Raw genomic sequence first — 214088 nt, 5'->3', positions numbered from 1 at the left:
ATCAAGTACGTGATGCTCGGCTTCGCGGGCATCGCCGTGCTCGTGGGCATCTTCCTGATCGTCAACACCTTCTCGATGCTCATCGCGCAGCGCACCCGCGAACTGGGGCTGCTGCGCGCGCTCGGCGCCGACCGCAGGCAGGTGCGCCGTTCCGTGCTCGTCGAGGCGCTGCTGCTCGGCCTGCTCGGCTCGACGCTGGGACTCGCCGCCGGCATCGGCCTCGCCCTCGGCCTGATCGAGCTGATGGGCCTGTTCGGGATGAACCTCAAGTCCACGGAGATGGTCGTCGGCTGGGCCACTCCCGTCGCCGCGTACGTCGTCGGGGTCGGCGTCACGTTCGTCGCCGCGTACCTCCCGGCCCGGCGGGCCGCGCACGTCTCGCCGATGGCGGCGCTCGCCGACGCCGAGATCGCGGGCGTGGGGCGGCCGTTGAAGGTGCGGGCCGTCGCGGGCTCCGTCGTCGGGGCGGCCGGCGCCGCCGCGCTCGTGGGCTGCGCGCGGGCGGAGAAGACCTCGTCGGCGGCGTCCCTGCTCGGGCTCGGCATCGTCCTGACCCTGATCGCCATGGTCATCGCGGGTCCCCTCCTGGTCCGTCCGGTGATCCGGGTCCTCGGCGGCGTGTTCCCCGCGGTCTTCGGTTCGGTCGGCCGGATGAGCCAGCGCAACGCGCTGCGCAACCCGCGCCGCACGGGCGCCACGGCGGCCGCGCTGATGGTGGGGCTCGCGCTGGTCGGCGGCCTCTCGGTGGCCAGCTCCTCGATGACGAAGTCGTTCGACCGGCAGATAGACAAGACGCTCGGCGCCGACTTCGTGGTGCAGAACAGCAACTTCATGCCGTTCTCGTCGGAGATCACCGGGAAGGTCGAGGGCACCGACGGCGCGGGCCTCGTCGTGCGCCAGCGCTTCACGCCCATCGAACTGGCGCTGCCCGACGGCAAGAAGGTCGAGACCACCGCCGCGGGCTACGGCCCACGGCTCGACGACGTCGCCAAGGTCACGTACACGCAAGGGAATTCACGTGCCGCGCTCGCGGCGGGCCGGATCGGCATGGACAAGGACTTCGCGAAGAAGCACAAGGTACGTGTCGGTGACGCGCTGCCCGCGAGGTTCCCCGGCGAGCGGAACACGAAGCTGACGGTTGGCGCGCTCACCGACCAGGACTCGCCCGAGGGGTTCGGCGTGGAGGGCGGGCTGTTCCTCGGGTTCGGCACGGTCGAGAAGTACGTGCCGGGCGGCCAGGACTCCGCGCTGTACGTCAACGCGGCCGCGGGCACGGACGCGGACACCCTGCGCGAGCGCCTGGACAAGACCCTCGATCCGTATCCGCAGGTGCAGGTGCGCGACCAGGCCGACTACAAGGAGCTGATACGGCAGCAGATCGCCGTGATGCTCTACCTCGTCTACGCGCTCCTCGGGCTCGCGATCGTCATCGCGGTCCTCGGCGTGGTCAACACCCTCGCCCTGTCGGTCGTCGAGCGGACCCGGGAGATCGGGCTGCTGCGCGCCATCGGTCTCGGCCGGCGCCAGCTGCGCCGGATGATCCGCCTGGAGTCCGTGGTGATCGCGGTGTTCGGGGCGCTGCTCGGGCTCGCTCTCGGGCTGGTCTGGGGCGTCGCCGTCCAGCAGGTCCTCGCGCTGCAGGGGATGAAGGAGCTGGCGTTCCCCTGGACGACCATCGTCGCGGTGGTGATCGGCTCGGTGGTCGTCGGCCTCGCGGCGGCGCTGCTGCCCGCACTGCGCGCCTCACGCATGAACGTACTGGCGGCCATCGCGCACGAGTGAGGGGCCGGCGCACGCCGCGGGTTCCCGCATCCTGGAATTCCCACGCGCCACCGGGGCGTCCGGTGATGGGATGCCCCTATGAACGATCTTCGTATACGGGCCGCCGTGCCCGGGGACCTCGACGCGGTGCTGGCCTTCTGGAAGGACGCCGCGGAGGGCACGAGCATCAGCGACGACCGCTCCGGAGTGGAGCGGCTCGTCGCCCGCGATCCCGAGGCGCTGATCCTCGCCGAGTACGGCGGTGCGCTCGCGGGCACGGTCATCGCCGGTTTCGACGGCTGGCGCTGCCACCTCTACCGCCTCGCCGTGCATCCGGACCACCGCCGACGCGGTGTGGGCTCGGCGCTGCTCGCCGCTGCGGAGGAGCGGTTCGTACGGCTCGGCGGGCGGCGCGGTGACGCGATGGTCCTGGACCGCAACGATCTCGCCCACCACGCCTGGCGCGCGGCGGGCTACGCTCCCGAGCCGCAGTGGAGCCGCTGGGTGAAGCCGCTCAGGGCCTGAGTCGGGCGACAGACCCGAACCGCCTTTGCTCATCCTTTACCATGGTCCCATTACTCGTATCACTCGTATCGACTGAAAGGTGTGAGCGTCCGCCCATGGGCGAGCCTCCCAGTACCCGACATCGCGCATTCCTCACGCCCCTGCCTGATCATGGGACGGAGGTGACCCGATGACCGAAGTGCTCCTGCTCCTCGTGGCGCTGCTGCTCTGCCTGGCGTGCGGCGTGTTCGTCGCCGCGGAGTTCTCCCTCACGACGGTCGAGCGCAGCGAGCTCGAACGGGCCGCCGAGCGTGGCGAGCGCGGCGCCGCCGGCGCCCTCAAAGCCGTCAAGAACCTCACGTTCCAGCTCTCCGGCGCCCAGCTCGGCATCACCGTCACCAACCTGGTGGTCGGCATGCTCTCCGAGCCCTCCATCGCCAAGCTCATCGCGGGGCCGCTGCACGGCCTCGGGATACCCCGGTCGGCGGCCTCCTCGGTCGCCCTCGTGCTCGGCACGGCCCTGTCGACGATCTTCCTGATGGTCATCGGCGAGCTGGTCCCCAAGAACTGGGCGATCTCCTCGCCGCTCGCCGTCGCCAAACGGGTCGCGACGCCCCAGCGGCTCTTCAGTGCCGCGTTCCGGCCGTTCATCGCCCATCTGAACAACACCGCGAACCGTTCCGTGCGCCGCTTCGGCCTGGAGCCCACCGAGGAGCTCGCCTCCGCGCGCGGCCCCAAGGAGCTGATCGCGCTCGCTCGGCACTCCGCGAAGGAGGGCGCCCTGGAGGCGGACACCGCCGAGCTGTTCATGCGCACCCTGAACCTCGCCGACCTCACCGCGGAGAACGTGATGACGCCCCGCGTGCAGGTCGTGGCCCTGGACGTGCACGCGACCTGCGAGGACGTCGCGAACGCCACGCGCGCCACCGGCCTCTCCCGCTTCCCCGTGTACCGCGGCAACCTCGACACGGTCGTCGGCGTCGCCCACATCAAGGACATGCTCGCCGTGCCCGCCGAGCACAGGCACCGCGTATCCGTCGCCGAGCGGATGCGTGAGCCCCTGCTCGTACCGGAGACGCTGACCGTGGACCGGCTCCTGGACCGGCTCTCGGGCAAGCGCACCATGGCCGTGGTCATCGACGAGTACGGCGGCACCGCCGGTGTCGCCACCCTGGAGGACATCGTCGAGGAGGTCGTCGGCGAGGTGCGGGACGAGCACGACCCGCACGAGACGCCCGACATCGCCCCGGCAGGCACCGACGACGACGGCAGGACCGTCTACTCCGCCGACGGCGCGGCACGCACCGACCAGCTCGCACGGGTCGGCCTTCGCGTGCCCGACGGGCCGTACGAGACGCTCGCCGGGCTCGTCGCGACGGAACTCGGCCGCATCCCCGCCGTCGGTGACGGCGTCGAGGTGGGCGGCTGGCGCCTTGACGTCGTCGACGCCTCGGGGCGCCGCGCCGCCCGCGTCATGCTGCACGCCCCGTCGGCCACCGACGACCACGAGGAGGATGTCCGATGATCGCCGTCCAGTTGCTGATCGCCCTGGCGACGCTCGTCGTCAACGCCTTCTTCGTGGGCGCCGAGTTCGCTCTCATCTCCGTACGCCGCAGCCAGATCGAGCCGCACGCGGAAGAGGGGGACCGGCGCGCCAAGAGCGTGATGTGGGGCCTGCAGCACGTCTCGGCGCTGCTCGCGGCCGCGCAGCTGGGCATCACGCTGTGCACCCTCGTCCTCGGCATCGTCGCGGAACCCGCCATCGCGCACCTGCTTGAGCCGGTGTTCGACGCGGTCGGGATGCCGCACGGTCTGATCCACCCGGTCTCGTTCGTCATCGCGCTGATCGTGGCGACCTATCTGCACATGCTGCTCGGCGAGATGATCCCCAAGAACATCGCGCTCGCCGAGCCGGTGCGCTCGGCGCTGCTCCTCGGCCCGCCCCTTGTGGCGCTCGCGCGGGCGCTGCGCCCGGTGATCTTCGCGATCAACGCGTTCGCCAACGGCCTGCTGAAACTGTTGCGCGTGGAGGCGAAGGACGAGGTGTCGGCGAGCTTCTCCGACGAGGATCTCGCCCGCATGGTCAAGGACTCCGGCGACGCGGGCCTGATCGACGACCGTGCGCAGGAGCGCCTGCACGACGCGCTGGAACTGGGCCGCCGCCCCGTCAGGGACGTCGTCCTGCCGCTGGAGGACGTGGTCTACGCGCGCGTGGGCGTCACTCCGGAGAAGCTGGAGCAGCTCTCGGCCGAGTCCGGGTTCTCCCGCTTCCCCGTGGTCGACGACGGCCGTCGCATCGTCGGCTATCTGCACGTCAAGGACGCCCTGGACCGGGCGCCGCGCGACCTGCCGTTCCGGGTGCCGGAGATGCGCAAGATCGCCCAGGTGCGCGAGACCACGCCGCTGGACGACGTGCTGACCGCCATGCGCGGCAGCCGTACCCATGTGGCCGCGGTGCTCGGCGCGGACGGCCGGCTCGCCGGCATGGTCACGATGGAGGACGTGCTGCGGGAGCTCTTCGGCCTGCCCGTGTGACCCCGTCCGGCGGGCGCGGCGCGACCGGCGAGAGCTTCGCCGGCCGCGTCACACGGCGGGTTCGCCCGCGCCCGCCTTCGTGGTCGGCGGCGTCGGCTGCTCGGTGAGGCCGGGGCCCGCCGCCCCGGCCTCCGAGGCCCCGATGGCTGTCAGAACCGCGAGGGCCGCGGCCAGTCCCGCCGTGGCGAAGGCCGCTCCCCATGCCACGTCAAGGAGGCTGGTCGCCCCCGCCACCAGCACGGCGGCCAGCGCCTGCGCGAAGGTGCGGATGGCGCGTTCCGTGGTGGCCTTCCAGAAGGCTGTGGTCCACATGGCGGGCTCGCTCTCTCGTGACGACGGCGTGCCTATGGCATACCGCCGTCGCCGCACGGTGCCCAGCTCCGCCGCATTACGGAAATCGCCCCGTCCTACCACTTCTCCGCATGCGTGATACGTCAATGACCGCTTCGCTAGGGTGGATCCGTGAATCAGGAACCCCACCGGCTGAGCGACACCGAGCAGCGCGCGTGGACGGCGTACCGCCGCATGTCCCTTCTGCTCGACTCCCGGCTCGCGCGCGACCTCAGCAGGCAGAGCGGACTCTCCGAACCCGACTACTGCGTACTGTCCAACCTGCGCGCGGGACCCGGCCACCGCTGCCGCGTCAGCGAGCTCGCCCACCGCATGCTCTGGTCGCGCAGCCGCCTCTCCCACCACCTGGCCCGCATGCAGCAGCGCGGCCTCGTGGTGCGCGAGGAGTGCGAGACGGACGGCCGGGGCGCGGTGGTCGTGCTCACCCAGGAGGGGCTGCGCACGATCGACGCGGCCGCCCCGCTGCACGTGGAAGCCGTCCGCGCGCACTTCATGGACCTGCTGACGCCCGACCAGATCGAGGCGTTCGCCGACGTCGGCGAGACGGTGGTGGCCCGTCTCACGGAATCCTGGGCCCGGTGACGCCGGGCGCGGCCGGCTCCGGCGGGATACCATCACTCCCGCCATGCAGATGAATGCCAATTACACCAGTCTCGTCGCGGTGGGCGACTCCTTCACCGAGGGAATGTCGGACCTGCTGCCCGACGGCAGCTACCGCGGATGGGCCGACCTCCTGGCCGCCCGGATGGCGGCGCACACCCCCGGCTTCCGTTACGCGAACCTCGCGGTGCGGGGCAAGCTCATCGGCCAGATCGTCGACGAGCAGGTGGACGTCGCGGCCGCGATGCAGGCCGACGTGGTCACCCTGGTGGGCGGACTCAACGACACACTGCGCCCCAAGTGCGACATGGGGCGCGTGCGCGGTCTCCTCGAAGAGGCCGTCGAACGGCTCGCCCCGTCCTGCAAACAGCTCGTCCTGATGCGCAGCCCGGGACGGAACGGCCCGGTGATGCACCGGTTCCGTCCGCGCATGGAGGAGCTCTACTCCTACGTCGAGGACCTGGCGGAGCGGCACGGCGCGCTCGTCGTGGACCTCTACGGCGCGACCGTACTCGGCGACCAGCGCCTGTGGGACGTGGACCGGCTGCACCCCACCGCCGAGGGCCACCGCAGGATCGCCGAGGCCGTGTGGCAGGCGCTCGGCTACGACCCGGAGGACGACTGGCAGAGCCCGCTGCCCACCGTCGTGCCGCCGGGCTGGGCCATGCGCCGCGTCGCCGACGCCCGCTTCGCCAGGCAGCACCTCGGCCCGTGGATAGGCCGCCGCCTCACCGGCCGCTCCTCCGGCGACGGCCGCTCCCCCAAGCGCCCCGAGCTGCTGCCCTACGAGGACCCGTCCGCATAGCGGCGCGCAGCGCCCGCTCTCGTAGCTTCGAACGAACGGGGGCGTGGCGCTGGCCTGCATGAACGCCCAGTAGAATCCGTACACGTGACTGCCGCGCCTGCAAAGCCCCGTATCCCGAACGTCCTCGCCGGACGTTATGCCTCCGCCGAGCTCGCCACCCTCTGGTCGCCCGAGCAGAAGGTGAAGCTGGAGCGTCAGCTCTGGCTCGCCGTGCTGCGCGCGCAGAAGGACCTCGGGATCGAGGTTCCGGACGCCGCCATCGCCGACTACGAGCGCGTGCTCGACCAGGTCGACCTGGCCTCCATCGCCGAGCGCGAGAAGGTCACGCGCCACGACGTGAAGGCCCGCATCGAGGAGTTCAACGCCCTCGCCGGACACGAGCACGTCCACAAGGGCATGACCTCCCGCGACCTCACCGAGAACGTGGAGCAGCTGCAGATCCGGCTCTCCCTGGAGCTGATCCGCTCCCGGACCGTCGCGGTCCTCGCCCGGCTCGGCAAGCTCGCCGGTGAGTACGCCGAGCTGGTCATGGCGGGCCGCTCCCACAACGTCGCCGCGCAGGCGACGACGCTGGGCAAGCGCTTCGCGACCGGCGCCGACGAGCTGCTCGTCGCCTACCGGCGGGTGGACGACCTCCTCGGCCGCTACCCGCTGCGCGGCATCAAGGGCCCGGTCGGCACCGCCCAGGACATGCTCGACCTGCTCGGCGGCGACGCCGACAAGCTGACCGACCTGGAGCAGCGCATCGCCGGGCACCTCGGCTTCGACCGCGCGTTCACCTCGGTCGGCCAGGTCTACCCGCGCTCGCTCGACTACGAGGTCGTGACCGCCCTGGTCCAGGTGGCCTCCGCGCCGTCCTCGCTGGCCAAGACGATCCGCCTGATGGCCGGCCACGAACTGGTCACCGAGGGCTTCAAGCCGGGCCAGGTCGGCTCGTCCGCGATGCCGCACAAGATGAACACCCGCTCCTGCGAGCGCGTCAACGGCCTCACCGTCATCCTGCGCGGCTACGCGTCGATGACCGGCGAGCTGGCGGGCGACCAGTGGAACGAGGGCGACGTCTCCTGCTCGGTCGTGCGCCGTGTCGCCCTGCCGGACGCGTTCTTCGCGCTCGACGGGCTCCTTGAGACCTTCCTGACCGTGCTCGACGAGTTCGGCGCCTTCCCGGCCGTCGTCGCGCGTGAGCTCGACCGCTACCTCCCCTTCCTCGCCACCACCAAGGTCCTGATGGCCTCGGTGCGCGCGGGCGTCGGCCGCGAGGAGGCCCACGAGGCCATCAAGGAGAACGCCGTCGCCGCCGCGCTCGCCATGCGCGAGCAGGGCGCCGAGCGCAACGAACTCCTCGACAAGCTCGCCGCCGACGCGCGGATCCCGCTGGACCGCGCCGACCTTGACGGGCTGATGGCCGACAAGCTCTCCTTCACCGGCGCCGCGAGCGACCAGGTGGGCACGGTCGTCGCGCAGATCGAGGCGCTCCTCAAGGAGCACCCCGAGGCCGCGGCCTACGCGCCGGGCGCGATTCTCTGACGCTCCCCCCGTACGACGCGACGGCCCCGGGCAGGACGCCCGGGGCCGTCGCGCGTCCCGCTACAGACCCACGTCCCTGCTGCGGAAGTCCTCCAGCGATTCGCGGCGGACCAGCAGCCTGGCGTGACCCTCGGAGACGGCGACCACGGGCGGGCGGCCGACGAGGTTGTAGCCGGACGCCATCGACAGGTGGTAGGCCCCGGCGACCGGGACGGCGAGCAGGTCCCCGGGCCGCACGTCGCCGGGCAGCGGGACGTCCGAGGCGAGGATGTCGCCCGCCTCGCAGTGCCGGCCGACGACGGTGACCGGCGCGGGCCCGGCCGTGGAACGCCGCCCGACCAGGCGGGGGACGTACCGCACTCCGTAGAGCGCCGGGCGCGGGTTGTCGCTCATCCCGCCGTCCACGGCGACGAAGGTCCGCCCGCTGGTCCGCTTGACCGCGAGGACCCGGTAGAGCGCCACCCCGGCGGGGCCCGCGACGGCCCGCCCCGGCTCCACGATCAGTCGCGGCACGGGCAGCCCGGCCGCCGCACAGGCCTCGGTCAGCTCGGCCCGCACCTTGCGCCCGAGCGTGGCGATGTCGAGCGCCTCCTCGCCGGGGCGGTAGGCGATGCCGTGGCCGCCCCCGAGGTCCAGTTCGGGGAGCGTGACGCCGTGCTGGTCCTCGATCCGGGCCATCAGGCCGACCATGCGCCGCACCGCCGCGAGGAACGGCTTCTCCGTGGTGATCTGCGAGCCCAGGTGGCAGTGCAGGCCCACCAGTTCGAGCGTCGGCTGGCCGAGGATGCGGGCGACGGCGTGCTGGGCGGAGCCGTCCGTGATGGACAGGCCGAACTTCTGGTCGTCGGTGCCCGTCCGGATCTTGGCGTGCCCACCGGCCGCGATGCCCGGCACCACCCTGACAAGGACCTTCTGCCGACTGCCCGGTGGCACGGCCGCGGCCAGGCGGGCGATCTCCGACGCGCTGTCGATGACGATCCGCCCCACCCCGAGCCGCAGGGCCGCCTGCAGGTCCTGGGGGCTCTTCGCGTTGCCGTGCAGCACGATGCGGTCCGCGGGGAAGCCCGTCGTGACGGCCAGCTCCAGCTCACCGGCCGAGCACACGTCGAGGCCGAGGCCCTCCTCGTGCATCCAGTGCGCCATGGCGCGGCAGAGGAACGCCTTGGCGGCATAGAGCACCTCGCCGTCCGGGAAGGCGCGCAGGTACGCGCGGCAGCGGGCGCGCACGTCCCCTTCGTCGACGAGGTAGGCGGGGGTGCCGAAGCGCTCGGCGATCCCGGTGAGCGGCACGCCGCCCACGGCGAGGTCGTCGCGGGCGAGCCGGGTGGTGGAGGCGGGCCAGACGGACAGGTCGTCCTCGTGCCCGGTGGCGGCTTCGGCCGGGGCCGGGGCGGCCACGGGGACCGCGGGGGCCGGCACGGCCGGGAGCGGGGGTACGCGCAGTGTGGTCATGTTCGCTTCTCTCTTCGCCTCGGCCTGAGCCGATTCAGCCGACCTGAGCCGATTCAGTCGGTCTCAGCCGATCCACAGGGCCAGGGCGCCCGCCAGGGCCGCCGCGCCGGTCACCCGCAGGGCGCCCGCCGTCCTCGGGTCGCGGAACCGCCGGACGGCGGCGTACCGCTCGCCGGGCCGTACCGGCCGCGGGCCGACGGGGTGTGCGGCGAGCCGCGGGTCGACGGTGACCTCGGCGACGCCGAGCGGCTCGGTGAGCGAGCGCAGCGCCGGTTCGGAGAGCCTGATCCACGGCTGCCGGGAGCCGAGCGCGGCGCTCAGCAGCTCCGCGGTGGTGAAGGCGACGGCGGTGCGCCCGCCGACGGGGGTGCGGAACAAGCGGGCCACCCAGCCCGCGGGTCCCGGCCGGACGGGGACGAACAGCGGTCCGGCCGGGCCGGGTTCACAGGGCTCGGGGTCCTCGCCGCACGGGAGCTCTGCCATGGGATTCCTCCAGAGGAGACAGCAGGGAAGCCGGAAGCCGGTCACCCCGGACGCAGGGATGCCGGGCACGGCACCGCGGGTCCGGTGGAGCCCCGCGGCATACGGTGACGTTATGCCCGGCACACGGTGCCAACCGACCCTCCATGACGCGACGTTGACGCATCGATGCCGTCCTCTGACGCGATGACGACGCGCGGGGCCTCCACTCGTTCGGGTCGGGTCAAAGTCGATGAGACGCTCTTGCAGTCCGCGGGCGCGGGACAGTTGGATGTCCGGCGGAGCGGGAACCCGGCGCCGAGGCAGCCGACCGCCGGTCACGGCCCTGCCGACCGGTGCCCGTTTTCACCCGAAGGCCTCACTCCGCAGGAGCCGCTGATGATCGAGCTTCCCCCGCACCACCTGCCCGCCGTGCCCCGCTGGTTCGCTCCCGGTACACCGGGGCCGGGCTCCCTGCCCGAGCACGTCGCGGCCGTCGGCACCGGGCGCTGGTGGGCCGACCGTGCGCTCGACCCCCGGGCCGTGGCGGTCTCGTGCGCGGGCCACGTGCTGCTGCGCGGCGACGCCAGGAGTGTCGCCCCGGACCTCCTTGCCCCTTTCGCGCACAGCCATGTCGAGGCGCCCGACCGTTTCCTGCCGGTGCTCGGCGCCGCCTTCGACCGGCTCGTACCGGCCGAGCGGATGGTGTACGTACATCGCGAACAGACCGACCCGCCCCGGCCGCCCCGGGGCGTGACCGTCCGCCGCCTGACGCCCGACGACGCCCCCGCGCTGGCCGCCCTCTCCGCCGACTCGTCCTGGATCCACGACAGCTGGGGCGGCCCTGAGGGCCTCGCCGCCTCCGGGCACGGCTGGGGTGCGGTCGACCGTAGCGGTCAGATCGCCGCCGTGGCCTGCAGCTACTTCACGGGCGAGGTGTACGAGGACGTCGCGGTGCTCACCGTCCCCGAGCGTCGCCGCGAGCGCCTCGCCCTGGCCTGTGTGACGGCCCTGTGCGCGGACGTCACCGCGCGCGGCCGCACCGCGAGCTGGTCCTGCGCCCGGGACAACCGGCCCAGTCGGCTGCTGGCCTGGACGGCAGGTTTCCGGCTGCACCGGGAGTACGTCCAGTACGTCACGGGCAAGCCCGTCGCCCGCCCCCGGCAGACCACGCCGACGGGTGGCTCGACGCCCTCGGCAATCACTAGCCCTCTGCTCGATCGAGATCAAGAGCGATCAGAAGAGGGCAAGGTCACAGCCCGCGATGGCACCGCGTGCCATGGATTGCGCCCTAGCATCGGGGCATGACGGTCCTGCCTGACGACGGGCTTTCGCTGGCCGCCGAGTTCCCTGACGCAACCCATGAGCAGTGGCACCGCCTTGTCGAAGGCGTGCTGCGCAAGTCGGGTAAAGACGTATCGGGCCCGGCCGCCGAAGAAGCGCTGTCCACCGCTCTCGAGGACGGGCTCATCACCCGCCCCCTGTACACCGCCCGCGACGCCGCGTCCGATGTCGGACATCCCGGCTTTGCCCCCTTCGTACGGGGTGGCACGGCCGGGGGCAGCGCGGCCACGGGCTGGGACGTGCGGCAACGCCACGCGAGCACCGACCCCGCCCGGACGAACGAGGCCGTACTCGCGGACCTGGAGCACGGCGTCACCTCGGTGTGGCTGGGCGTCGGCGCGAACGGTGTCCCGGTGTCGGCTCTGGCGTCGGCCCTGCGGGGCGTCTATCTCGACCTCGCCCCCATCGCGCTCGACGCGGGCGCGGAATTCGTCCCCGCCGCCCGCGCGTTGCTCGGCCTGTACGAGACGGCGGGCGTCCCCGACGCGTCGGCACGCGGCACGCTCGGCGCGGACGTCCTGGCCCACGAGGCCCGTACGGGCGAGGCGTTGGATCCGGCCGGGGCCGTGGAGCTCGCACAGCTGTGTGCGCGGCGGTACCCCGGACTGCGGGCGCTCGCGGTGGACGCGCTGCCCTACCACGAGGCGGGCGGCTCGGCGGCACAAGAGCTGGGCGCCTCGCTCGCCACCGGCGTCGCCTACCTGCGAGACCTGACTGCGGCCGGGCTCCCCGTCGACGAGGCCTGCGCCCAGCTGGAGTTCCGCTACGCGGCGACCGCGGACCAGTTCCTGACCATCGCCAAGCTCCGCGCGGCGCGGCGCCTCTGGGCCCGCGTGGCCGAGGTGTGCGGGGCCCCCGCGGCGGGCTCACAGCGCCAGCACGCGGTGACGTCATCGGTGATGATGACCCGTCGTGACCCGTGGGTGAACATGCTGCGCACGACAGTGGCCTGCATGGCGGCGGGCGTCGGGGGCGCCGACGCCGTCACCGTACTGCCGTTCGACCACTCGCTTGGCCTGCCCGACGCGTTCGCGCGCCGGATCGCCCGCAACACGTCGACGATCCTCATCGAGGAGTCGCACCTCGCGCGCGTCATCGACCCGGCGGGCGGCTCCTGGTACGTGGAGCGCCTCACCGACGAACTCGCTCAGGCGGGCTGGGAGTTCTTCCAGGAGATCGAGCGCGCGGGCGGCCAGGCGGCGGCCCTGCGCTCCGGAATGATCGGCGAACGCCTCGCGGCCACCTGGGCCGAGCGCAGCAAGAAGCTCGCCAAGCGCCGCGAGCCCATCACCGGCGTCAGCGAGTTCCCCCAGCTCACCGAGCGTCCCGTGGAGCGCGATCCGGCGCCGTCCGGGCCCTCCGGCGGTCTGCCCCGGGTGCGCCGCGACGAGGCGTACGAAGCGCTGCGCGCCCGCTCGGACGCGCACCTGGCGCGGACCGGCGCGCGGCCCCGGGTGTTCCTCGCCGCGCTCGGCCCGGCCGCCGCGCACACCGCGCGGGCCACCTTCGCCGCGAACCTCTTCCAGGCGGGCGGCATCGAGGCCGTGCACCAGCCGGCGTCGGTGGATCCCGAATCGGCCGCCGAGGCCTTCGGAGCCAGTGGCGCGAGCGTCGCGTGTCTGTGCTCGAGCGACGCGCTCTACGCCGAACAGGCCGACGCGGTCGCGCAGGCCCTCAAGTCGGCGGGCGCGGAGCGGGTCTTCCTGGCCGGGCGCGGGGAGTACGCCGGTGTCGACGCGTACGTCTTCGCGGGCTGTGACGCCGTCGCCGTGCTCTCCTCCACCCTCGACCGCATGGGAGTGGCGTAATGCGGATCCCCGACTTCTCCTCCATCGACCTGGGTCCCGGCGCGGGCGCCGAGGGTTCCCACGAGCAGTGGCGCACGGCGGTGAAGGAATCCACCGGCCGGTCCGAGAGCGACCTGCTGTGGGAGACGCCCGAGGGCATCGCGGTCAAGCCGCTGTACACCGGGGCCGACGTGGAAGGCCTCGACTTCCTCGGGACGTACCCGGGTGTCGCGCCGTACCTACGCGGCCCCTACCCGACGATGTACGTGAACCAGCCCTGGACGATCCGGCAGTACGCGGGATTCTCCACCGCCGAGGAGTCCAACGCCTTCTACCGCCGCAATCTCGCGGCCGGGCAGAAGGGCCTCTCGGTCGCCTTCGACCTGCCCACGCACCGCGGTTACGACAGTGACCACCCGCGGGTGACGGGCGACGTCGGCATGGCGGGCGTCGCCATCGACTCGATCTATGACATGCGTCAGCTCTTCGACGGCATTCCGCTGGACAAGATGACCGTGTCGATGACGATGAACGGCGCGGTGCTTCCCGTACTCGCGCTCTACATCGTGGCCGCCGAGGAACAGGGCGTACCGCCCGAGAAGCTGGCCGGGACCATCCAGAACGACATTCTCAAAGAGTTCATGGTCCGCAACACCTACATCTATCCGCCGAAGCCCTCGATGCGGATCATCTCCGACATCTTCGCGTACACCTCGCAGAAGATGCCGCGCTACAACTCCATCTCGATCTCCGGCTATCACATCCAGGAAGCGGGTGCGACGGCCGACCTGGAGCTCGCGTACACGCTCGCCGACGGCGTGGAGTACCTGCGCGCGGGGCAGGAGGCGGGCCTGGACGTCGACGCGTTCGCGCCGCGGCTCTCCTTCTTCTGGGCGATCGGCATGAACTTCTTCATGGAGGTCGCCAAGCTCCGCGCGGCGCGCCTGCTGTGGGCCAAGCTGGTCAAGCAGTTCGACCCGAAGAACGCCAAGTCCCTCTCGCTGCGCACCCATTCGCAGACGTCCGGCTGGTCGCTGACCGCGCAGGACGTGTTCAACAACGTCACGCGCACCTGCGTCGAGGCGATGGCGGCGACCCAGGGCCACACCCAGTCCCTGCACACGAACGCCCTGGACGAGGCGCTCGCCCTGCCGACCGACTTCTCCGCGCGCATCGCCCGCAACACCCAGCTCCTGATCCAGCAGGAGTCGGGCACGACGCGGACCATCGACCCGTGGGGCGGCAGCGCGTACGTCGAGAAGCTCACGTACGACCTGGCACGCCGTGCCTGGCAGCACATCGAGGAGGTCGAGGCGGCGGGCGGCATGGCGCAGGCCATCGACGCGGGCATCCCGAAGCTGCGCGTCGAGGAGGCCGCGGCGCGCACGCAGGCCCGCATCGACTCGGGGCGCCAGCCGGTCATCGGCGTCAACAAGTACCGGGTGGACAGCGACGAGCAGATCGAGGTCCTCAAGGTCGACAACTCCTCGGTGCGCAGCCAGCAGATCGCCAAGCTGCGGCGGCTGCGCGCGGAGCGCGACGAGACGGTCTGCCAGGACGCGCTGCGCGCGCTGACCGCGGCTGCCCGGCGCGGGCCCGGCCAGGGCCTCGAGGGCAACCTGCTCGCGCTCGCGGTGGACGCGGCCCGCGCGAAGGCCACGGTCGGTGAGATCTCCGACGCACTGGAGAGTGAGTACGGGCGGCACGCGGGCCAGATCCGTACGATCTCCGGTGTGTACCGCACCGAAGCAGGCCAGTCCCCGTCCGTCGAGCGGACCCGTACGCTCGTGGACGCGTTCGACGAGGCGGAGGGGCGCAGGCCGCGCATCCTGGTCGCCAAGATGGGCCAGGACGGCCACGACCGCGGCCAGAAGGTGATCGCCAGCGCCTTCGCCGACCTGGGCTTCGACGTCGACGTCGGCCCGCTGTTCCAGACCCCCGCGGAGGTCGCGCGCCAGGCCGTCGAGGCGGACGTGCACATCGTCGGCGTCTCCTCGCTCGCGGCGGGCCACCTCACCCTGGTGCCCGCGCTGCGCGAGGAGCTCGCCGCCGAGGGCCGCGCCGACATCATGATCGTGGTGGGCGGGGTGATCCCGCCGCAGGACATCGACGCCCTGCACGAGGCGGGCGCCACCGCCGTCTTCCCGCCCGGCACGGTCATCCCGGACGCGGCGTACGACCTGGTGAACCGACTGGCGGCCGATCTCGGCCACGAACTGTGAGCCGGTGAGCGCCGACCCATGCCTGTGACGATCGACATCGACACGTATGCGAAGGGCGTCCTCGACGGGAAGCGCGCGTTCATCGCGCGCGCCATCACCCTCGTCGAGTCGACCAGGCCGCAGCACCGGGCGCTGGCGCAGGAGTTGCTGACCGAGCTGCTTCCGCACAGCGGGCGGGCGCGGCGGGTCGGCATCAGCGGGGTGCCGGGCGTCGGCAAGTCCACGTTCATCGACGCGCTCGGCACGATGCTCACCTCGCTCGGGCACCGGGTCGCGGTGCTCGCCGTCGACCCGTCGTCCACGCGGACGGGCGGCTCCATCCTGGGCGACAAGACCAGGATGGAGCGGCTCTCGCTGGATCCGGCGGCCTTCGTCCGGCCTTCGCCCTCCGCGGGCACGCTGGGCGGGGTCGCCAAGGCGACCCGGGAGTCGATCGTGGTGATGGAGGCCGCGGGGTACGACGTGGTGCTCGTGGAGACCGTGGGCGTCGGGCAGTCGGAGACCGCGGTCGCGAACATGGTCGACACGTTCCTGCTGCTGACCCTCGCCCGCACCGGCGACCAGCTGCAGGGCATCAAGAAGGGCGTCCTTGAGCTCGCGGACGTGATCGCCGTGAACAAGGCGGACGGCCCGCACGAACGGGACGCACGCTCGGCGGCGCGGGAACTGGCGGGCGCGCTGCGGCTCATGCACCCGGCCGACGCCGCGTGGACGCCTCCGGTGCTGACCTGCAGTGCCCGCGAGTCCAGCGGCCTCGACACCCTCTGGGAGCGGATCGAGCAGCACCGTACGCTGCTCGACTCGACCGACCGGCTCGCCGCCAAGCGCCGCGACCAGCAGATCGACTGGACGTGGGCGATGGTGCGGGACGAGTTGCTGGGCAGGCTCCGGGACAGCCCCGCCGTGCGCGGCGCCACCCCCGATCTGGAGCGGCGCGTGCGGGAGGGTACGTTGACGGCCACCTCGGCCGCCGAGCAGATCCTCGACGCGTTCCAGGGCGACCGCCCCGCGACGCGCCCCACGTGAACGGAGCCACCCGCACCATGAACGCCACGCCCGACGACGCCCCCGTCCTGCTGCGCCGCGAAGGCCGTGCCGGGCACCTCGTCCTGAACCGGCCCCGCGCCATCAACGCCCTGAACCACGCGATGGTCCGGATCATCCAGGACGCCCTCGACGCGTGGGAGCGCGACGAGTCGGTGGCGACGGTGGTGCTCACCGGCGCCGGGGAGCGGGGGCTCTGCGCGGGCGGTGACATCCGTTCGGTCCACGACGACGTCCGGGCGGGGCGCGCGGCGGTGGCGGCCACGTTCTGGCACGACGAGTACTGCCTCAACGCCCGGATCGCCCGCTGTCCGAAGCCGTACGTCGCCGTCATGGACGGCATCGTGATGGGCGGCGGCGTGGGGGTGTCGGCGCACGGGAGCGTGCGGGTGGTCACCGAGCGCTCCCGGGTGGCGATGCCGGAGACCGGCATCGGCTTCGTGCCCGACGTGGGCGGCACCTATCTGCTCACCCGCGCCCCCGGCGAGCTCGGCACCCATCTCGCGCTGACGGGGGCGGCGGTGGGGGCGGGCGACGCGCTGCTGTGCGGCCTCGCCGACCACCACGTAGCGTCGGAGCGGCTCGGGGAGTTCACCGCGGCGCTCGCCGACGCCGACGCGGCCGACGTCGTACGGGAGTTCGCGGCCGAGGCGCCCGAGGGTGAGCTCGCCGGGCACCGGGAGTGGATCGACCACTGCTACGCCGCGGACTCCGTCGAGGAGATCGTCGACCGGCTGTACGCGGCCGGGGACCGGCACGCGAAGGAGGCCGCCGAGACGCTCCTGGCGAAGTCCCCGACCTCCCTGAAGGTCACGCTCGCCGCGCTGCGCCGGGCCCGGGAACTGCCGTCCCTCGAGGCCGTCCTGGAACAGGAGTACCGCGTCTCCTGCGCCGCGCTCGCCTCCCCCGACCTGGTCGAGGGCGTCCGCGCCCAGGTGGTCGACAAGGACCGCAGGCCGCGCTGGTCGCCCGCGGACCTCGCACAGGTGACCGACGCCGATGTGGCCCGCTTCTTCGAGCCGACGGGCCGGGGCGGACTCGCCTTCTCCGGTTAGCCGATGGCACGGTCAGCCGACGGCATCGGCCGGGTGCCGTTCCGGGGGCTGGGCGCAGCCGCCGCGGGGCACAGGGCGAAGAGCCGGGTGAGCGGGTGGAAGCGGTAGCGTCCGGGCGCCCGTGACTCCAGGAGCTGCACGTCGACCAGCTGCTCCAGAATCGCCTCGGTCGCCGACGGCGCCGCGCCGGTCGCCTGTGCCGCCTGTGCCACCGTCAGGTCGCCCTGCCGCGCCGCCAGTTGCGGGAGCACGAGGGCCGCGGCCCGGCCGGTGGCGCCGCGGGCGAGCAGCTCCCGGTGGTTGGCGGCCATGGCCTCGTGCATGTCCAGATCCGCGAAGGAGAGTTCCGCCAGACGGCGCGCGGGGTCCGCGAGCCGGTCGGCGAGTTCCCGCACCGGCCACCGCGGGCGTGCCGCGAGGCGCGCGCCCGCGATGCGCAGGGCCAGCGGCAGGTGACCGCAGTGGCGCGCGATCGTCTCCGCGGCCCCGCGTTCGGCGGCCAGCCGCCCCGGCCCCGCCCAGAGGTCGAGCACCGCGACGGAGGCGGGGGGCGGCAGCGGCGTGAGGTGGAGATGGCTGGCGCCGTTCAGGGTGGCGAGGACTCCCCGGCTGGTGACGAGGACCGTACAGCCGCGGGCCGCCGGCAGGAGGGGACGCACCTGGGCCGCGTCCAGGGCGTTGTCGAGGACGATCAGCACCCGTCGCTCGGTGAGCAGGGTGCGGTAGGCCGCCGCCGCGTCGGTCGCACCGGCCGGATGGGGCCGCGGCGCACCCAGCGCACAGAGGAACCGCCGCAGGACGACCGCGGGCGGTACGGGGCGTTCGTCGCGGCGTGAGCCCCGCAGATCGGCGTAGAGCTGGCCGTCGGGGAACCGTTCGCCGAGCCGGTGGGCCGCGTGCACGGCGAGTGCCGACTTCCCGACACCGCCGGGACCGTCGAGCGCGACGACGACGGGCCCGCCGCCCCGCGGCGCCGGGCGGAGCTGGTCGAGCGCGGCCAGCTCCTCGCCGCGGCCCGGGAGTCCGGGGATGTCCGCGGGCAGTTGGCGGGGGGCGGCCGGCCGGAGCCGGGGCCCGTCCGGTCCTGGCTCCGCCGCACGGCCGCCCGCGGCCGCGCGGGCCCGGCGCGCCTCCTCCACCCGGTCCCGGGCCGTCGCCAGCTCCCGCAGCTCGCGCCCGGTGGCGCCGAGCAGTTGGACCAGTACGTCGAAGCGGTCGGTGGGCGGCAGCGTCTTGCCCGCGAAGTAGTCGCCGATCACCCCGTGCGCCCAGCCCGTCCGCTTCGACAGCTCGCGGTAGGTGAGCTGCGCGCCGCCGTCCCTGCGCGCGGCGCGTCGGCGCAGTGACCGCAGCACCACGGCCAGTCCTTCGGCCGTGTCCACGGATTCGACCGGGCAGACACCAGCGGTCGCCTCCCCCAGTACCCCGTTCGGCGGGTGCCCCGCCGCTCGCGTCACTCCTGGCACCGTACGCATCCCCCGTAGCGGCCCGGGCCGGGCCGTCCCCTGGGGACGTGGCCTGACCGAAGCCATCCGGACCTGTCCGGTGGTGCCCGGTTTCGAGGCCGCCCCCGGGGGGTGCGTTGCGAGCATCCATCTACCGCTCGGATCCCGCGTTGCGACGACCGGGCACCGCACCGGCTGTCACCACGGCATTCGTGGAATGCCGCCCGCCGGTTTGGTGCGGCTTCCTGTCGGACGCCGATCACGGGCGTCGAACACCGTACGACCAACAACGGACAATAAAGGAGACAGGACTCATATGAGTAGTGTCTGCAACAAAAAGGCACCCAATCTGCCCGATAGCAGCGTGTCCGACCAGTCGCTCTACGAGCGCGTGGACGGCCCCGTCGCCACCGGTTCTGCCCACTTCATGCGGGCGGGCGGTGAGCTTCACCTGATGCACGCCGACCTGGAGCTGAACGACGTGCGCCAGGCCGGTCTGCGGGTCCGCTGTGCGGCCGCCGCGGTACAGGCAGGTCTTGTGGAGTACCGCGCCTCGCACCTGATCGCCCAGGAGCTCGGCTTCTACCCGGTCCACGACGAGCGGCTGCGGGTCGCGGGAGGCGGGACCGCCGCGGTGCGCGAGACGCTCGGCGCCGCCCGGGAGGCAGGTCTCGTCCAGCTGGACGAGACCGCCGTCGAAACCGTCGCGCGCCGCTACGAGACGGGCGGGGACGAGGTGGCGTTCAGCCACTTCATCGCCGAGCTGACCGAGTTCTCGGCGGACCTCGACGACTTCGCGGCACGGACCGCTGACACGCGCCCCGCCGACTGGCAGCGCCTTGCCTGGCAGCTCCTCAGCACGTTCGACCGCATCCGCATCTACGGACAGGCATTGGCCGTCATCAACATCCTCGGCATGACTCCCCACGCCGTCGCCGGCGCCGGAGACGAAAGGAGCAACAGGATATGAGCGCAGTCTGCAACAAGGCCCTCAGCCTCAGCGAGGAGGGCCTGCGCGACAAGAAGGCACTCGCGCAGACCGCGGGCGGCGAACTGACCGCGGCCACCGGCGAACTGTGCCGGGCGATCGAGCTCGCCGAGCACGGCGACAGCCTCGACGGTGCCGCCGTGTACGCCGGGGCGGCCCGTGACCGGCTCGACGGAGCCGCCGGGATGCTGGCGGAGGTGGCCGACATTCTGGCGTCGGGCACCCTCACTCAGGAGACCGCCGCGTGGTACCGCGGCCTCGACTACGACCGGCTCTACCGTGCGGGCATCAGCCTCGGCGAGGTGCCGCACGCGGTCGAGCTGTGGCAGGAGTTCGCCCACCAGGCCGCGACGGGTGGCCCGGTCGGCATCTGCCACGACATGCGCGAGCGCACTCTTGCCGTGGCCGCGCTCATCAGTGAGTGGCTGGAGCGGGCCGACGACCGGGCCGCCAACGCGCTGCTGCGGATGCAGTCCGCGATGGCCGACCTGGCCGCGTACTCGCAGCTGATGGCCTTCGCCAACAAGGTGGAGCCCAGGGACCCGGCGTGGCTGGTGCCGCAGGGCGCTGCCGCGTAGTAGTCCGTACGCAGAACGAAGGAGCGCCGGCCGAGGCCGGCGCTCCTTCCCTGTGCCGTCAGGTGCGCTCAGCGATAGGCGCGCGCCTGAAGGCCGTACATCTGCGCGTAGAGACCGCGCCGTGCCAGCAACTCCTCGTGCCGGCCCGTCTCCACGACCCGCCCGCGGTCGAGTACGACGATGAGGTCGGCGCCGCGTACGGTCGAGAAGCGGTGCGAGACCAGCAGCGTGACCGTGCCCGGCCGGGTGCCGTCGGGGCCGGTGCCGCGCGCCGCGTCCATGTGCCGTTCGAAGATGGCGTGCTCGGTCTCCGCGTCGAGGGAGGCGGTCGGCTCGTCCAGGATGCGCAGCAGCGGGGCCCGGCGCATGAGGGCCCGCGCGAGCGCCAGCTTCTGCCACTGGCCCGTCGACAGGTCGACCCCGTGGTCCCAGCGGCTGCCGAGCTGGGTTTCCGGGCCGTCCGGCAGGGATCCGGGCAGGTCGGCGGCGCCGGCCCGGCCGAGGGCGTCGAGGACGGCCCGCGGGTCCGCGAGGTTCGGCAGGTCCCCGGCACCGACCGCCTCGCGGAGCGTCAACTCGAAGCGTACGAAGTCCTCGAAGGCGGCGCCGAGCCGCTCGCGCCAGGCCTCCGGGGCGAGGGCGTCGAGCGGGGTGCCGTCGACCGTGATCCGGCCCAGCGTCGGCTCGTACATCCGGCACAGCAGTTTCACGAGGGTGGATTTTCCGGAGCCGTTCTCACCGACCAGGGCCACCACTCCCTCGGCCGGCAGGCACAGTCCGACGTCGTGCAGCACGGTCCTGGATGTGCCCGGATACCTGAAGGAGAGCCCTTCGAGAGCTATGCCCTGGCGCAGCGTCGACGGCAGCAGCGGCCGGGCGGAAGGGACGGAGCTGTCGGAGGACGCGGGCCGCCTCGGCGTGAGGCTCGCCCGGTCCGCGTACGCGCGCAGCCAGCGCAATCGCTCGGCGCTCTGCAGGAGTTCGGCGACCGCCCCCGTGGCCTGCACGAGTCCGCCGACGTGGCCGGTGAACCGGCCGGTCAGCACGACCGCGAGCAGGACGGCGCCGAGCCCGGTGTGCCCGGTCACCGCGAGGTGCACCACGAAGGCGACCGCGCCCACCAGACCGAGCGAGTTGAGCGCTCCGGACGCGCAGCCGATCGCGGCGACCCGCCAGTGCGCCCGGCTCATCACGCGGTCCGCCCGGTGCCGCAACGCGCCCGCCCTGGCGCAGAGGTCGTCCCCTGCGTCGAAGACGCGCAACTCCTTGCCCGCCGCGGGTGAGGTGGCGAGACGGGTCAGTCGCACGGCGAGCCGGTAGTCGGCCGCCGTGTCGTCCTGGGCCCGAGCGATGCCCCCCCGGGCGGAGATCTGCAGGCGCAGGGCAACGGCCCCGACCAGCGGCAGTACCAGGAGCAGGGGGTGGACGGTGGCCAGGAGCGCGGCGGTGACCAGGAAGCCGCCGAGCTGTTCGAGCAGGTTGAGCACCCAGTTGAGCAGAGCGCCCATGGCCAGGGTCCGGTTGCGCAACAGATGCAGACGGTCCTGGAACGCGGGCGACTCCTGGTGGCGCAGCCCGGGGATGCCCGCGGCGAGCCGGGCCAGCAACCGGTCGAAGGCGAAGCCCACGCGTTCGCTGAGCCCGATCCTGGCCCCGACGGCCGCAAGCTCGACCGCCTCCCATACGCCGAGGCTCACCACGAGCAGGAGCGCGGCGGTCAGCGTGGGCTGCAGCAGTCCTTCGTTCGCACCTTCGGCCATGGCCCGCAGCCACCAGGCCTGCAGCGCCGCGAGACCGGCCGCGGCGGGCACGAGCAGCAGCCCGAGGACGGCCATCCTCCAGGACTCCCGGAAGGATCCGAGGACGAGGGTGCGCAGGGCGTCGAGCACGCCGCGGCGGCGGCCCCCGGGTGCCGCCGCACTGTCGAAGGGGCCGGGATCGTCCGGTGGCCCGGTCGGCGCCGCCACCGGTGTCTCTACTGGTGCACGTGGTGCACGTGGTGCACGGGCGGTCACGGCATCGTCCCGGGCACCGTCGAGGTCGGTCTCGCTGTCGTCGAACCGGCCTGCCTGCAACCGGTACATCCGGGCGTACCTGCCGTTCCGCGCCATCAGTGCGTCGTGCGTTCCGCTCTCCACGATCCGCCCGCCGTCCAGCACCTGGATGAGCTGGGCCTTGCGCACGCCCGAGAAGCGGTGGGAGACGAGGATCGTGGTGGCGCCCCGACTCACCGTCAGGAAGCGGTCGAAGAAGGCGGCCTCCGACCTGGCGTCGAGGTGCGCGGTGGGCTCGTCAAGCACGAGTACGGCTCCCGACCGCGCGGCCAGCAGCGCGCGGGCGAGCGCGACGCGCTGCCACTGGCCCGCGGACAGGTCGACGCCGCCCGCGAACTGCCTGGACAGGACCGTGTCCCAGCCCGCTTCGAGCGTGCGGAGCAGCTCCGTGCCGCCCGCCAGCTCCAGGGCTTGCTCCAGTTCGTACGCGTCGCCGCTGATTTCCGTGGCGCCGATCGCCACGTTGTCGCGCAGGGACAGCGGGTACTTCACGAAGTCCTGGAAGACGACGGAGATGCCGCGGCGCCACTGCCGCGCGTCGCACTCCCGCGCGTCCGCGCCGTCCGCCGTGATGCGCCCGGCGTCCGGCTCGTACAGCCGCGCGAGGAGTTTGACGAGGGTCGTCTTGCCTGCTCCGTTCGCCCCGACGAGTGCGACGGACGTGCCCGCCGGTATCTCCAGGTCGAGCCCGCGGAGCACGGGCTCGTCGGCGCCGGGATAGGTGAAGTCCACGGACTCGAAGGCGATACGGCGGTTCGTCGCCGGGGGACGGACGCTCCCCGGCCCCGCGGGGCGGGCCTCCTCGGCCCCCTCGGCACGCTCGACCCCCTCGGCCGTCCCCCGCCGCTCCAGTGCGGCGAGCGACCGCAGCCCAAGCAGCGCGTCCCGCACCATGAGGTCCTCGTCGCCGATCCAGCCGAGCGCGGGCACGGCGAGGGCCGCCTGGGCGCTGATCACGAGCTGGGTGAGCCCCAGGTCGCCGTGCGCGGCGCCGAAAGCCGCGTATCCGAGGACCACGCCCTCCGCGAGGACCACGAACCCCACCGTCCCGCAGGCGCGCCGCGCGGCCGTCCTGCGCGTGGCCCAGACCTTGGCCATGCCCGACTGCCAGACCGCCGTCATCCGGTCGGCGAGCCAGTCGCCGAGCCCGAAGACGCGGACCTCCTTGGCGGGTTCGGGGTCCACGGCGAGCGACCGCAGATAGGCCGCCCGCCGGATCACCGCGCTCGCTTCCTCCATGCTGCCGTGCACCTGGCGTGCCAGTCGCAGATAGGCGCGGTAGGTCAGCACCGCCGCGAGCCCGAGCAGCGGCGGCGCCCACCAGGCCAGCGGCGCGAGGAGGAGGAGCAGACCGATGCCTTCGATCCTGGGGCGCACGATCTCGGGCAGCAGAGCGGCGAGTTGGTCGGGCCGGGTGCCCGGCTCGGTGGCAAGGCGCAGGGTGTCGGCGTAGCCCGGCTCCTCCAGGTGTCCGATGCCGCCCGGGGCGGTGGCGGCGGCAAGGACGCGGTCCTCCACGACGCCGGCCGCCCGCACCCGCAGCACCGCCGCGAGCCCGCTCTCCACCGCGCGCAGTCCCGTGCGGGCGAGGGTGAGCGCACCGAAGACGGTGAGTACGGTCAGGACGTGTCGCGCCTCCGCCGAGCCTGCGCCCTCCCGCACGGCTCCGGGCAGCGCGCCCACGAGCCGTCCGGTCGCGACCGTGATGAGCGGCCCTGTGAGCGCCCCGCAGATCACGGTCACGGCGAGCGCGGCCGTGTGCCGGGGGCCCGCTCGCCACAACAGCCTTACCGCCGCGGTCCATTCCTGCCACGTACGCATACCGGCCTCCTGAGCCGCGCGCCGACGTCGGAGGCACGATGCTCACAGAGGAGCGGCGGCACCCAAGGACGGTCCCGGTCGCGACCGGACGCTGCCGGTCGGCAGCCGGTCGGCAGCCGGTCGGCAGCCGAAAGCGGCCTACGGCGGGTCCGTCTCCGTGACCACGGCGAGCAGCTGGAAGGGCAGTTCCTTGTCCCACTGGGCGACACCGAGGGCTATCCAGCGGCCGTCCGCCCGCCACAGATGGAGGTCGGGCACGGCCGAGCTCAACTGCGCCCACGGCTCAGGTATCTCCTCGCTCTCGTGGACCTCCTCCCCAGCCTCCCTCTGCACCGCATGCACCGCATGCACCGCGCCCGTGGCGCGTTCGAAGAGGCTGGCCAGGCTGAATCTCTGCGGCGGCCCCCAGCGATCGGCGAGGAGCACGGTCAGTGCCTCGCGCTCCGCCTCGTACTGTTCCTCGGTGGCCTCTCGGAGCGTGCCGTCGTCCTCCCAGAACGAGCCGCTCGTCAGTAACTCGGCCAGGTGGAAGCCGGGGCCCTCACTGCCGCACTCCGACCTGCCGTGCTCCGCGGGGAACTCCCGGGAGCGCAGCAGGTCGATCGCGGCGAGATGCTGTGCGGTGCTCATGGTCTCCAGTAAAGCGGCCGCCACTGACAACGCGTCACGCGTCGCGGCGCCGCACCGCCCACCAGCCTGCGAGGAGCGCGGCGACGGCCCACGCGGCGCACACCGCAAGTCCGGCCCACGGGCCGAGTGTCCCGCTCGGAGCCTCGTGCAGAACCTGCTGACCCGCCTGGTCCGGCAGGAATTCCGCGACACCGCTCGCCACGTCGCCGACCACGAAGGACACGATCAGGGTGAAGGGGATGAGGATGCTCAGTACGGCGACTCCGCTGCGCAGCACCGCGGTCAGGCCCGCGGCGAGGAGAGCCATGAGGGCCAGATGGACACCGCCTCCGACGCAGGCCCGCACGGCCCCGGAGTGCCCGAGTCCGATGGCGTACTCCCCGAGAAAGGCCTGGCCGGTCAGGAATGTGCCGAAGCTGGTGACGAGCCCGACGAGCAGGGCCAGGCCGCCGACGACCGCCATCTTGGCGGCGTAGAAGAGTCCGCGGCGGGGCACCGCGGCGAGGGAGATCCGCAGGGCGCCGCTCGTGTACTCGGACGAGACCGCGGTCGTGCCGAAGCTGATCGCGGCGATCTGGCCGAAGTTGAGGGCGTAGAAGGCGTCGAACAGCGGCTCGGCGCCGGCGTTGTCGGCCTCCGCCCGGCCGACCGTCGCGAAGACCAGCAAGGTGATGGCGACGGTCGCCGCGAAGACGACGGTCAGTGAGACCAGGCTCGACCGGAGCGACTTGATTTTGATCCACTCGGCGTGGACGACGGGCAGTGCGACGGCGTTCGGCACGGTCAGGCCTCCTGGTGGGACGTGGGCGCGGCAGCCGTGAACTGGGTCGCGTCGGCCGTCAGGGCGAGGTAGGCCTGCTCCAGGGAGGCCTGCTCGTCGGCGAGTTCGAGGAGCGGAATTCCGGCGCCCGCGGCGATGGCCCCGATCTCCTCTGCCGTGGCCCCGTCCACGGTCCACCGGCCTTCCCCCGCCTCACCGAGGACATGGCCCTTGCCCGACAGAACGCCGCGGAGCCGGTCCGGGTCCGTCGTGCGCACCCGGACCCGGGCCCGGCTGTGTCCCTCGATGAACTCCGGCATGGGGGTGTCCGCGAGGAGCCTGCCGCGGCCGAGGACCACGAGGTGGTCGGCGAAGGTGGCCGTCTCGTTCATGAGGTGGCTGGAGACGAGAACCGTGCGGCCCTCCCGTGCCAGGCGTCGCATCAACTCGCGTATCCAGATGATGCCTTCGGGGTCGAGGCCGTTGGAGGGCTCGTCCAGCAGCACGATCCCGGGGTCGCCGAGGAGCGCGGCCGCGATGCCGAGGCGCTGCCGCATGCCGAGCGAGAACGTCTTGATCCGCTTGCTCCCGACCGAGGTGAGCCCGGCCTCGTCGAGCACCTCGTCGACCCGGCCCACCGGAAGGCGGTTGCCGACCGCGAGGGCGAGGAGGTGGTTGCGGGCGGTGCGCGAACCGTGGGCCGCCTGGGCGTCGAGGAGCGCCCCGACATGGCGCAGGGGATCCTGGAGAGCGGCGTAGGGGCGGCCGCCCACCGTGGCCGTGCCGGAGGTGGGGCGGTCAAGGCCGAGTACGAGCCGCATGGTGGTGGACTTGCCCGCGCCGTTGGGGCCGAGGAAGCCGGTGACCCGGCCGGGACGGACGCTGAACGTGAGGGTGTCCACGGCGCGGGTCGTGCCGTACTCCTTGGTGAGGTCCTTGATGTCGATGCTGGTCATGGGCATCAGCCTTCCGCCCGGCGCCCACCGGGGTCTTCCCCCGCGCGGGGAGGCCGTCTCCCCCGCACGGGGGAGCCGTACGGCGCGGGGTGCCTGGCACGATGGCGCCATGCCCCGCTTGCTCAGACCTCTGACGCGCGCCGTCACCTATACGCGGTGGCTGCACGTCCTCATGGGCTCGGTGATCGCCTGGATCTCCGGCGCGGTCTTCCCCGGCCTCTCCGACCTGACGCTCGCGGACGAGTTGCTGATCCTCCTCGTGCCGGTCCCCTTGGTCGTGGCGGCCGCCATGGTGCCCTCGATGCGGCGCGCGGAAGGGCTGCAAGCCAGGATGATGCTGATGCCCGGTCCGCACGCGCGCGTGGCGGGTGGTGGTGAGGTCGACCCGGGTATCTCCGCGGCTCCGTCCGCCTCGTGGCGGGTCGACCCGGGTATCTCCGCGGCTCCGTCCGCCTCGTGGCGGGACCGGGGCAGGACCGCGGTGTGGCTTGTGCTGCGCCTGGAGTTCGGCTGCGCGGTCGCCGTGGCGACAGCGCAGCTTCTGGGGCTCTCCCTGGCCATGCTCGGCGCGACGGACGAGGTCCCGGACGACGACGGTCTGCTCCTGCCCGTCGTCGTGCGCGGCTGGGTCAACATCCCGCTGAGTCTGCTGCCGGTCCTTGCGGTCCTGGTACTGATCGTGGTGTCGGGACATGTGATGGCGCGGGCGGCCCGCCGCCTCCTCGGTCCGTCCCCCGCCGAGCGTCTTGCCGACCTGGAGGAGCGCACCGAGCAGCTCCTGGAACGCAACCGCATCGCACGGGAGTTGCACGACTCCATCGGCCATGCGCTGACGGTCGCCGTCGTCCAGGCGGGTGCCGCGCGGGCCGCGGCCGACCCCGAGTTCACCGACCGCGCCCTGGAGGCCGTGGAGGAGACGGGACGGGCCGCCCTGGAGGATCTGGAGCGCGTCCTGCGGGTGCTGCGCGAGGACGGCAGGCCCGCGAGCGGCCGTCCCACTCTCGCGGACGCCGAGCGCCTCCTCGACTCGGCCCGGGCCTCGGGCGCACAGGTCGACGTGGAGATCTCGGGCCCCCTGGACCGGCTGCCGGGCCCCGTCTCCCGCGAGGGCTACCGCATGCTGCAGGAGTCGCTGACGAACGTCCTGCGGCACTCCGGCCCGGTTCCGGTGCGGCTGCGGATCGCCGTCGACGAGGCCCGCCTGATCATGCACATACGCAACTCCCTGCCCCGCGCGAACGGTTCCACCGGACGCGGCGGCAGCGGCCTCCGCGGCATCAGGGAGCGGGCCACGCTGCTCGGCGGACGGGCCACCACGGGCCCGCTCGACGGCGAGTGGCAGGTGCACGTCGAGCTGCCGCTCGGGTGATCTACGCTGGCCGGATGCCGGTCACAGTGCTTCTCGTCGACGACGAGCCCCTCGTACGCGCGGGGCTGCGCGCCGTCCTCGAGGCGCAGCCCGACATCCGGGTCGTCGGCGAGGCGGCGGACGGCGCCGCCGTGATCCCCCTGGTCCGGGAGCTGCGCCCGGACGTCGTCGCGATGGACGTCCGCATGCCGCTGCTCGACGGCATCGAGGCCACCCGGGCGGTGCTGCGCACGGTGCAGGATCCGCCGAAGATCCTGGTGGTGACGACCTTCGAGAACGACGAGTACGTGTACGAGGCGCTGCGCGCCGGCGCCGACGGCTTCCTGTTGAAGCGGGCGAGGCCCGCGGAGATCGTGCACGCCGTGCGCCTGGTCGCCGAGGGTGAGTCGCTCCTCTTTCCCGCTGCGGTGCGCCGGCTCGCGGGCGAGCACGGCAGGGATCGGGGGAACGCGGAGGCGCGGGCCGCGCTGGCCCGTGCGGCGCTGACCGAGCGCGAGGCGGAGGTGCTGCGGCTCATGGCGCGGGGTCTGTCGAACGCGGAGATCGCGGCCCGGCTCGTGGTCGGCACGGAGACCGTCAAGTCGCACGTGAGCGCCGTGCTGGCCAAGCTCGGGTCGCGCGACCGGACGCAGGCGGTCATCGTCGCGTACGAGTCCGGCTTCGTTTCGCCCGGATGAGGGCCGTACGCAGGGCAGATACGGGCCCGGCACTCGCCGCCGTACCGTGCGGCGAGTACGATCCGGCCATCATGCGCACGAGCTGGGAGGACGGACGTTGGGGCGGCTGACCGGTGGGGACCCGTCTCTGTTGCGACGTATCAACTCCGCGGTGGTGCTGCACGCGCTCCGTGCCGCGGACTTGGCGACGCTCACAGAGATCACCCGCCTGACCGGGCTCTCCCGGCCCACCGTCGAGGGGGTCGTCGAGGGGCTCATCGAGGCCGGGCTCGTGGTGGAGTCCGCGGCCGAGGACGGCGGCGCCCGCCGTCAGGGGCGGCCTGCACGGAAGTTCCGCTTCCGGGCGGAGGCGGGGCATCTGCTCGGACTGGAGATCGGTCCGCACCGAGTGGCCGCCATGCTTTCGGACCTGGACGGCAAGGTGCTCGGCACGGCTTCGAGGGGCGTCTCCGAAGAGGCGTCCGCGGACGACCGGCTCGAACGCCTGCGCACCGTGGTCGCCGATCTGCTGCGCCGCGCCGGGATCGCCCGCAGCTCCCTGCGTGCCGTCGGAGTGGGCAGCCCCGGCATCCTGGAGGCGGACGGCACGGTGCGACTGAGTACGGCGCTGCCCGAGTGGACGGGGCTGCAGCTGGGCGAGCGGTTGCGCCGGTCGTTCAAGTGCCCGGTGCTTGTGGAGAACGACGCCAACGCGGCAGCCGTGGCCGAGCACTGGAAGGGTGCGGCGGCTGACACCGACGACCTGGTGTTCGTCCTCGCGGGGCTGAGCCCGGGGGCCGGCTCGCTGATCGGCGGGCGGCTCCACCGGGGGTACGGCGGGGCGGCCGGAGAGATCGGGGCGCTGCATCTGCTGGGCCGGGAGGTCACTCCGGAGACGTTGCTCTCCACCACGGACCAGCCGCTGCACCCGCTGGACGAGCAGGCGGTCGCCGAGGTCTTCGCCCACGCGCGGGAGGGCGACGCGCGGGCGCAGGCAGCCGTCGAGCGGTTCATCCAGCGGCTCGTGCACGACGTGGCCGCCCTCGTCCTCGCGCTCGACCCCGAACTGGTCGTCGTGGGCGGCTGGGCGGCGGGCCTGGACGGCGTGCTCGAACCGCTGCACCGGGAGCTGGCCCGCTACTGCCTGCGGCCGCCGCGGGTCGCGCTGTCGGTGCTCGGTGAGGCGGCGGTGTCGACCGGGGCACTGCGGCTTGCGCTCGACCATGTCGAGGAGCAGTTGTTCGCCGTCGAGGGAACCGTCACCGCACGGCAGTGAGGGACAGCGGAGGCCCGGAAGCGGCGTCCACAGGGCACCGGAACGCGGCGCGCCCGGCACGACGTGTGCCGGGCGGCGCGTACCGGTCCGCTGTCAGGAGGCGCGGCGCTCCGACTCGTGGTGTATCTCCACGCCACCGGAGTCGCCGAAGGTGAGCTTGCAGGTGTCGGCGCGGTAGGTGGCCACGGACACCGCGGCCGTGCGGCCCTCGGCGAAGAAGCGGGTCGTCACGACCAGCACGGGTGCGCCCGGCAGCCGGTCGAGGGCCCTGGCGTCGTCGGCGCGTGCGGAGCCGAGCTCCACCGCGCGGTCCTGGCCTTCGAGGCCGAGGCTGCCGAGATCGTGCAGGACCACGCGCGCGCGTGCCGCGCCGGAGGGCGCGTCCATGCCGGTCAGCTCGGCGACGGATGAGGTGGGGACGTACAGCAGCTCGGCGGCGACGGGCTGTCCCTGTGAGACGCGGGTGCGGCGCACCACGTGCACCTGCTCGTCCGCGAGGGTCTCCAGCATGCGGGCCACGTCGGCCGGCGGGACCGCGGGAGCGCAGTCCGCGGGCTGCCAGGCGTCGCCGACCTCGCCGGGCCAGGTGCCCTGCGCGGAGCCGACGGCCACGCCCATCCGCGGCGGGGCGACCGTCGTGCCCACTCCGCGGCGGCGCTGCAGCCTGCCTTCGAGTTCGAGTTGCTCCAGTGCCTGGCGGAGCGTGGCGCGGGCGACACCGAACCGGGCGGCGAGATCCCGCTCGTTCGGCAGGATCTCCCCTACGGCGAATTCGGAGTCGAGCGCCTCACTGAGCACGGTCTTCAGATGCCAGTACTTCGGCTCCGGCACCGTTTCGAGCTGTGTGGTCCCCACCCTGTCCTCCGCAATCGCCGTGACCGGCGGCGTTTAAGTGCCCTTGTTTATTAAAGGTTCCTGCACTATCTCTGCGACCATAAGCCTGCACTCAACCTTGGTCAAGACCAATCCTCGTTCCGTTACAGCCTGCACAGGGACGATGCCACAGAGCATTCATGCGGAGTTCGCACGGGGCCAAGCGGGCGTAATCGGCCACGCGCGCGTGAACGGCCGACAAAGATCGCACCACGGAGCCCCCGCCCTGCCGGACGGGGGCTCCGTGGTGCGCGAACGCGCCGTGGCGCGTGAGATGAGGCCGGAACTCTACCGGGCTAGTGCCGCGATTTTGTCGGGGTTCCGGACGATGTAGATGTTCTGGACGCGTCCGTCGACGGCGTCCAGCTGGAAGACGCTGTCGGGCTTGCCGTCGATCAGGATGTACGCGGACTCGGCGCCGTTGAGTTCGACGAACCGGATCTCGACCTGGGCCGCGGTCCTGACCGCGGTGGCGGCGGTGCTGTACAGGAAGCGGCCCACCTTGTCGGCGGTCTCCAGGACGCGCAGCGGAGCCTTCGTCTTGCCGCCGGCGTCGCCGATCAGCCGGACGTCGGGCGCGAGGAGCGACATCAGCCCGTCCAGGTCGCCCTCGGTCGCCGCGGCCAGGAACCGCTCGGTCAGGTCGCGGCGCTCGGCCGGGTCCACCCGGTAGCGGGGCCGGCCCGCGTCGACGTGCTTGCGGGCCCGCCCGGCGAGCTGGCGCACGGCGGCCTCGCCCCGGTCGAGCGTGAGCGCGATCTCGGAGTAGGGGAAGCCGAAGGCCTCGCGGAGCACGAACACGGCGCGCTCCAGGGGTGAGAGGGACTCCAGGACCACGAGGACCGCGAGGGAGACCGACTCGGCGAGGACGGCGCGCTCCGCGGTGTCGGGGACGGTCGGCCCGAACTCGGTGACGCAGGGCTCGGGGAGCCATGGCCCCACGTACGCCTCGCGGCGGGACTGCAGGTGGCGCAGGCGGTCGATGGCGAGCCGGGTGGTGATGCGCACCAAGTAGGCGCGCGGTTCGCGCACCTGGCCGTGGTCGGACCCCGACCAGCGCAGCCAGGCCTCCTGGACGACGTCCTCGGCGTCGACCACGCGGCCGAGCATGCGGTAGGCGACGCCCATCAGGACTGAACGGTGCTCTTCGAAGAGGTCGGTCACGCTGTCGGTAGCCACGCTCCCATCCCAGCCCACCGCGCAGCGGGTGTCCAGGCCGCTCCGCCCTCTTGAACTGAAGCCTACTGAGCGGTAATTGTTGCTGACGACGTGTCTAACATTCTCGGCAGGACAGGAGCAGTCATGGCCACAGAGGTGTCCTTCAGTGTGCCGTCGCCCGGCGGCACCGGCACCGTGACGATCTCCTACGAACGGGTGGGGTCCGGCGAGCCGTTGCTGCTCCTGCACGGCATCGGCCACCACCGCCAGGCCTGGGACCCGGTGCTCGGGATCCTGGCCGCGGAGCACGATGTGATCGCCGTCGACCTGCCGGGCTTCGGGCACTCGCCCGCCCTGCCGGACGGCCTGCCGCACGACCTCTCCACGGTCGTCCCGGCCCTGAGCGCTCTCTGCGAGGCGCTGGGGGTGGAGCGCCCGCATGTGGCGGGCAACTCCCTGGGCGGGCTGCTCGCGCTCGAACTGGGCCGCGAGAAGCTGGTCCGCTCGGTCACCGCGCTGTCCCCCGGCGGCTTCTGGTCGCCCGCGGAGCAGCGGTACGCGTTCGCCACCCTCCTCGCGATGCGGCAGGGCGCTCGCCTGCTGCCCGTGCCCGCGATAGAGCGGTTGTCCGCCAGTGCGGCCGGGCGCTTCGCGCTCACGAGCACCATCTACGCCCGCCCGTGGCGCCGTTCACCGGAGGCCGTCGTCGCCGAGACGCTCGCGCTGCGGAACGCCACGGCCTTCGACGCGACACTGGCGGCCGGGCGCGGCCTCCTCTTCCAGGACGATGTGCCGGACCTGCCGGTCACCGTCGCCTGGGGCACGCGGGACCGGTTGCTCCTGCGCCGCCAGGGGATCCGCGCCAAGCACACCATCCCCGGCGCACGGCTGATCCGGCTCCCCGGCTGCGGCCACGTCCCGATGAACGACGACCCGGCGCTCGTCGCCCGCGTCATCCTCGACACCTGCCGCTGACCGGCGCCGGGCGAGGACTCCGGAGCCCAGGGCCACCCCGGCGCCGACGAGCGCGCTGCCGACGGCCTGGGGCGCCCCGTACGTGCCCGTACCGGCCAGCGGTCCGTCGGCGGCCTGCTCGTCGAGGACGACTACGACGGGGACTTCCGTTACGACCGCGCCCCGGTGGGCGCCCTGCAGGGGCTCGACCCCGAACACGTCGCGTACACCGGATCGGTCAGCAAATCGCTCGCTCCAGGGCTACGTCCGGGCTGGCTGCTCGTCCCGGAGGCCCTCGCCGGAGAGGTCGTCGAACGCAAGCGCGTGATGGACCTGGGCAATCCGGCCCTGGACCAGGAGCTCCTGGCCCGGTTCGTCGAACGGGGCGACTAAGACCAGCAGTTGCGCCGCTGTCAGCGTGCCTACCGGGAGCGCAGGGACGCTCTGGTGGCAGCCCTGGAGGAGCACTTCCCTGGCGTGCGGATCACCGGGATCGCGGCCGGTCTGCATGTCATCGCCCGGCTGCCCGGCCGCTGGGGCCCGCAGGACGCCTTCCTGGCGCGGGCCTGTGCGGCGGGCGTCGCGGTCCGGCCGCTGAGCGAGTACGAGGCGGCACGGCACCCCGGGCCGACGGCGGACCACCGTGGCGCGGCGGGAGACGTGGTGCGTCTGGTCCTCGGCTACGCCCAGCTGTCGCCGGCCCGGATCGCCGACCGGGTGCGCCTGCTGGCCCGCTCAGCTGCCGGCACATGACGGGGAAGGTGACGGCCCCCGCGCGGCGGTTCCCCCGCGCCCGCCACGAGTTGTTCACTTGTGCTTCGCGTGGGCGCTGTGGCGCGGTACCGGCCGGGCGCCCGCACACTGGTCGCACCCGTCAACTGGAGGCGCATTCATGTCGCAACGTCAGCCGAGCCCGTCCCCCCGTCGCCGCAGCGTGCTGCGCGGGTCGCTCGCCGTACCGGCGGCGCTCGCCGTGCCCTCGCTGGCCGGCGCGGCCCCTTCGCTGGCCCTTTCGGGCCGCCCGAAGGCCGGGTGGGGCGTGCAGGCCGGGGATGTGACCGCGCACGCGGGGCTCGTCTGGGTCCGGTCGGACCGGCCGGCCCGGATGGTCGTGGAGACGTCGGCCACCGAGTCGTTCCGTAACCCCCGGCGCTGGCACGGCCCGCTGCTGGGACCGGCCACGGACTTCACGGGGACGACCCGGCTGCGCGGCCTGCCCGCCGGTGAGCAGATCCACTACCGGGTGCTGCTCGCCGACCCCGACGACCCGCGGCGGACGGGCGAGCCGGTCGGCGGGACCTTCCGGACGACGCCGAAGGGCCGCAAGGAGGGCGTGCGCTTCCTGTGGTCGGGCGACATCGCAGGTCAGGGCTGGGGCATCAACCCCGACCGCGGGGGCTACCGCGTCTTCGAGGAGATGCGCAGGCGCGACCCGGACTTCTTCCTGTGCAGCGGCGACAACATCTACGCCGACGGCCCCATCCTGCCCAGCGTCACCCTGCCCGACGGCACCCAGTGGCGGAACGTGACGACCGAGGAGAAGTCCAAGGTCGCCGAGACCCTGGCGGAGTTCCGGGGCGCCTTCCGCTACAACCTGCTCGACGACAACCTGCGGCGGTTCAACGCGCAGGTGCCGTCGATCGTCCAGTGGGACGACCACGAGGTGCACAACAACTGGTACCCGGGGCAGATCCTGGACGACGCGCGGTATACGGAGAAGAGCACGGACGTCCTCGCGGGCCGCTCGCTGCGCGCGTTCAGCGAGTACTTCCCCGTCTCCACGCTGCCGCCGGGCGACGACGACGGACGGGTATACCGGGTGCTGCGGCACGGCCCGCTCCTGGACGTGTTCGTCCTCGACATGCGCTCGTACCGCAACGCCAACTCGCCCGGCAGACAGACCGACGACGTCACCGGCATCCTCGGCGCCCGCCAGCTCGCCTGGCTCAAGCGGGAGCTGTCCCGGTCCCGGGCCGTGTGGAAGGTCATCGCCTCCGACATGCCGCTGGGCATCGTGGTGCCGGACGGCAGGGTGAACTTCGAGGCCGTCGCGCAGGGCGACCCCGGCGCCCCGCTCGGCCGCGAACTGCAGATCGCCGAGCTCCTGCGGCACATCAAGCACCGCAGAATCACGGGCACGCTGTGGCTTACCGCCGACGTGCACTACACCTCGGCGCAGCACTACGACCCCTCGCGTACGGCGTTCAAGGACTTCGCGCCGTTCTGGGAGTTCGTGTCGGGACCACTGGCCGCGGGCGGCTTCCCGGCGACGAAGCTCGACGGGACGTTCGGTCCGGAGCAGAAGTTCATCAAGGCTCCGAGCCGGGCGAACACCTCACCGGCCGAGACCCCGCAGTACTTCGGCGAGATCGACATCGACGGCGGCAGCGGCGAGCTGACGGTGCGGCTGCGGCAGGAGGGCGGCAGCGTGCTGTTCACTCAGGCGCTACAGCCGGGCCGGGTGGGTCAGTAGCGCGGGCAAATCGCCGCCAAAGGTTCAGACGGCCTCTTTACCCATCAGTCACAGGGCGTTCTCGATCACGCAACACCGGTCCAGCAGAGTGGCCGTATGAGAGCTGACATGTCTGATGTGACCCGGACCAAGCACGGCCGCCCCGTACATCAGTGGCGGCGCGACGTGGTGGAGCTGGCGGCCCTGTTCACCGCCGTGGCGGTGGCCGACGCGGTGGCGAACATGGTGGGGCACGGGCCGGACGGTCCGGGCCTCCTGGTGGTGTCGGCCGTGGTGCTCGTCGCCACGGTCGGTTTCCACACCTGGTGGGCGCGGCGCCACAGCCACGCCCCACCGGCAGCGCACGATACCGGCGCCCGGCCGCCCGCGGACGCGGAGCAGGCCGGGCCCACGGCGGCCGGCGCCCCCGACCGCACCCCGGAGGAGGGCGGGACCACGCTCTGGCGGATGCGGACGACGGTGCGGGACGAGCCGGGGTCGCTCGCCGCGCTGTGCGTGACGCTCGCCGAGCACAGGGTGGACATCCTCAGCCTGCAGGCGCACCCGCTGGCCGAGGGCACCGTCGACGAGTTCCTGCTGCGCGCGCCCACCGCGCTGGCGGGCGCCGACATCAGCCGGTCGGTCGCCCGGTCCGGCGGCGTCGGGACCTGGATCGAGCGCGCCGACGCCCACGATCTGGTCGACGCCCCCACCCGTATCCTCGGCCTGGCCACCCGCACCGCGCTCGACGCTGCCGAACTCCCGCTGGCGCTGCGGCAGTTGCTGGGTCGCTGCACCATCCGTTCGCTGCCCGCGGCGTCGCGGCCCGGACCCCGCGGCGACGGGGCCGCGGAGGGCGCGCCGGTCGAGGGCGTACTCGAGGGGACGGTACTGCGCCTGAAGGGGCCCGAGGGCGAGGTCATCACCGTGGAACGGCCCTATCTGCCGTTCACGCCCACGGAGTTCGCCCGCGCACGGGCCCTGGTGGAGCTGGACACGCGGCTCGGCCCGCGCATCCCGCGCAGCCAGGACGTCCTGACGCTCCCGGAGGGCAACTCCATCACGGTCCGGCGCGCCGGTACGGCCGACGTCGAGGCCGCCAAGGTCATGCACGAGCGGTGCTCCACGCGCACCCTCGACATGCGCTACCACGGCCCGGTGCACGACGCCGACCGCTACCTCAACCACCTGCTCAGCCCCCGGTTCGGCCGCACGCTCGCGGTACGGACCGCGTCCGGGCGGATCGTCGGCCTCGGCCACCTCCTCTGGGACGGCGACGAGACCGAGATCGCGCTGCTCGTCGAGGACGAGTGGCAGCGCCGCGGCATCGGCGGCCAACTGCTCGGCCGCCTGGTGTCGATGGCGGTCGAGGCGGGCTGCGAGAGCGTGTACGCGGTGACGCAGGCGTCCAACACCGGCATGGTGGCCGCGATGCGCGGGCTCGGTCTGCCGCTCGACTACCAGATCGAGGAGGGCACGCTGGTGATCACGGCCCGCCTTGAGGCGACACCGGTCAGCTCGCGGCTGCCGTACGACCACACGCAGCGTCCCGACGGCCGTGTCGAGCACCACCAGCGGGCGCGGCACTGAGCGGCTGTGCGACGGGCCCGGCGGCGGGAATGGTGTCCCGGACCGGACCCAGCGCCCTGTCCAGGTCGCGCCAGAGGTCCTCGACGTCCTCAAGGCCGCAGGACATCCGCAGCAGGCGGTCGCTGACGCCGGACGAGCGCCGGTCCTCGGCGTCCACCACGCGGTGGCTGATGGACGCCGGGTGCTGGATGAGCGAGTCGACGCTGCCGAGGCTCACCGCCGGGGTGATGAGCCGTACGCGGGCGATCACCTCGTGCGGGTCGCCGTGCGCCTCGAAGGCGACCATGGCGCCGCCGAGGCGCGGGTAGTGCACGCGGTCGATCCGCGGGTCGTCGGTGAGGCGGCGCGCCAGTTCCGCCGCGGTGGCCGAGGCCGCCCGCACCCGGACCGGCAGCGTCGCGAGGCCCCGCAGCAGCAGATAGCCGGCGAGCGGATGCAGCACGCCGCCGGTGGCGAACCGCACCTGGCGCAGGCCCCGCGCGAACTCCTCGTCGCACGCGACGACTCCGCCGAGGACGTCGCCGTGTCCGCCCAGGTACTTCGTGGCGCTGTGCAGCACCAGGCGGGCGCCGCTCTCCGCGGGCCGCTGAAGGACGGGGGTCGCGAAGGTGTTGTCGGCGAGCAGCGGCACCGTGCCGCAGGCGCGGGCGACCTCGGCAAGGTCGAGTTCGGCGAGCGTGGGGTTGGCCGGCGTCTCGACCATCACGAGGCCGGTCTCGGGGCGGATGGCACCGGCGATGCCCTCCGGGTCCACCCAGGTCACGTTGGTGCCGACCAGGCCCGCGGTGAGCAGGTGGTCGCTGCAGCCGTACAGCGGCCGGACGGCGACGACGTGGCGAAGGCGGGCCGCGCCCCGCATGAGCAGCACCGCGGTCAGCGCCGCCATGCCGCTCGCGAACGCGACCGCGCTCTCGGTCCCTTCGAGCTTGGCGAGGGCGGTCTCGAAGCGGGCGACGGTCGGGTTGCCGAGCCGCCCGTAGACCGGCGGCCCGTCGTCGACGACCCCGTCGGCGGCGAAGGCGTCGATGCGGGCGGCCTCGGCCCGGCTGTCGCGGGACGGGTAGGTCGTGGAGAGGTCGATCGGCGGGGCGTGCAGGCCCATTTCGGCCAGATCGTCCCGCCCCGCGTGCACGGCCTCGGTGGCCAGGGCGCGCGGCGGTGACACGGTGCTGTCGGCGGACTCGTGACGGGCTGTGGACTCGTGACGGGCTGTCCCGGTGTTCGCTTCCATGCGCCACAGGCTGAACAACCGCCGGGGACCCGGGCCCGAGCACCGTGCTACGTTCGGCCGATGGCCGATTCTGTCGCTCTGGACCCGGTGGACCTCCACATTTTGCGTCTGCTGCAGAACGACGCACGGACCACGTACCGCGACCTCGCGGCGCAGGTCGGTGTCGCGCCGTCCACGTGCCTCGACCGGGTGACGCGGCTGCGGCGTGCGGGAGTGATTCTCGGACATCAGCTGCGGCTCGACCCTGCGAAGCTCGGCCGGGGGCTCGAAGCACTGCTCTCCGTACAGGTCCGGCCGCACCGGCGGGATCTCGTGGGTCCTTTCGTCGAACGCGTCAGGGCGCTTCCTGAGTCCCTGTCGCTGTTCCACCTCACGGGGCCCGAGGACTTCCTGGTGCACGTGGCGGTCGCGGGACCGGCGGATCTTCAGCGGCTGGTGCTCGACGAGTTCACCGCGCGACGTGAAGTGGCGCGCGTGGAGACCCGGTTGATCTTCCAGCAGTGGGCGTGCGGTCCGCTGCTGCCACCCGACGCCGGGACCGAAGGGCCGCTGGACGCGGCCCAGGAATCATGGTGACGCCGACCCCTCCCCCGTACGAGGATGTCCGCATGTCAGACACCCATATACGGGATTGCGCTCAAGAACCTCTCAGGCCACAGCGCTGAATGGCCTGGTGAGCGCGGGGCAGTACCTCTCCGCCCTGCCGCCATCCGTCTGCTGAATACCTACTCGCTACCTACTGAGATACACCTGCGTACCGAACCCCATCTCCCAAATACCTCCTAAACGATCAACGGGAGAGCCCCAGGTCAGCGCACCAAACGGCCCCTCCTGCCACGTGACAGGAGGGGCCGTTCCAAGTGCCGGGCCGCCACCGAGGGGGGCCACCCGTTCGCTGGCGCCCGGCACGTCTTTGTGGGTAGACCCGCCATCCCGCTTAACGGATGCACTGGTTCTACCGGTCGATTCCCGACAGCACCCATACCCAGGGGCGCTCGTGACGGAGCGCCGTAGGGCTGCAGGTAGCGCGAGGTGGGCGCGGGGCCGGGTGCCCGGCGAGTGCAAGGTCTAGGCACTCACTTCATGATCAAATAATGCCGCAAATCTGCTGCTGACTTATGATCATGGTCGGTAAACGGTTGAGCCCGTGCCGTCCGCCGACCAGCCGCAATGGATCACCGACGCCCTCAGGGCCACCGGTGACCGCATGCGCGTCCGGCGCCTGCACGAGAACATGACGCAGGAGACCCGCTCCTTCAACACAGGCTTGAATCGCAGCACGATCCAGCGCATGGAAGCCGGGCGGGAGATCAAGTTGAGCCATCTCCTTGCCGTTGCTCACGAGCTGCGCGTCCACGTCACCGACCTCCTCCACTAGGCCCGCTGGGACATCCGGGGGCACTGCGCCCGCGCGCTGCTGGTGGTGATGTTCAGCATTGAAATGCATATATCTGCCGTGCGGAAGCCTGCTGCACTCACATACCGCTGCGTTCGTTTCGCACCCCGTGTGAACTGATCACCCGTCGTGTAACCGCTGGCCAGAGGTAGGGGCCCTGGGTGCGCGGAACATTACCTTCGGGGCTGTGCACCCGGGCAGCGGAGATGTACGTGCACCGTCGTCCCGGCCGCTGACGCGCTGTGGATGTCGTGGCTGCTGTACGGCTGGCTACGCCGGATCGGCTGATCGCAGCGGGCGCAGATCATGACTCCTCCCGCGCGTAGTGGTCGAGCTCGCGCAGTCGGCGGCCGAGCTCGGCGACACCCAGAGCTGCGGCGAGCGGGGCGTCCTGCGTGGGTTCGGCGAGGGCGCCCCCGGCGTCGAGGAGTATCCGGTTCCCGGCGTACCAGTCGGCGGAGTACGTCTCCTGCTCCTCGAACCTCCGCTGGGCGGCGGGCATCAGCTCGGCGATGCTGGCGCGCAGCTGCTCGTCGAGCTCGGCGAGCTCTTCCGGCGAGGGCCGGTCCCGGCAGGCGGAGAGGGCTTCGTCGATGAGGGTCTGCGGGTCGCTCATGTCGGCCGCCTCGTTTGGTGCTGGTCTCCGACGGCGAGGATGCGGGCGATGCGTTCGGCGCAGGCCTGCTCGTCGCCCTGCTCGCCGATCTCGTAGTCGAAGCTGGTGAGGTACCGGCCGCCAGCGAGGCGGACTTCTTCGGTGAGGTGGGAGCTGAGGGGGTTGGTTACGGTGAGGAGGAGTCCGGGGCCACGGGCCGCTACGCGAAGGTCCCGCGTCTCGAGGTAGGCGCCTAGTCGGTGCAGGTCGTCGATGTCCACGCATTGACGATCTCAATCCCGCTGGTGGGGGCGGGATATGACAACCTATGACACGGAGTTGATCATGCGACTTGTCGCTATCACCGGTACACGCAGCACCGGGCATCGCAGCCTCGACGAGTACGCGCGGATCTTCACCGAGTACCTCGGACCCTTCGCCGACAGCCACTTCTACATCGGCGGCGCGAAGGGCATCGACAGCCACAGCCTGGTGTGGCTGGCCGGGCACACAGCCGCCAGGATCACCATCGTCGTGCCGGGCACCATCGATCAGCAGCCCGCCGAGGCCCGGCAGGCCATCGCCCGCACCCGGGACCGCATCAATGAGATTGTCGAGCTGAAGGCGCCGGAGCTCCGCTCGCCTGCCTACCATGCGCGGAATCGTTGGATGGTCGACCGGTCGGGCATGACGATCGGATTCCCGAGGCACGGCGAGCCGCAGTCGGGAACCTGGCAGACCCTCAACTACACAGCAGATCGAGGGAAAGCACGGCTGATCGTGCCCGTGTAGGCGGCATCTGCGCCACCATGGCCGGATGGACGACAGAGCGGCGGGCGCGAGCGCGCTGAAGCGGCTGAGACGCCGCCGTGGCCTGTCCCTGTCCGACACCGCACGAGCCCTCATCCAGCACGCCCGGGAGCTGCATCAGCCGCACCTGCCCGCGGTCGCGTCCGTGCAACGCTCGGTGGCCCGCTGGGAGGCGGCCCGCCCCACAATGCCGGACGAGCGCTACCAGCTGCTCCTCGCCCACCTCTACGCCCGGACCCCGGCAGGCCAGCCCGCGCTCGGCGCCGGATCGGACCTCGCCGAGCTGCTCGATGCCCTGCGGCTGCTCGGGGAGAGCGAACCACGACTCACCGAGCTGCGGTCGACGATGGTGCGCGCAGTGACGGACGCGGGCGGCGGCATGCTGGCGTTCCTCGCGCCCGGCGCCCAGGCAGGGCTCGCCGCGGCACTGGCCGACCCATCACGCGCCGACGAGGACGTCGTGCGCGGGCTCGCCTCCGTCGTGTCGGACGTCAATGCGCAGGTGGGCTCGCTCCCGTTTGTGCGGCTTCAGTTGATGCTCGCGCCCGCCGTCGAAGCCTGCCGCCGCCTGCTGGCCGGCCCATCCCCCGAGCCGCTGCTCCCCCTGCTCCGCGACGCCGCGGTCGCCGCCTGCGCGCTCGCCGGGCGCCTCGCGTTCGAGACCCGTGACGATGCAGCCTCCCGGGCTCTGTACGCGGAGGCTACCCGGGAGGCGGGCCTCCTGCAGCAGCCGTGGCGGCGGGCCGGCGTCCACATGAGCCACGCCCTGGTCACCCTGTACTCGACGCCGGGCGTCGAGCCCGCCCGGCTGCTCGTCGACGAGGCAGTGCGTGCGGCCAGGTCCGGGCACTCGACGCTGGTCCGGGCGCGCGCTCACGCGCTGCAGGCGGAGATCGCGGCGCGGGCGGGTCAGGGGCGGCAGTCGCAGGCGGCGCTGGGTCTGGCCTGGTACGACCTGGATGCGGATCATGCCGGGGATCCAGCCCCCACGTCGTTCTCGCCCGGTCATCTGCGTGGGTTCGAGGGGGTCTGCGAGCTGTACGTGGGCGACCCATCGGCGGCTCACGACCGGTTCGCCCGGTCCGCGGCCGCGTTGTCGGCGCCGCGGGAGCAGGTGCAGCGGGCGATCGTCACCACGGATCAAGCGCTGGCGCGGATCAAGATGCAGGATCCTCATTCGGCTGCCGAGTTGCTGCACGAGTGCGTGACCGCTGCGTCGGCGACGGGCGGGAGAGTCCCTGCGATCCGGCTGCGGCGGGCCCGTCAGGAGTTGCGGCCGTGGCGGCGTGAGGACTTCGTCGCCGACCTCGACGATCACCTGATGGACGTGCTCGGCACGTGATCGTCATATGCCGGTCACGTCCGGGTCCTGGGTGATGTCGTACCCGGCGCCTAGGATGATCGGCATGACCCCCACTCCCCCGGACCGCGGCCCCGCACGGCCTGCCGCAGTCGTGAACGAGGAGATCCGCCGCCTGTGGCCCCACCCCGCGGTGCGCCTGTCGTCCGAGCAGCGGGCCCGGTACGAGCTGCTGGTCGTGGAGTGGGCGGCGGCGGTACGCGGCGAGGTCGTGAAGGCGGCGTAACATCTCGCCGTGGCTATCGAACTCCCTGACGACCTGATCGCGCTGGAACGTTCCGCCTGGGAGGAGATCCAGGCCGGGACGCTGACCGTGGAGACCGCCGCGGAGGTGCAGGCCGCGATCGTCGCGTTCGCGGCCGAGTCCGGGGAGTCGCGGCTGGCCGTCGAGGCCGAGCTGAAGAAGCTCGTGCGACACCCGGAGCCGGACGACGGAAAGGCTTGATCACATTGTGGGCGCCCACAAAGTGATGGCCTGACCTCCGGCTACGGCCGCCACTCGTCGCGGTAGCCGGGTCGGTCCGCGTAGGCCGCAGCCATGGCGCGGGCTGTCGACATGGCCACCTCATAGCGGGCTGCGAGGTCCGGCATCGGAAACGGCTCGACGGTGGCCGCCACACTGCGCTCGTGCCAGTACGAGCACTCGGTGAGTGCGGCTCGGAGGGCAGCCGTCGCGTGGGGTGGGACGCCTGGTTCATCGGTGTCGATCTGCTCGCCGAGCCACAGCAGCATTCCCCCAACGGAAGCAACTTGATCGCGAGCCCAGTCGGTTGGATCACTCACGGCGCCCACGGCCCCTCCAGAATCCGAGCACCCCACCTCCTGCATCAGGGAGGTGGGGTGGCAGCGCTGCAGCCACAGCGCGGATGTGATGGTCGAAGTGTAGGCGGGGCCACCGACAACGCGGTGACGCCATGGGGAGCCTCTCGTCGTAGACTCGAACACATGTCCGATACCCCGCAGCCGTCGCGCCTGGAGAAGCTCCGTATCGTCGAGGGCTTCCTCCGCCACCAGCTCGGCCAGGTCGAGCGGTGGATCGCCGAGGAGCAGCAGCGGCAGGCCGAGCAGACTCGCGGCGAGCAGGCTCGGCCGCCCGTCCCGGACTGGCTCATCGAGGTCGGCATCGGCGTCGACAAACTCCCCGTCGCCGTGCACGTCGGCGGCTGCCACATGATGGGCAAACGCATCCGCGGCATCCCCCGCGACCAAGCACTGAGGATGCTCACCGACGGAGTACCCGCCTGCACCCACTGCCGCCCCGACACCAAGCTCGGGGTGCTGGAATAGGCACGCTCACGAAGCGGCCGGATGGACGAGCTCCCCGCGCGCGCGCAATCACCCACGGGCACTCTGGCGACATGGCCTCTGATCACCCGGTCGTCGTGTACCCACCCGATGAAGACGGCGGCCGGCGCGTGCGCGTGGACGGGCAGATCTCCGGCAGGGCGTTCTCGGTGCAGGACATCGTCGCGTTCATGCAGACCGCGGGCCTGCAGAGCTACGACGAGATGGACGTGGTCCGATCCGCGCTCATCGAGTGGCGGGGCGGCGGACCCGACGTGTGGGCGCACTGAGCGTGGAGTATCCCGTCACGGTCGCGCTCGCCAGAGCTGCAGGCACACTGCCCGCGGGGCCCGGCTGGTGGTACGAGCCGAAGCTCGACGGTGACCGGGCCGTCGTGTGGCGGCGTGACACAGTGCGCGTACAGACGCGGTCCGGCCGGGACGCCACCGCCGCGTGGATCGACGTCGCCACCGCGGCCATGGACCTCCCGGCCGATACCGTCCTCGACGGCGAGGCAGTGATCTGGCGGAACGGCAAGACCGACTTCGGTGCCGTCCGCTCCCGCGCCTCTGCCCGCGGCCGGCGCCTCGCCGACCTCATCCACCGCTATCCCGCCTCCTACGTGGCCTTCGACTGCCTCATGCTTCGCGGCCGGGACCTACGCGGGCGGCCGTACACGGAGCGGCGCGCTGCTCTACTCGACGTGCTGGAGCCGCTCGGCCCGCCACTACAGACGGTGCCTGCCACCGACAACATCGAGGTGGCCCGCGTCTGGTTCGAGGTGCTGCCGGAGCAGGGCATCGAGGGGATCGTCGCCAAGCAGGCCAGCGGGACCTACCGACCGGACAGATCGTGGCGCAAGGTGCGGACGGCGGAGACCGTGGACGCCGCAGTCGTCGGCTACACCGGGCCGGCCACCCGCCCAAAGCAGATCGCCGTGCAGCTGCCAGACGGGCGACGTGTCCTGTCCCAGACGCTGACCGCGCCTCTATCCGCCGAGGTCAGCCGGTACGTGGCCGTGGCCGGGCCCGGCAAGCGCGCGGACACCGCCGGCGGGGAACCGTACACCGCCATCGACGCCGCGGGGATCGTGGTGGAGGTCGCTGCGGGCACCACCCGGCACGCGGTGGTCACCGTGACGCGGATCCGGTGAAGACCTGCACCTCCCCTGAAACCCGGAAGGTATGGCACCCCCAATCCGAGGGAGGTAAGCGCAGCTCGCCCCCGTGCGTCTCAGCCTGCGCTAGCGTCGCAGGATCGTCTTCTGCGGCGAAGGGGCAGAGATGGGGCGTTCCACAGGCCATTACGCGCAGCTCCAGCGAGTCGCTCACGCGCAGGGCGACAACGATAGATGGGCCACCACCGCCCCCGGCATCGACGAGCGCAGCGTGACACCCCTGACCGACCTGGGACTCGCCGAGCTCGCGACGCCCGACGTCCACGCCGAGCTCACGGCGCAGGCCGGGCGGCCGATCCCGTGGGCGGTGCGGCTGACGGACGACGGCTGGGACGCCCTGCTGTACGCACAGACCCAACCAGCCCCAGGGCCACGCGCTGAAGCCCCGAAGTCCGGCCTTCAGGAGGTCGCCCTTCGGCGCTCGGAGATGGACGCCGTGCGCCGCTACACCGACCTCGACGGGCAGCTGCGAACACCCCCGGCACCCGGGCTGAACACGGCAATCAGAGCCGCTCGCTTCGACACAGAGGCCAACCGATGGCTCGTCCATCTCGACGACGAGCAAGCCCAGTCTCTGGCCCGCGCGCTCTTCCTGCAACGGATCAGTGGGTCCGCGGCCGCCGCCAACCGGGTCGCCCGCGAGTTCGGAGTGATCTACCCGGCGCGTCCGCTCCGGTTCACGCCTGCGTCGAAACGCGCTGAAGCGGACGCCACCTAGGGCCAACGTCACCGCCACACGGGCGATTGTCAGTGCCCTCGGCCTTGCTTCAGCAGCCTTCCCGGCTGTACAGGCCCCGCGCCTGTAGCGAAGATAGCCCAGGATCAGGGGACTGTCTTAGACGCTTCCCTCCGACTGGGAGCGTGCGGGCCCGACCTGGCGCTCGAAAGTATCCCCCGCCGAGGCGTCATAGCGGCGCAGTACGAGGTGGCGGGTCGGGTTGGCAGCCTGTACTCGTTGGTGGTGCGCGGCTACGTCGAGCCATCCGCTCGGCGCCGGACGGGCCGTGCCGAAGGCGAGCAGGCCAGCGCTGTCTGCATCGTGGATGCGGTAGTGGATTGGTTCGTGGTCGTCTACCTGCGCCGCGTGGGCCAGAGGCTCGCCGTTCCACACGTCAGTCATAGATCTCCCTCGGGTTACCGACGGCCGTCAGGGAGGCCCGTCCGGTTCGCAGTTCGGGCACGTACTTGTACAAGGTGGTCCGCGAGACTCCGAGCAGTTTGGCGATCGAGGAAACTGAGGCCTCCGGGTTGGCGAGCATCGAGCGCGCGTGAACGATCTGCTCCCCGGTCATGGCCGGAGGGCGGCCGAGGCGTTCTCCACGGGCTCGCGCGGCCGCGAGTCCCTCGTGGGTTCCCTGCACGATGAGTTCCCGGATGAACTCCGCGAGAGCGGCGAAGACATGGAAGACGAGTCGGCCGCCAGGTGTTGTTGTGTCAAGGGACTCATGAAGGGATCGGAATCCGATGCCCTCTTGGCGGAGGCCGCCGGCGATGCTGATGAGGTCTTGGATGGAGCGGCCGAGGCGATCGAGGGACGGGACAACGAGGGTGTCGCTCGGCCGCAGGTAGTCGAGGGCCTTCTTTAGCTGCTCGCGTTCGGCGTTCTTGCCGGACTTCTTGTCGCAGAAGATTCGCTGGCAACCGGCTGTCTTGAGTGCGGCGATCTGGCGGTCGAGGAGTTGCCCCTTGGTGCTGACGCGTCCGTAGCCGATGAGGGCGCCTTCGCCGCCAACTGGGTCGAGGAGGTCCAGGGAATCGGGGTCCATACCGTCGAGTGTCTAGAAAAGGGGGGTGTGACGTAAGTGGACATCCAGACTTTTTATACACCCTTTCTGGACAGTTCACGCCACTGCAATGTCCGCTCCGAGGCCCGACTGTCCAACCGTCCAACAATCGATCGATTGTTGCACAGTGACGCTCGGCGACCTTCAACTCGCAGCGCCTCAGGGAACGTTATGCGCCACCTCACCGTTCTCGGTCCGGTTCGCTAGTGCCCCACCAAACAGCTTCGTCTCTGTACGCTGGATAGATCGTGATGGTCGCGGCGGCATCGAGTCGGAGCGCGCCGAAGCGAAGAGCCCCCAGGCGCGCCATGGAGCGTCGGGGGCTCGCTCGTTGCGCACGGCGACGGGGCGTCCTCCAGCGTCGCCAAGCACAAGCGGATCTACCACAGCCCGACATCCGCATCGTCGAAGAGAAGTGAGGGCGGCAGCCATGGCATTGGTGGACAGCATCGAGTTTTACGGGCGCGCCGTCGAGGACGGACGCATGACGCGCGCCGCTGCCGCCAAGGCCCTAGCCGAAGACAGCGCTGTAGACCTCACCGAAATTGGCGCCGCAACCTCCATCGACCGCTGGAAGACGATCCGTACCACCTACGAACAACGCTTCAAGCAAGCAGGGCGCGGCTGGGCGCACGCCCACGGGATCGAACTGGTCGGCCTGGAACAGTGACTGCTGCAGAGCCTGGCCCGAGTGATAATCGGGCGGGGCTCCAGCATGCGTGAGCCTACCCTCCCCCGCGCTACCGTCGTCTCATCATGACTGCCTGGCTAGAAGCATTGATCCCCCGAGCAAGGAGGGCTGACCATGTCGTTCGCACTGTCACGAATGGGTGTCACGATCTACGTCATCGCCAGGAGCGTCGAAGCGGCTGAACAGTCCGCACTCGACTATTGGGAGGATGCCAGCGAGGACCGGGACGGCGACCACGACAGCGTCTACCTCCAGCGTGACGCTGCCGAGAAGGCGCTGCACGGGAGGTCCGGTTCCTACGATCCCGACCGGGACCGCGTGTACGACGTCAGTGTCGATTTCCACGTCACCAAGAAGTACAGCTTGAGCCCCTCTGATGAGTTGGAGGCGGCGAAACTCGCTGCGCTGCTCCGCGAAAACTGATCTTCAGCCCCTCTCCTCCGCTGGCCGTTTGTGCCCTACGGTGTCCCGATCGGCACACCCCTGGGGGACACATGCGGATGCGTACCACCGCGGCCATGGCTGTCCTACTCCTCGCCGCCCTCACTGCGTGCAGCAGCGACGACGGCGACCCCGACGAGAAGTCGACACCCAAGCCGCCTGCGGTGAAGTCAACGGAGCCGGGCGGCGAAGACGGTGGCTCGAAGACGCTGAGGCTCGGTCAGCCCGCGCAGACCATCGGCGACGGCGGGACCGGCGTCCCCCAGATCACTCCGGACACCGTCGTGTACGTGAAGGAAGGCGGCGGCGAGAAGTCCGCGAACGGGGTGTTCGCCGTCGTCACGATGAAGGTCAAGGCGATGACCGGTGCGCCGGCGGCGCAGACCGCGCCGATCACGGGTGACGGCTGGAAGTGGATCGCCCCGGACGGCGAAGAGATCGGCTTCGACAGCGGCAACTCAACCGCCATCACCATGGACAAGTACAGCGGTGGCGGCGAAGTGCAGCCCGGCACGTGGAAATGGGACTCGGAAGCCTTTGACCTGACGACGGCGCAGGCGAAGGGCGGCACGCTCCTCTACACCGACGGCGAAGGGACCGCCTACCGGTGGAAGATGCCCACCACCGACTCCGGGCCCGGCGTGGCCGACGTGAAGAAGCAACTGGAGTACTGAGACACAGATGGGCCCCGCCCTCCGAAGAGGACGGGGCCCAGGCGTGCATCGGGTCAGGCGAGTTCACCCGATGGAAGATCAGTAGACGCTCCGGGGCGGCGCCCCTCCGAAGTCTTCCAGTGCGTCTCGTTCACCAGGCGAATGATCGTTGTGTGATGGACGCCGAACTCCGCAGCTATCACGCGGTACGACAGGCCCGTCCCGCGCAGTCGGCGCGCTTCGGAGACCTGGATGTCGCTGAGTCGTCGCACGCTCTCGACCAGTTGACCGACAGCCTCCGGTGAAGCCATAGCGTGTCGCCGCTTGGCCACCATGTCGGCCGTGTTGTCCGCGGACGTACCCAGGAAGAGGTGCCTGGGGTTGCAGCACGGTGGATTGTCACAACCGTGGCAGACAACCTGCCCGTTGAGGATCTCGCCCCGGGTCAGTCGCCACGCTACGCGGGAAGCGACCTGCGGTGATTCGGCAACACTGACGCGGAACTGGCCGTAGCCCTTCTCCCGGCGGCTCCGGCGCCAGGGCCAGCAGTCATTGGGGCCAGCCTGGTCGACCTTGCTCCAGAAGCGTTCTTCTATGGTCCTTCGACGAGCGGCCACGCCATGTGGTCCCATCTCGCTGACTGGCGACTCTGCACCAGGCGACGCTTTGAGATCTTGAGCGCACCAAGCGTCGCCTATCCAGAGTATCCGAGAGCGACGACAGCCCCCGCCCCCTGCGCGAGGCAGGCGGCGGGGGCTAGCGGTGGCTACTCGGTCGGGTCTTCAGGCGGAACGTCCGGTTCGACGAACAACCCCTCATAGCTGGGCTGTGGCTGTGGCTCGGCGAGGCCGAGTTCGACGAGGCTGGGCATGTCGCCTGCCGAGTCGTCGACACGGCGGCCCATCGGGCGCGGATCGGGCATGGTCACACTCCAGTGCGGTTGTACTCGTCGACACGAGCCGGCGGGGCTGGCGGATCAATGCCGTGGCCGCGCATCTGCGTCGTCAGCTCGCCCACGTACCAGGCGAAGGCACGGACGAGCGACCGAAGTGACCGGACTTCCTCGCGAGTCGTCGTCAGCTCTTGCCGCAGCTCCGACTTGATGGCGTCGAATGCAGCCCGGTCCTCTGCGCGCTGGTTCGGCTCCGCCTGCGCCTGTGCGGCGGCCCGTGTCGCTTCGGCAGTGGCTGCCGCGGCCCTTGTCGTCGCCCTTGCCGCGAACAGTCCGGCGATCACCATGCCGACTGTGCCGATCACGGCCACGATCCCTGCCCACACCGTCACGGTGCGCCGCCTCTCCTGGCGGCTCTCGGCGCGTGGGGGACCGAATGCTCGGGGACGCCAGCCGCCCACAATATGACTCCCACATGGGAGGTCGAGTACCAGATCGCGACCCAGATGCCGCGGGAGTACTCGCCGTTGATGACGGCCACCGTGTAGGCGATAGCCCACACTGCTGGGGGGATGACCGCGGCGACGAAGCCCGCCAGATCGCGGCCGATGCGGACAAACGCCGATGCGAGCGTGACCAGGCCTGCGCTGATCCACAGCCACGCCCAGTGCTGGATGTCGCACACCGAGGTCAGCAGTTGCAGGCCCTGCGTGGGCGGCGGGTCTACCAGGAACGACGCACCCCAGCAGGTTTTCCCGACGCCAAGGATCAGCAGGAACGCGCCGCGCCTGCCGAGCCGCCTTCGCAGCCAGTCGGCCGCGCGGCACGGCACCTAGACCCCCGAGGCGGCGCTGGCGCTGTTGCGCGGGCCGACGAAGCGGGCGATGAGGCCCTTGATGAGGGAGCCTGCCGCGGCGATCCCCGCGGCTCCGACGGTCTCCCAGAAGCTTGCGGAGAACATGTCTCCGGGGCCTGCGGCGAGGGCGACACCCGCGGCAGCGACGACGAAGGTGGCGATGACGCGCTCGACGAGATCCTTGGCGTAGGTGGTGGCGGTCTTCACGACGGTCTGCACGTCACCGCTGGTGGGCAGGTTGCTGGTCATGACGTTCTCGCTTCCTTCTCGTCGAGCTTCTTGGTGAGGGCGTCGACCTTGGCGGTGAGCGTCGCGAGCCGGTCGATGATTTCGGGGAGGTAGCTGGCGGCCTTCCACGTCGGGTTGGTCCCATGGGTGGCGGCGCTGGTCGGGGACGGGATGGCGTCCCGGCCCCAGACGGCGTCGTGCACGGCCTTGGCGTCCATGTCGAGTCCTTCGTCAGGGGTGGTGGGGCCCGGGTTCCAGGAGGCGGAGTGTTCGAGGCGTTCGTGAACGTCCTTGCGGAACTGGCCCATGCCGAAGCTGGGGTCGATCTTGCGTCGGGTGCCTTCCTTGTGGCCGATCACCGAGTTGGCCGACCACCGGTGGGCTCGGCAGATCGCTGCCGCCCAGCGGACCGCGGCGCCGTACTGCACGGCCGGGTATGGATCGTGGCCGTTGCCGAGGTTCTCGATCTCGATGCCGTAGTAGTGGGCGTTGCCGTCCACTGGCTCCGCATTGTCCGGCCGCGGATGCGTCGCCGACTCGTTGACGACGGCGGTGTGGGCGTTCTGTGCGAAGGTCCCGGCGTGGTTGGCGCGGCCGTAGCCGACCATCGTCGCCAGGCCTGCCTTGCTCAGGTGCGTGTGGCAAAGAGGCCCGGGGAGGTCGGCCATTCCTGTCCAGCACAGGCCCAGGCTGTTCGCTCCGGCGGTGTGGTGGATGACGACGCCGTTCATGCCGCCCCACGGGCCCTTGTGGTTGCGGTTGTGAGTGCGCCACCCGGAGTGTTCAGCGACGCGCACTCCTTCGGCCTTCAGGGCGGCGAGGAGGGCGTCCGCGGTCAGGGGTGGGGCCATGGCCAGCCTTCTTTCAGTAGTCCCAGGTGGTGCCGACGAACTGGGCGTGCTCGAGCGGCCAGGGCTGATCGTGGTCGTGCCACACCTCGACGCCGACCGGCTGATTGGCTTGCCCGGCGAAGAACCATGACGTGGTTTCCCAGCTGCGGCCGGGTGTGGCGGGGTGGTCGGCGGCTCCGGTGTCGTCGCGGTCGCCGTGTGGGTCGCGGATGAAGCGGCTCATGAACTGCCGCGGACGCAAGTCGCCGTCAGGTACCGCGAGGGCGGCCCACCGGAGGTGTCGGGCCCACAGGAAGTCCCCATCGAACGGCGGCATGATCAGCGACAGTTGCCGGGCCATGCTCCGGTCGTTGCTGATGACCCGCTCGTAGGTGACGAGCGTCCACACCTTCGGTGGTATGAGCTGCGGCTTCTCGCCGCGGTAGAGCTTGCACACGGTGGCCACGCCGTCCTCCTCACAGGCTGCAGAACGTCCCGTTGAAGGACACCCATGGCGGCTGGATCTTCGGGTTGGCGGTGGCGGAGGTGGTGCCGACGATCTGGATGCGGCCGTCCGTACCTATGTCGATCTTTACGGAGAGGACGTCGGAGTCCGTTGTCGAGCAGGCACCGGTGAGAGAGCGCAGCGACGACGGGCGGGCTGCGGTGACCAGAGGGCTACCGGTGACGAAACCGCCGTTCGAGATGACCTTCGGGCTCCCGCTGTAGGTGATGTTGACGCCGCCGCGCAGCATCAGCGTGTCCTCACCGAAGAGGTTCACGATCCGGTACTGCAAGGTCCCATTCGAGTTGCCGTTGTGGGCGAACCCGGAGGCCAGAGACACGGTCGTCCACGCCTTGTTGCCGGAGCCGATCACCGACCAGGTGGTGCCGTCGTAAACGGTCAGCAGATCGACGTCCCGGAGCCACGCCACCATGCCCTCGACCGGTGCCGCCGCGCCGACCAGAGTCGCGGACCGCTCCGAGGACGAGGCGAACCGCATGGTCGATCGGGAGGCGATCGGGTTGACGATGTCCTTGGCAAGCTTGCTGGCGTCCGGTGGGTCGGTGAGGGCAGCGATGCCGATGCCCTGCCCGTAGTCGTCCGTGGTGGGCACAGGGCCTCCTGCTAGCTGAGGGGGTAGCGGAGTCCCTTGAGGGAGAACCACTGGGTTTCGACGTCGCCCGCACCTGCGGAGATGAGGGAGACCGTGCCGTCCGTGTCGAAGTCGGCCTTGCAGGAGTGCACGACGGACGTACTCAGCGCGACCCCCGTGATCGAGGTCGCGTTGCGCGGGATGACGAACGATGCGCGGGCGCTAGGCCGGAAAGTCGATGACAGGGCGGCGGAGAGGATGTTCGCGGTCTGCGCCCCGTTGGCGCGGGTGGCGCCGCCGTCCCATTCCATCCACCAGCCGCCAAGCCAGTTGACCTTGCGGTAGCGGATGGGGCCGTTGTTGTTGCCCTGGCTGGTGGTGTTGCCCTGCGTGTAGCCGGTGCCGAGCGTCGCTGTCGTCCAGCCCGGATCACCACTGCTCAGCCGCCCGAGGGCGAGCCAGTTGCCGCTGCTCGACTGCGTGACGGCGATAACGTCACCGACCAACGGCAGGGTGTACGTCTCCAGGCGGCGCACAGTGATGCCGTCGTCGGTGACGACGGTGCCGTTCCCGCTGACGGTCTGGACGGTGGCGAGCCGCCAGTCCGCTCCCCGCACGCTCGGGGTGCTCGCACCGGTGCTGACGGCCTGCTGCTGCAGTGCGTCCGCGAGCTGCCGGACTGTGCCGTGGGAGGACTTCACCCGTCCCCCTTCGCGGAGATCGTCGCGATGGGGAAGTCGCCGCCGGTGTCTAGCGGCACGGAGAAGGACTGGACTTGGTGGAGTTCGCGGGTGCCGTCGGGGTGGATGACGCGGATGATGTCGCCGCACTCCAGCGCAGGGTTCGGCAGCGAGGAGAAGTCACCGCTGGCGTTCGGTGCTTTGCCTGCGGCCAGTTTCAGGTTGGCGGCCTGGGCGCAGGCATCGACCGTGGTGAGGGTGCTGGAGGTGTAGAAGTCGGGGCGCCTGCCGAACGGCCCGCCCCAGTACGTTGGCGAGTTGATGTCGGTTTCGGTGGCCAGGTACTCGACCGGGGCGACGTTCTCCTCGGTGTTCTCCCCGCGGGCCAGGACGCCGTTGAAGACCTTGTCGGCGGACATGGCGCGGCTGCCCTGCACGTACACGCCGCCCTCCCCCGCGGCGACCTCCCACACAGCAGAGGCCGTCTCCGGGTCGGGCAAAGCGCTGATCACGAAGACGCCGTCGGCGTTGGTGTAGCACTCGGCTCCGGCAGCGGCGACGATCTCCTGTACGCCCGCCCACGGATCGGCTTCGACGTCGAAGGTGCGCGCGCCGATGGGCGCGTCGACGATCGTCGAGATGACGTCGGCATCCGGGAGGCTGCGCTGGATAAGCGCGGTGGCGGCGCCGACGACGGTACCCGTGGCCTTGTACGGCTCGGTGAGCTTGTCGTCCACGACGCACGCCTCGAGGCTTTTGCCCTGGAGCGTGACGGGCCCGTCCGTCGGGTCGCCGTCGACGCTGTCGAGCCGGAACACCCCCAACGGCACAAGCTCGCTGCTGCCGTCGCCGTACTCGACGCCTCGGGCGATCCTCAGCCGTGCCCCATAGGTGGCGAGTTCATCGGCAGGCGTGCGCGGGATCAAGGAGGTGTCGGCTGTGGTGACGGTGCAGGTGCGGCGAATCGTCTGCCCGCGGTCCACTGGGACGGAGCCGCCGGTGTGCTCGATCGTCACCACACTGCCGTCCGTCTTGAACAACTGCACTTCCGTGACCGGCGTATGGCCTTCAGCGAGGCGGGGCAGGAAGCGGTCGCTGACGGGGTACATGGATCACCCCGCCCTGCGGTCGAGGAGGACGTCCTCCCACGTTGAATACGCGGTCAGCACCTCGGCCCACGAGCCGAATCCAGTCAGAACGTCCTGCCAAGTGCGGCCCGCACTGTCACCGACGCCCGTGGTGACGGGCAGGTCAGCCTCCGTGAGGGGAAGCGTCCAGGCGCGCCACGCTTCGCTGGCTAGGGCAACGACGCGCGCTTCGGTGACCTGGGCGACGGTGATGTACATGTCGGTGACGCCCATGCCGGGCGCTGCCTGCCACAGCAGGACATTCCCGGAGTCGAGGAGCCAGTGCAGCGCTGCCCGCTCGTCGTCGCTGCGTGTCCAGACCGAGAGATCACCTTCGAGGCCGCCGCGCACACAGCTGAGGACGACGGCGTTGCGGCGCCCCTTGACACGGTAGACGGCCTGATCGATGGGTCGCGCCCAGTCCGGCGCCTTCTCCGCCAGCACCTTCACGTTGCGCTGCGGGTGCCCCGGATCTTTCAGCCAGACGGTGTTCACGTCGCCGACGGGGATGGTCACGGTGGCGGAGGTGCGGGTAGCGGGGGTGGTGCTCCCATCGGGCCACAGCTCGATGCGGTAGGACACCGGGACTCCGAGAGGCGCCTCGTAATCGTCGATGATCATCAGGTCCGAGATGATGAGCGCCTTGTCCAAGAGCCCAGTAAGGCCGCGCACCAGAGCGCGACTCCCGTCGGCGCCCACCCGGTAGACGGTGATGGACTGCCCGACGGCGAGCTCCCTCAGCGTCAGGGTGATGCTGGCGGTCTCGTCGACGGCCTGGACCGCGGTCAGCGGCAGCGCCTGCCACAGGGCGGCCACGTCGACGTACATGATGGAGCTGGTGGCGCCCGCTGTGAGGGTGAGCTCGATCGCCCCCTGCGTTGCGGTGGCGGGAACGCCGGCGTCGGTCGCCATCGCATACCAGCTGGCGCCAGGGAACGTATAGCTGGTGCCGCCGGTGGTCCCGAGGTCAACATTGGCGGCGTCGTACCACCGGACCTTGATGTTCACGGTCCAAGAACCCGCGCCGAGCGTGGCGAGGATCTGCGCCCTGTAACTGGTGCCGACCCCGCCCGGCGCCGCGAAGCGTCCGGACCGGGCCACGCTGGCCGTGGCCGTCGCCGAGGTGACCGACATCGAGTAGGAGCCGTCGTAGGCGATCTGCCCCCACGGCGTGGACCGGGCGATGACGGCCACCCCGGAGGGGCGCGTCCACCCGGCGACACCCTGCTCGAACGATCCGTCGGCATAGGGGAGGATCGTCCCCGCCTGTAGGACGGGGGCGACCGTGACGACCGCGTCCTCCAACCGCAAGACCTGGCCGCCCGAGGCGCCGTTGATGCCGGTGGCGATGCTGCACGTCGCAGCGTTAGCGGGGGCGATAGCCGAGGCGCGCTGCCGGTACCAGCCGGAGCCCGGCGAGGGCTGCACCAGCGACGAGCGGGTAGCGCTGACCTGGTTGCCGTTCGCGTCGTAGTACCGCAGCTCCACCCAGGTGTCCGCCGCCAGAGTGGGCGGGTTGAGGTAGGCGTAGGCCTGGTAGTCGGCCCCCGGCGTGACCGCGGGCCGGTCCGTGGAGACCGCAGCAGCGTTGCCCGCTCCGGTCGCGGTGATGGCGATGGTGTGGCCGCCGACGAGGTAGTTGTCGACAGACCAGGACACGGCGGGCACCTGCCGCGTCACCGTCGCGTTGACCTCCGGAGCCCACCCCGAGGCGTCAATCTCTGCGCTCTCGGTGTTGAAAGCGAAAAGGTTGCCGACAGTTCTGATCGGCAAGCCGAGGTAGACGTTCTCCCAGTACTGACTGACTAGCCCCGCCGCTGGAGTCGACGACAGCAGCACCTGCGCCTGCGATGCCCCGGCCGGGGCCATCCCGGCCACGCCCACCCGGTGCCACGCCGACCAGGCAGACGCCGTAGACAGCGACCAGGTCACTGAGATTTCGGTGCCGGTGGCGTTGAGCCAGCGGATTCCGATCCGTTCCACGACCGTGCCCGCGGCGTCGGCGAAGCACTGGTACGTTGTGCCTGCGGTGACCGGGTAGGAGGAGACGGTGCGGGCCTGCATCTCCCCGGCCGCCACCGACTTGACCACCAGGCACCCGTCACCGACCCGGCCCCCAGTCCCCTTGGACAGCGTGCAGTTGAGCTTGCTCGTCCAACCACTGGTGTTCGGATCGACTTCCGACGTCGTCGCCGACAGGAAATTCCCGGGGATGGCCACAGGTCACCTCCTCCCGGCTCGGACGGTGGTGGTGAGCTCGCCGAGGGTGTGCTGCACTTCGCCGCGGACGTGGCCGAGGAATTCGCCGCTGCTGAGGGTGAGGGTTCCGGTGAACTCCCCTCCCCCGCCTCCGCTCGCCGACAGGGCGATCCGAGAGAGAGCGCTGGCCTGGGTCGACGTGAAGACGGGCTCCGGCCTGCCCGTGCCGTTGTAGGCAAGGTTGAGGCCGGGCTGCAGGTATCCGCCCTGGTCGTACCAGTGCGGGCTGCGGGACAGCCATTTCGAGTAGGCGCGTGCCGGACTGCCGTAGTCGGGGCGGCCCTTGATGTAACCGAGCCCCCACCGGATCTGGGTCTTGTAGTTGGTGAGGTAGTCGGCGCCCGCGGACCGCATTTTCGATGCGGGGAGCGACTGCGGGATGCCGTAGGCGCCAGACGACTGGTTGAGGGCGTCCCATCGCCAGTTCGACTCGCCTTGCCAGAGCTTCTTGAGGGGTCCGAACTGGTTGGGGCCCCAGCCGTAGCGGTGGAGGATCGACTTGGCGTACTGCTGGGCCGCGCCCGCCGCAGCGCCGGGGAACCCCTTGCCTCCGCCGCCGGTGAGGAACGGCATCGGGTCCACGGCACGGCCGTTCCGACGCGCCTCCAAGTGCAAGTGCGGCCCGGTCGTGTTGCCCGTCGCGCCGACCTCGCCGATCGTCGTGCCCCGGTTGACGTGCTTGTGGAGCTTGGTGAGGATCGCCGACATGTGCGCGTAGAAGCTCGAGAGCCCCCCGCCGTGGCTGATTTGGACGTGCTTGCCATAGGGGCCGCCGGAGGCGACCTGGGAGACGGTGCCGTCCGATACGGCGCGGATCGGGGTGCCGGTCGCGGCGGGGAAGTCGAGGCCCGTGTGGCGCCCGGAGGACCACATGCTGCCACGCACACCAAAGCGGGTGCCGTATTTAGCGTTGACGGGCTTGAGCCACTCGGCTCCGCCGCCTCCGGCGAACATCGACGAAACCGCGTCGACGATCTTGTTCTTGAGGCCGGTCACCATCTTGACCGGGATCTTGGCGATCATCTTGCCCATGGGCGCCGTACCTACACCCTTGGTGACCTTGCCGAGGATCGGCTTGACGAGCTTCGCCCACACCTTGGTCGGGTGGGCGATCAGGTCGGCACCGGTCTTCGCCCAGTCGATGCCCTTACCGACGACGTCACCGACGGTGTCCTTCGTCCAGTCCCAGGCGTCACCGATCGGCCCGAGGAAACCGCCCTTCGCCATGAGCTTGGTGCCCGCCGCGGCATGCAGGGCACGGGCCCGGCCTCGGTACTGCGGATCCGTGGGGATCACGAACTCCGGGTAACGGGGGTTGCCCTCGCCGACGATCGCGGTGGGCCGGTTGACCTTCATGGGGGCGGCCGGGCCGAAGCCGTTTCCGACGGTGCCACCACGGGCCAGGAGCTTCGGTCCGTCCGGGAGCTCGGGGAGGTGCACGAAACCGGCGACCTTGTCCCAGACGGCCTTGATGCCCTTCGTGTACACCCACTTGATCACGAAGTTCACGGGGGCAGCCGTGACCTTCTTGATCTGGCTGAACGCCTTGCCGATCGCGTCCTTGGCCTTGCCGAAGGCCTCGCCGACCAGCCGCACGGCAGACTTCATCTTGTCGAAGGCGGGCTTCAGGCCCTTCGTGTACAACCAGCTCGCCCGGTCGGCGATCCACCCGAAGCTGGGCTTGACCGCGCTCCGGTACAACCACAACGCGGTGGCGCCGATGCCGCGCATCGCAGGACGGAGGGCGCTGACGTACAGCCACTTCCCTATCCGGCCCACGAGATGGAAGCTGACGACAATGCCGTTGGCTGCAGGCTTGATGGCGTTCCGGTACAACCACCCGGCCACCGCCCCGATGCCTCGAAACGCAGGCCCGATGGCAACTTTCCACAGCCACGTGCCGGTCTTCCCTGCCGCCTTGAACGCCAGGATCGTCGGTACGACCAGGACCGTCACGATGGCCGAAATGAGGACCTTCGCGGCGAGAGCGATGCCCCTGAACACGGCCTCGGCGACGGCACGGATCCAGCGGAACACCGTCGCGAATGGGCCGCGGATGAACGTGATGATGTCGGGCAGGATGCTGTGCCCGATCAGCACGTTGTACAGCCACTGGAAGCCGCGGACGATGTACGTGACCCCGAGGACGATCTTGTCCCGGAGCCACTGGAACCAGCCGCCCAACGTCTGGATGCTGCGCCAGAGAGCCTGAACGCCCGTGCGAAACCAGTCGAAATGCTTGTAGGCATAGACAACAGCCGCCACCAGCGCAACGATCGCCAGCCCGACCAGCACGATCGGATTGGCGTTCATCACCGTGTTGAACAGGAACATCGCGATCGTCCAGAGCTTGGTCACGATGTAGGCCAAGTACATGCCCTGGATCAGCCACGGCAGCGTCGTCGCGATCGACGCAAGGCCACGAGCCAGCGCACCAAGGATCTGAAGGATGGGCCCCGACAGCGGCTCCAGAGCTCGGGCCACCTGGTAGAACGCCGAGCTGATGTCACCGATCGCCGCAGCCACGATGGGCCCCTGGCTGGCTGAGTACGCCAGGAACCGCTCGAAGGCAGGGCTCCCCTTGAGACCGGCACCCCAGGCGGCGAAGCGCCCGGTGATGGCCTGCATCCGCGCCGAGATGGAGTCCATGTGCGGCAGGAAGGCCTGGACGATGCCGCCCATGCCCTTGAACAAGTTCGCGAAGGCCGCGCCGAGACCGATGATCGCGGGACGGGTGGCGCCCGCCAGGTCCGCCTTGAACTCCTTCCAGCCCTCGGACTTGAAGCCGCGCGAGGCACGGTCCTGCAGCTCACCGATCGCGTCCGCTGCCGCCTTCACGAACGGCGTCAGGCCGGGGAGCGAATGCTTCAGCCCGTTCAGGGCGCGCGTGAAAAGCGGCATGACCTGCGGCTGCAGGCTTTTCGACCAGGCAGAGAACGCCCCCCGCAGATCAACGAACGCGTCGAACGTCTGCCGGGCCGACGGCGTCAACTTCGCCAAAGCGGCCTGGTACTTGGCCTGCGCCACGGCAGCCTGATCCACACCCCCGGCCGCAGACCGCGACGCGGAGGCAACCTGACGCTGAGCCGAGGCAATCGAATCCGCCGCCGACTGCTGCGCCGCAACCAGCGACTCCTGAGCACGCGCCACCGACCGGGCGCCCGCCTCCTGAACCTTGGTGACGTTGCGCTGGCTTTCGGCGACCTTCTCCTGCGCCGCGGCAATCGCCTGCTGGTTCTGGACCTGCTGGCGGGCCGCCTCGTTGCGAGCCTTGCTCAGGGCCTTCTGCTGCTCGGTGATGCCCCGCTCGGCCGCCGTGAGCCGCTCCTGAGCGCTACGGACCGTCTCCGAGCCCTCAACCCCGGCCTTGTCGGCGGCCTTCTTCTCACCGGCGAGCTGCTTGGTCTCCTCGCGCTGCTCCTTCAGCCGCTGCACTGCCTGGTCGTAAGCCAGCCGAGCGCGCTGCTGCTCGAGCAGCGTGGCCTTGGATCCCACGGCCTGCGTCGCCAGCAGCCGGTTACGGGCCTCCTGCACCGACAGGACGGCATCCCGCTCGGAGAGCTGCGCACCCGCCAACCGGTTCGACAGTTGAGCGAGTTCGACGACGGCGTCCTTGCGGGCCTGCGTGAGATCCTGCTGGGCCTGCCGAGCCGTGCGCTGAGCATCCGCGAGGGACTCCTCGGCCTGCGAGACCCGCTCGGCGGCATCCCGCTGCCGGTCCGCGGCCTGCTGCACCGCATCCGCCAGCGACTGGCGGGCCGCCTTGACCTGCTGAGACGCCTGCCGGTTCGCCTCCGCCGACGACCGCACCGCATCCCCGACAGCCCGCTCCGCCTGCGAAACCTGACGCGCCGCATTACGGTGCGCCGCCGCAAGCGACTGCTGCGCACCCGCCATCTGCAGGGCCTTGGCGGCCCCCTGGCCATTCGCCTGACCGCCCTTTATCGACGCGGTCGTGGCAGCATCTTGGGCCGCCTTCTGCGCCTGAAGAGCTCCGGCGATCTTGATGAATGCCGGTGCCGCAACAGCCGCAAGCGCACCCACACCGACCGTGGCCGTCACGGCCGCAGCCGTGACGGCGCCGAGACCCGCGGCGAGAATCGGGAGAGCAGGCAGGACCGCAACACTGCTGAGAGCTATGGTCAGCTGGACCAGGGCTCGCCGCGCCTTGGCTGTCGTGACGTTCGTCCTGATGGTGATGGTCTTGCCGTCGAGCGCAGCGATCTGCGCGCGCACCACGGCGAGTTGCGAGGCCGCGGCGCCCGTGTCAATGCGTACAGCGACGTCCGCATCCGACGCGGCCAGCGCCGCCAGACGTGCCTGGATCGCCTCGATGCGGGCCGTGGCGGTGGCGACGTCCATGTCGACGCCGATCCGCACATCCCGCAGCGCCGTCAACTGGGCGCGCAAGCGGGCGATCTCCACCTCGGCCGGCGTGGTGTCCGCACCGATGTTGATGTTCGGCAGGGACGCCTCAGCAGCCTGCACCTGAGCGCGCAGTCGCTGCCCGAACGTGCCATCGGTCTCGACACGAATGTGTGCGGGATTCGCCGAGACGCGGTCGATCTCCTCGCGGACCAGCCGCAGCTGGGCTATGGCGGCCGCCGTATCCGAGCGGACCGCGACGTTCGGGTGGGCGGACCCGATCCGGCGCAGCCGCTCCTCGATGTCCGCTGCCTCTGCGCGGGCCCGCACGGCGTCGATGTCGATGCCGATCGTCTTGTTCGACAGGGCTTCCATGCGGGCACGCAGACGTGCAAGGTCGGCGTCGACACCCGTGTCCGACAGCTTGACGTCCAGCTTCGGCATGCTGCGAAACGCTTCTTGCAGCTTCGCCCGCAGCCCCCTGGCGAACGCCCCACCGGTCTCTACACCTTGCCGGACAGCAACCGGACGGGCCTGCCGGGCGCCGTTGTTGATGCCGTCCCTGACCGCGGGCGCGATGTGGGCCGACAGCCGCTCGCCAATGACCCGGCCCATCTCGTCGCCCACCTGCGTGGCGGGCGGGACGAGGGCTGCCTGCAGGCGGGCCAGGATGCCTTTCGCATTGGGGACGACGTCGACTTCGACGGAGCCCACAGAGATGGCAGGCATGGGAGTTGCCTCCCGCCTGCGCTACGCCGCGCCTCCGTTGATGAGCTGGAGAAGCACCTCGGCAGCGGCCTCACTGATCTTCGGCTTCGCCCTCGGCGCCTTCGCTCCAGGCCTGGCCACCGGTTCGGGAGGCTTGGGCCACTTGGCCTTGTTTTCGATGTTGGTGCACAGCAGCACGTACTCGACGCGCCGTGTAGCGTCGACCACCGATGCCGTGAGTTGTTCCAGTTGGGACCAGCGGCCCTTCTCTGGCTCGCCCTTGTCTGCCTGCTCGGCCAGCTCCTCATCGGACAGTTGGTTGCGGAGCGCGGTCATGGTGTGCGACTCGGGCGGCAGATGCTGGATAAGAATGCGCAGCCGCCGCCACGACATCCGCCCGCGGTGCAGGTCGAGGATGTCGATGCCCCGCTCGAGGAGGTCGGCTTCTACCGCTTCCGCGTGGTCTTCGAGGACCGTGACGGTCCAGAGGATTTCCCCAGGGTCTCCCCCGACTTGCTGGCCGCATCAGCGACGAACTCGCCGAACATGTCGTTTGTCGGGTCGAGTTCCTCGAACAGCAGGAAGTCGTCGGGGTGCATGACCTTGGCGGCGAACACGTCAAAGTCGCCTGCCTTCAGCGCCCGCTGCCACGACATGCGCCAGGCGCCGGGCGGAATGACCCGCACGTCCTTGCCGCAGAGAGACGCGGTCACATAGTGGCCCTGGTCGGCTTCTAGCTCTTGGGCTTCGGCGGGCAGGACATCAGCTTCGGTGCTCATGGCGCGGACCTCCAACGGGAACGGCGCGGGCGTGGATAGAGGTGGACGGGCCGGGCCCGCGCCGGCTGGCAAAGCGGCCCGCCCACCAGTCAGAGCGGTCAGGAGCCGGTGTACTCGGGCGTCGCCGGGACCTTGTCACTGTGGTAGACGGTGTTGCCGCTCGCGTCCGGATAGGCAGTCACCGTGATCTCGTAGGCGCTCATTTCGTCCTGCTTGAACGTCACATCGGACCGGTCGGAGACTTCGCCCTGCGGGACGTAGAAGCCGCGGGCAGTGTCACCGTCCATCACGAGGAACCACCAGGCGCGGCGGTCCGGCACCGGTGACGCAGTCTCCGCGAACGTCGTGAACCCACCGACGGGCTCGAGCTCGGACGCGGGAAGCCGGTACATGATGCTTTGGACGGCGACGCGGGCGGTTTCCCAGAGCGTGACCTTGAAGGTGCGCACGGACTTGGTGATCTGCGTGCGGAACGGGCTCGTGAGGCCCCAGGGAGTGAACTCCTGGCTGTCCTCGTCGAATCCGTAGGTCAGACCGTCGTCCGAGATCGCGCCGAGCGGCTCCCACGGGGCAAGCGGCTGAACCAGCGGGGACGCAGGCGCCGGCGTGCCAATGTCACACACCCACCCCCCGCCATTTGCGCCGATGACGGTGAGATCCGCAGCGCGGGTGATCGAAACCATGATGTCTCCAGACATGCGTGAAGCCCGCGCTCGGGCGGGAACAGGGGTCCGGCGCGGGCCCGCAAACGGTCAGGAGACCGGGTGGCTGAAGATCTCGTAGGTGCCGCCGACACGGCGGAGAGCGGTGTTCTCGTAGGGGCGCACAGCGGGCAGGGTCAGGCAGCTAGCTCTGGCGATGACCAGCGTGTCCGTCGACGAGCCGCGCAGAGTGCCGGTGATCCAGTCGTGGACTTCGCGCGCGAGCGTGAACGCGCCTGCCCTGGTGGCGGCGTACACGTTCACGTCGACGAGCATGCGGGCCAGCCGCACCCCGTCGTCCTCACCGCCAGGGATCTGCTCGAACTGGATCGTCGGCAACTCTGCCAGCAGGCCGTTGTCGAGCTCATCGCGCACCACTGCGTGCGGCCACCGGGCCTGAGCGCGAGGAATCAGCTCCGCCTCGATATCGACTATCACGGTCACTGATTCCGCCCCCCGATCTGCGCGGCACGCAGCAACACGTGATGGGCTGGGACCTTCTCCGTCCCGTACTCCACCCAGCGCGCGTAGTAGGAGGTGTTGCGGACCGTGGCAGTCGCCCTGTTCTTACGGCGGCCACCGCGCAGTCTGCTGCTCACGCGGAAGCTTTCCTTGTAGTGGCCAGGGTGTGGATCTCCCGCCCCGCCGACCGGGGCAATCGACTCGGCCACCGACTTGATGAGCTCAGCGCGGCGCACCATCTCCGCCCGGACCATCTCCGAGCGCAGGAGCTCCCCCACACCCTTGTGGGACATCTTGAACCGTGCAGCCATGGCCCCTCCTCAGCCCGTCACTCGGTCGGCGGCGAACTGCACGACGCCGCGAGTGCCGGTGAACGGGCTGCGGCCCCAGTCGCCGGGCTCGCCAGTGACCTCGCAGCGGTCACCCCGGATCAGGACGCCGTCCGTCGTGCGCAGCGGCATCCGGGCATGACCAGCCGGTGCATACACCGTCCAGCCGACGATCACCGTGTCGCGGGCCTGCTGCTGCTCACCGCCCACCTGCGGAGCCTCCGCACGCGGCGTCACTGCGCAGCCCTTCAAGTCGAAAGACTCGTCCGGTCCGGGAAGCGGCTGGCCGCGGGGGTCACGGCCGGGCGAGACACCGGTCCGCAGAATCCTCACCGTCTCCCCATACGGGTAACGGCCCGGCATCAGGAGTACCCCCAGCCCGGCTCGAATTCGTCGGGGAATCCGACATCGTCGATCGGCCACGTCGGTGACGGATCGGCCGTACTCGGTGTCGGGTCGACCGTGAACGCTCCGCCGCGGCCAGCCAGTGATTTCAGAGCGGCCTTGTCGGCCTTCGTGAGGTACAGGCCGCCGGACCCGGTCGGGCGCTGCACCGACATGGGGCCGATCGTCTCGTAGGAGATCTGCTGCGGGTTCGTGTAGGCCCGACCACATACCGACAGGACAACCGCAGTCGCCTCATCGGGGAGGGGCTTCACCACCGACAGGCACAGGTTGACGGCCTGCTGGATCAGCAGTGCCGCACGGTCCCCGTCGATCTCGTCGAGGCCCAAATAGAGGCCAAGGTCCTCCGCTGTCGGGATCTCGAATGCCACGGGAGCCTCCTAGGCTGGCAGGGCTTCCACGGCTTGGCACCAGGCAGCAAGGTCGGCCGACGGATCGAGTTCCGCCGAGCGAGCCTTGGCGCGCTTGCTGGCGAGCCGGTACTCGGCGGCCGTCGCGAGCTTCCGCAGGACCGCCTCGTAGCCGTCGATGTCGGCCCGGTCCACGAAGATCCCGGCCTCGCCGAGCGACTCACACAGCCCCGGAGTGGGGTGCGCCAGAACGGGGATGCCCGACGCCAGTGCTTCGACGCCAGCCCTCCCCCACGATTCGTAGGAGGATGGCATGAGCAGGACGCGGGTGCGGGTGTACACCTTCTCCCGCATGTCCTGCCCGTCGACGTGCTCGACGATCTCGACGTTGGGCAGGTCCGGGAGGAGCTGCGCCCCATAGGCGCCGCGCACCGCGAGGAACTGCTGATCCGGCATCCGTTCGGCGAGGGCAGCGAACACCTTGCCGCCCTTCTCCGGATTGCAGTTGACCAGCGTGATCGCCTTGCCGGGCTTCGTCGCATAGTCCTCGGCGAACACCGGCGGGCGCACGATCAGCGACTGCTCGGGGCGGATGGATTTCGGGTACTCGGCGAAGAACAGCTCTGCCTCCCGCTCCATCCACTGGCTGTTGTAGACCGCCAGAGCGGTCCCGCCCGCGGCGGCGTCCCGGAAGGTCGGACGGTGCGTGTTGTGGCAGACCACGACCAGCGGTTTGCCGTAGCCGCGGGCCAGAGACGCCGTCGACGGGACCGTCTCCAGATGCGCCAGCACCGCATCCGCCCGGCGGATCGCCGTCGGGTAGTCGAGCCGCGACTCCAGAGGGATGACCTTGATACCCCGGTATTCGTACTCCTCGTGGGCCCCGCCGTAGCGAGACAGCCACACGGATACGTCGTGCCCGCGATCCACCAGAGGACGCAGCATCGACACGAGCATGTGCTCGGCGCCCGCATTGTGCTCTGGCGGAAATGCGTGCACCCTGGCCACGATCTTCAGCGGCTTGGCCGTCCCGCCCGGCGCGGAAGCCGGGACGGCTGCCATCAGGCGCTACCAGACGGCGTACCGGTGAACTTCACGAACGCATCGGTGTCGCCGAGCACGAGACCGTAGAAGGCCTCCGCGAGCAGCAGCACCAGGTTCTCCTGGAACGCCGAGTGCACGCCGCCGTCCTCGTCGACATAGGTGGCCTCCTTGGAGATCCGCACCGTGATGTCCATGCCGACACCGAACGCCGCCTGCGACCAGTCGCCGCCGATGCCGCGCAGCCCGGAGTCGCTGGACGCGGACTGGCGGCGCTGCTTGCCCGAAACGCTACGCGAGTAGGCGAGCGGCTCGCCGATCAGCGTTCCGGCTGACGCCATGTTCGTGCCCGGCGTGGTCGTGTCGACGAGGATCGGGCGGCCGGTCGTATCGGTCGCCAGCAGCAGCTTCGGCTTCAGCCGGTGGTCCGCGACCGTACCGGTGTAGTCCCAGTCCGAGTCGATGACCTTCTCCATGCCGGTCACCAGGTCCGCCCAGATGCCGCCCGTGCCCTGCGTCGCCGTTCCCAGCGCCACCGCGTTGGTGGTCTCGGCCAGGTAGTCGTCGAACGGGCCGGCCGCGCCCTTCATCGTCTTGCCGTGGATCGCCGCGTGGTCGAAGGCACGCGCGAATGCTGTCGGCAGGTCCGTCTGAAGCTGCGTCCACAGGCCGCCCGCGTTGGTCATGACGACCTCTTCGGCGACCGGGATGAGGACGGCGAGCTTCTTCGCCGTCATCTGCTTCACGCCGACCGACGAGGTCGACAGGGGCTTCTTCGCCGCCTGGCCGACCCAGTCCGCGGTCGGCACATCCATCGGGATCGGCACCGACGTGGTCGCGTCGATCGCCAGCGGCGCCCGGCGCGCCAGCGCCATCACCGCCGACTGCTCCACCGACTTCTCGAAGATCGGGGCCGTCAGCGTGCGAGGCAGCAGTGCCGCATTGACATCGGAGAGCTTGAGCGGGGCCGTAGCCACCATGATTGCCTGCTTTCAGCAGCTACTTGAGCTGCGCCTTTATGAACCCCTCGAACTCGTCCTCGGGGTTGGGGGACCGTTGCTTGTTGGCGCCGGACGCCTGAGTGCGGTCCGGTGCCGGGCGCCGCGGGCCCTCCGGGGGCTGGCTCTTCGCCCAATGCGGCTTGCGCTCCAAAAGCGCCTGGAGGTCGACCTCGATAGCCGCCTCGTCGATGTCGCCATCACCGTCGATGTACGAGCTGAGATCGAGCTGACCGACCGCGTCCTCGGGATCCGTAAACGCCGCCCTCTCAGCCACCTGCGCGCCGGCCAAGGCCTGCACGCGCGCCTCAACGAGACGGGTACGGGTCCTGGTGACCAGCTCGTTCGCTCGGGAGAGCTGGTCGTTGAGGCGCTCAGACTCCGACTTCTCGGAGTCCTTGATGCGTTGCAGCTCGGCGGCCTTCGGCTCCAGTTCCTTCAGGCGCTTGCGGAGGTTCGCGGCCTCCGAGTTCGCCTTGCGGATCTTCGCTTCGGCCTGCTTCCGGTCGAACGGCTTCTCCTCGACCTCGGCGTCCGCCTCCGGGGCGTCCTCCGCGGTCTCGGTGCCGTTCTCCTCGGTCGCCGTCTCCTCGACGGTCTCCTCGGTGCCGGTGTCGGTCTGCTGCTCGGTCGTCTCGGTCTCTTCAGGCATGACGGATCGGCCCTCCAGGGGCTGTGGAAATGAGAAAGGCCGCCACCAGGGCGACCAGAGTTCAGAAAGATCCGGGATCGGCTTGAGCGCGCTGCTCGGCGAGCGCCGCCCGGAAGAGCTGCAACTGCTGACCCGGATTGCCCCGGGCGAACTCGCGGTAGATGCGATCCCACTCACGGGCCTTCGGCGACAGCTCGAAAGACTGGCCACGGAAGACGGGAAGCGGCTGGCAGCGGCAGTAGTTGTGGTACTTGATCACGCTGTCGTCGCCGACGAACCGCTCGTTGGCATCCTCGCCAACCGCTCCGCGATCTTTGTAGATCGCACCGCGGGATGACATCAAGGCACAGAACGAGCAGCAGCCGAGAGCCGCGGCCCGCGCGTAGGCGATGGCTCCGCCGTCCCTCCGGACTGCCTCCGTCACCGTGTTCCGGCCGGCGTTCAGCACCAGCCGGTCAACGGCCCCATCCGCCTTCGACATAGCCGCTTCCAAACGGACGTCCATCGGCTCCAACTGGGCGACGCTGGCCCTGCCCTCCTCGCGCGGCCACAGATCCTTCGTAGCCCAGCGCAGGGACTTCGACGTCTGCTCGTCCGGCGGCCCATCAGCCAGCGGCACCGTGAACGTCCCCGGCACCCCGGCCGCATCCCGCTCGCCGTCGTAGAAGTCGGCGCTGAGGGTCGCCGCCACCTGCGAGTAGCGGGCCACCAGGGCCGCCACCGCTTCGATCCACACAGGGACCGTTGTCTGCAGGCGATCCGGATTGATCAGACGGCGGAGGCCGCGCAGGTCCCGCAGGAGCATCGCCGACAGCCCGACCTGGGCACGCCGCCAGCGGACGACGCTTACCGTGCCGTCAGAGGTCGTCGACGCCAAGATCGGCCTCCGACGGTTCCGCAGACAGCACGCCACCGGCGCCCGAACCAAGCTCCGCCAGGCGATCCAGCAGCGCACTGCTGCCCTCCCGGCCCGCCGTGCGACGCCGGTCCGCGGCAATCCGCTGCCGCTGCGGCTCCGTGAACCCGGCCATCTCCAGCGTCACGTCCGAGTCTGGGGGCAGGATCTTCGCCTGGACGAGCTTGACGGTGGCGTCCACCTGGGCCGCCACGGTCGGAGTCGCCGGGTTGCGCCATACCGTCTCGATACGGCGGGTCTTGTCCGGCGGTTCGCCGTCGCGCACCCACAGGGCGAGCCGCATGGCCTGCTGCCAGGCAGCCTCGAAGCGGCGGATGCGCCGCTCGGCCTTCTTTACCTGACGGTTGTCGGCGAAACGGATCGCATCAGCGGAGGCCGGGTTGTCGCTGCTGTAGCCCAGCACGTGCGGGGCCACCGACATCTGTGACGCCATGATGCGCGCGTACAGGTCGATGATTTTCGTCTGCCCGGACGGGTCGTGGGCGGGGAACGTCCCGACCGTCGGCACGTTGCCGTCCTCGTCCCGCTCCAGTGCGAGCACGCGGCCGATGTACGTCTCCCAGGCGCTCTTGGTGTTGCCCTCGGCGTCCTGGAAGGCGGACTCGGACGCGCCCAGGATGTATCGGGCGGGAGCGCCGAAGAACTCGGAGGCCACCTCCATGCCCATCAGCCGGCGGCACGCAGCATCCGTGATCGACATGACCTCGGGGGTGATCTCCGACTTGCCGACCCGGTCTGCGGTCCGCTGACGGTTAGCCATCCGCACGACCGGAACGACCCCGAGGCCGTGCATGTCGCGGTCGACGACCTCCCAGCCGCCCGACTCCGACGGCAAGCACATCACCGTCTGATCCGGCAGATAGAGGACAAGCATCCGCTCCTCGGGACCCGACTCGATGAAACTGTCGGCCGCGCACTCACGCAGCGCCGCCGTCCCCATCCGCAGACGGGCATCCCACATCAACGTCATGTCCAGCGGCGACTCCGCCGAGATCAGCGGCGGACAGTCGCCGCCGCAATCGCCGGAGCCGACCGCCAGATACTCACGGCCGTACACCAGGGCGTCCAGGTGCGCGAGGCTCGACTCGTCAAACAAGTCGTTGGCCTCAGCGATCTCCGTCAGCTCCGAGGAATCGGCGCCGTCCGCCCACCGGAACGCCTCCAGGTCGAGGCGCTCCTCCAGGCTTTCGACACCGACCCGCGGCCAACCGATCACCGTGTGCAAGTTCTGCAACTGCGGCGGGATCGAGATGCCGAGGTCACGGACCATCTGCTCACCGCCGAAATAGGCATCCCGCAACTGCAGCGTCCACCGATCCCGCAGCATGTCCGCCCGCAGCATGGCGATCAGCGCAAGCTCGTCATCCGACAGATACACCAACGGAAGATCAGGAATCGAGACGGTCACCGCAGCACCACCACCCGTCCCTTGCCGCGCACGGTGGAGCGCTTCTGATTCTTCGGACTGTTCAAGACCAACCGCCGCAGCATCCGGGCCCCGACCATGCAGACCGCAAGGTCGATCTTCCGGGCGGACTCCCGGTGCTCCTTGCCGATCGTGATCCCCCAAGCATTCGTCCGCCGACGGGCGTTGATCACATGGGTGCGCATCACCTTATGGCCGTCATGCACGAGGGTCCGCTGCAGCACATCCTCACGAGTCCGCTTCACCGCATCGGTGAACGTCTCCTGATTGCGGCGATCGCGCATATCCCAGCGGACCGCGTGAGCCCTCGGGCCCGCCGTCACAGCGCGCAGCAGCAGCTTCTTCGCAAAGGTCTGACCCCACCGGTCCAGGAAGACGTCCCAGTACATTTCGCCGTCGTCATCCTTGCCGGAGCCCGGGTCGGCGAAGAACGCCAGCACCTTGAACCGGGCGAACGCGTTCACGACGACACCATCGACGTCCTCGCGCGGCACCTGGAACGGTACGTAACCGGGCGTGTCCGGCGCCGGCCAATTCGGCGGCTTCTGCCACACCCCCAGCGTCGACACCAGCCCATCCGACATACGGCACGCAGCAAGGCCCGTCGCATCGTCCGACTTGGAACCGTCGAAGAAGAGGACAATCTCGTCGCCATCCTCGAGGTGCAGGTCATCACGCTTGCAGGCGTCCCACTCGTAGCGGGCCATCCACGCATCCTCAGCCGCGGCGATCTGGTTGAACCAGAAGCGGCGAGAGCGGCTCGGCGGGTTGCGAACGTCGAGGATCGACTTGATGATGCGCGGGATGTTCAGCCACACCGAGTCGCCCCGGACCGCCAGAAGTACCTTCTCCAGCCAGGGCTTCGTCAGCTTCGCCTCTGGCGGGGCTTCCAGCGAGTCGTAGAGGATCCCCGTGTCTTCGGCGCGCCCGGCTTCCGCCGCCTCGTAGGCGTCGCGGGTCTGCTCGGCGACCGAGTCCTCGCCGGGCTCGAACGCGTTGGTGATCGCAAAGGTGCGGGCCGAGCCGTCAGCCGACTTGGTGGCGTTCCGCTCAATCGTCGCGGCCATCTCGTGGCCCTGGTTCGACTCGATCCAGTGGTGCGTCTCGTTAAGCAGGGTGAACGTCGTGCGCCCGCCTTCGAGGGATCGCGGTGACGAGGTGACTGCCTCGATCCGGCTGAGCCCTTTGTGGGCGTAGACGATCTCCTTGCCCACCTCGATGCCGTATTCGGCCTTGGCTTCCTTCGTGAACAGCGAACCGAAGATGATCATCGTGTTGCGGGTCTGATCCTTCGACACCGCGGCGATCTGCACCCACGCTTCCGGGTGGGCCTCCCCAATGGGCTGCCCGGTCGGAACCCCGCGGATCTCACCGGGCTTGGCGACGCGACCTTTCCATCGGCACGGCCCTACGAACTCCGCCGCCGACAGCGTCGCCCCGAACGGGTCCTTTCCCCAGCCCTTAAGGCGTTGAAGCACCGCGTCCCGGTAGGTGAAGTCACCCGTCTCGGGGTCGATGGCATACCACCAGAACAGGATGCGGATCTGCTCCGACGTGTACCGCCACGGCCGACCAGCACCCTGTTGCAGGTTGCGCTCAGCCCAGCGCCACACGTGGTGGCCCAGGGTGAACTCCGGCTGTATGTAGTCGCCGGCCTCGTTCTTCGTCCAGGAGGGCCCCATGGCGAAAGGGGTGATGACATCCGGAACGACCTCGTCGCCCTCAGCCGCTGAAGGCGGAGCGGTAGTCATCAAGCACCGTCACATCAGCATCCGCCTGAGCCGACGGCTTCTTCCGCTCCAGCTCCATGCGCGCCCGGCGGCGGTCGCCCTCCGTCGTCAGCAGCGACGCCATCACCGAGTTCAGGGCTGCCACCAACTGGCCGTTCGGGCCGCGTTCCGAGCAGTCCAGCACTCGCGACATCAGCTCCGCGGCGTACCGGGCAACCGCCCAGTCCGACGGCTGGTAGAACGCGGCCTGCCCCGACTTGCGCAGCGACAGGTACCAGTCCGCTGCGATCGGATCCCACAGCGGACTCGGATCCGGCAGATCCGGAAGGTCATCCGGAGTCCCCGACGGGGCCTTCGTGATCGTGTCCTTCTCTTCCTTCGAGCGATGGCCCATGCGCTCCTCGGAGCGCTTACCGATAGGTCCACGTGCGCCCATGACGACCTCCAGGGTCAGAGCACGCCACCAGGGCGCACAGAGGGCTGGAAACGACAGCGCCCCAACTCGGGGACGCCGCCGGGGCGTCAGAGCGAGGCGATCAAACCGGCCGCGTCAGGCAGCTCGGCAAGACTGAGAGGCGTACCCGAAACCCGGTCGCCCACGATCATGTAACGGCGATCCGAGTACACCTCGAACGCCAACGCCCCCCGACGGATACGACGGCCATGCTCCACCGCACCGCGGAACCATAGATGCAGGCCCTGGCCGGACCGGCCGCGCTCCATGTACGTCGGCGGCAACTGGTCCACGATCGCCTGAGCCCACGGAAGGACCCGGCCGCGCTCGACCGCGTGGTCCAGGTCGACGACGACGATGCCGTCGCCGGCCGTCAGTACGAAACCGAGGCCATCACCCGTCCGCGAGGCGGCCACTGCGGCAAAGTCGGACCAGGACGACGGGTCCGTCACCGAAGCGAAGCGGCCGTCAGTGCGCATCGGGATCTTGTCCTTGTGCCGCACCCAGCGAGAACAGGCGGTCAACTCGGCCGGGATACGGGCCTGCTGCTCGTCGGCTAGGGCCTCGTCGCGAGCGCGTTTACGGGCCCGAGCTGCGAGGACGCGGTGGGAGTCGGTGCAGTAGCGGCGGTCCGACCGGTGCATCACCGGCAGGTCCCCACCACAGTGCTCGCACCGCTTCCGCGTCCCTGACATGCATCCAGTCTACCGAGCCGAGTTAACGGCTACAGCTCCCTGACCTGGACAGTTATGGAGTCGAGACATCGGGGTGCGCGAGGCGCTTAGATCAAGCCTGACATCACCGCAGGTCAGCGCCCTGGAAACCCGGGGGCGTTGTCAGGTGCTATACGGCCCCGATCCCTGGAATTGCCTATAGGGGGGATATCCCCCCGGTTATCGAAGCGATCACTCGCGCCATTATCGCATGAATGCAGGAGTGAACTGCGCAGCATTATGGCGGCCATTCCAGACTGGAGTCACGCAGCTTTACGAGGCATCCTTCGCATTCGAATTTACCTGATTGAATTCAATGCGAAATTGAATACTAATTGGATTGCGAAAGGTTCTCGCTATTCGTGTCTGCTGTCCTGTCATCCCCGTCGCTGCTCCGCGCCCATGGCGCACGACGCCATGGTGGGGCGACCGGCACGGCCGAGGCAGGCGCACCCGGCCGGCCTCGGGGCGGCACGCCGGTCAGGCCACCCTGTGGGGCGGCGGTGCGCTCCTTCGTGGGGTGGTCTAGCGTCGCCGTCCGCCTCGCATGGCTTTCGCGTGCTGTGAGGTCCACATGCCTGTCGCTGCTTTGTGCCTTAGTGCGCAGTATCCGCGGGCTCGGCCTCCGAGGTACTTGGATACGGTCCTGACGCAGCGGTTGAAGTCGCCGCCTGCGCCCCATCTGATCTTGGCTGCGCCCTGTCCGGTGGTCCAGTAGTTCCGGAGGGTCTGAGCGTTCCCTCGTCGGCTGCGGTTGCCTCGTCCCTTGCTGGCCACGGTGGGTCACTCCTTGTGCAGCGTGGGCGTCTGGTCTTCGGGCTCCTGGTCGACGCGTTGGATGCTGGCGCCTTGCCCTGATGGGGTGGCGAAGCAGACGCCGTGGCTGTCGGTGAGGATGGCCCAGCTGCCCTGGAAGGTGAGGGTGAGGTCGTCGTCTTGGATCAGGGCGTCGTCTTTGCGCTGGTCCCTGGGGTGGATGATCAGGTATGCGGGCATGGTCACCCCTTCACAGGATTCCGGGGTGCTGCTCGGCGGGCCGCTTGCGTCCGGGCTTGGGGTTGGCGGCTTTGGCTGCGTGGCCTTCGGCGCTGCTCTTGTAGCGATGGCAGTGCGGCGGTACGCGGTCGTGGACCCAGTCGAGGTTCTCTGGACTGTGGTCGTCGCCGGGCGTCTTGTGGTCGAGGTAGTCGCCGCCCGGGAGTCCGCATAGGTGGCAGACGTGTTCGGGGTTGCGGGCGTGAGCGGCGGGTCGGATCTCGCTCGCCCAGTTCGAGGGGAGGCGGCTGCGCCTCGTGCTGCCCTGCCAGCCGCCGCTCACGGGTACGTTACGGTGCCGAGTTCCACGCCGTGTACGTCGAGGTAGGTGGCGGTCTCGATATGCACGGGGCGGCCGGTGGCGAACGTCAGGTCTGCGTCCATGGTGTGCGCTTCGGCGGGCGCTCCGGGCATGTCGACGGTGACGATGGTCAGGTATGCGTCGTCGGGGGCGGCAGTCCGGTTGATCTCGGTGGCCCCGAGCGCCTGAAAGGCTGTCTCGAAGAAGGGCAGCAGAGCCTCGGCTACGCGGATGTTTACGACGGTCATCAGTACTCCTCGGGGCTGCGTTCGGTGTCGCTTCGAGGCGCCCGTTTCCTGGGGTGGCTGAGGGTTTCGACGATCCGTGTGAGCGTCTTGTTCGTGCCTGCGGCCCAGTCCTGCACGTCCTTTTTGAACGCGTCGTCAGGTCCGACGGGTACGTCGTTGGCGGGGATGTCGATGGTGTCCGCGAAGACGAGGACGGCGCGGGCGCCGATCTGCTCGGCGAGTGACGGGCTGCCGAGACGCTTGATCGCTGTGGCGTAGGAGACGTCTTCTCCATCCGGCCCGTCCAGAGTGCTGGCAACGTCTTCGCTGGCTTGGTCGATGACGAGGATGAACGGCGTCTCGGTGGCGTCTCCGACGTGGACCATGGGGAGTTCGAGGATCTGGATGCGGGCCATCAGGCGTCACCTCGTCGGAGGTTCTCGCGGAGGATGTCGCCGATCTCCAGGAGTGCTTGGGCTATGGCGACGGTCGCGACGGCCTGGGCGTTGGTGGCGCGGGCCTGGATCTCTGCGCTGGCGACGTTGCCTGTAGGGATGGCGTTGAGGTGTGTCGCTGCCTGGCTGAGGGTGCTGGAGGCGAGTTCTCGGTAGCGGGGCAGGTTGGTAGCCATGGCGCGGGCTCCTGTGGGGTGGTCGGTTACGGCTTCCAGCGGGGGCCGCGTAGTGCGGCGGGCACGTCACTGGTGGTGATGGGCGGGGTGGCGTTGCCGAAGGTCTGATTCAGGAGCTTGCCGAACTCGACACTCAGCGCCTTGTCGTGGGCGATGCGCTGGAGCAGCCAGTCCGGGCTGTAGCCGACGAACGATCCGTGAACGTCGTAGAAGTTGTAGCCGTCGTCGCGTTCGGTTCGCTCGGCGCGATCCGCTCTGGGGACCGTTTTGACGTGGAAGCCGTCTACGCAGACCGTCATTCCGTCGTCGTCTTTGCTGAACGCGGGTTCGTAGTCCGCTGGCATCGTCGCGTCCTACCGGTCTCGCTTGGTCATGTTCACCGGCTGGCGCGTGAAGGCTTCGATCGCCTTCCATACGCCGTAGCCCACGATGACGAGCGGCCAGCCGACGCAGGTGACCAAGCCCATCGCGACGGCCATGATCTTGTCGTCAACGTCGGCGGGCTTGCCGCTCTTCGCCTGCTCGTGGCGTATGACGAGGACGGCTGTGACGAGCCAGCCGATCAGCCCGACGGCGATGTAGCCGACGATGATCTGCCAGGGCACATCGCCGCCGTTACCGTGATGGTTGCTGTGGACGGGGGTGAAGGTGGAGGCAGCCATGGGCGCGGGCCTTCCGTGGGGTCAGGTGGTGGGCGTTTCGGTACGGTGGATCCATGCCGCCGAGCAGTGAGGGGTCTACCGCATGAGCAGCGTGACCAGCTTGTTCGTCGTCGTCGGCGACAGCGACGACGGTCCGGCCGAGGATGTCGCTCCGAAGGTCGCCGATGCCATCGCCGATGTGATCCGCGAGACCACCGGGAAGCCCGACGCGATCGTCAGCGCCCCCGTCGTCTCCCTCGCTCGCGACGACTGGGATTCCCTTCAGGGCGGCACCAAGGCGGCGGGCGGCGCCGTGATCTGGGTCGGCTGGAACTATGCGCGCCCCGCCGAGCTGGAGGAGCGGCTGCAGGAGCTGGGCTTCCAGCACATCACGGTGTGGTCGCAGTACGAGTCCAACAACCTCGCGCCCCGCGTGACCAGCTGGTGATGGCGCATGTTCCGTAGGGTCAGCGTGTTCGTGGATACGCATCATGAGGCGCTCACGGCAGTGGTCGCAGCGTTGGGAGGTCGCCGTGTCGATCGCGGAGGTTGAGAGCATCTTCGCGGAGACGGGGTTCCGCTACACCTGCGCCAAGCCTCACGACGACGGTCGCGCGTGGGCAACAGTCGTCTTCACCGACCGTGACGTGGTGGAGCGGCTTGGCGCGATACACGACGCCAAGCAGCACGCCGAGGACGTCTAGCCGCCGAATGCTCTCGCTATGCCCTCTTCGAGTTCGACCTTGGGCTGGTACACGTCGAGCATCCGCTTCGGATCGCACACCCGGTGGTGGACGCCTTGGGGTGCGGTCGCGAGGTGCTTCAGTTTGGGCTGGTAGCCAGCCTCCGCCGTGACTAGCTGGGCGAGTTCATCGAATGATGTCGCCCGGCCCCAGCCGATGTTGATGGGCCCGGTGGCGTCTTGGTCGACGGCCGCGAGGGTGGCGCCGACGAGGTCGTCGATGTGGATCCAGTCGCGGGTGCTGCTGCCGTCGCCCCAGATCTCGAACGGATCCTGCCGCTCGCGGGCCCGGCGGATGAACGCGGGGAACGGATAACAGTCCGCCTGGTCCTCGCCGTAGCCCGACATCGGCCGCAGGATGTGGACGCGGCAGCCTTCAGCCTCGGCGTACTGGGCGAGTTGCTCCCCTGCCAGCTTGGCGAGGCCATACGTGGCGTCGGGCCGTCCGGGCTGCGCGTAGTCGATGTCCGTCTCGACGAGCCGGTGGATCGGACCCGGCTGCTGGAGCGCGACCGGATAGGCCGCCGACGAGCTGAAGAACACGGCTCGCGGGGTCTTCGTGCGGACGAGCCACCGGAAGTACCAAGCGTCCAACGCGAGGTTGGTGGCGACGCCGAGCGGTGAGCCGTCGATGCTGGCTCGGCCGCCGACGATCGCCGCGCAGTGAATCGCGAGGTCGAATCGGCTGTCGTCCTCGCGGAAGAAGTCAAGGGCGTCGTACAGGAACGGGTAGGCCAACTCGATGCCTGTGACCGTCCAGCCGCGCTCGACCATGGCCGACTCAAGGTGGCGGCCGACGAAGCCACGGTGACCGGTAAGGAGGACGCGCACGCCTACCCCCGTGGTTCGATCGGAGCGATGTCGGGTTCCCAGCCGGGCTCGGGGAATCGATGCAAGGCGTACTCGCCGTGGAACCACGCGCTGGCGGTGCCGTACAGCGTCCCGTTATTGAGCCAGTGGGCGTTCTCGTCGGGGCGGGGCTTCCACGGGGTGATGACGTCGGCGGCAGTCACGAGGTCTCCTGCCTGCTGGCCAGCCAGCGCCGGACGACCTGGTTGTGGCGGGCGTCGGCCAGCGCGTTGTGCTCGCCGGATTCCTGCTTGGGCAGGTCTTTCCAGGAGAGGCCCTGGCGCCGGGCTTCCTGCTGCACGTCGTTGGTGAACATGGGGACGCCCTCGGGGAGGTCGATCATGCGGCCCCACATCTGCGCGAGACAGACGTGGTCGTAGCTGCCGTAGTTCGCCCAGAGTTCAACGTCGGGGAGTTCGTCGGGATCGGTGCCGAGGATGAACGCCTGCACCTCATCGGCGATCTGCTGCATGGGCTTCACGGCCGGGTCGTGGTAGTTGAACAGCCACGACTTCGGCATGTGGAGGTTCCAGTCGCCACTCGGCTTCGGGAGGTGCGGGATGACGTTCTCCATCAGCCACTTGTGCTTCCGGATGCGGCGACGGAGGCGCCAACCTTTCCAGCCATGGGAGGCGAGGCGCGCGTTGACCGCGTAGTACGTTCGCCCGTCGTCGGCGACCATCCCGATGGAGATCGGTTCGATGGTCTTTCCGTCCTCCAGGAACTCCCAGTCGTAGTCCAGGGCGGTCATGCGGCCTCCTCGACGAGCTTCCGCAGCTTCACCAGGTCGGCTTCGAGGCCGCCGTTGTCGCGGTAGTCGTAGTAGGCGGCCGAGTCGGTAGCCACCTGGTCGGGGCTGTTGCATTCCTCGTAGCCCTGATCCACCTGCGCCTTGCCGTTGGCGGGGTGCAGGTGCTCGATCACCATGTCGTCGAGGTACGTGATCCGCCCCATGCCGCGACCCCACTCAACCCAGACCAGGTCGACGCAGAGATGCACCAGGGCCGGAGGTGCCATGTAGGACAGCGTCTCGACGATGTCCGACGTCATCGCCACGGCTGTCGCCATGGCCTCGCTCTGGAGCAGGTCGTTGCCGTAGACGATGCCGGGACCGCCCGACAGGCACTCCCGGATCCGCGCATCCCACGCCATCGCCGCCGGGCGCGGACGGTGGTCGTCGCCCATGAACGCGAGGAACCGGTAGGTCTTCGCCGCCTTGACCGCCTGCGCGTTCAGCGTGCCGACGAGGCGCCGCCGTTTGCCGAACGTGAACCGCACCCGCGAGTCCGCCTTGTACGCGGCGGCGTGCTGCTTGTACGCGGCCAACTCCGGATCATCCGTGTCGACGGCGAACAGCAGATCAGCGGTGGCGCCGGTGTCGTCCCACGCCTGCACGATCTCCGGGACGGCCTGCGGCCTGCCTCGGGTGGGGATGATGACGAGCAGGTCGTCGGGCATGGCGCGGGCTCCTAGTAGACGGTGAGGGTGCCGGTGCGGTGGATGGGGGTTTCGGAGCCGCCCGCGAACTTGATCCACACCTTGTAGTCGGCGGGCTCAAGGGTGGTGCTGCCCCCGTTGGGGCCGATGAGGATACGGGCGTGGGGGGCGAGCCACTCGCCGGTCAGCCAGTCCCCGGTTTCGGGCGTCACACCGTCGGCGAGGAACGCGAAGGCTGGCGGGACGGCGGGGTTGATCGACGCGCCGCCCGCCTTCGCTACGACGGTGACCTTGACGAACTCGGTGCTGAGGGCGGCTAGATCCACGGCTGGCTCACCGTCCATCCACTCTGCGGCCTGCCGACGTGGGTGGTGAGGTCGTCGCGGGCGGCGGCGTCGGTCTGCGCGCTGAGGCGGGTGTCGGCGGACAGGGTGGCGCTGAGGACGGCTGCTTGGGTGACAGCGGCGTCGAGGCTGCTTCCGGCTTCGAGGCTGGCGCCGAGGACCGCGGAGGGGGTGAGCCCGGCGGTGAGGGTGCCGTCGGAGGTGAGGCTGGCGGACAGGAAGTGCACGGCGGCTGAGGATGTTGCGGTGTTGAAGTTGTCGAACTCGGCGAAGTTCGTGGTGCCGTTGTTGCGGTAGCTCTGCAGCTCGACGGCGACCGCGTTGACGCTGCTGGTCACCCAGGCTGGGGTCGAGATGGAGCGCCGGTTCGTCCAGGAGGACCCGTCGGTGGAGGTGTCCCAGAAGAGGGTGCCGCCGGTTTCGCGGATGCGGAGCCAGGCGTGGGTGGTGGAGTTGTAGGTGAGGGAGGTCGCCGAGCCGTCGGTGTAGGCGACGTTGTTTTCGAAGCGGATCGTTCCCGCAACGGTGTTGATGTTGATGGCGAGGTAGGTTCCCGCCGTCGCCTGGATGATGTTGAAGGCGGTCTGGGCTTCGACAGTGGCGCTGTTCGACGCAGCGGCGACGGGGAGCTGGACGTAGGCGCTGCTGCCTGCCAGCGTCCAGGCCTTGGCGGTCTGGTAGCCGGAGTACTGGCCTGCCACGCACGGAAGCCGCGCCCGGCCGCCCGTCTCCAGGGCGCCGCCGTAGCTGTTGCCCCAGTCGGGCCCGATGATGTTGTCGTTGAAGGTGTCAACGAGTGTGCCGATCAGGGCCATTGCCGCCCCCGATCACGCCAGGGAGACGGCGAGGGCGCCTGCGGGGAAACGGCACTCATCGCCGGAGGCGAGGGTGCGGGGGGTGGTGAGGGCCCCGTACCACCAGCGGATGGGGGTGCCTGCGCTGTCCCAGATTTCAACGCCGACGATCGTCCCGGCGGGCATTCCGGTCCAGACGATGTCCGCACTGTTAGAGGTGGCGCCGGATGAGGAGGCGCCGACTGCGAGGTTCTTCCGTGCATAAGAGCCGCCGGTCGACTCGGTGCCCGCCGCCGAGTCGGAGCCGTTGGCGGTGACCAGGGCGACCTTCAGCGGCAGCGTCGGCGCGGTGGTCGATGTCCCCATGAGCCAGTCGAGGGCCCGGTTTTCCGCGGTGTTCGAGAGTGCGTCGGCCATGCCGCCTGCCCTCCTTCCAGATCAGGTGACGCCGAGGTGCCCGGCGTTGCGGGTGATGTTCTCGGCGCCGGGAGGATCGACGGACACCCAGACTCGGTAGTCGCCGCGGGCGAGGACGAGTTCGCTGCCGGGACCGATGAGGACGCGGGCCTCGCCGCCCACCCAGTCGGCTGTCTGCCACTCGTCGCCGGACGGGTTGTCGCGGTGCGCTACGGCAGCGACCTTCACCGGGGCTGCGGTGAGGTCGACGCCGTCATGCGCGTCCACCGGGATGTACAGGTACTCGGTGCTGCTGGCGGGGATCTGCACACGCACCACCCCCGGTCACAGATGCGGCGGGAGCACGGTCCACGCGGGTGTGTGCGGCTCCCCGGCCGACCAGAGGCTGTGGGGTGCTCCGACGGTGATGTCGATGTCGTCGTGGGTGGAGAGCGTCGTGCCGCTGGCCGTGAGCGTGGCGGTTGCGCTGAGCGCGGCGCCGGCGGCGGTTGCTGTCGCTCCTGCGGCGGTGAGCGTCGCTGTGGCGGCCAGGGCGGCCCCTGCGGCTGTCTTGCGGTCTCCGGTTGCGGAGAGGGTGCCTGTCGCCGTGAGGGTGGCGTTGCCGAGGACGGGTGGCGTGCCCGTGACCCCGTCCGCGGTGAGCGTGGCGGTGGCTGTCAGGGTGGCGGTGCTGTGGTGGTCGACCTGCCCCTGTGTGGTGAGGAGGGCCGTGGCGGCCAGGCTTGTGTCGGCCTGTGCTTGGCGTGTTCCGCTCGCGGTGAGGTTGATGGTGGTGTCGAGCGCGGCCTGCCCGGTTCGGCCCACCTGTGCGGTGGCCGCCAGGGCCGCGGTGGCGGCCAGGTCCGTCGTGGTGGTGGCGCCGCGTAGTCCGGTCGCCGTGAGGTCTGCTGTGGCCGTGAGTGCGGTGTCGCCGACGACCGTGATCTGTCCGGTGGCGGCGAGGGTTGCCGTCGCGGTAAGAGCTGCCGCCCCGGTGGTGCCCCGGGTTCCGTTCGCTGTCAGGTTGGCTGCGGGCGCCAGGGCGGCGTCTCCGGTCGTGGCCCGTATTCCGTCTGCGGTCAGGGTTGACGTGGCCGCGAGGGCCGCGTTGCCCGCGGTTGCGCGGATGCCGGATGTCGTCAGGGTGGCGGTGGGGGCGATGGCGGCGGAGCCGGCGGTGGCCCGGAGTCCCGACGCGGTCAGGGTGGCGGCGCCTGAGAGGGCTGCGTCGCCTGTGGTGCCGGTGGTGACGTCCGCGCCGGTGAAGTCGTCGAAGCGGAGTGCGCTGACGGATTCGGCGCGGAGGCCGACGCTCGTGCCGGTGGCGACGTTGGTGTCGGTGACCGAGACGCGCTGGACCCCGCCGACGAAGCCTTTGATCGTCGAGCCGACGGCCTGAACCTTCGCCACATCGCCGTTGACCGCGGCTGCGGCGTAGCTGCCGATGCTGATGAAGGAGCCGCCGACGACGGCGAAGAGGGTCCACGAGGAGCCGTCGTTGCGCCACAGGTAGCCGCTGGTGAGGTTGGTGTTGCCGCGGCACCAGACGCCGTGGCTGACGGCTGCCGTGACGGCGATCGTCACCTGGGCGGAGTTGTCGTTGCTGGCCAGCGCCCCGGCCGCACGCAGGATGATCGTGCCGCCTGCGGATCCCGACGACAGGCGGTTGGAGACGATCGACCAGGTGCCGGAGACCTGCACCCATCCAGCGCCCAAGTTCGTGCTGTCGGCGCGGTTGAAGTCGTCGGTGAAGGTCGTCACGGCGCCCTCCGCGTCAGGGCGTCACGCAGCCTGTGGCGTCAATGCCGCCGTGAGCGTGGCGAGCGTGAATGTATCGGCGGAGGCCCACGCCTTCGAGGCTGTCAGCGCCACGGACCCCAGGAATGTCCCGGACGTCGACGCGGTCCACACCGAGATGTGGGTGAGGGTCTCTGACGTGCCGCCGTTCGTCCACGCCGATGGCGGAGTGCCCAGCGACAGGGCGGACCCTGACGACGAACTGGAGAAGATGAAGGTGTTGCGGGTCGTGGAACCGACGCTCACGTTGGAGGTGCCTGCCGCGCCGGGGTCTCCGGTATGGAGCTGTACGAATGTGCCGGCCACTGCGCTGTACGCGGCGCCGCCGTTACCCGTGGTGCGCAAGGTGTTGAGCCATCCACTGACGAGGCTGGGGGCGAGTCCTGCGGTCACTGGTCGCCCTCCTCGGGCTCCGGGGTGTCGGCATCAGGGTCGGGTGGGGCGGGGGTGACCTCGCCGGAGGCCTCCAGCCGCAGCACGTACTCAGTGGGCATGACGGCCTCTTTCAGCTCCAGGTCCAGGCTTTGACGTAGGCGATATCCATCTGCGCAGCCGAATTCGGCTGCGCCTGGTCCTCGTTGAGCGCGGCTTCGTTCTGGATGATCCAGCTCATGGGCTTGTCGGGGATGCCGCGGGTGGAGTGGCCGATGAGGCGGCCGTCGAGGTAGTAGCGGACTTCGCCGGGCTTCCACTCGATCACCGAGGTCCGCCATGACGTCCAGGACTGCCTGGTGTCGAAGGCGTCCTGCTCGCCGCCGCCCTTGGGGTGGGTGAAGGCGTGGATGGTCTCGGTCCACTCGAGTTCGGGGTAGTCGATTTCGCAGTTGGGGCAGGTCGCGTCGACGACGGGCCACAGCAGGTGCGCGCTCTTGTATCCGACGGCGACCTTGGAGACCCGGAAGCGTTCCTCATACCTGCCGTGCTTCTGGCCCCACAGCTTCTTCGGTACGACGGCGGCGGAGTGGATGGGCCCGGAGGGGCCGCGCCACATGCGGATGTGCATCTGTCCGCCCGAGATCCACACCGTGGACGCCGGGTCGTAGATGCCGCCGACCGGATACCGGCGCTGCGTGGCGGTGTCGGGCCAGCCCTTCGGGTACGCCCACCAGTTCGCCCGCACACTGCCCGACAGCCCGCCGCAGTAAGCCTTCGGCGTGTCGACGTAGTGGCCGCAGTCCGTGAACCGGCCCTTGCCCACCGGGGTGTTGAACGCGTCGGAGAACTTCAGGCGCCAGGTTGGGGCGGCTTCAGCGGCCGGTGCGACAACGCTCGCGCCGAGGAACCCGGCGGCTACGCCGAGCACGGTCAGAGCACGCCTCATCCCGTCACCTCCTCCACGAAAGGGGTCCCGCAGCCTGGGGCGGGGTGGGGCGCTGGGCCAGGCTGCGGGGCGGCGGGGCGTATGAGCGGCCGCCCTGGGTTTGGTGTCCGCCCGGCCCCCACGGCCGGGCGGACAGCGAGGGCCGAGCGCTGGGGGCGCTACAAGGCCCGCCTGCGCGACCACCAGCGCAGGGGATTTCAGGCGGCGAGCAGGGCCGTCTCGATGACGGGCGGAGTGCCGCCGGGCTCGATGAGCGCGAGCGTGTCCTTGTCGCGGATCGCTTCGGGGATCTCGTCCATGTCGTAGAGGACCCCGTTCTTTCGACGCCAGCGGTCTTGGTGTCGAGTGAGCCGGCCTTCGGCGGCCCAGCGGCGGATGGTCGCTTCGGGGCGTCCGGCGACGTGTGCTGCGAGGTCTACGGGGATGAGGAGTCCGGGCATTCGTCCACCCCCGAGCATGCAAGAAGGGCCGCCTTCCCGGCGGCCCCTCAAGTCACAACTAACGCATCTTGAGACCAAGATATGCTCGCCCTGCTCAGAGGGCAAGTAGTTCAACTCTGGAGCTCTTGCGCCACTCCCCCAGAGAGACGCACGTAGATGCGGCCCGCCTGGACGATGACGCTCGCGCTCCTACTCGCCGACATCTCCGCCCTCCGGGTAGTCGACATGGGCCGTCCCGTCCTCGTCGCCCGCGTGGTCGGCGTAGGCGGGTCCGGTTGCTATGCCGGGGAAGTGGTGGCTGCGGATGTAGGCGATGGCCAGGGCCGCGTTGTCCCGTCTCGGCCTGGAGGTGGTGAAGTCGCCGCGCTCGGCGGGGATGAATTGCCTCCGCCCCTCGGGCGGGAAGGCCTGCTGCTCTTCGGTCTGCTCGCTCATGCTGCGGCTCCCGCCTGTCGGTGCTGCTCGGTTACAGCTTCCTGCGCGGCCCGCAGTTGGCGCCACTCCCCCAGCGTCTCCCACCGTGACCCGCACGCCAGGCAGCGGACGCGGTGGGATGCGGCGGATGCGGTGAGCGGCTGCCCACACAGGCTGTCGTCGTAGCGGGCCGGACACAAGCCGATCTGGACACGGCCGGGACGCCGTTCGTCGTCGACGATGGCCTTGCACTTGCTGTGGAGCTTGCGGAGGTCGTCGATGTCCTGGCCGACGGATTCGTAGGCGTCGGCAGCCCACGGCAAGTTGTTGATCAGGAAACGGGCGTGCTCGGGGACGGCTTGCGCCGGGGAGCCGCGCCAGGATGCGACGGTCCATCCGAGAGCCTTCCGCCATGAGTCCTCGATCGCCGACAGCCGGGCCGCGACGCCCCCGGGGCCGACGAGTGCGAGGACTTCCATGCGGGGCGGGATCGGCGGGTTCTTCGAACCGCCGCCCCCGCCGCCTATTCGTCGCGCACCCCGCATCAGGGACGCGGTCGTGTCCAGTCGCCGGAAGAGGTTGGGGAGGTCGGCGAGTCGCTTGCTCGTGGCGTCCTCGCAGGGCCTGCAAGCCCGTCTGCCGGTCTCGCTGACCCAAAGCTGCCGTCTGCAGCCGGGGGTTACGCAGACAGGCCACACATAGTCGTCCAGGTCATTGGGGTAGTCGTGCACGGCAGGCTCCTCGGGTGGCACGGGGAAGCAGGGGGTGCGTTGAGCCAATGATGCACGACGGGTTGACAACGCTGGCCCGATGACGAGCTGGGGCCCCGGTGGCGGACGGTCACTCGTCCTTGCTCGGCGGCGGCCCGAGGCGCAGGAAGAGGTCAGCGAGTCCCGCTTCGACATCGAAGCCGATGTCGCGGACCGATCGCTCATGACCTATGCGCAGCATGATGTCGGTGACCTCGTCCTCGCACGGTTCACAACGCCACGGTGTGCGCGGCATGTTGTAGAGAAACGGCTTCCCCGTGGGGTTTCCGCACCGGTCGCAGTCCGGGCTCTTCGGTGTCGTCAGACGTCGCCACAGCTTCCTCATGCCCAGTCCTCGTCTCGGTCATAGCGGTCACCCCAGTCGCGGGCCAGCAAGGCGACTGGCGGAGGTGCGCCGGTCACTGCGGGGCCTTCGTTCCGCTGACGTAGCAGCGGCACGGCTCGTCCGGCTGGCACGAGTGAAAGACGTCGCGCTTCGCCTGCCAGTCCATCGGCTTATCGCCCTGCTCTTGCTGCTGGCCGCACCGGCAGTAGCTGCGGTCGCCCGACGGGTCGTAGGTGATGAAGGGGTGCCCGCGATCGGTACACCACTGCACCGTTTCTCCCAGGGCCATCACGGCCTCCCGTCCGTCGCGTCGAGGTCGGCCCGGACGGCCTCGTTCCGGCGGTCGGCGTCGGCTTGCGCTGCCCGGCCGGTGGAGGTCATGTCGCAGTCGAGCTGGCTGACGTTGTCGTGGACGACAAAGCTGCGCGGGCCGAGTTCCCTCACTCTGTACCGGTGGCCGCCCGGCGGCTGGGGTCGGTTCTCGTCGAGCAGGCGGTCGACGAGGGTGCGGGCGAGCTCGGCGTTGCCGTCGTAGTAGACGGCCAGGGCGTGCTCGATGACGGGGCGGATGCTGCGCGAAGCGGCCTCGTCACGGGCGGACTCACGATCCTTGTTGTCGATGATGTCGGGCATGGCGTTCTCCTTACGCGTCGAAGGCAGCGGGGTGGGCAACGGTGACGTGGTGTCAGCGGTAGGTTTGGGCGAGGGCCCAGCGGTAGCCGCCGTGTTCGTCGGGCATCTCGGAGCGCCATACGTCGCTCCGCTCCGGCAGCGTCCGGAAGATGTAGACGTGCTCGCCGATTACGCGCTGGGTCGACACCGGGTCGTAGTGCACGCCACAACTGCGCCGCCCCAGGGAGAGTCCGCCGACCGTGTTGATGGGCATGATGAGTTTCAGGTTCATGGATTGCGATCTCCAGTCAGGCGGCGAGCGCGAGTCGGTCGGCTGTCAGCGCTCGGGCCGGTTCGCGATGTCCACGGCGACGAGCACAGCAACGACGGCGGCGAGGGCGACCATCACGACCTTGTAGCCCCACATCCAGCGGACGGCTTCCACGATGAACTCCATGGCTCCTCCTGCAGGTTGATGACCGACTCCGGGTGTCTATTTTCTAGACATACACACCATGGCACGACACTTGCTGACTGTCTACGGCTTAGACGGAACCCGTCTAGGAAACAGACACCGGGCATGAGACCATGCAGCTCATGACCACCGACTGGGAGAAGCAGCTCACCAAACGAGCAGCGGCAGTAGAGCAAGCCAAGAAGGCCCTCAACGAGGACATCGCTGCCGCACGCCTCGACGGGAGAAGCTTCCGAGAGATCGGCCGCTGGGCTCGCCTCAACCACGAGCGCGCCCGCACCATCTGCAAGGACATCAACGGTGACAGCCGCACCCGCGACGAGCGAGGCTCCGATGACTGACCTCGCCCTCTACCTGCCCGGCTCGGGCGCTCTCCCCCGCTGGGCGCAGATCACCGTCGGCATCGTAGTCCTGGGGCTGGTCGCTGCCCGTCTGTGGCTGCACTTCCGGCGCCGGCGGTAGGCAACTTCAACGGTTCCCGCCCTGCTCCCCCGCCTGGCGCGTCACACTGCCGTCATGGCAGTCCGCTTCGGAGTCCACGCTGACACGGAGCGGGAGTGCCGACAGGCCCTGGATCTCCTGTGTGCCCGGCTCGGTCTCGAGCCGTCCCTGCTGCCCCGGCTCCTCAGCGACGACCGGTGGATGGCCCGCGCCGTACCCGCACGACGGGGCGGAGGCCCGTCAGTCCCTGAACTGCCCCAGCCATGACCGGAGTGGGTGCGTCTGCGCGGCATGCCGGCCCGCGGCCTTCTCGCCCGTGGGCCCTGTGGCCGCCCACGCGGCTTTCGCCAGCAGGCAGCCGATCAAGCTCCCCGTGGTGTTGAAGATGACGTCGTCGATGTCGACGACCCGGCCCGCGTTCATCACCAGCTGCACGGCCTCGATGAACACGCTCAGGGCCAGGCAGCCCCCAACGACCCGCAGCACGGAAGGGCGCCGGGCTGCCGCGTAGGCGAACAGGCCGAGGGGCACGAACATGGCGGCGTTGGCGGTCTGCAGCACGAGGATCATGTGCCGTTCGCTGGCGTACAGGTAGTCGGCGCGGCTCCCCCACAACCCCTCACCCGGGACCAGGGCGACGTAGGGGACACCGGAGCCGATCGGCCGGTCCGGGACCACGGTGGCCGCCAGCGCTGCCACCAGACATGCCGCCCACATCACCCGGGTTGCCCGACGCTGCTGGTGCGGCGCCATCCGGCGCCACACGCCCAGCCCGGCGGCGACCGCGGCGACGGCTGCGAGGAACAGGGACACCGTCCACGCGTTCACATAGAAGACGATGCGCCACACGCCGGACTCCCCTGCCCCGCCGGGTCAGCAGTCGAGGTACTTGGAGATGTAGAACTTGCCGCGGTGCTTCATCTTCGCCCGGATGCAGGCGTCGTTACCCATCGGCAGGCGCTTGGAGAAGGCCGCGTAGCCGTTGCGGGTCTTCTTACTGCCGAGCCATTTCGACTCGGCGATGATCCCGGTGCGCTTCATCTTGATTTCGTAGCCCAGCTTGACGGTGATCTCCGGGCCTTGGTGGCGGGCGTAGTGGGCTTTGTACACGCCCGGCTTGTGGCCGCCGGCGGGGCTGGTCATGCACAGCCACCCGCGGTCCGTCTTCCCGCAGCCGTCGGGGTCCTTGACCGCGGGCGGCGCCATGCCGAGGCTCCCTGCCGCCAACAAGATCACCGCACAGATGGTGCCGAGCTGTCGCTTCACAGACGCTTCCCCTCGTCGAACCCCACCGGTACGGGCCAGCATCACGGCCGCGACGAGCAGGAATCCAGCGCCACACCGGGATGTTCACCCGCCCGAGTGCACCGGCCACCAGCAGGAACGATCCGCTTCGCACCGAGTCGCACCGATCCGGTGACGGCCGCGGCACCGAAGGCGGCGACCGCGGTCGCAACGGTCACGGGGCCGGACGCTCCGACGCTGATCGCGCCTGCCGTGGCGGCGCCGATGGCGGCCATGGACGCAGCCGTCGCAGTGGCCAGGCTTCTGGAGTTGGGGAGTTGAGGCATCGGGGTCTCCTTCAGATTCGGGTGGAGCTCCTGCCCCACCAGCTGGTGTGGTTGTAGACGGTGATCGTGTCGCCGCTGCGGCGTCCACCGATGCGGGCGGCCAGCAGAAGGAGGAGCAGGACGAGAGCGGCACTGGAGCCGCCGAAGGTGGCGATGCCCGCAGCGGCTTGGCCGAAGCCCCAGCCCACACCTGCACCGGCCGCGCCGGCTCCGATGCCGCCGCCGACCATTCGCTGAGCCTGTCGGTCGAGGAGTGGCTGCGGAGTCAGGTCGCGGGGCGGGCCTGCGGGCTCGGGCTGCACGTAGTAGCTCTTGGGGATGGCGACCATCTCGCCGGGCCGTTCGGCGGACGGCACCCATACGACCGCCTCGCGTTCGCCGTGCAGCTCGACCGCGGCAGGGTAGACGGGTCGCTGCCCGGCGGGGGCGGCGTAGCGCTGGTACCGCTGAGGCAGCGGACTGGTCATCGAGGCTCCTTCGGAGGGCGGGTCAGTTCCACGGGGCGGCAGCGCGTCGGCCACCGATCCATGCGTTGAGGCGGGATTCGTCGACGAGTGCTATGCCAACGCGTGAGGCGAACTGCTTCGCAGCGGGGGTGAAATGTGAGGTGGTGACGATGGAGGCGTGCGCGCAGCCGTGGGCGTCGCGGTAGGTCCCGTTGACCATCTGCACGTGCTCGTTGCCGACGCCGTTGCCACGCTGGTACCGCTTCGCCTGGATCAGTCCGCGGCGTCCGCGGGGATCGGTGTACAGGACGTCGGCGGCAAGGTCACCCGCGCCGCCGACCACGCGGACGCCCCGGCAGCCGTCGCGGCGACACAGGTCGGCGAGGAAGTGCTCGAACTCGACCGGCTCCAACTGATGCAGGTTGACCGCTCCCCGCCGTGCGGCTCTCGCCTTCCTGCGTATGCGCCTCGCGACGACCGTGGCGGCAACTGCGGCGGCGAGCACGAGGGCTGCGAGGGCAGGGTGATCGAATGCCGAGCGGAGTCCGGTCAGGAAGAGCACGGCAGTGGCGGTTGCTGCCCAGCCGTTGATGCGGTGTTTGCGTGGGGCCATGGTCAGTGCTCCGTTCGGGCGGGGTCGGCTAGTTGGTAGGTGCCGCGGCGTCCGGCAGGTTCGACGAGGCCGTCGTAGTTGTGGAGCTCCCCCATGGCGTTGTTGACGCTGCCGGGTGCGAACTCGGGGAGCCGCTTGCGGACATCCCGCAGGGCCATGGGGCCATCGGCAAGGACGTCGAGGATGCGCCGCTTGATGGCGCTGGCCGACAGGCTGTCGCTCTCGTCTTCGAAGAGCTCGCGGGCGTCGGTGACTTCCGCGGCGGTGTAATCGCTACTGCCGTCGACGTCGTCACTGGCGAGGAGCTGCTCGGCGTAGTCCAGCCACTTGGTGTAGGACTCCTGGAAGACGCGGTCTTCCTCGGGCGTCAGGCGCGGGAGCGGGGCGCTCTCCATGAGGGCGATGAGCCCGGGGTAGGTCTTGTTCTCCTTGCGGGCGAACCAGGTGCGGGAGAGGAACAGCGTGCCGCCCTGGATGATGTTGGCCATTCCGGCGGTGATGGGGCCGTTCTTGACCTCCATGCCGTGGAACGCGGCGTCCATGTCACTGCCGGAGCCCAGCTTGAAGTAGCGCGGGATGGGCTCCGGTGTAACGCCGGGGGGCAGCACTCCGTCGGTGGCCATGTGCTGCGTGGTGGAGGAGTTGGTGCGGCCCAGCCAGACGGTGCCGTTCTTGGAGTTGGCGCGGATGCGGTCCTTGTCGCCCAGGTCGGCGAGGTGGATGGACTGGGCGGCGAACCGGTTTCCCTTGCCGAGCTTGCGGCCTGTGGACTGGCTGTCGCCGACCAGACCAGTGACCCATTTACGGAACAGGCGGGGGACGGGGGAGTCGGCGGACAGGATCCGGTTGAGCTCATCGAGGGTTTCGTTGGCGATGCGCCAGGGCTGTCCGGGTTCGAAGGACCCCCACCCGTTGGCGGCGCTGATCCTCTCCCGGTATTTGCCGAGGTCGTTGGAGGCAGCGAGGGTTGCGGCCACCGCGGCGACACCCTTGCCGAAGTGGTAGACGCGACCTTCGGCTTCGGGGATCGACATGCCGTCTTGAGCGTCGGCGACGATGGAGACGATGCCGTTGATGCGTTCGGCGGCCAGCAGGGTGAGCAGGCTTACGGACTTCCCCGCGCCGGGCGCGCCGACATAGAGGTCAGTGACCGCGCCCATCTGCGGGTCGTAGAGCGAGACGCGGGCCTGGCGTCCGTCGGGCCGCAGGCCGATGGCGATGGTGCCGTCGGCGTCCATGGTGAGGTCCTCGACGGTGGCTTCGCGGACATTGAGCAGAGGGTGGTCCTGGTAGACGGAGACGACGCCGTCGGCCAGCCCATCAGTTTCGACGATGATGAGGCTGGCGTCCTTATAGCCGAGGGATCGGGCGACCTGCATCTGGTTGAGCTGAATCATCTGGTCGTCGGGGGCGGTGACGCGCAGCGCGATCCGGTTGGGCTCGATCCGGTAGTCGACCAGGAGCATGCCGGTGGCGCCCCCGTTGGGCCGGGCGAGCTTCTCTGTGAAGATGCGGTGGACCGGGTCGGTGTCCTGCTGGGCCAGCGCGTCGAGGGTGGGGCGGGCGGTCAGGAGTTTCCGGCCGGGCCCGGAGCCCTGAATGAGCTGCAGCTTCACCGTGCCTGGAGGGAGATCGAAGACTGCGGCGAGCGCGGTGTCGTTCAGGTCGGGTACCGCGTCGCCCGCCTCGGCGATGACGATGCCCCAGAAGTCGGGCACCGGCTGCCCGTCGAGGCCGGTGAACTGGGTGACGTTCGTCAGCTTGGTGGTCGCCGTGCCTTTCGCCGTGTCCCACTGCGCGGCCCGGTAGGTCGCGTAGCTGACCGGCACGGCCTGCACGGGCACCGGAGCCATTTCGGGAGCCTCGATCAGGAGTTGCTCGGGGGTGAGGCGCGCAGCAGCCGTGAGGGGGGTGGTGGCGGACATGACGGCTCCCCAGGCGGGGCCGAGCAGCCACTCCCACCAGGCGGCCCCCGGGGTGCAGAGCGCGGTGAGGTAAGCGCCGGCGCCGAGGACGGCCGGGGTGCAGCGGTGCGCGGAGCGCAGCAGAGTCCAGCCCAGCGGCTCGCGGTCGAAGCGCCGCCACAGCCAGACGATCGTCCCGACCCCGACTCCGGCGGCGCCGAGGTGGGCGGGCCACCAGTCCCCGGGCTGCTGCGGGGCGATGGTCAGGCCGAGCGCCGCAGCCCCGTAGACGAAGCGTTCCAGGCACTTGCGGCGGCGGATGCTGCGGGCGGGCACGATCCGCGGCGGCGTCGTCGGGGCGAGGTCGGGCAGTTTGCCGGTCAGGGCCACGGCCGTGTCCTTTCGAGTCGAGGTGGGCGGGGTCAGGGGACCTTGTTGAAGCCGGGCTTCGGCTGGTTATAGCGGGAGGATTTGGACAGCTCGTAGAAGCCGCCGTACTCGGTTTTGTGGGCGTCGTCGACGGCTTGGGCGCGGGCCTGCATGCTGTCGGCGGCCTCGGTAACGCCGGCGGCGTCGTCCGCGGCCGCGTTGAAGGCCTTGGACGCCTCCAGGGCGAGCCCCTGGTGGTAGGGGTCGACTCCGGCCTGGCTGAAGTACTCGGCGAGGCGCCGGGCGGTGGCCGCGTTGCGGTTCATGCGCCTCTCGAGGCGGTGCATGCCCTCCTTGAGGAGGATCGCGGCGGTGACCAGCGCGGTGATCCGGGCGGTCAGGGTGACGAAGTTGATGATGCCGTGGATCAGCCCCGACCACCGCGACGGTGCAGCGGGCGCGTCGACGGTGGCGGGCGGAGCGCTGGCGGTTGCGGCGGCTTCCGCACCGGTCTGCACCGCGGTCGGCTCGATGGCTTGCGCGTCGCTCACATGGGCCTCCTCAGGTCTGGTTGTGGATGGGGGCGGACGGGGCGGCCAGGCCGCGGTCGGCGGCTTCCTGCGTGTAGGGCCGGTAGGCGTCGTTGAGTTCGTTGTCGGCGGTCTCGCACGCCTCGGCCGCATAGAGCGCGGAGCGGTTCAAGTCCTCGGCGCTGGTGGCGAGGACGTCCATGGACTCGGCGAGGAACGCCATGGCCGCACTGAACTTGGGGCCGGTCAGGTTGTGCTTGGTCGCCAGGTAGGCGGCGAGCTGCTTGAAGGCGCCCCGCAGGGCACGGGCTCGCTGGGCCATGCGGCTGCTCTGCTCGTGGGTCGTGAACCCGTCGTTGGTGAGCTCGCCGAGCTGGTCGAGGGACTCATCGAGGGTGATCTCGGTTTCGTGTTCGGCGGCCATCTGCTGGCCGCCCATGGCGCGCGGGTGCGGGACCGTCATGCGGGGGCGCTCCTTGCCGGAGGTGCGGGAGTCCGGTGCGGCCGCGGGCGGCATCGGGTGGACGGGGCGGGGGCGGCTGGTGCCGGGACGCTGGGTGTGCGGCTCGGGTGCGGCGGGCAGGCCCGGGATGCCCTGGTCGATCGCGGCCGCGGGCGAGCGCTTCGGGTCGGGTTTGTCGGCGCGGCCCTCGCACCAGTGCCCGGTCTGCTGGGAGGCCTGGCCAGCGTTCTGGTACGGGCTGCGCCGCTGCGAATGACTGCCGGATGACGGTCCGGCACTGCCAGCGCCGTCCGGTCCGGGGGCGGGCGGCTGCTCGTCGGCCATGGGTGGGCCGAAGTCGTCGTCCCTCATCCAGCCGCTGCAGCCGCCCGCCTCGCGGCGGGCCCGATCGCGGGTTTTGGTCCACCAGTCCTTCACCCGGCTGCCGTTGTGGGTTCCGCCGCCGCCCGGCGTCTCAGGCTGCCGCTTCTGGCTGTTGCCGTGCGGTCCGGGCTTGGGGTTCTTCGACTTGGGTGTCGTGGACGCCTTGGGCTGCTGCTCCTGCTTCTTCCGCCGCTGCTTCTCCGTCTTCCATAGCGGTGGCGCCCCGCGGCCGCCGCCCCGCTTGGCCCACCGGTCGGTCGCCGCGGTCTGGGTGTCCTTCTTGAGGGCGTCCCACAGCTTCGTGCGGCGGGCTCCGGTGGTGTTCTTGGGCGTGCCGGGGGGCTTGGCGGTGGGGTCGGGTTTCGGTGTCTTGACCGTCGTGGGCCCGTTGCTGCCGGGCCGCTGCTTGGAGGCGTCCTTGGAACCGTTCTTGGTCTTCGGGCCCTTGGCGGGGTCGTGCTTCCACGCGACGGGCTTGTCGGGGTTCTTGCGGCGTTCCCGCAGCCGCTTCTCGGCGGCCCGCTGCGCATGGTCCTTCATCGCCTTCGGCAGCCGGGTGCGGCCGTCGTCCTTGCCGGGCAGGTGCTTCTTCAGGCCCGGCCCGGCGCCCTGGGAGGGCTGCACCGGCGACTTCGGTTTCTGCTTGCCCGGGGCGTCCGGCATCTTGGTGCGCGGCTTCTTGTCCGGCGCCTGAGGCGTCTTGCCGACGGCATCGTTCTTCCGGACGCCGGTGTCCGGCTTCTTGACACCCCCCGGGTCCTTACCCGAGCCGGAGCCGCGACCGCGGTCCTGGGTGGGCTTCGGGCCCCGGACGGTGTCCTTCTGCTTCACGCCGGGGCTCTTCGCCCCGCTAGAACCCGGCCCCTTGCCGCCCGCTCCCTGAGCGCCCCGCCCGCCGGCCGCCTTCTGGCCGAACTCCGCACTGGAAGGCACCCTGCTGTTCTGCTTGGCGCGCTGCGCGGCACTCTTGTCGCGGATCCCGCGAAGCGTCTGCGCATGCTTGGCCGCCGCCTGATCCCCGGCGGCGCCGCTCTTCGCGGCGGCCTCCTGACTGGCGTGCCCGGCCTGCGCCATCGCCAGCCTGTGCTTGGCGCGCGCCTCCCGCAGCGGCTTGGACTCCTCGGCCTTCTCCAGACGGCGTTGACGCCAGTCCTCCAGCACGATGCACGCCCCGCGCAACGCGGCCACGGCAATCGCCAGGACCGCGGCCATCGACAGGGCGCCCATCCGCGGCCCGGCCGGCTCGGGCGCATGGGGGCCGCGGAAGGTGTCGGGGAGACCGCCCTCCGGGCTGCCGGTGGCGACGACCGGGGGGCGGGCCAGGGCGGGGCTGTGCAGCGCGTCCAGAGTCTGCAGGGGACTGCGCCGCACCCGCGCTCCGCCGGTTCCGTTTGACGGTGCGGCAGCTGGCGGAGGCGGAATGACCGGGCCCGCCGGAGCCCCCTGGCCGGTGGAGCCGGCAGGCGGCACATTGAAGCCGATCCGGGGGAAGTTGAAGATCCGCGCATCGCCGTCAGAGCCGTGCTCGTCACTCATGGGAGCCTCCTTTCGGGGTTGACAGACAGTGATGATTCAGAGAGCCTCGCGCGCGCAGGTGCGCGCACGACGTGCGCGCAGGCTGGGCAACTCATCACCGCGTATCCGGGAGGTGATGATGACGAAGTCCAGTCACGCCTTGTGATGCTGGAAGAAGTCGTGCAGGTGGGACGCGAGCCGGTTCCACACCTCGGTGTCGCCGTGCTTCTGCGACTGCCGGGCGACCATGCGGCACGCGTCGTACCAGACCGCGGCGACCGCGTCCGGGCCGAGGAGAGCAGCGGCCTTCTGCCGCTGGTTCCAGTACTCCGCTTGGTTCTTCTGTCGGTCGATCGGGGCAGTCACCGCGCCTCCGGAAAGTCGTTGGCGAAGTAGCTGGTGATGTCCTCGAGCGGTTCACCGAACGCTCCGGTCGGCGGCTGCTGGAATCCGTGCGGGTGCACGTACACCGGCGGCGGGCTCTGCGGCATCGGCGGGGCTGCCTGGTTCTTCTCGGTACGCGGGTCGGCGGCCAGACCGGCGGCGGACTCGGCGAGGGTGCGGCCAGTGAGGGCCTGCGCCTTCCGCCGGGTCAACTCCCGCGCATCGCGGCGCTGCTGCTTCCTGGCCAGAGCCTTGGCGCGACGTTCAGGCAGGTCGAGGACCTCACTGCCGTAGGTGGCGTCGAGGGCTTCGACCTTCGCGGCGGCCCTCTCCAGGAGGCGGGCGACCTCGTCGACACGGCGGCCGACCTTGTGGGCACGGCGCTTGGCTGACCAGGGCTTGTCGCCGTCGATACGGGTCTGGCCGATACGGGCCTTGAAGATGAGGCCGAGCTGCCGGATTTCGGTGGCGTCGTTGACGTAGGTGTCGCGCTGATCGCTGGTGAAGTCGCGCATTCCGTCGCGGGTCAGCATCTCGCCGATGTCCATCGGGTTCACTCCCTGCCTGGGTCGGTCGTCGGTGCACGCGGCCACCGGCCGCGATAGCGGTTGTTCAGCTGGCTTCGGCGAGTGCCGCGGTGCGGACCTTGCGGCCGTAGCGGTCGCTGGTTTTGAGCTTTTTGCCGATGTCGGCGCCAGAGAGCTTCGGGTCGGCGTCGAGCCAGCGGCGGGCGGAACGGACGTGCTTGTTGAACGCCGAGTTCTTCTCGCTCTTGCGGGTCGTCCGGCGGTTCCGCCGTGCCGGTTCCGGGGCGCTCTTCGGTTCCGCCTCCGGGGCTGGTTCCGGCACGGCTTGTAGTTCCGGGCGCGGTTCCGCCCCCGCCGGAACCAGGCGGCGGTCGCGGTCCGGAACCGGAACCAGCACAACTCGGGCCGGAACTGGTTCCGCTGCGGTTCCGCCTTCTGGTTCCGCCTCGAACGGCGACGGCAGCACGATCGTCGACAGCGACTCGGCACTGCGCCGGGCCGCCAGAAGCTGCAGGAGGACGTCCCGCTGCCCGGCGTCAACACCGGCACCCGACCGGGCTACAGCTGCGGCGAGACGGTGCTTGCCCCATGCGCGCAGGCCGGTACGTGAGGCCAGCCGCACCGCACGCACGGTCGCCCGGTCGCGGGTGATCTGCTCCGCGGTACGGTCCCGCGTCGCCAGACCGAGCCGGGACAGCAGCCGCTCGCGCACCTCGCGTTCGATGACCGCCGGCAGGCTCGAGGAGAGGGCGCCCGGCTTGGCATGCCACAGCTCCAGGCCCATCGCCATGTGCCACAGGACCGCGGCCAGGACCGGGCCGACCACGGCGCGCACCGTGCCGCCCAGCACACCCGACTCGGTGTAGGCGGGGATGACCTGCACGAGGGTGACCGCCCAGACGAGAAGTCCCGGAGTTCCGGGGGTACCCCGTTCACGCAGGTTCTGCCGCGCCATGAGCGCGCAGGCGAACAGCGCAAGCTCCGCCGCGGCGAACATCACACCGCGCTCGACGCCCTCGGTCATGTCGAGCCGATGCTCAGCGAACCGCCAACTGGTGTCGGCGCTGTAGGCGGTGCAGCCGATCGCGGCGAAGGAAGCAACGACCACTGCCAGCGGCGGGCGCTTCCGCACCCTGTCCTTCCGGCGGCGGAGGAGCATGAAGAGCAGCGCCAAGCTGATCGCGCCGGGCAGCACCAGCAGCCACCGATCGCGCACCGTCGCCAGCACCAGCTCGGTCTCCATCACGACCGCCCGACCGTGTAGCCGCGGTAGCGGGACCGGGCACACGAGAGCAGGGAGGCGACGAACGCCAGGCCGAGGAGAGTGGTGCCGGCCGGATCAGCGAACAGCCAGCCGAACGCGGCGAGCGCGACCGACAACGCCTGCGGGCAGGCGATCACGAAGGCGATGCCGAGAATCCAGGCCAGGAATGCGGCAGGCCGCATGTCGTGGGTGTGCATGAGTAGTCCTCTCCCGGTGGGACGGTCATCCGTACAGTGCTCGGGCGCCTGCCAGCCGCAGGACGGTGTGGGCTTTCCGGGCGTGCAGCCCGGTCGTCTCGACTTGGTCGTCGTCGGCGGCGTCTCCGAGGGCTACGGCGGTGTCGAAGACGTCCTGCGCGGCGGCCAGCAGCTGCGGGTTGTCGGTGGCGAGGTGGATCGTGTCGAGGGCCGAGGTGAGTTCGGAGCGGGCGTCGTAGCGTTCCCGCCGCTCCTCCGGCCCGTCCACCCGGCCTTCCCGAGCGGCGGCCTTCGCCAGGAACGGGCTGGGGTAGGTACCGACGAACTCGCCGTTCTCGTCGGTGGCCTGCGTCGGCTGGTAGTCCCTGTCGCTCACAGCTGTCTCCTCCAAGATGGGAATGTGGGGGCGGCTAGCGGCCGGTGTAGGGCTGGGCGCGGCACTTCTCGGCGTGCGCCTGCGCCCACTCACGGGCCGCCTGCACCATCGGCAACACAGCCGCTGCAGTGACGTCGGCGTCGTCGTCCAGGAGGAAGTGGGCGTCGTGCTGCTTCTCGAAGTCGGGGCTGACGCAGCCGTGACCGTGGCACTTGGCGACGGCACCGACCCGCACCTGGATCTCCCAGCCGTACACGGGGCCCGGCTTCCGCTCCTCGCTCGACCGGACGACCGCGTGGACAGTGACCTGCGATCCGCCGGCCGTGCCGAAGCTGCCCGCCTCATCGCGGTCCGTGCTGCCGTAAAAGCTGCGCCCCTTGTCCGCCTCCGCCGCGATGGCCTTGCGGCGTGCTCGGACCATCTGGGCTACCTCAAACTTCAGGTCCGGGGCGATCGAGATGTACGTCATGAAGCCCTCCAGGGCTCGAAGAGAAGAGGAAGCCGTAGCGGCGGAGTGGAGGGGAACCGTGAACACCCGCCACCGAGGCGGCATGGGGTGGTCAGACCATGAGCCGGTGCTCGTCGACCATGTCGGCCGTGTTAACGAGGTACTCGACGGCCTGGTCGAGGAGGACCTGTCGCTTGCTGCCCGTTGATGTGACGGCGTCCGACAGGTACGCGGCGGCGGTCTCCAGATCCTCTGCGCCGTTGATCCCGGCGTTGTAGCCGAGACGGTGAGCAGCCGTCTGGAGCTGCCCGACGAGCTCCTGAGGGGTGGTAGCGGGCTTCTCCTCGGCGACAAACGCGATGTCGTTGACGAGGATCGCGGGGGCGATGGTGGCGGACATGGTGGCGGGCTCCTGGGCTAGTTGGGGTAAGCCGGGCCGTCGTATTCGACAGCGACGATCTGGGCCGTGGGGTTTTCGTCACGAGTGCGGAGGACGTCAGCGACAAGGCAGTCGAGGCTGTTGGTGGAGTTGAAGCTGAGGAGCGTCCCGGTTCGGCGGTCGTACAGCCGGTAGTTGATGTTGGTGTGGCTGACGTTCCGGTCGGGGAGGGCCTTTCCGTTCCAGACATCGGGCCGGTTGTTGGCCTCGGCCGCGAGACGGCCCTTCTTCCAGGCAGGGAGAGGCATGGCGGGTCCTTCCGAAGTCGGTGAAGTGGAGCCGTGGCGGCGGAGGCCTGGGGGATGTCGGCAACCCCGCCACCACGGCGGCAATGGGGACTAGCGTGTGGCGGCGGTGGCTACGGCGAGGATCTCCGCGTGGTCGAACGCGAGCATCGGCAGGCCATCCAGCGGCCACCACGCCGCGGCGGCAGCGTCATCACCGGCCGACAGCGGCGCCCCAGCGGGCAGGACCGTCAGGAAGGCCGCGGTCACGTACCGGCCGCGAGGATCACGGCCCAGAGCATCGAACACCCCGACCCGGCGGAGATCACGCACGTCGACCTCGACGCCCGTCTCCTCGGCCAGCTCACGGGCAGCGGCCGCGAGGGCGGACTCACCCGGATCGACGTGACCCCCGGGAAGAGCCCAATACCCCTTGAACGGGGGCTTACTGCGCTCCACCAGCAGGACGTGGCCATCCCGGGACAGGACCACAACATCAGCGGTGAAAACCTCGCGGGCAGTCACGACGACACCGCCCTCACCACGACGAGGAAGTCATCCGACGCGAGGTCCATCACAACCTCGGCCGGAACACCGGCCTCACGCTGGTCGCGGGCAAACTCCTCCGCCGACCAGCTGCCACGCGGACCACCCGCAGGGACACGGTGCAGGATGCGGCGACGGACGTAGGAGCCCGCAGCATGCGCGGCCACATCGGCGGGGCTCAGGGTCGGGGTGCTCATCACTTCGCCCCCGATTCGGCCAGCAGGCCCTCGATCCGCTCGACCAGGACCGCCGCCGTCACCGTCTCACCGGCGCCAGCGAACAGCACGGCATGCGCGCGCTCGGCATCCGCGGACGCCTCAGACCACACCAGGTCCGCGATCTCGTGAGCCTCCCGGATCGCCCGCTCCCGGGCCTCACGGGTACGCCACGAACCATGCCGGTTCACCGACCACGCCTCATACGCAGCCTCGTTCGCGGCGGCGGTGTCGGGCGTCAGACGCGCACTCATCGTCAACGTGAACCGCAACTGCTCCGACGAAAACACCCGGTCAGGAGTGCGTGCGATACGGCTAGCGAAGTCCGACAGAACCTCACGGGTGAACGCAGGAGTGGGTGCGGGGGATGCCGTGGCCATCACGACCTCCCCGCGCTAGTCGTGATGAACGGGGCGGGAAGCTTGGGCAGGTCGATGTCGAAGATCTGCGCGAGCAGATAGCGGGCCATCGTGTCGTGCTCCAGCTCCGAGCGGCCGGTCGGCATAGTCAGGAAGACGTCACCGTCCTTGCGCTGAACGACCGCGCCGAAGAAGCCGGGGTCCGTGGTCGAGCTGTCGATCAGCTCGGCGTTGTTCTCGACGAGCAGCCGCTCGAGGGGAGCCGACAGTAGACGGTCGGCAGTCGAGGCCGACGCGGGGGGTGCGATAGCCCCAGCAGATGCACCCATAGAATGAGCAATAGCCATCAGAGTCTCCTCTACAGACCTGATCGGTTAGGCCCTGCCGCGGTGTGTGGAAGCCCGTGGCGGGGCCGTTTGCATGCCTGGGCCATGCGGGCGGTGGAAGACGCCTGCCATGGTGGCACTCCACCAAGATAAGCCCACGTGTGGACTGGTGGCAATCCACCGTGCGAAGATTTCTCCATGCCGCATGGAGTCCACAAGAAGACAGCTCGCACGTACCGGCCCGAACCGGACCTGCACGCGCGCGCCGCAGCGGCCGTGAAGGCGATGGACTCCGATATGAACGCGTACATCTGCGCGTTTTTGAGCTGGCTTGCACACGACACAGATGACCTTCCGAGGCGACCTCCGAAGCCGTCTCCAGCACCGTAATCTCTGGATCTTGTCGTCACGAACGCTCCTCGTGGCGCGGCGGGGATTCCCGCCTCTCGCCAGTAAGGACACCGCCTACGCGGGGTGTGACGGCAGCCTGAGAGTCGATCACTCACAACTCACTCATAGGCACAGGGGGCGGCCATGCAGGCGGCAGCCGAGGCGTTCATCGCCGAGCTGAAGCACTGGCGTGACATTCGCGGCAAGAGCCAGTCGAAGCTGGCGCGCGAGGTCGGCTACACGCCGTCCTACGTGTCGAAGGTCGAGGGCGGACAGCTGCCCGCCTCCGAGGAGTTCGCCAACCTGGCGGACGATGCCCTGCAGGCTGGCGGGGCGATCCGCCGAGCGTTCCGGGACATCGTGAAGCACGGCCACCCCGTGGCCCCGCACCCTGCCTCGAACGGCGAGGACTCGCACACGACGAACCTGATCGTCGAGCACGAGGACACGACGCTGCACTACGACGGGCACGTCTACCAGGCCACGCAGCGCCGCCGCCTGTACAACGACTCCCCCGACCCGGTGACCCGCTACCTCATCCGGATCTCCGTCGACCGCTACCCCGGCGACCCTGAGCGATCAAACGAACACTACCGGCAGAACCCGCTGACCTGGGAAGAGATCAGCCTCAGCGCCGCGTTCGACGGCGAGCCGCTGACGTGGCGGGTAAAGCATGATCGTGACGCGTTCAAGGAGCTTTGGCTGCTCTTCGACCAATCGCCGCTATATCCTGGCGAATCCGCCTGGCTTGAGTACAGCTACACCGTTGGTGACGACAAGTGGGGATCTTGGTTCCAGCGCGCGGTACGTCTCCCGACGCACCGCATGAGCGTGCGCCTCGACTTCCCGGCTGAGATCGACCCCACTGTGTGGGGCACCGAGACGACCATGACCGCCGAGGGCGGCCCCCTGCGGACGCCTATCCGGCGCGCCGAAGCGGGCGGCCGACGGATCTACTCGTGGTCGACGGAGGACCCTCCGCTACACGCCAGGTACCGGCTCGAATGGAAGTTCCGCCAGCGCCCCGACCTCGAGGAGTCCCAAAAGGTGACAGAGACCGTGCCCGAAGCGACGGCCAGCGAGAGGATGCGCGCCGTCGGCGTCGTCCAAGAGGGCGACCCGATCCTCGCCAAGACTGCGCGTAGGTTCGATCTCCCGGCCGAGGCCGAGGATGCCCGCAGAGTCGTCGCCGAGCTGGTCTCCGCGTGCGAACGGGCCGCTACGGTCCACGTGTTCGGCAAGGGCATGGGTATGGCCGCACCTCAGGTCGGCATCGACCGGGCTGCGGCGATCGTCCGCACCCCCGACGGTGAGTCGATCACGCTGTTCAACCCGACGATCGTCGAAAAGTCGCCGGACAGCGACGAGCAGTACGAGGGCTGCCTCTCGTTCTTCGACGTCCGGGGCAAGGTCCCCCGCCCGCTCGCCGTCTCTGTCGAGCACACCGACATCGACGGCACCGAGCGCATCACCATTTTTGAGCGCGGCCTGGCCCGCCTCGTCGCTCACGAAGTCGACCATCTTCACGGCCAGTTGTACCGGTCGCGAATGCGGGACGGCGTCGAGCCCATCCCCGTCTCCGAGTACCGCGGGACAGGCAAGACATGGAGCTACGGAGGGCGTCCGAGTGACTGAACGGACGGCCCTGTACCGGTACTTCGACGCCGACGGCGTACTGCTGTACGTCGGGATCTCGAACAATCCCGACTTCCGCAGCAGGGCGCATCTCTACGAGCGACGACCGGACTCGTGGCCGAAGCGGGCGGTGCGCCGCGTCGACGAGTGGCTACCGACACGCCCCCTCGCCCTTCGGGCAGAAGAGGAGGCGGTCAAGACCGAGAAGCCGCTCTACAACCGCAAGCACAACTACGACGACGTGGAGTTCGACCCGACGTCGTGGACCCCCGTCACCGCACGCCTCAAGGTCGTACCGGTCGCTGAGCTGATGCGTTGCGAGATCCTGGGCGGTGCCTGGCCTGTGGGCTACCGGATCCCTTCGTTGCGGACTCTCGGCACTGCTGCCGGGGTAAGCATGCGTATCGCGAGCAAAGCAGCCGGACTACTTCAGCGTGAGGGTCTCCTCCGCTTCGAGTCGGGGCACGGGCTATTCGTGGCACCGCACCCCCAATGCCTCCGCCGTGCCGCTTGATCCGACCGTCGTCGCAGCGGTGGTGCAACACGAGGGCGACGTCCTCCTGATCCGCCGCACCGCCCCTGAGGCCGCCCTCGTCTGGCAGTTCCCCGCGGGGAAGATCGACCCGGGCGAGACGCCGTTGAATGCCGCGGCCCGGGAGGCGCTGGAGGAGGCGGGCGTCACGGTCGAGCCGCTCCAGGTGATCGGTGAGCGGGTGCATCCGGTGACGGGGCGGCGGGTGGTGTACGTGGCGTGCCGGTGGGTGTCCGGTGAGGCACGGGCGGCGTCGCCGCGAGAGGTGTCGGCGGTGGAGTGGGTGACGGTGGACGAGATGCAGGCGTGGATCCCTGGCGGCGTGTACGGGCCGGTGTGGGAGTACCTGGCGGGGCCTTCTCGACCTTCCTGACATACCGATGCCCCATATCGGTGCGGGGGCATCGTGTTGCTACGGCTCGTCTCTGTCATCGTCGGCTTGGGCTTGGTCATCGATGGTGATACGGACGGCTGCACCGGGACCATGGATGCGGGGCCTGTCGATGATGGCCTGCACGGCGTCCGTGATCTTTCCCTGGATGTGGTCGGCGATGGCTCGGGTGACCGGGCTGTCCGTGTCGCGGGTGACGTGGGCCAGGCTGATGATGGCGGCGACGAGGCTGGGGCCGGAGAGTCGGACTTCGACGAAGCCGTCCTGATCGTTGACGGCGCCAGGGATGTGGAAGTGCTCGGCGTTACCTGCCGTCTGGACGAGGAACGCCCAAGTATCGCGGTGGGCTTCGAGGGTGGCGTGGGCGACGCCGGCTGCGGCCGTGAGGATTGCGCTGTCGGGCATGTCGGGGTCGTAGTCGACGGGCTCGGTGAGGGCGACGACGCGCTCGCTGTCGGTTTGCTCAGCGGGTTCCGGCCTCGGCGTTGGGGCGGGCTCCTGTGCGGTCTGCGGGGCGGGAGGCGCTTGGTCGCCGAGTGCTCTGAGTTGACCGTCGAGGCCGTTGACGCTGCCGCGGATGGCGACGAGTTCGGTGCTGATTCGTGTGAGTGGGTCGCCGATCGTGTCGCGGGTGCGATCAAGTCCGTCGCGGATCACAGCCCGGTTCTCGGTGAGGCCGGTGTTGATGGCGGCGGTGGTGTCTTGCCGAATCTGATCGATGGCAAGTTGCTGGTCGGCGGCCTGTTGCTTAAGCGCCGTGACGTCTGTTCCGATCTGGCTCAGCTGCGCGATCAATTGCCGTAGCAGCTCTGCGTTGTCGTTGCCGAAGATCGCCATAGGCCCCCCTGTGGTCGTCAGCTGACGTCGCCAGAGTGGAGGCCCATTGAATGGTCGACAAGCGCGTGAACCGGCCAATGGGGGCGCATACCCGGCGCGCGTACCATGTCGCTCTACGTACCGTCGGCCTGCCCGTCATCGTCGGCCAGCGTCGGGGCCGCGCTGCTGTCCCTCGTTGGGCTTGAGTCGTGCCGTGTCGGGGTCCCGCTCGGGTGTGCGGGGGTACGGTCGTTTCATGGATGATGCGCGGCAGGATGCGGCTTCGAGGCCGCGGCCGGACTATCCGCCGAAGACTCCTCCGCCTCCGAAGAAGCCTCCGTCTCCGCCGCCTCCGGAGCCTCCGACGAAGCGGGCTGCGGCGCCTCCCACTCGTCGGCGTCCGTCGGTGTTGATCGCGAATCGGCGTGCGGCCAACTGGCCTCTGGAGAACGCTCCGTGGTCGGAGAAGAAGGCCGGAATGCGGGTGGTCGAGCAACTGCGCGCCTGGGGGTACCTCGGCGCCGCGGCGCAGCAAGAGCGGTATGCGGCGGTGGCCCGGCGTCTGACTCGGGCCGCGCTCGGGGATGGCGGCCGGCGCATCACGGTGCATGTGGCCGATCAGGACGGTGCGGCGCTCATCATGGTGTTGTCCCACCTCGACGGGCCGGGTGCGGCTGATGAGTCGTTCCTGCCGTCGGTCGCGACGCTCGGGGTGCTGTCGTGCGGCGCGGACACCGACGGGGATGAGCCGGGCAACCGGCGCTGGGCGCTGCTGGAGCTGTGACGCTGTTGTGCGCTCCACGTGTGCCCTTCCGCTGGAGCAGTCGTTGTCTGAGGCTGGGTTGAGGTGTCGGGAAGGGGTGCACGATGGCCGATTGCGATCATGAGTGGACGCAGTGGAGTGGCAAGCAGCGGTGTCGTAAGTGCGGGGCGACCGCGTAGCGTACTTTGCGGAAGGGGCTTGCTTCGGCGACCTCTTCCGTCGCGTTGAGGGGTGTTTGTGATGCCGCGTGTGGCCTGGCGTGATCTGCCTGGCGAGGTTCGCAGCGCCGTTGCGGGTGCGGCCGGGCCGGTGCTGGATGTAACCGCGGTGGAGTTCGGCTTCACCTGCTCGCTGGCGGCCCGCCTGGATACGGCGGACGGGCCCGTCTTCGTGAAGGGTGCCCCAGATGCGGAGGGCCGGGCCGGGCAGCGCTGGGAGCAGCTGGTGGCGCCGGTGGCGGGCGCCGTGTCACCGGCGCTGCGGTGGCGGGTGGAGGCGGCGGGCTGGGAGGTGCTGGGCTTCGACTGGGTGGACGGTCGGCATGCGGATCTGTCCCCCGGCTCGGCGGATCTGCCCCTTGTTGCGCGGGCGTTGACGTCGGCGGCCACGGTTCGGGCCCCGCATAAGGTGCCGCAGTTGGCGGTCCGGCTGGCCTCGTTCCTGGATGCGGAGGAGGCTCGTCTGCTGGCCGGCGGGATGCTGCTGCACACGGACACGAATCCGCACAACCTTCTGGTCGGCGGTGGGCGGGCGTGGTTGGTCGACTGGGCGATGCCTGCGGCGGGTCCGGCGTGGGTGGATGCGGCGTGCACGGCGGTGCGCCTCATGGAGGACGGGGCGACGGCAGGTCAGGCGCTGGACTGGCTGGACCAGTTTTCGGTATGGACGGGCGCGCACGCCGGGGCGGTCGCTGCGTTCGTTGCCGGGACGTGCCGGCAGTGGGAGGCGCAGGTGGGGCGGGTCGACTGCCTGCCGAGTAACGGGCGGTTCCGGTCGCTGCTCGCCGGGGCCCGCGTGTGACAGCGTCCGGCGCCGCCCGGGGGCGATTCTCCCCTGGCTTGGTGCCGCCCTACCGTCCGCTGGCTTGCCCGTCGTCTTCGTTGTCGGCCATGGTCCCGACTTCGCCGGTTCCGCCGCACGCGTCGCACTGAACGACGGTCTCGTTCCCGTTGGCGTCCTGCACGGTGATGGTTCCTCCGACGCAGTTGCCGCAGGCGGGCATGCGTTCCTCCAGGAGCCGTCGGGTCGCGTTGATGAGGCGCGTGTACCGCCAGTCCTGCTCGAGGGCGGGGATGTGCTGGCGATCAACCCAGGCCATCAGGTGCTCCTTGTGTCGCTGTCCAGCGTCTCGCCGGGCTGGCCAGGTGGCAACGCCCGGTGTCCGCCTCAGTGGCAGCTGCAGTCGCAGTGCACGCCGGTGAACTTGTGATTTCGTCGGCACCGCTGGTGCATGCGGTGGGCCCACTCCTCGAGGTCCCCTGCCTGGCCGGGGTGCCGGTCCGCGGCGGCGGTGAGGGCTTGGGCGGTTTCACAGGCGGTCGACGTGTACGACGGGACGTCGATGAGCTGGAGGATGTCGTCGGGGAGCTGTTCTCGGGTGTCGCCGGGCGGGGGCGGGGTCCAGTCGGTCACGGCTGCTCCCGTGGGTCAGAGTGCGTCGACGATCTCGACGACGGTGATCGTGACGGTGGTGTCGCTGACGAGGATCACCACGACGAGGCGGCTGAGTCCAGCGGTGCGCATCCGGACGGGCCCGGGGACGTCATGTCCGTAGGGTTCGGTGACCCACTCGTGTTCCGTGGGGAGGCGGTCGAAGAAGGCGATGAGCTCGGCCTGGTCTCCTACGGGCAGTGTCTTGATCTGCCGGCGGATGCTGGGCGGAACAATGAGCTCGTAGGTCACGCCGCGTTAGTCTGCCGCTTCGCCGTGCTCTCTCGCAGCTCGTTCAGGAAGTCGCCGGTGCCGCCGTCGTCGGCGTACTCCGGCGGGAGCTGCCCGTCGTGAGTTCGGGCGTACTCAAGCACGTCGTCCACGTGCGGGGCGGTCTCGGTCTGCCAGCGCTCGACGAAGGTCTGCCAGCGGGCGAGGACGTCAGGGAGGTCCGGGAGCGGGGTGAGGTTGACCTCGCGGAGGAACGTCTGGCGCATTTCCGCGACGGGGATCGCGTGAGTGATCGCGTCGATGGTCCACGGCCCGCCGCTCATCGCTGCCTCCGGGTGAAGATGGCTTTTCCATGTCGAGCGTACCGAGACCGATACCGTTCTGATACCGGTCTCAGTGTTGTCGCAGGTCAGATCGCGTCACTCGCGTGCCCTGGTCGGCGTGCGGAGGGGACGGCGGCCAGCCCGTGTCCGCTCCGGCAGATCGCCGGTTGTGCGGGTCATGGATGACGACGAGCCCCTGCTCCCCCTCCTGTCGCTGGCCGAGGCGCACGACGTGCTCGACGTGCTGGCCGCGATCGCGTCCGGCGACCAGCCGGATGTGGAGGCAGCGGGGGTGCTGCTGTCGAATTTGGCCGCCCGGGTGCCGTCGCGGGGGTGACGGCGCTGGTGGGCGGGGCGGCCTCATAGGTCGATGTCGAGGGTGGAGTCGGCGAAGGCCATGCCGCCGGGGCCGCCGAGGCTGATGGGCAGCATGAGTACGAATCGGTCGCCGCGTTCGAAGTGGTAGCCGCGGCCGGGAATGGTCAGCCAGTACCGGGTGACGAGCCGTCCGGCAGGATCGTGTACGGATACGACGTCGCTGTCTTCGACGGACCCGGCCACCCGGATGACGGCACCGGCTTCGAGGTAGAGGCTCCCGTCCCTGAACTCCATCTTCGCGATGTCGAACCGGCGGTCGATGTCCAGGCGCGGATCGTGAACGATTACGGTGCCCAGTTTCATGGCGTGCTCCTTGCTGGTGGGACGGGTGGGCGGCGGCGCGGCTGACGGCACCTGGTCACTCGTCTCCCTGTTCGACGTCCCAGTTGCGGTCGTTCGCGGCTGGCTCGGCGATCGACGGTCCGGCGAGGTGTTGGGGTTGTCCTCCGGCGCGGTCGGTGGCTTCGTGCAGGACGGCGCTGAGGTCGTCGACTCCGGCTTTGCTCACGGCCGGGTCCGGGTCGTCGAGCTGTGCGAGGCCTCGGCGGTGGCGGGCGGACAGGGCCGGGTCGTCGGCGATGATCGTGTCCCGGGCCCAGGCCAGCAGCCGGGCTCGGGCGGCGGTAATCAGGTCCACGGGGCAGGGCGCGGGCGGGGTGGCGGTCATGCGGCGCTCTCCTTGGCGGGTGGGATGAGTCCGCGCCGTCGGGCCGTCTCGACGGCTGCGGCGCGTCGTTGGCCGCGGGGCAGGTGGGTGACGCCGAGGCGGAGGTACCCCTCAGAGAGCCGCGAGGAGACCTGTTCGCGGGTGATACCGAGCCGCCGGGCGACGACGGCGAGGGGGGCGCCGTCAGCTGCGGCGGTGAGGACTTCGGCCTGCCGGGCCGTGAGGGGCCGTCGGGGCGGCCCTGGGGGTCTGCCGGGGCGACCGCGGAGGATTCCGGCCTGGCAGGCGAGGAAGACCGCGTGCGGGGCGTTGAGCGCTCCGAGGCGCACCATGAGGCGGCTGGCGCTGCCCTTGGCGCCATCGATCCCAACCGAAAGGTGTTCACCGATCTCTGCGTAGGTGAAGCCGTTGGCGATCAGTTGGAGGACCTCGAGCTCACGGGTGGTCAGGTTCGGCGCGGTCCTCACAGCCACTCCCCTGCGGGCACATCCTGCACGTCGGCCCACTGTTCCTCCGTGACGTGCTGCCCGCGTATGTCGGCGGGGCGTTCGTCGGGGTCGGGTTCGGTGAACAGGTCGGCGTCGGAGGGGCCGCAGGGTTCGATGGCCATCCGGGTGGTCATGACGCACCTTCGTTGATCTCGGCGACGGCGATGGCGGCGTTCACCGCTTCGGTCAGGCTGGTGCACACCGGAACGCCGTGCCGACGGGCCACGTAAATCAGGTACCGGTTGCGTTCCGGATTGGGGCAGTCCGGGGGGCAACCGAGGACTGTCTTGCCACTGCCAACGTCCAACCCGAACTCAACGTTCGTGGTGAAGCCGGGGAGCGTCTGGAGGTCGCGGGGAATCCAGAACAGGATCGCGCTGGCGGCCTTCCGGGCGGCGGTCTCCCAGCCGGCCTGGTCGTCGTAGTGGGCTGCGCGCTTACCGCCCCGCGATTCGGGTGTGAGGACTGTGAGTTGCTGTTCTCCGTTCCATTGGGCGGCGAGCTCGGTGATGGCGGCCGGGCGCCAGGATTCGACGTTCCCGCCTGCGCGCGGAGTGGGCCCAGCGAGGAAGACCTTGGGGACGCCGGTGGGGATCTCCTCGCGGGCATAGACGACGTTCACCCCGTCTTCGGCCCCGGCGGCCTTCATCGCTGCTTCCTGCTGCGGGGTCCACGGGAGAAGTAGTTTGTCGTCCGCGCTGCGAGGGAGTACGTGAAGGTGCAGGTGGTAGACGCTTTGAGTTGCCTCGGAGCCCTTCGAGGTGATGATGTTCGCGCTCGGCATCTCGGCCATCAGCTCGGCGGCGCACGCCATGGTGCGGGCCGACACCGTCGGGTCGGTGCCGGCGTCGGCGACGTGGGTGCGCGGGATGACCAGGACGTGCCCGTCGTTGACGCCGCCGCGCGGCTTGATGGCGAGCGCGTCGCTCCACTCTCGCAGGATCGTCGCGGGGGCACGTGCGGCGACTATTTCGCAGAACGGGCAGGGCTCTGGGCTGGTCACGGGGTCCTCCTGGGCTGGGATTTCGGCGGGAGTCGCCCTTCCCGTTTGGCTTTCTCGCGGAGGGCTTCCTCGATGACGCGGGCGGGGATCATGCCGGGGAAGCAGCGGGCGAGGATCTCCCCGGCTGCGGCGTTGACGTACTTGCGGGCCTGCGGACGGCGGGCGCCCGAGCGCGGGGCGGTCATGAGGCGGCTCTCCGTCGCCCGCTGTACCAGGGCAGTGCGAGCCCGTCGTTCTCGGCGCGCGGAAGCAGGTGCTGGTGAAGGTGGAAGACCGACTGCGTGGCGGCACGCCCCTTGCTGGTGATCAGGTTCGCGCTCACCAGGCCGAGATCGCGGGCGAGTTCGGCGGCGCACTGGGCGGTGATCCCGGTGATGTACGGGTCGTCGGCGAAGTCGGCTACATGGTGCTTCGGAATGACGAGCAGGTGGCCGTCGACCACGGGGTCAAGCGGGACGATGGCGAGGGCGCTACCCAATTCGCGGACGATCTCGGCGGGCGCACGTCCGAGGACGATCGCGCAGAACGGGCAGAGTTCGTGGACGTGCACGTGTGCTCCTTCGGGTTGGGGGTGGGCGGCGGCCGTGACCGCCACCCACCGGGGCTAGTTGGGGGGCTCGAGGATGTATCCGGTGCGGCGGGGCTGCCCGTCCTTGGTGAGGGCGCTCTCGTGGAGCTTGGTCGCTTCGATGGCGCGGCGCCGGATCTCTCGGCCGTCGCGGGTGACGGTGACGATGTCGACCTTGCCGAAGCCCCACACACCGGGGATCGTCTGCACCTTGCCGACGACCTTGACGCGCGTCAGACCATCGACCGGGTGATGGCGGCTGGAGAGGCTGCGGTAGATCTGGCCGGGCTCGATGGGCATCACGCCACCTCCCCGTCCGGATCGACCTCGGGGTGCGTGAACCAGACGGGCTTGCCGAGCTCCCGCGCGTAGGCGATCTCCGCACGGGTCGAGTCGCCGACGTAGTCCCCGACGACGATCACCCGGTGAGCGAGACGGATCTTCTGCCGGTGCTGGTCATCGAGGCGGATCTTCAGGGCGTCCGCTTCGACCGGGTCGGCCCACAGGCGGTGCGCGATCTTCATGTTGCAGTCGGGCTTCAGCACCAGCGCGCCGACCACCGACTCCTCGATGGCAACCTCGGCCATCTGGTCGGCGAACCGCATCGAGCCGCACAGGACAACGACGTCTTCGATGCCGAGGGCCTTCATCCCCTCGGCCAGCTTCTCTTCCGGGGTGAGCAGTTGCGAGTAGGACATGGTTCCTCCTGGGGCTAGTTGGTGGGTGCGGGTTTCGTTGCGGGCCAGGACCAGCCCATGCGTGCCCGGTGCTTCCCGTCGTGTCCGGGTACGCGGTTGCATGGCCGGGGCTGGTACGTCGAGGGGACGAGGTTGGCGGGCCCGCCGATGTGGCCGCACTCGGGATCCCCGGGGGTGGCGAAGTCCTTGAACCAGTCCAAGTGCAGGAGCGTGGATGCGTCGTCGCTGTAGCAGATGTGGATCTGGCAGGAGCCGCAGAACTCGCACTCGCGGCATTCGTCGAGGCGCCACGGGTCGACCTGCAGTCCGAAGTGGGCGAGGTATCGCTCGTTGGCGCACGGCGTTCCGTGCTTGCCGGTCCAGGTGACCTGGTCGTCAGCCATCACGCCTCCCTGGCCTGCTGCTCGTCGTCGAAGTGGCGGTTCACGACGGCGCCCACGCTCTCGGCGGCTATGGCGAGGACGCGGCCGCCGCAGAAGTGGCACACGGTGTCGTCGCTGACCTCGGCGGGCGTGAGGGGCTGGGTGTCGGATTCCTGCCGCGCGCAGATGACGCAGAACAGCCGGGCTCCGGACGTGCGGTACGCCACGGTCTTCGCCTCGTCGGCCATGCGGCGGAGGAACGCGACGGCGCCGGACCAACTCGCGATGCTTGGGGCTCGGTAGCGGTCGATGTACGCGGCGAGTCCGTCGGCAGCCTCACCCAGCACGGCGGCCCGGTCGGCGGGCGCGGGGAGGATGGCCAGGACGGCATCGGCGCAGCAGTCGTACTCGTCAGCCGGGGCCTGCTCGCCGAGGTGGACCATGCCGTGGTCGCGCAGGGCGTCGGCGAGGCGTTGCAGTCCGGCCTGCGCGTCGAACGGGTAGCGGGTGAGAAGGGCGGCCAGCACCCGGTCGGCGATGTCGTCGGGATACCGGGCAGGGCAGTCCCGGATCACACCACGGAGGAAGGTGCGAAGGTCGGCGACGGCGGGCTCGGATGGGGTGGCGATCGCTGTGCGCAGCTCGTCGATGTCAGCCCTGACGAGCCGTGCCCACGGATCGCGGTCGGACTCTTCGAGCACATCCTGGAAACCCTTGGCGTGGGCGACGAGACGGTTGACGAGCTTCCGAATGTCGGCCGACATCCCCACGGGGAGGGCTGCCAGGACGGCGTCGGCCGCCTCGTAGCAGGGCATGGTCGGCCAGCCAGGGACGTCGACGCCCGCGATCGCGGCAGCCACCCGCTCGCGGAGGTCGGCGTCGGCAGGCGCAGACGGCGTCTTGTCGAAGGCGCCGCCGTACATGACCTCCAGCTCGTGGCGCATCCGCGCGTTCTCGGGACGCAGCCGCTCCGCCTCTGCCTCGGCCTGCTCGGCTCGCTGGCACTGCGCCATCAGTTCCCGGTGACAGCCACGGTGCTTCAGCGCGTCGGCGGCGGTGGACTGCATGCCGCGCTCCATAGCAGCCGCCCGCTGCTCCGCTTTGATCGCGGCCTGCGCGTACTCGCCGAGCAGCGGAGCACGGCGGGTCAGCTCGCCGGACAGGACACGGGCGCGCGCTCGAGCGTTCTGCCACGCCAGCTGGTACCGGTCGGCGAGCGGGGCGGGCTCGTAGTGCTCTTCGTAGTCGGTCTCACTCATGGTCATCTCCGGTCGGGTCTGAGAGGGTCGGGGGTGCAGCGCCCGGCTACGACCCGGGCGCTGCGCTGGCGTGATCACGGGGTGAGATCGTTGGCCTTGATGTCGATCGGATGGTCCGGGCAGTAGTCCCTGCCCTCCTGGTCCGACCATCCGTCAGCGGCAAGGTCACGGGCGTGCTTAGCGGCCTGCTCCTCGGGCGCGGTCGTCTGGCAGAAGGCGGTGATTGCGTAGGCGTGACAGCGCTTGTAGTCGCTGTCCTCGTAGTCGCACGTGGTCTGGCTGGTGGTCTCACAGTTGCTGCGCATCAGGGGCTCCTTCGGGTCGGGTCAGAGATGACAGGGCGGGTCGCGCCGGGTCGGCGTGGTGGACGTGCGTCTGCTGGTCGGTCCATCCCGGCGTCCACCCGGACGTGATCGCCTCGGTCAGCGTTTGCAGCACGTCGCGGTAGGCCGTCAACTTCCGCCGGTATCCCTCGAGCTGCGCACGGAGCGTGTCAGCGTGACGGGGCTGCTCGACGGCCCAGCGGATGACGCCGGACTCGTTCACGTAGATGAGCCGGACGTAGGTCTCGATGCGTTCCCCGACCACAGCGAGGAGGGCGCCGGGGGTCGCCCACTCGTCGAGGACGAGCGTCGCTCCGTACTCGGCGACGTGCCTTGCGTGGCTGCCCGCCTCGATGAAGTGGACATCAAGGCGCCCGGTGAAGACGTCGGGGCCGATGTCGAGGCGGCGTCGGCCGTGCTGGTCGTGCACCCACACCGATTCGCCGCGCTGGGTGACGGTCCAGCCGTCGGGCAGGACCATTTCGCGCAGCGTCGGCTTGCCGGGCTGGAGGGCGCCGTAAGTGGCGCCAATGTTGTGGAGTTGCGCAGCCCGGTGGTCCGGGGCGATGACGGTCGGCGCTGACGTAGTGGAAGTGGTCACGGTGCTGCTCCTTCGGGTCGGGTCGGGGATCACGGGGCGGTCAGGCGGCTTCCGCGCCACGGCGGGCTTTACTGCGCTCTGCTTCGCAGGTCCGGCAGCGGCGCACCTTGGCGTGCCCGGCACCGCGCCAGCTGCTGGACATGCGGGTGTTCTCCGGCGTCCACTCGTGCCCGCTCGAGCAGTGCGTGGCCGGGGCTTTGCCGTAAGCGGCGCCCCGCCGGTCCGTGCCGCGGACCGGCGGGGCGGTCTCCGGGGCGAACCACAAGGCATGCAGACGCCGGCGGGCGGTACGGATACGGGCGACGAAAGCCGTGTAGCCGATACCGAGAGCATCGGCCGCGTCCTGGTAGTTGCCGTGCACCGCGAGCGCCATCACGGCGTCCCGGTAGAGGCCGGGCAGGGTGGGCAGGATCTGGCGGACGGCGAGACGCTCGATGAAACCGTCCTCGGGGTCGTGGTGGCGGACCGTCCAGTAGGTGACGTAGCGGGGCGCGGTCGCGACGCCGGTGGTGCCGTCGCGGTCCTTGAAGCCGAACGTGTGCCGCATCTCGCGGACTTCCGCGTAGATGGCCTGCCATCCGGTGCGCACCAGGTCGGTACGGGCGGGCGGATCGTCGCCGTCGGCGACAGCGAGGGCGTCGGCGATCGCGGACCAGGCGGTGTCGTAGCGGGTGCGGGCGTCGGAGGCCAGCGACCGGTCGGCGCTGCACGCGGCGACGGCCATGGCGTGGAGGTCGCCGAGCGTGAAGCCGTGGGCGACGTGCAGGTCGTCGGTCATGCGGCCACCTCGCCGTCGGCGGAAGTGACGGGCAGGGGGAAGTCGGTGACGGTCCGCGAACCTTCACCGGGCTGCGGGTGGTCGGCAGCGGAGCCGCTGCAGCCCGGCATGCAGCACCAGTGCCGGCCGAGGTACGTCGCGCCGCCGGGGGCGACCAGGGCCATGGCGGCGAGACCCCGGGCCAGCTGGTTGAACGTGCTAGCACAGTGCTGGCCCCCGAACAGCAGCACGTCACCGCGCGAGCCGACAATGCTGGCTGCCTCACGGGCGATGGCGGCGAGCGCCTTGTCGGGACAGTCCCATAGTTCGGCCATGGCCAGGGGGACGGCGAGGTCGAGGGTGTCGGCAAGGACCGACCGCTGCACCTCGGACGCCACCCGCTCGCTCTCGCGGGACATCAGGCCTCCATTCGGGTCGAGTTCGGGGCCAGCACTCCGGCCGTGGCGTGCTGCTCGATGTACCGCTGGGCGGCCTCCGGACCCTCGAAGCGGGCGAGAGTCCGGCCGATCGCGGCAAGGAACGTGGACGCCCTCTCACGGGCGCCAGCAACCAGCTCCGGCGCGGGCGGGTTCGCGACGATCGACAACTGCAGGGCGCGGTCCGCCTCCAAGTCAGCGATCAAGAGGCGGTGGAAGGTGGTCATCGCTGCGCCTCCTCCGGCGCGGCGTGCACGGAGAACCGGTCGTCGGGGTGCCGGATGATCCAGTCGTCGAAGAACGCCACGACGCGCGTCTCGCCCTCGCCGATCCGCAGACCAACGACCTGCAGCTTCCCGTCGACCTCCTGCCAGTAGCCCTTGGTGAAAACCCACGGGCGCAGACGGTCGATCTGGTCGGCGACGCGGGCGATGCTCCGGGGCGTCAGCTGCCACGTCTTGCAGCCCGCAGCCTCCAACTCGACGAGCGGAGCACAGTTGGGGCACTCGTCGCGGACGTCGGTCAGGTTGCCGTGATCGTCGACATCCCAGTCGGCGACATCGCCCAGCTTCTGGCCGCAGCCGTTGCAGCAGCGCTTCAGGTGGAACGTCGTCGAGCCGTCAGGGTTCAGGCGGTCCGGGGTGGTGGTTCGGATTCGAGTGGTCATCGGTCTTCTCCTTCGTCGGGTGCGGGCGTTTCGAGGCCGAGTTGGACGGCGGCGAGGTGGACGGCTTCGCGTATCGACAGGTCGCCGTCGGAGGCTGCGCGGAGGGCCAGCGCGCGAATGTGGAGGTCGTCGGCGAGGGCGAGTTGGGCGGGGCTGAGGTTGCGGATGCGGCCTTTGGGGCGCCGGGCCGGTTCCCACCGGTCGTCGGGGTGTGTCTCGGTCACGGGTCCTTCTCGGGGCTGTCGGAGGAGGCTCGGGGCCGCTCGGTCGGGTTCGAGGCTCTGTGCGGCTCCCTGACGGCCTAACGGACCCCCCGGGTGCCGCTCGGTTCCGGCTGGGCCGGTTCGGGAGCTCCTGGGCGGCTTCTCGCGGCTCCTCGGGTGCCGTTTGCGGGAGAGGGAACGTCCAGCGACACAACAGGAGCCTGCTTTAAGGTGGTTCGCACCGGTTCACCGGAAGGCCGTGCGAGCCACCGCTCCCACAGCGCGCGGATCCCCGCCTCCCCGACCCGCTCCCCCACCGGCCGGACCGCATCCCGGCGCACGCACACCCCGAGCGGCACAGGCGTCAGGTCATGCAGCACCAGCCGCGCCCACGGCGCCAGTTGCCGCAACCGGGCCACGCCGCGGCCGTCGAGGTTCGTCCGGTCGGCCACCACATCCCGGCCCGCAGCCAGGTGCTCGGCCACCTCCGCCTCGAACTCGATCTGCACCGCCAGCCCCGGCCCCGTGTACGGATCCCACGACGACGGACACTGCGGCCACACCCGGCGCCGGTGAGCATCCAGCTCCACATGCACGGCCCCCGCCGCCGCCAGACCGCGGGCCAGCGTCGACTTGCCCGAGCCAGGCAGGCCGCGCGGCAGATGCAGCGTCACCACGGCGCGCGCGGGCGACCCGACCGCGTACCGGTCCCCGCGCGGCTGCGGCGGCCGGGCTTCAGCGGGCGGCATCAGGCGGCCTCGTTTTCGACGAGGCGGAGTTCGGGCTTACCGGTGCCACGGCTTTCGAGGCGCTCCAACTCGGCTTCCAGAGCGGCGACGTGGGCGGCCTGCTCGACGGCAGTCCACCGGGCCGACTGCACGGTGCGGCGTGGCACCACAGATTCCGCGTGGCCGAACGTCCCGGTCGGCAGGGCCTCGGCCATCAGCCGGTCGTAGGCGCTCACGCGGCAGTCTCCTCGGCTTCCTGATAGCGGCGGGCGTGGACGGTGGCGCGGGCCCAGCCGTCGTCGTGGCAGTCGATGCCGGGCTCGACCTGGCAGGCCGGGCAGCAGGCGGTCGTCTTCGCCCACTCGGAGATCCGTTGCGGGTGCGGCTCGGTCTTGAACCCGTTGCGGGTGCGGAGGCGGCACGGCTTGTGGGCGGCGGCCCCACAGTGCGGGCACGGCACGGAGCGGGCGGGGTGGGCCTTGGCACGCATCCAGTGACGGAGCTGCTCAGGCATCGGAGCACCGGCGTGCAGGGTCATCGCGGACCTCCGTTCAGGGCGCGCGCCATGGCGAGCACGTGGTCGACGAGGACCGAGGACCACGTGCCTTCCTCGGTATGCCGCGCGCCGAGCAGCAGCAGATCAACGAGGGGCTGCTGAAGGGCGTCAGCCGAGAGGCGAATCTCGGCAGGGCTGAAGTCGGCGAGCTCGGCTGCGGCGCGGATCTCTTCGGCGGGTGTCATCGGTTCTCCTCGGTGTCGGCGCTGGGGCAGTTGCCGCAGTCGCAGGGCTGATCAGGTCGGTTGATCTCGTTGCTGAGGTGCCGGGCGGCGGCCCGCCACGCTTCGGGCGGGTAGCTCCACTCCGGCGGCGGACCGGGCGACGAGGTGCCCGGCGGCCACTCGCCAGGCCGGTGACCGGGAGGCGGCGGGGGCGGCTTCTTCGGCGGTTCACGACGGGCACGCCCGATGTCGACCTGCGCCCGCATCAAGGCCCGCAGCTCGCTGCTGCCTTCACCGCGCACGGCACGGATGTCGGCGGGCTGGATGCCGCCGTCGTCAGGGATCCGGGCATCGCTCACGAAGCGGCCTCCTCGTCGACGATCACGGCGTCGGGTATGTCGTCGGCTTCGCGGGCCAGGTGCTGCGCGGACCGGGCTTTGATCGCCCGCTCCTGCTCGAGGCGCTCCGCAGCAGTCAGCTCTGCTTCGCCGCTGGCGGCGCGGACGCGGGCATGGTGTGGGCTCAGGCGCGGCTTGCCCATCGGCTGCTTCTCGGAGCCGCCGGGGCCCTTGCACGGCCTGCCTATCGCCGCCTGGCACTGCTCCACCGGGCATTCGACGCCGAGCGGTCCCGATCGGCGCACGCTGTCGATCAGCTCGGCCTCGACCGGCTCCTCGTCGGAGTCGGGCACGTCGCGGCCGACGTTCCAGCCGCGGGCTTCGAGCTCGGCGGTGAACCCGCGGGCCGGGCCACCCTCGAGCATCGGGGCGCTCGAGGGTCCGGCGACGCGGCCGGAGGCGATGGCCTGTACCTGGCCCTTGTAGCGAACCAGGTACTCCGGCACCGTCTCGTCCGGCAACGGCTCGTACTGGAAGTTCTCCAGCCGCGCCGAGCGGATCTTTGAGCGGAGCGTGCGGACATGGTGCGGCAGGATCCACAGCTTCGCGTCGGGATCCTTCGGCGGAGTCGTGTAGTAGGCGGCGACGGCGGCCCGGGTGTCGTGGTCGAACGGCAGGTCGGGCAGTGCGGCGGCCCACGACTTGGCGGCGGCCACGGACGGCTGACGGTTGTCGAAGCCGGAGCAGTGCGCGAGGAGTTCGGCAGCCTCGTCTGCATTCATGCGGGGTCTCCTTCCTGGCGGAGTTGTTCGGCGATGGCCATCCAGCCGGCAACCTTGGCGTCGGTGCCGACGAGAGGCTGGTGCTGGAGGCGGACGACGTTCCCGCCGGGCGTATCGAGGGCGACGGGGGCGCGCATGGCGTGCCAGCCGTCGTAGAACCAGCGGCTGCTGAAGATCGGCCTGGTGGCGCTCTGTTCGGCCTTGAGTGCCTGCTCGACCATCAGCGGGATGCCGAGGCGCTGGATGTCGTTGAGGGTGCGGATCATGTCGTCGCCGTAGAACTTCCACGGCACGTTGATTCCGGCGCCGCTCATGGCGTCCTGGAGGCGGGTGATCTCGTCAGGGAGCCGGGGCTCTTTGGTGCTCCGGACGGCAGGAAGTCGATCTTCTTTCGTTGCCGGGTAGTTGTGGTGGTTCTCCTGACGGTTCTCTGACGGTTCTATTGATGGTTCCCCCGCAGATATGACGGGGTTTCCGTGCTCAAACGACGGGGTTTCTGTCGCAAACGACGGGGTTTCCGTCGCAAAGTGCGGGGTTTCTGTGGGCGATACCCCGTCAGATGTGCGGGGTTTACCGGCGGTAACCCCGTCAGATGTACTGGGATACTCGCCAGTTACCCCGTCAGATGTGCGGGGTTTGGGGACGATCCGATAGCGGTTCCGGACCCTTCGCCCACCCCCCTCCTCGACCTCCAACTCCCCTATCTCGACGAGCTTCGCGATGCCCTTCTGGACGGCCCTCGGCGACAGCTTGGCCCGCTCGCAAAGGTCATCAATCGACGGCCACGCGAACCCCGTATCGTCCGCCCGATCCGCCAGCGCGAGCATGACCAGCCGGGCCCCGTTGCGGGACTCGGACCGGGCCCACACCCAGTTGGTGACCTTGATGCTCACGGGATCTCTTCTCGGTGCGCAGGAGCGGGGAGAGGGGCGGGGCAGGCCGTGACCGGCCCCGCGGTACGGCTACTTCGGGAAGGGGAAGCGCTCAGGCGTGGCCCCGCCTGGCTTGAACCGGAGAAGGCGCATCTCGTCGCCGTCCCGGTATGCGTCCCACGCCTTGATCACGAAGGCGAGGAGCATGTCTTCCGGTACTCGCCCCTGACTGTCGGCGGCCTCCGCCGCGCGCTTCCGCAGCGTCCAGACGGGGTGGTACTGCTCCAGCCCGACCCCGGAACCGAGGCGATCGAAGAACCAGGTGGTGTCCTCCATGTCGATACGGGAGAACACCCAGTGCGTCAGGCCAAGCACCGAAGCGGGGAGGCGTGTGGGCTTGCGCAGGGAGGCAGCAGCTGAAGCAGATACCCGCACGTCCGGGTGCTCGAGCAGATAGGTCAGGCACTCGGTGTTGGTCGGTGTGTAGGCGCCGCTGTTGCGGTACTGGCCCATCTCCCACATAAGCGCCCGGCGCAGCAAGGAGCCGAGGATGACGGAGTTCGTCTCTCCCCGCAGGTGGAGGGCGTCGGAGAGCGTGCGCTTCCGGCCGTCGTCCATGGTTTCCTGGCTGCGGTTCTCCAGGCCGGTGACGACGAGCATCTTGACCGTCACGCCGGACAGGGCGATGGCCTGCAGTCGGTGCTGGCCGTCGAGGAGTGTGCCGTCCTTGGCGAACTTGATGGACTCGCCGTTCTCGGCCCAGTTCCTGGACTCCATGTCGCGGGCGTAGGCCATCACGGCCTTCTCGCGCAGGTTGCGGTTGTGGGTGTTCTGGGCGAGCCACTTCTCGGCGAGGTCGGGGGTCACCTCCATGACCTTGTACTGGGGTCCGCGTGCGGCGGGTACGGTTGCTTTAGGCATTACTGCTCCTTCTCGATGGAGTTGGCGACGTCGGTCAGGGCGTCGCTGATCTTGTGGAGGCTCGTCGCCCACCAGCGGCGGGCCTCTTCGCTTGCCTCGGCCGCGGGGAGGTTCATGGCGGTGACGAGGCGGGTGGTGTGCTCCAAGGCGCCGAGGAGTTCGGGAACTTGGTGGTGGGTGGTCTCCCGGTTCTTGGCGAACCGGTCGTCTTCGGTGAGCCGGGCGAGGCGCTCGGCGGCTCGGGTGAGGTCGCGGCCTGCGTCGGTGAACGCCTCGGGCAGCGGGCGCCGCTTCTGCTTCGGCGGTTCCGGGCGGGCGGGCTCGTCGACCAGCTCGGCCTCGACGACCTCCTGCTCGAGGGGCGTCGAACGAGAAGCTGGGCGCTCACGACCGTCGAGGGACAGCACCGTGGAACCGACTGAGGAAAATTCCTCAGTTGCAGCCCGGTCGGTAACCACGGTCTTCTGATCAACGCCGACGGCGGCTCCGATGGCGCGGCTGGACATGCCAGCGGCGGACATGCTGGCGACGATCTCGCGGCGCTGGTCTCGCGGCAGTTTGACGCGGTGCTCGCCGAACTCTCCGTCGAGGTACGCGTCCCACGTGTCATAGCCGAGGGCGAGCCAGTCCTGGGCGGCGTAGGCGGTGATGACGTCGGTCTGCCATTCGGCGAGGACGCGCATGCCGGTACGGATGCGGTCGGCTCGGCTGCGGGCTTCTTCTGCGGTGGACGCCTGGACGATCTCGTTCACGCGGTCCTCCTCTCTGGTTGCGGTGCGGATGGGTCTGCGGGTGGTGTCCGGGTCAGGGCCCGGCGCGGCTCCGGCGGCCGGTCACGCGGCGGCCTTTCGGGCGTCGGTGCGGGCGGTGCGGCATGGCGGGCAGAGGGGGACGCGGACTCGGTAGTGGATGCGGTAGCCGTCGGGGGTTCCGCACCAGCCGGTCCAGTCGGGCCATGCGTCGGGGTTGTCGATCTGGTCGTCGTCCCACGCTCCGGGTGGCGCCCACCGGCGGTCGGCGGCGAGGGTGCGGGCTTGTTCGGCCCAGCGGGCGGGTACGCCGTGCTGTTCGGGGTCCAGCCGCCACAGTTCGTCGTAGAGGCCGTTCACGGTGCGGGCTGTCGAGGCGCAGACGAGTCCGCGGGTCATGGTTCCGCCGAAGTTGGCGCGGTCCACGCCGAGTCGGCGGGCGAGTTCCGACTGGCTCCAGCCTTTGGCCACGAGGGCTTGCAGCCGGCGGCGGGTGCCGGTGCCGTCGATGGGGACGCGGGAGCCCAGGTGTTCCAGGGCTGGCTCAACGGCCAGGATCGCTTGGGCGTTCTTCGGCAGGAGCCGTTTCGACGGGGCCATCCCGCGCCTGGGGTCTCCGTACAGCAGCTTGGAGACCGATCCTCGCGGCACTCCTGCGATCTTCGCGAGCCGCATCCAGCCGATGCCGAACTCGGAGAGCGCTTTGACGTGGGTGCGGACAGGTTCGGCGTCGACGTAGGGATGCCACCGTCCGTAGGCGATCGCACGAGATCGGTTGGTGTCGTAGGCGCTGGCCGCGTCGCAGCATGTGCGGCAGCGGCACTTTTCCAGGTGGTACTTCGCGTTGCCGTGCGGGCGGCCCCCCGGCGCGGTCACGCGGCGGCCTTGGTGCTGCCGGTTCGGCGGAGGCGGTTGTCGGCGTCGGTGTTGGCCTGTCGGCAGGCCGCGTCGATGGGCTCCTTCAGCCGGACGTGACGCTGATAGCCGGATCGAGTGCCGCACTGGGCCGGTTGCCGCGCGACCTTGGGCTTCGTCGACTGCGCGGGCGGTGGGGTGCGGTCGCGGCGGGTTCCGGAGCGGAGTTCGAGGACGATGTTGCGGACCGTGGTGTAGGCCACGTCGAGCCGGTCTGCAATCTCGTGCTCGGAGAGGCCGCAGCCGTCGAGGTGTTCGACTTCCTCTCTGCGGGCGGTGGCCAGTTCATTCCGGCTCATCCGTTGCACGTCGGGAGACCAGGGTTCCGTGGCCGGGTCGTCGATGGTGTCGTCATCCCAGGCGCCGACGGGTGACCAGCCGCGGGCCGCCGCGTGGTTGCGGGCCCGGCTGTAGGCCTGATTGCCGACGCCGTGCTCGAGAGGGTCGGCGCGCCATAGCTTGTTGTAGAGGGCTTGCACGGCGAGGGCTCGGCGGACGAGGACGTGTTCGCAGCCGATCATCATCGCGAAGTTTCCGGGGGTCATGTCGAGCCGGATGGCTAGCTGTCCTTGCGGCCATCCCGCGGCCACCAGGGCGTGCAGGCGGCGTCGGGTCCCGGCTGAGTTGATGAGCGTGGACGGCGCGAGGTTCTCCATAGTCGGCTCGACAGCGAGGACGGCGACCGCGAATTCGGGGCGCACCTTCTCCTGCGGTCCGGTTCCGCGCTCGGGCCGGCCGACGAGCAGCGCCTGGAGGCGCTTGCGGTTGACGTTGGCGCGGGCTGCGATGGTGCGCAGGCCCATGTGGCAGGACTGGAGGGTGCGCACGTGGACGCGCACTGGCTCGGCGTCGGCCCAGGGCTGCCAGGTTCCGGCGGTGATCGCCTTGGTGCGGTTCTCGTCATACTGGCTGCGGGCAATGGCGCAGGGGTAGCAGCGGCATCCGTCGAGCCGGTATCGGGCGTAGCCGTGCGGCCGGTCGCTCATGCCGCCGCCTCCTGCGGTGAAATGCGTCCGCGGGCGCGGGTGACGGTGCGGACGTGGCAGCCGAGTTGGAGTGCGATCTCGGCGGTGCTGTGGCCTGCGCGGGTGAGGCGGGCAACTTCGGCAGCGTCGATCTCGGCGGGGCGGCCACGCCTGTCGACGTACTCGTCGACATCGGGTGTGGCCTGCGGGTCATCGACGGCGTCCCAGGCGAGGGGTCCGTGCCAGCCCTCGGCAGCTGCCCGCCGTTGGTTCTTCCAGCTGGTGCCGCGGGTGGTGATGAGCTGCCGGTAGGCGCGGTCGACTGCGGCTGCCCGGCTGCCATCGATGACGGTCCAGCGGCCGTCGGCTAGCAGGCTGATTCCGGCGGTGCTCAGGCCGGTCAGGGTGGCAATGGTGTGCCGTGAGTGGCCGAGGGAGTACAGGGCCCGGACGCGGCGGATGGTGCCAATGGCCGGGCGTTCGGAGATGTTGTCGAAGTGGCTGGGTTGCACGGCGAGGATGCGTGCGGCGACGTCGTGACGGCATGCCTGGCTGCGACCGTTGATGAGGTAGGTGATGGTGCTTTGTGCGACGTTCGCGTAACGGCCGATGAGGATGCGGCTCATGCCGCTGTCGACGAGTGTCTGGATGTGTGGCAGGAGTTCGGCGCGGGGGATCATGTTGCGTTCGCCGCGCAGGAGGCGCCGTTCGCGGGCGATGCCCGCCTGGCGTTGGCCGCGGACGCAGTCGTTGCATCGGCATCCGGGGCGTCCAGTCCTGGTGCCTCGGTAGCGGGCTTCGCTTCCGTGGGGCGGGATGGGCCGGGTGGTCATGACTTCTCCTGCCTGGGCTGCTGGATGTCGGTGATGGTCTGGTTGGCGCGGGTGAAGGAGGCGCCGATCCGGTCGAAGGCGGCCCGTCCGAGGGAGATCACGACCCAGGCGGCGAAGCCGAGGACGATGACGAGGGCGGCACCCATGACCGCGGCCACGCCGTTGGCGATGGCGGTGTAGGTGGCGATCAGGTCGAGCGCGTCTTCCTTCACGTCCGCCTCCTGACGGCCCAGCGGACGGTTTCGATGGCGGCGGCGAGGACGACCGCGGCGGGGTAGATCCAGACGGTCATGCGGCGGCCCTCCTGGCGGCGGCGGTGCCTTTCCAGGTGCGGACTCCGCTGTGGTGGGCGGTGGGCCGGTCGGAGCAGGCCCATCCGGCGGTCCGCACGTAGCCCTCCTCACGGAGGAGCGTCATAAGCCGCCCCCAGTGCGCCTGGGGATTCGGGGGCGCCGGGAGGTCGTGGGCGTCGGCGATCTCGTAGCAGGTGAAGACACGTCCCGTTGCTGCGGCGTCTATGAAGCGCGGCCGGACTTCGGCGAGCCACGTCTCGTAGTCCTCCGCCTGCCGCTGCGTCCGCGTCTTGGTCGGGGCGGGGATGCTGCCGTCGAGGGCAGGCTGCACGGTCGCGGTCATGACGCGTCTCCCGTCGGTGCGTCGTGCTGCTGCAGGTCGAACAGCGCCTCGTGGGTGAGTTCGATCTCGATGCGCTCGACGGCGGTGTCGGCTGCCGCCTTCGCGTCGTCGGGGCACAGCCAGCGGCCGGACATCATCCAGCCCTGCTGTGTGATCTCCCGGCGGAGGCGCGGGCTCATCTCCGGCTTGTCGAGGCGCATTTCGTACTGCTCGTCGGCGTCGTAGTCGTAGAAGTGGACGGTCTGCGTGCAGCCGCGGGCGTCGCATGCGACGACGTACACGGTGAGCGGGCGGTAGGTCACGACGCGTCCTCCTCGATCTGGTCGAGGGCGGCGCGGATGATGGCGGGCGCCGGGTTCCAGAGCTGCTGGCGTCCCTTGGTGAGCACGGGCTCGGGCAGGGCGTGCACCCCGGCGAGTTGCCAGTGGTAGACGTCCGGCTCACCCCACGGCGCGCAGCAGCCGTCGGCGACGTGAATGTCGGCGAGGGTGGCGGTGGCGATGATCGCGCCCCGGTAGTCGGGCCAGGAGTGGAGAGCGGCCAGGTCGGAAACCGTGCGCCCGGCGGTCTGGTCGTAGGCGCCACCTGCGTGGATGAGGATCGGGCCGCGGTAGCGGGTAGTCCAGGTGCGGTTCTCGGTCCGCTTCGTGCTGTGGGCGATCGCGTCCGCCCAGGGCTGCTTGATGGTCAGTGCCTTCATGACGTGGTCTCCTTGGGAGGGAGCCGCCCGCGCTAAGCCCGCGGGCGGCTCGATCGTGTGCGGGCTAGTCGACGAGTTCGCCCTCGATCGGGCCCTCGTCGGCGGGGTCGTAGTCGTCGAGCGCGTTGGCGGTGGGCGGGAGCGGCGGGGCGTCGGCGAGGCTGGGCGTCTCCGCGGTGATTTCGGCCTGGGCGCGGAGCTGCTCGCGCATGTACTCGGCTGAGGTCGGCACCCACTTGGCGAGCTGGCGGACCGCGGACTTGAGCCACATGGATTCCTCGTTGGTGTTCCACGGGCTGTACTCGGAGTTCTTGGAGTCCGACTTCGCCTTGATCTCCATGACGCGGTGCTTGTTGAGGACGACGACCTTGGAGACGGCGCCGTCCTTCATGACGGCGTAGGCGTACACGCCGACGAGGGGGCCGCGGTCGGCACCGAACCAGTCGATCTCGTGGACGGGCTTGGCGTCTCGGCCAGGCACGTAGCGGAAGGTGTCGTTGGCGCGGACCGACTCGACGATCACTGTGGAGGCGGCGCCCGCGCGGTAGATGAGCTCGACGATGCCCTGGTAGCCGACAATTCCTTGGATGACCTTGCGGCCGCTCTTCTTGCGGGGCGTCAGGTAGAACTGTTCGGTGCCGGGTTCCAGGCCGAGGCGCGCGGCGGTCTTCAGTTCGCGCAGGAAGACGCCGACGTCGTTGGCAGCGGCCTGCTCGAGGTCTTTGTTGCCGCGGATGGCGCCGACGGCGAGACGAATCCATTGGTTGGCGTTGACGTGGGAGGGGACGAGAGCGGCGTACTCGCTGCGGTAGGTCTCGATCTGAGCTGCAGGGCCCTGATCGCGGGTGGCGATGGCGTTGCTGATCTGGCTCATGCGGCGGCGTCCTTGCTGGTGTAGGGGCTGAGGCTGTGGGTTTTGCCGTCGCGGACGGTGCGGTAGGCGATGCGGCGTTCACCAACGACGGCCCGTTTGCCGGTGCCGATGTGGTCGAGGAGGACGCCCTTCGCGGCGGTCAGCTCGGTCTTGACGACCGCCATCTGCTGCTGCGCGATCTCGTACCGGGCTGCGTCTTCGAGAGGGACTTCGACGTCGATGTCGTCGAGGCCGTCGGGCTGGACGCGGATGGTCTGGTAGGTGGCGTCGGCGCCGTCGATGGGCGGCCTCACGCTGTTGCGGACGTCGTCGAGGAATCGGTCGGCCGCATCGCGGAGGATCTTCGCTTCGGTGGCGTCGTAGTCGACGGTGTATTCGCGGTAGTCGAATCCGCCCACCAGCAGTGCGACGTGGCAGGTGGTGAGGCCGAGTGTGTCGAGCTGCCACTGGATCTGGCAGCGGTAGTGCACGGGGATTTCGTCGCTGCCGGACGGCCCCCAGCCTTCGCCATACGGGCTGGTCTTGACCTCCAGCAGGGAGTCCACGGTGTCGGGGACGGTGAACTCGTGGGCGGGCGGCCCGAGGACGAGCCGGTCGGGGGTGGCGCGCTGCCACTCACGCTCGCGGTGCTGCCATGTTCCGGCCGCCGTGGCGAGCATGCCGGGGTGCTCTTCCTCCCACTTGAGGGCGACGGCGTCCTCGAGCCGGACGCCCCACTCGACGGCGGGGGTCATCTCGAACGGCGGGGTCTGCAGGCCCGACTTCTTGTGCCAGAGGCTGAAGCGGGACATCCACGGGGACAGGCCGACGACAGCGGCGATCTCGGTGGCGGTGACGGTGAGCCCGGCGCGGGCCTCGTCCCAGGCAGCCGTACCGGGGGTGAGGTAGCCGATGTGCAGCCCGGACGGGGTGTAGCTGGTGCGTTCAGTGGTGCTCATGTGACTCCGTTCTGGGTGTGAAGGGTCGGACCCGCCGCCCCGGGACCGGGGGGAGGTAGGGGCGGCGGGCCCTGGGTGCCGCGGAGCTGGCCGGCTGCTCGACGCGGCGGCTATGGGGTGGTTGGTGCCGGGCTCGCTGGTCGCTGTCCATCCGGCGAGCCCGGCGGTCTAGGCGGCGTTGCCCGACCGGCACGCCCAGGGCGAGCAGCCATCGGGGTCGCCTTGTTCGAGTTCGGCGTCGGCGATCTGCCCGAAGATGTCGGTCTGCTGCTTGCCCCACTCGTGGGCGGTGACGCGGTCTATGGGGGCCTGGTCGAGCGGGAGGCGGGAGCGGTGAAGGTAGGCCTCACCCAGGAGGGGCTTGCCGCGGGCGTTGCCGCGGGCGTTGCCGCGGGCGTTCCCGGCGCGGATGGAGTGGTCGAAGTCGACGGCGTCCGCCCACTCCTGCGGGTGGTGATCTCGTAGTTGGCGCCACTGCGCATTGCCGTGGAAGGGGCATCCGATGCACGCGCTCTTGGGGGTGGACTCCCAGCCGTTGGCCTTCAGGTAACGGAGGCAGTCGTCGCGGGTCCAGCCTTCGCGGCCGTCAGCGGCACCGGCCAGGTCGAGGAGGGGGAAGATGCTCTTCAGGTAAGCGATGCCTGAGTCCTTGGCGCGTCCGAACTCGTCACGGGAGATGCCGATCCACTGCTCGGCGAACAGGCCGCGCGGCACGGGCCTGGGGTGCGGGCAGCCGAGGAGGAGGCGAACCTTCTTCTTGATCGGCTTCAGTTTGTATTCGGCAGTGCACTGCCTGCGGGTCATGCCGTCGCCGCCGTCGGGGTTCTTGATGAACAGCGGCATGCTGGCGAAGCGGTGCGCCGGGTCAAGGGCGTCGCGGCGGATGTTGCCCGCCGACACCCGGTAGATCGGAATGCCTGCAGACTTCGCAACCTCGGCTTCCAGACGGTCGAGGTGCTCGTAGACCGCGGCGGGCTCCCAGCCGGTATCACTGAAGATCGCACCGTCGAGTCTGGGCAGAACGCCATCCGCTGACAGCATCAGGAGCGTCGTGGACTGGACACCAGCGCCCAGAGACAGCAGACGCAGACTGGGCTCCTTCATGACGCCACCCCCTCGGCGGCCTGGCCCCAGCTGGTCTGCCGGACGATGCCGGGGTTGGTGACCGCGGCTTGCGGGGAGGCGTGCAGCGGCAGGACGGGGATGGCCGTGGCGCAGTGGCGGCGGATCTCCTCGCCGTCAAGCTCCTGCGTCTTGGAGATGACGTGTTCGGCTTTCACGCCAACGTCGATCTTGCGGTTGAGGTCGTCGATCTTCCGGTCGCGCAGCAGCACGATTGCCTCGAGGTGGCGGATCTGCTTCCGGGCGGCGCGCAGGTCTTCGCGGGCGCCGGACAACTCGATCCCGGCCGCATCCAACTGGCCTTCGAGGCGCGTGCGTTCCGCGGTGAGTTCGGCGATGAGGGTCTGCTGGGCGAGCCCGATGCAGATCGCTTCGTCGAGCTCGGCCCGCAGCTGCGCGGGGGTTTTGCCGCGGTGGCGTCCGATACTGCGGGCGCGGGTCAGCATGCTCATCGATGGCTCCCCGGGTGGTTGGCGCGGATGTGGTGGATCTGCGCGAGGACCACGGCCGCGTGGACCTGACCGGCGAAGATGGTGACCAGCAGCCACCACGCGTGCGGGTTCATGAGACGGCCTCCGGGTGGAGGTCGTCGGGGATGTCGATGTGTCCGGCGAGGATCGACTCGATCAGCCCCCGGTCGGTGATCCAGGCCGGTACGCGGCGGGGCTTGAGGCCGACACCGGCGAGGAGGTCAGGCAGGACGATCGGCGGTGCGGTGTCGGGCATCGGCGGCAGCTCGTCAAGGACGGTCCGCTCGGGGAGCAGGGCGGTCACGACGCCTGCCTTTCCTGCCAGTGGCGGAAGTTGGCGTAGCGGGCGTGGACCTTCGCGACATGGTCGAGGTACTCCTCCGTCGTCCACGGCTTGGCGCTGTGGGCCCGCCGTCCCCACTCCTGCTCGACGGCGACCAGCGACTCTTCTTCCAGGTCCGCCAGTGGGCGGCCCGCGACCATGGCGGTCATCACGCCACCGCCCTCAGCTGGGCCTTCTTGGCGGCGGCTTCGGCGAGCAGTGCGGCCGCCCGGTACAGCACCTCGGGTGAGGCGTCGTCGATGTTGATCGCGGCGGCGGTTCCGAGGCCGAGGCAGGTGTGCCCGTCGTGGACGTCGAGCACGATGTCCTCCGGGATACCGCCCAGGATGATCACGGCCTGGCTGACACGGGTCCTGCTCATGCGGCACCTCCGGGGCGCGCGTCGGTGGGCTGGCTGTAGTCCCGGCCGAGCAGGTCGGGGTCGATGTCGAAGAACGCGTGCCACTGATCGAGGTGCTGGCCGTCCGGGTTCGGCACGGCGGCGTGCGCGCGGGCGCTGATCGCCGCAACCTCGGCCTCGACATCGGCGAGCGGCACGTCCAGGGCGGCGATGTCGCGGGGGCGGATCGTCGTCATGACATCGCCTCCTGGTCACCGGCGCCGCCGTACAGGAACTGGAACAGGCTCTGCTGCAGGTCCACGAAGTCCAGACCGTTGGCGACCTTCGGGTATCCGTGCTGCTCGAGGACTGCCGCTACATCGACGGTGAGACCGAAGGTGAAGCGGGAGTCGTCCTCCGGGACGGGCTGGATCGGATACTGGCGAGTGGTCATGACGCGGCCTCCTCGCCGGCCGTGGCGGTCAGGACGGTCGCGGAGTCGCCGCCAGCAGCGGTGCGGATATGTGCCACCCACCCCGGTGCGGACCGTCGGGCCTGCTTCTCTGCGTGATCGCACACCGCGTGCACAGCGGCCAGGCGGCGGCCCAGGTGCGCCGTCTCCGCCCGCAGCCGGTCACGGTCGGCGATCACGTCGGCGAGGAGGTCATCGACGTCCTCGATCCGCTTACGCAGCAGGGCGTTGTCCGCCACCAGGAGGGTCAGCCGGTGCTCCAGCTCGGCAGCCGCCTCGGCTCCGCGATTCACCCCACGCAGCCCGGACCGGTTCTCAGCGGTCATGACGCCACCTCGCCGTCGGCGAGCTGGTCCTGGCAGCCGGGGCACAGCCCGCTGATCCGCCACTCCGCCTGATAGCGGGCCGCCTCGACGGCGTCCCAGAACACGCGCGCCGTGCCGTCCTCGTCGACCAGCGGCTCACCGCAGCCAATCGGCGGGCGCAGACACCGCTCCTCCGCCACCGCATCGGCCGTAAGGTCGCCGCCGGACAGGGCGGCCAGGAAGGTGGAGATGTTCATCGCTCGTCACCGCCGTCCAGCGCCTGGGACTGCAGGCGCTCCAGCTCTGCGAGCACACGCGCCAGCTGGGCACGCCCAACCAGCACCTCAGCGCCCGGCTGGCGGTCCACCTCGCCCATCAGCGAGGTCACGTCGAACGCCTCCAGCAGCGACTCGGCCTCCCGGGCGGCGTAACGCTCCTGCTCGTCCCGCTCGAACTCCTGCACCGACCAGTACGCGTAGAACAGGTCGTTCAGAGCCGTCTCCTGCTCCTCGGCGTGCAGCCCCTCCCAGGCGCGGCGGCCGATCAGTGTCGGCTCGAAAACGTGTGGGGACTCGTGCTGCAGACGGCACTGCGCCTGCTCGAACAGAGCCCGGAACGGGGTGTACGACTCCTTGGCCAACTCGGCGGTCAGCTCACGGAAGAAATCCTCGGTCGACGGCTCGGGCTGCTGCCCACCGTCAGGGGTCTGGGATGATGAAGGCACGATCTGCCTCGTCTCTTCAGGGATGATGAGAGGTGGGTCGTAGGCCCCGGCTGCCGGTGTGTGAGAGCCCGGCGGTTGGGGCCGCATGCCGCCCTAGGCGGCGGACTTGGCGGGAGCCTTCTTGAACGGCTCGATCGCGCTCAGTTCGTTCGTGCGCCGGATGTCCTCGGCGGTGAACGTGATCTTCCCGCCGTCCTTGTGGCAGTAGATCTCGTGCTTGTACGCCTTCTGCCGGATGTTGCGAGCGCTCCAGGGCAGCCACTTGTTGGCGGCCACCTCTTCCGGTGTGTACCGGCGGAGCGGGTCGATACGGGTGGGGTCGAGAGCCGTGGTGGGGGGAGGCTCGGGCGTTGTCACGTCTTCTCCTCGGTGGCTGATGGCATCGACCGGGACCTTCAGGCCGTCTGCGATGCGCTGGAGGGTGCCGCTCGCTGAGGTTCGGACTTCTCCGCGCTCGATCCGCGAGAGGTGGCTGCGATCGAGCCCGATGCGGCCGGCGAGCGATCGCAGGCCAAGGTTCTGGCCTTTTCTGATGTCCCGGATTGCGGTGCCGTTCGGTCTCACACCATCAAGATAGGCATGCGTGCCTACCTACACAAGGCTTCATGCCTACTTTTCTAGGCTCGAACAGGCGTAGCAAACTATGCGCCATGCACCAGAGCGCTCATAGTGCGCCCCTGTTGTGCAACCACTGCCTACTTGTAGTCTCGAAAGTAGGCAGGTCAAGCATGTATGGGCAGGCATATGCGGTTGCACGCACGTGCTGCATGATGAGGAGTCATGGATCGCGACTGGAGTCGACTGGGCGCCAAGCTGGCGCACGCCCGCAAGGCCGTGGGGCTCAAGCAGCCCGAGATGGGCGAGCGCATCGGCGTGGGGCGCGCCACCATTCAGAAGATCGAAGCGGGCACGCCCTTCAAGAACATCACGCCTGCCATTCGCGACTACGCGGAAGCCGTGGGCTGGACCTACGACTCGGTCGTTCGCGTCCTCGGCGGCGGCGAACCGGAATCGGTCGCGCCGCCAGCTGCCGATGACGGTTCACCGCGAGGGCTTTCGCCAGCCGTGGAGATGGAGCTCCGCTCCGGCAGGACGCTCGACTCCACGGTCGTGCATATCGGCCCGGAGAACGCCGACGCGCGGATCATCGTCGTCCTGAAGGGTGACGTGGACATCACCGAGGAGGAGGTTGAGCAGTTGATGACGGACTGGCGGCGCAAACGTCGTCATCTGCAGAGCGTGGCAACGGACCCTGACGCCTCACCAGATACTTAGAGATCCTTTTTGCACTTCCGGTGTGCTAGATCCCGCCATGTGCTTTTATGCCCAGACACCACCGAGGGGGGCCACTGCTCGGAGTGGGGTAGGCATGAGCTTGAGCATGCAGGTTGAACGGGTCGGGGGACCGTATTTCGAGCCGAAGATCGTGGACTGGGACACCGGCTGCGCCTGGGTCTTCCACGTCTCGGACATCACCGAGGACGGCGCCGCATACTTCACCAAGGCCATGACGAACCAGGCTCGCAACTGGGGCGTCCGCGGCCCCGGCGTACCGCTGGGCCCGATCGTCCCTGTGCGAATAGAGCGGGAACCGGACCTGCCGGATGTCATGGCCTTGCACGTCGACGACGGGGTCGACGAGATCACGTACACGGTCGACGAAGAGCTCATCACCGAGCGCGCTGCGGAGGTCATCTCCCGCAAGCTCACGGAGCGGTCGCCCTACTGGCTGCGGCGCCCCGACAAGCCGGGCAGCCAGTACGGCGACGCCGGCTGACAGGAACCAAGGGGGTAGCAGTGGCCTACGCCGAGAAGGTCTACAAGGTCCGGGGCGGGAAGACGACCAAGCAGTTCACGTGGCGGTCTCGCTACAAGAGGCCTGATGGCACGTGGGGCAGCGAGCCGGGGTTCCCAACGAGGAAGCTCGCGGAAGAGTGGGGGGAAGTGCAGGAGACGGCCGTCCGGAACGGCCGCTGGGTCGATCCGGATCTCGCCCGCAAGCCGTTCGGCGTGTTTGCCGAAGAGTGGATGAAGGCGCAGCGCCCGCGGGGTCAGACGACGATGAACCGGCGCGAGCGGCTGAACGCCACGATCCTCCCGCGCTGGCAGCACGCCCCGCTCAACACCATCAACTGGTTCGAGGTCGAGGCTTGGGCGCGGACGCTGCCGTGTGCGCACAGCACGACCCGCACGTGCGTGGGGATCATGTCGCGGATACTCACCGGGGCTGTTGACGCTCAGCATCTGAGCGTCAATCTCCTGTACAACCGCAAGCTCACCGGCCTCACCGCAGAGACCGAGGGAAAGCGGAAGACGAAGCCCGAGAACATGTGGGCACCCCCCGAGGTCGTACTCCAGATGGCCCGACGCCTCGGGCCCACGAACGGCCTGCTCGTCATGACAACAGCCTTTCTCGGGCTGCGTCTTGAGGAAGTGCTGGGGCTGCGTCGCTGCAACACCCTCCTGAGCCGGAACCAGAAGCACAGCGGCGGCCTCTTCACTTGCCCTGTCGTCCGGGTCGACAAGGAGACCGGGGCACTGGTCGAGTACTACACCTACGACGATGACGGCAGGCGCAGCCTGTTCCGCGGCCTGGAACCTCCGAAGAACCCGCAGAGCGCACGCGACGTCGACGTCCCGCCGTTCCTTGCCGACCGCCTGCGCAATCATCTGGCGGAGCAGGGGCATGAGCACGTGTTCACGGCGCCTCGGGGCGGGCTGTGGTGGCGCACGGCATGGCAGCTTCGGGTCCGGCAGGCAGCGGACGGCAGGCAGCCGGCGCCTGGGTCCCGCGGTGCGGCGCGTGTGGCAGCGTGGGACCCGATCATGCCGGGCCTGGATATGCGTGCGCTGAGGCATAGTCACGACACCTACCAGGCGGAGATCGGCGTGAAGCCGGTGCTGGCCTACGAACAGGCGGGGCACAAGTACCCTGGCATCAAGGGGACCTACCAGCATCCGACACCGGAGATGCGGCGGGAGCGACTGGACGGGCTCCAGGGTCTGTACGAGCGGGCCATGACCAGCCTCGGCTGGGAGAAGATCTGGGAATTGTGATCTCCCAAATCTCTCCTAAACGATCAGTTCGGTACGTGCCGATATCCAGCCTCGTGGACTAGTTCGCAGGTCAAAGCCTCTAGCGCCCGACGGATGACCCGATACAGGATGTCCGCATGTCAGACACGAAGACCCCGCAGCCGAACGCCGGCCCCCTGCCCCGCGCCGTCGCCGACACCTACGTCGATGAACTCATCGCCCTCGACCCCATCACCGGTACGTATCTCGGCGTCAAGGAGAGCCACAGCAAGCTCCCCGACGGCTCGCCCGAAGGGCAGGAGGCCCTCGCGCGGCTGGCGCGCACGACCTTGGCCCGGCTGGATGAGGCGGAGCGCAGGCCCGGCGCGGACAGTGAGATCGAGCGGCGCTGCGGGCGGCTGCTGCGCGAACGTCTGACCGCGCAACTGGCCGTGCACGAGGCCGACGAAGGGCTGCGTTCCGTCGGCAATCTGCACACGCTCCCGCATCAGGTGCGCGGGATCTTCAACGTGACCCCGATGGAGACGGCGGAGGACTGGGCCGCGATCGTCGAGCGGCTGCGCGCCGTGCCGACCGCGCTCGACGGCTATCGCGCCTCGCTCGAACTCGGCCTGGAGCGCAAGCTGTTCGCGCCGCCGCGGCCGACCGCCACGTTCATCGGGCAGCTCACCGAGTGGGCGGGCGAGACCGGCGGCGCGGCGGGCGGGCGCGGCTGGTTCGAGGACTTCGCGTCCGCCGGGCCGGACACGCTGCGCGCCGACCTGGACGCCGCGGCGCTGGGCGCCACCGCGTCCGTGGTCGCCCTGCGCGACTGGATGCGCGACGTCTACGCACCGGCGGTCGAGGGCGCCCCCGACATCGTGGGCCGCGAGCGCTACGCCTGCCTCGCCCGCGAGTGCAACGGCGCCGACCTGGACCTGGACGAGGCGTACGCGTACGGCTGGTCGGAGTTCCACCGGCTGCTCGACGAGATGAAGACCGAGGCCGAGAAGATCCTGCCCGGCGCGGCCACGCCGTGGGTGGCACTCGCCCACCTGGACGAGCACGGGGCCCACATCGAGGGCGTGGACGAGGTCCGGGTCTGGCTGCAGGAGCTGATGGACGAGGCGGTCGACGCCCTGCACGGCACCCACTTCGAACTCGCCGAGCGGGTACGGAGGGTGGAGTCGCACATCGCCCCGCCCGGCTCCGCCGCCGCCCCCTACTACACGGGCCCCTCGGAGGACTTCTCACGCCCCGGACGCACCTGGCTGCCGACGATGGGCGACACCCGCTTCCCGGTTTACGACCTCGTCTCCACCTGGTACCACGAGGGCGTGCCGGGCCATCACCTGCAGCTCGCCCAGTGGGCGCACGTCGCGGACGACCTCTCCCGCTACCAGGCGACCGTCGGTCTCGTCAACGCCAACGTCGAGGGCTGGGCGCTGTACGCGGAGCGGCTCATGGACGAGCTCGGCTTCCTCACGGACCCGGAGCGCAGGCTCGGCTATCTCGACGCGCAGATGATGCGCGCGCTGCGCGTCATCGTGGACATCGGCATGCACCTGGAGCTGGAGATTCCCGCGGACTCGCCCTTCCACCCGGGCGAGCGCTGGACACCGGACCTCGCCGAGGAGTTCTACGACGCGCACTGCAGCAGGCCCACGGAGTACGTGGCCAGCGAGATGACGCGCTATCTGACCATCCCCGGCCAGGCCATCGGCTACAAGCTGGGCGAACGCGCCTGGCTGCTCGGCCGCGAGAACGCCCGGCAACGGCACGGCGCCGACTTCGACGCCAAGGCGTGGCACATGGCCGCCCTGTCACAGGGATCGCTGGGCCTGGACGACCTGGTGGACGAGTTGTCGAAGCTCTGAGAAGACATGCGTCGAGGCCTGCTGCCGCGTTCCCCTCTCCCTCAGCAGCCGCAGTCCTCGGCGCCGACCGGGGCCGTGAGCGCGTCAGGGGCGCGCCGCTCACGGCCCTCCCACGTCTCGAACTCGAAGCCCTCGCGCGCCCAGTACTCGAATCCGCCCAGCATCTCCTTCACCCGGAAGCCGAGTTGGGCAAGGGCGAGCGCCGCGCGGGTCGCGCCGTTGCAGCCGGGGCCCCAGCAGTAGGTGATGACCGGCACCGCCCTGTCGAGCAGCGCTTCGGCCTGGGCGGGGACCAGGGCGGTGGGCAGGTGGACCGCGCCGGGGATGTGCCCCTGGTCCCAGGACGCCGTGGAGCGGGTGTCCACCACGACGAAGCCGGGGTCGCCTTCGGCGGCGAGCGCGGACGCCACGTCGGAGACGTCGGCGTGGAAGGCGAGACTCGCCCCGAAGTACGCGACGGCCGCGGCCGGTGATGTCGGCGGGACCCGCAGGACGGGGCTCTCGATCAGCGGCGTGTTCATGTCGGTCGTGGCGTTCACGGCGGTCGTGTTGTTCATGGCGGTCATGTTGTTCATGGCGAAAAATCTACGGGCGGCGGCGCGAGGCCTGAAGGCGCGATCCCCGGCGACCCGTCGACCTCACCGTCGAATCCCCGGTAAGGGGCGACAGGAGTCGGGCATACGGCGGCGGCCCGACATCTCCCAATTTCGGGGCTGGTCCAGACCACAACCGTTTCATCATGCAGCCACTAGCAAGATCACGCAGTCGGCCCGATCCGGCGAATGAACCAGCAACCGACCTCTTGCGCCGCCGATGCCACTTCTGCCAGATTCACCCCAGCCAGCCAGAGATGGCATGCCCGTGACAGGAGATACCCGCCTCCCGTCCGGGCAGCTACTGCATACCTATGCAGTCTCGTCCTCATCCAGGATGTTCCATCCCCACATAATGGAGACGAACGTGCGAATATCCAGACTCGTCCCCGCGCTCGCGGCCACCGCACTCGCCGTTCTGGGGCTCGCCCCCACGGCAGCGGCCCAGACCGTGGCGAGCGCGGACGCGCCCAAGGTGGCGTCCGTCAACTCCCCCCGCCCGATCATCGGCGGCGGCTATGCCGGCAACGCCCCCTGGGCAGCCCGGCTCTTCTCCAACGGCCGCCAGACCTGCAGCGCCACGATCATCGCCCCGACCTGGATCCTCACCGCGAAGCACTGCGTCAGCGGCGGCGGCCTCTCGTTCCGCATCGGCAGCCTCGACCAGACCTCCGGCGGCACCACGGCCAACGGCGTCGGCGTCCAGAGCCACCCGAGCGCCGACCTCTCCCTCGTGCGCCTCGACCGCTCCGTGCCGGGCACCTACGCGCGCCTCGGCTCGCCGGGCTCCGTGTCGGTGGGCCAGACCGTGCAGGTGTACGGCTGGGGTGCGACCTCCCAGTGCGGCCAGGAGATCAACTGCCAGTCCCGGCTCCTCAAGGTCGCCAACGTCGTCGTCACCGGCGGCTGTCGTGACGCCTACCAGGGCCAGGCCATCTGCGCCCGGCGCGGCGACGGCATCACCGCGGGCGGCGACTCGGGCGGCCCGATGATGGGCAACGGCGCGCAGGTCGGCGTCGCCTCCACCAGTGACCGCCAGACCACCACGGCGTACACCAACGTGACGGCGTACCGCTCCTGGATCCAGAGCATCGCGGGCGTCTGACGGCACGTTCGGAGCGGACAGCCCGCTCTGCCCGCGCGTACTCGTCGGAGCAGGCCACCGACGAGTACGCGCACTTCCCGGCCCCCCTCTTGATCGGCCGGGGATTTCCCTGTTACCTCTCGGGCATGACCGGTTATTCCACGGACGCCACCGACTGGCGCATACTCGATGTCCTCCAGCGCGAAGGCCGCGCGAGCTACGCCGAACTGGCGCGCGCCGTCTCGATGTCCGCGAGCGCCGTCACCGAGCGCGTGCGGCGCCTGGAGGAGGCGGGCGTCATCCAGGGGTACGCGGCCGTGATCGACCCCGAACGGCTCGGGCTGCCCATCCTGGCCTTTGTCCGCCTGCGCTACCCCAACGGCAACTACAAACCCTTCCACGACCTGGTCGACGCCACCCCCGAGATCCTTGAGGCACACCACGTCACGGGCGACGACTGCTTCGTCATCAAGGTCACCGCGCGTTCGATGCAGCACCTCGAAGAGGTCTCGGGAAGGATCGGCGCGCTGGGGTCGGTGACGACGAGCGTCGTCTACTCCTCTCCCCTGCCGCGCCGGCCGCTCGGACGCTGAGAGCCTGTCCGTGAACCCGGGCGCGGACCAGCCCGCCGCTCAGGCCCCGCCCCGCTGCCGCACGGACGACCCGTCCCGCCCCTTCACGACCTCCAACTGCGCGTGCACGCGCCGCCGCAGGTCCGCGACGTGGCTGACGATGCCGACGCTGCGGTCCCGCTCGCGCAGCGAGTCGAGGACGTCGAGGACCTCGTCGAGCGTCTGGTCGTCCAGGCTGCCGAACCCCTCGTCGATGAAGAGTGTGTCGAGGCGGACACCGCCGGCCTCGTCGGTGACCACGTCGGCGAGGCCCAGCGCGAGGGCGAGCGAGGCGAAGAACGTCTCGCCGCCCGACAGCGTCGACGTGTCGCGCTCGCGGCCCGTCCAGGCGTCGACGACGTGCAGCCCGAGGCCCGAACGGCCGCGCCCCGTGCGGTCGTCGGAGTGCACGAGGGTGTAGCGGCCCGACGACATGCTCCGCAGCCTGGCGGTCGCGGCGGCGGCGACCTGTTCCAGCCGGGCGGCGAGCACATACGACTCCAGGCGCATCCGGCGTTCGTTGTCCGCCGAGGTGCCGGCGGCGAGACCGGCGAGCCGCGCCACCCTGTCGTACGCGGTCCGCAGGGGCGCCAGCCTGCGCATCGCGGCGAGCGAGCGGGCGGAGAGCCGATCCAGTTCGGCGCAGCGCCGGTCGGCCGCGTCCCTTGCGGAGGCGGCGCCCCGCAGGCGCAGGCCCGCCGCCTCCGCGGCTTCGCGTGCGGCGGTCAGGTCGGCGGGGGGCTGCTGCGCGGCCGCGGCCGTGTCCGGTTCGGCGAGGACGGCGCGCACCGCGGCTTCCTCGTTGCGCCAGGCGTCGATGCGGTGCTGGATCTCGCGGTATCGGGCGTCGTCGAGCACGGCGGCGGCCGCGGCCGCCGGCGTGTCGAACCCGGCGCGGTAGGCCGCGTCGGCGAGGCGCGCGTCCGCGGCCTTGAGGCGCTCGGCGGTGTCGGCGGCGGCGCGGGCGGCGTCCGCGGCCTCGGTCAGCAGCGCGGCCTGCCGCTCCAGCTGGGCGGCGCGGTCCGCGACGCTGCCGCTGGCACCCCTGGCCCTGGTCAACTCGGCTTCCAGGGCGTCCTGTTCGCGCACCAGGGCGTCGCGCAGGGTGGCGCGGGACGCGGCGCGGCGCGCGGCCTCCTGCTGTCCGGCGAGCCTTCGGTCGTACTCGCCCTCGGCCCGCGCCAGCGCCTCCCTGGCGGCGTGCAGCCCGGAGGCGCGGTCGCGGGCCTCGGCGTGTGCCCGCAGCAACGCGTCGACGGCGGAGGCAAGTTCGTCGCTGGTGGGGTCCGTGTCGGTGTGGCCTTCGGCGCACTCGGCATCGGCGCCGTCCGGGTCCGTGAGCGGGCCGCCGCGTGCGGCCGCCGTCGCCGCCGCGAGGGATTCGCGTACGTCCCCGAGGGCGCGCTCGGCGGCCTCGCGTGCCTCGACCGCGCCGCGGTGGGCGGCGAGCGCCGCTTCTTCCGTCCGGCGGTCGACGTGCCCGGCGACCTTGCGTGCGGGGGCGGGGTGCTCCGTCGCGCCACACACGGCGCAGGGCGCCCCGTCGCTGAGATGCGCGGCCAGTTCGGCGGCGATGCCGGTGAGGCGCTGTTCCTTGAGCGCGAGCCAGTGTTCGTGGGCGGCGGTGGCGGACTCGCGGGCGGCGAGGGCGCGTTCCTGTGCCGCCGCGGCGTCCTCGGCGAGGTGGTCGCGGCGGCGGGCCGCGGTCAGGCGGGTCCGGGCCGGTTCGAGGCGGCCCGCAAGACGCTCGGCGCGGGTCGCGGCCTCCTGGGCGGACTCGATGCGCTCCTGCAGCGTGGTCCGGGTCGCCTCCCAGCCGTCGAGCCAGCCCGCCGCGTCCTGGAGCAGCTCGTCGTCGGCGCGCTCCTGGCGGTCCAGCGTCGCGCGTTCGGCGGTGATGTCGGCGGTCCTTCGCTCGGCGCGCCGGGCGGACGCGAGGCCGCCCAGCTCCTCGGCCGCCGTGCGCGCGGCGGCGGCGAGGCCCACCGCGCCGGAGGCCGCGAAGGTCTCGGGCAGTAGCCCACGCGCGCGTGCCTCCGCCTCCGTGGCGTGGCGGTGCTCCGCGTCGGTGGTGTCGCGCAGGCTGAGCGCGGGTGCGACCGTCTCGGCCTTGCGGGCCCGTTCCAGCCGCTCCGCGAGCTCGCGCTGCTCGTCCTCGCGCGCGTGGAGCCCGTCGGCCCGGGACCGCGCCTCGGCTAACCGGCCCTGCAGCCGGTCGAGTTCGCGCACGTCGCCGAGGCGGCGCTCCGCGGCGGCCTGGGCGGATTCCGCGGCCGAGAGCGCGCAGTGCGCGACGGTGCGGCGTTCGCGGGCGCCCGCGCGGGCGACGGCGGCCCAGGTGAGGACCGCGTCGGCGAGCCCCGGGTCGCCGGGCGCGGCGTCGGGCAGGGGCAGCTCGGCGCCCTGGCCACTCTCGCCCGCGGCCTGCTGCATGCGGTGCGCGTCGGCGAGGAGCGCCGCGTCGCCGTCCTTGACCTCGGCTTCGGTGGTGCGTCGCTGTTCGGCGAGACGCTGTTCCACGGCGGCGAAGCGCCGCGTGTCGAAGAGCCGTCCGAGCAGCTTGCCGCGCGCTTCCGCGTCCGCCCGCAGGAACCGGGCGAAGTCGCCCTGGGGCAACAGCACGACCTGGCAGAACTGCTCCTTGCTCATGCCGAGCAGCTGGCTGACCTCTTCGCCGATCTCCTGGTGGGACCGGCTGAGGTCCTTCCAGCCGCCCGTGCCGTGCTCCGTATCCCCGGCGGCTCCGGCGGCCCGGGCGTCGTACTCGCGCAGCCAGCTCTGCGCCTTCTCCGTGGTGGTGCCCGTGCCGCGCTTCTTGGGGCGTGCCCACGGCGGCTGCCGGGTGATCTCCAAGCGGCGCCCGGCGACGGTGAGTTCGAGACACACCTCTGTGCGCGTGCCCAGCCGCGCGTGGTCGCTGCGCAGCGTCATGCCCTGCCCGCTGCCCTGCCGGGCGCCCGGCACCGAGCCGTAGAGGGCGAAACACACGGCGTCCAGGACGGAGGTCTTGCCGGCGCCGGTCGGGCCGTGCAGCAGGAAGAGTCCGGCGGTGCTGAGGTCGTCGAAGTCGATGTCCTGGGTGGTGCCGAAGGGCCCGAAGGCGGTGATGCGGAGCCGGTGGAGCCTCATCGGGCGACCTCGCGCAGGGTGTCGTCGGTCCGGACGGCGTCAAAAGCGGAACGCAGCACTTCCCGCTCGTGCTCATCGGGCCCGGCGCCGCGCACATGGGTCACGAAGTCCACGGCGATCTGCTGGTCGCTGCGGCCCTGGAGCCGCTGGGCGTAGGAGAGGTCCGGGTCGTCGGGGGCCCGGTCCGGGTCGAAGACGAGGCTGAGGGTGTGCGGGAAGCGCTCGCAGAGCCGCGCCATGGGGTCGTCGGGGCGCACCGCGTCGGTGAGGGTGGCCTCGACCCAGGCCTCTTCGTGGCGGGCGAGGTCCGGATCGTCGAGGAGGCTGTCGAGGGTGCCTTTGAGGCGGGCCAGCGGGCGCGGCACCGGGCAGTCGAGGCGCTCGGCGTCGACCTCCCCCTCGGGCCCGAGGTCGACGAGCCACATGCTCTTGCGATGGTCCGCTTCGGAGAAGGAGTACGGGAGCGGGGAGCCGGAGTAGCGCACGCGGGCGCCGAGGGTCTGGCTGCCGTGCAGGTGGCCCAGTGCCGCGTAGTCGACGCCGTCGAAGACCGCGGACGGTACGGCGGCGACACCGCCGACGGTGATGTCCCGCTCGCTGTCACTGGCCTGGCCGCCGGTGACGAAGGCGTGGGCGAGGACGACGGAGCGGGTGCCGCGCGCGCGGGTGGCCAGGTCGGCGCGCACCCGGTCCATGGCGGCGCCGATGACCGCCTCGTGCCCTGCCTTGTCCACCGCGAACTCGTCCTTGACCAGGGCCGGTTCCAGGTAGGGCAGGCCGTAGAAGGCCACGTCCCCGTGGGCGTCGGCGAGGATCACGGGCTCGGCGCAGGCGGCGGGGTCGGTGCGCAGGTGGATGCCGGCGCGGTCGATGAGGCCCGCGCCGACTCCGAGGCGGCGTGCCGAGTCGTGGTTCCCGGAGATCATGACGGTCGGCACGCCGAGGTCGGCAAGGCGATGCAGGGCGTCGTCGAAGAGCTCGACGGCCGCGAGCGGCGGCACCGCCCTGTCGTACACGTCACCGGCCACCACGACGGCGTCCACGTCGTGCTCGCGCACGGTCGCCACCAGGTGGGCGATGAACGCGGCCTGGGCGTCGAGCATGTTCACGCGGTGGAACGATCGCCCCAGATGCCAGTCGGACGTGTGCAGCAGCCTCATGATTCACGAGACTAACGGGCGGGTCGGACATCACGGGCGGCCCCTCCCGCAACCGCTCCCCCTCGGGGTCACCGGTGAACGCGTCTCATGCGTCCCCGTACGCGTCTCATGCGTCCCCGTACGCCTCTCCCCCGAGCTCGAACGCCGCGCTGCCCGCGGTGGCGTCGGCCAGCCAGCTCCGGAAGGCCTCCACGTCGGCGTCGGGCAGGCCGATCTCGATCGTGACCGCCTCGCCGTAGCGTACGTCCCGCACCTCGCGGCCGGTCGTCCGCAAATCGTTCTGGACCTTGCCGGCGCGCTGGTGGTCGACCATGACGGTGGCGAGCCGGAAGCGGCGGCGGGTGACGGTGCCGAGTGTGTCGAGGGCCTCGCCGACCGCTCCTCCATAGGCACGGATGAGCCCGCCCGCGCCGAGTTTGACCCCTCCGTAGTAGCGGGTCACGACGGCGACGGCGTACCGCATGTCCCGGCGCATCAGCATCTGCAGCATCGGGACGCCCGCGGTGCCGCCGGGCTCGCCGTCGTCGCTCGCCTTCTGTACGGAGGCGTCGGCCCCGATGACGTAGGCGAAGCAGTTGTGGCTGGCAGTCGGGTGGTCCTTGCGGATGCGCGCGACGAAGTCCTGGGCCTCCCGTTCGGTGGCCGCGGGTGCCAGGGCGCACAGGAAGCGCGAGCGGTTGATCTCGGTCTCGTGCACGCCCTCGCGGGCCACTGTGCGGTACTCGTCCTGCATCACGCCAGCGTAGGCGCTCGTCGGCGGCCGGCCGCACCCGGCAGGGCGCCCGGGTGGCGTGGGCCACAGGACGCCCGTGTGCGGGGGTCGCGCCCGGTACCGTGATCTCTCGTGACGTCACCTTCGATACCCGTGCGCCAAGACGCGGGCCCCGCCGGGCCCTTGGCAACCCTGCTCGCCGGCGTGCCTGTCACGGTCGTCGAGACCCATCACGATCCGGCCGACGCCGTCCTCTTCCCCGAGGAGGAGGCGGTCGTCGCGAACGCGGTGGCCAAGCGGCGCAACGAGTTCACCACCGTGCGGCACTGCGCCCGTACGGCGCTGGCCCGCATCGGCGTGCCGCCCGCGCCGATCCTGCCGGGGCAGCGCGGGGCGCCGGGCTGGCCGGCCGGGGTCGTCGGCAGTATGACGCACTGCGCCGGGTACCGCGCGGCGGTCGTGGCCCGCGCGGGCGAGGTGACCTCGCTCGGCATCGACGCGGAGCCCGGCGAGCCGCTGCGCGACCCCGACGTCCTGAACCTGGTGGCCGACGAGACGGAGCGTGCCGCACTCGCCGCGCTCGGCGCCCGGCACCCGGCCACGCCCTGGGACCGGCTGCTGTTCAGCGCCAAGGAGTCCGTCTACAAGACGTGGTTCCCCCTCACCGGCCGCTGGCTCGGTTTCGAGGACGCCCGGGTGGAGCTGGCCGCGGATGGGACGTTCACCGCGCGGCTTCTGGTCGAGGGACCCGTGGTGGACGGCGTCGAGCTGACGGGCTTCGCCGGTCAGTGGGTCGTCCAGGACGGGATCGCCGCGACGGCCATCGTCCTGCCGGTGACGTCCGCGCTGCCGGTCGGGTGAGCGCCTCTCTCCCAGGACTGGTGACGGTCTTCGCCGTGCTCTTGCGTCTTCGCCGTGCTCTTGCGGAAGGTCAGCCCTTGACCGTCCCTTCGGCCTCGTCGCCCGCGAGCGTCTCCCAGAACATCTCTTCGTAGCGCCCCACCAGTGCGCCGAAGCGCAGGTGCGCCGTCGTCACCCGGCCCCGTCCGAGACCGGCCCGCACCGCGGCGAGTGCCTGCCGGTCGAGGTCCGGTGCGGGCTCGGCGAAGAGGTCGAAGAACCCGCAGGCCTCGTCGGCGAAGCCGTAGTGATCGCGCAGTGCCCGGGCGATGGTCGCGCAACTGCGGCCCCAGACCGCGAAGTTCGCGGTGAGGGCGAGGACGACGTCGGCGGGTTCGCCGTTCAGGGCGAGCCAGGCCACGTACGCCGGGTAGGCCTGGCAGCCCGCCCGCGGCTCGTACGTGGCCGCCTCGTCCTTGCTCACCGCGCAGGCATCGAGCAGCGGATTGAGCCGTTCCCTCGCGAGGCTCTCGCCGTCGGCGAGGGTCTCGAAGAAGGCGGCGGACTCCAGGTCCCGGGACTCGGTGGCGCGCCGGGCGAGGTGCTGGAAGGAGCGCCGGTCGGCGGGGATGACATGCCGCTGCTCCAGCGCGAGGACGGCGAGCGTCCGCACCCGGGCGGAGCCGTCGGCGATGCGCGGGACGAGGGGGTTCGTGGCGGGGTCGGAGGCGAGGCGGGCGGCCGCGGCCTGCAGGAGCTCTTGTGCCGTCGGAGTCATCGCGCACACCTTCCGCTGGGCGGGAACCGGGCGGGAACTTCTCGGCCCGACTGCTAGTTTCTACTCTGCTGTAGAAATGGGCGAGGACCCGGAGCTGCGCGCAGCGTACCGGGCGACTGGTCCAACACCCCTGATCCACCGATACATTTACGGAGTTTTCCCCATGGCCCTGTGGGACCGCGTCAAGGAATCCGCATCGACGATGCAGACCCAGCTGATGGCGAAGAAGAACGACCTCAAGAGCGGCGCCTTCCGCGACGCGAGCATGGCGATGTGCGCCCTGGTGGCGGCCGCCGACGGCACCGTCGACCCGTCCGAGCGCCAGCGCGTGGCGCAGCTCATCGGCACGAACGAGGTCCTGCAGAACTTCCCCGCGGACGACCTGCGCCGCCGCTTCGACGAGTACGTGGACAAGCTGACCGCCGACTTCGCCTTCGGCAAGGTCAGCGTCCTCCAGGAGGTCGCCAAGGCGAAGAAGAAGCCCGCGGAGGCCCGTGCGGTCATCCAGATCGGCATCGTCATCGGCGGCGCCGACGGCGACTTCGACAAGGACGAGCAGGCCGTCGTGCGGGAGGCGTGCTTCGCGCTCGACCTGCCGCCGCACGAGTTCGACCTCTAGGAACGCACGTTTCCGGCGCCGCGGCCACGCGTTCAGAGTGGCGTGGCCGCGCGCAGGATGAGGACCATCGTGACGGCGGCGTTCGCCGAGGACATCGCGGACACGGCGGTGCCGAAGGCCGCGGACCACAGGGCGAGCCCCACCGCCGTGAACACGGACGGGCGGGTGCGGACCGCAGGTGCCGGGGCGAGGAGCGCGGCGACCCGGCGCGGTACGGGCCCAGGGGCCGCGAGTCCCGCGAGGGTCGGCGCGGGCACACCGCGCGAGACGAGGGCCGCCTTGCCGATCGCACGGGCGACGACCCGGCGGTCCCGTACCTCGCGGGCGGCCGCCTCGTCGGCCCAGCGCTCCGCGGCGTAGGCGACGGAGGTGCGCAGCGGCCGCAGGAACGGATTGGCGCGGGCCGCCAGTTGCGTCACGACCAGATGCCGGTGGTGCCGCGCGGACAGGTGGGCCCGCTCGTGGGCGAACAGCGCGCGGCGCTCCCGGCTCGCGAGCCGGGAGAGCATGCCGGTGGTGACGACGACGCGCCCGCCCGCGCGCGACGGCAGCGCATAGGCGTACGACGCCTCGTCGGCGAGCACGGCGACGGAGCCGCCGCGCAGCCCGTCGAGGGCGCGCCGCCCGCGCACCCGTACGCGCGCGTGCCGCCACAGGGTGTGCGCGCAGGCCGCGCACACCGCGAGCAGGGCGGGGATCGCGACCTTGCCCGCGACCTCGTCATAGGGGACGGCGGCGCGCACCTCGGGGTCGGACCAGCCGTCCGGCAGGGGGTTGCCCGGCAGCTGGGCGGTGCCGACGACCATCAGGAGCGCCAGGCAGAGCGTGCTGCACAGGGCCATCACGCCGGCGACGGCGGTGAGCAGCCGGGTCGCGGTGCGCGGGTGGAGGTGCTGCTCGGCGAGGCGGGCGATCGGCCACGCGGTCAGCGGCAGCACCAGCGGCAGGAAGACGAAGACGCCCATCAGCGGAGAACCCCCATTGGGCGTCAGTCGTCGGCCCCGGCGCCCGCCTGGCCGAGCAGCCCGCGCAGGAGCTGCTCGTCGTCGGGTGTGAGGGTCGTGACGAAGCTGGCGAGCACGGCCCCGCGGTCGCTCTCGCCGTCGAGCACCTTGCGCATCCGGAAGGCCGCGAGCCCCGCCTCGTCCGAGGCGGGCAGCCACGCGAACGACCGGCCGGAGCGCTCGCGGGTGACCGCGTCCTTCGCGAGGAGGCGGGTGAGGATGGTCATGACGGTCGTGTACGCGAGGTCGCCGCCGATCCGCTCCTGCACCCAGGCCGCGCTGACGGGTCCGCGCGCGGCGTGCAGCGCGGCGAGCACCTGCGACTCCAGCTCGCCCTGCGCGCGGCGGCGCAGCCGCGGCGGCCGATCGTCGTGCTCGTCGTGGTGCGTCATGCCCGGAAACCCTCCAGCCTCTGTGTACTCCACCCTCTGTGTACTGCACGGCGGACGGGGAGCGCCCTATCGTAACGGGGCACCGCCGCACGGCCCACTTCTACATTCCTGTAGATTTCGGGAAGCCAGATTCCAGTATCCAGATCTCCATCCAGATCTCTGACCTCAGGAGGACATCGTGGGAGTTTCCCTGGCCAAGGGCGGCAACGTCTCGCTCAGCAAGGAGGCCCCGGGCCTCACCGCAGTCCTTGTCGGTCTGGGATGGGACGTGCGCACCACGACCGGCACCGACTACGACCTCGACGCCAGCGCGCTGCTCTGTGACGACTCCGGCAAGGTCGTCTCCGACCAGCACTTCATCTTCTACAACAACCTGACGAGCCCGGACGGCTCCGTCGAGCACACCGGCGACAACCTCACCGGTGAGGGCGAGGGCGACGACGAGGCCGTGAAGGTGAACCTCGCGCAGGTGCCCACGGACATCTCGAAGATCGTCTTCCCGGTCTCCATCCACGACGCCGAGAACCGCGGCCAGAGCTTCGGCCAGGTCCGCAACGCGTTCATCCGCGTGGTGAACCAGGCCGACGGCGTCGAGATCGCCCGCTACGACCTGTCCGAGGACGCCTCGACGGAGACCGCCATGGTCTTCGGCGAGCTCTACCGGCACGGGGCGGAGTGGAAATTCCGTGCGGTCGGCCAGGGTTATGCCAGTGGGCTGCGCGGCATCGCGTCGGACTTCGGTGTGAACGTCTGACCCGCGCGCGTCCCTGACGGCATCCGGCCACGACCCAGAGGAGACAGGCCATGTACGGCGACCAGGAAACGGTGCGCAGGATCCTGACGGAGCTCGGCGACACCTGGGCCGTCGTGGGCCTGTCCAACAACCAGGACCGGGCGGCGTACGGTGTCGCGGCCGTCCTGCAGCGCTTCGGCAAGCGGGTCGTGCCGGTCCATCCCAAGGCCGAGACGGTCCACGGCGAACAGGGATATCCGTCCCTGTCCGCCGTGCCGTTCCCGGTCGACGTCGTCGACGTGTTCGTCAACAGCGCGCTGGCGGGACCGGTCGCCGACGAGGCGGTCGCCGCCGGCGCGCGGGCCGTCTGGTTCCAGCTCGGCGTGGTCGACGAGGCGGCGTACGACAGGACCCGTGCGGCGGGCCTGGAGATGGTCATGAACCGCTGCCCCGCCATCGAGATCCCGCAGCTGGGCTAGCGCCCGTCCGGCGCCCGGCCCCGGTCGCTTCCCAGCGATCAGAACTGCTGGTCGGGCCAGTCGAGCAGCCGTGCGCCGATCACCGCGGTCTGCAGCGCGTAGCGGTGCACGGGATCGGCCGGGCTGGCTCCGGTCAGCTGGTGGATGCGGTCCAGACGGTAGGTCAGGGCGCGCACGCTCAGCGAGAGGCGGCGGGCCGCCTCCGCCGCGACACAGCCCGCGTCGAAGAACGCGGCGAGGGTATCGATGAGGGGCTGCGCGCCGCCGCGCGCCTGCCGCAGCGGCCCGAGCGTATGCACCACCAGATCGGCCATGGCCTGCCGGTCACGGGTCAGTACGGGGTAGACGAGCAGGTCGGCGGCGTGCAGCACCGGCCCGTCGAGCTCCAGGCGTTCGGCCAGGTCCAGGGTATTGAGCGCCTCCTCGTACGACTGGACGACGCCGCCAGGACCGGGCTGCGGGCGGCCGATGACGACGCGCCCGCCGTCGGTGGCCGCGTACGCGCGCTTGGCGAAGAAGGCGAGGACCTCGCTCTGGTCGCCGGGGGCGATGCACACGAGTCGGCCGTCCTTGGTGGTGACCAGGATGCTGCGGCCCCCGAACCGGCCGATCAGCGCGCGCTCGACCTCGCGGGCGACGGCGTCCCCCTCCTCGTATCCGCTGGCCCCCTGGGCGACGGCGACCGCGTGCTCGTAGGAGAGGCGCAGCCCGAAGCGTTCCGCGCGCTCGGCGAGCAGGCCCAGGTCGCTGCGGCCGTGCAGCAGGTCGTCGATGAACTCCCGCCGGGCGGCCTCCTCCTGACGGACCGCCAGGCGCTGGCCACGCTCGTACCCCTCAGCGAGGGCGTCCACGGCCTGCTCGGCCGCGGCCAGCACGCTGTCCGCCGAGGCCGCCCCCGCGGCCGGCCAGTGCGCCCGCGTGGCCGCCAGGTGCGCACGCACCAGCGCCCGCAGTCCAAGACCGGCGTCGGCGGCTCGCTCACCGAGCGCGCGCCGCGACTCCAGCTCCTCGCGGGTCAGCCGGCGCCCGGTCGCCGCGGCGGCGGCCAGGATGCCCGCATAGCCGTCGAGGTACTCCTCGGGTACGGGATACGCCTCGGGTACGGGGTACGCCTCAGGTATGTCGCGCCCCGCCATGTCCGCCCCCGCCGTAGGTTGAATCATTTGGGGTCTTTCTAACGCACAAGGGACCCGAGGCTGTCGGCAGGGTGCGCGTACGGCGGTCCGGCGCCCCCGAGCGAACAATGGCGTGAACCGGCTGCCACCCACACGTAACAATGCGCGGGCGCGGGCCGATGCTAGAGGTATGCCTCTGACTGGTGAATACGAGCCCGGTACCTGGGACTGGGCGAGCAAGCAGGTCGACGTGTACGAGAGCTCCGGCGGTACGGAGGGGACGACCATGAAGGGAACGCCGGTCGTCGTACTGACCTCGATCGGCGCCAAGAGCGGGAAGCTCCGCAAGAACCCCCTGATGCGCGTCGAACACGCCGGGGAGTACGCCGTGGTGGCGTCGAAGGGCGGCGATCCCGCCCACCCGTCCTGGTACCACAACCTGGTCTCCCAGCCACATGTGGAGCTGCAGGACGGCACGGTGAAGAGGGACTACCGCGCGCGTGAGGCCTCCGGCGAGGAGCGCGAGCTCTGGTGGGAGCGCGCGGTGGCGGTCTGGCCGGAGTACGCCGAGTACCAGACGAAGACGACCCGCAAGATCCCGCTCTTCATCCTCAGCCCGCTCGAATCCTGATCGCGCTCGAATTCTGATTCCGTTCGCGCCCTGATCCCGCCCGGCGCAGGCCGCGCCCCGGGCCTACCGCTCCCGCCGCCAGGCGCGGTAGGCCCGTCCCGTGGCGCCTCAGTGAGCTGGATCACGCGGGAGCCGTCTCGCGCACGAGGTCGATCGCCCGGCCCAGCGTGGTGAGCCGCGCGTCGAGCGTGTCGCCCGCCGGATAGAAGCGCACCGTGTCCACACCGGCCGCACGCCAGACCCTCAGCCGTTCACGCACCATCTCCTCGGTGCCGATCAGCGTGGTCGCGAGCACCATCTCATCGGTGACGAGACCGGCCGCGCCGTCGCGGTCGCCCGCCTGCCAGCGCTCGCGGACCTCGGCGGCCACCTCGGCCCAGCCCTGCCTGCTGTAGGCGCTGTTGTAGAAGTTGGTCGTCGCGGAGCCCATCCCGCCGAGGCTGAAGGCGAGTTCCTTCTTGCGTCCGGCGACCATCGCGCGCAGGGTCTCCTCGTCGTCCGCGAAAGCCACTTCGGCGCCCTGGCAGATGTCGAGGTCGGCGCGGGTACGCCCGGACGCGCCGAGGCCCTCGTCCAGGTGGTCGAAGTACGCCTCCTTGGCGCCCTCCGGCACGAAGCTGGTGCCGAGCCAGCCGTCCGCGACCTCGCCCGTCAGGCGGAGCATCCTCGGGGAGAGGGTGGCGAGGTAGACCGGCAGGTCGTGCTCGGCCCGCAGCGACAGGCGCATCGGCCTGGCGTCGCCGCCCGGCAGCGGGACGGTGAACTCCCGCCCTTCGTAGGCGATCTTCTCGCCCGACACCGCCTGCCGGACGATCTCCACGGTCTCCCGCATCCGGGAGAGCGGGCGCGCGAACGGCACGCCGTGCAGGCCTTCGATCACCTGTGGCCCCGACGGGCCGAGACCCAGCAGGAAGCGCCCTTCGGAGATCTGCGAGAGCGTGAGGGCGGCCCGGGCGATGGCGACGGGGCTGCGCGTGGCGAGCTGGATGATGCCCGAGCCAAGGAGCATCCGTTCGGTCCGCGCCGCCAAATAGCCGAGCGGGGACGGCGCCTCGGAGCCCCACGCCTCCGCCACCCAGCAGATGTCCATGCCGAGCTTCTCCGCCTCGGTGACGAAGTCGACCGTTTCCCGCCAGTTCGCCCCGGACGCCTCGACGGTCGTTGACGTACGCATCAGGCACGCACCCCTTCCACGGTCTGCGCGCCCTCGGCCAGCGCCTTGATCGCATCGACCGTGGCGGCCATCCCCCGCTCGAACTCCCGCAACCGCACGAACACGATCTTCTGCTCCTTGTCCGGCATCCGCTCGATCGCGAGCGAGAGCCCCGAGCGGCCCGGGCCCAGCCGCACCCACTGCGTCAGGAGCGTGCCGCCGTCCTGCCGCGCCGCGAGCCCGAACCGCCAGAGGGCGCCGGGCCGTTCCGGATCGCCCACCGCCCAGGCGAACTCGCGCGGCGCCTCGCACGCCACGATGTGCGACGTGGTCTCCCACTCCCCCAGCGACTCGTGACGGCTCCGCCCGGTGAACCGCGCGCCGGGCGCGGGGCCCGTCGCACCGTCCAGCCACGCGACCGACTGCAACTCGGCGCTCAGCGTCGGCATCAGGCCGATGTCCGAGACCAGTTCCCACACCCGTTCCGGTGACGCGGCGATCCGCCCGGCCACCTCGACCGTCGGCCCGTCCGCGTAGCGCGCGCCTGTCCACTCCATCGTCGATCGCCCTCTCTTATCCCTTAAGAGTCACGTCCCTTAAGAGTCACGCCGCCTGACCTTGCCTGACCTTGAGAGTTGCGTAGATAGACTCACTCGTCAAGAGTCGGCCGGGGCCCGGCGCGTAGTGGGGGCGCGGTGCCGTCAGCGGCTGAACCGCGCCTTGACGTCCGGGCGTTCGGCGAGCCGGGGCGGGTAGCCGGGGCCCATGCGCGGGCTCGTGTCCGAGGCCGTCATCGGTTCCTTGCACGCGGCGCACACGACCTCGGCCTGGCTGTCGTGGCCGCAGCGGTCGTGGTGGAAGACGACCGGAGCGCCCTCTTCGCCGCTGAGCCATCGATCGCCCCAGCTGTTCATCGCGGCGAGCACACCGAAGAAGTCACGGCCCTTCTCGGTGAGTACGTAGTCGTGGCGCACCGGGTCCCGCTGGTAGGCCCGCTTCTCCAGGAGCCCCTCGTCGACGAGGCGGCGCAGCCGGTCGGTGAGGGTGTTCCTGGCGATGCCGAGCTCCCGCTGGAACGCGTCGAAGCGCTTGATGCCGTAGAACGCCTCGCGCAGCACGAGCGGCGTCCACCAGTCGCCGAGCAGGTCCATCGTGCGGGCGATGGAACACGGCCAGTTCGCAAAGGAAGTCCGCCTCATGAGGCCAGCATACGAAGGGTCTCACCATGAGACCCACCAGACAGGAGCGGGGACGTGACGTTCGACGCAAACCGTGTCCGCCCGTTGTGGTGGAGCGCCCCGAGCTGATCGGGTACGAGGACCGGGACCCGGGGGAGGCACCGGCGGAGCCGCAGAACTCAGGAGAACACCGCATGACGACCGGGTACTTCAGTTCCGTCGACGACGTCGCCACCCGGCTGGCCGCGACAGGCTATCTGGCCTCTCCCGCGGTCGCCACCACCGTGTTCCTGGCGGACCGGCTCGGCAAGCCGCTCCTGGTGGAGGGTCCGGCGGGCGTGGGCAAGACGGAGCTGGCCAAGGCCGTGGCGGAGGTCGCCGGCGCAACCCTCGTACGGCTGCAGTGCTACGAGGGTGTCGACGAGTCACGCGCCCTGTACGAGTGGAACCACGCCAAGCAGTTGCTGCGCATCACCGCGGGCCGCGAGGAGTCGTGGGACGACGCGCGCACCGACATCTTCAGCGAGGAATTCCTGCTCCGCCGCCCGCTGCTCACCGCGATCCGCGGCGACGAGCCGAAGGTCCTCCTGATCGACGAGACGGACAAGGCCGACGTGGAGGTCGAGGGGCTGCTCCTGGAGGTTTTCAGCGACTTCCAGGTCACGGTCCCCGAACTGGGCACGATCAGTGCGGAGCGCCGCCCGTTCGTCGTCCTCACCTCCAACGCGAGCCGCGAGCTGTCGGAGGCGCTGCGCCGCCGCTGCCTCTTCCTCCACATCGGGTTCCCCGACGAGGAGCTGGAGCGCCGCATCGTCCGCATGAAGGTGCCCGGCCTCGACGAGGCGCTCGCCGCGTCGGTGGTGCGGGTGGTGGGCGCGCTGCGCGCGATGGACCTGCGGAAGGTGCCCTCGGTCGCGGAGACCATCGACTGGGCCCGCACGCTGCTCGCGCTCGGCGCCGACACCCTGGACGAGACCGTCGTACGTGACAGTCTCGGCGTCGTTCTGAAGCACCAGGACGACGTCCTGAAGGCCGCCGCCAAGCTCGACTTGGACGCCGTGTGACCACGCCCCCGCGGCCCGGGACCCCTGCCGACGGGCTCACCGGCCGACTCGCCGGTCTCGTCGGGACGCTGCGGTCGCACGGGCTGCGCATCGGTCCGGGCGAGACCGTCGACGCCGCGGCCGCCCTGGAGGCGCTCGGCCTCACCGACCGGGAGCGGGTCAGGGAAGGGCTCGCCGCCTCACTGCTGCACCAGGAGAGCCAGCGCGCGGTGTTCGACCCGGTCTTCGACCTGTACTTTCCGCTGGGTGTCGGCGCACCGGACGGCGGGAGCGAGCTTCCCGGCGCGGAGGGGAGCGACGGCGACCGGGACGCGCTGCGCGAACGCCTCGTGGCGGCGCTCGCCGCGGGTGACCGTGCGCTGCTCGGTCAGTTGGCGGGCGAGGCGGTGGACGGCTTCGGCGGGTACGGCTCCTCCGGGTCGGGCTCGGACGGCTGGTCGTCCCACCAGACGCTCGGCCGGGTCCGTCCTGAGACGCTGCTCGCGCGGGCCCTCGCCGCGCTCCGGGCGGGTACCGCCGGACAGGGCACCGGCGAGGCCGCGTTCACGGACCGCCTGGCGGCCGACGAGATCCGGCGCCGCATCGAGGAGTTCCGTGAACTCGTCCGCACCGAGGCGCGCCGCCGGGTCGCCGAGCGGCGCGGCACGCAGGAGATCGCCCGCCGTGCCGTGGCGACCACCGCCGACCGCGTCGACTTCCTCCTCGCGGGCCGCGCACAACTGGCCGAACTGCGCGGGGCGGTGCATCCGTTGGCCCGCAAGCTCGCCACCCGCCTCGCCGCCCGGCGCCGACGGGCCGCGCGCGGCAGCATCGACCTGCGCCGCACCCTGCGCGGTTCGCTGTCGACCGGTGGTGTGCCGATGCGGCCGGTGCTGCGCCGCCGCCGTCCCGCGCGCCCCGAACTGGTGCTGCTGTGCGACGTGTCCGGTTCGGTGGCGGGCTTCGCGAACTTCACGATGCTGCTCGTCCAAGCGCTGCACGACCAGTTCAGCAAGGTGCGCGTGTTCGCCTTCGTCAACCGGGTCGACGAGGTGACGGGGCTGCTCACACACGGCGCCGCCGACCCGGCGGGCCTGGGCGGCCGGATCCTCGGCGAGGCCGCGGTGACGGGGTGGCACGGCAGCAGCGATTACGGCACGGCCCTCGGGGAGTTCGCGGAGCGGTACCTCGACGCGGTCGGCCCGCGCTCCACGGTCTTCGTCCTCGGCGACGCCCGCACGAACATGAGCGACCCGAACCTTCCCGCGCTGCGGCGGATCGCGGAGCGGGCCCGTCAGGTGTACTGGCTCAACCCCGAACAGCGGCCGCAGTGGTCGACCGGGGACTCGGCCGCGTACGCGTACGCCGACCTCGTGGACATGCACGAGTGCCGCAACGCGCGGCAGCTCGGCGGATTGATCGCCCGTTTGCTGCCGGTCTGCTAGCTGTACGAGCGGAAGGCCACTCGGGCATCCAGGTCGAAGGCGTTGGCGCCGGTCGGGGACGGCAGCCGGAGGGCCGCGTCGATGGCCGGCCCGAGACGGCCGCAGCCTGATGTCCGCGGGGCCGAGAAGGCGTTGTCCGCCACGGAGAAGGCCACGACCAGTGGTTCCTTCGAGACGACGGTCGGCGCCGCGGTCTCCTTGAGCTTCAGGCGGACCGGGTCCGCGTCCGTGCCTATGGAGCAGCTCGGTGGCACGGCGGGGCCCGAGAGCCGGAATGCCAGGTCCAGTTCGCCGCGCCGCTCGTCGTTCTCGTGGAAGTCGAAGTGGCCCGCGTACCGCGGGGTGAGCTTCAGGAACGTCCCCCCGACGCGTACCGGAGCGGCGGTCATCCGGCCGAAGACCTGGTGGAACTCACCGTTCACGGTGCCCTCGGCGAAGGTGATCGTCATCCCTCTGCCGAGCGCCTGGTCCATGCGGCCGAGGGTGAGATGGCCGTCGGCGGTCATGGCCTCGCAACGCCAGTCCGCCGGTTCGGCGCCTTCAGGGAGTTCGGAGAGGGCCGGACAGGAGTCGAAGCCGGGCCCCCGCACGACCGCGGGTCCGGCTTCGGCCGCGGGGACGCTCGCGTGGGCCGGACTTGCTGCCGCTCCCGCCCCCAGTGCCAGCGCGGTCAGCGCCAGAACCAGGCGTCGGGGCAAGCGCGTTGCACGGATGGCATGGGACATGTCGACCTCCGGGTGACTGTTCCGGTGAGAACACCCACTGCGGCAGAAGATTCTGCGTCACCTCACCATCTCCGGACCGGCGACCTCGACGACCCTCGCCGCCGCCCTCGGCGAGAACACCGGCACCCTCAGCTACCACCTGCGCCGACTGGAACGCGGCGGGTTCATCGAGGACGCCCCGGACCGCCCCCGGCGGCCGCGAGCGCTGGTGGCGAGCGGTACGTGGCCTGGACGTCCGCAGGCCCGCATAGGACGAGATGACCGAGGCCGAGGGCGCGATCGTGGCAGCCCTCGACCGGATCAAGATGAACGAGGACATCGAGCTCGCCCACCGCTACATGGCCGGACAGGCCGACGCGGCAGGGCTGATGCGAGGCTCGCGCAGCCTCAGTCACCTCACCGAGGAGGAACTGGGCGCCTTCCATGACGCCTATCTGGAACTACTGGCCCGCTTCGCCCGCGGCCCGGAAGACGCCTCGCCCGACGCACGACCCGTACATCTCAGGTGGTTCGCCGTTCCAGCCGAATGACGCGGCCCGTCACCCCTCACGCCTGCGCGCAGGACCGGGACCTGACCGCCCCCGCGAACACACACAGCCAGGCCGGCGTGCCGTCACGGCCGGGCCGGGCCGCTCGCGCCGAGCCGACGTGTGCGTGTCCGACCTGCGGGTACCCGGCCGCGACGACGAGCTGAAGGAGAATTGTGGCTGTGCATCGCAAGAACATCTTCGTGATCGGTCTGGACGAGGCCAACCTGCCCGCCCTGGGCAGCATCCCCCGCGCCGCGGAGTACCGGTTCCACCCCCTGCTCACCGTCGACGAGCTTCAGGGCGGCGAGGTGTCGGTACCGGAGCTCCTCGACAAGGCGCAGGGAATCCTCGACTCCTTCGACGGCACCATCGATGCGATCGTCGGCTACTGGGACTTCCCCGTCAGCACCCTCGTGGCGATCCTTGGCGACCGCTACGGCACCCGCAGCACCAGCCTCGAGTCGATCGTCAAGTGCGAGCACAAGTACTGGAGCAGGCTGGAGCAGCAGAAGGTCATCGACGAGCACCCGCGCTTCGGCCGGGTCGATCTCGACGCGGACGAACCGCGGCCGCCCGAGGGCGTGCGGTACCCGATGTGGCTCAAGCCCGCGCTCTCGTACTCCTCCGAGCTGGCCTACAGCGTCAAGAACGAGGAGGAGTTCCGCGAGGCGTGCGCCCGCATCAAGGAGGGCATCAGCCGGGTCGGGCGGCCCTTCGAGCACATACTCCAGCAGGTGGACCTGCCGCCGGAGATGGCCGGCGTCGGCGCCGAGGTGTGCCTGGCGGAGGAGGCGCTCTCGGGCGTCCAGGTCGCCGTGGAGGGTTACGTCCACGGGGGCGAGGTCACCGTCTACGGCGTCCTCGACTCCATCAACTATCCCGGCTCCTCCTGCTTCCTGCGCCATCAGTACCCCTCCGGCCTGCCGGAGCCCGTTCAGCAGCGCCTGCACGACGTGTCGAAGCGGGTGATACGGCAGGTGGGCATGGACGAGGCGACCTTCAGCATCGAGTACTTCTACGACCCGGGCGCCGACGCCATCAACCTCCTGGAGATCAACCCGCGCCACTCCCAGGCGCACGCGGAGCTCTTCGCCTACGTCGACGGCGTGCCCAACCACCACTGCATGGTCAGTCTCGCCCTCGGCGAGGACCCCGCGCTCCCCTACCGCGAGGGCCCGTACGCGGCGGCGGCCAAGTGGTACTACCGGTGGTTCGCCGACGGTGTCGCGCACCAGGTGCCCGAGCGCGAGGAGATCGACCGGATCGAGCGCGAGATTCCGGGCGCCCGCGTCGAGGTCGGCGTCGAGGAGGGGCGCAAGCTGTCCGACGCCACCGATCAGGACAGCTACAGCTTCGAGCTGGCCCACATCAGCACCGGCGGCGACAGCGAGGAGGACCTGCGCCGCAAGTACGACCGGTGCGTGGCCGCCCTCGGACTCGCCTTCGACGGCACCGAGCCCGGCGGACGCCACCTCACCAACGACTAGTCGGCGAACCCCAGAACCCCGGAACCCCAGAACCCCGGAACCGCAGCACCGCAGCACGGACCCGCCTGCCCGGCGGGGGAAGCAACCGAGAGGACGGCACGGCCCCATGCGCTACGTGGACAATCTCCCGTACGCGACGAAAGAAGAAGAACACGTCGTCATCCCCATGTCCGACGGCATCCGGCTGTCGGCCCGCATCTGGCGTCCCACGTCCTCGGACGACGCTCCGGTGCCGGCGGTCCTGGAGTACATCCCGTACCGCAAACGCGATCTGAGCTCCCAGCGGGACTCGATGCACCACCCCTACATCGCGGGGCACGGGTACGCGTGCGTGCGGGTGGATCTGCGCGGGACCGGCGAGTCCGAGGGCCTGCTCACGGACGAGTATCTGGAGCAGGAACAGACCGATGCCGAGGAAGTGCTCGCCTGGCTGGCGGAGCAGCCCTGGTGCGACGGGGCCACCGGCATGATGGGCATCTCCTGGGGCGCGTTCGCCGCGCTGCAGGTGGCGGCCCGGCGGCCGCCGAGCCTGCGCGCCGTCGTCATCTCCTCGTTCACGGACGACCGGTATGCCGACGACATGCACTACATGGGCGGCGCCATGCTGTCGGACAACCTCGCCGAGGCGGGCACCATGTTCGCCTACGCCACCTGCCCGCCGGACCCGGCGGTGGTCGGCGACCGCTGGCGCGACATGTGGCAGGAGCGGCTCGACAACGCCAGGCCCTGGGTCCTGGAGTGGCTGCGCCACCAGCGCCGCGACGCGTATTGGCGGCACGCCTCGGTCTGCGAGAACTACCAGGACGTCCGCTGCCCCGTCCTCGCCTCGAGCGGCTGGGCGGACGGCTACTCCAACGCCGTGACCCGTCTCCTCGGCCACCTCGACGTCCCCCGCAAGGGCCTCATCGGCCCCTGGTCGCACAAGTACCCGCACCTGGGCGAGCCCGGCCCCGCCATCGGCTACCTGCAGGAGGTGGTGCGCTGGTGGGACCACTGGCTCAAGGGCGAGGACAACGGAGTGATGGACGGCCCGATGCTGCAGGCCTGGATGCAGGAGAGCGTGCCGCCGTCCACGTCGTACGAGGAGCGGCCCGGACGCTGGGTCGCCGAGCGGGACTGGCCCTCGCCGCACATCGAGCAGGTCAGCCACCCGCTGCTGCGGCACCGCATCGCCATGCCGGAGGACGCGGAGAAGGCAGGGGCGCCGGAGGGCGAGGCCATGACCGTGCAGTCCCCGCTGTCCGTCGGACAGTTCGCCGGCAAGTGGGCGTCCTACAACGCGCCGCCCGACCTGCCCTACGACCAGCGCGAGGAGGACGGCGGATCGCTGGTCTTCGACTCCCCCGAGCTGACCGAGACCGTGGAGATCCTCGGCTCGCCCGCCGTGGAGCTCGACCTGTCGGTCAGCGAGCCGGTGGCCACCGTCGCCGCGCGCATCTCCGACATCGCCCCCGACGGGAGCGCCACCCGGGTCACCTACGGCGTGCTCAACCTGACCCGCAGGGACGGCACCGGCGAGCCCGAACTCCTCGAGCCGGGCCGCCGTTACCGGGCGACCCTCCAGCTCAACGGCGTCGCCCAGTCGTTCCCGCCCGGCCACCGCATCCGGCTCTCCCTGTCCACCTCCTACTGGCCGCTGGCCTGGCCCCCGCCCCGGCCCGTGCTGCTCAGCGTGTACGAGGGGTCCAGCGCGCTGCGCCTGCCGGTGCGCCCGACCGCCGAACCGGACGGCGCCCCGCAGCGCCCCTTCGGCGAACCGGAGGGCACCCGGCCGCTCACCACCACCCAGCTCACGCAGCCGGACCAGCGCTGGGAGGTCAAGCGGGACCTGATCGGATACGACTGGGCCCTGGAGATCGTCAAGGACCGCGGCACCGTGCGCTACGAGGAGATCGGCCTCGACGTCGGCTGCCGGGCCTACGAGCGGTACACCGCGACCGGGGACGACTTCACCTCGGTGGGCGGTGAATCGGACTGGACGATGCGGTTCCGACGCGGCGACTGGGACGTGAGCGTGCGGACCCGCACGGTGCTGACGTGCGACGAGGACCAGTTCTTCGTCGACGCGACACTCGACGGTTACGAGGGGGAGCGCCGGGTCTTCTCCCGCACCTGGAACGAGACCCTGCCGCGCGACGGGCTCTGACCCGCCCCCACCCCGGGCGCCCCCCTGCCACGGCCCGTGAGCTCATGACGGTCCGGGCACCGGCACCTCGACCAGAGGCGCCGGCAGGGCGCCCGGCACGCCCGTGCGGGCGAAGGCGACCCAAGTGGCGCGCACGGCCTTGCCGAGCCGGTCGGTCTCCTCCCATGGGGTGTCCCCCAGCATCGGGGACGATCGCCAGGCGTCGCGGGTGCCGAAGAGCAGGGGCAGTTCGAGGCAGTGGGCGGCGCCGAAGGGGGACCCGGCGGGGCACCAGTCGAGCCGGTACGCGTGCGCCCGGGCTCCGGCACGGACCAGACTCGCCCCGAAGCGGGCGAGAGGGACTTCGTACACCTCGCGGGTCCGCTTCGCCGGATCGTCGTCGTCCCGGCAGAACACGATCATGTCGTCGGCGTTCCAGCCGTACAGGACATCGATGTCACGTACGTTCTCGTCGGCCCTGTCCTGCGGGCCGGGAAACGGAGCGATGCCCTCGACCGGCATGAAGGCGGGTTCCATCGTCCGGCCCGACCTCCGCAGGTGGGTCAGCGCCGTCTCGTTCTGCGCCGCAAGGATCGCGGGGAGGTCGGCCGTGTGCGGGTCGCCGTCGAGCGCCTCGGCGAAGATCCGGCCGAGTTCGAGGGACTCCTCGTGGGGGCGCGCGGTGATGTCGATCGGGGCGCTCTGCAGAATCGCGCGGCGGAAGAGGCCGCGGGCTTCGGGCAGTCGCGTCAGCAGGCGGACCGAGATGCCGCCGGCGGACTGGCCGATCACCGTGACGTCCGCCGGGTCGCCGCCGTACGCGGCGATGTGCGCGCGCACCCAGCGCAACGCCTCCACCTGGTCGTACAGGCCGAGGTTGCCTTCGCTCACCCCGTCGAGGCACAGGTAACCCAGCGCGCCCAGGCGGTAGTTGACGCCGACGACGACCACGTCGCCCTCGGCGGCCAGCGCGCCTCCGTCGTACCACTCCAGCAGACCCGCGCCGCTGCTGAACCCGCCGCCGTGCAGCCACACCAGCACCGGTCTCGCCCGCGAGTCCCTCGCCGGTGTGGTGATCGACAGGTTCAGGCAGTCCTCGCCCTGCGGGTGGTCGTCGCGCGGCGATCCCATCACGGCGTCGAGCCGGGAAGGGGGTTGCGGGGCGATCTCGCCGCTGGACGGGCGGGGATCGCTCTCCGCCACCGGGAACGGCCGGGCGAAACGTTCCGCCGTGGCGTAACGAATCGGTCCGGTGCGGACCACTTGTGCACGGAGCGTCGTCGAGTCGGTCATCCTTGCCCACCTTCCGTGGCGCGTACAGCTGCTCGGCGAAGTCTCCGCCACCGGACGGATCAGCGCCACTGACGCGCATGCCGCCGCTCAGCGCCGGAAGTGGATCCGTAACACCGCGCCCCGCGGGCCGAAGCGTTCGGTGACGAGGTCGCTCAACTGCCGTACGACCCACAGGCCATGACCGCTCGCGGCCCCCGGCGCGGGCGGAATGTGTCCCGGATATCCCGTGTCCCCCCTGTCCCCCGGGTGGCCGGACCGGCCGCACCCGGCGTCGGCCACCTCACAGACGATCCAGTCGGAGTCGCACCACAGACGCAGCACACCCCGGCCGCCGCCGAACCGGACCGCGTTCACCACCGCTTCGTGCACAGCGGCGACCATGTCGCGTGCGCGGTCCTCGGCGACCCGGCAGCGGCGGGCGTACTCGGCGACGGCGAGGCGCACCGCCACCGACTCGCCCCGGGCGAAGGAGACCGAGCGGGCCGACGCGGAGGGTTCGGCCACTCCGGGTGCGGAGCGTGCCCGTTCGTCGCACTCGGCGTAGAAGTCGGCCGGGTCGGTGTACTGGCCGCCGGAGGCCGGTCCTTCGGGGCCCGCGGTCACTTCGGGGTGGGTGTTCCGCGCGGTCGTGAGCACGTCGTCGGGCAGGGTGCGGGCGTCGTAGGGGCACACGATCCAGTGACCCGAGTCGGCGAACGCCACGTTGATCAGCGACTCGTAGCGCATCCACTCCCGGGTCTCGACGGCCGTGCGCCCCGTCCAGACCGGCTCGCCGATGACGCGGACGCGCCGCGTGCCGCCCTCGTCGTGCTCGGTGCAGTAGTCGTTGTAGCGGCCGAGGGTGCGGGACGGGAAGTGGTACCAGTCCAGGGCGTCGACGAAGTCGACGTCCCGCGCAGCGCGGCCGAGGGCGTCCCGCAGCAGCGTGATGTTGTCCCGTCCGACGACGGCGAGCACCGCGTCACCCGCCGCGAGACCGTCCCGGACGAAACCGGCCGTGCCGGAAAGGAACTCCTCGTCCGAGGCGTAGCACAGCGCCTGATGGACGAAGCCGGTGCGCGTCATGTCTCTTCGCGTCCCTTTCCCATGTCCAGGCCGGGCATCCGGTCCCAGCCGGTGACGCGCATGACCCGGCGCAGATGCGGGGCGATGCCGTCGAGGACCAGGCCGCCGCCCAGCGCGTACAGGGCGACGCCGGTGAAGACGAACAGGCGCAGCGCGCACACGTCGATGAAGGTGAGGTCGCGCACGTCGAGCCGGGTCCGGTGCGGGTCGTCGGTCCGCTCGGTGGCGCGCTCGGTCTCGGCGTGCAGCGCGCGGGCCACCGCGGTGACGTTGCTGTCGTCGATCTCACCGCACAGGGCGAGGCCGGGTGGCGTGAACGTCCGGGTGATGCGCAGCAGTTCGTCCTGCCAGACGTCGTCGGCGACGGCCCTGCCGTGGTGCAGGGCATCGAGCGCGGTCAGTTCGTGCGGGCCGAAGAGGCGGCGGTCGTACAGGCACAGCCCGAGTGCGGGCAGCGTCGCGAAGGCGGGGTCGAGCAGCCGCTCGGCCTCGCAGAGCGCCTCGGGCGGTAGGTCGGCACGGGCCGACGCCACATCGAGGGCGACCCGCAGCCCGAGAAAGCCGTCGGCCGTCGCGGACTCGGCCTCGCGGCACACGAGTTCACCGATGCCGCGCGCTCCCCCGCTCACGCTCAGCCGGGACCTCGCCCGCAGCCTGCCCGCGTCGAGCGCCCCCGCCACGTCGCACCCCTCGCGGCCCAGGACCCCGAGCAGGGCGGCCGCCGGTTCCTCGGCCGACGTCAGGAACAGCCCGCACTGCCCGCCCGCCAGGCCGTCCATGAAAAAGGTGCCAAGTACCGCCGCGCGTTCCTCGTCCGTTCCGTAGCCGAGGAAGAGGTGATCCCCTGGCCGCATCTGCCCCACGGCCCGCAGGGCAGGAGCCACGCCCATTCTCATGCACCCCCTCCGCCGACGCCCGCCGCACCGCTACCCGATGTGGCTGGACGATTACACGTTACGCACCTGCGGAGCCCTCCGGAACGGCCTCGGTGGGCGGCGTCAGGCCGGGCGGGGAAGAGCATGGCGGTTCCGGTCGGCAAAAACCACTTGCGGCCCTCCTTAGGGTTCGAACATGCCCACGTCACTGCAGCTGCGGGAAGTAACTCCCGACACCTTCGAGTCCGCGATCGGCCTGCGGGTCCGCCCCGACCAGGAGCACCTGGTGGCACCCGTGGTGAAGTCCCTGGCCGAGGCGTATGTGCACCCCGGTGTCGCGTGGCCCCGGCTCATCTGTGACGGCGACGAGGTCGTCGGTTTCCTCATGGCCTTCTTCGAGATCGACTGGACCGGGAAGGGCACCGATTTCCGCTCCGGGCTCTGGCGGCTCAACATCGCGGCCGACCGGCAGGGCCGCGGCTACGGACGCTTCGCGGTGCGGTCCGTGGCGGCCGAGATCCGGCGCCGGGGCGGCACACGCCTGACGGTCACCTGGCATCCCGGAACTGACGGTCCGGAAGCCTTCTATCTGGGGCTCGGGTTCCGGCCGACCGGAGAGACCAGTGGGGGCCAGACGGTGGGGGTGCTTGAACTGGACTGACCTCTCGGGGCAGTTGTCAGCTCGGGGCAGTTGTCAGCCGAACCCGCCGTCGGCGTACCCCTCCAGCCCACGTCCGGCGGCTTGGTCGGTGGCGTCGATGATGAGCGCGTTGATCTGCATGGCCGATCCTCTCAGGACGGTCAGGCCACCGCCCGTCTCCGCGCCGAGCCGTCGGAGGTGTCGTGGTGGATCGGTGTCCGGGCGCCCGTCAGGGGGCGGCCCGTGCCGCCCTGGCGCGCCGCGACGATCTCCGCCGCGATGGACAGGGCCGTCTCCTCGGGTGTGCGGGCCCCGAGGTCGAGGCCGATGGGCGAGCGGAGCCGGGAGAGTTCGTCCTCGGTGACGCCCTCCTCACGCAGCCTGCGGTTGCGGTCCTCGTGCGTGCGGCGCGAACCCATCGCGCCGACGAACGCGACGGGCAGCCGCAGCGCCGCCGTGAGGAGCGGCACGTCGAACTTGGCGTCGTGGGTGAGGACGCACAGGACGGTGCGGCTGTCCGTGGCCGTGTCCCGGAGGTAGCGGTGCGGCCACTCGATCACGATGTCGTCGGCCTCCGGGAAGCGGGCCCGGGTGGCGAAGACGGGCCGGGCGTCGCAGACCGTCACGTGGTAGCCGAGGAACTTGCCCGCGCGGACCAGCGCCGCCGCGAAGTCGACGGCACCGAAGACGATCATGCGGGGTGGCGGCGTGCTCGACTCGACGAGGACCGTCACCTCGCTCCCGCAGTGCGCACCGCTCGCGGAGACGACGAACTCTCCGGTGCGGCCCGCGGCAAGGAGGGCACGGCTCTCCCCGACCGCGGTCCGGTCCAGCTCGCGGTGGCCGCCCAGGGTGCCTTCGTACGGTCCGGCCCGGCGCCCATCCGAACTGGCGGGGGTCACCAGGAGCGGTCTGCCGAGGAGTTCGGCCGGGCCCCTGAACACCCGGGCCAGGGCCGCCGCCCCGCCGCGCGCCGCGGCGGACAGGGCGGCGGCGAACACCGCCCTGTCCGGTGCGTCCGCGGCCACCGGGGCGACCAGGACCTCGATGACGCCTCCGCAGGTGAGGCCGACGGCGAAGGCGTCCTCGTCGCTGTAGCCGAACCGCTCGACGACGGCCTCGCCCTCCTGAAGGGCCTGGACGCACAGGTCGTAGACCGCCGCCTCCACGCAGCCGCCGGAGACCGAGCCGATCACGGTGCCTTCGCCGTCGACGGCCAGCGCGGCGCCGGGACCGCGCGGCGCGCTGCCCCCGACGCTCACGACCGTGGCGACGGCGAAGTCCCTGCCCTCCTCGACCCAGCGGTGCAGGTCATCGGCGATGTCAAGCACGCGTGGCGTCCCCGGACTCGGCCGCCGCCCGCAGCACGCGGTCGGGGCGGATGGGAAGCGCCCGGTGGCGGACGCCCGTCGCGTGCCAGACCGCGTTGGCGACCGCCGCCGCGGCGCCCACGATCCCGATCTCGCCGATGCCCTTGATGCCGACCGGGTCGTCGGCGTCCGGGTCGGCCACCCAGTCCGCCTCGATGTGCGGCACGTCGGCGTGTGTGGCGACGTGGTAGCCCGCGAGGTCGGGGCCCACGAGCCCGCCCGACGCCGCGTCCCTGACGGCCTCCTCGTGCAGCGCCATCGACAGGCCCCAGATCATGCCGCCGATCAGCTGGCTGCGCGCGGTCAGCGGGTTGACGATCCGGCCTGCGGCGAAGATGCCGAGCATGCGCCGCACCCGCACCTCGCCGCTGGTGACGTCCACGGCGACCTCGGCGAACTGGGCGCCGAAGGAGTGCCGTTCCTTCTGTGTGAGGGCGCCGATCGCGTCGCTGGTGTCCGAGCGTACGGTGATGCCTTCCGGCGGAATGTGCCCGCCGGGAACCAGCTTCTCCCGCAACCCGCGGGCGGCGAGGGTGATCGCCCAGCCCCAGGACCTGGTGCCCATGGAACCGCCCGCGATCATCGCGGGGCCGAAGTCGCTGTCGGCGATCCGTACGCGCACCCGGTCCGTCGCCACGTCGAGGGCGTCCGCGGCGATCAGGGTGAGCGCGGTCCGCGCGCCGGTGCCGACGTCCGCCGCGGTGATGCGCACGGTGTAGGTGCCGTCGGCCTCCGCCGTCACCGCCGCCGTACTGGGGGCGACGAGTACCGGGAAGGTGGCCGCGGCCGTGCCGGTGCCGAGCAGCCAGCGCCCCTCCCGGCGCAGCCCGGGTCGCGGATCGCGGTCCGCCCAGCCGAACCTGCGGGCGCCCTCCTCGTAGCACGTCAGCAGATTGCGGCTGCTGAACGGCAGCCCTGAGACGGGGCCGACGTCCGGTTCGTTGCGGACCCGCAGCGCGATGGGGTCCATGCCGCACTTCTCCGCGAGCTCGTCGAGCGCGGACTCCACCGCGAAGGAGCCGGGCGCCTCGCCCGGGGCACGCACATAGGTCGGTGTCGGCACGTCGAGGCGTACGAGACGGTTGACGGTGTGGTGCGCGTCGGCGGCGTACATCGAACGCCCGTACCCGGCGCTCGCCTCGACGAACTCGTACACGCTCGACGACAGGCTCTGCGCCTGGTGGTCGAAGGCGCGGAGCCGGCCGTCCGGGTCGGCGCCGAGCCGCATGCGCTGCGTGGTGGGGCTGCGGTAGCCGACGAGCGAGAAGAGCTGACGGCGGGTCAGTACGACGCGGACGGGCCGGTCGAGCACGGTGGCCGCCATCACGGCGAGGACCTGGTGGACCCGCAGCCCCTTGGACCCGAAGGCGCCGCCGACATGCTCGGAGACCACCCGCACCGAAGCCAGGTCGAGCGAGAACAGCTTCGCCAGCTCGTCCGCGACCCAGGTGCTGCCCTGGTTGGAGTCGACGACCTCCAGGCGCCCGCCGTCCCAGCGCGCCGTCGCCGCGTGCGGCTCCATCGCGCTGTGGTGCTCCTCGGGCGTGGTGTACTCGGCGTCCACGACGTGGGCGGACGCGGCGAGTTGGGCGTCCAGGTCGCCCTTTTCCGTACGGTTGTCAGCACCGTCCGGCGTGTACGTGCCCGGACGGTCGGCGGAGAAGGCGACGTCGTGCGGCTCCTGGTCGTACTGGACCACCAGCGCCTCGGCGGCCTCCCTGGCCTGTTCGGACGTCTCGGCGACGACCAGCGCCACCGGCCAGCCCACGAAGGGCACCCGGTCGTGCTGGAAGACCGCGACAACGGGGTCGGGCAGCCCCAGCATGCCCACGTAGTCCGCGTCGACCCGCGGCGCGTTCCCGTGGTGCAGCACGGCGAGGACGCCGGGCAGGGCGAGTACGGGCTCCACCTCTACCGAGCGGATCCGGCCGCGGGCGATCGTGGACGGCACGAGCCAGCCGTGGGCGAGGCCGGCGAAGGGGATCTCGCCCGCGTAGCGGGCCGCGCCGGTGACCTTGTCGCGGCCCTCGACGCGGGTGTGCGCGGTGCCGACGGCGCCCGTCACCGCGGTGGTTGCGGTGGTCGTGGTCATCGGGCGGCCTCCTCGGTGAGTTCGGTCAGCAGGGCCACGACGAGGTTGCGCGTCAGCGTCACCTTGTAGCCGTTGTGGGGCAGGGCGCGGGCGGCCGCCAGTTCGGCGTCGGCCGCGGCGGCGAACGCGGCGGCGCTCGCCGGACCGCCGGTCAGCGCGGCCTCGGCCGTCCGGGCCCGCCACGGCCGGGACGCGACCGCGCCGATGCCGATGCGCACGTCCTGTACGACGCCGTCGCGCACGTCGAGGGCCGCGGCGATCGAGCCGATGGCGAAGGCGTAGGAGGCGCGCTCGCGCACCTTGCGGTAGCGGGACACGGCCGCGACCGGGGCGGGCGGCAGGGTCACGCCGGTGATCAGCGCGCCGGACGGCAGGGCGGTCTCCAGGTGCGGCGTGTCGCCCACCGGCAGGTAGAAGTCGGCGATGGGCAACTCGCCCGGACCGGCCGCCGATTCGTAGTGGACGACGGCGTCGAAGGCGGCGAGGGCCACGCCCATGTCCGAGGGGTGGACGGCCACACAGTGCTCGGTGGCGCCGAGGATCGCGTGGTTGTGGTGCTCGCCCTCGACGGCGGAACAGCCCGTGCCGGGTGCGCGCTTGTTGCAGGGCTTGCTCAGGTCGGTGAAGTAGCCGCAGCGGGTGCGCTGGAGGAGGTTCCCGCCCACCGTCGCCATGTTGCGCAGCTGGCCCGAGGCGCCCGCGAGGACCGCTTGCGCCAACGCCGGGTAGCGGCGCCGCACTTCCGGGTGGGCGGCGAGGTCGCTGTTGGTGACGGTCGCGCCGACGCGCAGCCCGCCGTCCTCGGTGGTCTCGATGGTGTCCAGGGGCAGTTCGCGTACGTCGACCAGGAGCGCGGGTCGCTCGACGCCGGTCTTCATCAGGTCGACGAGGTTGGTGCCACCGCCGAGGTAGCGGGCGTCGGGGTCGGCGCCGAGCACGGCGACCGCACCCGGCACGTCGTACACCCGCTGGTAGCCGAAGTCCCTCATACCGCTTCCTCCTCGGCGCGCGCCGCCTTCGCGACGGCCTGCACGATCGACACATACGCGCCGCAGCGGCACAGGTTGCCGCTCATCCGCTCGCGGATCTCCTCGGCGGTGAGCTCGGGCACGCCCGCCTCGGGCCGCACGTCGGTGGTGGCGGCGCTCGGCCAGCCGTCGGCGTGCTCCTGGAGCGCGCCGAGGGCGGAACAGATCTGCCCCGGCGTGCAGTAGCCGCACTGGAAGCCGTCGAGGTCGAGGAAGGCCTGCTGCACGGGGTGCAGCCGGTCGCCGTCCGCGACCCCCTCGATCGTGGTGATGACACGCCCCTCGGCCGCGACGGCGAGTTGCAGACAGGAGACGGCGCGACGGCCGTCGATGAGCACTGTGCAGGCCCCGCACTGGCCTTGGTCACAGCCCTTCTTGGTACCGGTCAGATCGAGCCGCTCGCGCAGGGCGTCGAGCAGCGTGGTGCGGTGGTCGACGGACAGTGTGTGCTTCTCACCGTTGATGTTCAGGGTGACGGCACTGGACGTCGATGGAGCCATGAGCAGCCTTCTTTCGCGAATCGCGTCGAACGAGGCGGTCCCGGCGGGGAATTCGGGAGGAAATGGCGCTGTACAGGAAGAGGGCACTCGGCCGCTGCGGCGGCAGGGGTCCCCAGCAGCCGCGTATGCCGGTATGGTGAGCCTAAGCGGACAGATGTCCGTTAGTCATTGAACTTAGCGGACAGTTGTCCGCTCAGCAAGGCACAACCAGGCCGTGCTGCGTGAAAGCGGAAGGAGAGCGGTGGACCTGCACAAGAAATCGCCCCTGCGCTCGGACGCGCAGCGCAACCGGGAACGGATCCTCGACGTCGCCCTGGCGGAGCTGACGCGGTCGAGCGACGCGCCGCTCAGCGTGATCGCGAAGAAGGCGGGCGTCGGGCAGGGCACGTTCTACCGCAACTTCCCCAACCGCGAGTCGCTCGTCCTCGAGGTGTACCGCTACGAGGTCCAGCACGTCCGCGACGCCGCCTGCCAGTTGCTGGCGAGCCAGCCCCCCGACCGGGCCCTGCGGGAGTGGATGGACCGCCTCGTCCGGTTCGGCATGGCCAAGGCCGGTCTCGCCGACGCCATACGCAAGGCCACGAGCACGCTCACCAGCATGGCCGGGGTGGGCCCCGGACCGCTGACCGAGGCCATCGCGCTCCTGCTCAAGGCGAACGAGGACGCCGGGACGATCCGGCCGGGCGTGACCCCCGACGACTTCCTGCTCGCCATCGCCGGTCTCTGGCAGATCGATCCGCACAGCGACTGGGAGAGCCGGGCCGGGCGCCTCATGGACCTCGTCATGGACGGACTGCGGGCCGGCGCGCCGGGGCGCTGAGTCGGCGATCACTGATCACTGATCACTGCGAGGCGTGGAAGGTCACCGCGTCGTAGTGGGCCCGAGGGCTGTTCGTGGTGAGGGCCCAGTAGCGGTCGCCGTAGGACCAGTGCCACCACTCCGTGGGGTAGTTGACGAGGCCCACGGTGGCCAGGGCCGCCGTCAGGGTACGGCGATTGCGGCGGGCCGTGGAGGAGATGTCGTCGGCGTCGGTGTAGCAGTCGCCGCCGCTCTCCTCGGGGCCGGCGTTCACCGGTGTGCCGAGGTCGAGTTCGGTGCCGCTCGCGGTGCGCAGGGTGACGTCGACGGCGGCGCCCGCGACGTGCGGGGCCACTTCCGGCGGCGACAGCGAGCGGCTCGCCTGGCGGTGGAGGTGGTTCCCCGTCCAGTCGGGGTGGGCGCGTCTGAGTTCGGCCACGTACTCCTCGAAGTACTTGATCTGCAGGTCGATCGGCCGGTACCCCTCGGTGATCAGCAGGCGCAGGCCCTCGGGCAGCAGCCGGGCGGCGCGGGCGAGCCGCCACGCGACGCCCTCGCGCAGTTGGGCGTACGCACCGGCCGGGTCGGCGAGGCGGTCGTCGACGTCCACGAACGGCAGGTGGCGCAGGTCGATGAGGGGCTCACCGCAGTCGTGTACGGGGATGTCGACGACCCGGGGGCCGTTCATGAGGATGATCGGCGGCATGCTCGGCCCCTTCGGCCCACGCGACAGACGGCCCATACGGCCGACTGCTCGGTCGTATGGGCCGCGAGAGCAACAGTGGCCTCTCCCCCGTTAGATCCGCCGTTGCTGCCGGCCGCTGAACCGCCGACACGAAGACACTGCCGCAGTGCGCTGTAATTCCTCTGCAAATCCGCGCCAATCGGGCTGTCGGTACGGTCGGTACCGTCGGTACGGTCCGTTCAGATGCCGGGCTCGGTCAGCTCGCGTGCCTCGTACGCCGCGAAGACGCCCCGCGCCTCCGCCCGTAACGCGAGCGCGTCCGCCCGCTCGCCCGCCGCCTCCCGCGCCGCGGCGAGATCGCGGAGGGTACGGGCACAGGCCAGGGGCAGGTCCAGGGCCGCCCAGAGTCCGGCCGCCGCGGTGAGGCGCCGCGCGGCCTCGGCGACGCGCCCGTCGGCCAGCTCGCATTCGCCGAGCGTGCGCAGGGCGAGCGCCTCACCGAAGCGGTCGTGGTGGGCGCGACAGATGTCCAGGACGCGCCGCAGCTCGACGGCCGCTTCGTGCGTACGCCCGAGGCGCATCCGGCATTTGGCCCGGGCCTGCACCGCGTACGCCGACATCAGCTGGTCCCCGATGGCGGTGAGCAGGGCCACGGCCCGGTCGGCGAGCTGCTCGGCCTCGGCATAGGCGCCGAGCGACCGGTGCACCAGGCTCAGCGATCGCAGCGTGAGGGCCTCACCGCGTCGGCTGCCGAGTCTGCGGTAGGCCCGCAGCGACTCGTCGAGGAGGGTGAACGCCGCGTCGCGGTCGCCGAGTTCGAGGTGGACCGTGCCCGCGAAACGGCAGGAGAGTCCGAGCCCCGGGTCGTCGCCGAGCCCGCGGAAACCGTCGACGGCCCGCGTCAGGACGTCCAGCGCGGCACGCAGCCGTCCCGCCTCGCGCAGGGCGCTGCCGAGTCCGGCGAGGGCGGCGGCCCGCCCGCGGGCGTCCCCGAGGTCGGCGCAGATGCCGGCCGCCTGCCGGAAGTACTCCTGTGACTCACCGAACCGGTCCTGCTCATAACGGAGTTGTCCGAGCCCGATGAGCAGCAGGGCCTCACCGGAGCGGTCCTCGGCCCGCCGGGCGGCGGCCAGGGCGGCATCGTGGCTGCGCCACCAGGCCTCGAAGCGGTTGCCGACCGCGTACGCGGAGGAGCACAGGGCGGCCGCGGCCTCGCAGGCCAGGGTGTGCAGATCGAAGGACGCGGCCCGCTCCACGGCGGCGGCGAACGCGTCGGCCTCGGCCTCGAACCAGGCGGCCGGGTCGGCGAGCGCCCGCCGGGTGGCCTCGGGCCCGACCGGCCGCACGAGGCGGCGCAGGGCGCCGGAGCCCGCGCTCGCCGGGTCGCCCGAGTCCAGGAACCCGCGGTGCAGTTCGACCGCGCCGGACGGAATGGCGGACGCGACGCGGCCGGTGAGCCAGAGCCCGGCGCCGAGCGCCCTGCCGACGGCGGCGGACCGTTCGGCGGGGGTGTCCTCGGCCTCGGCGCGTTCGGCCGCGTAGACGCGTACGAGATCGTGCGGACGGTAGCGGGGCTGGCCCGCGCGGTCCACGAGCGTGCAGTGCAGCAGTTGGGCGTCGATGAGCTGCTCCACGACGCCCTCCGCGTCGGCTTCCGGCGCGTCGAGCAGCGCGGCGACGACCCAGGACGCGACGTCGGGCGCGGCGAGCAGGCCGAGGCGGCGCAGGGCGGTGCGGGCCGGGGCGTCGAGGGCGCGGTAGCTCAGGCCGAGGCCCGCCCGGACCTCCAGGTCGCCGACGGACAGTTCGTCCAGGCGGTGGTGCTCGTCGGCGAGGCGGTCGGCGAGCGTACGCGCCGACCAGTGACTGCGGGTCGCGAGGCGGGCTCCCGCGATGCGCAGCGCCAGGGGGAGGCCGCCGCACAGCTCGACGATGCGGCGGGCCGCCGCGGGGTCGTCGCTCACGCGCCGTTCACCCGCGACCCGGGCGAGCAGGTCGATGCCCGGCTCCGTGCCGAGCACGTCGAGATCGGTGCGGTGCGTGCAGGGCAGGGCGCCGAGGCGGGCACGCGCGGTGATCAGCACCCCGCAGCTGGCGCTGCCCGGCAGCACCGGCCGCACCTGCGACTCGCTGCCCGCGTCGTCGAGGACGAGCAGGACGCGGCGTCCCGCGACGAGGCTGCGGAACAGGTCCCTGCGCTCGGCGTCCCCTTCCGGCGGTTCGGCGCCCAGGGCGCGCAGCAGCCGGCCGAGCACCTCGCCGGGCGCCACGGGGTCGGTGGCGCCCCGGAGTTCGGCGTAGAGCTGGCCGTCGGGGTACGCGTCGGCGACCCGGTGCGCGGCGGTGACGCCGAGGACGGACTTGCCGACACCGCCGGGTCCGGAGATGACGACGACGGGAACGGCCTGCCGCGGGCCGGGCGCCGTGAGCGCGGCCCGCACCTCGCGCAGCTGCGCCTCGCGTCCGGTGAAGTCTCCGATGGCGGGTGGCAGGAGGGCCGGGGCGGGTGGCGGGCAGTCGACGGCCGTCGGGCCGATGTCGTGGGCGAAGGAGTGGGAGGCGAGGCCTTCGGACGCGGGGGCGGTGACGGTGCTGCGGGTGTGCGTGGTGCCGGGCTCACCGGTGGGGCCGGCGGGGGCGGGCGTGTTCGTGGCCCTTGGCGTCGATGAGGGCGTGCCCTGCGGAGCCGTGGGGAGCAGCGCCGCGTCCGCCCGCAGGATCGCCTCGTGCATCGATCTGAGGACCGGCCCCGGGTCGAGCCCCAGCTCCTCTGCGAGTACGTCGCGGCCCTCCCCGTAGACCGCGAGCGCGTCGGCCTGCCGCCCCAACCGGTAGAGGGAGAGCATCAGTTGGGCGCGCAGTCGCTCGCGGGTGGGGTGTGTGGCGACGAGGGCGGTGAGCTCGCCGACCAGCTCCGTCTCGCGGCCCGTCCGCGCGAGGTCCGCGGCGATCCGCTCCTCCAGAGCCGCCTGCCGGGCCTCCTCCAGCTGATCTGCCGTGGCGCGCAGCGTCTCGCCGATCCCCCCGAGGGCGGGGCCCCGCCACAGCGCCAGGGCGTCGGTGAGCAACCGGGCCGCCGCCCCGTGGTCCCCGGTGGCCGCCGCCTCCCGGCCCGCCGCGGAGAGCCGTTGGAACGCGGCGCGGTCGACGAGGTCGGCGTCCGCGTGGATCAGGTAGCCCGGCGGTCTTGTCTCGATGACGTCGGCGGGCAGGGCGCGGCGCAGTGCGGAGACGTACGACTGGATCAGGGATCTCGCCGTGTCCGGCGGCCTGTCCCCCCAGATCACGTCGACCAGCGCCTCGGCGGAGACCACCCGCCCCGGCTCCAGGAGCAGCGCGGCGAGCAGCGCCCGGGGCTTGGGCCCGCCGAGAGCGAGACGCCGACCCGCACGCCAGGCCTCGACCGGCCCGAGCAAGCGGAAGTGCATGGCCGTGTCCACGCCCAGCTCCATGGGTCCCTGCCCCGCACCGCCCCCGGTCCCCGACCGACTGGTCATGCTACGACGCGACGGCCTCGACTCGCCCTGCCGCAAGGGGAATCAGGCCAGCTCGACGGGTTGCCCGCGCGAGAGGAGCGAAGGCAGGGGCGGAGGCGTGCGGCGCACCGTGGCCAGAGGGTGCGGCGCGGGTGATTCGTGGCCGGTACTGGTACCGGCCGAGGTGACTGATGCCGCCTCGGCCGGTCAGAGGCCTACGCTTCGCTCGCCCTCAGCATGTCCTCGCGCTCGACGATCTTCACGCGCTCGCGGCCGTGCGGCTCGCCCAGCGCCTTCTCCGCGGCGTCGAGGCGGTACCAGCCGTCCCACGTGGTGAAGCGGACGTTGCGCTCGTGGAGGAAGGCGTCGACGGCCTCGGGCTCGGGCGAGGCCGGGGCGTGCAGGCGGCCGTTCGCGCGGTCGTCGAGCAGGCTCGCGACGGTCTCGTTGGCGTCGCCCTTGGTGTGGCCGATGAGACCGACCGGGCCGCGCCGGATCCACCCGGTGACGTAGGTCGACTGGAGGTGCTCGCCGCTCTCCTCGATCACGCGGCCCGCCTGGTCGGGAACCGTGCCGGACGCGACGTCCCAGGGCAGCTTCGGCAGTTCGTCGGAGAGGTAGCCCACCGCTCGGTAGACCGCTCCGAGGTCCCAGTCCTTGAACTCGCCCGTGCCCTTGACGTTGCCGGTGCCGTCCAGGGCGGTGCGCTCGGTGCGCAGGCCGACGACCTGGCCGTCCTCGCCGAGGATCTCGACCGGCGACTCGAAGAAGTGCAGGAACAGCTTGTGCGGCCGGTCGCCGACGTCGCGGATCGCCCAGTTCTCCAGGGTCTTGGCGACCATGTCGGCCTGCTTGTTGCCGCGCCGGGTCGCGATCGAGCCGTCGTCGTAGTCGATGTCCTCGGGGTCGACGATGACCTCGATGTTCGGCGAGTGGTCCAGCTCGCGCAGCTCCATCGGGCTGAACTTGGCCTGCGCGGGGCCGCGGCGCCCGAAGACGTGGACCTCCAGCGCCTTGTTGGCCTTGAGGCCCTCGTGCACGTTGGCCGGGATCTCGGTCGGCAGCAGCTCCTCCGCGGTCTTGGCGAGGATGCGCGCCACGTCGAGCGCGACGTTGCCGACGCCGAGGACGGCGACCTTCTCCGCCTCGAGCGGCCAGGTCCGCGGCACGTCCGGGTGCCCGTCGTACCAGGAGACGAAGTCCGCCGCACCGTACGAGCCGTCGAGCTCGATGCCCGGTATGCCGAGCGCGCGGTCGGCCGTGGCGCCCGTGGAGAAGATCACCGCGTCGTAGAAGGCGCGCAGGTCGTCCAGGCTGATGTCGCGCGGGTAGTCGACGTTGCCGAAGAGGCGGATCTGAGGCTTGTCGAGCACCTGGTGCAGGGCGGTGATGATGCCCTTGATCCGCGGGTGGTCCGGGGCCACGCCGTAACGGATCAGGCCGAAGGGCGCCGGCATCCGCTCGAAGAGGTCGATCGACACACCCGGCTCGATCGCCTCCGCGGACTTGAGCAGCGCGTCGGCGGCATAAATGCCGGCGGGGCCGGCTCCGACAATGGCTACCCGCAGAGGGCGAGGCATGTTCAGGTTCCCTTCGAGCGGTGAATGGAGTGACTCAAGGGAAAGCCTAAACTAAGGCAAGCCTAAGTAAGTAGGCGGGTCATCTTTATGACCCCATAAGGCTGACTTATGGGCGTGAGCGCGCCCCGGAGGCTTGAGGCATCTGACAGATCGCGGCACCGGCGCCACATCGGCTTCAGCCTGCGCGCCGTGGCGCGCACCCACGGCCGAGCCACCGTCGCCCGGCTCCGTTCCGACCTCCGCCATCTGGCACCTGACCTGCTGCGCCGGCACCTGCCCAGGATCGCCCCCGACGGGCTGCTCCGGCCGGGCCTGACCCTCGCGCCGGCCCGGTACGAGACCGCTGAACACGACGTGGGCCACCGCGGCACACGGCCCCTGCATCTCGTCGTCCGCACCCCGCCTGGGCCCGGGTGGTGGACATCGGGTAGCCGCCCGTCCGTCGAGTGTCCGGGCCGGCCCAGGTGGGCACCGACCCGGACTTACGTACGTACGGATCAGGCGACGTCGAACCGGTCCAGGTCCATGACCTTGGCCCAGGCCGCGACGAAGTCGGTCACGAACTTCTCCTTCGCGTCGTCGCTCGCGTACACCTCGGCGAGCGCGCGCAGCTCGGAGTTCGATCCGAAGACGAGGTCGGCGCGGCTGCCGGTCCACTTGACCTCGCCCGTGGCGCCGTCGCGGCCCTCGAACGTGTCCTGGGCCTCGGACGTCGACTTCCACGTCGTGCCCAGGTCGAGCAGGTTCACGAAGAAGTCGTTGGTCAGCGTCCCGGGGTTCGTGGTGAGGACGCCGAGCTTCGAGCCCTGGTGGTTCGCGCCCAGGACGCGCAGGCCGCCCACAAGGACGGTCAGCTCGGGGGCGCTCAGGGTCAGCAGGTTCGCCTTGTCGAGCAGCAGGTACTCGGCGGGAAGACGGTTGCCCTTGCCGACGAAGTTGCGGAACCCGTCCGCCGCAGGCTCGATCGCGGCGAACGACTCCACATCGGTCTGCTCCTGCGACGCGTCGACGCGGCCCGGCGTGAAGGGCACCTCGACGGCGAAGCCGGCGTCCTTGGCGGCCTGCTCGACGGCCGCGCCGCCCGCGAGCACGATCAGGTCCGCGAGCGAGACCTTCTTGCCGTCGGTGCGGGCCGAGTTGAAGGACTCCTGGATGGCCTGAAGGGAGCTCAGGACCGTCGCCAGCTGGTCGGGGTTGTTGACCTCCCAGCCGCGCTGCGGCTCCAGGCGGATGCGGGCGCCGTTGGCGCCGCCGCGCTTGTCGCTGCCGCGGAAGGACGAGGCCGCCGCCCACGCGGTGGACACCAGCTGGGACACCGAGAGGTCCGAGTCGAGGACCTGCGCCTTGAGGGCGGCGATCTCCTCGGCACCGATGCCCTCGTACGTCACCTCGGGCAGCGGGTCCTGCCACAGCTGCGTCTCGCTCGGGACCTCCGGGCCGAGGTAGCGCACGACCGGGCCCATGTCACGGTGGGTCAGCTTGAACCAGGCCCGGGCGAAGGCGTCCGCGAACGCCTGCGGGTCCTCCTTGAAGCGGCGCGAGATCGGCTCGTAGACCGGGTCGAGGCGCAGCGAGAGGTCGGTCGTCAGCATCGTCGGGGCGTGGGTCTTCGACGCGTCGAACGCGTCCGGCACGGTGCCCGCGCCCGCGCCGTCCTTCGGCCGCCACTGGAAGGCGCCCGCGGGGCTCTTGAACAGCTCCCACTCGTAGCCGAAGAGGATCTCGAAGAAGCTGTTGTCCCAGGCGGTGGGGGTGTCGGTCCAGATGCCCTCGAGACCGCTGGTGATCGCGTCGGCGCCGACGCCGGTGCCGTGCGTGCTCTGCCAGCCGAGGCCCATCTGCTCCATCGGGGCGGCCTCGGGGTCGTCGCCGACCGCGTCGGCCGGGCCCGCGCCGTGGGTCTTGCCGAAGGTGTGGCCGCCCGCGATCAGGGCGACCGTCTCCTCGTCGTTCATCGCCATCCGGCGGAAGGTCTCACGGATGTCGCGGGCCGCGGCGATCGGGTCCGGAGTGCCGTTCGGGCCTTCGGGGTTGACGTAGATGAGGCCCATCTGGACCGCGCCGAGGGGGTTTTCGAGGTCGCGGTCGCCGGTGTAGCGCTCGTCGCCGAGCCAGGTGGTCTCCGGGCCCCAGTAGACGTCCTCGTCGGGCTCCCACACGTCGGCACGCCCGCCGCCGAAGCCGAAGGTCTGCAAGCCCATCGACTCCAGGGCCACGTTGCCGGTGAGGACCAGGAGGTCGGCCCAGGAGAGCGACTGGCCGTACTTCTTCTTGACCGGCCACAGCAGTCGGCGGGCCTTGTCAAGGCTGGCGTTGTCCGGCCAGCTGTTGAGCGGGGCGAAGCGCTGCTGTCCGGCCCCGGCGCCGCCGCGACCGTCGCTGATCCGGTAGGTGCCGGCGCTGTGCCAGGCCATGCGGATCATGAACGGGCCGTAGTTGCCGAAGTCGGCGGGCCACCAGTCCTGGGAGGTCGTCAGGACCTCGGCGATGTCCCGCTTCACGGCCGGGAGGTCCAGGGACTCGAAGGCCTCGGCGTAGTCGAACTCCTCGCCGAGCGGGTTGGCGACGGCGGGGTTCTTGGCGAGGATCTTCAGGTTGAGCCGTTCCGGCCACCACTGCCGGTTCCCGCCGCCCTGTGTCGGGTGTGCCGCGCGCGCGACAGGGCAACCGCTCCCTGTCTCCTCCGGCTTGGGGTCGGTGACGATCGCGTCGTGGTTCTCAGTCATGGGAATCCTTCCGGAGGGGGCGGATCACGGTGCTCAAGAGCTGAGGGTGGTGGAACAGTCGGGGGCACAGGTCCGACCGACCGCGCGCGACGCGTGCGGTCTGCGAGCCGTGGATCCGGACGCCGGGCCGGGAGGGCCCGTCTCCTGAAGTCACGTGTAGTTCCCTGCTGTTGCCCTGTCCCTTGGCTGTCAGCCGGAACCGATCCTACGATGGACTTAATCCAAGTCAATATGCCAGACAAGTCAATACGGCGGACAGGACAGTACGGCGGACAGGACAGTACGACGGACAGGCGCGGGCGCAGTCAATCGTCGGGACTATGCACAGTTAGGGCTGGTGCTCATGAGTGACCTGCTGCATCGACTTCGTGGCCGCGGCTGGCGGATGACCGCCCAGCGTCGTGTGGTCGCCGAGGTGCTCTCCGGCGACCACGTCCACCTCACCGCCGACGAGGTGCTCGCCCGGGCCACGCTCCGGCTGCCGGAGATCTCGCGCGCCACCGTCTACAACACCCTCGGCGAGCTGGTCGCGCTCGGCGAGGTGGCCGAGGTGGCCACGGACGGCCGCGCCAAACGCTACGACCCGAACGCCCACCACCCCCACCAGCACCTGGTGTGCTCGGACTGCGGCGCCATCCGCGACGTGCGCCCCGACGGCGACCCGCTGGCCGACCTGCCGCCCTCCGAGCGGTACGGCTTCACCGTCGCCGCCGCCGAGGTCACCTTCCGGGGCCGGTGCCCCGACTGCACCGGCACCTGACCGCTCGGCTCACGCGGTGCGCATCCCGGCGGCGAGCGTGGCGCCGTCGGCGGGGTCGATCAGGAGGAAGGATCCGGTGCGCCGGGAGTCGGCGTAGGAGTCCAGCGCGATCGGTTCGGCGGTGCGGACCCTGACCCGGCCGATGTCGTTGGCGACGAGCCGGCCGGGGGCGGGGTGCTGGGAGAGGTCCTCCAGGGTCAGCCGCGACGGGATCTCTCTGACGATGGCCTTGATGGTGCGGGTGGTGTGCTTGAGCAGCACCCGCTGGCCGACGGTGAGGGGCGTGTCGGCGACGTGGCAGACCGTGGCCTCGACGTCCTGGCTGAGGGCGGGGGTTCCGTCGGAGGGCACCAGGAGGTCGCCGCGGGAGACGTCGATGTCGTCCTCCAGGAGGAGGGTGACCGACTGGGGTGACCACGCGACGTCGACGGCGGTGCCGAGCAGGTCGATGCCCTTGACGGTGGAGGTGCGTCCGGAGGGCAGGACCGTCACGGACTCGCCGACGCGGAAGGTGCCGACGGCGATCTGTCCGGCGTAGCCGCGGTAGTCGGGGTGTTCGGCGGTCTGCGGGCGGATGACGTACTGCACGGGGAAGCGGGCCCGGCAGCCGTCCGGGTCGTGGCCGACCGGAACGGTCTCCAGGTGCTCCAGGACCGTCGGCCCGCAGTACCAGTCCATGTGCGCGGAAGGGTCGACCACGTTGTCGCCGGCGAGGGCGGAGACGGGGATGGCGGTGACCTCGGGTATGCCGAGCTCGGTGGCGTACGCGGTGAACTCCTCGGCGATCTTCGCGAAGGCGGGCTCGGCGTAGTCGACCAGGTCCATCTTGTTCACCGCGAGAACCACGTGGGGAACGCGGAGCAGGGCGGCGACGGCGGCGTGGCGGCGGGTCTGCTCGACCACCCCGTTGCGCGCGTCGACCAGGATGACGGTCAGTTCGGCGGTGGAGGCGCCGGTGACCATGTTGCGGGTGTACTGCACGTGGCCGGGGGTGTCGGCGAGGATGAACCGGCGCCGGGCGGTGGCGAAATAGCGGTAGGCCACGTCGATGGTGATGCCCTGCTCGCGCTCGGCCCGCAGCCCGTCGGTCAGGAGGGCCAGGTCGGGTTCGGCGGCGCCCCGGCTGCGCGAGGCCCGCTCGACGGCCTCCAGCTGGTCGGTCAGGATCGACTTGGAGTCGTGAAGGAGGCGCCCCACCAAGGTCGACTTGCCGTCGTCGACCGAACCGGCCGTGGCGAGGCGCAGTGTTCCGGCGGCGGAACCGGTGTCGGCGTCCGTGCGGGTGCTGGTGCCGGTCCCGGTACTCGTACCGATTCCAGTGCTGGTGCTGGTGGTCATGTTTAGAAGTACCCCTCGCGCTTGCGGTCTTCCATCGCGGCCTCGGACAGCTTGTCGTCGGCGCGGGTCGCGCCTCGTTCGGTCAGCCGGGAGGCGGCGATCTCGGCGATGACCTGCTCCAGGTCCGTCGCGCCGGAGTCGACGGCGCCTGTGCAGGACATGTCGCCCACCGTGCGGTAGCGCACCAGGCGCTTCTCGACCGGCTCGTCGTCGCGAGGCCCGCCCCACTCCCCGGCGGTCAGCCACATCCCCGCGCGCCGGAACACCTCCCGCTCGTGCGCGAAGTAGATGCCGGGCAGGTCGATGTCCTCGCGGGCGATGTACTGCCAGACGTCCAGCTCGGTCCAGTTGGAGAGCGGGAAGACGCGGACGTGCTCACCGGGGGCGTGGCGGCCGTTGTAGAGCTGCCACAGCTCGGGACGCTGACGGCGCGGGTCCCACTGCGAGAACTCGTCGCGCAGGGAGAACACCCGCTCCTTGGCGCGGGCCTTCTCCTCGTCACGGCGTCCGCCGCCGAAGACCGCGTCGAACCGCTCGCTCTGGATCTTCTCCGTCAGGGGCACGGTCTGCAGCGGATTGCGCGTCCCGTCGGGGCGTTCACGCAGCTTGCCCGCGTCGATGTACTCCTGCACCGAGGCCACGTACAGCCGAAGGCCGTGCTCGGCCACCACGCGGTCGCGGTACTCGATCGCCTCGGAGAAATTGTGCCCGGTGTCGACGTGCAGGAGCGAGAAGGGGATCGCCGCGGGGGCGAACGCCTTCAGCGCCAGATGCAGCATGACGATCGAGTCCTTGCCGCCCGAGAAGAGGATCACCGGGTTCTCGAACTCCCCCGCCACCTCACGGAAGATGTGCACCGCCTCGGACTCCAGGGCGTCCAGGTGGCTCAGCACGTACGGGCTTTCGGTCACGTGTGGCAGTGAAGGCACGCTGATCGTCATGCCAGACCCCTTTCGACGAGCAGCGCGTACAGCGCGGCTGCGGACTCCTGCTCGGTCTGCCGCTGCGACTCGATCCGCAGATCCGGCGACTCGGGCTCCTCGTACGGGTCGTCGATCCCGGTCAGGCCGGAGATCTCGCCCGCGGCCTGCTTGGCGTACAGGCCCTTCACATCGCGTTCGGAGCAGACCGCCACCGGAGTGGCGACGTGCACCTCCAGGTATACGGTGCCCTCGCTCCGGTGCCGTTCGCGCACCGCCTCCCGGCTGTCCGCGTAGGGCGCGATGACCGGCACGAGGACCGTCACGCCGTGGGAGGCGAGCAGTTCGGCGACGAAGCCGATGCGCAGCACGTTGGTGTGCCGGTCGGTGCGCGAGAAGCCGAGGCCCGCCGAGAGGAACGCGCGGATCTCGTCCCCGTCGAGCACCTCGACCCGGTGGTCCTCGCCTCGCAGGCGCTCGGCCAGCGCGTGAGCGATCGTGGTCTTCCCGGCGCTCGGCAGACCGGTCAGCCACACGGTCCCGCCGCTGGCGGTGGTGGGCATGCCGCTACCAGCCGATGGACCGGTAGAAGGCGGCGTAGCGCCGGAACACGTCCTGCCCGACGGGCGGCCACGCGAGACCGGCCTCGGCCGCGAGCCGCTCGGCGCGCTCCCTGCCCACCGCCGCCGGGTCCTGCCGGAAGAGCTCCGCCAGGCTCTCCTTCACCCGCACTCCCCCGCCTCCGTCGGCGGCAGCGCCGTCGTCGTCGGTGGGCGGCGGGAGCAGCGCGAGCACTCGTACCAGGTCACTGTTGTCCGGCGACGCGGCGGACTGGCGTCGCACCTGCTCCCAGAACACCGGGTACGACACTTCGGTGAGGCGGAACACCTCCTGGAAGACGGCCATGAGGGCGTCGAAGCTCACGGCACGGGGCTGCACCTCGTGCAGCCATCCGCGCTCGCCCCGGCAGGCGGCGGCGACCACGAGCGCGCTGACGTGGTCCACCGGCGTGTAGTCGGTGACGATGGGGCTCGAGAACCACATCCGCGTCTGCAGACAGGCCTTGACGAGCAGGTCGTGCAGGCCCCAGCGGCTGGGGACGCCCGTCACGGAGTGCGGGGTGACTTCGCCGAAGCGGTGGACGGTGACGGGAAGTCCGCGCTCGGCGGCCTCGGCGAGCAGCCGCTCGGCGACCCACTTCGACTGGCTGTAGCCGTCGGCGGGCACCGCGCCGGCGGGCACGGGGCCCTCGGGGATGAACCCGGTGCCGTCCTGCCCGGTGGGGAACACTCCCAGGGTCGAGACGAAGTGCAGCTGCTTGGCGCGGTGGGTGGTAGCGAAGCGGAGGATCTCCAGTGTGCCGTGCACGTTGGCGCCGCGGTGGGCGTGGTAGCCGCGGGCCAGGTTGATCATGGCGCCGTTGTGGAGAACCGTGTCGACACGCTCGGCCAGCGTGGTGAACTCCCCCTCGTCGAGGCCGAGTCGAGGCAGCCGCAGGTCTCCAGGCACCCCTTCGATCCGGTCCGCGTGGGCCTCGTCCCAGAGCCGGTACTCGCGCAGGTTCGCGACGACCCGCTGCCGGGCGTTCGCCGCGTCGTCCACACGGACCAGGCAGTGCACGACCGCCTCGGTGTTCGCCAGCAGGTCGTGCAGCAGCTGACCGCCCACGAAGCCGGTGGCGCCGGTCAGCAGCACGTCGCAGGGGGGCGCGGGCGAGGTGACGACGCACGGCGGGACGATGTCCTCGGGCAACACCGCGTCGGCGTCGAGGAGTTCCCTGAGCTCGCGGGCCGCGGCCTCGTCGGCGGCGCCGTCCGGGGCCGGCTGGTGGGCGTCGTGTCCGGTCAGGAGGGCGACCTGCTGGGCCACGGTCGGGCGCTCGTACACGTCCCGTACCGACACGCGGGTGCCGAACCGCTCGCTCAGGGCGACGGCGAGGCGCTGGGCGCCGAGCGAGTCACCGCCCAGTTCGAAGAAGTCGGCGCCCGGGTCGACCTGCCCGACCGGCAGGAAGCCCAGCCAGGTGGCGCGCACGACGACCTCGACGGAGTCCGGGGCGTGCTCCGCCCCTGCCGCGGCGCCGGAGACGGTCGGCTCCGGCGACGCGGTCTGGTCCTGGCCGGAGTGGGCGAGCTGTTTGAGTGCCTTGCGGTCGGCCTTGCCGTTGGGGGTGAGCGGCATGGCGTCAAGGACGACGAAGCGGCGCGGTGTGAGCGCGGGCGGCAGGCTCGCGGCGGCGTGCTCCCTGAGCCGGGTGGCCCCGACTTCGGCGGAGCGCACGGTCACGAAGGCGACGAGCGCCCGGCTTTCGCCCTCCTCGTGCACGATCACCTTGGCCTCCCGCACCTGCGGGTGGCTCAGCAGCCCCGCCTCGACCTCCGAGAGCTCGATGCGCACGCCGCCGATCTTGACCTGGTGGTCGAGGCGCCCGACGAACTGCAGGAGCCCGTCCGGCCGCCGGTAGCCGAGGTCACCGGTGCGGTACAGGCGGTCGCCCGGGATCTCCGGGAAGGGGTTGGGCACGAACACGGCCGCGGTCTTGCGGGGGTCCTTCACGTATCCGAGGCCGAGGCACTCGCCGCCGATCCAGATCTCGCCGGTCTCCCCGTTCCCGACGGGCTCCGCGCGGTCGTTCACGATCACCGCGTAGGTGTTGTCAATGGGGCGGCCGATCGGCATGGGGTCGCGGTCGGCGTCGCTCACGGTGTGGAAGACGCTGCCGATCGACGCCTCGGTCGGGCCGTAGGTGTTGATGATGGCCACGTCCGGCAGGTAGGACCGGAAGGTGCGGACCGCGTCCGCCGTCATCTCCTCGCCGCCGATGAGCAGGCGGCGCAGGGAGCCGAGGCGGTGGATGAGTCCGGGCTCCGTGGTGAGCAGCTCCACCAGCGTGTTGAAGATCGAGGGGACGAAGTCGGTGGTGGTGACGGCGTGCCGGTGGATGACGTCCACGGTCGCCTCGAGGTCGAGGATGCCCGAGCGTTCGGGTATCACGACCTGGCTGCCCGTGGTGAGGGGCCACAGCAACTGCCAGAGCGACGAGTCGAATTGGTGCCTGCTGTTCTGCAGCACCACCTCGTCGGTGCGGCTGCTGAGCCGGCGGCTCATGTAGGCGAAGCGGTTGAGCAGCCCCCGGTGGACGTTGAGCGTGCACTTGGGCAGGCCGGTGGAGCCGGAGGTGTAGAAGCCGTAGACGATGTCGTTCAGGGTGGCGGGGGGCACGGGCGGCGGCGCGGTGGCGGGCGCCGGGTCCGCGGGCCGCACCGGCAGTACGGGGACGGCGAGGGGCAGTCGGCGGCCACCCTCGGAGCTCAGTACCACCTTGGCGTCGAGCGTCTCGATCATCCGGACGAGGCGGTCCGCGGGGCCCGAGTCGTCGACCGGGACGAACGGCGCCGCGAGCTTCATCGCCGCGATCATCGCGAGGGGCAGCTCCGCTCCCCCGTCGACGAGGAGCGGGACGAAGTCGCCGCGGCCGACGCCGAGTTCGCCGAGCCGCCGGGCGAGAGCGTTGGCCCGCTCGTCGAGCTCCCGGTAGGAGAGCGTCAGCGAGCCGTGGGTGACGGCGGGCGCCTGCGGCGTCTCGGCCGCCCTGGCCTCGAAGAGCTGGAGAACGGTGCGGTCTCCCGGATCGTCGGCGGATGGCTCCGCAACGTCACTACGCGACCCGATTCGATACCGCTCGGTCATACCGGACGCCCCCTTGACGGGCCGCTTCGTGGGCGGCCTACTGTGCCCCGACTGTTCGGACTTGTTCGGGTGAACCCGAAGTTCCGAACCGGGAAAACGAATCGTGATTCCCCGAATATTCCGGAACAAGGTAAGGCCGCCGCAAGCAGCCGCGATACCGCTGGGTGATTACCACGTCCGTAATCATCGTAATTACAGATGTGGCTCCGTTGGCGACCCTTCCGTCGCAGGTTGAGTGAGCGTTGACGCGGCGAGAACGGGGATACTAATGTCACGGCTCGGTCCGTCATGGAATTCGGTACCCACTATGTCGACGCACGGCCCCGGGGGTAATACGCAGATGGATTTGAATCAACTCAAGGGCCTGCGCGTGGGCCTGTTCACCTCCGGCGGGCTTTCCTGCACCGCCGTCGCCGCGTGGCTGGCGGAGAACGATGTCGACGTGACGTGCTACGTCGCCGACATCGGCCAGCAGGCGCCGCTGCCCGCCGGTGAACTCGCCGCGCGCCTCTCCCAGTACGGCCTGAAGTCCAAGGTCGTCGACCTCCGTGCCGAGATGGCCGGCACCGCGCTCGACCTCGTGACGTACCAGGCGACCTACGAGGGCGGCTACTGGAACACCACGGGCGCCTCGCGCGCGGTCCTGGTCGGTGGGCTCGGACCGGTGCTGCGCGCCGACGGGTGCGACGTACTCGCCCACGGGTGCGTGGGCGGCGGCAACGACCAGTCCAGGTTCGCCCGTTACGCGGCACGCTTCACGCCCGACCTCACGGTGTTCACGCCGTGGACCGAGGCGTGGATGCTGGAGCGGTTCCCGACCCGCGCGCACATGAGCACGTACCTGTCCGGCCTGGGCTATGCCAAGGAGCTCACGGACTGGGTGGCGTACTCGGTCGACGGCGGGCTCGCCGGCTTCTCGCACGAGAGCGACGCCCTGGAGTCACTGACCACCGCGCCCGCGTCGGTGGAGCCGCTGATGACGGTGTGGCCGCAGGACGCGGCCGCCGAGCCCGAGACGTTCACCGTCCGCTTCGAGGGCGGTCGCCCCGTCGCGGTGGACGGCGCGGCGGTCACCCCGCTCGAAGCGATGCTGCGGGCCAACGCCCTCGGCGGCCGGCACGGGATATCGCTGCGCACCGTGGTCGAGAACCGGGTGAACGGGACCAAGTGCCGGGGCGTGTACGAGGCGCCGGGCCTCGACGTGCTCGGCCCGTGCCTCGACGCGCTGTACCAGGCGTGCCTCGACAAGCCCTCGACCGCGCTGCTGCGCCAACTGTCCGCCACGCTCGGCACCGCCGTGTACGAGGGGCGCTTCCACGACGCGTCCGGACGGGCGGCGGCGGGCGGCGTCGACCTGCTCGCGGCCGGTGTGAGCGGCACCGTGGAGGCGACGCTGTACCGCGGGAACGTCCAGGTCCAGCGGTTGCTCGACCTCGCGGACGCGCCGGGAACGGCCCGCCAGACGCGCTTCACGCACGGCGGCCACCACTGGATCACGCAGGCGGGCTAGTCCCGGACGTCGTCGGCCGTCACCGGCTGAACCGCACGGAAAGGCCGGGGGCGGGGAGTTCATCTCCCCGCCCCCGGCCTTCTGCATTCTCCGGCCCCCTACTGGGATGACTGCGATGACCGGGATTACTGGGACCAGGCCGTCGGCGTACGGTCCCAGCGGTGCCGGCGCAGCTCGGCGTACAGCTCGGCCGACAGCGGCTCCGCCCCGCTCACACCGAGGTTCGCCGCGACGTGGCGGATGCTGCGCATGCCCGGGATCACGGTGCTCACCGCCGGGTGCTGCAGGATGAACCGCAGCGCCAGCTCGGGCATGGTCATGTCCGCGGGCACCGCCTCCTTGAGCCGGTCCGCGTGGTCGACGCTCGCGTGCAGGTTCTCCGGCACGAAGTACGAGCTGCGCCAGTCGTCCTCGGGCCAGGTCGTCTCGTGCGTGAGGGTCCCGGTCAGGGTGCCCTCGTCGAAGGGGACCCGGGCGATGACGGCGATGTCCCGCTCCTGGCAGGCGGCGAACAGCTCGTCCTCGGGCGCCTGGTCGAAGATGTTGTAGATCACCTGGACCGAGTCGACGAGCCCGGTGTCGAGCGTCTTCAGGACGTTGGTCGGCTCCCAGCGGTTGACGCTGATGCCCACGCCCTTGACGACGCCCTCGTCCTTCAGCCGGCGGATGGGGTCCTGCCAGCTCCGGTCGTCGGCCCAGCCGTCCTCCCACACGTGGAACTGCAGCAGGTCGATCGATTCCGTACCGAGCCCCTCAAGGCTCTTGCGGGTGTATTCGAGGATGTGGTCCTCAGGAAATACATCGGCGAGCCTTGAGTTCCGCGTCGACGGCCACTTGCGGTCCTTCGGCGGAATCTTCGTGGCGACGTAGAGCTGTTCTCCCGCATGCTTCTCGAGTAGCTGTCCGAGCAATTCTTCACTGTGGCCTCGCCCGTAAATCCAGGCGGTGTCGAAGAAGTTGCAGCCTCCCCGAATGCTCTCCTCGAGCGCCTCCTGGCCCGTGGCGTCGTCGGCACCGGACCAGCCGCCCTCACCTCCGGCTATTCCCCACATTCCATAGCCGACTTCGCTGACCTGCCACCCGAGCCTGCCGAAGCGTCGGTACTCCACGTTCCAACCTCGTTTCCGCTTGTCACTGATCCGCTTGTCACTGATCCGCTTGTCACTGATCCGCTTGTCACTGATCCGCTAGTCACTGATTCGCTGGCGCATTCACGTCAGTCGGTCTCGCGCACGATGGCGGACAGGGCCCGCACCATCAGCTCCCCCATCCTCGGCGCGAGTGCCCCCGACGCCTGTGCGGGGTCCACCCGGATGCTCAGCTCGTAGGTCTTCCGCTGCGGAAGCCGGTTCACCTCGACGAGCAGCGGGAAGTTCGTGCGGTCGGCGAAGATCCACCGGTCGGTGCTGATGCGGCGCAGCGAGTCGACCTTGTCGAAGACATGGAAGTCCGTGTAATTGAACATCGCCTCGAAGGGGGCGTGGCCCAGGTCCTTCTGGATCCGGGCCAGCGGATATCCCCGGTGGGCCAGGTGCTCGCGCTCCGCGTCGAACGCGGCCTGGACCAGCGCCGTCCAGTTGCCGTGCTCCAGACGTACGCGCACCGGCAGCACGTTGAGGAACACACCCAGCACCAGGTCCGACCCCTCCGACTCCGGGCGGCCGTTCCCGCACAGCCCGGTCACCACGTCCTCGGCCCCGCAGAGCTCGCCCATCGACCAGAGGTGGGCGGCAAGGAAGACGCTCTTGGCCGGTACTCCCAGGGCGGCCGAGAACCGCTGCACCCGCGCCGCGAGCTCGTCGGGCAACTCCTGTACCAGCTCGGCGCCTTCGGGCTCGTCCACGGCAGTGACCGCCGGCAGGTACAGCGGTTCCATGCCCTTCAGGAGCTCGCCCCAGTACGTACGGGACGCGGTGTCCTGGGTGGCGCTCTGCTCGGCCGCCACGAAGTCCCGGTAGCGGACCTGCGGCATCGGTTCGAGTCCCGGCCCTTCGTACCCGAGCCGCCGCTCGTACTCGACAAGCACTTCGGTCGCGAGGCGGGCGAAGCTCCAGCCGTCGAGCAGAATGTGATGCACCGACAGGGAGAGGTGGAAGGAGTCCTGGGAGAGGACGCCCACGTGGACGCGGAGCAGCGGGGCCTCCGTCTCGTCGAAGGCGGTCGCGGATTCCCGCTCCCACCAGTCGTCCAGGGCCTTCCGCTGCTCCTCGTCGGTGAGTCCGCTCAGGTCCTGGGTCTCCAGGGGGACCGTGGCCGTGCCGTGGACCAGTTGCAGGGGCTCGCGGAACTCGGCGAGGTCGAAGGAGGTGCGGAGCATCTCGTGCCGGTCGACGAGCGCCGCCACCGCGTCCCGCAGCGCCCCCTCGTCCCACGGGCCGCTCACGCGTACCCGGGTCAGATCGTGGTAGAGCGCCGGGTCGTCGCTGAGCTCGCAGTGGTACAGGATGCCCAGCTGGAGCGAGGAGAGCGGGTAGGCGGCCACCACGCCCGCGGGCACGAGCGCCGGGTCGAGGTCGGCGAGCGTCGTCGTGAGCGCGGCGCCCGTAGACGCCCGTTCCGCGACGGGCTCGTCGGCGATCCCCGCGGCCTCACGGGCGAGTTCACCGAGCGTGGGGTGGAGGAACACCTCTTCCACGCTGATGTCGAGGCCCGCCGAGCGTGCCTCCGCCACCAGGCGGATCGCCGTGATCGAGTCCCCGCCGAGGGAGAAGAAGTTGTCGTCCGCCGCGATGGAGTCACGCCCCAGCACCTGCGACCACACGCCGCGCAGCCGCTCGATGCCCGGCCCTGTGCCCGGCCCTTCTCCCGTCGGCATCCCCCGCACATCTGTGTCCGTCATGTCCTCGCCCCTCCCCTTGCGTCGCACAGGGCCGCGTCGGGCCGTGCGACTGCCTCTGAAATCACCGCTGTCCAGCGGTCGAGCAGGTCTTCCACCGTGCCGCGCGCGAAGAGGTCGGTGCTGTACTCGACGGTGGCCACCATCTCCCCGGCCACCTCCTCGATCTCCAGTGTGAGATCGAACTTCGCGCTGCCGTTGTGCAGCGGCACGGGCGTCGCCCGCAGTCCCGTGAGGCGGGCCTCGGGGCGGCGCGGCCCCTGGTAAGCGAGGGCCGCCTGGACGAGCGGTGGCACGGACAGCACCCGTTCGGTGACGAGTTCCTGCACGAGCCGGTCGAAGGGGACGTACTCGTGCTCGATGGCATCGAGCACCTGCCCGTGCGCGAGGCGCAGCGCGTCGCGGAAGGAGCGGGTTTCCCGGAAGTCGAGCCGCAGGACGACCGTGTTCACGAAGAATCCGACGACGTCCTCGAAGTCCGGCCCCGGCCGTCCCGCCGCGGGTGAGCCGATCAACAGGTCGTCCTGCCCGCAGAGTTCACGCAGCGCGGCACCGAGCGCGGTCAGGACCACGCAGTACGGGGTGGTGCCCTCCTCGCGCGCGAGCCGGGTGACCGCGGTGAGGAGACCGTTGGGGGTGGTGCGCGAGAGGCGGTGGCCTCGGTAGCTCATGGCCTTGGGCCGTGGGTGGTCGGCCGGGAGGTCAAGGACCGTGGGTGCTCCGCGCAGCCGTTCCACCACGTGCTTGACGAGGGCGTCCGCAGCGGAGGAGCCATCCGGGTCGGCTTGCGTGCGGATGAAGTCGCGGTACGCGGTGGAGTGTTCTTGCCACGGAGACGTGCCGCCGGCCAGTCGCGCCGCGTAGGCCGCCGCCAGGTCCCGGTCGACGACGTCACTGCTCACCCCGTCCGAGACGATGTGGTGGGTGACCACGACGAGGAGGTGGTCGTCGGGCGCCACCCTGATGAGCGCGGTGCGCAGCAGCGGGGCGCTCGCCAGGTCGAACGGCTGCCGCGCGAGCTGCTCGGCCCGTACGAGCGGGGCGGCCGCACCCTGTCCGCCCGCGCTCAGGTCGATGACCTGCAACGGCACCGTCACGCCCTGGGCGATCTCGGCCGTCAGCCGGCCGTCCCTGAAGTGGAAGGAGGTCCGCAGGCGCTCGTGCCGCTCGACGACATCCGCCAGGGCGAGCCGGAGTGCGGCGACATCGAGGGGCCCGCGCAACCGCAGCGCGCTCGGCACGTTGTACGCGGTGCCCGCCGCCTGCCTGAACTGTCCGAGGATCCACAGGCGTTGCTCGCCGGGCGAGACCGCGTCCGCGGGGGCGGTTTCCCGTGCCATGGACGGTACGGGCGTGCCGCCTCGGACGAGTACGGCGAGCTCCTTGACCGTGCCGGCCGCCAGGAACTCCCGTGCGGTCACACGTGTCCCGTACTCCTGCGCCATCCGGCCGAGCACCCGGGCCATGTGCAGGGAGTCGCCACCGAGCCCGATGAACTCGTCGGTCCGCCCCACGCGGCGGACGCCGAGCACCTCGCTCCACAGGGCCGCGAGCCGTTCCTCGTCCGGCCCCTCGGGGCGGACGTAGGGGCTGTGGCGCTCCTCCGGTGCGGGCGCGGGCAGGGCCTTGCGGTCCAGCTTTCCCTGGGCGGTGACCGGCAGGGCGGGCAGGGCGACGTACGCCGAGGGGACCGCGTAGTCGGGCAGGGATTGGACGGCGAGGGCGCGCAGCCGCTGCGGATCGGCGTCCCCGACTATGTAGGCGACGAGCTGGGTGTGTCCGGACTCGGGGGTCACGGCCACCACGGCGCACTCCCGTACCAGGAGATCCTGTGCGAGCGCCGCTTCCGCCTCGGCCGGCTCGACGCGGTGGCCGCGGATCTTCACCTGGTGGTCGTCGCGGCCCAGGAACTCGATCGCGCCGTCCGCGTCCCTGCGTGCCAGGTCGCCGGTGCGGTACAGCCGGTCGCCGGGGTTCCCGGCGAACGGGTCCGGGACGAAGCGCCGCGCGGTGAGGTCGGCCCGTCCCTGGTAACCACGCGCCACCGCGCGGCCGCCGATGTACAGCTCGCCGGTCTCACCGGGACGGCAGGGCGCCATCTCGTGGTCGAGGACGTACGCCTGGACGCCGTCGAGTGCGGTGCCGATGGGCAGCGTGCTGCCGGGCGGAAGCGGGGCGCGGTCCGGGTAGACCGCGGCGGTGGCCGTGATCGTGGTCTCGGTGAGTCCGTAGGCGTTGATCACCGGCACGGCGCTGTGCCGGCGCCAGGCGGCGAGGGTGCGGGTGTGCGTGGTGTCGCTGCCGACGACGAGGAGCCGCAGGCCCGGCGGCAGGGGGCGGGGCGTCCGTTCGAGGTCGGCGCACCACTGGGCCCAGTACGGCGTCGGGAGGTTGGCGACCGTCACCTGGTGCGTACGGAGGAAGTCCTCCAGCGCGGCGGGCGGCAGCGCGGTGTCGTCCAGGACGACGAGGGTGCCGCCCGCGGCGAGGGTCGGGTAGACCTCCTCGCCGAGCACGTCGAACCCGGGGTTGGTGAACTGGAGCACCCGGTCCGCCCTGGACAGCCCGAAGAGGGCACGGACGGCCTGTGCGTGGTTGGCGAGGGACCGGTGCTCGACGGCCACGGGCTTGGGAAGGCCGGTGGAACCGGAGGTGTGGATGAGATAGGCGAGGCGTCGCGGGTCGTCGCGTACACCGCTGTCCGCCCCGACGCCCGTCACCACGCTGTCCGCCCCGACGCCCGTCACCACGCTGTCTGCCCCGACGCCCGCGCTGCCGTCCGTCGCGGCGCGCACGTCGAGCACGGGCAGGTCCCCGGCCACGGCCGCGACGTCGGCGTCCGGCACGCGGCGGCCGTCGGTGAGCAGCAGCCGTGCCCCGGCGGACCGCAGCAGATACCGGGTGCGGTCCGCGGGGAGCCCGGGGTCGAGCGGCAGGTAGGCGGCGCCCGCCTTGGCCGCGGCGAGCAGCGCCGTGATGAGTTCCGGGCCGCGCGGCATCCGGACAGCGACCACCGGCTCCCCGGCAGGGCCCTCGTCCACCGCGTCGGCGCACCGCGCGCGCACCTGCCATGCCAGCGCTTCGGCGCGCTCGTCCAGTTGCCGGTAACTCACCGAGGCGGCGCCGTGGACCACGGCCACGGCGTCCGGCGCGGTGGCGGCCTGGGCCTCGAAGAGCTGGTGGACCAGCGGTTGCGCGTACGTCACTGGGTGTGCTCGCTCCATCGCCTGTCGGGCCGCCGCGTTCCGTCGGCCGCGCACTGCCCGACCAGGTCGCGTACGCGGCCGAAGACCTGCCGCGCCTGGTCCGCGTGCAGATAGAAGTGGTCGCCGGGGAAGGAGAGCTGCTGGAACTCTCCCGTGGTGTACTCCTGCCAGCCCTGGACGTCCGCCGCCGTGGCGGAGGAGTCGTCGGCGCCCGACATGACGGTGACGGGGGCGCCGATCCTCGTCCGGGCGCGCGGCCGGTAGTTCTCGCCGATCGTCAGGTCGGCGCGCATCACCGGCAGGATCAGGGGCAGCAGCTCCGGATCGGCGAGCACTTCCTCCTTGCTGCCGCCCAGTTCGCGCATGGCGGCGACCAGCGTCGCGTCGGGGACGTCGGAGCGCATCGCGATGGTGCGGGACGGCACGGAGGGGGCCGGAGCCCCGGACACGATGAGGTGGGCGGGCCGGATGCCGTACGTCCGCTCCAGTTCCACCGCCACCTCGAACGCCACCAAGGCGCCCATGCTGTGCCCGAAGAGGACCAGCGGCAGATCCGTGAACGCCTGGAGGCGCGCCGCTATGTCGTGCGCCAGGGGCTCGCACCGGGTATGGGCCGGTTCCGTGAACCGTCCGGCGCGGCCCGGGTACTGCACCGCGCGCAGCTCCATGTCCGGGCCCGCCCACGTCGACCACTGCCGGTAGGCACTGGCCGCTCCCCCGGCGTGCGGGAAGGCGATCAGCCGGGCACGGGCCTGCGGCAGCCGCTCGCCGGAGAGCCACCGGTCCACAGTGGTGTCCGTGGTCATCGGGACTGCGCCGACGAGAGCACGGCCCCGGCCGCCATGTCCTGGCGCAGGCTCAGCGGCCGCAGGTCGGTCCAGACCTCGGCGATGTGCTCCAGGCACCGCGCCTCCGGTCCGCTGACCCCCATGTCGCGCCAGCCCGCGGGCACTTCGCGGCCCAGCGGCCAGATGGAGTACTGCTCCTCGTCGTTGGCGACCACGCGGTACTGGAGCTCGCTCTCCTGCTCCGCGGCCTCGGGCTGTACGGATGCGGCCATGGACGTCTCCTCGGTTGTCGGTCATGTTCTGGTTCGGCGGTGCTCGGTCATGGCGTGCCAGTCGGAGCGGTCAGCAGTTCCAGGTCGTCCCTGCCGGACAGCCGCAGCCGCCCTGCCTCGCGGAACAGCCCGGCGGGCGCCCCCATGCGGACGGTCTCCGTGCGGGCGAGACGGTAGTGCCGCTGCACCGGCAGCTCGGCGGTCAGACCGCGCACCCCGCACACGTGCACGGCGGTCGCCGTGACCTCGGCCGCCGCGTCGGCGGCCAGCGCAAGCGCGTCCACCGCGGCGCGTTCGGCGGTCCTGTCCTCGTCCGCGAGCTCGCCCGCCCTGCGCACGGCAAGACGCACCGTCTCCAGGCGGGTCGCCGCGCGCGCCAGCGCGAAGGAGACGCCCTGGAAGTCGTGGAGCACGGAGCCGAACTGCTCGCGGCGCAGCGTGTGCGCGCGGGCCGCGGCGTGCGCGCCCTCGGCCAGGCCGAGCAGGTAGGCGGCCTGGCGGATGCGGGCGCGGGCCGTCAGCTCCGCCCACTGCGCCGGTGACGGGCGGCCGAGCGCGCTGGTGTGCGGGACGAACACGTCGACGGTGGCGTCCGCGCCGCTGACTGCCGCCGCATCCGTGGGGAGCTCCGTGGGGAGCAGGGCCGGAACCAGGCCGTCCGGCGTCTCCAGGAGCAGCAGTCGGTGCGTGGTGTCCGGCTCGTGCGTGGTGTCGACGGGGCGGAGCGAGACGGTCCAGCCCCCGTCGGCCGACTGCGCCGCGAGCCGCCCCGCCGCCCCGAACACGTCGGCGGTCACGGTCAGTTCACCCGCGCTCAAGCCCTGCAGTACGGCCTCGTGCGCGCCGTCAGCGCAGAGCCCCGCCACGTCGGCGGTGAGTGCTGTGGCGCGGTACGGGCCGCTCAGGGCGGCGCGTCCGAGTTCCTCGCACACCACCAGGGAGCCGGGCAGTCCGAGGCCGAGCCCGCCCGCGTCCGCGGGCACCTCGAATCCGGGCGCGCCGATCTCGGCAAGCGCGGGCCAGCTCGGGCAGGACGTGCCGTCCACCGCCGGGGGGCCGTGGACGGCGTCGGCCCCGAGCTTGCGCTCCGCCGCCGAGGCGAAGCGGGTACGGATCGCCTGCCTCAGGTGGCGAGTCAGGGTGTCCTCGGCCGCTTCGGATGCGGCTCCCGTACCGCCGCCTTCGCCCGCGGCGACGATCTGGAGCATCATCTCGGAGGTCCCCGCCGAGAAGGTCAGACCGGGCGCTTCCCGGTACGCGGCCTCCAGGGACGGCGACGCGGCGGACGGCGGGAGCGTGTTCGCCCAGGCGGCCACCTCCCGGGCCAGTTCACTGGTGACGTACTTGGCCACGGCCGCGCTGGTGGTGTCGGCCTCGTCGAGTCCGAGGTCGAGCTGCCCGAGCACCCACCAGGTGTGCAGCCGCGCGGCCTCGACCTCGGCGCCGAAGCGGCCGCCGCGCTCCAGCTCCGCCGCTTCGAGGCCACCGGCCACGACGGCCGCGTACCACGACTCGGCCTTGAGCGAGTAGTCGAGACCGGTGCGCTCCACGGCGAGCGCCTGGGTGAGCAGCTGCCATCCCTGGCCGACCTCGCCGACGACATCGGCGGCGGGCACGCGTACCTCGTCGAGCACCACCCGGTGGAACTGTTCGTCGGCGATCCCCGCGATGGTCTCCCTGCGCACGCCCGGGGCGTCCATGGCGACCATGAAGAGGGTGATGCCCTGGTAGCGCCCGTCGGCGGCGCCGGTCCGCGCGGCGCACAGGGCGACATCGGTGATGTCGCTCTTGAGGTTGTACGCCTTCACTCCGCTGATGACGAAGTCGTCGCCGTCGCGTACCGCCGTGGTGCGCAGCCCGGCGAGGTCGGATCCGGCCTCCGGCTCCGTGTACAGCACGCTCGCGAAGCTCCGCCCCTCGCCGACAGCGGGCAGGTAACGCGCCTTGAGCTGCTCGGACCCGGCGTGCAGCAGGAACATCCCGACGATCTGCACGGTGTTGACGTGCAGCGTGTCCGGCACGCCCGCGCGGGCGAGTTCCTCGGCGACGATCGAGGCCTCGGTCAGCGTGGCGCCCTGGCCCCCGTACTCCTCGGGCCAGTTGGCGGCAAGCAGCCGACGGCGGCCGAGCGCCCGGTACAGCGGGCGGATGTCCGGCTCCCGGCCGGTGTCGGCCAGGAGCCGGTCCAGCTCAGCACGGATGTCCCCGGCGCCGAGCTCCTCGCGTACGCGGCCGCGGAACGCTTCCTGGTCCGGAGTGAAGCCGAAGTGCATGTCGCTGGTCTCTTCTCGCTCGTACGGTGCGTGTCACCCGGTCAGCTCTGCTGGTCGTCGGCGTCCGCGTCCATGAGACGGGTCGCGTCCTCGTCCGACATCCCCTCGATCAGGGCGAGCAGGTCGTCGCCGCCGTCGGCTTGGGCGCGCAGCCGGTCGACGGTCTCCGCGAGGTGGGCCACCGTGGGCGAGCGGAAGAACTCCGCGAGGCCGACCCGTACCTGGAAGCGCTCGGAGAGCAGCGACATCAGCGAGGCGGCCTGGAGGCTGTTGCCTCCGACCGCGAAGAAGTCGTCGTGCACGCCGACCCGGTCCTGCCGCAGGGCCTTGGCGAAGATCTCCTCAGCGAGGATGCGCTCGGTCTCCGTGCGGGGCAGGGCTCCGCCGGTCTCCCGCGCCGCCAAGTGGCTGGGATCCGGATCGGGCAGGGCCCGCTGGTCGACCTTGCCGCTGACCGTGAGCGGGAGCGCCTCCAGCGTGACGAAGAAGGACGGCACCATGTAGCCGGGCAGCCGGGCGGCCGCGTGTGTCCGCAGCTCGGCCGCTTCGACCGGGGCGCCCGAGGAGGCCGTGTAGGCCACCAGGTGCCGCTCGCCGTGCGGGTCCGCCCAGGGCACCACGGCGACTTGGCTGACACCGGGGCAGGTCGCCAACGCGGCTTCCACGTCACCGAGTTCGATGCGCAGGCCGCGGATCTTCACCTGCTGGTCCTTGCGCCCGACGAAGACGAGGCTGCCGTCACGGCGCCTGCGCACCAGGTCACCGGTGTGGTAGAGGCGGCCGTCCGCGGTGCTGTCGAACGGGTCGGCGACCACCTTCTCGCGCGTGAGCTCGGGGGCCCCGAGATATCCGCGCGTCAGCCCTTCGCCGCCCACGAGCAGTTCGCCGACCACGCCGTAGGGCACCGGCTCCAGGTGCTCGTCCAGGACGTGCGCGACATGGTTGGCGATGGGCAGGCCGATGGGCGGGGAGGCGTCCCAGTGCCCGGGGCACTCGTGGACGACCATGGTGACCGTGCACTCCGTCGGTCCGTAGCCGTTGAAGAAGCGGTGGCCGTCGCGGTTCCAGCGGTTCACCAGCTCGCCGGGGAAGGCCTCGCCCCCGACGAAGACGATGCGCAGGTCGGGCAGGCGGTCGGGGTCGAGCAGGGCCAGTACCGCGGGCGGCAGGTCGACGACGGAGATGTGCTCCTTCTCCAGCATCTCCTGCAACAGGACCACATCGAGGCGCACGTCGTCCGGCACCAGGTGCAACTGCGCGCCGGTGAGCAGCGCGTTGAACATCTCGCCTACGGAGACGTCGAAGTTCGCCGACGCGTAGCCCAGTACGTGGTCGTCGGGGGTGAGGTGGAAGAGGTCCTTCATGGCCTCGACGAACCCGGCCACCGAATGGTGCTCGATGAGTACACCCTTGGGACGGCCGGTCGTGCCGGAGGTGTACAGGACGTACGCGACATCCGAGGGGGTGACCTCGTAGGCCGGGTCGTCACCGTCCTGAGCGGCCAGGTCGTCCGCGAGGCGCTCCAGGACGAGGATGTCGTGGCCGCCCGGCAGGCTCTCGGCGCACGCCTCGTGGGCGAGCACGGCGACGGGCGCGGCGTCGTCGAGAATGGAGGCCATCCGGGCCGCCGGGTAGCCGGGGTCGACCGGCACGTACGCGGCGCCCGACTTGAGCACCGCGAGGACGCCCGCGATCAGATCGGGTGTACGGCGCAGGCACAGCGCCACCCGCTCGCCGGGCGCCGCACCGCGTGCGCGCAGCACTCGGGCAAGGCGGTTCGCCCGCTCGTTGAGTTCGGCGTAGGTGAGCTGCTCCGTGCCGACGGCCAGGGCGACGGCGTGCGGAGCGGTCCGCACGCGCTCCTCGAAGAGCGCGGGGACGGAGAGGCCGGGTACGGCGAGAGACGGGCCTTGCCACCTCGTCAGCATGTCCTCGCGGGCCGCGTGCGTGAGCAGCGGTGTCCTTGAGACCGTCAGGCCGGGGTCGGTCAGCACCGCGGTGAGGGCACGCTCGTAGTGGGCGAGCAGCTCCTCGACGGTCTCGGGGTCGAGGAGGTCGGTGTTGAACTCGGCCTCCACGACGCTGCCTTCGGGGCGCTCGGTGACGTTCCAGCTCAGGTCGAAGCGGGAGGTACCGGCGTCGAGGTACTCCTGGCGGACGTCGAGCCCCGCCAGCCCGAGGCCCTTGTCGACGGTGTTGTGGAAGGCGAACACGACCTGGAACAGCGGGGAACGCGACGGGTCGCGGCGGGGCCGCGCCACTTCCACGATCTTCTCGAAGGGCAGCTCGCCGTGCGCGAAGTCCTCCCGCACCAGCTCGCCGACGCGTCCGACGAGCTCGCGGAAGCTCGGGGCGCCCGACAGGTCGGCGCGCAGCGGCAGCATGTTCACGAAGAAGCCGATAAGGCGCTCGACCTCGACCTGGTCGCGGTTGGCCGTGGGCGTGCCGATGACGATGTCGTCCTGGCCGCTGTAGCGGTGCATGAGCAGCAGGAAGGCGGAGAGGTGGACGACGTAGGGGGTGACGCCGCAGGAGCGGGCGAGCCGCGCCACGGGGGCCGCGAGGTCCGGGGCGAGGACCCGGCGCAGATAGGTGCCGTCGTAGGTCGTCTCCGGGGGCCGGGCCCGGTCGGTGGGAAGTTCCAGGGTGGGGGCGCCCGCGAGCCGCCCGCGCCAGTACGCGGTCAGCTCTTCGTAGGTGTCGCCGGTGAGGCGGCGCCGCTGCCAGTCCGCGTAGTCGCCGTACTGGACGGCGAGGGGGGCCAGGGCCTCGGCGGCGTAGGCGGCCGAGAGTTCGTCCGTGAAGACGCCGGCCGACCAGCCGTCGAAGACGACGTGGTGGACGACGAACACGAAGAGGTGGTCCTCCGCGCCGAGGAGCGCCAACTCCGCCCGCCACAGGGGCGCTTCGGTGAGGTCGAAGGGTGTGCGCGCCAGCTCGGTGGCGAAGTTCCGGGCGGCGGCCTCGGCGCCCTCCGCGGCACCGGAGAGGTCCCGGACCGCGAGCGGGGCCCCGACCCGGGGGTCGGCCGCGGGCAGCACGCGCTGCACCAGGCCGGAGTGCGTGTCGACCAGCGAGGTGCGCAGGGTCTCGTGGCGGTCGACCACGGTCCGCAGCGCCCTGCGAAGGGCGGGTACGTCGAGCGCTCCCCTGATGCGGAAGCTGCTGGCGACGTTGTACGTGGCCCTGCCGGGTGCGAGCCGGTCGATGAACCAGAGGGTCTCCTGCGCATGGGAAAGGGGCGCGGGCTCCCGGGTGTCCCTGGGAGTCAGTTCCTGGCTTCGCCGGCCCTCGGATCCCGAGCGGAGCTGCGCGAGGAACTCCGCCCGGCGGCTCTCGGGCAGTTTGGCGAGTCTCTTGACCAGCTCGCTCATGGCAGATCTCCATTCGGCCGGACTTCGTGTACCGATTCGGAACGATAAAGAGAGGCCCCGGGGACTGTCCTCACCATCGGCGCTTGTTCCGGGTAAGCGTGACGCTTACCCCACTGTGGCTCAGCGATGAACGACTGCGTAAAGCCATTCGCTATTCCGCGATCCGGGCTCTGGATTAGTCTGCTTGCTGGCCGCGGCTGACCCATGTGCAGCGGCGGGCCACGGTGACCGTGCCGTCGAGAAGAGGAGCCGGACATGAACGACTCGCTGCATGGCGGAGGTTCGGGGGCGCAGGTCATCGCCTTGTGGAGCGCTCCACGCTCCCGCTCGACCGCGTTCCTGCGCATGATGATGGGGCGGGACGACGTGCTCGCCCTGCACGAGCCCTTTTCCCGCCTCGCGGACTTCGGTTCCGCGGAGGTCGGAGACCGGGTGGTGCGCTCCGAGGCCGAACTCATCTCCGCCATCGGGGATATGGGAACGAAATCGAGACTGTTCTTCAAGGACACCACCGATTTCCACTACCCGGGGGTGCTCGGGGATCGGGAATTCCTGCGCGACGTGTGCCACACCTTCATCATCAGGGACCCTGCCGAGGTCATCGCTTCGCACTACGCGCTCAATCCCGAACTGCGCCTGGAGGAGGTCGGGTTCGCCCGGCTGCAAGAGATCTACCTGGCGGTGGCTCAGGCCCAGGGGGCCGAGCCCGTCGTGGTCGACTCCGACGACCTCATCGAGCGGCCGGAGGCGACCGTACGCGCGTACTGCGAGCGGGTCGGGCTGCCGTTCGACCCGACCACGCTCTCCTGGTCCCCCGGCATGCCCGCGGAGTGGAAGCTGACGGCGCGCTGGCACCAGGACGCCAGCGCCACCGACGGTTTCGTGAAGAGCGCCAAGAAATACGCGGACACGGTCGAGAGCAACCCACTGCTCGCCGATTACCACCGGCAGGAACTCCCCTTCTACACCTACCTGTACGAGCGGCGCCTGCGGCCCGAAGAGGCGCCCGCACAGCCGTAGCGGTCGCGAGGGGGAGCAGGAACGCCGGGGCGAACGAGGGGGAATCAGTGACGCGAGACGGTAGTACGCCTTCCGTGGACGAGCGCATCAAGGCGCTGTCCCCCGCCCAGCGCGAGCTGTACCTGCGCATGCTCCGGGAGCGGGAGCAGGCTCGGCCGTCCGGCGCCGCCACCTCGCCCGCCGGGGCGGCCACCTCGTCGGGCGGCGTGATCGTCCTGCGCGAGGGGGCGGCCGGGCGCACCGATCCGATCGTGCTCACCCATCCCATCGGCGGCGGGGTCTTCTGCTACGGGAGGCTCGCCCGGCTCCTGGCCGGGCCGCATCCGGTCTGGGCGATCGCCGCCGACGAGACACTTTCCGGCGAACACCCGCCGACCGTCAGAGAGTTGGCCCAGCACTATCTGGACCTGCTCGGCGAGCGTGGGGTGGCGCACGCCGCGCTGCTCGGCGGCTGGTCCTTCGGTGGCCTGGTCGCGCACGAGATGGCGCGGTGCCACGCCGCCGCTGCCGGGCGGGCCGTGCCGGTCGCGCTGATCGACAGCGCGCCGTGGCCTGCCGGGACCGGCCCGTGGTCCCGGGCGGAGACGTTGCGGGCGTTCGTCGAGGACCTGCTCGGTTCGAGCGGCGCCGAGACCGACGGGGTGCCGCTGCCGGACGCCGTCTGGAACGCCCCGGTGCCCGAGGCGTTGGAACGCGCGGCCCGCGGCCTGGCGGAACAAGGGCTCGGCCTCGGCCTCGGCACGGCGGAACTCCGGAGCCGGTACGCGGTGTTCGCCCACGCCACCAGAGCCATGCAGCGGCACGCGCCGGGCGCCCATCACGGGCAGGTGACGCTGTTCCACGCCGACGGCTCGGACGTCAGTCCGGACACCTGGCAGCCCCTGTGCACGGAGGTCCCGCTGCGGCCGCACCCTCTCCCCGGAGACCACTTCAGCCTGCTGACCGGGGACACCGTGCACGACATCGCCCGCATTCTGCTTCACACCGTCAACGAAACTCAGGAGTACCGGTGACCGCGACCGAAGACGACTACCTCCACGAAGCGGAGATCTACGACGTTCTCTGGGCCGATCTCAACAGCTTCGATCTGCCCTTCCTGCTCACCGAGGCCAAGGAATTCGGCGGCCCGCTGCTCGAAATCGGATGCGGCACGGGCCGGGTGCTCCTGCCCTGCATGGAATACGTCGACCGCGCGGTGGGCGTGGACCGCTCCCCGTCGATGCTGGCCCAGGGCCGGATCAATCTGTCGGAGTCCGGCGTGGCCGAGGAGCGGGTCGGGCTGGTCGAGGGCGACCTGCGCGACTTCGACCTCGGTGAGCGCTTCAACCTCGTCCTCGCGGGCGGCCAGACGATGTTCCACCTGGAAACCGACGAGGACTGGCTCGCGGCTCTGGCCACCATTCGCCGGCACATGCTGCCGGGGGCGCGTTTCGTCGCGGGAGTGCCGGTCTTCCAGGAGGCGGACTTCACCAATTACCACAATCGTCAGCTTTTCGTCGACGAGATCCGTCACCCGCGTACGGGCCGACGGATCGCCCTGTGGGACTACAGCACCTTCGACTTCGAGAAGCAGAGCATCACGCGTCGGCGGGTGAGCGAAATCCTCGACGAGCAGGGCCTCGTCCTGGAACGCCGCCACGACATCCGCAAGAACATATACCGATTCCCGCCGGAGATCCGCACGTTGCTGGAGCAGGCGGGCTTCCACATCGAGCACGAGTACGGGGACTACGAGCGCAGCCCTTACGCGCCGGAATCCGAGGACTTCGTCTGGGTTGCCACCGCTTCCGAGTGAATGACCAGGACGTCAGAAAAAGGGGAAAAGCCGTGTTGAACGCGTCCGAGAATCCGGCAGGGCAGAGCGCCACGGGCGTGTGCGGGGCGTTGGCGGAAGTGGTGGGCCGGTGGCCGGAGCGCACGGCGGTCTCTGACGGTGCGCAGTCGTTGTCGTACGCGGAACTGGACCGCCGGTCGGACGCGCTTGCCCGGCGCCTGCGGGCGGCGGGGGTGGGGCGCGGCTCCTTGGTGGCGGTCTGCACGGACCGCGGCGCGGGCCTGATCGTCGCGCTCGTGGCGGCGCTGCGGACGGGGGCCGGCTATGTGCCCCTGGACCCGGGATATCCGAGTGAGCGGCTGCGGATGACGGTGGCGGACGCCGGTTGTGTGGCGGTGGCGGCCCCGGGGCGGCTGGCGGAGACGTTCGCCGGGGTGGGAGGCGCGTTCGTCGACCTCGACGACACCGGTACGCCCGATCGCGGCACGGAGGGCGCCGACGGCGAATGGACTCGGGTGTCGGCGCTGGACACCGCGTACGTCATCTACACCTCGGGCTCCACGGGCCGCCCCAAGGGGGTGGCGGTCAGCCACGACAACCTGCTGCGGCTCTTCGCCACCTCGAAGGACCTGTTCGGCTTCGACGAGACCGATGTGTGGACGATGTTCCACTCGGCCGCGTTCGACTTCTCGGTCTGGGAGATCTACGGCGCGCTGCTGCACGGCGGCCGTGTCCACGTCGTGCCCTACGCCACCACCCGCGACCCGGACGCCATGTGGCGGCTGATCGGCGAGCAGCAGGTCACCATGGTCTCGCAGACCCCCACCGCGTTCGCGCACCTGGCGCGCGCGGCAGCCCGCGCCGGATACGGCGCCACCCGTGTGCGGCACATCGTCTTCGGCGGCGAGGCCCTGCAGCCCGCCCAGCTCGCCGACTGGGCGGCCCACTACGGCACCGACGCCCCCTGCCTGGTCAACATGTACGGCATCACCGAGACCACCGTGCATGTCACCCACCACCGCCTCACCCCGGCCGACCTGAGCGATCCCCGGCCGCACGGCACCCCCATCGGCACGCCGCTGCCGGACCTGACCGTCCATCTCCTGGACGAGCGGCTGCGCCCCGTAGCCGACGGCTCGATCGCCGAGATGTACGTCTCCGGGCCCGGCGTCACCAAGGGCTACCTCAACCGCCCCGACCTGACCGCGGGCCGCTTCCTGCCCGACCCCCACGTGCCCGGCGGGCGCCTCTACCGCACCGGTGACCTGGCCCATCGCACCCCCGACGGACGGCTCCACCACCACGGCCGCAGCGACCACCAGATCAAGCTCCGCGGCTTCCGGATCGAACCCGGCGAGATCGAGCGGACCCTCCTCGCGCACCCGGGCGTCCACGCCGCCGCGGTCACGCTCGACCGCAGCGACCCGACACACCCGCAGCTCGCCGCCCACACGGTCCTGACCGCGGGCGTCCCGGCCACCTCGGTCACCCTCAAGTCCCTCCTCGCCCACCTCGCGGAGCACTTGCCGCCGCACATGGTGCCCGCCACCATCACCCCTCTCGCCGCCCTCCCCACCACCCCCAACGGCAAGCTCGACCCCACTCAACTCCCGGCACCCGTCAGAACATGGGACGATGCCGAGCCTGCCGACGAACCGCGCGACGACATCGAGGAGGGCATCGCGGACAACTTCGCCCAGGTGCTTTCCCGTCGGCGCGTCGGCATCCACGACGACTTCTTCGGCATCGGTGGGGACTCGCTGCTCGCCATCCGTCTGATGGCCAGAGTGCGGCGTGACTTCGGTGTGCGACTGCAAGTTCGCGTGCTCCTCGAAGGGCCCACCGTGGCGCAGCTCGCGCAGGCGGTGACCGCGGAGCTGATGGCGGCGATGGACCCCGATCAACTCGACGCTCTCCTGGCCGCGCAGGAAACAGAGCCGGACGGTCCGGCCGCGCAGGCGCCCACTCACGAAAGGACGACATGAACAGTTCCGCAGACGGGCCGACGAAACAACGGAAGGCCCGCAGGGGGGAACTGCGAGAACTGGTCGGCCAGCGCGAGTTCAGGCTTCTCTACATCGGCCAGACGAGCTCCATCATCGGCGACGCGATCGTCCCGGTCGCCCTCGCTTTCGCCGTACTGGAGCTGACCGACTCCGCCACGGCCCTCGGCCTGGTGCTCGCCGCGCGGGTGATACCCACCGTGCTGCTGCTCCTCCTCGGGGGAGTCATCGCCGACCGCATGTCGCGTCGGCGCCTGATGCTCCTGTGCGACGCGGCCTGTTTCCTGTCCCAGTTGGCGCAGGGCGTCATGCTGCTCACGGGAACCGCCTCACTGCCGTCGATGGTCGCGCTCCAGTTCATCGCGGGTACCGCGGGAGCCTTCTTCCATCCGGCCGCCACGGGTCTGCTCCCCGAGGTCGTCAAGCCCGCGCAGCTGCAAAGAGCGAACGGGCTGATGGGGCTTAGCGAGAACACGGCGTACACCGTCGGCCCGGCCATCGCCGGTGTCCTGGTCGTCCTCTTCTCCCCCGGTGCCGCCCTGATCTTCGACGCGGCGACCTTCGCCGTCAGCGCCGCCGCCCTGTACCTCATTCGTCTCGCGCCCGCGTCCGCCACGGACAAGGAGGAGACGGAGAAGGCTTCGTCGATCTTCAACGACCTCAAGCTGGGCTGGGGCGAGTTCAAGTCCCGGACATGGCTGTGGACGATGGTGGCGTGGGCCGCCTCGTTCCATCTCCTGGTGCTGCCCGCCTGGCAGGTGTTCGGCCCCGCACTGGCCCGTGACGACCTCGGCGGCGCGTCCGCCTGGGCGATCATCAGCGCGTGCACCGGGCTCGGTTCGGTCCTGGGCGGCGTGATCGCGCTCCGCATGCGGCCGCGCTTCATCATGCGCGCGTCCTTCATGCCGCTCGGCCTCTACGGCCTTCAGCTCCTGGCCATCGCCCTGCTCGCACCGGTGCCCGTGATCGCCGTCGCCGCGATCATCAGCAACATCGGCCTCTCGATGTTCAACGTCTTCTCGCTGACCGCGATGCAGCAGAACGTTCCCATCGGCTCGATGAGCAGGGTGAGTTCGTACGAATGGCTGGGCAGCATCGGGCTGCTCCCCGTGGGCCAGGCCCTCGTCGGTCCCGCCGGCGGCCTGACGTCCACGACGACCGTCCTCATCGTGGGAGCCATGTGGATGTTCCTTACGCCCGCACTGTTGTTCGTGGTCCGAGATGCCCGCAATCTGGAGGCAGTGCACGAGGATCAGGAATCGGACAGCAAGGACATAGACTTCCGGCCACAGGCTGAGGCTGGAACCGCGTCCTGACGTTGTGGCTTGATCACGACCGCCTCGAAGCCACGCGGAATTCCGCTGGGGCGGCCGCAAAAGCACACGGTGCAGCGAAACTCAAGCCTTGACCTGTACAGCGAGAGTCGGCAGGGTCTACACCAACCAAACCGCCTTCATCACAAGCTGGGGCGGATGCGGGACGGGGAAGACCAACCGGGGGGAAATCAAGCCGAATGCCGTCGCGTCCAAGGGCTGCAACATGCCCGGGCGCGTACGAGCATGTGTGCGAGATTTCGGTTTCAATACCGTACGCCTTCTCATGTCCCCAGAGACGGGAAGCGAAACGGGGACCATGCCGATCGACGTACTCATCTGCGATCAACTGCCCATTGTGCGGAACGGAATCAGTGCGATTCTGGCGCCCGAAGAAGACATTCGCGTCATCGATTCCACGGATTCCGGGATCCACGCGATGATGATCGCCCGGACACGCCGTCCGCACGTCATCATCACCAGCCTCGCTCTGGACGGCCTTTCGGGCCTGGAAATGATCAAACGCCTCCGCAAGGAGGACATCTCCCCTGCTCCGCGCATCGTCGCCTTCACCATGGACGACAGCGACGACGTCATCTCCGCCCTGCTGCACGCAGGCGTGACCGGCCTGCTGGTCAAGGAGGTCGATCACGCGGAGATGGTCTCGGCGGTACACGCCGCGGCACGCGGACAAATGATGCTGGCGCCCCGGGTCGCCGAGCGGCTGGTCAGCTGGTTCCGCCGGCAGGACAGCCGCCCGGAAGGCAGTCTGCAACCCGTCGCGGCGGCCCTGACTCCGCGGGAGCGGCAGGTCCTCTCGCTCATCGCGCGCGGCAGGTCGACGGAGCAGGTCGCGGTGGACCTCGCCATCGGCATCGCCACGGTACGCACGCACGTGTACCGGCTGCGGAACAAGCTCGAGCTCAGGGACCGCGCCCAACTGGTCTCGTTCGCCTACCGCTCAGGGGTGATGCAGATGGCGACAGCTGACGGCTGACCCATCAGCTGTTCGGCCGACCCGTCCACCGGCGGTTCGACCGATTGGCCCTCAGCGCTTTGACGGAGCCGCACGTCCCGCTGCCGTACTAGCTGTTCTCCCCACGCGCCGACGAGCACGGTTTTCTCCTCGCCGGCGCGCGGGTCGGGAACACCCTCAGTGCAGCTTCGGGTCGAGGGCGTCGCGCAGTCCGTCACCGACGAAGACGAAGGCGAGCACGGTCACGACGATCGCGAGACTGGGGAACGCCCAGAGGTGGTCGCTGACGCCGATGAACTGCCGGCCCTCGGCGAGGATGTTCCCCCACTCCGGGACACCCGGGGCGACACCGATCCCCAGGAAGGAGAGCGAGGCCACGCTGACGATCGCCGTACCGGTGTTGAAGGCCGCGTAGACGAGGACGGGAGTCATCGAGTTGGGAAGGATGTGCCGCAGCACGATCCGGGTGTGCCCGGCGCCGAGGGCGCGGGCCGCGGCGACGTAGTCCGCTTCCCGTACGGAGAGCATCGAACTGCGCAGCAGGCGGGCCACGGTCGCCCAGGAAAACAGGGCAAGTGCCGCGATGACCGGCCAGACGCCCTGTCCCGTCACCAGGATGATGGCGATGGCTCCGACGAGCAGCGGGAAGGCCAGGAAGACATCCGCGGTCCGCATGATCACCGCGTCGACCCACTTTCCGGCATAGCCCGCGAGCGCGCCGAGCGTGACGCCGATGACGCAGGTCAGCACGATGGACGCCAGGCCGATCAGGAGGGCGAGGCGGGTGCCCGCGATCAGCCGGGAAAGCAGGTCACGGCCCAGGCCGTCCGTGCCGAACCAGTGCGAGCCGGACGGTCCCGCCATGGTGTTCTCTAGGTCCTGCGTGGCCGGGTCGTGGGGTGTGAGGAAGGGGCCCACGGCGGCGGTCAGCACCAGGCCCACCACGATGACCAGGCCGACCACCGCGAGCCGGTTCTGCAGGAACCGGGCGCGTACGACCCGCCAGTAGGTCGTCTGCGGGAGCCCCTCGGCGGCGGCTCCCTTCCCCTCCCCGGCCCCCTCACGGGGCAGGACAGCCGGGCCCTTGGTCAGTTCAGACATGGAGGTTCCTTCGTGTGGGCCGGAGTCACGGTCGGACCGGCGGAAGTTCAGCGGTCAGCTTTCCCGGATGCGTGGATCCAGGGCCGCGCACAACAGGTCCACGAGCAGGCTCAGGACGACGAAGACAGCGACGCCGTACGTCACCACGCCGAGGACGATGGGGTTGTTCTGCTGACGGACCGCGTTGACCAGGGCGAGTCCGACCCCGTCCCAGTTGAAGATCGCCTCGGCGATCAGGGCTCCGCCCATCAACAGGCCGAGGGAGATGCCGAGATAGGTGACGACCGGGATGATGCTGTTGCGCAGTACGTGCTTGAACAGCACGGTTCTGCGCGGCAGCCCTTTGGCGACGGCCGTCTTGATGTAGTCCGCCTGCAGCACTTCCAGCATCGTCCCGCGCATCAACCGGGCCACGAGCGCCGCGTCGACGATGGCCAGCGTCACCGCGGGCAGCACCAGGGACTTGATGGTGCCGTCGCTCAGGAGCGGGAACCAGCCCAGTTCGACGACGAAGAACTTCTGCAGCAGGAACCCGACCACAAAGGTGGGGAATCCGATGGTCAGCGTCGAGACGAACGTCGCCGAGACGTCCCAGATGCTGTACTTGCGCAGGGCCGCGAGGACGCCGACCGGAACGCCGACGGCGATATTGATGACGATGGCGGCAAGGGCGAGCTGTGCGGTGTTCAGCAGCTTGGGTGCGAGGATCTCGCTGACTTCGCGTCGCTGTACATAGTCCTCGCCGAGGTCACCGGAGACCAGCCTGCTGACATAGTGGAAGTACTGCTCGTAATACGGCTTGCCGAGGCCGTAGCGCTCCTGCAACTCGGCCACGACGACCGGGTCATGGGCATTCTCGCCACCTCCGGCCAGCGATCCGATCGGATCGCCCGGGAGCACGAAGAGGCAAACGAAGAGAACGACGGTCGCGCCTATGAGGACGATCAGCATCTGCCCGAAACGACGGGCAACAAAGCGCCCCATAAAATGTCCTCTCCCCTGTGCCGCTTCTTCACTTCACCTCTCGCGCTCCCCCTTGTGCTACTTCAGCGAGAGCTCCTCCAGAACCGGCGACTCTCCGAAGGAAAGGACATCGAGCCCGTTGAACTTGTCCTTGGCCGCAAGGCGGTACTCGGTCCGATGGAAGGTGGGGATGAGAGCCATGTCGTCCATGGCCACCTTTTCGGCCTGCTTGTAGATGCCGATACGCCGCTTCTCGTCCTTCGTGGCGCGCGCCTTGTCGACGAGCTTGTCGAAGGTGGGGTTGCTGTAGCGGCTGCGGTTGTCGCCCATGACCTCACCGCTCTTGTCCTTGGCGATCGAACCGGAGTGCAGGAGCGGGTACAGGTAGTTGTCGGGCGTCGGGTAGTCGGCGCCCCACGAGTACCGGAACAGTCCCGTGGCGTCCGCGCTCTGTTCGGCCTCCAGCCCGTCCCTGAAGGATTTGCCGCGGAGCTTCACCTTGAGCCCGAGCGTGTCCTCGAGCTGCTTGCCCACGGCCTGGATCCACTGGTCGTGTCCGACACCGGTGTTGAACACGATGGACAACTCGGTGCCCGGCTTGAGGCCCGCCGCCTTCGCGTGCGCCTTGGCCTTCTTGGCATCGGGCTTCAGGCAGGAGGCGCACAGCCCGTCCTGGTACGACGTGGGCAGCGCGGGCGGGACGATCGAGGACGCCGGCCGCTGGTAGCCCTTGTAGAGCCCCTTGGTGATGGCCTGGCGGTCGATCGCGTACGAGATGGCGAGGCGGGCGTCGCGGCTCTTGAGCGGCCCCTGGTCGGTGATCGGCAACAGGTAGTTCATGCCGTTGACGTCCTGCGTCAGCCATTTGCCCGCGGGCTTGAACTTGGCTTCGGCAGCCCGCAGTTGACCCGGCGGTACGTGGGCGTAGTCGAAGAGACCCGTCTGGAATCCCTGGTACTCGAGATCGAACATGCTCTGATCGTTGAGCAGGGTGATGTCCACCCCGCCGATCTTGGCCTTCTTGAGCCCGTAGCCGTCGTTGCGGACCAGCGAGATCTTCTTGTTGTGATCCCACTTCCCCGCCATCTTGAACGGGCCGTTACCGATCGGCAGATCAGCGAATTTCTTGTTCCCGCCGGTCCCGGCCGCCTTGGGGATCGGGCTGAACACCGTGTGCGCGGTCTTCTTGTCGAACTCGCAGTCACTCGCGGCGAGTTTGACCCGCAGCGATGTGGCATCGGGCGCGGACAGTCCGCTGAGCTGCTTCACCTTGCCGCTGCGCACCTTGTCGTAGCCCTCGATTCCATCGAGGTGGTACGACACGTCGGACGCCAGCTCCGGGCTCACCGAACGGTTCCAGCCGCGCACGAAGGCCGCGGCGTCCACGGGTTCACCGTTGGTGAACTTCGTGCCGCTCTTGATGGAGAACTTCCACTGCGTGCAGTCGTCGTTGGAACTGGCCGCCGTGGCGAGCCGAGGCTCCATCTCACCCTTGTGATTCACGCGGTAGAGGCCGGTGAACACGACCTCGGAGACAATCAGTCCCGTGGTCTCCGACGCCAGTCCCGGGTCGATCGAGACCGGTTCGGTCAGACCGAATCGGAAGGTTCCGCCATCGGCAGATCCCTGGCTCTGGGTTTCTCCACCACAAGCCGTCGCCGCCATGGCCAGGGCCGCGATACCCGCGGCCCATCTGATTCTCCCGACACCACGCATGCAGTTGCCTGCCTCCCTCGAAATCCCACCCTGGAGCCCAACTATTGGCGGGGGCAAGGCTCCTGGGCCACCCGGAGCCACGTCACGTTTCCATTACGCAGCGCTGCGGCGTGTTCCGTATCGGGAGCAATCGGGAGGGACGCCCATGCCACGGAAACGTAAGGGTAATTGGCGGCGGCCCGGCGCAGCCGATTCGTTTCCGCCCGTTCCGGCACGGTGTTTAACTCGCCTTCAGCGCTCGGGCTTAGACCGTCATAAGCAGAGTGATTACAGATGTGTCCCGGCAGTTGTTCTGTTGGCAGCGACCGGCCCCGTCGGTAGGCTCGAACGACGCGGCTTCTCGAAGGGCTAAACCGTTGACAGAACTTGCTGCCTCATCGCCACGCGCCGACTCCCATCCCCTCGCGGAGTACGGCTGGAACGACAGGGTCGAAGCGGATTTCGCCCCGTACGCGCTCAAAGGGCTGCTGCCCGGGCGCGTCGTCCGCGTAGACCGCGGCCGCTGCGAGGTGGTGACGCTCGCCGCGGACGGCTCCTCGGTACTGGCCCTGGACGCCGATCCGGCCCCCGTCGCCTCACGCGACCCCATGTGGGCCGTCTGTGCCGGTGACTGGGTGGCCCTGGACCCCGATGCCGACCCGGCCGCCGTGCGGGTCCTGCTGCCCCGCCGCACCGCGTTCGTGCGGTCCACCTCGTCCAAGCGGTCCGAGGGTCAGGTCCTCGCGACCAACATCGACTACGCGGTGATCGCCATATCGCTCGCCGTGGAACTGGAGTTGGAGAGGGTCGAGCGCTTCCTCGCCCTCGCATGGGAGTGCGGAGCGCAACCCATGGTCGTGATGACCAAGTCCGACCTGATCCACGAGCCGGAGACCCTCCGCTACCTGTCGGAGGACATCCGCGACGCCGCCCCCGACGTGCCGGTCCTCGCCGTCAGCTCACAGACCGGCGCGGGCCTCGACGAACTGGCGGCCCAGCTGTCCGACGGCACGTCGGTGCTCCTCGGCCAGTCCGGCGCCGGCAAGTCCACCCTGGCCAACGCTCTCGTCGGCCAGGATCTCCAGGAGGTCAAGGCCGCGCGGGACAGCGACGGAAAGGGCCGGCACACCACGACCCGCCGCGACCTGCTCGTACTCCCCGGGGGCGGCACCCTGATCGACACCCCCGGCCTGCGCGGCGTCGGCCTGTGGGACGCCGCACACGGCCTCTCCCTGCTCTTCTCCGACGTCGAGGACCTGGCGGAGTCCTGCCGCTTCCACGACTGCTCACACACCGCGGAACCGCGCTGCGCCGTCCTGGCGGCGGTGGCGGAGGGCGAGCTCTCCCCACGGCGCCTGGAGAGCTACCGCAAGCTCACGAAGGAGAACGAGTGGATCGCGGAGCGCATCGACGTGCGCCAGCGCGAGGAGGTGCGCCGGAACTGGAAACGCGGCACGAAGCGCGGCACGGCGCGCGACTGATCCGGCGTTCCGCCGTAACGCCCCGTCGTGCCGCGGCAGGTTCGGTACGGCCGGGTCCCGGTCCTGCCCGCCTCGCCCGTCAGCCCAGGAACGACAACCGGACCTTCCGCTGAGGGTTGTCCCGGTTCGTGTCGACCAGGCACACCGATTGCCACGTGCCAAGCTCCAGGTTTCCCGCGACGACCGGCAGGGTCGCGTGCGGCGCGACCAGCGCGGGCAGGACGTGGTCACGGCCGTGACCCGGGCTGCCGTGGCGGTGCTGCCAGCGGTCGTCGGCGGGGAGCAGCGTGTGCAGCGCGGCGAGCAGGTCGTCGTCGCTGCCCGCCCCCGTCTCCAGGACGGCGATGCCCGCTGTGGCGTGCGGGACAAAGACGTTGAGGAGGCCGTCGCGGCCGCTTGCGGCCTCGCGCAGGAAGGTTTCGCAGTCGGCGGTGAGGTCGACGACCGTCTCGGCCGATCCGGTGGTGACCTGCAGGACTTTGGTGGTGAATGCGTCGGACATACCACCATCCTCTCCCACTCGGCCGCTCGTCCGGCCTTCCATTGGCTGATATCGGGAGTCCGCTCTTCGAGACGCCATTGACCGTGCGTGCACGATGTGGCTACGTTCTGCGGCATGTTGCGTTCAGCCCTGCTCACCACGCGCGGTCACATCGACCTGCTGCGGGTGGCTTCTTCCGCGTGTCGCCGCGGCTGCTGACGCCCTTTCACCTGCTCTCGCTCCGCCTGCGCCCCGTTCGGCACGCCTTGCGTTCGGCCGGTACCGGTAGGCGCCTTGCCGCCGTTCTCGCTCTCCCGCAGGGGAGCCCGACGGCCGCCCGGCGGCACTGACTCCCGAGCCTGACCACAAGCAGCCGGTCCCGCACTCGCGCCTGCCGATGGCCACGAGCACTCCCACGCGTCACGCCTGCCTCCCCCACCGGCCCGGCCTCCTTCCTCCAGCCATGGAGCACCCATGCCCACCCGTCACGCCCCGCCACACGCCTCAGCGCCCGATATATCCCGTATCAATAAGAATGGGCTGGAGCAGCGCACCACAGCGCCCGGCCCGGAGCCCGGTCCGGAGCCCGGTCCGGAGCCCGGCCCCGACCTCGTAGCCCTCGTCCCCTCCTCCCGCCGCCGCGCCCGCGTCCCCCGCTGGCTGCGCCGCACCTCGGGCCCCCTCACCCTGCTCGCGCTCTGGCAACTCCTGAGCGCCACCGGCGTACTGACCGACGACGTGCTCGCCCCGCCCGGGACCATCGCGCAGGTCGCCGGTGACCTCATCAGCGACGGTTCCCTGCAGAACGCCATGGCCGTCTCGCTGCAACGCGTCGCGCTCGGACTGCTGTTCGGCACCGTCGTCGGCACGGCCCTGGCGCTGGTCTCCGGCCTCTTCCGCATCGGCGAGGACCTCGTGGACGCCAGCGTGCAGATGCTGCGCACCGTGCCGTTCGTCGGGCTGATCCCCCTGTTCATCATCTGGTTCGGCATCGGCGAGGCGCCCAAGATCGCCATCATCACGCTGGGCGTCACCTTCCCCCTCTATCTGAACGTGTACGCCGGAATCCGCGGTGTCGACGCGCAGTTGATCGAGGCCGGAGAGTCCCTGGGACTCTCCCGGTGGGGGCTCGTGCGACACGTCATCCTGCCCGGCGCGCTGCCCGGAGCCATGACGGGGCTGCGCTACTCCCTGGGCATCTCCTGGCTCGCCCTCGTCTTCGCCGAGCAGGTCAACGCCGATTCCGGCCTCGGCTTCCTCATGGTCCAGGCCCGCGACTTCCTGCGTACCGACGTGATCGTCGTCTGCCTGGTCGTCTACGCCTTCCTCGGCCTGACGGCCGACTTCGTCGTCCGTACTCTCGAAAGGCTGCTGCTGCAATGGCGACCGACATTCACCGGCCGGTGACGACCACGCCGTCCGCCGTCCGCGTCGACGGGCTGACCCGCACCTTCGACGGGCGCGCCGTCATCGACGACCTCCGCCTCGACGTCCGTCCCGGCGAGTTCGTGGCGCTGTTGGGGCGCAGCGGCTGCGGCAAGTCCACGCTGCTGCGCATCCTGGCCGGTCTCGACCGCGACATCGAGGGCACCGTGCTCGTGCCGCGCCGCAAGGCCGTCGCGTTCCAGGCTCCCCGGCTCATGCCCTGGAAGCGGGTATGGCGCAATGTGCTGCTCGGGTTGCCGGGGAGGCCCGACCGGGGCGTCGCGGAGCAGGCGCTCGCCGAGGTGGGCCTGAAGCACCGCGTCGACGCCTGGCCCAAGACGCTCTCCGGGGGCGAGGCCCAGCGCGCCTCGCTGGCCCGCGCGCTGGTGCGCGAGCCCGACCTGCTGCTGCTCGACGAGCCGTTCGGCGCACTCGACGCGCTCACCCGCATCAAGGCGCAGCGGCTCGTCGACGAGCTGTGGCAGCGGCGCGGCTGCGCGGTGCTCCTCGTGACGCACGACGTCGAGGAGGCGGTGCTCCTGGCCGACCGGGTGCTCGTCATGGACGACGGCGTCATCGCGTACGAGACGGAGATCGATCTGGCGCGTCCGCGCGGCATCTCCGATCCCCGCTTCGGTGAGCTCCGGGCGGAGCTGCTGCGGCGGCTCGGCGTCGAGTCGCCCGCCGAAGCCCCCGCCTCCCGAGCACCTGCCACCCCGCCAACCGGCCACCCCGCCCCGTCCCACTGACTGACCGACCGACTGACCGACCGATCGAACCGAACGGAACCGCCATGCCACGACCACGCCCCGCCTCCGCCCTCCTCCTGCTCCCGTCGGCCCTGTTGCTCTCCGCCTGCGCCGGGACGTCGTCCGCCGGCACCTCGGTCGGCGGCGCGGGCGGCGGCACCGACGGCAAGGGGTCGCTCACGCTCAACGTCGGTGACCAGCGGGGCGGTTCGGAAGCCGTGCTGCGCGCGGCCGGTGAGCTCGACGACCTCCACTACAAGATCCGCTGGTCGACCTTCACCTCGGGCCCACCGCTCCTGGAGGCGGTCAACGCCAAGGCCGTCGACCTCGGCGCGGTCGGCAACACTCCCCCGGTCTTCGCGGCGGGCGCGGGCTCGAAGATCTCCGTGGTGGCGGCGAGCCACGGCGGCGCGGCCGGGGACACCATCCTCGTGCCCGACGACTCCCCGCTGAAGAAGCCCCGGGACCTCAAGGGCAAGTCCGTGGCCGTGGCGCAGGGTTCGTCGGCGCACTTCCAGCTGATCGCCTCCTTGAAGAAGGCAGGGCTCGGCTTCCGGGACGTCAAGGTCAAGTACCTGCAGCCCGCCGACGCGCTGGCCGCGTTCACCAGCGGAAAGGTGGACGCCTGGGCCGTCTGGGACCCGTACACCTCACAGGTCCTGCGGAGCGAGAAGGGCCGCGTCCTGACCGACGGCGACGGCGTGGTGAACGGCCTCGCCTTCCAGGCGGCGGCGCCCGGCGCCCTCGCGGACAAGAAGAAGGCCGCGGCGATCTCCGACTACCTGAAGCGGCTCCGGCGGGCGCAGGACTGGGTCTACAAGCATCCCCAAGCGTGGGCGAAGGTCTGGGCGAAGGACACCGGCCTGCCCTACGACGTCGCGCTCGACGCGGTCAAGCGCACCAACGGCACGCGGGTGACGGTGGCCGTGGACAAGAACGTCATCAGGTCCGAGCAGAAGATCGCGGACACCTTCACCGAGCTGAAGCTGATCCCGCGCCGCATCGACTTCGGCGACTTCGTCGACACCCGCTTCAACGACGACCTGCCGCCCTCCACCAGCAAGCCCCGCACGTACCGCAAGGAGTCCTGACCATGAACGTCCACCTGCACTGGTTCCTGCCGACCGGCGGCGACGGCCGCACCCTCGTCGACCGGCACGCCTATACGGACGGCGGCATCACGCGCTCCCGGGTCACCCCGGTGAGCGGCGTGCGCGCGCCCGACATCGAGTATCTGGCCCAGATCGCCAAGGCCGCCGAGCAGTTGGGCTTCGAGGCGGTGCTCACGCCGACCGGCACGTGGTGCGAGGACGCCTGGCTGACGACGGTCGCACTCGCCCAGCACACCGAGCGGCTGAAGTTCCTCGTCGCCTTCCGCCCCGGCGTGCTCTCCCCGGTGCTCGCGGCGCAGATGGCGGCGACGTACCAGCGCATCACCCGCGGTCGGCTGCTGCTCAACGTGGTGACCGGCGGCGACTCCACCGAGCAGCGGCGGTTCGGCGACCACCTGGACCACGACCGCCGCTATGCCCGCACGGACGAGTTCCTCTCGGTCGTACGGGGAGTGTGGAGCGGCAGGCCGTACGACTTCGACGGCGAGCACTTCCAGATCGCGGGCGGGCTGACCGCGCTGCCGCCCGACCCGCTGCCGGAGATCTTCTTCGGTGGCTCGTCGCCGGCCGCGGGCCCGGTCGCGGCGCGGCACTCGGATGTGTATCTGACGTGGGGGGAGCCGCCTGAGCAGGTCAAGCAGAAGATCGACTGGATTCGCGGTCTCGCCGAGAAGGAGGGGCGCACGGTCCGCTTCGGCATCCGGCTGCACACCATCTCGCGCGACTCGGCCGCCGACGCGTGGGCGACCGCGAACCGGCTGCTCGACGATCTCGATCCGGACACCGTCGCCGCCGCTCAGGAGGCGCTCGGGCGCAGCGAGTCCGTGGGCCAGCAGCGGATGCTCGCGCTGCACGGCGGCTCCCGCGACAAGCTGGAGATCTCGCCGAATCTGTGGGCGGGCGTCGGTCTGGTCCGTGGTGGTGCGGGTACGGCCCTGGTCGGTGCCCACGCCGATGTCGCCGACCGGATCGAGGAGTACCACGCGCTCGGCGTCGAACACTTCGTCCTGTCCGGCTATCCGCATCTGGAGGAGGCGTACTGGTTCGGTGAGGGCGTCATCCCCGAGCTGGCCGCG

At 70.6% G+C, this 214088-nt stretch carries 251 protein-coding genes and 5 pseudogenes (2 of these 256 only partly in view); 79 read left to right on the top strand and 177 right to left on the bottom strand.

Annotation, left to right across the window (positions count from 1 at the left end):
- From ABZ953_RS07360 to ABZ953_RS07345, 4 genes are all read left to right on the top strand, one after another.
- Positions 1 to 1782 carry the 3' portion of an ABC transporter permease gene (locus ABZ953_RS07360; protein WP_361718155.1) on the top strand. The gene continues 783 nt to the left of window position 1, outside the view, so the window shows 1782 of its 2565 coding nt (coding positions 784–2565); its start codon lies off the left edge, out of view; the stop codon is at positions 1780 to 1782.
- Between the two features lie 78 nt (positions 1783 to 1860).
- Positions 1861 to 2286, top strand: a complete 426-nt coding sequence (locus ABZ953_RS07355) for a GNAT family N-acetyltransferase (protein WP_361718152.1) — start codon at positions 1861 to 1863, stop codon at positions 2284 to 2286.
- Positions 2287 to 2455: 169 nt separating this feature from the next.
- The gene (locus ABZ953_RS07350; protein ID WP_361718149.1) at positions 2456 to 3790 is read left to right on the top strand and encodes a hemolysin family protein; all 1335 of its coding nucleotides are present in this window, start codon (positions 2456 to 2458) and stop codon (positions 3788 to 3790) included.
- Entirely contained in the window at positions 3787 to 4800 is a 1014-nt protein-coding gene (locus ABZ953_RS07345) for a hemolysin family protein (RefSeq protein ID WP_361718146.1), read from the top strand. Before ABZ953_RS07350 ends, ABZ953_RS07345 begins: the two co-directional genes overlap by 4 nt.
- 48 nt (positions 4801 to 4848) lie before the next feature.
- Here the strand turns inward: ABZ953_RS07345 and ABZ953_RS07340 are convergent, their stop codons facing one another.
- Positions 4849 to 5112, bottom strand: a complete 264-nt coding sequence (locus ABZ953_RS07340) for a holin (RefSeq protein ID WP_361718143.1) — start codon at positions 5110 to 5112, stop codon at positions 4849 to 4851.
- 150 nt (positions 5113 to 5262) lie between these two features.
- Here ABZ953_RS07340 and ABZ953_RS07335 point away from each other — a divergent pair, with 150 nt between their 5' ends.
- The 3 genes from ABZ953_RS07335 to purB all read left to right on the top strand — a co-directional run bounded on the left by ABZ953_RS07335 (position 5263) and on the right by purB (position 8083).
- Complete coding sequence (locus ABZ953_RS07335) at positions 5263 to 5733, top strand: MarR family transcriptional regulator (protein WP_361718140.1); 471 nt, start codon at positions 5263 to 5265, stop codon at positions 5731 to 5733.
- 43 nt (positions 5734 to 5776) lie between these two features.
- A complete protein-coding gene (locus ABZ953_RS07330) occupies positions 5777 to 6556 on the top strand; it encodes an SGNH/GDSL hydrolase family protein (RefSeq protein ID WP_361718137.1) in 780 nt (259 codons plus the stop codon).
- A gap of 84 nt (positions 6557 to 6640) precedes the next feature.
- Complete coding sequence (gene purB / locus ABZ953_RS07325; RefSeq protein ID WP_361718134.1) at positions 6641 to 8083, top strand: adenylosuccinate lyase; 1443 nt, start codon at positions 6641 to 6643, stop codon at positions 8081 to 8083.
- Between the two features lie 60 nt (positions 8084 to 8143).
- Here the strand turns inward: purB and lysA are convergent, their stop codons facing one another.
- Together lysA and ABZ953_RS07315 are read right to left on the bottom strand one after the other, a co-directional pair.
- Positions 8144 to 9535 (bottom strand): diaminopimelate decarboxylase, encoded by a 1392-nt coding sequence (gene lysA, locus ABZ953_RS07320; protein ID WP_361718131.1) that lies wholly within the window; start codon positions 9533 to 9535, stop codon positions 8144 to 8146.
- Positions 9536 to 9598: 63 nt separating this feature from the next.
- Entirely contained in the window at positions 9599 to 10018 is a 420-nt protein-coding gene (locus ABZ953_RS07315) for an SAV_915 family protein (protein WP_361718128.1), read from the bottom strand.
- A 375-nt stretch (positions 10019 to 10393) separates the two neighbouring features.
- Here ABZ953_RS07315 and ABZ953_RS07310 point away from each other — a divergent pair, with 375 nt between their 5' ends.
- From ABZ953_RS07310 to ABZ953_RS07290, 5 genes are read left to right on the top strand one after another with little or no spacing between them, the layout of a single operon-like run.
- Positions 10394 to 11302 carry a GNAT family N-acetyltransferase gene (locus ABZ953_RS07310; protein ID WP_361718125.1) on the top strand — a complete coding sequence of 303 codons (909 nt, stop codon included), beginning with the start codon at positions 10394 to 10396 and terminating at the stop codon, positions 11300 to 11302.
- A complete protein-coding gene (locus ABZ953_RS07305) occupies positions 11299 to 13146 on the top strand; it encodes a methylmalonyl-CoA mutase family protein (protein ID WP_361718122.1) in 1848 nt (615 codons plus the stop codon). Before ABZ953_RS07310 ends, ABZ953_RS07305 begins: the two co-directional genes overlap by 4 nt.
- Complete coding sequence (gene scpA / locus ABZ953_RS07300) at positions 13146 to 15347, top strand: methylmalonyl-CoA mutase (RefSeq protein ID WP_361718119.1); 2202 nt, start codon at positions 13146 to 13148, stop codon at positions 15345 to 15347. The genes ABZ953_RS07305 and scpA overlap by 1 nt, the downstream gene beginning before the upstream one ends.
- An 18-nt stretch (positions 15348 to 15365) precedes the next feature.
- The gene (meaB, locus tag ABZ953_RS07295) at positions 15366 to 16373 is read left to right on the top strand and encodes a methylmalonyl Co-A mutase-associated GTPase MeaB (RefSeq protein WP_361718116.1); all 1008 of its coding nucleotides are present in this window, start codon (positions 15366 to 15368) and stop codon (positions 16371 to 16373) included.
- 17 nt (positions 16374 to 16390) lie between these two features.
- Positions 16391 to 17446, top strand: a complete 1056-nt coding sequence (locus ABZ953_RS07290; RefSeq protein WP_361718113.1) for an enoyl-CoA hydratase/isomerase family protein — start codon at positions 16391 to 16393, stop codon at positions 17444 to 17446.
- On the opposite strand, the gene ABZ953_RS07285 is transcribed toward ABZ953_RS07290, so the two are convergent.
- Positions 17443 to 18903, bottom strand: a complete 1461-nt coding sequence (locus ABZ953_RS07285; protein ID WP_361718111.1) for an NB-ARC domain-containing protein — start codon at positions 18901 to 18903, stop codon at positions 17443 to 17445. The genes ABZ953_RS07290 and ABZ953_RS07285 overlap by 4 nt on opposite strands.
- 352 nt (positions 18904 to 19255) lie before the next feature.
- Here ABZ953_RS07285 and ABZ953_RS07280 point away from each other — a divergent pair, with 352 nt between their 5' ends.
- Both ABZ953_RS07280 and ABZ953_RS07275 read left to right on the top strand, forming a co-directional pair.
- Positions 19256 to 19861, top strand: coding sequence for a hypothetical protein (locus tag ABZ953_RS07280; RefSeq protein WP_361718108.1), 606 nt, complete (start codon positions 19256 to 19258; stop codon positions 19859 to 19861).
- Complete coding sequence (locus ABZ953_RS07275) at positions 19858 to 20457, top strand: hypothetical protein (protein ID WP_361718105.1); 600 nt, start codon at positions 19858 to 19860, stop codon at positions 20455 to 20457. The genes ABZ953_RS07280 and ABZ953_RS07275 overlap by 4 nt, the downstream gene beginning before the upstream one ends.
- Positions 20458 to 20525: 68 nt before the next feature.
- Here ABZ953_RS07275 and ABZ953_RS07270 read toward each other — a convergent pair whose 3' ends face one another.
- The 4 genes from ABZ953_RS07270 to ABZ953_RS07255 form a co-directional block, all read right to left on the bottom strand.
- Entirely contained in the window at positions 20526 to 24332 is a 3807-nt protein-coding gene (locus ABZ953_RS07270) for an ABC transporter ATP-binding protein (protein ID WP_361718102.1), read from the bottom strand.
- 138 nt (positions 24333 to 24470) lie between these two features.
- The gene (locus tag ABZ953_RS07265; protein ID WP_361718099.1) at positions 24471 to 24962 is read right to left on the bottom strand and encodes a hypothetical protein; all 492 of its coding nucleotides are present in this window, start codon (positions 24960 to 24962) and stop codon (positions 24471 to 24473) included.
- A 34-nt stretch (positions 24963 to 24996) separates the two neighbouring features.
- A complete protein-coding gene (locus tag ABZ953_RS07260) occupies positions 24997 to 25743 on the bottom strand; it encodes an ABC transporter permease (protein WP_361718096.1) in 747 nt (248 codons plus the stop codon).
- Positions 25744 to 25745: 2 nt separating this feature from the next.
- On the bottom strand, positions 25746 to 26678 hold the full coding sequence (locus tag ABZ953_RS07255) for an ATP-binding cassette domain-containing protein (RefSeq protein WP_361718093.1): 933 nt from the start codon (positions 26676 to 26678) through the stop codon (positions 25746 to 25748).
- A 109-nt stretch (positions 26679 to 26787) separates the two neighbouring features.
- On the opposite strand from ABZ953_RS07255, the gene ABZ953_RS07250 reads away from it, so the two are divergent.
- From ABZ953_RS07250 to ABZ953_RS07240, 3 genes are all read left to right on the top strand, one after another.
- Positions 26788 to 28047, top strand: a complete 1260-nt coding sequence (locus ABZ953_RS07250) for a histidine kinase (protein ID WP_361718090.1) — start codon at positions 26788 to 26790, stop codon at positions 28045 to 28047.
- Between the two features lie 14 nt (positions 28048 to 28061).
- Positions 28062 to 28724, top strand: coding sequence for a response regulator transcription factor (locus ABZ953_RS07245; RefSeq protein WP_361718087.1), 663 nt, complete (start codon positions 28062 to 28064; stop codon positions 28722 to 28724).
- A gap of 97 nt (positions 28725 to 28821) precedes the next feature.
- On the top strand, positions 28822 to 29979 hold the full coding sequence (locus ABZ953_RS07240; RefSeq protein WP_361718084.1) for an ROK family transcriptional regulator: 1158 nt from the start codon (positions 28822 to 28824) through the stop codon (positions 29977 to 29979).
- Positions 29980 to 30072: 93 nt separating this feature from the next.
- On the opposite strand, the gene ABZ953_RS07235 is transcribed toward ABZ953_RS07240, so the two are convergent.
- Together ABZ953_RS07235 and ABZ953_RS07230 are read right to left on the bottom strand one after the other, a co-directional pair.
- Positions 30073 to 30834 (bottom strand): GntR family transcriptional regulator, encoded by a 762-nt coding sequence (locus tag ABZ953_RS07235; RefSeq protein ID WP_361718081.1) that lies wholly within the window; start codon positions 30832 to 30834, stop codon positions 30073 to 30075.
- 306 nt (positions 30835 to 31140) lie between these two features.
- A complete protein-coding gene (locus tag ABZ953_RS07230; RefSeq protein ID WP_361718078.1) occupies positions 31141 to 32031 on the bottom strand; it encodes an RNA polymerase sigma-70 factor in 891 nt (296 codons plus the stop codon).
- Positions 32032 to 32154: 123 nt separating this feature from the next.
- On the opposite strand from ABZ953_RS07230, the gene ABZ953_RS07225 reads away from it, so the two are divergent.
- From ABZ953_RS07225 to ABZ953_RS07210, 4 genes and pseudogenes are all read left to right on the top strand, one after another.
- Positions 32155 to 32985, top strand: coding sequence for an alpha/beta hydrolase (locus tag ABZ953_RS07225; RefSeq protein WP_361718075.1), 831 nt, complete (start codon positions 32155 to 32157; stop codon positions 32983 to 32985).
- A gap of 99 nt (positions 32986 to 33084) precedes the next feature.
- Positions 33085 to 33717, top strand: a pseudogene (locus ABZ953_RS07220) (PLP-dependent aminotransferase family protein); the annotation flags it as partial.
- A gap of 139 nt (positions 33718 to 33856) precedes the next feature.
- On the top strand, positions 33857 to 35437 hold the full coding sequence (locus tag ABZ953_RS07215) for an alkaline phosphatase D family protein (protein ID WP_361718072.1): 1581 nt from the start codon (positions 33857 to 33859) through the stop codon (positions 35435 to 35437).
- Positions 35438 to 35545: 108 nt separating this feature from the next.
- Positions 35546 to 37006 (top strand): GNAT family N-acetyltransferase, encoded by a 1461-nt coding sequence (locus ABZ953_RS07210; protein WP_361718069.1) that lies wholly within the window; start codon positions 35546 to 35548, stop codon positions 37004 to 37006.
- Here the strand turns inward: ABZ953_RS07210 and ABZ953_RS07205 are convergent.
- On the bottom strand, positions 36930 to 38237 hold the full coding sequence (locus tag ABZ953_RS07205; protein ID WP_361718066.1) for a PLP-dependent transferase: 1308 nt from the start codon (positions 38235 to 38237) through the stop codon (positions 36930 to 36932). The two genes, ABZ953_RS07210 and ABZ953_RS07205, sit on opposite strands and share 77 nt — an antisense overlap.
- A 60-nt stretch (positions 38238 to 38297) precedes the next feature.
- On the opposite strand from ABZ953_RS07205, the gene ABZ953_RS07200 reads away from it, so the two are divergent.
- A complete protein-coding gene (locus tag ABZ953_RS07200) occupies positions 38298 to 38813 on the top strand; it encodes an Lrp/AsnC family transcriptional regulator (RefSeq protein WP_361718063.1) in 516 nt (171 codons plus the stop codon).
- 631 nt (positions 38814 to 39444) lie between these two features.
- A complete protein-coding gene (locus ABZ953_RS07195) occupies positions 39445 to 39615 on the top strand; it encodes a helix-turn-helix transcriptional regulator (RefSeq protein ID WP_361718264.1) in 171 nt (56 codons plus the stop codon).
- Positions 39616 to 39937: 322 nt separating this feature from the next.
- On the opposite strand, the gene ABZ953_RS07190 is transcribed toward ABZ953_RS07195, so the two are convergent.
- The gene (locus ABZ953_RS07190; RefSeq protein ID WP_361718060.1) at positions 39938 to 40249 is read right to left on the bottom strand and encodes a DUF6415 family natural product biosynthesis protein; all 312 of its coding nucleotides are present in this window, start codon (positions 40247 to 40249) and stop codon (positions 39938 to 39940) included.
- On the bottom strand, positions 40246 to 40509 hold the full coding sequence (locus ABZ953_RS07185) for a hypothetical protein (protein WP_361718057.1): 264 nt from the start codon (positions 40507 to 40509) through the stop codon (positions 40246 to 40248). Before ABZ953_RS07185 ends, ABZ953_RS07190 begins: the two co-directional genes overlap by 4 nt.
- 64 nt (positions 40510 to 40573) lie before the next feature.
- Here ABZ953_RS07185 and ABZ953_RS07180 point away from each other — a divergent pair, with 64 nt between their 5' ends.
- The 4 genes from ABZ953_RS07180 (at position 40574) to ABZ953_RS07165 (ending at position 42843) form a co-directional block, all read left to right on the top strand.
- Positions 40574 to 41020, top strand: a complete 447-nt coding sequence (locus ABZ953_RS07180; RefSeq protein ID WP_361718054.1) for a hypothetical protein — start codon at positions 40574 to 40576, stop codon at positions 41018 to 41020.
- Positions 41021 to 41045: 25 nt separating this feature from the next.
- Complete coding sequence (locus tag ABZ953_RS07175; RefSeq protein ID WP_361718051.1) at positions 41046 to 42380, top strand: hypothetical protein; 1335 nt, start codon at positions 41046 to 41048, stop codon at positions 42378 to 42380.
- A gap of 64 nt (positions 42381 to 42444) precedes the next feature.
- Positions 42445 to 42624 (top strand): hypothetical protein, encoded by a 180-nt coding sequence (locus ABZ953_RS07170; RefSeq protein WP_361718048.1) that lies wholly within the window; start codon positions 42445 to 42447, stop codon positions 42622 to 42624.
- A gap of 9 nt (positions 42625 to 42633) precedes the next feature.
- Positions 42634 to 42843 (top strand): hypothetical protein, encoded by a 210-nt coding sequence (locus ABZ953_RS07165; protein ID WP_361718045.1) that lies wholly within the window; start codon positions 42634 to 42636, stop codon positions 42841 to 42843.
- A 41-nt stretch (positions 42844 to 42884) separates the two neighbouring features.
- On the opposite strand, the gene ABZ953_RS07160 is transcribed toward ABZ953_RS07165, so the two are convergent.
- Positions 42885 to 43130 (bottom strand): DUF6221 family protein, encoded by a 246-nt coding sequence (locus ABZ953_RS07160; RefSeq protein WP_361718042.1) that lies wholly within the window; start codon positions 43128 to 43130, stop codon positions 42885 to 42887.
- Positions 43131 to 43343: 213 nt separating this feature from the next.
- On the opposite strand from ABZ953_RS07160, the gene ABZ953_RS07155 reads away from it, so the two are divergent.
- The 4 genes from ABZ953_RS07155 (at position 43344) to ABZ953_RS07140 (ending at position 45577) form a co-directional block, all read left to right on the top strand.
- Positions 43344 to 43685 (top strand): DUF6233 domain-containing protein, encoded by a 342-nt coding sequence (locus ABZ953_RS07155; RefSeq protein WP_361718039.1) that lies wholly within the window; start codon positions 43344 to 43346, stop codon positions 43683 to 43685.
- A gap of 71 nt (positions 43686 to 43756) precedes the next feature.
- A complete protein-coding gene (locus ABZ953_RS07150; RefSeq protein ID WP_361718036.1) occupies positions 43757 to 43972 on the top strand; it encodes a hypothetical protein in 216 nt (71 codons plus the stop codon).
- Positions 43960 to 44835, top strand: a complete 876-nt coding sequence (locus tag ABZ953_RS07145; protein WP_361718033.1) for an ATP-dependent DNA ligase — start codon at positions 43960 to 43962, stop codon at positions 44833 to 44835. Before ABZ953_RS07150 ends, ABZ953_RS07145 begins: the two co-directional genes overlap by 13 nt.
- A gap of 130 nt (positions 44836 to 44965) precedes the next feature.
- Positions 44966 to 45577 (top strand): DUF6417 family protein, encoded by a 612-nt coding sequence (locus tag ABZ953_RS07140; RefSeq protein ID WP_361718030.1) that lies wholly within the window; start codon positions 44966 to 44968, stop codon positions 45575 to 45577.
- A gap of 394 nt (positions 45578 to 45971) precedes the next feature.
- On the opposite strand, the gene ABZ953_RS07135 is transcribed toward ABZ953_RS07140, so the two are convergent.
- Positions 45972 to 46625, bottom strand: a complete 654-nt coding sequence (locus tag ABZ953_RS07135) for a recombinase family protein (protein WP_361718027.1) — start codon at positions 46623 to 46625, stop codon at positions 45972 to 45974.
- A 448-nt stretch (positions 46626 to 47073) separates the two neighbouring features.
- On the opposite strand from ABZ953_RS07135, the gene ABZ953_RS07130 reads away from it, so the two are divergent.
- The 4 genes from ABZ953_RS07130 (at position 47074) to ABZ953_RS07115 (ending at position 48733) form a co-directional block, all read left to right on the top strand.
- Positions 47074 to 47313, top strand: coding sequence for a hypothetical protein (locus ABZ953_RS07130; protein WP_361718024.1), 240 nt, complete (start codon positions 47074 to 47076; stop codon positions 47311 to 47313).
- A 135-nt stretch (positions 47314 to 47448) separates the two neighbouring features.
- The gene (locus ABZ953_RS07125; RefSeq protein WP_361718021.1) at positions 47449 to 47757 is read left to right on the top strand and encodes a hypothetical protein; all 309 of its coding nucleotides are present in this window, start codon (positions 47449 to 47451) and stop codon (positions 47755 to 47757) included.
- A gap of 95 nt (positions 47758 to 47852) precedes the next feature.
- Entirely contained in the window at positions 47853 to 48449 is a 597-nt protein-coding gene (locus tag ABZ953_RS07120) for a hypothetical protein (protein ID WP_361718018.1), read from the top strand.
- A gap of 155 nt (positions 48450 to 48604) precedes the next feature.
- Positions 48605 to 48733 (top strand): hypothetical protein, encoded by a 129-nt coding sequence (locus tag ABZ953_RS07115; RefSeq protein WP_361718272.1) that lies wholly within the window; start codon positions 48605 to 48607, stop codon positions 48731 to 48733.
- A 48-nt stretch (positions 48734 to 48781) separates the two neighbouring features.
- Here ABZ953_RS07115 and ABZ953_RS07110 read toward each other — a convergent pair.
- The 34 genes and pseudogenes from ABZ953_RS07110 to ABZ953_RS06945 all read right to left on the bottom strand — a co-directional run.
- Positions 48782 to 49060: pseudogene (locus ABZ953_RS07110) on the bottom strand (HNH endonuclease signature motif containing protein); the annotation flags it as partial.
- A 134-nt stretch (positions 49061 to 49194) separates the two neighbouring features.
- Positions 49195 to 49350 (bottom strand): hypothetical protein, encoded by a 156-nt coding sequence (locus ABZ953_RS07105; protein ID WP_361718016.1) that lies wholly within the window; start codon positions 49348 to 49350, stop codon positions 49195 to 49197.
- 2 nt (positions 49351 to 49352) lie between these two features.
- Positions 49353 to 49685 (bottom strand): hypothetical protein, encoded by a 333-nt coding sequence (locus ABZ953_RS07100; protein ID WP_361718013.1) that lies wholly within the window; start codon positions 49683 to 49685, stop codon positions 49353 to 49355.
- Between the two features lie 23 nt (positions 49686 to 49708).
- On the bottom strand, positions 49709 to 50152 hold the full coding sequence (locus ABZ953_RS07095; RefSeq protein ID WP_361718010.1) for a hypothetical protein: 444 nt from the start codon (positions 50150 to 50152) through the stop codon (positions 49709 to 49711).
- Entirely contained in the window at positions 50153 to 50425 is a 273-nt protein-coding gene (locus tag ABZ953_RS07090) for a hypothetical protein (protein WP_361718007.1), read from the bottom strand.
- Positions 50422 to 51255: an N-acetylmuramoyl-L-alanine amidase gene (locus ABZ953_RS07085; RefSeq protein WP_361718004.1), complete on the bottom strand. Its 834-nt coding sequence runs from the start codon at positions 51253 to 51255 to the stop codon at positions 50422 to 50424. Before ABZ953_RS07085 ends, ABZ953_RS07090 begins: the two co-directional genes overlap by 4 nt.
- A 13-nt stretch (positions 51256 to 51268) precedes the next feature.
- Positions 51269 to 51700: a hypothetical protein gene (locus tag ABZ953_RS07080; RefSeq protein ID WP_361718001.1), complete on the bottom strand. Its 432-nt coding sequence runs from the start codon at positions 51698 to 51700 to the stop codon at positions 51269 to 51271.
- Between the two features lie 10 nt (positions 51701 to 51710).
- Positions 51711 to 52352, bottom strand: a complete 642-nt coding sequence (locus tag ABZ953_RS07075) for a hypothetical protein (protein WP_361717998.1) — start codon at positions 52350 to 52352, stop codon at positions 51711 to 51713.
- 11 nt (positions 52353 to 52363) lie between these two features.
- Positions 52364 to 53032, bottom strand: a complete 669-nt coding sequence (locus tag ABZ953_RS07070) for a hypothetical protein (protein WP_361717995.1) — start codon at positions 53030 to 53032, stop codon at positions 52364 to 52366.
- A complete protein-coding gene (locus ABZ953_RS07065; RefSeq protein WP_361717992.1) occupies positions 53029 to 54120 on the bottom strand; it encodes a DUF5047 domain-containing protein in 1092 nt (363 codons plus the stop codon). The genes ABZ953_RS07070 and ABZ953_RS07065 overlap by 4 nt, the downstream gene beginning before the upstream one ends.
- A 3-nt stretch (positions 54121 to 54123) precedes the next feature.
- Positions 54124 to 56358: a hypothetical protein gene (locus tag ABZ953_RS07060; RefSeq protein ID WP_361717989.1), complete on the bottom strand. Its 2235-nt coding sequence runs from the start codon at positions 56356 to 56358 to the stop codon at positions 54124 to 54126.
- 3 nt (positions 56359 to 56361) lie between these two features.
- Positions 56362 to 61491, bottom strand: coding sequence for a peptidoglycan DD-metalloendopeptidase family protein (locus tag ABZ953_RS07055; RefSeq protein ID WP_361717986.1), 5130 nt, complete (start codon positions 61489 to 61491; stop codon positions 56362 to 56364).
- Positions 61492 to 61512: 21 nt separating this feature from the next.
- A complete protein-coding gene (locus tag ABZ953_RS07050; RefSeq protein ID WP_361717983.1) occupies positions 61513 to 61863 on the bottom strand; it encodes a hypothetical protein in 351 nt (116 codons plus the stop codon).
- Between the two features lie 53 nt (positions 61864 to 61916).
- On the bottom strand, positions 61917 to 62249 hold the full coding sequence (locus tag ABZ953_RS07045; protein ID WP_361717980.1) for a hypothetical protein: 333 nt from the start codon (positions 62247 to 62249) through the stop codon (positions 61917 to 61919).
- Positions 62250 to 62347: 98 nt separating this feature from the next.
- Complete coding sequence (locus ABZ953_RS07040; protein ID WP_361717977.1) at positions 62348 to 62932, bottom strand: phage tail protein; 585 nt, start codon at positions 62930 to 62932, stop codon at positions 62348 to 62350.
- Positions 62933 to 63001: 69 nt separating this feature from the next.
- Positions 63002 to 63394, bottom strand: coding sequence for a hypothetical protein (locus ABZ953_RS07035; protein ID WP_361717974.1), 393 nt, complete (start codon positions 63392 to 63394; stop codon positions 63002 to 63004).
- Entirely contained in the window at positions 63391 to 63723 is a 333-nt protein-coding gene (locus ABZ953_RS07030; RefSeq protein ID WP_361717972.1) for an HK97 gp10 family phage protein, read from the bottom strand. Before ABZ953_RS07030 ends, ABZ953_RS07035 begins: the two co-directional genes overlap by 4 nt.
- Positions 63724 to 63732: 9 nt before the next feature.
- Complete coding sequence (locus tag ABZ953_RS07025) at positions 63733 to 63978, bottom strand: hypothetical protein (RefSeq protein WP_361717969.1); 246 nt, start codon at positions 63976 to 63978, stop codon at positions 63733 to 63735.
- A gap of 125 nt (positions 63979 to 64103) precedes the next feature.
- Positions 64104 to 64517: a hypothetical protein gene (locus tag ABZ953_RS07020; RefSeq protein ID WP_361717966.1), complete on the bottom strand. Its 414-nt coding sequence runs from the start codon at positions 64515 to 64517 to the stop codon at positions 64104 to 64106.
- A gap of 9 nt (positions 64518 to 64526) precedes the next feature.
- Complete coding sequence (locus ABZ953_RS07015) at positions 64527 to 65558, bottom strand: glycosyltransferase family 4 protein (RefSeq protein WP_361717963.1); 1032 nt, start codon at positions 65556 to 65558, stop codon at positions 64527 to 64529.
- Positions 65558 to 66517, bottom strand: a complete 960-nt coding sequence (locus ABZ953_RS07010) for a phage major capsid protein (protein ID WP_361717960.1) — start codon at positions 66515 to 66517, stop codon at positions 65558 to 65560. The genes ABZ953_RS07015 and ABZ953_RS07010 overlap by 1 nt, the downstream gene beginning before the upstream one ends.
- Positions 66518 to 66536: 19 nt before the next feature.
- Positions 66537 to 67187, bottom strand: a complete 651-nt coding sequence (locus tag ABZ953_RS07005) for a hypothetical protein (protein WP_361717958.1) — start codon at positions 67185 to 67187, stop codon at positions 66537 to 66539.
- A 61-nt stretch (positions 67188 to 67248) separates the two neighbouring features.
- Positions 67249 to 68064, bottom strand: a complete 816-nt coding sequence (locus ABZ953_RS07000; protein ID WP_361717955.1) for a hypothetical protein — start codon at positions 68062 to 68064, stop codon at positions 67249 to 67251.
- Positions 68045 to 69511, bottom strand: a complete 1467-nt coding sequence (locus ABZ953_RS06995) for a phage portal protein (RefSeq protein WP_361717952.1) — start codon at positions 69509 to 69511, stop codon at positions 68045 to 68047. The genes ABZ953_RS07000 and ABZ953_RS06995 overlap by 20 nt, the downstream gene beginning before the upstream one ends.
- Positions 69508 to 71280 (bottom strand): terminase, encoded by a 1773-nt coding sequence (locus tag ABZ953_RS06990; protein WP_361717949.1) that lies wholly within the window; start codon positions 71278 to 71280, stop codon positions 69508 to 69510. The genes ABZ953_RS06995 and ABZ953_RS06990 overlap by 4 nt, the downstream gene beginning before the upstream one ends.
- The gene (locus ABZ953_RS06985) at positions 71252 to 71695 is read right to left on the bottom strand and encodes a hypothetical protein (RefSeq protein ID WP_361717946.1); all 444 of its coding nucleotides are present in this window, start codon (positions 71693 to 71695) and stop codon (positions 71252 to 71254) included. The genes ABZ953_RS06990 and ABZ953_RS06985 overlap by 29 nt, the downstream gene beginning before the upstream one ends.
- 86 nt (positions 71696 to 71781) lie before the next feature.
- Complete coding sequence (locus ABZ953_RS06980; RefSeq protein WP_361717943.1) at positions 71782 to 72408, bottom strand: bifunctional DNA primase/polymerase; 627 nt, start codon at positions 72406 to 72408, stop codon at positions 71782 to 71784.
- An 801-nt stretch (positions 72409 to 73209) separates the two neighbouring features.
- Positions 73210 to 73422: a hypothetical protein gene (locus tag ABZ953_RS06975; RefSeq protein WP_361717940.1), complete on the bottom strand. Its 213-nt coding sequence runs from the start codon at positions 73420 to 73422 to the stop codon at positions 73210 to 73212.
- 10 nt (positions 73423 to 73432) lie between these two features.
- A complete protein-coding gene (locus ABZ953_RS06970; protein WP_361717938.1) occupies positions 73433 to 73744 on the bottom strand; it encodes an HNH endonuclease in 312 nt (103 codons plus the stop codon).
- The gene (locus ABZ953_RS06965) at positions 73741 to 74010 is read right to left on the bottom strand and encodes a hypothetical protein (protein ID WP_361717935.1); all 270 of its coding nucleotides are present in this window, start codon (positions 74008 to 74010) and stop codon (positions 73741 to 73743) included. The genes ABZ953_RS06970 and ABZ953_RS06965 overlap by 4 nt, the downstream gene beginning before the upstream one ends.
- Complete coding sequence (locus ABZ953_RS06960) at positions 74010 to 74405, bottom strand: hypothetical protein (protein ID WP_361717933.1); 396 nt, start codon at positions 74403 to 74405, stop codon at positions 74010 to 74012. The genes ABZ953_RS06965 and ABZ953_RS06960 overlap by 1 nt, the downstream gene beginning before the upstream one ends.
- Positions 74405 to 74620 carry a hypothetical protein gene (locus tag ABZ953_RS06955; RefSeq protein ID WP_361717930.1) on the bottom strand — a complete coding sequence of 72 codons (216 nt, stop codon included), beginning with the start codon at positions 74618 to 74620 and terminating at the stop codon, positions 74405 to 74407. Before ABZ953_RS06955 ends, ABZ953_RS06960 begins: the two co-directional genes overlap by 1 nt.
- Positions 74621 to 74646: 26 nt before the next feature.
- Positions 74647 to 74964, bottom strand: a complete 318-nt coding sequence (locus ABZ953_RS06950) for a hypothetical protein (RefSeq protein ID WP_361717927.1) — start codon at positions 74962 to 74964, stop codon at positions 74647 to 74649.
- Positions 74965 to 74973: 9 nt separating this feature from the next.
- Positions 74974 to 75282 carry a hypothetical protein gene (locus ABZ953_RS06945; RefSeq protein ID WP_361717924.1) on the bottom strand — a complete coding sequence of 103 codons (309 nt, stop codon included), beginning with the start codon at positions 75280 to 75282 and terminating at the stop codon, positions 74974 to 74976.
- An 82-nt stretch (positions 75283 to 75364) separates the two neighbouring features.
- On the opposite strand from ABZ953_RS06945, the gene ABZ953_RS06940 reads away from it, so the two are divergent.
- Both ABZ953_RS06940 and ABZ953_RS06935 read left to right on the top strand, forming a co-directional pair.
- Entirely contained in the window at positions 75365 to 75709 is a 345-nt protein-coding gene (locus ABZ953_RS06940; protein WP_361717921.1) for a hypothetical protein, read from the top strand.
- 85 nt (positions 75710 to 75794) lie between these two features.
- A complete protein-coding gene (locus ABZ953_RS06935; protein WP_361717918.1) occupies positions 75795 to 75965 on the top strand; it encodes a hypothetical protein in 171 nt (56 codons plus the stop codon).
- Here ABZ953_RS06935 and ABZ953_RS06930 read toward each other — a convergent pair.
- From ABZ953_RS06930 to ABZ953_RS06845, 18 genes are all read right to left on the bottom strand, one after another.
- Positions 75962 to 76834: an NAD-dependent epimerase/dehydratase family protein gene (locus ABZ953_RS06930; RefSeq protein WP_361717915.1), complete on the bottom strand. Its 873-nt coding sequence runs from the start codon at positions 76832 to 76834 to the stop codon at positions 75962 to 75964. The two genes, ABZ953_RS06935 and ABZ953_RS06930, sit on opposite strands and share 4 nt — an antisense overlap.
- A 2-nt stretch (positions 76835 to 76836) precedes the next feature.
- On the bottom strand, positions 76837 to 77016 hold the full coding sequence (locus ABZ953_RS06925) for a hypothetical protein (protein ID WP_361717912.1): 180 nt from the start codon (positions 77014 to 77016) through the stop codon (positions 76837 to 76839).
- Positions 77013 to 77603: a 3'-5' exoribonuclease gene (locus ABZ953_RS06920; protein ID WP_361717909.1), complete on the bottom strand. Its 591-nt coding sequence runs from the start codon at positions 77601 to 77603 to the stop codon at positions 77013 to 77015. Before ABZ953_RS06920 ends, ABZ953_RS06925 begins: the two co-directional genes overlap by 4 nt.
- Entirely contained in the window at positions 77600 to 78310 is a 711-nt protein-coding gene (locus ABZ953_RS06915; RefSeq protein ID WP_361717907.1) for a hypothetical protein, read from the bottom strand. The genes ABZ953_RS06920 and ABZ953_RS06915 overlap by 4 nt, the downstream gene beginning before the upstream one ends.
- 11 nt (positions 78311 to 78321) lie before the next feature.
- The gene (locus tag ABZ953_RS06910; protein ID WP_361717904.1) at positions 78322 to 78615 is read right to left on the bottom strand and encodes a hypothetical protein; all 294 of its coding nucleotides are present in this window, start codon (positions 78613 to 78615) and stop codon (positions 78322 to 78324) included.
- Positions 78606 to 79448, bottom strand: coding sequence for a hypothetical protein (locus ABZ953_RS06905; protein ID WP_361717901.1), 843 nt, complete (start codon positions 79446 to 79448; stop codon positions 78606 to 78608). Before ABZ953_RS06905 ends, ABZ953_RS06910 begins: the two co-directional genes overlap by 10 nt.
- A gap of 12 nt (positions 79449 to 79460) precedes the next feature.
- The gene (locus ABZ953_RS06900; RefSeq protein ID WP_361717898.1) at positions 79461 to 79844 is read right to left on the bottom strand and encodes a hypothetical protein; all 384 of its coding nucleotides are present in this window, start codon (positions 79842 to 79844) and stop codon (positions 79461 to 79463) included.
- Positions 79845 to 79865: 21 nt separating this feature from the next.
- A complete protein-coding gene (locus ABZ953_RS06895) occupies positions 79866 to 80153 on the bottom strand; it encodes a hypothetical protein (protein WP_361717895.1) in 288 nt (95 codons plus the stop codon).
- 15 nt (positions 80154 to 80168) lie between these two features.
- Positions 80169 to 81584 carry a hypothetical protein gene (locus ABZ953_RS06890; RefSeq protein WP_361717892.1) on the bottom strand — a complete coding sequence of 472 codons (1416 nt, stop codon included), beginning with the start codon at positions 81582 to 81584 and terminating at the stop codon, positions 80169 to 80171.
- Between the two features lie 21 nt (positions 81585 to 81605).
- Entirely contained in the window at positions 81606 to 82013 is a 408-nt protein-coding gene (locus tag ABZ953_RS06885) for a hypothetical protein (RefSeq protein ID WP_361717890.1), read from the bottom strand.
- Positions 82014 to 82125: 112 nt separating this feature from the next.
- Positions 82126 to 82941 carry a glycoside hydrolase family 16 protein gene (locus tag ABZ953_RS06880; protein WP_361717887.1) on the bottom strand — a complete coding sequence of 272 codons (816 nt, stop codon included), beginning with the start codon at positions 82939 to 82941 and terminating at the stop codon, positions 82126 to 82128.
- A 197-nt stretch (positions 82942 to 83138) separates the two neighbouring features.
- Positions 83139 to 83381, bottom strand: a complete 243-nt coding sequence (locus ABZ953_RS06875; protein ID WP_361717884.1) for a DNA-binding protein — start codon at positions 83379 to 83381, stop codon at positions 83139 to 83141.
- A gap of 189 nt (positions 83382 to 83570) precedes the next feature.
- Positions 83571 to 83816 (bottom strand): hypothetical protein, encoded by a 246-nt coding sequence (locus tag ABZ953_RS06870; protein WP_361717882.1) that lies wholly within the window; start codon positions 83814 to 83816, stop codon positions 83571 to 83573.
- Positions 83813 to 84526 carry a hypothetical protein gene (locus ABZ953_RS06865; RefSeq protein ID WP_361717879.1) on the bottom strand — a complete coding sequence of 238 codons (714 nt, stop codon included), beginning with the start codon at positions 84524 to 84526 and terminating at the stop codon, positions 83813 to 83815. The genes ABZ953_RS06870 and ABZ953_RS06865 overlap by 4 nt, the downstream gene beginning before the upstream one ends.
- 109 nt (positions 84527 to 84635) lie before the next feature.
- Complete coding sequence (locus ABZ953_RS06860; protein ID WP_361717876.1) at positions 84636 to 84890, bottom strand: hypothetical protein; 255 nt, start codon at positions 84888 to 84890, stop codon at positions 84636 to 84638.
- A 73-nt stretch (positions 84891 to 84963) separates the two neighbouring features.
- Positions 84964 to 85179 carry a hypothetical protein gene (locus ABZ953_RS06855; protein WP_361717873.1) on the bottom strand — a complete coding sequence of 72 codons (216 nt, stop codon included), beginning with the start codon at positions 85177 to 85179 and terminating at the stop codon, positions 84964 to 84966.
- Positions 85179 to 85523, bottom strand: coding sequence for a hypothetical protein (locus ABZ953_RS06850; protein WP_361717872.1), 345 nt, complete (start codon positions 85521 to 85523; stop codon positions 85179 to 85181). The genes ABZ953_RS06855 and ABZ953_RS06850 overlap by 1 nt, the downstream gene beginning before the upstream one ends.
- Positions 85524 to 85575: 52 nt before the next feature.
- Positions 85576 to 85794 (bottom strand): hypothetical protein, encoded by a 219-nt coding sequence (locus tag ABZ953_RS06845; RefSeq protein ID WP_361717870.1) that lies wholly within the window; start codon positions 85792 to 85794, stop codon positions 85576 to 85578.
- A 305-nt stretch (positions 85795 to 86099) separates the two neighbouring features.
- Between ABZ953_RS06845 and ABZ953_RS06840 the strand changes: the two genes are divergently transcribed.
- Positions 86100 to 86318: a hypothetical protein gene (locus ABZ953_RS06840; RefSeq protein ID WP_361717867.1), complete on the top strand. Its 219-nt coding sequence runs from the start codon at positions 86100 to 86102 to the stop codon at positions 86316 to 86318.
- Entirely contained in the window at positions 86311 to 86439 is a 129-nt protein-coding gene (locus tag ABZ953_RS06835; RefSeq protein WP_361717864.1) for a hypothetical protein, read from the top strand. Before ABZ953_RS06840 ends, ABZ953_RS06835 begins: the two co-directional genes overlap by 8 nt.
- A 219-nt stretch (positions 86440 to 86658) precedes the next feature.
- On the opposite strand, the gene ABZ953_RS06830 is transcribed toward ABZ953_RS06835, so the two are convergent.
- The 19 genes from ABZ953_RS06830 to ABZ953_RS06740 form a co-directional block, all read right to left on the bottom strand.
- Positions 86659 to 87267 (bottom strand): VanZ family protein, encoded by a 609-nt coding sequence (locus ABZ953_RS06830; RefSeq protein WP_361717861.1) that lies wholly within the window; start codon positions 87265 to 87267, stop codon positions 86659 to 86661.
- Between the two features lie 24 nt (positions 87268 to 87291).
- Positions 87292 to 87684, bottom strand: a complete 393-nt coding sequence (locus ABZ953_RS06825) for a hypothetical protein (RefSeq protein WP_361717858.1) — start codon at positions 87682 to 87684, stop codon at positions 87292 to 87294.
- Positions 87685 to 88000: 316 nt separating this feature from the next.
- On the bottom strand, positions 88001 to 88456 hold the full coding sequence (locus ABZ953_RS06820) for a hypothetical protein (RefSeq protein WP_361717855.1): 456 nt from the start codon (positions 88454 to 88456) through the stop codon (positions 88001 to 88003).
- 22 nt (positions 88457 to 88478) lie between these two features.
- The gene (locus tag ABZ953_RS06815; protein ID WP_361717852.1) at positions 88479 to 89048 is read right to left on the bottom strand and encodes a restriction endonuclease; all 570 of its coding nucleotides are present in this window, start codon (positions 89046 to 89048) and stop codon (positions 88479 to 88481) included.
- Between the two features lie 2 nt (positions 89049 to 89050).
- Positions 89051 to 91342, bottom strand: a complete 2292-nt coding sequence (locus ABZ953_RS06810) for a hypothetical protein (protein ID WP_361717850.1) — start codon at positions 91340 to 91342, stop codon at positions 89051 to 89053.
- A gap of 32 nt (positions 91343 to 91374) precedes the next feature.
- A complete protein-coding gene (locus ABZ953_RS06805) occupies positions 91375 to 91872 on the bottom strand; it encodes a conjugal transfer protein TraB (protein ID WP_361717847.1) in 498 nt (165 codons plus the stop codon).
- 10 nt (positions 91873 to 91882) lie between these two features.
- Positions 91883 to 94213 carry a hypothetical protein gene (locus tag ABZ953_RS06800; protein WP_361717844.1) on the bottom strand — a complete coding sequence of 777 codons (2331 nt, stop codon included), beginning with the start codon at positions 94211 to 94213 and terminating at the stop codon, positions 91883 to 91885.
- Between the two features lie 132 nt (positions 94214 to 94345).
- Positions 94346 to 94558, bottom strand: coding sequence for a hypothetical protein (locus ABZ953_RS06795; protein ID WP_361717841.1), 213 nt, complete (start codon positions 94556 to 94558; stop codon positions 94346 to 94348).
- Positions 94555 to 95124, bottom strand: coding sequence for a hypothetical protein (locus tag ABZ953_RS06790; RefSeq protein ID WP_361717838.1), 570 nt, complete (start codon positions 95122 to 95124; stop codon positions 94555 to 94557). Before ABZ953_RS06790 ends, ABZ953_RS06795 begins: the two co-directional genes overlap by 4 nt.
- Before the next feature lie 64 nt (positions 95125 to 95188).
- A complete protein-coding gene (locus ABZ953_RS06785) occupies positions 95189 to 96346 on the bottom strand; it encodes a hypothetical protein (RefSeq protein WP_361717835.1) in 1158 nt (385 codons plus the stop codon).
- The gene (locus tag ABZ953_RS06780) at positions 96346 to 96564 is read right to left on the bottom strand and encodes a hypothetical protein (protein ID WP_361717832.1); all 219 of its coding nucleotides are present in this window, start codon (positions 96562 to 96564) and stop codon (positions 96346 to 96348) included. The genes ABZ953_RS06785 and ABZ953_RS06780 overlap by 1 nt, the downstream gene beginning before the upstream one ends.
- 25 nt (positions 96565 to 96589) lie before the next feature.
- Entirely contained in the window at positions 96590 to 96940 is a 351-nt protein-coding gene (locus tag ABZ953_RS06775) for a hypothetical protein (RefSeq protein WP_361717829.1), read from the bottom strand.
- Positions 96941 to 96974: 34 nt separating this feature from the next.
- Positions 96975 to 97409, bottom strand: coding sequence for a hypothetical protein (locus ABZ953_RS06770; protein WP_361717826.1), 435 nt, complete (start codon positions 97407 to 97409; stop codon positions 96975 to 96977).
- Between the two features lie 91 nt (positions 97410 to 97500).
- Entirely contained in the window at positions 97501 to 97788 is a 288-nt protein-coding gene (locus tag ABZ953_RS06765) for a hypothetical protein (RefSeq protein WP_361717823.1), read from the bottom strand.
- Positions 97789 to 97805: 17 nt separating this feature from the next.
- On the bottom strand, positions 97806 to 98075 hold the full coding sequence (locus ABZ953_RS06760; RefSeq protein ID WP_361717820.1) for a hypothetical protein: 270 nt from the start codon (positions 98073 to 98075) through the stop codon (positions 97806 to 97808).
- 90 nt (positions 98076 to 98165) lie between these two features.
- Positions 98166 to 98576 carry an NUDIX domain-containing protein gene (locus tag ABZ953_RS06755; protein ID WP_361717817.1) on the bottom strand — a complete coding sequence of 137 codons (411 nt, stop codon included), beginning with the start codon at positions 98574 to 98576 and terminating at the stop codon, positions 98166 to 98168.
- Positions 98573 to 98764: a hypothetical protein gene (locus ABZ953_RS06750; RefSeq protein ID WP_361718261.1), complete on the bottom strand. Its 192-nt coding sequence runs from the start codon at positions 98762 to 98764 to the stop codon at positions 98573 to 98575. Before ABZ953_RS06750 ends, ABZ953_RS06755 begins: the two co-directional genes overlap by 4 nt.
- Before the next feature lie 29 nt (positions 98765 to 98793).
- The gene (locus ABZ953_RS06745; protein WP_361717814.1) at positions 98794 to 99192 is read right to left on the bottom strand and encodes a hypothetical protein; all 399 of its coding nucleotides are present in this window, start codon (positions 99190 to 99192) and stop codon (positions 98794 to 98796) included.
- Entirely contained in the window at positions 99192 to 99500 is a 309-nt protein-coding gene (locus tag ABZ953_RS06740; protein WP_361717811.1) for a hypothetical protein, read from the bottom strand. Before ABZ953_RS06740 ends, ABZ953_RS06745 begins: the two co-directional genes overlap by 1 nt.
- 531 nt (positions 99501 to 100031) lie before the next feature.
- Here ABZ953_RS06740 and ABZ953_RS06735 point away from each other — a divergent pair.
- From ABZ953_RS06735 to ABZ953_RS06725, 3 genes are read left to right on the top strand one after another with little or no spacing between them, the layout of a single operon-like run.
- Positions 100032 to 101522: a peptide deformylase gene (locus ABZ953_RS06735; RefSeq protein ID WP_361717808.1), complete on the top strand. Its 1491-nt coding sequence runs from the start codon at positions 100032 to 100034 to the stop codon at positions 101520 to 101522.
- The gene (locus ABZ953_RS06730) at positions 101515 to 102036 is read left to right on the top strand and encodes a GntR family transcriptional regulator (RefSeq protein WP_361717805.1); all 522 of its coding nucleotides are present in this window, start codon (positions 101515 to 101517) and stop codon (positions 102034 to 102036) included. The genes ABZ953_RS06735 and ABZ953_RS06730 overlap by 8 nt, the downstream gene beginning before the upstream one ends.
- Positions 102026 to 102427 carry an NUDIX domain-containing protein gene (locus ABZ953_RS06725; RefSeq protein WP_361717802.1) on the top strand — a complete coding sequence of 134 codons (402 nt, stop codon included), beginning with the start codon at positions 102026 to 102028 and terminating at the stop codon, positions 102425 to 102427. Before ABZ953_RS06730 ends, ABZ953_RS06725 begins: the two co-directional genes overlap by 11 nt.
- A gap of 39 nt (positions 102428 to 102466) precedes the next feature.
- Here the strand turns inward: ABZ953_RS06725 and ABZ953_RS06720 are convergent, their stop codons facing one another.
- The gene (locus tag ABZ953_RS06720) at positions 102467 to 103282 is read right to left on the bottom strand and encodes a hypothetical protein (protein ID WP_361717799.1); all 816 of its coding nucleotides are present in this window, start codon (positions 103280 to 103282) and stop codon (positions 102467 to 102469) included.
- A gap of 385 nt (positions 103283 to 103667) precedes the next feature.
- On the opposite strand from ABZ953_RS06720, the gene ABZ953_RS06715 reads away from it, so the two are divergent.
- Positions 103668 to 104045 (top strand): hypothetical protein, encoded by a 378-nt coding sequence (locus ABZ953_RS06715; RefSeq protein ID WP_361717796.1) that lies wholly within the window; start codon positions 103668 to 103670, stop codon positions 104043 to 104045.
- Between the two features lie 219 nt (positions 104046 to 104264).
- Positions 104265 to 105044 (top strand): aminoglycoside phosphotransferase, encoded by a 780-nt coding sequence (locus ABZ953_RS06710; RefSeq protein ID WP_361717793.1) that lies wholly within the window; start codon positions 104265 to 104267, stop codon positions 105042 to 105044.
- Positions 105045 to 105093: 49 nt separating this feature from the next.
- Here the strand turns inward: ABZ953_RS06710 and ABZ953_RS06705 are convergent, their stop codons facing one another.
- The 4 genes from ABZ953_RS06705 to ABZ953_RS06690 form a co-directional block, all read right to left on the bottom strand.
- Complete coding sequence (locus ABZ953_RS06705) at positions 105094 to 105342, bottom strand: hypothetical protein (RefSeq protein WP_361717790.1); 249 nt, start codon at positions 105340 to 105342, stop codon at positions 105094 to 105096.
- A gap of 68 nt (positions 105343 to 105410) precedes the next feature.
- A complete protein-coding gene (locus tag ABZ953_RS06700) occupies positions 105411 to 105656 on the bottom strand; it encodes a hypothetical protein (RefSeq protein ID WP_361717787.1) in 246 nt (81 codons plus the stop codon).
- 15 nt (positions 105657 to 105671) lie between these two features.
- The gene (locus ABZ953_RS06695) at positions 105672 to 105926 is read right to left on the bottom strand and encodes a hypothetical protein (RefSeq protein ID WP_361717784.1); all 255 of its coding nucleotides are present in this window, start codon (positions 105924 to 105926) and stop codon (positions 105672 to 105674) included.
- The gene (locus ABZ953_RS06690; protein WP_361717781.1) at positions 105923 to 106228 is read right to left on the bottom strand and encodes a hypothetical protein; all 306 of its coding nucleotides are present in this window, start codon (positions 106226 to 106228) and stop codon (positions 105923 to 105925) included. Before ABZ953_RS06690 ends, ABZ953_RS06695 begins: the two co-directional genes overlap by 4 nt.
- Positions 106229 to 106406: 178 nt before the next feature.
- Between ABZ953_RS06690 and ABZ953_RS06685 the strand changes: the two genes are divergently transcribed.
- Positions 106407 to 106565, top strand: a complete 159-nt coding sequence (locus ABZ953_RS06685; protein ID WP_361717778.1) for a hypothetical protein — start codon at positions 106407 to 106409, stop codon at positions 106563 to 106565.
- 23 nt (positions 106566 to 106588) lie between these two features.
- Here ABZ953_RS06685 and ABZ953_RS06680 read toward each other — a convergent pair whose 3' ends face one another.
- The 48 genes and pseudogenes from ABZ953_RS06680 to ABZ953_RS06445 form a co-directional block, all read right to left on the bottom strand.
- A complete protein-coding gene (locus ABZ953_RS06680; RefSeq protein ID WP_361717775.1) occupies positions 106589 to 106909 on the bottom strand; it encodes a hypothetical protein in 321 nt (106 codons plus the stop codon).
- A 55-nt stretch (positions 106910 to 106964) separates the two neighbouring features.
- On the bottom strand, positions 106965 to 107273 hold the full coding sequence (locus ABZ953_RS06675; protein WP_361717772.1) for a hypothetical protein: 309 nt from the start codon (positions 107271 to 107273) through the stop codon (positions 106965 to 106967).
- Positions 107270 to 107740, bottom strand: a complete 471-nt coding sequence (locus ABZ953_RS06670) for a LuxR C-terminal-related transcriptional regulator (RefSeq protein WP_361717769.1) — start codon at positions 107738 to 107740, stop codon at positions 107270 to 107272. Before ABZ953_RS06670 ends, ABZ953_RS06675 begins: the two co-directional genes overlap by 4 nt.
- Positions 107737 to 107895, bottom strand: a complete 159-nt coding sequence (locus ABZ953_RS06665) for a hypothetical protein (protein ID WP_361717766.1) — start codon at positions 107893 to 107895, stop codon at positions 107737 to 107739. The genes ABZ953_RS06670 and ABZ953_RS06665 overlap by 4 nt, the downstream gene beginning before the upstream one ends.
- Positions 107892 to 108764: a nucleoside 2-deoxyribosyltransferase domain-containing protein gene (locus ABZ953_RS06660; RefSeq protein WP_361717763.1), complete on the bottom strand. Its 873-nt coding sequence runs from the start codon at positions 108762 to 108764 to the stop codon at positions 107892 to 107894. The genes ABZ953_RS06665 and ABZ953_RS06660 overlap by 4 nt, the downstream gene beginning before the upstream one ends.
- Positions 108761 to 108949, bottom strand: coding sequence for a hypothetical protein (locus tag ABZ953_RS06655; RefSeq protein WP_361717760.1), 189 nt, complete (start codon positions 108947 to 108949; stop codon positions 108761 to 108763). Before ABZ953_RS06655 ends, ABZ953_RS06660 begins: the two co-directional genes overlap by 4 nt.
- Complete coding sequence (locus ABZ953_RS06650) at positions 108946 to 109314, bottom strand: HIT family protein (protein ID WP_361717757.1); 369 nt, start codon at positions 109312 to 109314, stop codon at positions 108946 to 108948. The genes ABZ953_RS06655 and ABZ953_RS06650 overlap by 4 nt, the downstream gene beginning before the upstream one ends.
- Positions 109315 to 109368: 54 nt before the next feature.
- Positions 109369 to 109632, bottom strand: coding sequence for a hypothetical protein (locus ABZ953_RS06645; RefSeq protein ID WP_361717754.1), 264 nt, complete (start codon positions 109630 to 109632; stop codon positions 109369 to 109371).
- Positions 109632 to 110030 (bottom strand): hypothetical protein, encoded by a 399-nt coding sequence (locus ABZ953_RS06640; protein WP_361717751.1) that lies wholly within the window; start codon positions 110028 to 110030, stop codon positions 109632 to 109634. The genes ABZ953_RS06645 and ABZ953_RS06640 overlap by 1 nt, the downstream gene beginning before the upstream one ends.
- 14 nt (positions 110031 to 110044) lie before the next feature.
- Positions 110045 to 110413 carry a hypothetical protein gene (locus ABZ953_RS06635; protein ID WP_361717748.1) on the bottom strand — a complete coding sequence of 123 codons (369 nt, stop codon included), beginning with the start codon at positions 110411 to 110413 and terminating at the stop codon, positions 110045 to 110047.
- A complete protein-coding gene (locus tag ABZ953_RS06630; protein WP_361717745.1) occupies positions 110413 to 111651 on the bottom strand; it encodes a hypothetical protein in 1239 nt (412 codons plus the stop codon). The genes ABZ953_RS06635 and ABZ953_RS06630 overlap by 1 nt, the downstream gene beginning before the upstream one ends.
- 74 nt (positions 111652 to 111725) lie before the next feature.
- Positions 111726 to 111956 (bottom strand): hypothetical protein, encoded by a 231-nt coding sequence (locus ABZ953_RS06625; RefSeq protein WP_361717742.1) that lies wholly within the window; start codon positions 111954 to 111956, stop codon positions 111726 to 111728.
- Complete coding sequence (locus ABZ953_RS06620) at positions 111940 to 112575, bottom strand: hypothetical protein (RefSeq protein ID WP_361717739.1); 636 nt, start codon at positions 112573 to 112575, stop codon at positions 111940 to 111942. Before ABZ953_RS06620 ends, ABZ953_RS06625 begins: the two co-directional genes overlap by 17 nt.
- A gap of 40 nt (positions 112576 to 112615) precedes the next feature.
- Positions 112616 to 113353 (bottom strand): hypothetical protein, encoded by a 738-nt coding sequence (locus ABZ953_RS06615; RefSeq protein WP_361717736.1) that lies wholly within the window; start codon positions 113351 to 113353, stop codon positions 112616 to 112618.
- Complete coding sequence (locus tag ABZ953_RS06610) at positions 113350 to 113751, bottom strand: hypothetical protein (RefSeq protein ID WP_361717733.1); 402 nt, start codon at positions 113749 to 113751, stop codon at positions 113350 to 113352. The genes ABZ953_RS06615 and ABZ953_RS06610 overlap by 4 nt, the downstream gene beginning before the upstream one ends.
- The gene (locus tag ABZ953_RS06605; RefSeq protein WP_361717730.1) at positions 113751 to 113996 is read right to left on the bottom strand and encodes a hypothetical protein; all 246 of its coding nucleotides are present in this window, start codon (positions 113994 to 113996) and stop codon (positions 113751 to 113753) included. Before ABZ953_RS06605 ends, ABZ953_RS06610 begins: the two co-directional genes overlap by 1 nt.
- On the bottom strand, positions 113993 to 114436 hold the full coding sequence (locus ABZ953_RS06600; RefSeq protein ID WP_361717727.1) for a hypothetical protein: 444 nt from the start codon (positions 114434 to 114436) through the stop codon (positions 113993 to 113995). Before ABZ953_RS06600 ends, ABZ953_RS06605 begins: the two co-directional genes overlap by 4 nt.
- The gene (locus ABZ953_RS06595) at positions 114433 to 114660 is read right to left on the bottom strand and encodes a hypothetical protein (protein WP_361717724.1); all 228 of its coding nucleotides are present in this window, start codon (positions 114658 to 114660) and stop codon (positions 114433 to 114435) included. The genes ABZ953_RS06600 and ABZ953_RS06595 overlap by 4 nt, the downstream gene beginning before the upstream one ends.
- 77 nt (positions 114661 to 114737) lie before the next feature.
- Positions 114738 to 115388: an AAA family ATPase gene (locus ABZ953_RS06590; protein WP_361717721.1), complete on the bottom strand. Its 651-nt coding sequence runs from the start codon at positions 115386 to 115388 to the stop codon at positions 114738 to 114740.
- Positions 115388 to 115603, bottom strand: coding sequence for a hypothetical protein (locus ABZ953_RS06585; RefSeq protein WP_361717718.1), 216 nt, complete (start codon positions 115601 to 115603; stop codon positions 115388 to 115390). Before ABZ953_RS06585 ends, ABZ953_RS06590 begins: the two co-directional genes overlap by 1 nt.
- Positions 115600 to 115905, bottom strand: a complete 306-nt coding sequence (locus ABZ953_RS06580; protein WP_361717715.1) for a hypothetical protein — start codon at positions 115903 to 115905, stop codon at positions 115600 to 115602. The genes ABZ953_RS06585 and ABZ953_RS06580 overlap by 4 nt, the downstream gene beginning before the upstream one ends.
- Positions 115902 to 116108 carry a hypothetical protein gene (locus tag ABZ953_RS06575; RefSeq protein ID WP_361717712.1) on the bottom strand — a complete coding sequence of 69 codons (207 nt, stop codon included), beginning with the start codon at positions 116106 to 116108 and terminating at the stop codon, positions 115902 to 115904. The genes ABZ953_RS06580 and ABZ953_RS06575 overlap by 4 nt, the downstream gene beginning before the upstream one ends.
- Entirely contained in the window at positions 116105 to 116446 is a 342-nt protein-coding gene (locus ABZ953_RS06570; RefSeq protein WP_361717709.1) for a hypothetical protein, read from the bottom strand. The genes ABZ953_RS06575 and ABZ953_RS06570 overlap by 4 nt, the downstream gene beginning before the upstream one ends.
- Positions 116443 to 117207 (bottom strand): hypothetical protein, encoded by a 765-nt coding sequence (locus ABZ953_RS06565; protein WP_361717706.1) that lies wholly within the window; start codon positions 117205 to 117207, stop codon positions 116443 to 116445. Before ABZ953_RS06565 ends, ABZ953_RS06570 begins: the two co-directional genes overlap by 4 nt.
- Complete coding sequence (locus ABZ953_RS06560; RefSeq protein WP_361717703.1) at positions 117204 to 118100, bottom strand: helix-turn-helix domain-containing protein; 897 nt, start codon at positions 118098 to 118100, stop codon at positions 117204 to 117206. Before ABZ953_RS06560 ends, ABZ953_RS06565 begins: the two co-directional genes overlap by 4 nt.
- Before the next feature lie 69 nt (positions 118101 to 118169).
- Positions 118170 to 119000: a hypothetical protein gene (locus tag ABZ953_RS06555; RefSeq protein WP_361717700.1), complete on the bottom strand. Its 831-nt coding sequence runs from the start codon at positions 118998 to 119000 to the stop codon at positions 118170 to 118172.
- Positions 119000 to 119752 carry a hypothetical protein gene (locus tag ABZ953_RS06550; RefSeq protein WP_361717697.1) on the bottom strand — a complete coding sequence of 251 codons (753 nt, stop codon included), beginning with the start codon at positions 119750 to 119752 and terminating at the stop codon, positions 119000 to 119002. Before ABZ953_RS06550 ends, ABZ953_RS06555 begins: the two co-directional genes overlap by 1 nt.
- 81 nt (positions 119753 to 119833) lie before the next feature.
- Positions 119834 to 120625, bottom strand: a complete 792-nt coding sequence (locus ABZ953_RS06545; protein ID WP_361717694.1) for a hypothetical protein — start codon at positions 120623 to 120625, stop codon at positions 119834 to 119836.
- Complete coding sequence (locus ABZ953_RS06540) at positions 120622 to 121650, bottom strand: hypothetical protein (protein WP_361717691.1); 1029 nt, start codon at positions 121648 to 121650, stop codon at positions 120622 to 120624. Before ABZ953_RS06540 ends, ABZ953_RS06545 begins: the two co-directional genes overlap by 4 nt.
- On the bottom strand, positions 121647 to 122462 hold the full coding sequence (locus ABZ953_RS06535; protein WP_361717688.1) for a helix-turn-helix domain-containing protein: 816 nt from the start codon (positions 122460 to 122462) through the stop codon (positions 121647 to 121649). The genes ABZ953_RS06540 and ABZ953_RS06535 overlap by 4 nt, the downstream gene beginning before the upstream one ends.
- Positions 122459 to 122674, bottom strand: coding sequence for a hypothetical protein (locus ABZ953_RS06530; protein WP_361717685.1), 216 nt, complete (start codon positions 122672 to 122674; stop codon positions 122459 to 122461). The genes ABZ953_RS06535 and ABZ953_RS06530 overlap by 4 nt, the downstream gene beginning before the upstream one ends.
- 76 nt (positions 122675 to 122750) lie before the next feature.
- Complete coding sequence (locus tag ABZ953_RS06525; RefSeq protein ID WP_361717682.1) at positions 122751 to 123098, bottom strand: hypothetical protein; 348 nt, start codon at positions 123096 to 123098, stop codon at positions 122751 to 122753.
- Entirely contained in the window at positions 123095 to 123400 is a 306-nt protein-coding gene (locus ABZ953_RS06520) for a hypothetical protein (protein WP_361717679.1), read from the bottom strand. Before ABZ953_RS06520 ends, ABZ953_RS06525 begins: the two co-directional genes overlap by 4 nt.
- Positions 123397 to 123798 carry an ASCH domain-containing protein gene (locus ABZ953_RS06515; protein WP_361717676.1) on the bottom strand — a complete coding sequence of 134 codons (402 nt, stop codon included), beginning with the start codon at positions 123796 to 123798 and terminating at the stop codon, positions 123397 to 123399. Before ABZ953_RS06515 ends, ABZ953_RS06520 begins: the two co-directional genes overlap by 4 nt.
- Positions 123799 to 123862: 64 nt before the next feature.
- A complete protein-coding gene (locus ABZ953_RS06510; RefSeq protein ID WP_361717673.1) occupies positions 123863 to 124672 on the bottom strand; it encodes a recombinase RecT in 810 nt (269 codons plus the stop codon).
- Positions 124669 to 125610: a lambda-exonuclease family protein gene (locus tag ABZ953_RS06505; RefSeq protein ID WP_361717670.1), complete on the bottom strand. Its 942-nt coding sequence runs from the start codon at positions 125608 to 125610 to the stop codon at positions 124669 to 124671. Before ABZ953_RS06505 ends, ABZ953_RS06510 begins: the two co-directional genes overlap by 4 nt.
- A gap of 168 nt (positions 125611 to 125778) precedes the next feature.
- Complete coding sequence (locus tag ABZ953_RS06500) at positions 125779 to 126714, bottom strand: hypothetical protein (protein ID WP_361717667.1); 936 nt, start codon at positions 126712 to 126714, stop codon at positions 125779 to 125781.
- Positions 126711 to 127184, bottom strand: a complete 474-nt coding sequence (locus tag ABZ953_RS06495; RefSeq protein WP_361717665.1) for a hypothetical protein — start codon at positions 127182 to 127184, stop codon at positions 126711 to 126713. The genes ABZ953_RS06500 and ABZ953_RS06495 overlap by 4 nt, the downstream gene beginning before the upstream one ends.
- 109 nt (positions 127185 to 127293) lie before the next feature.
- Positions 127294 to 127506 (bottom strand): hypothetical protein, encoded by a 213-nt coding sequence (locus ABZ953_RS06490; RefSeq protein ID WP_361717662.1) that lies wholly within the window; start codon positions 127504 to 127506, stop codon positions 127294 to 127296.
- Positions 127503 to 127694 (bottom strand): hypothetical protein, encoded by a 192-nt coding sequence (locus ABZ953_RS06485; RefSeq protein ID WP_361717659.1) that lies wholly within the window; start codon positions 127692 to 127694, stop codon positions 127503 to 127505. Before ABZ953_RS06485 ends, ABZ953_RS06490 begins: the two co-directional genes overlap by 4 nt.
- Entirely contained in the window at positions 127694 to 127906 is a 213-nt protein-coding gene (locus ABZ953_RS06480) for a hypothetical protein (protein ID WP_361717656.1), read from the bottom strand. The genes ABZ953_RS06485 and ABZ953_RS06480 overlap by 1 nt, the downstream gene beginning before the upstream one ends.
- Positions 127903 to 128121: a hypothetical protein gene (locus tag ABZ953_RS06475; protein WP_361717653.1), complete on the bottom strand. Its 219-nt coding sequence runs from the start codon at positions 128119 to 128121 to the stop codon at positions 127903 to 127905. The genes ABZ953_RS06480 and ABZ953_RS06475 overlap by 4 nt, the downstream gene beginning before the upstream one ends.
- Positions 128118 to 128318 (bottom strand): hypothetical protein, encoded by a 201-nt coding sequence (locus ABZ953_RS06470; RefSeq protein WP_361717650.1) that lies wholly within the window; start codon positions 128316 to 128318, stop codon positions 128118 to 128120. Before ABZ953_RS06470 ends, ABZ953_RS06475 begins: the two co-directional genes overlap by 4 nt.
- A complete protein-coding gene (locus tag ABZ953_RS06465; RefSeq protein ID WP_361717647.1) occupies positions 128315 to 128662 on the bottom strand; it encodes a hypothetical protein in 348 nt (115 codons plus the stop codon). Before ABZ953_RS06465 ends, ABZ953_RS06470 begins: the two co-directional genes overlap by 4 nt.
- Complete coding sequence (locus tag ABZ953_RS06460; protein ID WP_361717644.1) at positions 128659 to 128898, bottom strand: hypothetical protein; 240 nt, start codon at positions 128896 to 128898, stop codon at positions 128659 to 128661. The genes ABZ953_RS06465 and ABZ953_RS06460 overlap by 4 nt, the downstream gene beginning before the upstream one ends.
- Positions 128895 to 129365 carry a hypothetical protein gene (locus ABZ953_RS06455; RefSeq protein WP_361717641.1) on the bottom strand — a complete coding sequence of 157 codons (471 nt, stop codon included), beginning with the start codon at positions 129363 to 129365 and terminating at the stop codon, positions 128895 to 128897. Before ABZ953_RS06455 ends, ABZ953_RS06460 begins: the two co-directional genes overlap by 4 nt.
- 93 nt (positions 129366 to 129458) lie before the next feature.
- A complete protein-coding gene (locus ABZ953_RS06450; RefSeq protein ID WP_361718269.1) occupies positions 129459 to 129722 on the bottom strand; it encodes a hypothetical protein in 264 nt (87 codons plus the stop codon).
- A gap of 33 nt (positions 129723 to 129755) precedes the next feature.
- A pseudogene (locus ABZ953_RS06445) lies at positions 129756 to 129929 on the bottom strand (helix-turn-helix transcriptional regulator); the annotation flags it as partial.
- Positions 129930 to 130145: 216 nt separating this feature from the next.
- Between ABZ953_RS06445 and ABZ953_RS06440 the strand changes: the two are divergent.
- From ABZ953_RS06440 to ABZ953_RS06425, 4 genes are all read left to right on the top strand, one after another.
- On the top strand, positions 130146 to 130640 hold the full coding sequence (locus ABZ953_RS06440) for a helix-turn-helix transcriptional regulator (RefSeq protein WP_361717638.1): 495 nt from the start codon (positions 130146 to 130148) through the stop codon (positions 130638 to 130640).
- A 106-nt stretch (positions 130641 to 130746) separates the two neighbouring features.
- On the top strand, positions 130747 to 131142 hold the full coding sequence (locus ABZ953_RS06435) for a hypothetical protein (protein ID WP_361717635.1): 396 nt from the start codon (positions 130747 to 130749) through the stop codon (positions 131140 to 131142).
- 20 nt (positions 131143 to 131162) lie between these two features.
- Positions 131163 to 132422: a hypothetical protein gene (locus ABZ953_RS06430; protein ID WP_361717633.1), complete on the top strand. Its 1260-nt coding sequence runs from the start codon at positions 131163 to 131165 to the stop codon at positions 132420 to 132422.
- Positions 132423 to 132538: 116 nt separating this feature from the next.
- Positions 132539 to 134257: a DUF885 domain-containing protein gene (locus ABZ953_RS06425; RefSeq protein WP_361717630.1), complete on the top strand. Its 1719-nt coding sequence runs from the start codon at positions 132539 to 132541 to the stop codon at positions 134255 to 134257.
- A 41-nt stretch (positions 134258 to 134298) separates the two neighbouring features.
- Here the strand turns inward: ABZ953_RS06425 and ABZ953_RS06420 are convergent, their stop codons facing one another.
- Positions 134299 to 134778, bottom strand: coding sequence for a rhodanese-like domain-containing protein (locus ABZ953_RS06420; protein WP_361718258.1), 480 nt, complete (start codon positions 134776 to 134778; stop codon positions 134299 to 134301).
- A 439-nt stretch (positions 134779 to 135217) separates the two neighbouring features.
- Here ABZ953_RS06420 and ABZ953_RS06415 point away from each other — a divergent pair, with 439 nt between their 5' ends.
- Both ABZ953_RS06415 and ABZ953_RS06410 read left to right on the top strand, forming a co-directional pair.
- Entirely contained in the window at positions 135218 to 135955 is a 738-nt protein-coding gene (locus tag ABZ953_RS06415; protein ID WP_361717627.1) for a trypsin-like serine protease, read from the top strand.
- Positions 135956 to 136080: 125 nt separating this feature from the next.
- On the top strand, positions 136081 to 136527 hold the full coding sequence (locus ABZ953_RS06410; RefSeq protein WP_361717624.1) for an Lrp/AsnC family transcriptional regulator: 447 nt from the start codon (positions 136081 to 136083) through the stop codon (positions 136525 to 136527).
- A 39-nt stretch (positions 136528 to 136566) separates the two neighbouring features.
- Here the strand turns inward: ABZ953_RS06410 and ABZ953_RS06405 are convergent, their stop codons facing one another.
- The 3 genes from ABZ953_RS06405 to ABZ953_RS06395 form a co-directional block, all read right to left on the bottom strand.
- Positions 136567 to 139674, bottom strand: a complete 3108-nt coding sequence (locus ABZ953_RS06405) for an SMC family ATPase (protein ID WP_361717621.1) — start codon at positions 139672 to 139674, stop codon at positions 136567 to 136569.
- Positions 139671 to 140834, bottom strand: coding sequence for an exonuclease SbcCD subunit D (locus ABZ953_RS06400; RefSeq protein ID WP_361717618.1), 1164 nt, complete (start codon positions 140832 to 140834; stop codon positions 139671 to 139673). The genes ABZ953_RS06405 and ABZ953_RS06400 overlap by 4 nt, the downstream gene beginning before the upstream one ends.
- Positions 140835 to 140940: 106 nt before the next feature.
- Complete coding sequence (locus ABZ953_RS06395; protein ID WP_361717615.1) at positions 140941 to 141567, bottom strand: YigZ family protein; 627 nt, start codon at positions 141565 to 141567, stop codon at positions 140941 to 140943.
- A 162-nt stretch (positions 141568 to 141729) separates the two neighbouring features.
- Here ABZ953_RS06395 and ABZ953_RS06390 point away from each other — a divergent pair, with 162 nt between their 5' ends.
- Entirely contained in the window at positions 141730 to 142407 is a 678-nt protein-coding gene (locus ABZ953_RS06390) for a 4'-phosphopantetheinyl transferase superfamily protein (protein WP_361718255.1), read from the top strand.
- Positions 142408 to 142477: 70 nt separating this feature from the next.
- On the opposite strand, the gene ABZ953_RS06385 is transcribed toward ABZ953_RS06390, so the two are convergent.
- Entirely contained in the window at positions 142478 to 143164 is a 687-nt protein-coding gene (locus tag ABZ953_RS06385) for a transcriptional regulator (protein WP_361717612.1), read from the bottom strand.
- A 163-nt stretch (positions 143165 to 143327) separates the two neighbouring features.
- Here ABZ953_RS06385 and ABZ953_RS06380 point away from each other — a divergent pair, with 163 nt between their 5' ends.
- Entirely contained in the window at positions 143328 to 143783 is a 456-nt protein-coding gene (locus ABZ953_RS06380; protein ID WP_150164242.1) for a TerB family tellurite resistance protein, read from the top strand.
- A gap of 32 nt (positions 143784 to 143815) precedes the next feature.
- Here the strand turns inward: ABZ953_RS06380 and ABZ953_RS06375 are convergent, their stop codons facing one another.
- Both ABZ953_RS06375 and ABZ953_RS06370 read right to left on the bottom strand, forming a co-directional pair.
- A complete protein-coding gene (locus ABZ953_RS06375; RefSeq protein ID WP_361717608.1) occupies positions 143816 to 144748 on the bottom strand; it encodes a M56 family metallopeptidase in 933 nt (310 codons plus the stop codon).
- Between the two features lie 23 nt (positions 144749 to 144771).
- Positions 144772 to 145179: a BlaI/MecI/CopY family transcriptional regulator gene (locus ABZ953_RS06370; RefSeq protein ID WP_361717605.1), complete on the bottom strand. Its 408-nt coding sequence runs from the start codon at positions 145177 to 145179 to the stop codon at positions 144772 to 144774.
- A 178-nt stretch (positions 145180 to 145357) separates the two neighbouring features.
- Here ABZ953_RS06370 and ABZ953_RS06365 point away from each other — a divergent pair, with 178 nt between their 5' ends.
- Both ABZ953_RS06365 and ABZ953_RS06360 read left to right on the top strand, forming a co-directional pair.
- Positions 145358 to 145933: a TerD family protein gene (locus ABZ953_RS06365; RefSeq protein ID WP_361717602.1), complete on the top strand. Its 576-nt coding sequence runs from the start codon at positions 145358 to 145360 to the stop codon at positions 145931 to 145933.
- Between the two features lie 50 nt (positions 145934 to 145983).
- Complete coding sequence (locus tag ABZ953_RS06360) at positions 145984 to 146391, top strand: CoA-binding protein (protein ID WP_361717599.1); 408 nt, start codon at positions 145984 to 145986, stop codon at positions 146389 to 146391.
- A 38-nt stretch (positions 146392 to 146429) separates the two neighbouring features.
- Here ABZ953_RS06360 and ABZ953_RS06355 read toward each other — a convergent pair whose 3' ends face one another.
- Positions 146430 to 147527 carry a helix-turn-helix domain-containing protein gene (locus ABZ953_RS06355; RefSeq protein ID WP_361718252.1) on the bottom strand — a complete coding sequence of 366 codons (1098 nt, stop codon included), beginning with the start codon at positions 147525 to 147527 and terminating at the stop codon, positions 146430 to 146432.
- A gap of 169 nt (positions 147528 to 147696) precedes the next feature.
- Here ABZ953_RS06355 and ABZ953_RS06350 point away from each other — a divergent pair, with 169 nt between their 5' ends.
- A complete protein-coding gene (locus ABZ953_RS06350; protein WP_361717596.1) occupies positions 147697 to 148137 on the top strand; it encodes a nitroreductase family deazaflavin-dependent oxidoreductase in 441 nt (146 codons plus the stop codon).
- A 121-nt stretch (positions 148138 to 148258) separates the two neighbouring features.
- Here ABZ953_RS06350 and ABZ953_RS06345 read toward each other — a convergent pair whose 3' ends face one another.
- From ABZ953_RS06345 to ABZ953_RS06335, 3 genes are all read right to left on the bottom strand, one after another.
- Positions 148259 to 149311 (bottom strand): LLM class flavin-dependent oxidoreductase, encoded by a 1053-nt coding sequence (locus ABZ953_RS06345; protein ID WP_361717594.1) that lies wholly within the window; start codon positions 149309 to 149311, stop codon positions 148259 to 148261.
- Positions 149311 to 149847 carry an SRPBCC family protein gene (locus ABZ953_RS06340; protein ID WP_361717591.1) on the bottom strand — a complete coding sequence of 179 codons (537 nt, stop codon included), beginning with the start codon at positions 149845 to 149847 and terminating at the stop codon, positions 149311 to 149313. The genes ABZ953_RS06345 and ABZ953_RS06340 overlap by 1 nt, the downstream gene beginning before the upstream one ends.
- 144 nt (positions 149848 to 149991) lie before the next feature.
- Entirely contained in the window at positions 149992 to 150489 is a 498-nt protein-coding gene (locus ABZ953_RS06335) for a helix-turn-helix domain-containing protein (protein WP_361717588.1), read from the bottom strand.
- A 173-nt stretch (positions 150490 to 150662) separates the two neighbouring features.
- Between ABZ953_RS06335 and ABZ953_RS06330 the strand changes: the two genes are divergently transcribed.
- Both ABZ953_RS06330 and ABZ953_RS06325 read left to right on the top strand, forming a co-directional pair.
- A complete protein-coding gene (locus ABZ953_RS06330; protein ID WP_361717585.1) occupies positions 150663 to 151532 on the top strand; it encodes a MoxR family ATPase in 870 nt (289 codons plus the stop codon).
- Positions 151529 to 152956: a VWA domain-containing protein gene (locus ABZ953_RS06325; protein ID WP_361717582.1), complete on the top strand. Its 1428-nt coding sequence runs from the start codon at positions 151529 to 151531 to the stop codon at positions 152954 to 152956. The genes ABZ953_RS06330 and ABZ953_RS06325 overlap by 4 nt, the downstream gene beginning before the upstream one ends.
- Here the strand turns inward: ABZ953_RS06325 and ABZ953_RS06320 are convergent.
- Positions 152953 to 153654: a hypothetical protein gene (locus ABZ953_RS06320; RefSeq protein WP_361717579.1), complete on the bottom strand. Its 702-nt coding sequence runs from the start codon at positions 153652 to 153654 to the stop codon at positions 152953 to 152955. The two genes, ABZ953_RS06325 and ABZ953_RS06320, sit on opposite strands and share 4 nt — an antisense overlap.
- 64 nt (positions 153655 to 153718) lie before the next feature.
- Here ABZ953_RS06320 and ABZ953_RS06315 point away from each other — a divergent pair.
- From ABZ953_RS06315 to ABZ953_RS06300, 4 genes and pseudogenes are all read left to right on the top strand, one after another.
- A pseudogene (locus ABZ953_RS06315) lies at positions 153719 to 153793 on the top strand (ArsR family transcriptional regulator); the annotation flags it as partial.
- 145 nt (positions 153794 to 153938) lie between these two features.
- On the top strand, positions 153939 to 154211 hold the full coding sequence (locus ABZ953_RS06310) for a hypothetical protein (RefSeq protein ID WP_361717576.1): 273 nt from the start codon (positions 153939 to 153941) through the stop codon (positions 154209 to 154211).
- 179 nt (positions 154212 to 154390) lie between these two features.
- Positions 154391 to 155698, top strand: coding sequence for an ATP-grasp domain-containing protein (locus ABZ953_RS06305; RefSeq protein WP_361717573.1), 1308 nt, complete (start codon positions 154391 to 154393; stop codon positions 155696 to 155698).
- A 106-nt stretch (positions 155699 to 155804) separates the two neighbouring features.
- Positions 155805 to 157844, top strand: a complete 2040-nt coding sequence (locus ABZ953_RS06300) for a CocE/NonD family hydrolase (protein WP_361717570.1) — start codon at positions 155805 to 155807, stop codon at positions 157842 to 157844.
- Positions 157845 to 157886: 42 nt separating this feature from the next.
- Here ABZ953_RS06300 and ABZ953_RS06295 read toward each other — a convergent pair whose 3' ends face one another.
- The 3 genes from ABZ953_RS06295 to ABZ953_RS06285 form a co-directional block, all read right to left on the bottom strand.
- Positions 157887 to 159116 (bottom strand): carboxylesterase family protein, encoded by a 1230-nt coding sequence (locus ABZ953_RS06295; RefSeq protein ID WP_361717567.1) that lies wholly within the window; start codon positions 159114 to 159116, stop codon positions 157887 to 157889.
- An 87-nt stretch (positions 159117 to 159203) separates the two neighbouring features.
- Entirely contained in the window at positions 159204 to 160181 is a 978-nt protein-coding gene (locus ABZ953_RS06290) for a sensor histidine kinase (RefSeq protein WP_361717564.1), read from the bottom strand.
- Positions 160178 to 161077: an MEDS domain-containing protein gene (locus ABZ953_RS06285; protein ID WP_361717561.1), complete on the bottom strand. Its 900-nt coding sequence runs from the start codon at positions 161075 to 161077 to the stop codon at positions 160178 to 160180. The genes ABZ953_RS06290 and ABZ953_RS06285 overlap by 4 nt, the downstream gene beginning before the upstream one ends.
- 175 nt (positions 161078 to 161252) lie before the next feature.
- Here ABZ953_RS06285 and ABZ953_RS06280 point away from each other — a divergent pair, with 175 nt between their 5' ends.
- The gene (locus ABZ953_RS06280; protein ID WP_361717558.1) at positions 161253 to 161717 is read left to right on the top strand and encodes a GNAT family N-acetyltransferase; all 465 of its coding nucleotides are present in this window, start codon (positions 161253 to 161255) and stop codon (positions 161715 to 161717) included.
- Positions 161718 to 161857: 140 nt separating this feature from the next.
- On the opposite strand, the gene ABZ953_RS06275 is transcribed toward ABZ953_RS06280, so the two are convergent.
- The 4 genes from ABZ953_RS06275 to ABZ953_RS06260 are packed head-to-tail and all read right to left on the bottom strand — an operon-like array spanning position 161858 to position 166686.
- Positions 161858 to 163027, bottom strand: coding sequence for an XdhC/CoxI family protein (locus ABZ953_RS06275; RefSeq protein WP_361717555.1), 1170 nt, complete (start codon positions 163025 to 163027; stop codon positions 161858 to 161860).
- On the bottom strand, positions 163020 to 165158 hold the full coding sequence (locus tag ABZ953_RS06270; RefSeq protein ID WP_361717552.1) for a xanthine dehydrogenase family protein molybdopterin-binding subunit: 2139 nt from the start codon (positions 165156 to 165158) through the stop codon (positions 163020 to 163022). Before ABZ953_RS06270 ends, ABZ953_RS06275 begins: the two co-directional genes overlap by 8 nt.
- Positions 165155 to 166147 carry a xanthine dehydrogenase family protein subunit M gene (locus tag ABZ953_RS06265; RefSeq protein ID WP_361717550.1) on the bottom strand — a complete coding sequence of 331 codons (993 nt, stop codon included), beginning with the start codon at positions 166145 to 166147 and terminating at the stop codon, positions 165155 to 165157. The genes ABZ953_RS06270 and ABZ953_RS06265 overlap by 4 nt, the downstream gene beginning before the upstream one ends.
- Positions 166144 to 166686 (bottom strand): 2Fe-2S iron-sulfur cluster-binding protein, encoded by a 543-nt coding sequence (locus ABZ953_RS06260; protein WP_361717547.1) that lies wholly within the window; start codon positions 166684 to 166686, stop codon positions 166144 to 166146. Before ABZ953_RS06260 ends, ABZ953_RS06265 begins: the two co-directional genes overlap by 4 nt.
- Before the next feature lie 247 nt (positions 166687 to 166933).
- Here ABZ953_RS06260 and ABZ953_RS06255 point away from each other — a divergent pair, with 247 nt between their 5' ends.
- Complete coding sequence (locus ABZ953_RS06255) at positions 166934 to 167506, top strand: TetR/AcrR family transcriptional regulator (RefSeq protein WP_361718249.1); 573 nt, start codon at positions 166934 to 166936, stop codon at positions 167504 to 167506.
- 22 nt (positions 167507 to 167528) lie between these two features.
- Here the strand turns inward: ABZ953_RS06255 and ABZ953_RS06250 are convergent, their stop codons facing one another.
- From ABZ953_RS06250 to ABZ953_RS06240, 3 genes are all read right to left on the bottom strand, one after another.
- Positions 167529 to 168191: a M15 family metallopeptidase gene (locus ABZ953_RS06250; RefSeq protein ID WP_361717544.1), complete on the bottom strand. Its 663-nt coding sequence runs from the start codon at positions 168189 to 168191 to the stop codon at positions 167529 to 167531.
- Positions 168192 to 168409: 218 nt separating this feature from the next.
- Complete coding sequence (locus ABZ953_RS06245; protein WP_361717541.1) at positions 168410 to 171667, bottom strand: BTAD domain-containing putative transcriptional regulator; 3258 nt, start codon at positions 171665 to 171667, stop codon at positions 168410 to 168412.
- Between the two features lie 194 nt (positions 171668 to 171861).
- Positions 171862 to 173226, bottom strand: a complete 1365-nt coding sequence (locus tag ABZ953_RS06240; RefSeq protein ID WP_361717539.1) for an FAD-dependent oxidoreductase — start codon at positions 173224 to 173226, stop codon at positions 171862 to 171864.
- 177 nt (positions 173227 to 173403) lie between these two features.
- Between ABZ953_RS06240 and ABZ953_RS06235 the strand changes: the two are divergent.
- A pseudogene (locus ABZ953_RS06235) lies at positions 173404 to 173670 on the top strand (hypothetical protein); the annotation flags it as partial.
- A 53-nt stretch (positions 173671 to 173723) separates the two neighbouring features.
- On the opposite strand, the gene katG reads toward ABZ953_RS06235, so the two are convergent.
- Positions 173724 to 175952, bottom strand: coding sequence for a catalase/peroxidase HPI (gene katG, locus ABZ953_RS06230; RefSeq protein ID WP_361717536.1), 2229 nt, complete (start codon positions 175950 to 175952; stop codon positions 173724 to 173726).
- Between the two features lie 343 nt (positions 175953 to 176295).
- Here katG and ABZ953_RS06225 point away from each other — a divergent pair, with 343 nt between their 5' ends.
- A complete protein-coding gene (locus tag ABZ953_RS06225; protein WP_361717534.1) occupies positions 176296 to 176712 on the top strand; it encodes a Fur family transcriptional regulator in 417 nt (138 codons plus the stop codon).
- A 9-nt stretch (positions 176713 to 176721) separates the two neighbouring features.
- Here ABZ953_RS06225 and ABZ953_RS06220 read toward each other — a convergent pair whose 3' ends face one another.
- From ABZ953_RS06220 to ABZ953_RS06205, 4 genes are read right to left on the bottom strand one after another with little or no spacing between them, the layout of a single operon-like run.
- Positions 176722 to 178050 carry a GTP-binding protein gene (locus ABZ953_RS06220; protein WP_361717531.1) on the bottom strand — a complete coding sequence of 443 codons (1329 nt, stop codon included), beginning with the start codon at positions 178048 to 178050 and terminating at the stop codon, positions 176722 to 176724.
- A gap of 2 nt (positions 178051 to 178052) precedes the next feature.
- The gene (gene cysD / locus ABZ953_RS06215; RefSeq protein WP_361717528.1) at positions 178053 to 178991 is read right to left on the bottom strand and encodes a sulfate adenylyltransferase subunit CysD; all 939 of its coding nucleotides are present in this window, start codon (positions 178989 to 178991) and stop codon (positions 178053 to 178055) included.
- Positions 178988 to 179533, bottom strand: coding sequence for an adenylyl-sulfate kinase (gene cysC, locus ABZ953_RS06210; RefSeq protein ID WP_361717525.1), 546 nt, complete (start codon positions 179531 to 179533; stop codon positions 178988 to 178990). The genes cysD and cysC overlap by 4 nt, the downstream gene beginning before the upstream one ends.
- Before the next feature lie 4 nt (positions 179534 to 179537).
- Positions 179538 to 182660, bottom strand: a complete 3123-nt coding sequence (locus ABZ953_RS06205) for a non-ribosomal peptide synthetase (RefSeq protein WP_361717522.1) — start codon at positions 182658 to 182660, stop codon at positions 179538 to 179540.
- A 340-nt stretch (positions 182661 to 183000) separates the two neighbouring features.
- Between ABZ953_RS06205 and ABZ953_RS06200 the strand changes: the two genes are divergently transcribed.
- The gene (locus ABZ953_RS06200; RefSeq protein ID WP_361717519.1) at positions 183001 to 184170 is read left to right on the top strand and encodes an argininosuccinate synthase domain-containing protein; all 1170 of its coding nucleotides are present in this window, start codon (positions 183001 to 183003) and stop codon (positions 184168 to 184170) included.
- 125 nt (positions 184171 to 184295) lie between these two features.
- Here the strand turns inward: ABZ953_RS06200 and ABZ953_RS06195 are convergent, their stop codons facing one another.
- From ABZ953_RS06195 to ABZ953_RS06165, 7 genes are all read right to left on the bottom strand, one after another.
- Positions 184296 to 185279, bottom strand: a complete 984-nt coding sequence (locus ABZ953_RS06195) for an aldo/keto reductase (protein ID WP_361717516.1) — start codon at positions 185277 to 185279, stop codon at positions 184296 to 184298.
- Positions 185280 to 185386: 107 nt separating this feature from the next.
- Positions 185387 to 187009, bottom strand: a complete 1623-nt coding sequence (locus tag ABZ953_RS06190; protein ID WP_361717513.1) for a condensation domain-containing protein — start codon at positions 187007 to 187009, stop codon at positions 185387 to 185389.
- On the bottom strand, positions 187006 to 190212 hold the full coding sequence (locus ABZ953_RS06185; RefSeq protein WP_361717510.1) for an amino acid adenylation domain-containing protein: 3207 nt from the start codon (positions 190210 to 190212) through the stop codon (positions 187006 to 187008). Before ABZ953_RS06185 ends, ABZ953_RS06190 begins: the two co-directional genes overlap by 4 nt.
- On the bottom strand, positions 190209 to 191018 hold the full coding sequence (locus ABZ953_RS06180; RefSeq protein ID WP_361717506.1) for an alpha/beta fold hydrolase: 810 nt from the start codon (positions 191016 to 191018) through the stop codon (positions 190209 to 190211). The genes ABZ953_RS06185 and ABZ953_RS06180 overlap by 4 nt, the downstream gene beginning before the upstream one ends.
- The gene (locus ABZ953_RS06175; RefSeq protein ID WP_361717503.1) at positions 191015 to 191272 is read right to left on the bottom strand and encodes an MbtH family NRPS accessory protein; all 258 of its coding nucleotides are present in this window, start codon (positions 191270 to 191272) and stop codon (positions 191015 to 191017) included. Before ABZ953_RS06175 ends, ABZ953_RS06180 begins: the two co-directional genes overlap by 4 nt.
- A gap of 47 nt (positions 191273 to 191319) precedes the next feature.
- A complete protein-coding gene (locus ABZ953_RS06170) occupies positions 191320 to 193545 on the bottom strand; it encodes an acyl-CoA dehydrogenase family protein (protein WP_361717500.1) in 2226 nt (741 codons plus the stop codon).
- A 41-nt stretch (positions 193546 to 193586) separates the two neighbouring features.
- Positions 193587 to 196919 (bottom strand): amino acid adenylation domain-containing protein, encoded by a 3333-nt coding sequence (locus tag ABZ953_RS06165; protein WP_361717497.1) that lies wholly within the window; start codon positions 196917 to 196919, stop codon positions 193587 to 193589.
- A gap of 255 nt (positions 196920 to 197174) precedes the next feature.
- Between ABZ953_RS06165 and ABZ953_RS06160 the strand changes: the two genes are divergently transcribed.
- From ABZ953_RS06160 to ABZ953_RS06135, 6 genes are all read left to right on the top strand, one after another.
- On the top strand, positions 197175 to 197939 hold the full coding sequence (locus tag ABZ953_RS06160; RefSeq protein WP_361717494.1) for a sulfotransferase family protein: 765 nt from the start codon (positions 197175 to 197177) through the stop codon (positions 197937 to 197939).
- A 74-nt stretch (positions 197940 to 198013) separates the two neighbouring features.
- A complete protein-coding gene (locus tag ABZ953_RS06155; RefSeq protein WP_361717491.1) occupies positions 198014 to 198952 on the top strand; it encodes a thioesterase domain-containing protein in 939 nt (312 codons plus the stop codon).
- Positions 198949 to 199734, top strand: a complete 786-nt coding sequence (locus ABZ953_RS06150; RefSeq protein ID WP_361717488.1) for a class I SAM-dependent methyltransferase — start codon at positions 198949 to 198951, stop codon at positions 199732 to 199734. The genes ABZ953_RS06155 and ABZ953_RS06150 overlap by 4 nt, the downstream gene beginning before the upstream one ends.
- A 32-nt stretch (positions 199735 to 199766) precedes the next feature.
- Positions 199767 to 201698, top strand: a complete 1932-nt coding sequence (locus ABZ953_RS06145) for an amino acid adenylation domain-containing protein (protein WP_361717485.1) — start codon at positions 199767 to 199769, stop codon at positions 201696 to 201698.
- On the top strand, positions 201695 to 203032 hold the full coding sequence (locus ABZ953_RS06140) for an MFS transporter (RefSeq protein ID WP_361717482.1): 1338 nt from the start codon (positions 201695 to 201697) through the stop codon (positions 203030 to 203032). Before ABZ953_RS06145 ends, ABZ953_RS06140 begins: the two co-directional genes overlap by 4 nt.
- A 316-nt stretch (positions 203033 to 203348) precedes the next feature.
- A complete protein-coding gene (locus tag ABZ953_RS06135; protein WP_361717479.1) occupies positions 203349 to 204026 on the top strand; it encodes a response regulator transcription factor in 678 nt (225 codons plus the stop codon).
- A 156-nt stretch (positions 204027 to 204182) separates the two neighbouring features.
- On the opposite strand, the gene ABZ953_RS06130 is transcribed toward ABZ953_RS06135, so the two are convergent.
- Genes ABZ953_RS06130 through ABZ953_RS06120 form a run of 3 tightly spaced genes read right to left on the bottom strand, consistent with a single transcriptional unit; the run spans position 204183 to position 207572 of the window.
- On the bottom strand, positions 204183 to 205106 hold the full coding sequence (locus tag ABZ953_RS06130) for an ABC transporter permease (protein WP_361717476.1): 924 nt from the start codon (positions 205104 to 205106) through the stop codon (positions 204183 to 204185).
- Positions 205107 to 205160: 54 nt separating this feature from the next.
- A complete protein-coding gene (locus ABZ953_RS06125) occupies positions 205161 to 206090 on the bottom strand; it encodes an ABC transporter permease (RefSeq protein ID WP_361717473.1) in 930 nt (309 codons plus the stop codon).
- Positions 206091 to 206147: 57 nt separating this feature from the next.
- Positions 206148 to 207572: an ABC transporter substrate-binding protein gene (locus ABZ953_RS06120; RefSeq protein ID WP_361717470.1), complete on the bottom strand. Its 1425-nt coding sequence runs from the start codon at positions 207570 to 207572 to the stop codon at positions 206148 to 206150.
- 569 nt (positions 207573 to 208141) lie between these two features.
- On the opposite strand from ABZ953_RS06120, the gene rsgA reads away from it, so the two are divergent.
- Positions 208142 to 209245 carry a ribosome small subunit-dependent GTPase A gene (gene rsgA / locus ABZ953_RS06115; protein ID WP_361717467.1) on the top strand — a complete coding sequence of 368 codons (1104 nt, stop codon included), beginning with the start codon at positions 208142 to 208144 and terminating at the stop codon, positions 209243 to 209245.
- Positions 209246 to 209324: 79 nt separating this feature from the next.
- On the opposite strand, the gene ABZ953_RS06110 is transcribed toward rsgA, so the two are convergent.
- Positions 209325 to 209747: a secondary thiamine-phosphate synthase enzyme YjbQ gene (locus ABZ953_RS06110; protein WP_361717464.1), complete on the bottom strand. Its 423-nt coding sequence runs from the start codon at positions 209745 to 209747 to the stop codon at positions 209325 to 209327.
- 114 nt (positions 209748 to 209861) lie between these two features.
- Between ABZ953_RS06110 and ABZ953_RS06105 the strand changes: the two genes are divergently transcribed.
- From ABZ953_RS06105 to ABZ953_RS06085, 5 genes are all read left to right on the top strand, one after another.
- Entirely contained in the window at positions 209862 to 209945 is an 84-nt protein-coding gene (locus ABZ953_RS06105) for a putative leader peptide (protein ID WP_355809829.1), read from the top strand.
- A 255-nt stretch (positions 209946 to 210200) separates the two neighbouring features.
- Positions 210201 to 211133 (top strand): ABC transporter permease, encoded by a 933-nt coding sequence (locus ABZ953_RS06100; RefSeq protein ID WP_361717461.1) that lies wholly within the window; start codon positions 210201 to 210203, stop codon positions 211131 to 211133.
- Positions 211106 to 211900 (top strand): ABC transporter ATP-binding protein, encoded by a 795-nt coding sequence (locus ABZ953_RS06095; RefSeq protein ID WP_361717458.1) that lies wholly within the window; start codon positions 211106 to 211108, stop codon positions 211898 to 211900. Before ABZ953_RS06100 ends, ABZ953_RS06095 begins: the two co-directional genes overlap by 28 nt.
- A gap of 44 nt (positions 211901 to 211944) precedes the next feature.
- Complete coding sequence (locus ABZ953_RS06090; RefSeq protein ID WP_361717455.1) at positions 211945 to 212991, top strand: ABC transporter substrate-binding protein; 1047 nt, start codon at positions 211945 to 211947, stop codon at positions 212989 to 212991.
- A gap of 2 nt (positions 212992 to 212993) precedes the next feature.
- A protein-coding gene (locus ABZ953_RS06085) for an LLM class flavin-dependent oxidoreductase (protein WP_361717452.1) crosses the window boundary here: on the top strand, positions 212994 to 214088 show its 5' portion. Its footprint extends 114 nt past the window's final position; the window shows 1095 of its 1209 coding nt (coding positions 1–1095); it begins with the start codon at positions 212994 to 212996; its stop codon lies off the right edge, out of view.

The organism is Streptomyces sp. NPDC046465, from assembly GCF_040646035.1.
GTDB lineage: Bacteria > Actinomycetota > Actinomycetes > Streptomycetales > Streptomycetaceae > Streptomyces.
The sequence above is the reverse complement of the archived record's forward strand: the minus strand, read 5'-3'. Positions and strand labels throughout refer to the sequence as shown.

What these genes read in the sequence shown, in the direction of transcription:
- ABZ953_RS06400 (WP_361717618.1), bottom strand. Translation starts at nt 140,834, where the DNA reads ATGAGGCTGCTGCACACGTCCGACTGGCATCTGGGGCGATCGTTCCAC.
- ABZ953_RS07150 (WP_361718036.1), top strand. Translation starts at nt 43,757, where the DNA reads ATGGCCTCTGATCACCCGGTCGTCGTGTACCCACCCGATGAAGACGGC.
- ABZ953_RS06300 (WP_361717570.1), top strand. Translation starts at nt 155,805, where the DNA reads ATGCGCTACGTGGACAATCTCCCGTACGCGACGAAAGAAGAAGAACAC.
- ABZ953_RS06170 (WP_361717500.1), bottom strand. Translation starts at nt 193,545, where the DNA reads ATGCACTTCGGCTTCACTCCGGACCAGGAAGCGTTCCGCGGCCGCGTA.
- ABZ953_RS06290 (WP_361717564.1), bottom strand. Translation starts at nt 160,181, where the DNA reads ATGACGCGCACCGGCTTCGTCCATCAGGCGCTGTGCTACGCCTCGGAC.
- ABZ953_RS06165 (WP_361717497.1), bottom strand. Translation starts at nt 196,919, where the DNA reads ATGAGCGAGCTGGTCAAGAGACTCGCCAAACTGCCCGAGAGCCGCCGG.
- scpA (WP_361718119.1), top strand. Translation starts at nt 13,146, where the DNA reads ATGCGGATCCCCGACTTCTCCTCCATCGACCTGGGTCCCGGCGCGGGC.
- ABZ953_RS06960 (WP_361717933.1), bottom strand. Translation starts at nt 74,405, where the DNA reads ATGGCCCGCATCCAGATCCTCGAACTCCCCATGGTCCACGTCGGAGAC.
- ABZ953_RS06710 (WP_361717793.1), top strand. Translation starts at nt 104,265, where the DNA reads ATGCCGCGTGTGGCCTGGCGTGATCTGCCTGGCGAGGTTCGCAGCGCC.
- ABZ953_RS06130 (WP_361717476.1), bottom strand. Translation starts at nt 205,106, where the DNA reads ATGTCTGAACTGACCAAGGGCCCGGCTGTCCTGCCCCGTGAGGGGGCC.
- ABZ953_RS07160 (WP_361718042.1), bottom strand. Translation starts at nt 43,130, where the DNA reads ATGCTGCTGTGGCTCGGCGAGCAGATCGACACCGATGAACCAGGCGTC.
- ABZ953_RS06975 (WP_361717940.1), bottom strand. Translation starts at nt 73,422, where the DNA reads ATGCCCGCATACCTGATCATCCACCCCAGGGACCAGCGCAAAGACGAC.
- ABZ953_RS06330 (WP_361717585.1), top strand. Translation starts at nt 150,663, where the DNA reads ATGACGACCGGGTACTTCAGTTCCGTCGACGACGTCGCCACCCGGCTG.
- ABZ953_RS06955 (WP_361717930.1), bottom strand. Translation starts at nt 74,620, where the DNA reads ATGGCTACCAACCTGCCCCGCTACCGAGAACTCGCCTCCAGCACCCTC.
- ABZ953_RS06785 (WP_361717835.1), bottom strand. Translation starts at nt 96,346, where the DNA reads ATGGAGACCGAGCTGGTGCTGGCGACGGTGCGCGATCGGTGGCTGCTG.
- ABZ953_RS06465 (WP_361717647.1), bottom strand. Translation starts at nt 128,662, where the DNA reads ATGACCGCTGAGAACCGGTCCGGGCTGCGTGGGGTGAATCGCGGAGCC.
- ABZ953_RS07190 (WP_361718060.1), bottom strand. Translation starts at nt 40,249, where the DNA reads ATGAGCGACCCGCAGACCCTCATCGACGAAGCCCTCTCCGCCTGCCGG.
- ABZ953_RS06285 (WP_361717561.1), bottom strand. Translation starts at nt 161,077, where the DNA reads ATGAGAATGGGCGTGGCTCCTGCCCTGCGGGCCGTGGGGCAGATGCGG.
- ABZ953_RS06575 (WP_361717712.1), bottom strand. Translation starts at nt 116,108, where the DNA reads ATGACACCCGCCGAAGAGATCCGCGCCGCAGCCGAGCTCGCCGACTTC.
- ABZ953_RS06405 (WP_361717621.1), bottom strand. Translation starts at nt 139,674, where the DNA reads ATGAGGCTCCACCGGCTCCGCATCACCGCCTTCGGGCCCTTCGGCACC.
- ABZ953_RS07045 (WP_361717980.1), bottom strand. Translation starts at nt 62,249, where the DNA reads ATGAGCACCGAAGCTGATGTCCTGCCCGCCGAAGCCCAAGAGCTAGAA.
- ABZ953_RS06985 (WP_361717946.1), bottom strand. Translation starts at nt 71,695, where the DNA reads ATGGGCGCACGTGGACCTATCGGTAAGCGCTCCGAGGAGCGCATGGGC.
- ABZ953_RS06410 (WP_361717624.1), top strand. Translation starts at nt 136,081, where the DNA reads ATGACCGGTTATTCCACGGACGCCACCGACTGGCGCATACTCGATGTC.
- ABZ953_RS06340 (WP_361717591.1), bottom strand. Translation starts at nt 149,847, where the DNA reads ATGGAGTGGACAGGCGCGCGCTACGCGGACGGGCCGACGGTCGAGGTG.
- ABZ953_RS06600 (WP_361717727.1), bottom strand. Translation starts at nt 114,436, where the DNA reads ATGACCACTCGAATCCGAACCACCACCCCGGACCGCCTGAACCCTGAC.
- ABZ953_RS06875 (WP_361717884.1), bottom strand. Translation starts at nt 83,381, where the DNA reads ATGCCCGGACTCCTCATCCCCGTAGACCTCGCAGCACACGTCGCCGGA.
- ABZ953_RS06630 (WP_361717745.1), bottom strand. Translation starts at nt 111,651, where the DNA reads ATGAGTGAGACCGACTACGAAGAGCACTACGAGCCCGCCCCGCTCGCC.
- ABZ953_RS06870 (WP_361717882.1), bottom strand. Translation starts at nt 83,816, where the DNA reads ATGAGCGAGCAGACCGAAGAGCAGCAGGCCTTCCCGCCCGAGGGGCGG.
- cysD (WP_361717528.1), bottom strand. Translation starts at nt 178,991, where the DNA reads ATGACGATCAGCGTGCCTTCACTGCCACACGTGACCGAAAGCCCGTAC.
- ABZ953_RS07255 (WP_361718093.1), bottom strand. Translation starts at nt 26,678, where the DNA reads ATGACCAGCATCGACATCAAGGACCTCACCAAGGAGTACGGCACGACC.
- ABZ953_RS07205 (WP_361718066.1), bottom strand. Translation starts at nt 38,237, where the DNA reads ATGGAAGCGAACACCGGGACAGCCCGTCACGAGTCCACAGCCCGTCAC.
- ABZ953_RS06510 (WP_361717673.1), bottom strand. Translation starts at nt 124,672, where the DNA reads ATGAGCCAGATCAGCAACGCCATCGCCACCCGCGATCAGGGCCCTGCA.
- ABZ953_RS06615 (WP_361717736.1), bottom strand. Translation starts at nt 113,353, where the DNA reads ATGACCGACGACCTGCACGTCGCCCACGGCTTCACGCTCGGCGACCTC.
- ABZ953_RS07210 (WP_361718069.1), top strand. Translation starts at nt 35,546, where the DNA reads ATGTCTGATGTGACCCGGACCAAGCACGGCCGCCCCGTACATCAGTGG.
- ABZ953_RS06095 (WP_361717458.1), top strand. Translation starts at nt 211,106, where the DNA reads ATGGCGACCGACATTCACCGGCCGGTGACGACCACGCCGTCCGCCGTC.
- ABZ953_RS06735 (WP_361717808.1), top strand. Translation starts at nt 100,032, where the DNA reads ATGCAGGCGGCAGCCGAGGCGTTCATCGCCGAGCTGAAGCACTGGCGT.
- ABZ953_RS07065 (WP_361717992.1), bottom strand. Translation starts at nt 54,120, where the DNA reads ATGTACCCCGTCAGCGACCGCTTCCTGCCCCGCCTCGCTGAAGGCCAT.
- ABZ953_RS07050 (WP_361717983.1), bottom strand. Translation starts at nt 61,863, where the DNA reads ATGTCGTGGCGGCGGCTGCGCATTCTTATCCAGCATCTGCCGCCCGAG.
- ABZ953_RS07055 (WP_361717986.1), bottom strand. Translation starts at nt 61,491, where the DNA reads ATGCCTGCCATCTCTGTGGGCTCCGTCGAAGTCGACGTCGTCCCCAAT.
- ABZ953_RS06625 (WP_361717742.1), bottom strand. Translation starts at nt 111,956, where the DNA reads ATGCGCAGCAACTGTGAGACCACCAGCCAGACCACGTGCGACTACGAG.
- ABZ953_RS06590 (WP_361717721.1), bottom strand. Translation starts at nt 115,388, where the DNA reads ATGCCGCCCGCTGAAGCCCGGCCGCCGCAGCCGCGCGGGGACCGGTAC.
- ABZ953_RS07130 (WP_361718024.1), top strand. Translation starts at nt 47,074, where the DNA reads ATGGCATTGGTGGACAGCATCGAGTTTTACGGGCGCGCCGTCGAGGAC.
- ABZ953_RS06880 (WP_361717887.1), bottom strand. Translation starts at nt 82,941, where the DNA reads ATGAGGCGTGCTCTGACCGTGCTCGGCGTAGCCGCCGGGTTCCTCGGC.
- ABZ953_RS06635 (WP_361717748.1), bottom strand. Translation starts at nt 110,413, where the DNA reads ATGGCTGACGACCAGGTCACCTGGACCGGCAAGCACGGAACGCCGTGC.
- ABZ953_RS06940 (WP_361717921.1), top strand. Translation starts at nt 75,365, where the DNA reads ATGAGCAGCGTGACCAGCTTGTTCGTCGTCGTCGGCGACAGCGACGAC.
- ABZ953_RS06310 (WP_361717576.1), top strand. Translation starts at nt 153,939, where the DNA reads ATGACCGAGGCCGAGGGCGCGATCGTGGCAGCCCTCGACCGGATCAAG.
- ABZ953_RS06295 (WP_361717567.1), bottom strand. Translation starts at nt 159,116, where the DNA reads ATGACCGACTCGACGACGCTCCGTGCACAAGTGGTCCGCACCGGACCG.
- ABZ953_RS06580 (WP_361717715.1), bottom strand. Translation starts at nt 115,905, where the DNA reads ATGACCCTGCACGCCGGTGCTCCGATGCCTGAGCAGCTCCGTCACTGG.
- ABZ953_RS06555 (WP_361717700.1), bottom strand. Translation starts at nt 119,000, where the DNA reads ATGCCTAAAGCAACCGTACCCGCCGCACGCGGACCCCAGTACAAGGTC.
- ABZ953_RS07195 (WP_361718264.1), top strand. Translation starts at nt 39,445, where the DNA reads ATGCGCGTCCGGCGCCTGCACGAGAACATGACGCAGGAGACCCGCTCC.
- ABZ953_RS06855 (WP_361717873.1), bottom strand. Translation starts at nt 85,179, where the DNA reads ATGGCCCTGGGAGAAACGGTGCAGTGGTGTACCGATCGCGGGCACCCC.
- ABZ953_RS06610 (WP_361717733.1), bottom strand. Translation starts at nt 113,751, where the DNA reads ATGTCCCGCGAGAGCGAGCGGGTGGCGTCCGAGGTGCAGCGGTCGGTC.
- ABZ953_RS07350 (WP_361718149.1), top strand. Translation starts at nt 2,456, where the DNA reads ATGACCGAAGTGCTCCTGCTCCTCGTGGCGCTGCTGCTCTGCCTGGCG.
- ABZ953_RS07105 (WP_361718016.1), bottom strand. Translation starts at nt 49,350, where the DNA reads ATGCCCGATCCGCGCCCGATGGGCCGCCGTGTCGACGACTCGGCAGGC.
- ABZ953_RS07290 (WP_361718113.1), top strand. Translation starts at nt 16,391, where the DNA reads ATGAACGCCACGCCCGACGACGCCCCCGTCCTGCTGCGCCGCGAAGGC.
- ABZ953_RS07175 (WP_361718051.1), top strand. Translation starts at nt 41,046, where the DNA reads ATGGACGACAGAGCGGCGGGCGCGAGCGCGCTGAAGCGGCTGAGACGC.
- ABZ953_RS06425 (WP_361717630.1), top strand. Translation starts at nt 132,539, where the DNA reads ATGTCAGACACGAAGACCCCGCAGCCGAACGCCGGCCCCCTGCCCCGC.
- ABZ953_RS07245 (WP_361718087.1), top strand. Translation starts at nt 28,062, where the DNA reads ATGCCGGTCACAGTGCTTCTCGTCGACGACGAGCCCCTCGTACGCGCG.
- meaB (WP_361718116.1), top strand. Translation starts at nt 15,366, where the DNA reads ATGCCTGTGACGATCGACATCGACACGTATGCGAAGGGCGTCCTCGAC.
- ABZ953_RS06850 (WP_361717872.1), bottom strand. Translation starts at nt 85,523, where the DNA reads ATGCCCGACATCATCGACAACAAGGATCGTGAGTCCGCCCGTGACGAG.
- ABZ953_RS06705 (WP_361717790.1), bottom strand. Translation starts at nt 105,342, where the DNA reads ATGGCCTGGGTTGATCGCCAGCACATCCCCGCCCTCGAGCAGGACTGG.
- ABZ953_RS06860 (WP_361717876.1), bottom strand. Translation starts at nt 84,890, where the DNA reads ATGAGGAAGCTGTGGCGACGTCTGACGACACCGAAGAGCCCGGACTGC.
- ABZ953_RS06105 (WP_355809829.1), top strand. Translation starts at nt 209,862, where the DNA reads ATGTTGCGTTCAGCCCTGCTCACCACGCGCGGTCACATCGACCTGCTG.
- ABZ953_RS07180 (WP_361718054.1), top strand. Translation starts at nt 40,574, where the DNA reads ATGCGACTTGTCGCTATCACCGGTACACGCAGCACCGGGCATCGCAGC.
- ABZ953_RS06355 (WP_361718252.1), bottom strand. Translation starts at nt 147,527, where the DNA reads ATGGCGGGGCGCGACATACCTGAGGCGTACCCCGTACCCGAGGCGTAT.
- ABZ953_RS06535 (WP_361717688.1), bottom strand. Translation starts at nt 122,462, where the DNA reads ATGACCACCCGGCCCATCCCGCCCCACGGAAGCGAAGCCCGCTACCGA.
- ABZ953_RS07270 (WP_361718102.1), bottom strand. Translation starts at nt 24,332, where the DNA reads ATGCGTACGTGGCAGGAATGGACCGCGGCGGTAAGGCTGTTGTGGCGA.
- ABZ953_RS06835 (WP_361717864.1), top strand. Translation starts at nt 86,311, where the DNA reads ATGACTGACCTCGCCCTCTACCTGCCCGGCTCGGGCGCTCTCCCCCGC.
- ABZ953_RS06160 (WP_361717494.1), top strand. Translation starts at nt 197,175, where the DNA reads ATGAACGACTCGCTGCATGGCGGAGGTTCGGGGGCGCAGGTCATCGCC.
- ABZ953_RS06905 (WP_361717901.1), bottom strand. Translation starts at nt 79,448, where the DNA reads ATGGCCCTGATCGGCACACTCGTTGACACCTTCAACGACAACATCATC.
- ABZ953_RS06565 (WP_361717706.1), bottom strand. Translation starts at nt 117,207, where the DNA reads ATGAATGCAGACGAGGCTGCCGAACTCCTCGCGCACTGCTCCGGCTTC.
- ABZ953_RS06460 (WP_361717644.1), bottom strand. Translation starts at nt 128,898, where the DNA reads ATGAACATCTCCACCTTCCTGGCCGCCCTGTCCGGCGGCGACCTTACG.
- ABZ953_RS07090 (WP_361718007.1), bottom strand. Translation starts at nt 50,425, where the DNA reads ATGACCAGCAACCTGCCCACCAGCGGTGACGTGCAGACCGTCGTGAAG.
- ABZ953_RS07345 (WP_361718146.1), top strand. Translation starts at nt 3,787, where the DNA reads ATGATCGCCGTCCAGTTGCTGATCGCCCTGGCGACGCTCGTCGTCAAC.
- ABZ953_RS06205 (WP_361717522.1), bottom strand. Translation starts at nt 182,660, where the DNA reads ATGACCGAGCGGTATCGAATCGGGTCGCGTAGTGACGTTGCGGAGCCA.
- ABZ953_RS06745 (WP_361717814.1), bottom strand. Translation starts at nt 99,192, where the DNA reads ATGGCCACGGCATCCCCCGCACCCACTCCTGCGTTCACCCGTGAGGTT.
- ABZ953_RS06100 (WP_361717461.1), top strand. Translation starts at nt 210,201, where the DNA reads ATGCCCACCCGTCACGCCCCGCCACACGCCTCAGCGCCCGATATATCC.
- ABZ953_RS07040 (WP_361717977.1), bottom strand. Translation starts at nt 62,932, where the DNA reads ATGGTTTCGATCACCCGCGCTGCGGATCTCACCGTCATCGGCGCAAAT.
- ABZ953_RS06190 (WP_361717513.1), bottom strand. Translation starts at nt 187,009, where the DNA reads ATGACGGACACAGATGTGCGGGGGATGCCGACGGGAGAAGGGCCGGGC.
- lysA (WP_361718131.1), bottom strand. Translation starts at nt 9,535, where the DNA reads ATGACCACACTGCGCGTACCCCCGCTCCCGGCCGTGCCGGCCCCCGCG.
- ABZ953_RS07275 (WP_361718105.1), top strand. Translation starts at nt 19,858, where the DNA reads ATGAGCGCAGTCTGCAACAAGGCCCTCAGCCTCAGCGAGGAGGGCCTG.
- ABZ953_RS06900 (WP_361717898.1), bottom strand. Translation starts at nt 79,844, where the DNA reads ATGGCCGACGCACTCTCGAACACCGCGGAAAACCGGGCCCTCGACTGG.
- ABZ953_RS06845 (WP_361717870.1), bottom strand. Translation starts at nt 85,794, where the DNA reads ATGAACCTGAAACTCATCATGCCCATCAACACGGTCGGCGGACTCTCC.
- ABZ953_RS06515 (WP_361717676.1), bottom strand. Translation starts at nt 123,798, where the DNA reads ATGAAGGCACTGACCATCAAGCAGCCCTGGGCGGACGCGATCGCCCAC.
- ABZ953_RS06480 (WP_361717656.1), bottom strand. Translation starts at nt 127,906, where the DNA reads ATGAGCAGGACCCGTGTCAGCCAGGCCGTGATCATCCTGGGCGGTATC.
- ABZ953_RS07200 (WP_361718063.1), top strand. Translation starts at nt 38,298, where the DNA reads ATGGCCGATTCTGTCGCTCTGGACCCGGTGGACCTCCACATTTTGCGT.
- ABZ953_RS06840 (WP_361717867.1), top strand. Translation starts at nt 86,100, where the DNA reads ATGACCACCGACTGGGAGAAGCAGCTCACCAAACGAGCAGCGGCAGTA.
- ABZ953_RS06470 (WP_361717650.1), bottom strand. Translation starts at nt 128,318, where the DNA reads ATGACCACTCGCCAGTATCCGATCCAGCCCGTCCCGGAGGACGACTCC.
- ABZ953_RS06485 (WP_361717659.1), bottom strand. Translation starts at nt 127,694, where the DNA reads ATGACCGCCATGGTCGCGGGCCGCCCACTGGCGGACCTGGAAGAAGAG.
- ABZ953_RS06440 (WP_361717638.1), top strand. Translation starts at nt 130,146, where the DNA reads ATGGATCGCGACTGGAGTCGACTGGGCGCCAAGCTGGCGCACGCCCGC.
- ABZ953_RS06675 (WP_361717772.1), bottom strand. Translation starts at nt 107,273, where the DNA reads ATGACCGCCACCCCGCCCGCGCCCTGCCCCGTGGACCTGATTACCGCC.
- ABZ953_RS06475 (WP_361717653.1), bottom strand. Translation starts at nt 128,121, where the DNA reads ATGACGACGATCCGCCCCCGCGACATCGCCGCCCTGGACGTGCCGCTC.
- ABZ953_RS07125 (WP_361718021.1), top strand. Translation starts at nt 47,449, where the DNA reads ATGTCGTTCGCACTGTCACGAATGGGTGTCACGATCTACGTCATCGCC.
- ABZ953_RS06605 (WP_361717730.1), bottom strand. Translation starts at nt 113,996, where the DNA reads ATGACCACCTTCCACCGCCTCTTGATCGCTGACTTGGAGGCGGACCGC.
- ABZ953_RS06820 (WP_361717855.1), bottom strand. Translation starts at nt 88,456, where the DNA reads ATGACCAGTCCGCTGCCTCAGCGGTACCAGCGCTACGCCGCCCCCGCC.
- ABZ953_RS06360 (WP_361717599.1), top strand. Translation starts at nt 145,984, where the DNA reads ATGTACGGCGACCAGGAAACGGTGCGCAGGATCCTGACGGAGCTCGGC.
- ABZ953_RS06680 (WP_361717775.1), bottom strand. Translation starts at nt 106,909, where the DNA reads ATGAAACTGGGCACCGTAATCGTTCACGATCCGCGCCTGGACATCGAC.
- ABZ953_RS07015 (WP_361717963.1), bottom strand. Translation starts at nt 65,558, where the DNA reads ATGGCAGCCGTCCCGGCTTCCGCGCCGGGCGGGACGGCCAAGCCGCTG.
- ABZ953_RS06265 (WP_361717550.1), bottom strand. Translation starts at nt 166,147, where the DNA reads ATGAGGGACTTCGGCTACCAGCGGGTGTACGACGTGCCGGGTGCGGTC.
- ABZ953_RS07085 (WP_361718004.1), bottom strand. Translation starts at nt 51,255, where the DNA reads ATGGCCCCACCCCTGACCGCGGACGCCCTCCTCGCCGCCCTGAAGGCC.
- ABZ953_RS06200 (WP_361717519.1), top strand. Translation starts at nt 183,001, where the DNA reads ATGGATTTGAATCAACTCAAGGGCCTGCGCGTGGGCCTGTTCACCTCC.
- ABZ953_RS06110 (WP_361717464.1), bottom strand. Translation starts at nt 209,747, where the DNA reads ATGTCCGACGCATTCACCACCAAAGTCCTGCAGGTCACCACCGGATCG.
- ABZ953_RS06420 (WP_361718258.1), bottom strand. Translation starts at nt 134,778, where the DNA reads ATGAACACGCCGCTGATCGAGAGCCCCGTCCTGCGGGTCCCGCCGACA.
- ABZ953_RS06350 (WP_361717596.1), top strand. Translation starts at nt 147,697, where the DNA reads ATGCCTCTGACTGGTGAATACGAGCCCGGTACCTGGGACTGGGCGAGC.
- ABZ953_RS06175 (WP_361717503.1), bottom strand. Translation starts at nt 191,272, where the DNA reads ATGGCCGCATCCGTACAGCCCGAGGCCGCGGAGCAGGAGAGCGAGCTC.
- ABZ953_RS07305 (WP_361718122.1), top strand. Translation starts at nt 11,299, where the DNA reads ATGACGGTCCTGCCTGACGACGGGCTTTCGCTGGCCGCCGAGTTCCCT.
- ABZ953_RS06525 (WP_361717682.1), bottom strand. Translation starts at nt 123,098, where the DNA reads ATGACCGCGACCGTGCAGCCTGCCCTCGACGGCAGCATCCCCGCCCCG.
- ABZ953_RS06140 (WP_361717482.1), top strand. Translation starts at nt 201,695, where the DNA reads ATGAACAGTTCCGCAGACGGGCCGACGAAACAACGGAAGGCCCGCAGG.
- ABZ953_RS07140 (WP_361718030.1), top strand. Translation starts at nt 44,966, where the DNA reads ATGGGGCGTTCCACAGGCCATTACGCGCAGCTCCAGCGAGTCGCTCAC.
- ABZ953_RS06135 (WP_361717479.1), top strand. Translation starts at nt 203,349, where the DNA reads ATGCCGATCGACGTACTCATCTGCGATCAACTGCCCATTGTGCGGAAC.
- ABZ953_RS06505 (WP_361717670.1), bottom strand. Translation starts at nt 125,610, where the DNA reads ATGAGCACCACTGAACGCACCAGCTACACCCCGTCCGGGCTGCACATC.
- katG (WP_361717536.1), bottom strand. Translation starts at nt 175,952, where the DNA reads ATGACTGAGAACCACGACGCGATCGTCACCGACCCCAAGCCGGAGGAG.
- ABZ953_RS06800 (WP_361717844.1), bottom strand. Translation starts at nt 94,213, where the DNA reads ATGAGTGACGAGCACGGCTCTGACGGCGATGCGCGGATCTTCAACTTC.
- ABZ953_RS06915 (WP_361717907.1), bottom strand. Translation starts at nt 78,310, where the DNA reads ATGCCCGACGACCTGCTCGTCATCATCCCCACCCGAGGCAGGCCGCAG.
- ABZ953_RS06920 (WP_361717909.1), bottom strand. Translation starts at nt 77,603, where the DNA reads ATGACCGCCCTGGACTACGACTGGGAGTTCCTGGAGGACGGAAAGACC.
- ABZ953_RS06540 (WP_361717691.1), bottom strand. Translation starts at nt 121,650, where the DNA reads ATGAGCGACCGGCCGCACGGCTACGCCCGATACCGGCTCGACGGATGC.
- ABZ953_RS06990 (WP_361717949.1), bottom strand. Translation starts at nt 71,280, where the DNA reads ATGACTACCGCTCCGCCTTCAGCGGCTGAGGGCGACGAGGTCGTTCCG.
- ABZ953_RS06240 (WP_361717539.1), bottom strand. Translation starts at nt 173,226, where the DNA reads ATGCCTCGCCCTCTGCGGGTAGCCATTGTCGGAGCCGGCCCCGCCGGC.
- ABZ953_RS07310 (WP_361718125.1), top strand. Translation starts at nt 10,394, where the DNA reads ATGATCGAGCTTCCCCCGCACCACCTGCCCGCCGTGCCCCGCTGGTTC.
- ABZ953_RS07005 (WP_361717958.1), bottom strand. Translation starts at nt 67,187, where the DNA reads ATGCCTGAAGAGACCGAGACGACCGAGCAGCAGACCGACACCGGCACC.
- ABZ953_RS06245 (WP_361717541.1), bottom strand. Translation starts at nt 171,667, where the DNA reads ATGACCAGTCGGTCGGGGACCGGGGGCGGTGCGGGGCAGGGACCCATG.
- ABZ953_RS07340 (WP_361718143.1), bottom strand. Translation starts at nt 5,112, where the DNA reads ATGTGGACCACAGCCTTCTGGAAGGCCACCACGGAACGCGCCATCCGC.
- ABZ953_RS06435 (WP_361717635.1), top strand. Translation starts at nt 130,747, where the DNA reads ATGCAGGTTGAACGGGTCGGGGGACCGTATTTCGAGCCGAAGATCGTG.
- ABZ953_RS07010 (WP_361717960.1), bottom strand. Translation starts at nt 66,517, where the DNA reads ATGGTGGCTACGGCCCCGCTCAAGCTCTCCGATGTCAATGCGGCACTG.
- ABZ953_RS06495 (WP_361717665.1), bottom strand. Translation starts at nt 127,184, where the DNA reads ATGAGCATGCTGACCCGCGCCCGCAGTATCGGACGCCACCGCGGCAAA.
- ABZ953_RS06385 (WP_361717612.1), bottom strand. Translation starts at nt 143,164, where the DNA reads ATGACTCCGACGGCACAAGAGCTCCTGCAGGCCGCGGCCGCCCGCCTC.
- ABZ953_RS07355 (WP_361718152.1), top strand. Translation starts at nt 1,861, where the DNA reads ATGAACGATCTTCGTATACGGGCCGCCGTGCCCGGGGACCTCGACGCG.
- ABZ953_RS07155 (WP_361718039.1), top strand. Translation starts at nt 43,344, where the DNA reads ATGTCCGATACCCCGCAGCCGTCGCGCCTGGAGAAGCTCCGTATCGTC.
- ABZ953_RS06690 (WP_361717781.1), bottom strand. Translation starts at nt 106,228, where the DNA reads ATGAGCGGCGGGCCGTGGACCATCGACGCGATCACTCACGCGATCCCC.
- ABZ953_RS06125 (WP_361717473.1), bottom strand. Translation starts at nt 206,090, where the DNA reads ATGGGGCGCTTTGTTGCCCGTCGTTTCGGGCAGATGCTGATCGTCCTC.
- ABZ953_RS07330 (WP_361718137.1), top strand. Translation starts at nt 5,777, where the DNA reads ATGCAGATGAATGCCAATTACACCAGTCTCGTCGCGGTGGGCGACTCC.
- ABZ953_RS06685 (WP_361717778.1), top strand. Translation starts at nt 106,407, where the DNA reads ATGGATGACGACGAGCCCCTGCTCCCCCTCCTGTCGCTGGCCGAGGCG.
- ABZ953_RS06740 (WP_361717811.1), bottom strand. Translation starts at nt 99,500, where the DNA reads ATGGGTGCATCTGCTGGGGCTATCGCACCCCCCGCGTCGGCCTCGACT.
- ABZ953_RS07120 (WP_361718018.1), top strand. Translation starts at nt 47,853, where the DNA reads ATGGCTGTCCTACTCCTCGCCGCCCTCACTGCGTGCAGCAGCGACGAC.
- ABZ953_RS07315 (WP_361718128.1), bottom strand. Translation starts at nt 10,018, where the DNA reads ATGGCAGAGCTCCCGTGCGGCGAGGACCCCGAGCCCTGTGAACCCGGC.
- ABZ953_RS07265 (WP_361718099.1), bottom strand. Translation starts at nt 24,962, where the DNA reads ATGAGCACCGCACAGCATCTCGCCGCGATCGACCTGCTGCGCTCCCGG.
- ABZ953_RS07170 (WP_361718048.1), top strand. Translation starts at nt 42,445, where the DNA reads ATGACCCCCACTCCCCCGGACCGCGGCCCCGCACGGCCTGCCGCAGTC.
- ABZ953_RS07135 (WP_361718027.1), bottom strand. Translation starts at nt 46,625, where the DNA reads ATGGACCCCGATTCCCTGGACCTCCTCGACCCAGTTGGCGGCGAAGGC.
- ABZ953_RS06225 (WP_361717534.1), top strand. Translation starts at nt 176,296, where the DNA reads ATGAGTGACCTGCTGCATCGACTTCGTGGCCGCGGCTGGCGGATGACC.
- ABZ953_RS06280 (WP_361717558.1), top strand. Translation starts at nt 161,253, where the DNA reads ATGCCCACGTCACTGCAGCTGCGGGAAGTAACTCCCGACACCTTCGAG.
- ABZ953_RS06815 (WP_361717852.1), bottom strand. Translation starts at nt 89,048, where the DNA reads ATGGCCCCACGCAAACACCGCATCAACGGCTGGGCAGCAACCGCCACT.
- ABZ953_RS06180 (WP_361717506.1), bottom strand. Translation starts at nt 191,018, where the DNA reads ATGACCACGGACACCACTGTGGACCGGTGGCTCTCCGGCGAGCGGCTG.
- ABZ953_RS06335 (WP_361717588.1), bottom strand. Translation starts at nt 150,489, where the DNA reads ATGAGGCGGACTTCCTTTGCGAACTGGCCGTGTTCCATCGCCCGCACG.
- ABZ953_RS06780 (WP_361717832.1), bottom strand. Translation starts at nt 96,564, where the DNA reads ATGCACACCCACGACATGCGGCCTGCCGCATTCCTGGCCTGGATTCTC.
- ABZ953_RS07250 (WP_361718090.1), top strand. Translation starts at nt 26,788, where the DNA reads ATGCCCCGCTTGCTCAGACCTCTGACGCGCGCCGTCACCTATACGCGG.
- ABZ953_RS06765 (WP_361717823.1), bottom strand. Translation starts at nt 97,788, where the DNA reads ATGTCCGCCACCATCGCCCCCGCGATCCTCGTCAACGACATCGCGTTT.
- ABZ953_RS06770 (WP_361717826.1), bottom strand. Translation starts at nt 97,409, where the DNA reads ATGACGTACATCTCGATCGCCCCGGACCTGAAGTTTGAGGTAGCCCAG.
- ABZ953_RS06090 (WP_361717455.1), top strand. Translation starts at nt 211,945, where the DNA reads ATGCCACGACCACGCCCCGCCTCCGCCCTCCTCCTGCTCCCGTCGGCC.
- ABZ953_RS06380 (WP_150164242.1), top strand. Translation starts at nt 143,328, where the DNA reads ATGGCCCTGTGGGACCGCGTCAAGGAATCCGCATCGACGATGCAGACC.
- ABZ953_RS07225 (WP_361718075.1), top strand. Translation starts at nt 32,155, where the DNA reads ATGGCCACAGAGGTGTCCTTCAGTGTGCCGTCGCCCGGCGGCACCGGC.
- ABZ953_RS06500 (WP_361717667.1), bottom strand. Translation starts at nt 126,714, where the DNA reads ATGAAGGAGCCCAGTCTGCGTCTGCTGTCTCTGGGCGCTGGTGTCCAG.
- ABZ953_RS06270 (WP_361717552.1), bottom strand. Translation starts at nt 165,158, where the DNA reads ATGACCACGACCACCGCAACCACCGCGGTGACGGGCGCCGTCGGCACC.
- ABZ953_RS06645 (WP_361717754.1), bottom strand. Translation starts at nt 109,632, where the DNA reads ATGCCCATCGAGCCCGGCCAGATCTACCGCAGCCTCTCCAGCCGCCAT.
- ABZ953_RS06965 (WP_361717935.1), bottom strand. Translation starts at nt 74,010, where the DNA reads ATGACCGTCGTAAACATCCGCGTAGCCGAGGCTCTGCTGCCCTTCTTC.
- ABZ953_RS06345 (WP_361717594.1), bottom strand. Translation starts at nt 149,311, where the DNA reads ATGCGTACGTCAACGACCGTCGAGGCGTCCGGGGCGAACTGGCGGGAA.
- ABZ953_RS06655 (WP_361717760.1), bottom strand. Translation starts at nt 108,949, where the DNA reads ATGACCGCCCCGCGCTCGGGCGCCCGCCGTCCGCAGGCCCGCAAGTAC.
- cysC (WP_361717525.1), bottom strand. Translation starts at nt 179,533, where the DNA reads ATGCCCACCACCGCCAGCGGCGGGACCGTGTGGCTGACCGGTCTGCCG.
- ABZ953_RS06395 (WP_361717615.1), bottom strand. Translation starts at nt 141,567, where the DNA reads ATGCAGGACGAGTACCGCACAGTGGCCCGCGAGGGCGTGCACGAGACC.
- ABZ953_RS07115 (WP_361718272.1), top strand. Translation starts at nt 48,605, where the DNA reads ATGGACGCCGAACTCCGCAGCTATCACGCGGTACGACAGGCCCGTCCC.
- ABZ953_RS06260 (WP_361717547.1), bottom strand. Translation starts at nt 166,686, where the DNA reads ATGGCTCCATCGACGTCCAGTGCCGTCACCCTGAACATCAACGGTGAG.
- ABZ953_RS06250 (WP_361717544.1), bottom strand. Translation starts at nt 168,191, where the DNA reads ATGCCGCCGATCATCCTCATGAACGGCCCCCGGGTCGTCGACATCCCC.
- ABZ953_RS06665 (WP_361717766.1), bottom strand. Translation starts at nt 107,895, where the DNA reads ATGACCACCCGGATGGCCATCGAACCCTGCGGCCCCTCCGACGCCGAC.
- ABZ953_RS06220 (WP_361717531.1), bottom strand. Translation starts at nt 178,050, where the DNA reads ATGACCACCAGCACCAGCACTGGAATCGGTACGAGTACCGGGACCGGC.
- ABZ953_RS06640 (WP_361717751.1), bottom strand. Translation starts at nt 110,030, where the DNA reads ATGTCCTACTCGCAACTGCTCACCCCGGAAGAGAAGCTGGCCGAGGGG.
- ABZ953_RS06375 (WP_361717608.1), bottom strand. Translation starts at nt 144,748, where the DNA reads ATGGGCGTCTTCGTCTTCCTGCCGCTGGTGCTGCCGCTGACCGCGTGG.
- ABZ953_RS07215 (WP_361718072.1), top strand. Translation starts at nt 33,857, where the DNA reads ATGTCGCAACGTCAGCCGAGCCCGTCCCCCCGTCGCCGCAGCGTGCTG.
- ABZ953_RS06950 (WP_361717927.1), bottom strand. Translation starts at nt 74,964, where the DNA reads ATGCCAGCGGACTACGAACCCGCGTTCAGCAAAGACGACGACGGAATG.
- ABZ953_RS06945 (WP_361717924.1), bottom strand. Translation starts at nt 75,282, where the DNA reads ATGGCTGCCTCCACCTTCACCCCCGTCCACAGCAACCATCACGGTAAC.
- ABZ953_RS06370 (WP_361717605.1), bottom strand. Translation starts at nt 145,179, where the DNA reads ATGACGCACCACGACGAGCACGACGATCGGCCGCCGCGGCTGCGCCGC.
- ABZ953_RS06720 (WP_361717799.1), bottom strand. Translation starts at nt 103,282, where the DNA reads ATGGCGATCTTCGGCAACGACAACGCAGAGCTGCTACGGCAATTGATC.
- ABZ953_RS06790 (WP_361717838.1), bottom strand. Translation starts at nt 95,124, where the DNA reads ATGGACATCGGCGAGATGCTGACCCGCGACGGAATGCGCGACTTCACC.
- ABZ953_RS06760 (WP_361717820.1), bottom strand. Translation starts at nt 98,075, where the DNA reads ATGCCTCTCCCTGCCTGGAAGAAGGGCCGTCTCGCGGCCGAGGCCAAC.
- ABZ953_RS06980 (WP_361717943.1), bottom strand. Translation starts at nt 72,408, where the DNA reads ATGTCAGGGACGCGGAAGCGGTGCGAGCACTGTGGTGGGGACCTGCCG.
- ABZ953_RS07030 (WP_361717972.1), bottom strand. Translation starts at nt 63,723, where the DNA reads ATGGCTGCACGGTTCAAGATGTCCCACAAGGGTGTGGGGGAGCTCCTG.